The 226,915-nt window shown below is 66.2% G+C and carries 208 protein-coding genes, 2 tRNA genes, 4 pseudogenes and 8 riboswitches (2 of these 222 only partly in view); of the genes and pseudogenes, 135 read left to right on the forward strand and 79 right to left on the reverse strand.

Annotated features, from left to right (window positions below):
* The 6 genes from BME24068_RS05415 to BME24068_RS05440 all read right to left on the reverse strand — a co-directional run.
* A protein-coding gene (locus tag BME24068_RS05415) for an MdtB/MuxB family multidrug efflux RND transporter permease subunit (RefSeq protein WP_096507470.1) crosses the window boundary here: on the reverse strand, window positions 1–751 show its 5' end (the start). 2,363 nt of this gene lie to the left of the window's left edge; the window shows 751 of its 3,114 coding nt (coding positions 1–751); the start codon lies at window positions 749–751; its stop codon lies beyond the left edge, outside the window.
* Between the two features lie 15 nt (window positions 752–766).
* Window positions 767–2,143: an MdtA/MuxA family multidrug efflux RND transporter periplasmic adaptor subunit gene (locus BME24068_RS05420; RefSeq protein ID WP_115531429.1), complete on the reverse strand. Its 1,377-nt coding sequence runs from the start codon at window positions 2,141–2,143 to the stop codon at window positions 767–769.
* Window positions 2,144–2,390: 247 nt separating this feature from the next.
* A complete protein-coding gene (locus BME24068_RS05425) occupies window positions 2,391–3,215 on the reverse strand; it encodes an IclR family transcriptional regulator (protein ID WP_096509004.1) in 825 nt (274 codons plus the stop codon).
* Window positions 3,216–3,768: 553 nt separating this feature from the next.
* Window positions 3,769–5,733 (reverse strand): PhoX family protein, encoded by a 1,965-nt coding sequence (locus tag BME24068_RS05430; RefSeq protein ID WP_096509005.1) that lies wholly within the window; start codon window positions 5,731–5,733, stop codon window positions 3,769–3,771.
* Between the two features lie 186 nt (window positions 5,734–5,919).
* On the reverse strand, window positions 5,920–7,113 hold the full coding sequence (locus BME24068_RS05435) for an ammonium transporter (RefSeq protein WP_174925401.1): 1,194 nt from the start codon (window positions 7,111–7,113) through the stop codon (window positions 5,920–5,922).
* A 243-nt stretch (window positions 7,114–7,356) separates the two neighbouring features.
* Window positions 7,357–7,692 carry a hypothetical protein gene (locus BME24068_RS05440; protein ID WP_174925402.1) on the reverse strand — a complete coding sequence of 112 codons (336 nt, stop codon included), beginning with the start codon at window positions 7,690–7,692 and terminating at the stop codon, window positions 7,357–7,359.
* A gap of 193 nt (window positions 7,693–7,885) precedes the next feature.
* Between BME24068_RS05440 and BME24068_RS05445 the strand changes: the two genes are divergently transcribed.
* The 4 genes from BME24068_RS05445 to BME24068_RS05460 all read left to right on the forward strand — a co-directional run bounded on the left by BME24068_RS05445 (window position 7,886) and on the right by BME24068_RS05460 (window position 10,388).
* Entirely contained in the window at window positions 7,886–8,311 is a 426-nt protein-coding gene (locus BME24068_RS05445; protein ID WP_174925403.1) for a BCAL1086 family glycoprotein, read from the forward strand.
* 93 nt (window positions 8,312–8,404) lie between these two features.
* Complete coding sequence (locus BME24068_RS05450; RefSeq protein WP_096509009.1) at window positions 8,405–8,860, forward strand: Rrf2 family transcriptional regulator; 456 nt, start codon at window positions 8,405–8,407, stop codon at window positions 8,858–8,860.
* A gap of 137 nt (window positions 8,861–8,997) precedes the next feature.
* Window positions 8,998–9,639 (forward strand): NAD(P)-dependent oxidoreductase, encoded by a 642-nt coding sequence (locus BME24068_RS05455; RefSeq protein ID WP_174925404.1) that lies wholly within the window; start codon window positions 8,998–9,000, stop codon window positions 9,637–9,639.
* A 278-nt stretch (window positions 9,640–9,917) separates the two neighbouring features.
* Entirely contained in the window at window positions 9,918–10,388 is a 471-nt protein-coding gene (locus tag BME24068_RS05460) for an Lrp/AsnC family transcriptional regulator (RefSeq protein ID WP_174925405.1), read from the forward strand.
* Window positions 10,389–10,482: 94 nt separating this feature from the next.
* Here BME24068_RS05460 and BME24068_RS05465 read toward each other — a convergent pair whose 3' ends face one another.
* The 3 genes from BME24068_RS05465 to BME24068_RS05475 are packed head-to-tail and all read right to left on the reverse strand — an operon-like array spanning window position 10,483 to window position 13,970.
* Window positions 10,483–11,256: an ABC transporter ATP-binding protein gene (locus BME24068_RS05465; RefSeq protein WP_174925406.1), complete on the reverse strand. Its 774-nt coding sequence runs from the start codon at window positions 11,254–11,256 to the stop codon at window positions 10,483–10,485.
* Between the two features lie 4 nt (window positions 11,257–11,260).
* On the reverse strand, window positions 11,261–12,937 hold the full coding sequence (locus BME24068_RS05470; protein ID WP_174925407.1) for an ABC transporter permease: 1,677 nt from the start codon (window positions 12,935–12,937) through the stop codon (window positions 11,261–11,263).
* On the reverse strand, window positions 12,927–13,970 hold the full coding sequence (locus BME24068_RS05475; RefSeq protein WP_096509014.1) for a Fe(3+) ABC transporter substrate-binding protein: 1,044 nt from the start codon (window positions 13,968–13,970) through the stop codon (window positions 12,927–12,929). The genes BME24068_RS05470 and BME24068_RS05475 overlap by 11 nt, the downstream gene beginning before the upstream one ends.
* Before the next feature lie 241 nt (window positions 13,971–14,211).
* On the opposite strand from BME24068_RS05475, the gene BME24068_RS05480 reads away from it, so the two are divergent.
* On the forward strand, window positions 14,212–14,379 hold the full coding sequence (locus tag BME24068_RS05480) for a hypothetical protein (RefSeq protein ID WP_096509015.1): 168 nt from the start codon (window positions 14,212–14,214) through the stop codon (window positions 14,377–14,379).
* A 161-nt stretch (window positions 14,380–14,540) separates the two neighbouring features.
* Here BME24068_RS05480 and BME24068_RS05485 read toward each other — a convergent pair whose 3' ends face one another.
* Together BME24068_RS05485 and BME24068_RS05490 are read right to left on the reverse strand one after the other, a co-directional pair.
* Complete coding sequence (locus BME24068_RS05485) at window positions 14,541–15,908, reverse strand: amino acid permease (protein ID WP_098549249.1); 1,368 nt, start codon at window positions 15,906–15,908, stop codon at window positions 14,541–14,543.
* Window positions 15,909–16,190: 282 nt separating this feature from the next.
* Window positions 16,191–18,482: an FUSC family protein gene (locus BME24068_RS05490; protein WP_115531430.1), complete on the reverse strand. Its 2,292-nt coding sequence runs from the start codon at window positions 18,480–18,482 to the stop codon at window positions 16,191–16,193.
* Between the two features lie 181 nt (window positions 18,483–18,663).
* Here BME24068_RS05490 and recC point away from each other — a divergent pair, with 181 nt between their 5' ends.
* Genes recC through arfB form a run of 4 tightly spaced genes read left to right on the forward strand, consistent with a single transcriptional unit; the run spans window position 18,664 to window position 28,419 of the window.
* Entirely contained in the window at window positions 18,664–22,002 is a 3,339-nt protein-coding gene (recC, locus tag BME24068_RS05495) for an exodeoxyribonuclease V subunit gamma (RefSeq protein WP_096502936.1), read from the forward strand.
* Window positions 21,999–25,691: an exodeoxyribonuclease V subunit beta gene (gene recB, locus BME24068_RS05500; RefSeq protein ID WP_174925408.1), complete on the forward strand. Its 3,693-nt coding sequence runs from the start codon at window positions 21,999–22,001 to the stop codon at window positions 25,689–25,691. Before recC ends, recB begins: the two co-directional genes overlap by 4 nt.
* Window positions 25,688–28,018 (forward strand): AAA family ATPase, encoded by a 2,331-nt coding sequence (locus tag BME24068_RS05505; protein WP_174925409.1) that lies wholly within the window; start codon window positions 25,688–25,690, stop codon window positions 28,016–28,018. Before recB ends, BME24068_RS05505 begins: the two co-directional genes overlap by 4 nt.
* Window positions 28,015–28,419 carry an alternative ribosome rescue aminoacyl-tRNA hydrolase ArfB gene (gene arfB / locus BME24068_RS05510; RefSeq protein WP_096502930.1) on the forward strand — a complete coding sequence of 135 codons (405 nt, stop codon included), beginning with the start codon at window positions 28,015–28,017 and terminating at the stop codon, window positions 28,417–28,419. Before BME24068_RS05505 ends, arfB begins: the two co-directional genes overlap by 4 nt.
* A 47-nt stretch (window positions 28,420–28,466) precedes the next feature.
* On the opposite strand, the gene BME24068_RS05515 is transcribed toward arfB, so the two are convergent.
* The 5 genes from BME24068_RS05515 to thiC all read right to left on the reverse strand — a co-directional run bounded on the left by BME24068_RS05515 (window position 28,467) and on the right by thiC (window position 33,997).
* Complete coding sequence (locus BME24068_RS05515; protein ID WP_096502928.1) at window positions 28,467–29,747, reverse strand: sensor domain-containing phosphodiesterase; 1,281 nt, start codon at window positions 29,745–29,747, stop codon at window positions 28,467–28,469.
* Window positions 29,748–30,080: 333 nt separating this feature from the next.
* Window positions 30,081–31,007, reverse strand: coding sequence for a DMT family transporter (locus BME24068_RS05520; protein ID WP_174925410.1), 927 nt, complete (start codon window positions 31,005–31,007; stop codon window positions 30,081–30,083).
* Window positions 31,008–31,139: 132 nt separating this feature from the next.
* Complete coding sequence (locus BME24068_RS05525; RefSeq protein WP_096502924.1) at window positions 31,140–31,388, reverse strand: hypothetical protein; 249 nt, start codon at window positions 31,386–31,388, stop codon at window positions 31,140–31,142.
* A 222-nt stretch (window positions 31,389–31,610) separates the two neighbouring features.
* Window positions 31,611–31,823: a glycine zipper 2TM domain-containing protein gene (locus BME24068_RS05530; protein ID WP_096502922.1), complete on the reverse strand. Its 213-nt coding sequence runs from the start codon at window positions 31,821–31,823 to the stop codon at window positions 31,611–31,613.
* A gap of 242 nt (window positions 31,824–32,065) precedes the next feature.
* A complete protein-coding gene (gene thiC / locus BME24068_RS05535) occupies window positions 32,066–33,997 on the reverse strand; it encodes a phosphomethylpyrimidine synthase ThiC (RefSeq protein ID WP_174925411.1) in 1,932 nt (643 codons plus the stop codon).
* 124 nt (window positions 33,998–34,121) lie between these two features.
* Window positions 34,122–34,238: riboswitch (TPP riboswitch) on the reverse strand.
* A 267-nt stretch (window positions 34,239–34,505) separates the two neighbouring features.
* Between thiC and BME24068_RS05540 the strand changes: the two genes are divergently transcribed.
* The 3 genes from BME24068_RS05540 (at window position 34,506) to BME24068_RS05550 (ending at window position 36,321) form a co-directional block, all read left to right on the forward strand.
* A complete protein-coding gene (locus BME24068_RS05540; protein WP_174925412.1) occupies window positions 34,506–34,772 on the forward strand; it encodes a pentapeptide MXKDX repeat protein in 267 nt (88 codons plus the stop codon).
* Window positions 34,773–34,870: 98 nt separating this feature from the next.
* Window positions 34,871–35,503: a cytochrome b/b6 domain-containing protein gene (locus tag BME24068_RS05545; protein WP_096502916.1), complete on the forward strand. Its 633-nt coding sequence runs from the start codon at window positions 34,871–34,873 to the stop codon at window positions 35,501–35,503.
* 29 nt (window positions 35,504–35,532) lie between these two features.
* The gene (locus BME24068_RS05550) at window positions 35,533–36,321 is read left to right on the forward strand and encodes a molybdopterin-dependent oxidoreductase (RefSeq protein ID WP_096502914.1); all 789 of its coding nucleotides are present in this window, start codon (window positions 35,533–35,535) and stop codon (window positions 36,319–36,321) included.
* Window positions 36,322–36,380: 59 nt separating this feature from the next.
* Here the strand turns inward: BME24068_RS05550 and BME24068_RS05555 are convergent, their stop codons facing one another.
* The 3 genes from BME24068_RS05555 to BME24068_RS35250 all read right to left on the reverse strand — a co-directional run bounded on the left by BME24068_RS05555 (window position 36,381) and on the right by BME24068_RS35250 (window position 37,247).
* Complete coding sequence (locus BME24068_RS05555; protein WP_096502912.1) at window positions 36,381–36,662, reverse strand: helix-turn-helix domain-containing protein; 282 nt, start codon at window positions 36,660–36,662, stop codon at window positions 36,381–36,383.
* Window positions 36,659–37,012 (reverse strand): type II toxin-antitoxin system RelE/ParE family toxin, encoded by a 354-nt coding sequence (locus tag BME24068_RS05560; protein ID WP_096502910.1) that lies wholly within the window; start codon window positions 37,010–37,012, stop codon window positions 36,659–36,661. Before BME24068_RS05560 ends, BME24068_RS05555 begins: the two co-directional genes overlap by 4 nt.
* Window positions 37,013–37,121: 109 nt before the next feature.
* The gene (locus tag BME24068_RS35250; protein WP_275404971.1) at window positions 37,122–37,247 is read right to left on the reverse strand and encodes a hypothetical protein; all 126 of its coding nucleotides are present in this window, start codon (window positions 37,245–37,247) and stop codon (window positions 37,122–37,124) included.
* Between the two features lie 258 nt (window positions 37,248–37,505).
* Between BME24068_RS35250 and BME24068_RS05565 the strand changes: the two genes are divergently transcribed.
* Window positions 37,506–38,720 carry an EamA family transporter gene (locus BME24068_RS05565; RefSeq protein ID WP_174925413.1) on the forward strand — a complete coding sequence of 405 codons (1,215 nt, stop codon included), beginning with the start codon at window positions 37,506–37,508 and terminating at the stop codon, window positions 38,718–38,720.
* 26 nt (window positions 38,721–38,746) lie between these two features.
* Here the strand turns inward: BME24068_RS05565 and BME24068_RS05570 are convergent, their stop codons facing one another.
* From BME24068_RS05570 to BME24068_RS05605, 8 genes are all read right to left on the reverse strand, one after another.
* Window positions 38,747–39,946: an MFS transporter gene (locus BME24068_RS05570; protein WP_174925414.1), complete on the reverse strand. Its 1,200-nt coding sequence runs from the start codon at window positions 39,944–39,946 to the stop codon at window positions 38,747–38,749.
* Window positions 39,947–40,170: 224 nt separating this feature from the next.
* Window positions 40,171–40,995, reverse strand: coding sequence for a phosphodiesterase (locus BME24068_RS05575; RefSeq protein WP_174925415.1), 825 nt, complete (start codon window positions 40,993–40,995; stop codon window positions 40,171–40,173).
* A 38-nt stretch (window positions 40,996–41,033) separates the two neighbouring features.
* Window positions 41,034–42,065, reverse strand: coding sequence for an ABC transporter ATP-binding protein (locus BME24068_RS05580; protein WP_096502902.1), 1,032 nt, complete (start codon window positions 42,063–42,065; stop codon window positions 41,034–41,036).
* 23 nt (window positions 42,066–42,088) lie between these two features.
* Window positions 42,089–42,985: an ABC transporter permease gene (locus tag BME24068_RS05585; protein ID WP_174925416.1), complete on the reverse strand. Its 897-nt coding sequence runs from the start codon at window positions 42,983–42,985 to the stop codon at window positions 42,089–42,091.
* A 10-nt stretch (window positions 42,986–42,995) separates the two neighbouring features.
* Complete coding sequence (locus BME24068_RS05590) at window positions 42,996–43,820, reverse strand: ABC transporter permease (RefSeq protein ID WP_096502898.1); 825 nt, start codon at window positions 43,818–43,820, stop codon at window positions 42,996–42,998.
* Between the two features lie 17 nt (window positions 43,821–43,837).
* Entirely contained in the window at window positions 43,838–44,866 is a 1,029-nt protein-coding gene (locus BME24068_RS05595) for an ABC transporter substrate-binding protein (protein ID WP_096502896.1), read from the reverse strand.
* Between the two features lie 65 nt (window positions 44,867–44,931).
* The gene (locus BME24068_RS05600; protein ID WP_096502894.1) at window positions 44,932–45,957 is read right to left on the reverse strand and encodes a LacI family DNA-binding transcriptional regulator; all 1,026 of its coding nucleotides are present in this window, start codon (window positions 45,955–45,957) and stop codon (window positions 44,932–44,934) included.
* A gap of 225 nt (window positions 45,958–46,182) precedes the next feature.
* Window positions 46,183–46,830 carry a TetR/AcrR family transcriptional regulator gene (locus BME24068_RS05605; RefSeq protein WP_096502980.1) on the reverse strand — a complete coding sequence of 216 codons (648 nt, stop codon included), beginning with the start codon at window positions 46,828–46,830 and terminating at the stop codon, window positions 46,183–46,185.
* Between the two features lie 259 nt (window positions 46,831–47,089).
* Between BME24068_RS05605 and BME24068_RS05610 the strand changes: the two genes are divergently transcribed.
* The 6 genes from BME24068_RS05610 to BME24068_RS05635 all read left to right on the forward strand — a co-directional run bounded on the left by BME24068_RS05610 (window position 47,090) and on the right by BME24068_RS05635 (window position 54,106).
* Window positions 47,090–47,893: an SDR family NAD(P)-dependent oxidoreductase gene (locus BME24068_RS05610; protein WP_174925417.1), complete on the forward strand. Its 804-nt coding sequence runs from the start codon at window positions 47,090–47,092 to the stop codon at window positions 47,891–47,893.
* A gap of 42 nt (window positions 47,894–47,935) precedes the next feature.
* Window positions 47,936–49,057, forward strand: coding sequence for a DUF5938 domain-containing protein (locus BME24068_RS05615; protein ID WP_096502890.1), 1,122 nt, complete (start codon window positions 47,936–47,938; stop codon window positions 49,055–49,057).
* 27 nt (window positions 49,058–49,084) lie between these two features.
* Window positions 49,085–50,614 (forward strand): AMP-binding protein, encoded by a 1,530-nt coding sequence (locus BME24068_RS05620; protein WP_174925418.1) that lies wholly within the window; start codon window positions 49,085–49,087, stop codon window positions 50,612–50,614.
* A 78-nt stretch (window positions 50,615–50,692) separates the two neighbouring features.
* Window positions 50,693–51,568, forward strand: a complete 876-nt coding sequence (locus tag BME24068_RS05625) for a transporter (RefSeq protein ID WP_174925419.1) — start codon at window positions 50,693–50,695, stop codon at window positions 51,566–51,568.
* Between the two features lie 19 nt (window positions 51,569–51,587).
* Window positions 51,588–52,772 (forward strand): lipid-transfer protein, encoded by a 1,185-nt coding sequence (locus BME24068_RS05630; protein WP_174925420.1) that lies wholly within the window; start codon window positions 51,588–51,590, stop codon window positions 52,770–52,772.
* A gap of 707 nt (window positions 52,773–53,479) precedes the next feature.
* Window positions 53,480–54,106 carry a flavin reductase family protein gene (locus tag BME24068_RS05635; RefSeq protein ID WP_174925421.1) on the forward strand — a complete coding sequence of 209 codons (627 nt, stop codon included), beginning with the start codon at window positions 53,480–53,482 and terminating at the stop codon, window positions 54,104–54,106.
* Window positions 54,107–54,453: 347 nt separating this feature from the next.
* On the opposite strand, the gene BME24068_RS05640 is transcribed toward BME24068_RS05635, so the two are convergent.
* The gene (locus BME24068_RS05640) at window positions 54,454–55,350 is read right to left on the reverse strand and encodes a hypothetical protein (RefSeq protein ID WP_174925422.1); all 897 of its coding nucleotides are present in this window, start codon (window positions 55,348–55,350) and stop codon (window positions 54,454–54,456) included.
* Between the two features lie 59 nt (window positions 55,351–55,409).
* Window positions 55,410–55,748, reverse strand: coding sequence for a hypothetical protein (locus tag BME24068_RS05645; protein ID WP_174925372.1), 339 nt, complete (start codon window positions 55,746–55,748; stop codon window positions 55,410–55,412).
* A gap of 165 nt (window positions 55,749–55,913) precedes the next feature.
* Here BME24068_RS05645 and BME24068_RS05650 point away from each other — a divergent pair, with 165 nt between their 5' ends.
* The 3 genes from BME24068_RS05650 (at window position 55,914) to BME24068_RS05660 (ending at window position 57,892) form a co-directional block, all read left to right on the forward strand.
* Entirely contained in the window at window positions 55,914–56,369 is a 456-nt protein-coding gene (locus BME24068_RS05650) for a hemerythrin domain-containing protein (RefSeq protein ID WP_096502876.1), read from the forward strand.
* A 48-nt stretch (window positions 56,370–56,417) separates the two neighbouring features.
* Window positions 56,418–57,542, forward strand: a complete 1,125-nt coding sequence (locus BME24068_RS05655; RefSeq protein ID WP_174925423.1) for a zinc-binding metallopeptidase family protein — start codon at window positions 56,418–56,420, stop codon at window positions 57,540–57,542.
* 122 nt (window positions 57,543–57,664) lie between these two features.
* The gene (locus tag BME24068_RS05660; protein ID WP_174925424.1) at window positions 57,665–57,892 is read left to right on the forward strand and encodes a hypothetical protein; all 228 of its coding nucleotides are present in this window, start codon (window positions 57,665–57,667) and stop codon (window positions 57,890–57,892) included.
* A gap of 55 nt (window positions 57,893–57,947) precedes the next feature.
* Here the strand turns inward: BME24068_RS05660 and BME24068_RS05665 are convergent, their stop codons facing one another.
* The 3 genes from BME24068_RS05665 to BME24068_RS05675 are packed head-to-tail and all read right to left on the reverse strand — an operon-like array spanning window position 57,948 to window position 58,931.
* Entirely contained in the window at window positions 57,948–58,259 is a 312-nt protein-coding gene (locus tag BME24068_RS05665) for a hypothetical protein (RefSeq protein ID WP_174925425.1), read from the reverse strand.
* Window positions 58,259–58,630 carry a phage holin family protein gene (locus BME24068_RS05670; RefSeq protein ID WP_174925426.1) on the reverse strand — a complete coding sequence of 124 codons (372 nt, stop codon included), beginning with the start codon at window positions 58,628–58,630 and terminating at the stop codon, window positions 58,259–58,261. The genes BME24068_RS05665 and BME24068_RS05670 overlap by 1 nt, the downstream gene beginning before the upstream one ends.
* A 52-nt stretch (window positions 58,631–58,682) precedes the next feature.
* A complete protein-coding gene (locus BME24068_RS05675) occupies window positions 58,683–58,931 on the reverse strand; it encodes a CsbD family protein (protein ID WP_096502866.1) in 249 nt (82 codons plus the stop codon).
* 373 nt (window positions 58,932–59,304) lie between these two features.
* On the opposite strand from BME24068_RS05675, the gene BME24068_RS05680 reads away from it, so the two are divergent.
* The 6 genes from BME24068_RS05680 (at window position 59,305) to BME24068_RS05705 (ending at window position 66,458) form a co-directional block, all read left to right on the forward strand.
* Entirely contained in the window at window positions 59,305–60,537 is a 1,233-nt protein-coding gene (locus BME24068_RS05680; protein ID WP_174925427.1) for a 3-methyl-2-oxobutanoate dehydrogenase (2-methylpropanoyl-transferring) subunit alpha, read from the forward strand.
* Between the two features lie 2 nt (window positions 60,538–60,539).
* Window positions 60,540–61,580, forward strand: coding sequence for an alpha-ketoacid dehydrogenase subunit beta (locus tag BME24068_RS05685; protein WP_174925428.1), 1,041 nt, complete (start codon window positions 60,540–60,542; stop codon window positions 61,578–61,580).
* A 1-nt stretch (window position 61,581) separates the two neighbouring features.
* Window positions 61,582–62,937, forward strand: coding sequence for a dihydrolipoamide acetyltransferase family protein (locus BME24068_RS05690; protein WP_174925429.1), 1,356 nt, complete (start codon window positions 61,582–61,584; stop codon window positions 62,935–62,937).
* A 5-nt stretch (window positions 62,938–62,942) separates the two neighbouring features.
* Window positions 62,943–64,334: a dihydrolipoyl dehydrogenase gene (lpdA, locus tag BME24068_RS05695; RefSeq protein WP_096502858.1), complete on the forward strand. Its 1,392-nt coding sequence runs from the start codon at window positions 62,943–62,945 to the stop codon at window positions 64,332–64,334.
* An 811-nt stretch (window positions 64,335–65,145) separates the two neighbouring features.
* Complete coding sequence (locus BME24068_RS05700; RefSeq protein ID WP_174925430.1) at window positions 65,146–66,045, forward strand: SDR family NAD(P)-dependent oxidoreductase; 900 nt, start codon at window positions 65,146–65,148, stop codon at window positions 66,043–66,045.
* Window positions 66,046–66,140: 95 nt separating this feature from the next.
* On the forward strand, window positions 66,141–66,458 hold the full coding sequence (locus tag BME24068_RS05705; RefSeq protein WP_174925431.1) for a nuclear transport factor 2-like protein: 318 nt from the start codon (window positions 66,141–66,143) through the stop codon (window positions 66,456–66,458).
* Between the two features lie 201 nt (window positions 66,459–66,659).
* On the opposite strand, the gene BME24068_RS05710 is transcribed toward BME24068_RS05705, so the two are convergent.
* Window positions 66,660–67,607, reverse strand: coding sequence for an MBL fold metallo-hydrolase (locus BME24068_RS05710; RefSeq protein ID WP_174925432.1), 948 nt, complete (start codon window positions 67,605–67,607; stop codon window positions 66,660–66,662).
* A gap of 66 nt (window positions 67,608–67,673) precedes the next feature.
* Window positions 67,674–69,344, reverse strand: a complete 1,671-nt coding sequence (locus tag BME24068_RS05715) for a GMC family oxidoreductase (protein ID WP_174925433.1) — start codon at window positions 69,342–69,344, stop codon at window positions 67,674–67,676.
* A gap of 205 nt (window positions 69,345–69,549) precedes the next feature.
* Here BME24068_RS05715 and BME24068_RS05720 point away from each other — a divergent pair, with 205 nt between their 5' ends.
* From BME24068_RS05720 to BME24068_RS05730, 3 genes are all read left to right on the forward strand, one after another.
* Window positions 69,550–70,512 (forward strand): LysR family transcriptional regulator, encoded by a 963-nt coding sequence (locus tag BME24068_RS05720; protein ID WP_174925434.1) that lies wholly within the window; start codon window positions 69,550–69,552, stop codon window positions 70,510–70,512.
* Window positions 70,513–70,658: 146 nt separating this feature from the next.
* Window positions 70,659–71,441 (forward strand): class II aldolase/adducin family protein, encoded by a 783-nt coding sequence (locus tag BME24068_RS05725; protein WP_239007721.1) that lies wholly within the window; start codon window positions 70,659–70,661, stop codon window positions 71,439–71,441.
* A 29-nt stretch (window positions 71,442–71,470) separates the two neighbouring features.
* Window positions 71,471–72,922, forward strand: coding sequence for an aldehyde dehydrogenase family protein (locus BME24068_RS05730; RefSeq protein ID WP_174925436.1), 1,452 nt, complete (start codon window positions 71,471–71,473; stop codon window positions 72,920–72,922).
* A gap of 115 nt (window positions 72,923–73,037) precedes the next feature.
* Here the strand turns inward: BME24068_RS05730 and BME24068_RS05735 are convergent, their stop codons facing one another.
* Window positions 73,038–74,012 (reverse strand): alpha/beta hydrolase, encoded by a 975-nt coding sequence (locus tag BME24068_RS05735; protein ID WP_174925437.1) that lies wholly within the window; start codon window positions 74,010–74,012, stop codon window positions 73,038–73,040.
* A gap of 136 nt (window positions 74,013–74,148) precedes the next feature.
* On the opposite strand from BME24068_RS05735, the gene BME24068_RS05740 reads away from it, so the two are divergent.
* Window positions 74,149–75,165, forward strand: a complete 1,017-nt coding sequence (locus BME24068_RS05740; protein ID WP_096502842.1) for an AraC family transcriptional regulator — start codon at window positions 74,149–74,151, stop codon at window positions 75,163–75,165.
* 173 nt (window positions 75,166–75,338) lie between these two features.
* A complete protein-coding gene (locus BME24068_RS05745; RefSeq protein ID WP_174925438.1) occupies window positions 75,339–75,968 on the forward strand; it encodes an NAD(P)H-binding protein in 630 nt (209 codons plus the stop codon).
* Between the two features lie 42 nt (window positions 75,969–76,010).
* On the opposite strand, the gene BME24068_RS05750 is transcribed toward BME24068_RS05745, so the two are convergent.
* Window positions 76,011–76,928, reverse strand: coding sequence for a LysR family transcriptional regulator (locus BME24068_RS05750; protein ID WP_096502838.1), 918 nt, complete (start codon window positions 76,926–76,928; stop codon window positions 76,011–76,013).
* A 128-nt stretch (window positions 76,929–77,056) separates the two neighbouring features.
* On the opposite strand from BME24068_RS05750, the gene speB reads away from it, so the two are divergent.
* From speB to BME24068_RS05765, 3 genes are all read left to right on the forward strand, one after another.
* On the forward strand, window positions 77,057–78,007 hold the full coding sequence (gene speB, locus BME24068_RS05755) for an agmatinase (protein WP_174925439.1): 951 nt from the start codon (window positions 77,057–77,059) through the stop codon (window positions 78,005–78,007).
* 609 nt (window positions 78,008–78,616) lie between these two features.
* Window positions 78,617–80,047: a purine-cytosine permease family protein gene (locus BME24068_RS05760; RefSeq protein ID WP_174925440.1), complete on the forward strand. Its 1,431-nt coding sequence runs from the start codon at window positions 78,617–78,619 to the stop codon at window positions 80,045–80,047.
* A 161-nt stretch (window positions 80,048–80,208) separates the two neighbouring features.
* Complete coding sequence (locus BME24068_RS05765; RefSeq protein WP_174925441.1) at window positions 80,209–81,279, forward strand: porin; 1,071 nt, start codon at window positions 80,209–80,211, stop codon at window positions 81,277–81,279.
* A gap of 309 nt (window positions 81,280–81,588) precedes the next feature.
* On the opposite strand, the gene BME24068_RS05770 is transcribed toward BME24068_RS05765, so the two are convergent.
* A complete protein-coding gene (locus tag BME24068_RS05770) occupies window positions 81,589–82,794 on the reverse strand; it encodes an MFS transporter (protein ID WP_174925442.1) in 1,206 nt (401 codons plus the stop codon).
* A 728-nt stretch (window positions 82,795–83,522) separates the two neighbouring features.
* Window positions 83,523–84,434: a LysR family transcriptional regulator gene (locus BME24068_RS05775; RefSeq protein ID WP_174925443.1), complete on the reverse strand. Its 912-nt coding sequence runs from the start codon at window positions 84,432–84,434 to the stop codon at window positions 83,523–83,525.
* A 171-nt stretch (window positions 84,435–84,605) separates the two neighbouring features.
* Here BME24068_RS05775 and BME24068_RS05780 point away from each other — a divergent pair, with 171 nt between their 5' ends.
* A complete protein-coding gene (locus BME24068_RS05780; protein ID WP_174925444.1) occupies window positions 84,606–85,526 on the forward strand; it encodes a pyridoxal-phosphate dependent enzyme in 921 nt (306 codons plus the stop codon).
* 211 nt (window positions 85,527–85,737) lie between these two features.
* Here BME24068_RS05780 and BME24068_RS05785 read toward each other — a convergent pair whose 3' ends face one another.
* Both BME24068_RS05785 and BME24068_RS05790 read right to left on the reverse strand, forming a co-directional pair.
* Window positions 85,738–86,856: a DUF2242 domain-containing protein gene (locus BME24068_RS05785; protein ID WP_174925445.1), complete on the reverse strand. Its 1,119-nt coding sequence runs from the start codon at window positions 86,854–86,856 to the stop codon at window positions 85,738–85,740.
* A gap of 160 nt (window positions 86,857–87,016) precedes the next feature.
* Window positions 87,017–87,910, reverse strand: coding sequence for a LysR family transcriptional regulator (locus tag BME24068_RS05790; RefSeq protein ID WP_096502824.1), 894 nt, complete (start codon window positions 87,908–87,910; stop codon window positions 87,017–87,019).
* Window positions 87,911–88,018: 108 nt separating this feature from the next.
* On the opposite strand from BME24068_RS05790, the gene BME24068_RS05795 reads away from it, so the two are divergent.
* Both BME24068_RS05795 and BME24068_RS05800 read left to right on the forward strand, forming a co-directional pair.
* Entirely contained in the window at window positions 88,019–88,774 is a 756-nt protein-coding gene (locus BME24068_RS05795; RefSeq protein WP_096502822.1) for a TerC family protein, read from the forward strand.
* A gap of 71 nt (window positions 88,775–88,845) precedes the next feature.
* Complete coding sequence (locus tag BME24068_RS05800) at window positions 88,846–89,148, forward strand: TFIIB-type zinc ribbon-containing protein (protein WP_174925446.1); 303 nt, start codon at window positions 88,846–88,848, stop codon at window positions 89,146–89,148.
* A 112-nt stretch (window positions 89,149–89,260) separates the two neighbouring features.
* Here BME24068_RS05800 and BME24068_RS05805 read toward each other — a convergent pair whose 3' ends face one another.
* Together BME24068_RS05805 and BME24068_RS05810 are read right to left on the reverse strand one after the other, a co-directional pair.
* Entirely contained in the window at window positions 89,261–89,674 is a 414-nt protein-coding gene (locus BME24068_RS05805; protein WP_174925447.1) for an Hsp20/alpha crystallin family protein, read from the reverse strand.
* A 16-nt stretch (window positions 89,675–89,690) separates the two neighbouring features.
* Entirely contained in the window at window positions 89,691–90,131 is a 441-nt protein-coding gene (locus tag BME24068_RS05810; RefSeq protein ID WP_174925448.1) for an Hsp20/alpha crystallin family protein, read from the reverse strand.
* A gap of 245 nt (window positions 90,132–90,376) precedes the next feature.
* Here BME24068_RS05810 and BME24068_RS05815 point away from each other — a divergent pair, with 245 nt between their 5' ends.
* Window positions 90,377–91,294, forward strand: coding sequence for a 3-hydroxyacyl-CoA dehydrogenase NAD-binding domain-containing protein (locus BME24068_RS05815; RefSeq protein ID WP_096502814.1), 918 nt, complete (start codon window positions 90,377–90,379; stop codon window positions 91,292–91,294).
* Window positions 91,295–91,319: 25 nt separating this feature from the next.
* On the opposite strand, the gene BME24068_RS05820 is transcribed toward BME24068_RS05815, so the two are convergent.
* Both BME24068_RS05820 and BME24068_RS05825 read right to left on the reverse strand, forming a co-directional pair.
* Window positions 91,320–91,598, reverse strand: a complete 279-nt coding sequence (locus BME24068_RS05820; protein ID WP_096502812.1) for a DUF4148 domain-containing protein — start codon at window positions 91,596–91,598, stop codon at window positions 91,320–91,322.
* Between the two features lie 185 nt (window positions 91,599–91,783).
* A complete protein-coding gene (locus BME24068_RS05825; protein WP_096502810.1) occupies window positions 91,784–92,632 on the reverse strand; it encodes a LysR substrate-binding domain-containing protein in 849 nt (282 codons plus the stop codon).
* 333 nt (window positions 92,633–92,965) lie between these two features.
* Between BME24068_RS05825 and madL the strand changes: the two genes are divergently transcribed.
* The 11 genes from madL to BME24068_RS05880 all read left to right on the forward strand — a co-directional run bounded on the left by madL (window position 92,966) and on the right by BME24068_RS05880 (window position 101,895).
* Window positions 92,966–93,361 (forward strand): malonate transporter subunit MadL, encoded by a 396-nt coding sequence (gene madL / locus BME24068_RS05830; protein ID WP_096502808.1) that lies wholly within the window; start codon window positions 92,966–92,968, stop codon window positions 93,359–93,361.
* Between the two features lie 11 nt (window positions 93,362–93,372).
* Window positions 93,373–94,140 carry a malonate transporter subunit MadM gene (madM, locus tag BME24068_RS05835; RefSeq protein WP_096502806.1) on the forward strand — a complete coding sequence of 256 codons (768 nt, stop codon included), beginning with the start codon at window positions 93,373–93,375 and terminating at the stop codon, window positions 94,138–94,140.
* A gap of 173 nt (window positions 94,141–94,313) precedes the next feature.
* Window positions 94,314–95,960 (forward strand): malonate decarboxylase subunit alpha, encoded by a 1,647-nt coding sequence (mdcA, locus tag BME24068_RS05840; protein ID WP_096502804.1) that lies wholly within the window; start codon window positions 94,314–94,316, stop codon window positions 95,958–95,960.
* A 10-nt stretch (window positions 95,961–95,970) separates the two neighbouring features.
* A complete protein-coding gene (mdcC, locus tag BME24068_RS05845) occupies window positions 95,971–96,285 on the forward strand; it encodes a malonate decarboxylase acyl carrier protein (protein ID WP_096502802.1) in 315 nt (104 codons plus the stop codon).
* The gene (locus tag BME24068_RS05850; protein WP_174925449.1) at window positions 96,282–97,217 is read left to right on the forward strand and encodes a biotin-independent malonate decarboxylase subunit beta; all 936 of its coding nucleotides are present in this window, start codon (window positions 96,282–96,284) and stop codon (window positions 97,215–97,217) included. Before mdcC ends, BME24068_RS05850 begins: the two co-directional genes overlap by 4 nt.
* The gene (mdcE, locus tag BME24068_RS05855; RefSeq protein WP_096502798.1) at window positions 97,204–97,911 is read left to right on the forward strand and encodes a biotin-independent malonate decarboxylase subunit gamma; all 708 of its coding nucleotides are present in this window, start codon (window positions 97,204–97,206) and stop codon (window positions 97,909–97,911) included. Before BME24068_RS05850 ends, mdcE begins: the two co-directional genes overlap by 14 nt.
* Window positions 97,898–98,566, forward strand: coding sequence for a malonate decarboxylase holo-[acyl-carrier-protein] synthase (gene mdcG / locus BME24068_RS05860; RefSeq protein ID WP_174925450.1), 669 nt, complete (start codon window positions 97,898–97,900; stop codon window positions 98,564–98,566). The genes mdcE and mdcG overlap by 14 nt, the downstream gene beginning before the upstream one ends.
* Window positions 98,563–99,435, forward strand: coding sequence for a triphosphoribosyl-dephospho-CoA synthase MdcB (gene mdcB, locus BME24068_RS05865; protein WP_174925451.1), 873 nt, complete (start codon window positions 98,563–98,565; stop codon window positions 99,433–99,435). The genes mdcG and mdcB overlap by 4 nt, the downstream gene beginning before the upstream one ends.
* Window positions 99,432–100,364, forward strand: a complete 933-nt coding sequence (gene mdcH, locus BME24068_RS05870; protein WP_174925452.1) for a malonate decarboxylase subunit epsilon — start codon at window positions 99,432–99,434, stop codon at window positions 100,362–100,364. Before mdcB ends, mdcH begins: the two co-directional genes overlap by 4 nt.
* Window positions 100,365–100,525: 161 nt before the next feature.
* Window positions 100,526–101,047: a phospholipase D-like domain-containing protein gene (locus tag BME24068_RS05875; RefSeq protein WP_174925453.1), complete on the forward strand. Its 522-nt coding sequence runs from the start codon at window positions 100,526–100,528 to the stop codon at window positions 101,045–101,047.
* 179 nt (window positions 101,048–101,226) lie between these two features.
* Complete coding sequence (locus tag BME24068_RS05880; protein ID WP_244110674.1) at window positions 101,227–101,895, forward strand: phosphoribosyltransferase; 669 nt, start codon at window positions 101,227–101,229, stop codon at window positions 101,893–101,895.
* Here the strand turns inward: BME24068_RS05880 and phaZ are convergent.
* Complete coding sequence (gene phaZ, locus BME24068_RS05885; protein WP_174925455.1) at window positions 101,882–103,105, reverse strand: polyhydroxyalkanoate depolymerase; 1,224 nt, start codon at window positions 103,103–103,105, stop codon at window positions 101,882–101,884. The two genes, BME24068_RS05880 and phaZ, sit on opposite strands and share 14 nt — an antisense overlap.
* A 166-nt stretch (window positions 103,106–103,271) precedes the next feature.
* Between phaZ and BME24068_RS05890 the strand changes: the two genes are divergently transcribed.
* Together BME24068_RS05890 and BME24068_RS05895 are read left to right on the forward strand one after the other, a co-directional pair.
* A complete protein-coding gene (locus BME24068_RS05890) occupies window positions 103,272–103,901 on the forward strand; it encodes a glutathione S-transferase family protein (protein ID WP_096502786.1) in 630 nt (209 codons plus the stop codon).
* Window positions 103,902–104,256: 355 nt separating this feature from the next.
* Window positions 104,257–104,454, forward strand: a complete 198-nt coding sequence (locus BME24068_RS05895; protein ID WP_096502972.1) for a hypothetical protein — start codon at window positions 104,257–104,259, stop codon at window positions 104,452–104,454.
* 107 nt (window positions 104,455–104,561) lie between these two features.
* Here the strand turns inward: BME24068_RS05895 and proP are convergent, their stop codons facing one another.
* Window positions 104,562–106,046 carry a glycine betaine/L-proline transporter ProP gene (gene proP / locus BME24068_RS05900; RefSeq protein ID WP_174925456.1) on the reverse strand — a complete coding sequence of 495 codons (1,485 nt, stop codon included), beginning with the start codon at window positions 106,044–106,046 and terminating at the stop codon, window positions 104,562–104,564.
* Window positions 106,047–106,586: 540 nt separating this feature from the next.
* Here proP and BME24068_RS05905 point away from each other — a divergent pair.
* On the forward strand, window positions 106,587–106,919 hold the full coding sequence (locus tag BME24068_RS05905) for a YnfA family protein (protein WP_174925457.1): 333 nt from the start codon (window positions 106,587–106,589) through the stop codon (window positions 106,917–106,919).
* 51 nt (window positions 106,920–106,970) lie between these two features.
* Here BME24068_RS05905 and dnaQ read toward each other — a convergent pair whose 3' ends face one another.
* Genes dnaQ through BME24068_RS05920 form a run of 3 tightly spaced genes read right to left on the reverse strand, consistent with a single transcriptional unit; the run spans window position 106,971 to window position 108,996 of the window.
* The gene (gene dnaQ / locus BME24068_RS05910) at window positions 106,971–107,705 is read right to left on the reverse strand and encodes a DNA polymerase III subunit epsilon (protein ID WP_174925458.1); all 735 of its coding nucleotides are present in this window, start codon (window positions 107,703–107,705) and stop codon (window positions 106,971–106,973) included.
* A gap of 38 nt (window positions 107,706–107,743) precedes the next feature.
* Window positions 107,744–108,187, reverse strand: coding sequence for a ribonuclease HI (gene rnhA / locus BME24068_RS05915; RefSeq protein ID WP_174925459.1), 444 nt, complete (start codon window positions 108,185–108,187; stop codon window positions 107,744–107,746).
* Window positions 108,184–108,996 (reverse strand): class I SAM-dependent methyltransferase, encoded by an 813-nt coding sequence (locus BME24068_RS05920; RefSeq protein ID WP_174925460.1) that lies wholly within the window; start codon window positions 108,994–108,996, stop codon window positions 108,184–108,186. The genes rnhA and BME24068_RS05920 overlap by 4 nt, the downstream gene beginning before the upstream one ends.
* An 18-nt stretch (window positions 108,997–109,014) precedes the next feature.
* Between BME24068_RS05920 and gloB the strand changes: the two genes are divergently transcribed.
* From gloB to BME24068_RS05960, 8 genes are all read left to right on the forward strand, one after another.
* Entirely contained in the window at window positions 109,015–109,821 is an 807-nt protein-coding gene (gloB, locus tag BME24068_RS05925; protein ID WP_174925461.1) for a hydroxyacylglutathione hydrolase, read from the forward strand.
* A gap of 162 nt (window positions 109,822–109,983) precedes the next feature.
* A complete protein-coding gene (locus tag BME24068_RS05930; RefSeq protein WP_096502772.1) occupies window positions 109,984–111,567 on the forward strand; it encodes a transglycosylase SLT domain-containing protein in 1,584 nt (527 codons plus the stop codon).
* Between the two features lie 161 nt (window positions 111,568–111,728).
* Entirely contained in the window at window positions 111,729–112,961 is a 1,233-nt protein-coding gene (locus BME24068_RS05935) for an MFS transporter (protein ID WP_174925462.1), read from the forward strand.
* A gap of 362 nt (window positions 112,962–113,323) precedes the next feature.
* Window positions 113,324–114,469 carry a glutamine-hydrolyzing carbamoyl-phosphate synthase small subunit gene (carA, locus tag BME24068_RS05940; protein ID WP_096502768.1) on the forward strand — a complete coding sequence of 382 codons (1,146 nt, stop codon included), beginning with the start codon at window positions 113,324–113,326 and terminating at the stop codon, window positions 114,467–114,469.
* Window positions 114,470–114,506: 37 nt separating this feature from the next.
* Window positions 114,507–115,166, forward strand: coding sequence for a leucine efflux protein LeuE (gene leuE / locus BME24068_RS05945; RefSeq protein ID WP_096502766.1), 660 nt, complete (start codon window positions 114,507–114,509; stop codon window positions 115,164–115,166).
* 59 nt (window positions 115,167–115,225) lie between these two features.
* Window positions 115,226–118,480 carry a carbamoyl-phosphate synthase large subunit gene (gene carB / locus BME24068_RS05950; RefSeq protein ID WP_174925463.1) on the forward strand — a complete coding sequence of 1,085 codons (3,255 nt, stop codon included), beginning with the start codon at window positions 115,226–115,228 and terminating at the stop codon, window positions 118,478–118,480.
* 119 nt (window positions 118,481–118,599) lie between these two features.
* Complete coding sequence (gene greA / locus BME24068_RS05955; protein ID WP_096502762.1) at window positions 118,600–119,076, forward strand: transcription elongation factor GreA; 477 nt, start codon at window positions 118,600–118,602, stop codon at window positions 119,074–119,076.
* Between the two features lie 14 nt (window positions 119,077–119,090).
* Window positions 119,091–119,549, forward strand: coding sequence for a DUF4149 domain-containing protein (locus BME24068_RS05960; RefSeq protein ID WP_096502760.1), 459 nt, complete (start codon window positions 119,091–119,093; stop codon window positions 119,547–119,549).
* A 48-nt stretch (window positions 119,550–119,597) separates the two neighbouring features.
* Here BME24068_RS05960 and BME24068_RS05965 read toward each other — a convergent pair whose 3' ends face one another.
* Window positions 119,598–120,125 (reverse strand): YhbY family RNA-binding protein, encoded by a 528-nt coding sequence (locus BME24068_RS05965; protein WP_096502758.1) that lies wholly within the window; start codon window positions 120,123–120,125, stop codon window positions 119,598–119,600.
* A gap of 193 nt (window positions 120,126–120,318) precedes the next feature.
* Between BME24068_RS05965 and BME24068_RS05970 the strand changes: the two genes are divergently transcribed.
* The 11 genes from BME24068_RS05970 (at window position 120,319) to phoR (ending at window position 132,557) form a co-directional block, all read left to right on the forward strand.
* Window positions 120,319–120,981 carry an RlmE family RNA methyltransferase gene (locus BME24068_RS05970; RefSeq protein WP_096502756.1) on the forward strand — a complete coding sequence of 221 codons (663 nt, stop codon included), beginning with the start codon at window positions 120,319–120,321 and terminating at the stop codon, window positions 120,979–120,981.
* Between the two features lie 166 nt (window positions 120,982–121,147).
* Window positions 121,148–123,043, forward strand: coding sequence for an ATP-dependent zinc metalloprotease FtsH (gene ftsH / locus BME24068_RS05975; RefSeq protein ID WP_096502754.1), 1,896 nt, complete (start codon window positions 121,148–121,150; stop codon window positions 123,041–123,043).
* A gap of 76 nt (window positions 123,044–123,119) precedes the next feature.
* On the forward strand, window positions 123,120–124,013 hold the full coding sequence (gene folP / locus BME24068_RS05980) for a dihydropteroate synthase (RefSeq protein ID WP_478209910.1): 894 nt from the start codon (window positions 123,120–123,122) through the stop codon (window positions 124,011–124,013).
* A 31-nt stretch (window positions 124,014–124,044) separates the two neighbouring features.
* Entirely contained in the window at window positions 124,045–125,400 is a 1,356-nt protein-coding gene (glmM, locus tag BME24068_RS05985) for a phosphoglucosamine mutase (RefSeq protein WP_096502750.1), read from the forward strand.
* Window positions 125,401–125,853: 453 nt separating this feature from the next.
* Window positions 125,854–126,888, forward strand: a complete 1,035-nt coding sequence (pstS, locus tag BME24068_RS05990; RefSeq protein WP_174925465.1) for a phosphate ABC transporter substrate-binding protein PstS — start codon at window positions 125,854–125,856, stop codon at window positions 126,886–126,888.
* Between the two features lie 94 nt (window positions 126,889–126,982).
* The gene (gene pstC / locus BME24068_RS05995) at window positions 126,983–127,969 is read left to right on the forward strand and encodes a phosphate ABC transporter permease PstC (RefSeq protein ID WP_096502746.1); all 987 of its coding nucleotides are present in this window, start codon (window positions 126,983–126,985) and stop codon (window positions 127,967–127,969) included.
* Window positions 127,966–128,859: a phosphate ABC transporter permease PstA gene (gene pstA, locus BME24068_RS06000; protein ID WP_096502744.1), complete on the forward strand. Its 894-nt coding sequence runs from the start codon at window positions 127,966–127,968 to the stop codon at window positions 128,857–128,859. Before pstC ends, pstA begins: the two co-directional genes overlap by 4 nt.
* A 15-nt stretch (window positions 128,860–128,874) precedes the next feature.
* A complete protein-coding gene (pstB, locus tag BME24068_RS06005) occupies window positions 128,875–129,723 on the forward strand; it encodes a phosphate ABC transporter ATP-binding protein PstB (protein ID WP_096502742.1) in 849 nt (282 codons plus the stop codon).
* An 18-nt stretch (window positions 129,724–129,741) separates the two neighbouring features.
* Window positions 129,742–130,446 (forward strand): phosphate signaling complex protein PhoU, encoded by a 705-nt coding sequence (phoU, locus tag BME24068_RS06010; protein WP_096502740.1) that lies wholly within the window; start codon window positions 129,742–129,744, stop codon window positions 130,444–130,446.
* 32 nt (window positions 130,447–130,478) lie between these two features.
* A complete protein-coding gene (phoB, locus tag BME24068_RS06015; RefSeq protein ID WP_006750313.1) occupies window positions 130,479–131,180 on the forward strand; it encodes a phosphate regulon transcriptional regulator PhoB in 702 nt (233 codons plus the stop codon).
* Window positions 131,181–131,237: 57 nt separating this feature from the next.
* Window positions 131,238–132,557 carry a phosphate regulon sensor histidine kinase PhoR gene (phoR, locus tag BME24068_RS06020; RefSeq protein ID WP_174925466.1) on the forward strand — a complete coding sequence of 440 codons (1,320 nt, stop codon included), beginning with the start codon at window positions 131,238–131,240 and terminating at the stop codon, window positions 132,555–132,557.
* Window positions 132,558–132,702: 145 nt separating this feature from the next.
* Here phoR and ppk1 read toward each other — a convergent pair whose 3' ends face one another.
* A complete protein-coding gene (gene ppk1 / locus BME24068_RS06025) occupies window positions 132,703–134,766 on the reverse strand; it encodes a polyphosphate kinase 1 (RefSeq protein WP_174925467.1) in 2,064 nt (687 codons plus the stop codon).
* A 278-nt stretch (window positions 134,767–135,044) separates the two neighbouring features.
* On the opposite strand from ppk1, the gene ppx reads away from it, so the two are divergent.
* Entirely contained in the window at window positions 135,045–136,559 is a 1,515-nt protein-coding gene (gene ppx / locus BME24068_RS06030) for an exopolyphosphatase (RefSeq protein ID WP_096502733.1), read from the forward strand.
* Window positions 136,560–136,631: 72 nt separating this feature from the next.
* Here the strand turns inward: ppx and BME24068_RS06035 are convergent, their stop codons facing one another.
* Complete coding sequence (locus BME24068_RS06035) at window positions 136,632–137,063, reverse strand: hypothetical protein (protein ID WP_174925468.1); 432 nt, start codon at window positions 137,061–137,063, stop codon at window positions 136,632–136,634.
* A gap of 190 nt (window positions 137,064–137,253) precedes the next feature.
* A complete protein-coding gene (locus tag BME24068_RS06040; RefSeq protein ID WP_174925469.1) occupies window positions 137,254–138,069 on the reverse strand; it encodes a LytTR family DNA-binding domain-containing protein in 816 nt (271 codons plus the stop codon).
* Between the two features lie 243 nt (window positions 138,070–138,312).
* Between BME24068_RS06040 and BME24068_RS06045 the strand changes: the two genes are divergently transcribed.
* From BME24068_RS06045 to BME24068_RS06095, 11 genes are all read left to right on the forward strand, one after another.
* Entirely contained in the window at window positions 138,313–138,927 is a 615-nt protein-coding gene (locus BME24068_RS06045; protein WP_096502729.1) for an OmpW/AlkL family protein, read from the forward strand.
* 166 nt (window positions 138,928–139,093) lie between these two features.
* Window positions 139,094–139,960, forward strand: a complete 867-nt coding sequence (locus BME24068_RS06050; protein WP_096502728.1) for an FAD binding domain-containing protein — start codon at window positions 139,094–139,096, stop codon at window positions 139,958–139,960.
* A gap of 31 nt (window positions 139,961–139,991) precedes the next feature.
* Window positions 139,992–140,516: a (2Fe-2S)-binding protein gene (locus BME24068_RS06055; protein WP_174925470.1), complete on the forward strand. Its 525-nt coding sequence runs from the start codon at window positions 139,992–139,994 to the stop codon at window positions 140,514–140,516.
* A gap of 13 nt (window positions 140,517–140,529) precedes the next feature.
* Window positions 140,530–142,941, forward strand: coding sequence for an aerobic carbon-monoxide dehydrogenase large subunit (locus BME24068_RS06060; protein WP_174925471.1), 2,412 nt, complete (start codon window positions 140,530–140,532; stop codon window positions 142,939–142,941).
* Window positions 142,942–142,971: 30 nt separating this feature from the next.
* Window positions 142,972–143,646, forward strand: a complete 675-nt coding sequence (locus BME24068_RS06065; RefSeq protein ID WP_096502722.1) for an SRPBCC family protein — start codon at window positions 142,972–142,974, stop codon at window positions 143,644–143,646.
* Between the two features lie 27 nt (window positions 143,647–143,673).
* Window positions 143,674–144,567: an AAA family ATPase gene (locus BME24068_RS06070; RefSeq protein WP_174925472.1), complete on the forward strand. Its 894-nt coding sequence runs from the start codon at window positions 143,674–143,676 to the stop codon at window positions 144,565–144,567.
* Window positions 144,561–145,757 (forward strand): vWA domain-containing protein, encoded by a 1,197-nt coding sequence (locus tag BME24068_RS06075; RefSeq protein WP_174925473.1) that lies wholly within the window; start codon window positions 144,561–144,563, stop codon window positions 145,755–145,757. Before BME24068_RS06070 ends, BME24068_RS06075 begins: the two co-directional genes overlap by 7 nt.
* A 14-nt stretch (window positions 145,758–145,771) precedes the next feature.
* The gene (locus BME24068_RS06080; RefSeq protein ID WP_174925474.1) at window positions 145,772–146,872 is read left to right on the forward strand and encodes an XdhC family protein; all 1,101 of its coding nucleotides are present in this window, start codon (window positions 145,772–145,774) and stop codon (window positions 146,870–146,872) included.
* The gene (locus tag BME24068_RS06085) at window positions 146,869–147,543 is read left to right on the forward strand and encodes a nucleotidyltransferase family protein (protein ID WP_174925475.1); all 675 of its coding nucleotides are present in this window, start codon (window positions 146,869–146,871) and stop codon (window positions 147,541–147,543) included. Before BME24068_RS06080 ends, BME24068_RS06085 begins: the two co-directional genes overlap by 4 nt.
* A complete protein-coding gene (locus BME24068_RS06090; protein ID WP_174925476.1) occupies window positions 147,540–148,241 on the forward strand; it encodes a hypothetical protein in 702 nt (233 codons plus the stop codon). The genes BME24068_RS06085 and BME24068_RS06090 overlap by 4 nt, the downstream gene beginning before the upstream one ends.
* Window positions 148,213–149,232 carry an XdhC family protein gene (locus BME24068_RS06095; protein ID WP_096502710.1) on the forward strand — a complete coding sequence of 340 codons (1,020 nt, stop codon included), beginning with the start codon at window positions 148,213–148,215 and terminating at the stop codon, window positions 149,230–149,232. The genes BME24068_RS06090 and BME24068_RS06095 overlap by 29 nt, the downstream gene beginning before the upstream one ends.
* A 527-nt stretch (window positions 149,233–149,759) precedes the next feature.
* On the opposite strand, the gene BME24068_RS06100 is transcribed toward BME24068_RS06095, so the two are convergent.
* Window positions 149,760–149,836 (reverse strand) — tRNA-Pro (locus tag BME24068_RS06100).
* A 160-nt stretch (window positions 149,837–149,996) separates the two neighbouring features.
* Here BME24068_RS06100 and sixA point away from each other — a divergent pair.
* Entirely contained in the window at window positions 149,997–150,458 is a 462-nt protein-coding gene (gene sixA / locus BME24068_RS06105; protein ID WP_096502708.1) for a phosphohistidine phosphatase SixA, read from the forward strand.
* A gap of 157 nt (window positions 150,459–150,615) precedes the next feature.
* Window positions 150,616–151,422 carry a GNAT family N-acetyltransferase gene (locus BME24068_RS06110; protein WP_096502706.1) on the forward strand — a complete coding sequence of 269 codons (807 nt, stop codon included), beginning with the start codon at window positions 150,616–150,618 and terminating at the stop codon, window positions 151,420–151,422.
* 213 nt (window positions 151,423–151,635) lie between these two features.
* On the opposite strand, the gene BME24068_RS06115 is transcribed toward BME24068_RS06110, so the two are convergent.
* A complete protein-coding gene (locus BME24068_RS06115; protein ID WP_172441889.1) occupies window positions 151,636–151,806 on the reverse strand; it encodes a hypothetical protein in 171 nt (56 codons plus the stop codon).
* A 135-nt stretch (window positions 151,807–151,941) separates the two neighbouring features.
* Here BME24068_RS06115 and BME24068_RS06120 point away from each other — a divergent pair, with 135 nt between their 5' ends.
* Complete coding sequence (locus BME24068_RS06120; protein ID WP_174925584.1) at window positions 151,942–152,121, forward strand: hypothetical protein; 180 nt, start codon at window positions 151,942–151,944, stop codon at window positions 152,119–152,121.
* 19 nt (window positions 152,122–152,140) lie between these two features.
* Here the strand turns inward: BME24068_RS06120 and BME24068_RS06125 are convergent, their stop codons facing one another.
* The 5 genes from BME24068_RS06125 to BME24068_RS06145 all read right to left on the reverse strand — a co-directional run bounded on the left by BME24068_RS06125 (window position 152,141) and on the right by BME24068_RS06145 (window position 157,667).
* On the reverse strand, window positions 152,141–153,523 hold the full coding sequence (locus BME24068_RS06125) for an MATE family efflux transporter (RefSeq protein WP_174925477.1): 1,383 nt from the start codon (window positions 153,521–153,523) through the stop codon (window positions 152,141–152,143).
* A 10-nt stretch (window positions 153,524–153,533) separates the two neighbouring features.
* Window positions 153,534–153,860 (reverse strand): DUF2288 domain-containing protein, encoded by a 327-nt coding sequence (locus BME24068_RS06130; protein WP_096502702.1) that lies wholly within the window; start codon window positions 153,858–153,860, stop codon window positions 153,534–153,536.
* A gap of 82 nt (window positions 153,861–153,942) precedes the next feature.
* Window positions 153,943–155,562 (reverse strand): acyl-CoA synthetase, encoded by a 1,620-nt coding sequence (locus tag BME24068_RS06135; RefSeq protein WP_174925478.1) that lies wholly within the window; start codon window positions 155,560–155,562, stop codon window positions 153,943–153,945.
* 366 nt (window positions 155,563–155,928) lie between these two features.
* On the reverse strand, window positions 155,929–156,621 hold the full coding sequence (locus tag BME24068_RS06140) for a peptidoglycan DD-metalloendopeptidase family protein (RefSeq protein WP_174925479.1): 693 nt from the start codon (window positions 156,619–156,621) through the stop codon (window positions 155,929–155,931).
* Window positions 156,622–156,755: 134 nt separating this feature from the next.
* Complete coding sequence (locus tag BME24068_RS06145) at window positions 156,756–157,667, reverse strand: aldose epimerase family protein (RefSeq protein ID WP_174925480.1); 912 nt, start codon at window positions 157,665–157,667, stop codon at window positions 156,756–156,758.
* A 482-nt stretch (window positions 157,668–158,149) separates the two neighbouring features.
* Here BME24068_RS06145 and BME24068_RS06150 point away from each other — a divergent pair, with 482 nt between their 5' ends.
* Window positions 158,150–158,980: an undecaprenyl-diphosphate phosphatase gene (locus tag BME24068_RS06150; RefSeq protein WP_096502694.1), complete on the forward strand. Its 831-nt coding sequence runs from the start codon at window positions 158,150–158,152 to the stop codon at window positions 158,978–158,980.
* Between the two features lie 177 nt (window positions 158,981–159,157).
* Window positions 159,158–159,234: transfer RNA gene (locus BME24068_RS06155), tRNA-Arg, on the forward strand.
* Window positions 159,235–159,486: 252 nt separating this feature from the next.
* Here BME24068_RS06155 and BME24068_RS06160 read toward each other — a convergent pair.
* Window positions 159,487–160,650, reverse strand: a complete 1,164-nt coding sequence (locus tag BME24068_RS06160) for a GlxA family transcriptional regulator (RefSeq protein ID WP_244110675.1) — start codon at window positions 160,648–160,650, stop codon at window positions 159,487–159,489.
* A 65-nt stretch (window positions 160,651–160,715) separates the two neighbouring features.
* Here BME24068_RS06160 and BME24068_RS06165 point away from each other — a divergent pair, with 65 nt between their 5' ends.
* Window positions 160,716–161,690, forward strand: coding sequence for an NAD(P)H-dependent flavin oxidoreductase (locus tag BME24068_RS06165; RefSeq protein WP_096502690.1), 975 nt, complete (start codon window positions 160,716–160,718; stop codon window positions 161,688–161,690).
* Window positions 161,691–161,828: 138 nt separating this feature from the next.
* On the opposite strand, the pseudogene BME24068_RS06170 reads toward BME24068_RS06165, so the two are convergent.
* From BME24068_RS06170 to BME24068_RS06185, 4 genes and pseudogenes are all read right to left on the reverse strand, one after another.
* Window positions 161,829–162,177: pseudogene (locus BME24068_RS06170) on the reverse strand (transposase); the annotation flags it as partial.
* 633 nt (window positions 162,178–162,810) lie between these two features.
* Window positions 162,811–163,566: an IclR family transcriptional regulator gene (locus BME24068_RS06175; RefSeq protein WP_096502688.1), complete on the reverse strand. Its 756-nt coding sequence runs from the start codon at window positions 163,564–163,566 to the stop codon at window positions 162,811–162,813.
* Window positions 163,567–163,741: 175 nt separating this feature from the next.
* Entirely contained in the window at window positions 163,742–164,797 is a 1,056-nt protein-coding gene (locus tag BME24068_RS06180; protein ID WP_174925481.1) for a transporter substrate-binding domain-containing protein, read from the reverse strand.
* A 63-nt stretch (window positions 164,798–164,860) separates the two neighbouring features.
* Window positions 164,861–165,631, reverse strand: coding sequence for an SDR family NAD(P)-dependent oxidoreductase (locus tag BME24068_RS06185; protein WP_096502684.1), 771 nt, complete (start codon window positions 165,629–165,631; stop codon window positions 164,861–164,863).
* A 218-nt stretch (window positions 165,632–165,849) separates the two neighbouring features.
* Here BME24068_RS06185 and BME24068_RS06190 point away from each other — a divergent pair, with 218 nt between their 5' ends.
* The 14 genes and pseudogenes from BME24068_RS06190 to BME24068_RS06255 form a co-directional block, all read left to right on the forward strand.
* Window positions 165,850–167,916, forward strand: coding sequence for a hydantoinase/oxoprolinase family protein (locus BME24068_RS06190; RefSeq protein WP_174925482.1), 2,067 nt, complete (start codon window positions 165,850–165,852; stop codon window positions 167,914–167,916).
* A gap of 1 nt (window position 167,917) precedes the next feature.
* Window positions 167,918–169,609 (forward strand): hydantoinase B/oxoprolinase family protein, encoded by a 1,692-nt coding sequence (locus BME24068_RS06195; protein WP_096502680.1) that lies wholly within the window; start codon window positions 167,918–167,920, stop codon window positions 169,607–169,609.
* On the forward strand, window positions 169,584–170,570 hold the full coding sequence (locus tag BME24068_RS06200) for a fumarylacetoacetate hydrolase family protein (RefSeq protein WP_162826229.1): 987 nt from the start codon (window positions 169,584–169,586) through the stop codon (window positions 170,568–170,570). The genes BME24068_RS06195 and BME24068_RS06200 overlap by 26 nt, the downstream gene beginning before the upstream one ends.
* Before the next feature lie 19 nt (window positions 170,571–170,589).
* Window positions 170,590–171,804, forward strand: coding sequence for a pyridoxal phosphate-dependent aminotransferase (locus tag BME24068_RS06205; protein ID WP_096502676.1), 1,215 nt, complete (start codon window positions 170,590–170,592; stop codon window positions 171,802–171,804).
* A complete protein-coding gene (locus BME24068_RS06210; protein WP_174925483.1) occupies window positions 171,801–173,195 on the forward strand; it encodes an NAD(P)/FAD-dependent oxidoreductase in 1,395 nt (464 codons plus the stop codon). Before BME24068_RS06205 ends, BME24068_RS06210 begins: the two co-directional genes overlap by 4 nt.
* 28 nt (window positions 173,196–173,223) lie before the next feature.
* Window positions 173,224–174,372, forward strand: a complete 1,149-nt coding sequence (locus BME24068_RS06215; protein ID WP_174925484.1) for an ABC transporter permease subunit — start codon at window positions 173,224–173,226, stop codon at window positions 174,370–174,372.
* A gap of 68 nt (window positions 174,373–174,440) precedes the next feature.
* Complete coding sequence (locus BME24068_RS06220) at window positions 174,441–175,460, forward strand: amino acid ABC transporter permease (RefSeq protein ID WP_174925485.1); 1,020 nt, start codon at window positions 174,441–174,443, stop codon at window positions 175,458–175,460.
* 12 nt (window positions 175,461–175,472) lie between these two features.
* Complete coding sequence (locus BME24068_RS06225; protein ID WP_096502668.1) at window positions 175,473–176,249, forward strand: amino acid ABC transporter ATP-binding protein; 777 nt, start codon at window positions 175,473–175,475, stop codon at window positions 176,247–176,249.
* A 20-nt stretch (window positions 176,250–176,269) separates the two neighbouring features.
* On the forward strand, window positions 176,270–176,617 hold the full coding sequence (locus BME24068_RS06230) for a RidA family protein (protein WP_096502666.1): 348 nt from the start codon (window positions 176,270–176,272) through the stop codon (window positions 176,615–176,617).
* 35 nt (window positions 176,618–176,652) lie between these two features.
* Entirely contained in the window at window positions 176,653–177,036 is a 384-nt protein-coding gene (locus BME24068_RS06235) for a RidA family protein (RefSeq protein ID WP_096502664.1), read from the forward strand.
* A 101-nt stretch (window positions 177,037–177,137) separates the two neighbouring features.
* The gene (locus BME24068_RS06240; RefSeq protein ID WP_420887530.1) at window positions 177,138–177,695 is read left to right on the forward strand and encodes a glutathione S-transferase family protein; all 558 of its coding nucleotides are present in this window, start codon (window positions 177,138–177,140) and stop codon (window positions 177,693–177,695) included.
* A gap of 142 nt (window positions 177,696–177,837) precedes the next feature.
* Window positions 177,838–178,965 carry a branched-chain amino acid ABC transporter substrate-binding protein gene (locus tag BME24068_RS06245; RefSeq protein WP_420887532.1) on the forward strand — a complete coding sequence of 376 codons (1,128 nt, stop codon included), beginning with the start codon at window positions 177,838–177,840 and terminating at the stop codon, window positions 178,963–178,965.
* Window positions 178,962–179,663, forward strand: coding sequence for a dienelactone hydrolase family protein (locus BME24068_RS06250; RefSeq protein WP_096502660.1), 702 nt, complete (start codon window positions 178,962–178,964; stop codon window positions 179,661–179,663). Before BME24068_RS06245 ends, BME24068_RS06250 begins: the two co-directional genes overlap by 4 nt.
* A 345-nt stretch (window positions 179,664–180,008) precedes the next feature.
* Window positions 180,009–180,185: pseudogene (locus BME24068_RS06255) on the forward strand (integrase core domain-containing protein); the annotation flags it as partial.
* 53 nt (window positions 180,186–180,238) lie between these two features.
* Here the strand turns inward: BME24068_RS06255 and BME24068_RS06260 are convergent.
* Window positions 180,239–181,630: an aminotransferase-like domain-containing protein gene (locus BME24068_RS06260; protein WP_174925487.1), complete on the reverse strand. Its 1,392-nt coding sequence runs from the start codon at window positions 181,628–181,630 to the stop codon at window positions 180,239–180,241.
* Between the two features lie 381 nt (window positions 181,631–182,011).
* Here BME24068_RS06260 and BME24068_RS06265 point away from each other — a divergent pair, with 381 nt between their 5' ends.
* From BME24068_RS06265 to BME24068_RS06305, 9 genes and pseudogenes are all read left to right on the forward strand, one after another.
* The gene (locus BME24068_RS06265) at window positions 182,012–182,494 is read left to right on the forward strand and encodes an MSMEG_0572/Sll0783 family nitrogen starvation response protein (RefSeq protein WP_006405208.1); all 483 of its coding nucleotides are present in this window, start codon (window positions 182,012–182,014) and stop codon (window positions 182,492–182,494) included.
* 19 nt (window positions 182,495–182,513) lie between these two features.
* Window positions 182,514–183,536, forward strand: coding sequence for a Nit6803 family nitrilase (locus BME24068_RS06270; RefSeq protein WP_096502656.1), 1,023 nt, complete (start codon window positions 182,514–182,516; stop codon window positions 183,534–183,536).
* Window positions 183,529–184,599: an MSMEG_0568 family radical SAM protein gene (locus tag BME24068_RS06275; protein ID WP_174925587.1), complete on the forward strand. Its 1,071-nt coding sequence runs from the start codon at window positions 183,529–183,531 to the stop codon at window positions 184,597–184,599. Before BME24068_RS06270 ends, BME24068_RS06275 begins: the two co-directional genes overlap by 8 nt.
* 2 nt (window positions 184,600–184,601) lie before the next feature.
* Entirely contained in the window at window positions 184,602–185,162 is a 561-nt protein-coding gene (locus BME24068_RS06280; RefSeq protein WP_096502654.1) for an MSMEG_0567/Sll0786 family nitrogen starvation N-acetyltransferase, read from the forward strand.
* Entirely contained in the window at window positions 185,159–186,145 is a 987-nt protein-coding gene (locus BME24068_RS06285) for a sll0787 family AIR synthase-like protein (protein WP_174925488.1), read from the forward strand. The genes BME24068_RS06280 and BME24068_RS06285 overlap by 4 nt, the downstream gene beginning before the upstream one ends.
* Window positions 186,142–187,326 carry an MSMEG_0565 family glycosyltransferase gene (locus BME24068_RS06290; RefSeq protein ID WP_096502650.1) on the forward strand — a complete coding sequence of 395 codons (1,185 nt, stop codon included), beginning with the start codon at window positions 186,142–186,144 and terminating at the stop codon, window positions 187,324–187,326. The genes BME24068_RS06285 and BME24068_RS06290 overlap by 4 nt, the downstream gene beginning before the upstream one ends.
* A gap of 9 nt (window positions 187,327–187,335) precedes the next feature.
* Window positions 187,336–187,620, forward strand: a complete 285-nt coding sequence (locus BME24068_RS06295) for an MSMEG_0570 family nitrogen starvation response protein (RefSeq protein WP_096502648.1) — start codon at window positions 187,336–187,338, stop codon at window positions 187,618–187,620.
* Window positions 187,621–187,674: 54 nt separating this feature from the next.
* On the forward strand, window positions 187,675–188,976 hold the full coding sequence (locus tag BME24068_RS06300; RefSeq protein ID WP_239007723.1) for an MSMEG_0569 family flavin-dependent oxidoreductase: 1,302 nt from the start codon (window positions 187,675–187,677) through the stop codon (window positions 188,974–188,976).
* 202 nt (window positions 188,977–189,178) lie between these two features.
* Window positions 189,179–190,009 (forward strand): annotated as a pseudogene (locus BME24068_RS06305) (transposase).
* A gap of 96 nt (window positions 190,010–190,105) precedes the next feature.
* On the opposite strand, the gene BME24068_RS06310 reads toward BME24068_RS06305, so the two are convergent.
* The gene (locus BME24068_RS06310) at window positions 190,106–190,807 is read right to left on the reverse strand and encodes a TetR/AcrR family transcriptional regulator (RefSeq protein ID WP_096502647.1); all 702 of its coding nucleotides are present in this window, start codon (window positions 190,805–190,807) and stop codon (window positions 190,106–190,108) included.
* A 64-nt stretch (window positions 190,808–190,871) separates the two neighbouring features.
* Between BME24068_RS06310 and BME24068_RS06315 the strand changes: the two genes are divergently transcribed.
* The 3 genes from BME24068_RS06315 to BME24068_RS06325 all read left to right on the forward strand — a co-directional run bounded on the left by BME24068_RS06315 (window position 190,872) and on the right by BME24068_RS06325 (window position 196,183).
* Entirely contained in the window at window positions 190,872–192,998 is a 2,127-nt protein-coding gene (locus tag BME24068_RS06315; RefSeq protein WP_174925489.1) for an alpha/beta hydrolase fold domain-containing protein, read from the forward strand.
* Window positions 192,999–193,087: 89 nt separating this feature from the next.
* Window positions 193,088–194,734, forward strand: coding sequence for a long-chain-fatty-acid--CoA ligase (locus BME24068_RS06320; protein ID WP_096502643.1), 1,647 nt, complete (start codon window positions 193,088–193,090; stop codon window positions 194,732–194,734).
* Window positions 194,735–194,998: 264 nt separating this feature from the next.
* A complete protein-coding gene (locus BME24068_RS06325; RefSeq protein WP_174925490.1) occupies window positions 194,999–196,183 on the forward strand; it encodes a porin in 1,185 nt (394 codons plus the stop codon).
* Between the two features lie 246 nt (window positions 196,184–196,429).
* Here BME24068_RS06325 and BME24068_RS06330 read toward each other — a convergent pair whose 3' ends face one another.
* The 6 genes from BME24068_RS06330 to BME24068_RS06355 all read right to left on the reverse strand — a co-directional run bounded on the left by BME24068_RS06330 (window position 196,430) and on the right by BME24068_RS06355 (window position 201,234).
* On the reverse strand, window positions 196,430–196,858 hold the full coding sequence (locus tag BME24068_RS06330) for a VOC family protein (RefSeq protein ID WP_096502639.1): 429 nt from the start codon (window positions 196,856–196,858) through the stop codon (window positions 196,430–196,432).
* Window positions 196,859–196,939: 81 nt separating this feature from the next.
* Entirely contained in the window at window positions 196,940–197,701 is a 762-nt protein-coding gene (locus tag BME24068_RS06335; RefSeq protein WP_096502637.1) for an SDR family NAD(P)-dependent oxidoreductase, read from the reverse strand.
* A 219-nt stretch (window positions 197,702–197,920) separates the two neighbouring features.
* Window positions 197,921–198,925, reverse strand: coding sequence for an SDR family NAD(P)-dependent oxidoreductase (locus BME24068_RS06340; RefSeq protein WP_096502635.1), 1,005 nt, complete (start codon window positions 198,923–198,925; stop codon window positions 197,921–197,923).
* Between the two features lie 39 nt (window positions 198,926–198,964).
* Window positions 198,965–199,918 carry an alpha/beta fold hydrolase gene (locus BME24068_RS06345; protein WP_096502633.1) on the reverse strand — a complete coding sequence of 318 codons (954 nt, stop codon included), beginning with the start codon at window positions 199,916–199,918 and terminating at the stop codon, window positions 198,965–198,967.
* 11 nt (window positions 199,919–199,929) lie between these two features.
* Window positions 199,930–200,997 (reverse strand): aldo/keto reductase, encoded by a 1,068-nt coding sequence (locus BME24068_RS06350; RefSeq protein WP_096502631.1) that lies wholly within the window; start codon window positions 200,995–200,997, stop codon window positions 199,930–199,932.
* Between the two features lie 27 nt (window positions 200,998–201,024).
* Window positions 201,025–201,234: a hypothetical protein gene (locus BME24068_RS06355; RefSeq protein WP_143331656.1), complete on the reverse strand. Its 210-nt coding sequence runs from the start codon at window positions 201,232–201,234 to the stop codon at window positions 201,025–201,027.
* Window positions 201,235–201,315: 81 nt separating this feature from the next.
* Between BME24068_RS06355 and BME24068_RS06360 the strand changes: the two genes are divergently transcribed.
* The 10 genes and pseudogenes from BME24068_RS06360 to BME24068_RS06405 all read left to right on the forward strand — a co-directional run bounded on the left by BME24068_RS06360 (window position 201,316) and on the right by BME24068_RS06405 (window position 211,556).
* Window positions 201,316–202,296, forward strand: coding sequence for an AraC family transcriptional regulator (locus BME24068_RS06360; protein ID WP_203368143.1), 981 nt, complete (start codon window positions 201,316–201,318; stop codon window positions 202,294–202,296).
* A gap of 252 nt (window positions 202,297–202,548) precedes the next feature.
* Window positions 202,549–202,853 (forward strand): annotated as a pseudogene (locus BME24068_RS06365) (IS3 family transposase); the annotation flags it as partial.
* 98 nt (window positions 202,854–202,951) lie between these two features.
* Window positions 202,952–203,020, forward strand: a riboswitch (Fluoride riboswitch).
* Window positions 203,021–203,211: 191 nt separating this feature from the next.
* A complete protein-coding gene (eno, locus tag BME24068_RS06370) occupies window positions 203,212–204,546 on the forward strand; it encodes a phosphopyruvate hydratase (RefSeq protein ID WP_174925491.1) in 1,335 nt (444 codons plus the stop codon).
* On the forward strand, window positions 204,524–205,102 hold the full coding sequence (locus BME24068_RS06375) for a hypothetical protein (RefSeq protein ID WP_174925492.1): 579 nt from the start codon (window positions 204,524–204,526) through the stop codon (window positions 205,100–205,102). Before eno (BME24068_RS06370) ends, BME24068_RS06375 begins: the two co-directional genes overlap by 23 nt.
* A 31-nt stretch (window positions 205,103–205,133) precedes the next feature.
* A riboswitch (Fluoride riboswitch) is annotated at window positions 205,134–205,199 on the forward strand.
* Window positions 205,200–205,399: 200 nt separating this feature from the next.
* A complete protein-coding gene (locus BME24068_RS06380) occupies window positions 205,400–205,720 on the forward strand; it encodes a DUF190 domain-containing protein (RefSeq protein WP_096502625.1) in 321 nt (106 codons plus the stop codon).
* A 10-nt stretch (window positions 205,721–205,730) separates the two neighbouring features.
* Window positions 205,731–206,279 (forward strand): inorganic diphosphatase, encoded by a 549-nt coding sequence (gene ppa, locus BME24068_RS06385; protein WP_096502623.1) that lies wholly within the window; start codon window positions 205,731–205,733, stop codon window positions 206,277–206,279.
* Between the two features lie 54 nt (window positions 206,280–206,333).
* The gene (gene eno / locus BME24068_RS06390; protein ID WP_174925493.1) at window positions 206,334–207,638 is read left to right on the forward strand and encodes a phosphopyruvate hydratase; all 1,305 of its coding nucleotides are present in this window, start codon (window positions 206,334–206,336) and stop codon (window positions 207,636–207,638) included.
* Between the two features lie 33 nt (window positions 207,639–207,671).
* Window positions 207,672–208,226, forward strand: a complete 555-nt coding sequence (locus BME24068_RS06395) for an NUDIX hydrolase (protein ID WP_174925494.1) — start codon at window positions 207,672–207,674, stop codon at window positions 208,224–208,226.
* Between the two features lie 37 nt (window positions 208,227–208,263).
* Window positions 208,264–208,328: riboswitch (Fluoride riboswitch) on the forward strand.
* Window positions 208,329–208,476: 148 nt separating this feature from the next.
* Complete coding sequence (locus BME24068_RS06400; RefSeq protein ID WP_174925495.1) at window positions 208,477–210,012, forward strand: MutS-related protein; 1,536 nt, start codon at window positions 208,477–208,479, stop codon at window positions 210,010–210,012.
* Window positions 210,009–211,556: a MutS-related protein gene (locus BME24068_RS06405; RefSeq protein ID WP_174925496.1), complete on the forward strand. Its 1,548-nt coding sequence runs from the start codon at window positions 210,009–210,011 to the stop codon at window positions 211,554–211,556. The genes BME24068_RS06400 and BME24068_RS06405 overlap by 4 nt, the downstream gene beginning before the upstream one ends.
* Window positions 211,557–211,600: 44 nt before the next feature.
* Here BME24068_RS06405 and BME24068_RS06410 read toward each other — a convergent pair whose 3' ends face one another.
* From BME24068_RS06410 to BME24068_RS06425, 4 genes are all read right to left on the reverse strand, one after another.
* Window positions 211,601–213,706, reverse strand: a complete 2,106-nt coding sequence (locus BME24068_RS06410) for a dynamin family protein (RefSeq protein ID WP_174925497.1) — start codon at window positions 213,704–213,706, stop codon at window positions 211,601–211,603.
* 18 nt (window positions 213,707–213,724) lie between these two features.
* A complete protein-coding gene (locus tag BME24068_RS06415) occupies window positions 213,725–214,210 on the reverse strand; it encodes a hypothetical protein (RefSeq protein WP_174925498.1) in 486 nt (161 codons plus the stop codon).
* A gap of 306 nt (window positions 214,211–214,516) precedes the next feature.
* A riboswitch (Fluoride riboswitch) is annotated at window positions 214,517–214,587 on the reverse strand.
* A 73-nt stretch (window positions 214,588–214,660) separates the two neighbouring features.
* Window positions 214,661–215,206, reverse strand: a complete 546-nt coding sequence (locus BME24068_RS06420) for an inorganic diphosphatase (protein WP_174925499.1) — start codon at window positions 215,204–215,206, stop codon at window positions 214,661–214,663.
* 14 nt (window positions 215,207–215,220) lie between these two features.
* Window positions 215,221–215,691: an HAD family hydrolase gene (locus BME24068_RS06425; RefSeq protein ID WP_174925500.1), complete on the reverse strand. Its 471-nt coding sequence runs from the start codon at window positions 215,689–215,691 to the stop codon at window positions 215,221–215,223.
* Window positions 215,692–215,806: 115 nt separating this feature from the next.
* Window positions 215,807–215,877: riboswitch (Fluoride riboswitch) on the reverse strand.
* 252 nt (window positions 215,878–216,129) lie between these two features.
* Here BME24068_RS06425 and BME24068_RS06430 point away from each other — a divergent pair.
* The 7 genes from BME24068_RS06430 to BME24068_RS06460 all read left to right on the forward strand — a co-directional run bounded on the left by BME24068_RS06430 (window position 216,130) and on the right by BME24068_RS06460 (window position 224,269).
* Window positions 216,130–216,498: a DUF190 domain-containing protein gene (locus tag BME24068_RS06430; RefSeq protein WP_096502605.1), complete on the forward strand. Its 369-nt coding sequence runs from the start codon at window positions 216,130–216,132 to the stop codon at window positions 216,496–216,498.
* A 47-nt stretch (window positions 216,499–216,545) separates the two neighbouring features.
* Window positions 216,546–216,616, forward strand: a riboswitch (Fluoride riboswitch).
* A gap of 236 nt (window positions 216,617–216,852) precedes the next feature.
* On the forward strand, window positions 216,853–217,800 hold the full coding sequence (locus tag BME24068_RS06435; RefSeq protein WP_240327418.1) for a respiratory chain complex I subunit 1 family protein: 948 nt from the start codon (window positions 216,853–216,855) through the stop codon (window positions 217,798–217,800).
* 7 nt (window positions 217,801–217,807) lie between these two features.
* Window positions 217,808–218,488, forward strand: coding sequence for a hydrogenase (locus BME24068_RS06440; RefSeq protein ID WP_096502601.1), 681 nt, complete (start codon window positions 217,808–217,810; stop codon window positions 218,486–218,488).
* Between the two features lie 2 nt (window positions 218,489–218,490).
* Window positions 218,491–219,969 carry a proton-conducting transporter transmembrane domain-containing protein gene (locus tag BME24068_RS06445; RefSeq protein ID WP_174925501.1) on the forward strand — a complete coding sequence of 493 codons (1,479 nt, stop codon included), beginning with the start codon at window positions 218,491–218,493 and terminating at the stop codon, window positions 219,967–219,969.
* Window positions 219,966–221,453 (forward strand): hydrogenase large subunit, encoded by a 1,488-nt coding sequence (locus BME24068_RS06450; RefSeq protein WP_096502597.1) that lies wholly within the window; start codon window positions 219,966–219,968, stop codon window positions 221,451–221,453. Before BME24068_RS06445 ends, BME24068_RS06450 begins: the two co-directional genes overlap by 4 nt.
* A 31-nt stretch (window positions 221,454–221,484) precedes the next feature.
* Window positions 221,485–222,285, forward strand: coding sequence for an NADH-quinone oxidoreductase subunit B family protein (locus BME24068_RS06455; protein WP_174925502.1), 801 nt, complete (start codon window positions 221,485–221,487; stop codon window positions 222,283–222,285).
* Window positions 222,275–224,269, forward strand: a complete 1,995-nt coding sequence (locus BME24068_RS06460; RefSeq protein WP_174925503.1) for a proton-conducting transporter transmembrane domain-containing protein — start codon at window positions 222,275–222,277, stop codon at window positions 224,267–224,269. The genes BME24068_RS06455 and BME24068_RS06460 overlap by 11 nt, the downstream gene beginning before the upstream one ends.
* 5 nt (window positions 224,270–224,274) lie before the next feature.
* Here BME24068_RS06460 and BME24068_RS06465 read toward each other — a convergent pair whose 3' ends face one another.
* Both BME24068_RS06465 and BME24068_RS06470 read right to left on the reverse strand, forming a co-directional pair.
* Entirely contained in the window at window positions 224,275–225,411 is a 1,137-nt protein-coding gene (locus tag BME24068_RS06465) for a hypothetical protein (RefSeq protein WP_174925504.1), read from the reverse strand.
* Window positions 225,412–225,623: 212 nt separating this feature from the next.
* Window positions 225,624–225,685: riboswitch (Fluoride riboswitch) on the reverse strand.
* 109 nt (window positions 225,686–225,794) lie between these two features.
* A complete protein-coding gene (locus tag BME24068_RS06470; RefSeq protein WP_174925505.1) occupies window positions 225,795–226,337 on the reverse strand; it encodes a Chromate resistance protein ChrB in 543 nt (180 codons plus the stop codon).
* A gap of 520 nt (window positions 226,338–226,857) precedes the next feature.
* Here BME24068_RS06470 and BME24068_RS06475 point away from each other — a divergent pair.
* Window positions 226,858–226,915 carry the 5' end (the start) of an endonuclease/exonuclease/phosphatase family protein gene (locus BME24068_RS06475; protein ID WP_174925506.1) on the forward strand. The gene runs 773 nt beyond the window's last position, so the window shows 58 of its 831 coding nt (coding positions 1–58); it begins with the start codon at window positions 226,858–226,860; its stop codon lies off the right edge, out of view.

The following is a 226,915-nucleotide window of genomic DNA, read 5'->3' on the forward strand; positions in this document are numbered from 1 at the left end:
CGCTCTTGTATGCGACCACGGCGTCGTTGTACTGGTCGGCGCTCGTCAGCTGGTCGTTCGCGTTGATCGTGTACGCGCGCGTCGGGCCGTCGAAGTTGCCCTTCGGCGTGTTCACGTTCAGGTTCGAGATCGTCGTGCGCAGATCGTCGAGGTTCATCCCGTATTGCGCGAGCGCGGTCGGGTTCGCCTGGATCCGCACGGCCGGCCGGTTGCCGCCCGACAGGCTCACGAGGCCGACGCCCGCGATCTGCGAGATCTTCATCGCGAGGCGCGTGTCGGTCAGATCCTGCACCTGCGTGAGCGGCAAGGTTTTCGACGTGATCGCGAGCGTGAGCACCGGCGCGTCGGCCGGGTTGACCTTCGCGTAGATCGGCGGGGCCGGGAGGTCGGACGGCAGCAGGTTGCCGGCCGCGTTGATGGCGGCCTGCACTTCCTGTTCGGCGATGTCGAGCGGCAGGTCGAGCGAGAACTGCAGCGTGATCACCGACGCGCCGGCCGAGCTTTGCGACGACATCTGGTTCAGCGACGGCATCTGGCCGAACTGGCGTTCGAGCGGCGCGGTGACCGACGACGTCATCACCTCCGGGCTCGCGCCCGGATAGAAGGTCTGGACCTGGATCGTCGGGTAGTCGACTTCGGGCAGCGCGGCGAGCGGCAGGAAGCGCAGCGCGACGAGACCGGCCAGCATGATCGCCGCCATCAGGAGGGCGGTGCCGACCGGCCGGAGAATGAAGAGGCGGGATGGATTCATCGAGCGGCCCGCGCGTTACTGGGCCGCGGGGGCCGCAGCCTGCGACGCGCCGTGCTTGTGTCCGCCGTGGTGGCCGGCCGTACCCGAGGCGCCCGACGCCGCCCCGGCGCCATGCGCGCCGGACGCGCCTTTCGGCTTGTCGGCCGGGATCGTGACCTTCGCGCCTTCGCGCAGCCGGTCGGACCCGTCGGTGACGACGCGCTCGCCGACCGCGACGCCGCTCGCGATGCTCGTGCGCTCGCCGTCGACCGGGCCGGCCGTGACCTTGCGCACCGTCACCGTGTTGTCGGGCTTCACGATGTAGACGAACTGGCCGATCGAGCCCGTCAGCACGGCGGACGTCGGCACGATCGTCGCATTGCGGAGCACGTCGACGAGCAGCCGCGTGTTGACGAACTGATTCGGGAACAGCAGCCCGCCCTTGTTATCGAACGTCGCGCGCAGCTTGACCGTGCCGGTGCTGGTGTCGATCTGGTTGTCGAGCGTCGAGAGCGAACCCGTCTCGAGCGGCACCGTGTTGTTGCGGTTGTACGCGGTGACCGACAGCTTCTGGCCCGCGTTCACCTGCTTGACGATCTGCGGCAGGTTGTCTTCCGACGTCGTGAAGATCACGCTCATCGGCTGCAATTGCGTGATCACGACGATCCCGTTCGTATCGCCCGGCGTCACGTAGTTGCCCGGGTCGACCTGGCGCAGGCCGACGCGGCCCGACACCGGCGCCGTGACGCGCGCGTACGTGAGGTTCAGCTTCGCGGAATCGATCGCCGCCTGGTCGGTCTTCACCGTCCCTTCGTATTGCTTGACGAGCGAGGCCTGCGTGTCGACCGTCTGCGACGCGATCGAGTCCTGCGACAGCAGCGTCTGGTAGCGCTTCAGGTCGATGCGGGCCGTCGCGAGCAGTGCCTGGTCGCGAGCGAGCGTGCCTTCGGCGTTCTCGAGCGACACCTGGTACGGGCGCGGGTCGATCTGCGCGAGCAGGTCGCCTTTCTTGACGATCTGGCCTTCCTGGAATGCCACCGACTGCAGGTAGCCCGACAACTGCGTCTTGACCGTCACGTTCGCGAGCGGCGTCACGGTGCCGAGCGCGGACAGCACGATCGGCATCTCGCCTTGCGTCGCGGTCGCGACCGACACGGGTTGCGGCACGTTCGCCATCGCCGCGGGGCCGCCGCGGCCGCGATGGCCGCCTCCGCCACCGCCCGCAGCGGCGCCGGACGCCGCGCTGCCCGCTGCCGGCGCGCCGGCCGGCGTACGGTTCCACGGATGCCACCACAGCAGGCCGCCGATGACGACGACCGCGAGCGTCCCGAGCGCCAGCGTGCGGCGCGGGCGGCGAGCGGCGGGGGAGGCAGGATCCTTCGAAGGGGGCGTGGGCTTTTGTTGGTTGTCCATCGTGTTTTGTCAGGAAGACGGCGCGGCGTGCCGGGGAAACGGGCGCGGAACTGCGCGTGGGCATGCGGTGCCGGGAGGGCTGGCTCGGTCCGGGCCCTTCCGATCCGCGCGAGAAAAGAGCGGTGCGCACCGCGAATGCGGCGCGACGATGGGCATGATCCTACGTCCCGTCCCCGTTAGAGTCCAGTGGTCTATCTTTCAACGGGTTACTGTCGTTACAGAACGCGACAGAACGATGACGAATCGATTACAAGCCGACCCGCCGGGCGGGCGCGCCGCCGATCTCGCGCGTGATTTTCGCAATACATTCCTGCAGTGCGGGCACCACGTGTTCCTGCAGCCATTCGGGCGAGCACTGGCTCGCCGCGCCGCCGCAATTCACCGAGTAGCGCTGGCCCGACGGGCCGACGAATCCGGCTGCGACCGCGTTCAGCCCTTCGCGCCATTCGCCGATCGCGATCGCGTGGCCTTCGCGCATCGCATCGTCGAGCGCGGGGGTCAGGCGAGCCGACACGTGCGGCCAGTCGTCGCCGGCCGTCGTGCGCAGCGCGTCGAGCAGCGCGCGACGCTCGTCGTCCTCCAGCGCCGCGAGATACGCGCGGCCGACGGCGGTGCGCGCGATGTCCATCCGCGAGCCGATCTCGAGGCGCGTGACGAGCACGGCCGAGCGCGGCCGGATCACGTCGATCGCGACCATGTCGAGCCGGTCGCGCACCGCGAGGTGCACCGACAGCGACGTGCGCTCGGCGAGCTCGATCATGAACGGCCGCGACCGCGCGCGGATGTCGAAGTTGCGCAGGAAACCGTGGCTCAGCTCGAGCACCGACGCGGTCAGCACGAAGCGTTCGCTGTCGGGCAACTGGAACAGGAAGCCGGCGCTGACGAGCGTCGCCGTGATGCGCGATACGGTCGGCTTCGGGATACCGGTCAGTTCGGTCAGCTCGCGGTTGCTGACCGGAGCGTCGGCGGCTGCGATGCGGCGCAGCACGGCGAGGCCGCGTGCGAGCGCGGTGATTTCGTCGGGCGACGATTCGCGTTCTCGGAGCGCGGGAGGCGTTACAGATGTCGACACGAGGGATTCTCTCTATTTCCGAAACTCGATTTCAATTTTGTTGGTATCGTACGATAATTGTCAAAAGATGCACGTTCCGCGGGTGAATCGTTCATCAGATGATATTTTACGGGTTCACCCTTGGTTTATTGGGAAAACGCTCAAGGCAGCGTTACCGGAAAGTGAAGAAACCGGTGCAAATACCGCTTGACTTGTCGGGCGGAAACGGAAAGAATGTCTCACGTTTTCGAAACATCGTTTCAGGAGTTTAACCGGCAACGGTGTTTCGCGCAGTCTCTCAGGTTCTAGCACGGCCCTCGGAATGGCTAGAACTTTTTTAGCGCCACGGTCTCCGTGGCGCTTTTTTTTGCCCGTCCGCCGGACGCGTCAGGCCCGTATTATCCCCGATCGTTTGAAAACGCCCGTTCGCGGGTTCGCGCGCGCATGCGTGCGTGCGGCGCGCGCAAAAAAAAAGCGCGACGCCCGGACGGGCATCGCGCATGAACCGGCGTGGAGCGCCGACGAATGAAACGTGATGAAGAAGCGGGGCGGCGTGCGGCCCCGCGCGCGGCGCTCAGGCCTTCGCGAGCTTGATGCTGGTCTGCTCGGCGGTCAGGTAGCCGACGCTGGCGCCGAACCGGTCCTTGAAGTTCGCGCGCACGAGCGGATCGAGCGTCGGCTTGACCTTGTCGTGCAGCGGCGATTCCCAGTCGCCCGCGTGCTGGAAGTTGCTCATGATGTACGTCCAGCCGTTGATCTCGTCGACCGCGTGCAGGCCCGTCGATTCGGCGCCGGCCGGACACGACAGCACGCGCGTGAGCGATTTCGTGTCGACGTTGTACGCCCACAGGAAGTTGTTCACGTGCATGCCCGAATCTTCGCCGATGAAGAGGGTGCGCAACTTTTCGGAGAACTTCACGTTGTCCGGGTTCGCGATCTTGTCCGGGTGCGCGAGGTTGCCCAGTGCGTCCGCCGTCGCGAGATCCTCGCCGACGAGCGCGGCCGGCGCGCCCATGTCGACCGGCACCCATTCGCTGTCGATCGCGGCGCCCGACGTGTCGCGCTGGCCGGCCTTCAGGTTCAGCGCGTAGACGGCGCCCGCGGCGATCTTCTTGTCGACCGCGACGTCGCGCGACACCGCATTGCCCTGGACCATCGACGTTTCGATCCGCGACATCGCCGTGTAGACGATCTTGTCCTTCACGTCGACCGTCGTGCCTTCGAGCTTCGTGAACGCCATGCTGCCGCCGATCAGCGCCGCGTAGCGGTGCGTCTCGAGGAACGCGGCCGCCTTTTCCATCCCGGGCTTGATGCGCATCCAGTTGAACTTGCCGCCGTAGTGAATCTTCGTGTAGCTCGCGTCGTTCGGGTCGGTCGTCGTCAGGTCCATGATGTCCGACGCCGTCAGCTTGTTCGCGAGCGCCTCGATCTCGCCGCTCGTCGCGTGGCCGATCTTGATCCACGTCAGCGTCGCGCTGCCGGCGCCGGCGGACGACGTCTGCGCCCACTTCGCGACGTACAGCGTGCCGGCCGACAGGTCGGCCGCCTTGTCGGCGACGAACATGAACAGGCCGCCGTTGGTTGCGTCGTCACCCATCATCACGGTGCGCTGGTCCGGCATCACCTGGATCAGCTCGTGCGAGATGCGGCCGAGGCAGTAGTGCTTCGTGACCGCGCCCGTGCCGTCCGGGTTCACCGTGATTTCGGGCAGGTGGCCGTAGTGATAGGGGTTCGCCTTCGTCTCGTCGCCGAACGTGTTCTTGCTGAATGCCTTGAACTGCGCATCGGTCGCGGTCTTCGTCGCGTCCGGCTCGTACTCCTCGCTCGACAGGTGCGTGCCCCACGGCGACAGGCTCGCGCCGCAGGTGATCCACAGGCCGTGCGCCTTCGACGTGTCGACGTTGTGATACTTGACGACCTTCAGCGCGCCGTTCGCCGGATCCTGGTCGAGCGTGATCACCGCGATCGGCGACGGCAGCTGACCGTACTGCGATGCGCTTGCCTGGTCGCGCGTCGCGTATTCGAACTGCACGACCGCGAACACCGTGTTGCCTTTCACGCCGGCCACGTTCGCGTTCTTCACCGTCAGCAGCGAGCTGCCGTCCGGGCAGTCCGAATAGAACTGGCGCTCCTTGCCGGCGACCGAGCGATCGATGATCGGCTGGTTGTTGATGTCGTAGTAGCCGCCTGCGAGCGTCGTGCCGCCCTTGCCGTCCGGCACCATGTCGCCCGTCACGAAGAACGGCCGGTATGCGAGCTTGAAGTTGCGCGACGAGCCGTCGGAGAACGACACCGACAGCGTCGAGCCGACCGTCGTCGTGGCCATCGCGGCCGCGTTGTCGAGCGTCGGGGCGGCCATTGCCGAGAATGCCGCCGACGTGTAGGCGGCGGCAGCCGGCGTCGTGACGGAAGCGGGATCGTCGTCGCCGCCGCAGCCTGTCAGCAGAGCCGGCAGCGCGAGGCCGGAGAGAGGCAGCATGGGCGCGCCGGCGAGGATCTTCAGGGCCTGACGACGGGAAGCATTGGGCAACGCGGGCATGTGGAGTCCAGTTTCGGTTGTTGGAAGAGTCGTCTTCGCGAGGCAGGCAATTTGCAGGCTTTGCGAAGGCAAGTTGAAAACTGGACGGAAGTGTAGGGGTGCTGGATGAAAGTTTTTTGAATTGAAAACGTAATGTTGTGTCGGGCATCCGTCAGGCAGGCCGGCGGATGCCCGTCGCGGGCGTGCTCAGTCGCGCTCGGGCGTGGCCGAGATGCGGTGAATCGACAGGTCGGCGCCGTCGAATTCGGCCTCGCGATCCAGACGCAGGCCGACGGTCGCCTTCAGCGCGCCGTAGACGAGCGTGCCGCCCGCAGTCGCGATCGCAATGCCGCCGAGCGTGCCGATGAGCTGCGACACGAACGACACGCCGCCGAGGCCGCCCAGCGCGGGCTGTCCGAACACGCCGGCCGCGAGCCCGCCGAGCGCGCCGCACATGCCGTGCAGCGGCCACACGCCGAGCACGTCGTCGATGCGCCACTTGTTCTGCACGCACGTGAACATCGCGACGAACAGCGCGCCGGCCACGGCGCCCGTGACGAGCGCACCGATCGGGTGCATCACGTCGGAGCCCGCGCACACCGCGACGAGGCCCGCGAGCGGGCCGTTGTACGTGAAACCCGGGTCGTTGCGGCCGGCCATCCACGCGGCGAGCGTGCCGCCGACCATCGCCATCAGCGAGTTCACGGCGACGAGGCCGCTGATCTTGTCGAGCGTCTGCGCGCTCATCACGTTGAAGCCGAACCAGCCCACCGCGAGCACCCACGCGCCGAGCGCGAGGAACGGGATGTTCGACGGCGGATGCGCGGCGATCCGGCCGTCCTTCGCATAGCGGCCGTGGCGCGCGCCGAGCAGCAGCACGGCCGGCAGCGCGACCCAGCCGCCGAACGCGTGCACGACGACCGAGCCGGCGAAATCGTGGAACGGCGCGCCGAACGCATGCGTGAGCCAGTCCTGCACGCCGAAGCGGCCGTTCCATGCGATCCCTTCGAAGAACGGATAGATGAAGCCGACGATGATCAACGTCGCGACGAGCTGCGGATTGAATTTGGCGCGCTCGGCGATGCCGCCGGACACGATCGCGGGGATGGCCGCCGCGAACGTCAGCAGGAAGAAGAAGCGCACGAGTGCGTAGCCGCTGTGCTGCGACAGCGTGCCGATGTCGTCGTAGAACTCGACGCCGTACGCGATCGTATAGCCGATGAAGAAGTACGCGAGCGTCGACACCGAGAAGTCGACCAGGATCTTCACGAGCGCGTTGACCTGGTTCTTCTTGCGGACCGTGCCGAGCTCGAGAAATGCGAAGCCCGCGTGCATCGCGAGCACCATGACGGCGCCGATCAACAGGAACAGTGTGTCGACGCCGGATTTCAGACCATCCATGCCGTGGCTTCCTTGCGCAAAAAACGGGCAACGAACGCAAGTATCGAGCCAACTTGGTGAATGGCTGCGTGCAATTGGTGCGGAAGGCCGGGCGGTGCGGCATTCCGGTGACGCGTGCACGGTTGCGGGGCGGGCGGTGCGCGGTCAAGGGGCCGCATCGGGTGCACGTGCGTGGTGCGCGACGGGCGGAACTGGTGCGTGCGATGTGCAGTGCGGTGCGCCGCGATGCACCGCGCTGGCGCGTCAGCGGCGCGCGAACAGCATGCGCGGGCGGCGCAGCCGCAGCGCGCACGCCGCCCAGTAGGTGGCCACGGCTGCCAGCCCGAGCGCGGCGAATGCGAGCGACGCGACGCCCGTGGCCGACTGGCCGTCGCCGTCGGGGCCGAGGATGCCTTGCGCGACGATCAGCGTGGCTGTCCAGAAGCCGATCACGGCCTGCGCGAGCAGACGCGCGGACGCGACGCGGCGCGCGTGCCCGGCGCCGCGCAGGCGGTGTGCGGACGGGGAACGCAGGCACAGGAACAGGGTAGTGGCGAGCACGGCGGCCAGCGCGATGAACCAGTCGATGAGGAAAGCCATGAGGAAGCGGGAGACGGACGAAGCGGATCGAAGCGTGTCCACTTTAGTGTCGTCGCGCCTGCGATTGAATCGGACGAATTCGAAATTGAAAGGCATTTTTAATCGTGAGTCGTCATTGGCCCCGTTCTGCAGGCGGTATCATCGACGTCGGTCCAACCATTCAGGCCGTGCGACACGCGGCCGGAGATTGCTGATGAAGATGAAGACTTGGCGGGCGCGTTGCGCGCCCGGCGCCGTACTGGCGGTCGCGGCCATCGGTGCCGTGTTGTTGCTCGCGGGCTGCGAGAAGTCCGGCACGCCGGCCGCGCAACCCGATACCGCCGCGAGCGCGGCCGCCGATGCCGCGAACCATGCGGCCAAGGCGCTCGACCAGGTGGCGAGCACCGTCAACCAGCAGATCGATGCCGCGAAGGCCGGTATTGCCTCGGCGGCGTCGGCCGTGCCGCCGCTGTCCGCGAGCGGTCTCGCGTCCGCCGCGCAGGCGCAGTTCGATGCGGCGGCTTCCGCGGTCGTCGCGCATGCGGCTTCCGAAGCGGGCGCGAAGATGGCAGAGGCCGGCAAGAAGCTCCAGCAATGGAGCCAGCAGAATGCGGCAGGCGCGAAGCCGGCCAGCAACTGAACGCGCGCTTGCACAATCCATCAAATGTAATTATAGTGGTTACATATTGGCGCCGGCCGCTGTTCGGGCCGGCGTCAGCCGAGTGAGTGAGGAATGAATACCAGCAGCCGGTTCGCGTTTGCCGTTCACGTGCTTGCCTTGCTGTCGATGCAGGAAGGTGCGCCGCTGTCGTCCGACATCATCGCGGGCAGCGTGAACACGAATCCGGCGCTGATCCGCCGGCTGTTGTCGATGCTGGCGGCCGCGGGGCTCACCACGTCGCAGCTCGGCGCCGGAGGCGGTGCGCTGCTGGCGCGCGAGCCCGGCGACATCACGCTGCTCGACGTGTATCGCGCGGTCGACGATGCGCAGCTCTTTGCGCTACACCGCGAGGCGCCGAATCCGGCGTGCCTCGTCGGACGGCACATCCAGGGCGTGCTGATCGACTATATCGGCGACGCGCAGCGCGCGATGGAAGCATCGCTCGCCACGCGCACGCTGGCCGACGTCACGGCAGACGTGCTCGAATCGGAGCAGCGCGGCCGGCCTGCCGGAAGCGCGAGCGGGTAGGCGCGGGCAACGGATGAGGCAGGGCAGGAAGCCGGGCGGCGCGCATGCGCGGCGATCGGCGCGACGGGGCGTTTGCTCCGTTTTTTTCGGTCTTATATGTAATTACTTTAGTTACTTTTTATTTCTGGAGAATCGACATGACGCAACGTACCTTGAACATCGCGCTGTTCGGCGCCACCGGCATGATCGGCTCGCGCATCGCCGCGGAAGCCGCGCGTCGCGGCCATCGCGTGACCGCACTGTCGCGCCATCCGGGCGCGGCCGGCGACGGCATCACCGCGAAGGCGGCCGATCTGTTCGATGCGGCCAGCATTGCCGCCGCGCTGCCGGGGCACGATGTCGTTGCGAGCGCGTACGGTCCGAAACAGGACGATGCCGCGAAGGTCGTCACGGCCGCGAAGGCGCTGGTTGCCGGCACGCGCGAAGCGGGCCTGAAGCGGCTCGTGGTGGTGGGCGGCGCCGGTTCGCTCGAAGTGGCGCCCGGCAAGCAGCTCGTCGACACCGAAGGCTTCCCGGATGCATACAAGGCGGTCGCGCTCGCGCACCGCGATGCGCTCAACTACCTGGAGACGGTCAGCGATCTCGACTGGACGTTCTTCGCACCGGCCGCACTGATCGCGCCGGGCGAGCGCACGGGCACGTTCCGTACCGGCGCCGGCACGCTGATCGCGGACGCGCAGGGCAACAGCAGGATTTCGGCGGAAGACTATGCGGTCGCGTTCGTCGATGCGCTCGAGCAGGACAGCTTCGTACGCGAGATCGCAACGGTCGCGTATTGAGCGGCATCGCGGCGGGCGGCGCGTAAGCAGCGGCTATCGCACGCGGCGGCGCGTCGCAACGGGTCGTGATTTCAGGCGATTCCCCCTCGACGGGCGGAGTCGCCTGTTTCGTTTGGCGCGTCGATTCGACGCGCGCCGGCGCGAGCGGAAGTGCGCACGGCACATCGTCTCGCGCTCGATTGGTATTTATCCCGGTCGACGCGGTGCAGCGGTTTCCATATTGTTCCCCGTCATGCTGAATGCATAGAAAAAATTTCTATCGAAAAGGGACCGGGTAAATGGATGTCATCGATCGCAAGCTGCTGGAGCTGTTGCAGGCAGATGCCACACTGCCGATCGCGGAGCTCGCGCAGCGGGTGAACCTGTCGCAGACGCCATGCTGGAAGCGCGTGCAGCGGCTCAAGGAAACCGGCGCGATCCGCGCGCAGGTCGCGCTGTGCGATCCGCGCAAGCTCGGCGTCGGCACGACCGTGTTCGTCGCGATTCGCACCAACCAGCACACCGAAGAGTGGGCGCAGCGCTTCACGCAGGCCGTGCGCGACATGCCGGAGGTCGTCGAGGTGTACCGGATGAGCGGCGAGACCGACTATTTGCTGCGCGTGGTGGTGGCCGGCATCGACGATTACGATCGCGTGTACAAGCAACTGATCCGGACGGTGCCGCTGTTCGACGTCAGCTCGTCGTTCGCGATGGAGCAGATCAAGTATTCGACCGCGCTGCCGGTGCGCGATCTTTCCGAGCCGGCGTAAGAGCGGCATCCGGCCCGCTTGCGCGACGAGGCGACAAGTTGCGGCTCGGCGTGCGGGTGTGTGCCCCCGGCGACGATGCGCACCGTGACCGCGCTCAGCGGCCCCGTGCCAATGCGCGCGCGCGTTCGTCCGCCAGCGCGTCGCGGCGCACGAACTCCGCGACGAACGGGCTGGCCGGATGGCGATGCAGCGCATACGGCGTGTCCCATTGCGCGAGCTGACCGTCCTTCATCACGCCGATCCGGTCGGCGATCGCAAACGCTTCCGCCTGATTGTGCGTGACCAGCATCGCGGTGTGCCCGGTGCGCTTCAGGATCTCGCGCAGCTCGAACGCAAGCCGCTCGCGCGTATCGACGTCGAGATTCGAGAACGGCTCGTCGAGCAGCAGCAGTTCCGGCGACGGCGCGAGCGCGCGGGCGAGGGCGACGCGTTGCTGCTGGCCGCCCGACAGTTCGTGCGGATAGGCGCCGCCCGAATCGGCGAGACCGACGAGATCAAGCATGTCGGCGACCCGGATGCGCCGTTCGGCCTTCGGCATGCGGCGCAGGCCGAACGCAACGTTCTCGGCCGCGCTCAGGTGCGGGAACAGCGCGTAGTCCTGGAACATCATCCCGATGCGCCGCCGCTCGGGCGGCACGTCGAGCGCCGGCGCCGCGACGGGGGTGCCGTCCAGCACGATGCGCCCCATGCGCACCGGTTCGAAGCCGGCGATCGCGCGCAGCACGGTGGTCTTTCCGCAACCCGATGCGCCGAGCAGGCAGCCGATGTCGCCGCGCGGCAGCGCGAGGCTCAGTCCGTCGACCACCGTGCGGCGGCCTTGCGGCGTGTCGTAGGTGACGCAGAGGTCGTCGAGTTCGAGCAGGTTCACGGTGTCAGGCTCCGATCTTGTGGCGGGTGCGCGCGAGCAGGATCACCGGCACGAGCCCGGCCAGCACGATCGCGAGCGCGGCGACCGCGCCTTCCTCATAGGTGCCGCGCGCGGCTTCCGCATACAGCCAGGTCGCGAGCGTGTCGAAATTCAGCGGGCGCAGCAGCAGCGTCGCGGGCAGCTCCTTCATCGCGTCGACGAAGACGAGCAGCGCGCTCGTCGTGAGCGCGGGCCACAGCAGCGGCAGGTGCACGCGGCGCAGCGTGCCGCCGGCCGTCTCGCCAAGCGAGCGCGCGGCCTGTTCGAGCGACGGCGGAATCCGTGCGAGGCCGGCCTCGATGCTGCCGGTCGAGATCGCGAGAAAGCGCACGGCGTACGCGATCACGAGCGCGGCAGCGGAGCCCATCAGCAGCAGCCCGTCGCGGCCGAGCGCCGCGCCGAGCAGCCGGTCGGCCGCCGCGAACGTGATCAGCAGGCCGATCGCGAGCACGGTGCCCGGCACCGCATAGCCGAGGCTCGCGATCCGCGCGCATGCGCGGGCCGGACCCGCACGCGCGCTGTCGCGCTGCGCGCGCGCCGCCCACGCGACGACGAGCCCGCACGCGAGCGTCGCGACGGTCGCGGCGGCGGCGATCGTCAGCGTGTTCGCGAGCCCGGTCAGCAGTTGCGCGGAGACGCCGCCGACGAGATGCAGCCGCTTGCCGGTCTCGGCGGCGAGATACGCGGCCGGCGCGCCGAAGCCGAGCAGCACGGGCAGCCAGCAGAGCGCGGCGGCGCTCCATGCGGCCGCGCCCGTCAGCCGGCGCGGCGCGATCGGGCGCATGCGCCGGCCGTGCGCGTAGCGCTGGCGGCGGCGTCCGTAACGTTCGAGCGCGATCATGCCGACGACGATCGCCAGCATCGCGAGTGCGATCTGTGCGGCGCCGGCGAGGTCGGAGCGCGTGATCCACGTCGTGTAGACCGATACGGTCAGCGTCTGCACGCCGAGGAATTCCGACGCGCCGATGTCGTTCAGCGTTTCGAGCAGCGCGAGACTCACGCCGACCGCGATCGCGGGGCGCGCGAGCGGCACGACGACGCGCCAGAACGTCGCGATGCGTCCCGCGCCGAGCGTGCGCGCCGCTTCGAGCAGGCTCGCAGACTGCGTGACGAACATCGCGCGCGTACTCAGGTACACATACGGATAGAGCACGAAGCCGAGCACGAAGATCGCGCCAGGCAGCGAGCGCAGGTCGGGCAGGCGGAACTGGCGTGGGCTGTCGAAGCCGAGCAGCGCGCGCAGCGCGCTTTGCACGGGGCCGATTGGATGCAGCAGGTCGAGGTACGCGAACGCGACGATATAGGTGGGCACCGCGAGCGGCAGCAGCAGCGCCCACGTCAGCGTTCGGCGGCCGGGGAAGTCGTACGCGGTGACGAGCCACGCGCAGCCGGTGCCGATCACCGTGACGATCGCGCCGACGCCCGCGAGCAGCAGCAGCGTATTGGCGAGCGCTTGCGGCAGCACGAATTCGGCGAGATGCCGCCAGTGCGCGAGATCGGCGCCGAATGCGGCGGCGACCAGCACCGCGAGCGGCGCCGCGACCGCCGCGGCGATCGCGACGGCCGCGATCAGCGAAAGGCTGCCCGCGCGCGGGCGCAACGGCTGGCGGCGCGCACGGACGAACGACGCATCAGTTGTCAAAGCCGACCTTGTCGACGAGCTGGCTGGCCGCCTTGCGGTGTTTCGCGATCTCCGTCAGCGGCAACGGGTCGACCTTCAGCGTGCCGAAGCTCGCGATCACCGGATCGAGCTTCACGTTCGCGCGCACCGGGTATTCGTAGTTCGCCTGCGCATACAGCGCCTGCGCTTGCGGCGACACCAGATATTCGAGCAGCTTCACCGCGTTGGCCTTGTGCGGCGCGTGCTTCGCGACCGTCGCGCCGCTGACGTTCACGTGCGTGCCGCCGCTCTTCGCGTTTGCGAACGTCGGCCGCACGACCTTGATCGCGTCGCCCCACTTGCGTGCATCGGTGCCGGGCTCGGCATTCTTCATGTGGCCGACGTAGTAAGCATTCGCGAGACCGACGTCGCAGATGCCGCCGAGGATGTCGCGCGCGACGTCGCGGTCGCCGCCCGTCGCCTTGCGCGCGAGGTTCGCCTTCACGCCGCGCAGCCACTTTTCGGTCGCGGCTTCGCCGTCGTGCGCGATCATCGCGGCGACGAGCGCGGTGTTGTACGGATGCTGCCCCGAGCGAATGCAGACCTTGCCTTTCCATTTCGGATCGGCGAGATCCTCGTAGCGGAACGTGTCGACCTTCAGGTCCTTTTCCACATACAGCACGCGATCGCGCAGCGACAGCGCATACCAGTCGCCTTGCGCGCCGCGCAGGTTCGCCGGAATCGCGTCGTCGAGCACCTTCGAGCGCACCGGTTGCGCGAGCCCGCCGTCGACGAGATCGAGCAGGTTGCCGATGTCGACCGTCATCAGCACGTCGGCGGGCGACTGCGCGCCTTCGGCCTTCACCCGTTCGAGCAGGCCGTCCTTCACGAACACCGTATTGACCTTGACGCCGCTCTGCTGCGTGAACGCGTCGATCAGCGGCTGGATCAGCTTCGGTTCGCGCGTGGTGTACAGGCTGACTTCCTCGGCTGCCTGGGCCAGCGGCGCGAATGCGGCGGCGGCAAGGGCGAGGGCGCCGGCGAGCGGCAGCAGGCGGGTGCGCGGATTCGACATGGAGACTCCGGTGAGGCAGGCGGGCGAAGGAGCGTTCCGGGGTGTGCCTGCCATCCGGGCAACCCGAAACATTACAAAACGAAAGATTCAGGATTCTAGATCGGAATGGGAATGATTATCAAATGAAAGGTTTTGGCGGAGGCGGGGAACGGCGGGGGACGGAACGCAAACGGGGCGTCGCAGCACGTGCGCAAGCGCGTAGAATGCCCGCTTCGACAAAATTGACGGAGTCGCCCCGACCATGAACGATCAGCGCAAGAAGAATCCTGTCCGCAACGTGAGCATCCTGATCGTCGTGGCCGTGCTGCTCGTGATCGGGACGATCCTGTACAACGCGGTCTCGCAGAAGCGCGCATACGACGAGGCCCATCCGGCCGAGGCTGCGAGCGCGAGCGCCGCGTCGCACTGAACGAACGGGCGCTGCTCCGGACCCTGGCGGTCGGGCGCAGCGGCCGGGACAGCAACGGCGAGGAGCGGAACGGGCGGCTGACGACACACGCTGCGTCGCGCCGTGCCGAAAGAAAAACGGGCGCCGAAACCGGCGCCCGTGCGGGGGAGATCAGTCGTGCGTCAACGTGACGCAGCGGCAAACTTCGGGCGGATCCGTGCGTAGAACACGACCGCGAGCAGCGCGAGCCATGCCGCGCCGACGTAGAGCGCGACGCGCGTATCGTCGAACCAGCCGAGCATCACGATCACGAAACCCATGAACGCGATCGTCAGCGCCGGCGCGACCGGCCACAGCGGCACCTTGAACTTCAGCGCCGCGACTTCCGCGCTCGACAGGCGACGGCGCATCGCGACCTGCGACAGCAGGATCATCAGCCACACCCATACGGTCGCGAACGTCGCGATCGCCGCGACCACCAGGAACACGTCCTTCGGCATCAGGTAGTTGAGCACCACGCCGACGAACAGCGCGCCCGCCATCACGAGCACCGTGACCCACGGCACGCCGTGTCGCGACGTCGTCATCAGCACGCGCGGCGCCTGGCCCTGCCGCGCCATCCCGAACATCATCCGGCCCGCGCCGAAGATGTCGCTGTTGATCGCCGAGATCGCCGCGCTGATCACCACGAGGTTGAGGATCGTCGCGGCCGACTTCACGCCGAGCGCCGAGAAGATCTGCACGAACGGGCTGCCGTCGTTGCCGACGCCCGTCCACGGGCTGATCGACATCAACACGACCATCGTCAGCACATAGAACAGCAGGATGCGCGCCGGCACCGCGTTGATCGCGCGCGGAATCACGCGCTCCGGATCCTTCGCCTCGCCGGCGCTCATCCCGATCACCTCGATGCCGCCGTACGCGAAGATCACGACCGACAGCGACGCGATCAGGCCGCCGACGCCGTTCGGGAAGAAGCCGCCATGGTTCCACAGGTTCGCGAAGGTCGGCACGTCGGCCGAATGGCCGAAGTGCATGCCGGTCAGCAGGATCGCGACGCCGCCGCCGATCATCGCGACGATCGCGCCGACCTTGATGATCGACAGCCAGAATTCGAGCTCGCCGAACACCTTCACGTGGCACAGGTTCAGCCCGCAGATGACCGCGACGACGCCGAGCACCCAGATCCATTGCGGGACGTCCGGAAACCAGAAGCCCATGTAGATGCCGAACGCGGTGATGTCGGCGATCGCGACGATCACCATTTCGAGCGTGTAGGTCCAGCCGGTGACGAAACCGGCGAACGGGCCCAGGTTTTCGGTCGCGTAGTGGCCGAACGAGCCGGCGACGGGCTCGCGCACGGCCATCTCGCCGAGCGCGCGCATCACCATGTAGACGGCCGCGCCGCCCAGGATGTAGGCCAGGATCACCGCCGGGCCCGCGAGCTGGATCGCCGACGCCGAACCGTAGAACAAACCGGTGCCGATCGCCGAGCCCAGCGCGAGAAAGCGGATGTGCCGCGCGCTCAGGTGGCGCTGCAAGTTCTTCATCGAGTCTCCGATATCGTTGTGCTGCGGACCGGGCGAGCGGGCCGGTCCGGTTGGCTCAAGTTGTCTATACAACTTAAAATGTGAACGAATGATAACAAGCCGGGCAGATGGCCGGAATCGGGTATTCCCTGACTGGCGCAACCGCGGGAATCGAGGCTGACGCGAGCGCGCGGCCGGCGGGCCGCCGCGCGAGGCGGATGGGTCATGCGTGCGGGGAGGGCTGGAACGGGGCGCGCCGGCGGCCGCCCCGCCGCGCGCGAGGCGAGCACCGGCGGGACGACGTCATGCGGGCAGGCGGATGACGCTCGCGTCCTTGCGGATCAGTAGCGACGACGCAAGCATCTGCTTGCACTGGTGCGCGAGCACCTTGAGGTCGTGCGTGAGCTCGGCGCCGACCGCGTCGGATTTTTCCGCGGAGACGACCATCGCGTCGAGCTCGCGCGTGATCTGCTTCGTTGCGTCGAGCTGGTCGGCCGGCGGCGGCTCGCCGGCTTCCGCCTTTTCGAGATTGTCGAGCACGGCGGACAGGCCGCGGTGCAGCGCGTCGTCGTGGACGAAGCTGTCGTCGGCCGCGCACGCGCTGCGGATCAGCGGTGCCGCGGCCGTGATCTGTGCGCCGAGCACGTGCGTCTGCACGAGCAGGTCGTTCAACTCGGGCACGAAGCGCTGGTGCGCCTTCGGCTCGATCATCATTCGCTGGAACGCCTGGCCGAGGTTCGCGAACGCGATGTTCACGTCCTTGCGCGCGAGGCGGTACCGGTAGTCGGCGTCGAGGCTCGCGGCCGGCGTCTCGATCGCCGCGGCGACGCCCGGCACGACGGCCGCGCCGTCGGCGGCCGGCACGGGCGGCGGCGACGCGCCGCGCCCGGCGCGCCACACGGCCTCGAAATACTTGCGGGTCGACGTGAGCATGTCGGTGACGAGCTTGCCCATCAGCCGGTATTCCCAGTACGGGAACAGCCGGCTCGCGGCGATCGCGATCATGCAGCCGACCACGGTGTCGATCGCGCGCTCGCCGATGATCCGCATGCTGCCCGGCGCGAGCAGATGGAACATCAGCAGCACGTACGACGACGTGAACACGACGCTCGCCGTGTAGTTGAACAGCAGCAGGCTGTAGCTCATCACCATCGATCCGAACATGATCGCGATCAGCAGGTGCGGCTCCTTCACCGTGTAGATCAGCGCGATGCTCGCCGCGCAGCCGATCAGCGTGCCGATGATCCGCTGCGCATTGCGCTGCTTGGTCAGCGAATAGCCGGGTTTCAGGATGATGATGCTCGTCATCACGATCCAGTACGCGTTCGTGAGCGGCAACAGCCGGCCGAGCCAGAAGCCGACGGCCACCGCGATCGTCACGCGCAGCGCGTGGCGGAAGCTCGGCGAGCGCATGTTCAGGTTCGAGAAGATCAGCAGCGGCGACATCCGGCGACGCTGCAGGAAGCGCGTGAGCGCCTTGTCGATCTTCAGTTCGGTCTGCTGCGGGTCGGCGTGGCCGGACAGGTTGCGCCGCATCCGGTCGATCAGACGCGTCGCGCTCCAGATGCGCCGGAACGTCGCGAGCACCGCCGCGTACGCCTCCGGATTGCTGGCCGCGAAGTTCTTCTTGCGCATCAGCTCGATCTCGTACTCGATCGCGCGCAGTTCGGCCTTTACGCTGATCCGCGAATGCGGCGCGCGGTTTTCGAGCACCGCGAGGCCGATCTCCTCGAGATCGGCGGCCGCCTTGCGGATCAGGTCGCGGTAGAAAATGATCAGGTCCGAGCCGCCGAACGTGTTGCGCACGAGCGGGTAGTCGGTGTGCGCGCCGACGAACAGCTCGTGCAGGTCGACGCTGTTGATGAACAGGTTGTACATCGTCGTGCGGCCGGGGTCGAGCTTGCCGCGGCGCAGTTTCGGCAGGTTGCGCAGCACGATGTCGCGCGCGGTTTCCTGCGTTTCGACCGCCGAGATCTGCTTGGCGACGAGATTGCGGTAGCACTCGTCGAGATCGGCCTCGAGATCGTAGAACTGCGCGCGCGCGAGCAGGTAGTCGGCGCACGCGAACAGGCTCTCGGCGAGCGCCTGCTGCTCGATCCGGCGCGCCTGCCATTGCGACACGAAGGTTGCCCAGTACGTGTACCAGAGGCCGCCCGCGAGGATCCAGCCGGCGTTGATGAACGCCTGCAGCGGCGTGAACTTCTCCTCGAGCGTCATCACCATCATGAACAGCGTCGCGAAGCTGATCTGCGGCCAGCGGTTGCCGTATACGACGATCAGCGACAGCACGAACGTGAGCGGCACGATCGTCAGCCACAGCGCGAAGATGTGCGGTGTCGCGAGGCCGGTCGCGAGCGCGGCCAGGAAGCCGATCACGCTGCACGCGAGCATTTCGTTGTGCTTGTACTTGAGCGGGCCGGGCATGTCGACGACGCATGCGCCGAGCGCGCCGGTCGAGATCGTGAAGCCGAGATCCCGGTTGTGAAACACGATCAGGCACAGTACCGCCGGCAGCGACACGCCGACCGCGATCCGCAGGCCGCCGAAAAAATACTGGCTGTAGAAAAACTTTCTGATTTCGACCGAATAGCGCATCGATGGGCTGAATGGCAGACGAAGACGCCCGGGGCGGCGTATTGACTGGCGACGAGTCTATCGTATTTCGCGGTCCGCAAAACCTGGCCGTTCGGACGAGGTTCGCCGCGACGGCCCTTTTGCTATCCTTGGTGCTCCTGTTCGCCCGGCCCGGCCGGCGCGACGCACCGACACCCGCTTCATGCTCCATCTCTTCTATTCGAACCGTCACGAAACGCTGGCCGACGCGCTGCTCGACGATCTGGCCGCGTTCCCGGCCCGCAACGGCCCGTGGGCGCCGCAGCAGGTCATCGTGCCGAGCGCGGCGCTGCGCCGCCGTCTCGAACTCGACATCGCCGCGCGCCACGGCGTGTGCGCGAACGTCGAGTTCACGTATCTCGCGCAATGGCTGTGGGCGCAGATCGGCCGCGTGCTGACGGTGCCCGCGCGCTCGCCGTTCGCGCCGGACCGCCTCGTGTGGCGCTGCTACCGGCTGTTCGCGCAGGCCGCGGGCGGCACGCCGTGGCTTGCGTCGCCGCGGCTGGCCGCGTATCTGTCGGCGTCCGACGATGCGATGCGCTACGAACTCGCGCATCGCGTCGCGGCCGTGCTCGATCATTACCTGACCTACCGGCCCGAATGGCTGGCCGCCTGGCAGGCCGGCGAGTCGGTGCTCGCGGGCGACGGCGCGCCGCGCGGCATCAGCGACGCCGCGCGCGACGACGAGCAGTGGCAGGCCGCGTTGTGGCGCGCGCTGCTCGCCGAGCTGAGCGACAGCGGCACGCCGCCCGCGCATCGCTTTCTCGTCGAGGCGCGCAACCTCGATCCCGAGACCGTCGCGCGCGCCGACTGGCCGGAGTCGGTCAGCGTGTTCGCACTGCCGACCATGCCGCCGCTGCACGTCGCGCTGCTGCGCGAGCTGTCGCGCTGGATCGACGTACGCGTCTATGCGCTCAACCCGTGCCGCGAATTCTGGTTCGACATCGTCACCGCCGCGCATGCCGAGGCGCTCGATGCGGCCGGGCGGCTCGACTATCAGGAAGTCGGCCACCCGCTGCTCGCGGAGTGGGGCCGGCAGACGCAGGCGCAGCTGCACATGCTGCACGAGCTGACCGAAAGCGCCGCGTCAGGCGACGCATCGCGTTTCGTCGGGAATCCCGCGCCGACCTGGCTCGCGCGCGTGCAGAACGCGATCCTCGATCTGCAGCCGGAGGACGAGCGCGGCGACGCGCCGGCCGAACGCGGCATCGAGGTGCACGTGTGCCACAGCCTCGCGCGCCAGCTCGAGGTGCTGCATGACCGGCTGCTCGCGTGGTTCGATGCCGACGCGACGTTGCAGCCGTCCGATGTGCTGGTGGCGGTCGCCGATCTCGCGGCGGCCGGGCCGCTGATCGATGCCGTGTTCGGCACGGCGGGCACCGGCGGCGCGCGCGTGCCTTACCGGATCACCGGCCTGCCGCCGTCGCAGGCGAACCCGGTCGCGCGCGTATTGCTCGAATGGCTCGTGCTGCCGGAGCGGCAGGTCGGTGCGCCGGAGCTGGTCGAATGGCTGCGCGTCGACGCGGTGGCGGCCCGCTACGGGATCGACGCGGCCGCGCTCGAAACGGTGCAGACCTGGCTTGCGGCCGCCGGCGCGCGGCGAGGGCTGTCGCCGACGACGAGCGACGACGCGGCGGTCCCCGCGCCGCGCCATACGTTCTCCGATGCGCTCGCGCGGCTCTTCCTCGGTTATGCGATGCCCGAAGGTGCGGCTCCGGTCGGCGCGTGGCTGCCGATCGAAGCGGCCACCGGCAGCGAGGCCGAACTGCTCGGCCGGCTCGCGCGTTTCACCGACGATCTCGACGGCTTCGCGCGGCGGCTCGCCGATGCGCACACGCCGCGCGCATGGAGCGAACTGTTCGCCGACACGCTCGCGCGCTTCTTCGACTCCGGCGCCGCGTATGCCGACGCGCTCGCGGGCGTGCGCGATGCGCTCGACGCGATGCTGGCGGCCATGACCGAAGGCGCGCCCGACGAGGCGTTGCCTGCGGCGGTGGTGCGCGCGGGGCTGGCTGCCGCGCTCGACGATCCGGCGCGCGGCGGGGTGCCGTGGGGCGGCGTCACGTTCTCGTCGCTGACGAGCCTGCGCGGGCTGCCGTATCGCGTCGTATGCCTGCTCGGGATGGACGACGGCGTGCTGCCGAGCCTCGCGCGCGCGGACGAATTCGACCTGATGGCCGTGCTGCCGAAGCTCGGCGACCGGCAGCGCCGCGACGACGAGCGCAACCTGTTCCTCGACCTGCTGCTCGCGGCGCGCGACCGGCTGCTGATCGCCTATACGGGGCGCAGCATCCGCGACAACGCGCCGTTACCGCCCGCGGCGCTCGTCGACGAACTGCTCGACCATCTCGCGCTCGTCACGGCCGGCCCCGACGCCGCACCGGACGCGGTCGATGCCGCGCGGCGCGCGTTCGTCGTCGAGCATCCGCTGCAACCGTTCGCGGCCGCGTATTTCCAGCCCGACAGCGAACTGGCTTCGTACGACGCCGAGCGCGCGACGCTTGCGGCGCTGCTGGCGGCCGAAGCGTCGCGCGATGCGACGCGCGGGCAGCCGTTCTTCGCGCAGCCGCTGCCGGCCGAGCCGGCCGAGCCTGTCGCGTTCAGCGAATTCGAGCGCTTCTGGCGGCATCCGGCGCGTGCGTTGCTGCGCGCGCGGCTCGGCATCCTGCTGTCCGACGCGCAGGCCGAACTGCTCGACACGGAGCCGTTCGCGCTCGACTTTGCCGGCAGCGACGCGCTCGCCGAGCGCGTGCTGCCGCTCCTGATCGAATCGGACGAAGGCGGCGTGCACGACCACGCGCTGCGTATCGCGGACGCCAGCCCGGAACTGCCGGGCGGCGCGACGGGCGCGGTCTGGCGCGACCAGGCGCTCGGCTCGATGACGCAGCTCGCGTCGAATGTGCGGCGCGCGCTCGTCGACGGGATGGAACGGCGGCCGTTCACGCTCGAGGTCGCGCCCGCATGGCCGGACACGGAGCAGGCGCTGTTCGGCGCCGACGATGCGATGCTGGCCGGCGACGCGGTGAGCGCGCCGCTCGAGTTGCACGGCACGCTGAACCGGCTGACGCCGGCAGGGCAGATCATCTATCGCTATGCCCGGCCGAGCGCGCGCGACTACCTGTCCGCGTGGCTTGCGCACCTCGTCTACTGCGCGGTGGTGCCCGATGGCCCGCGCCGCACGCTGTGGTTCGGCAGCGGCGGCGCATTCGAACTCACGCCGGTCGCGGCGCCGCTCGAACGGCTCGCGCCGCTTGCCGCGCTGTTTCGCGCGGGGCGGCGCATGCCGCTGCGGTTCTTTCCACGCAGCGCATGGGCACGGGTCTCCGACGGCGAGGCCAAGGCCGCGAGCGTGTGGATCAACGAGCGTGTGGCGAGCGAAGCCGATGACCCGGCCATCGCGATCGCGTGGCGTGGTGCGCATCCATCGCTCGACGAGCCGTTCGGCACGCTCGCGCGGCTCGTGTTCGAGCCGATGCTCGAACATCTGAAGGAGGTCGCATGAGCGCCGCATCCCAGCCGCAGGCGGCGCTCGAACTCGACGTGTTCGCGTGTCCGCTCGACGGCGTCAACCAGATCGAGGCGTCTGCCGGCACCGGCAAGACGTGGAACATCTGCGCGCTGTACGTGCGCCTGCTGCTCGAAAAGGATCTCGGCGCGGACCAGATCCTCGTCGTGACCTTCACGAAGGCGGCGACGGCCGAACTGCACGAGCGGATTCGCGGGCGGCTCGCGCAGCTCGCGCATGCGCTCGATACGGGCGACGACGGCGGCGATCCGTTCGTCGCGCGTCTGCTCGAGACGACGCTCGGCGCAGCCGGCGCGCTCGATCCCGAGACGGCCGCGAAGCGGATCCGGCGCGCGCTGCGCGCGTTCGACCAGGCGGCGATCCATACGATCCATGCGTTCTGCCAGCGTGCATTGCAGGAAGCGCCGTTCGCGGCCGCGATGCCGTTCGCGTTCGACATGCAGGCCGACGATGCGGCGCTGCGCTTCGAGCTCGCGGCGGACTTCTGGCGCACACGTGTCGAGCCGGCGGCCGCACGCTGGCCCGGTTTCGCGACGTGGCTCGTCGATTCGGGCGCAGGGCCGGCCGCGCTCGATGCGCAGCTCGCCCGCCGGCTGAAGAAGCCGCTCGCCGCGCTGCGCTGGGACGGCGTGGGCGAGCCGGACGAATCGGCGGAAGTCGCCGCCGCGGCGTGCTTCGAGGAAGCCGCGCGGATGTGGGCCGACGAGCGCGACGCGATCGACGCGTTGTTGCGCACCGCGCAGCCCGCGCTCAACCAGCGCTCGCACAAACCCGACGCGATCGTCGATGCGCTCGGCGCGTGGTCCGCGCATTTCGCGCAGGGCGATGCGACGGCCGCGTTGCCGAAGGCGGCGCTCAAGCTCACGCGCACCGCGCTCGTGAAAGCGACGAAAAAGGGCGGCGCGACACCGGAGCACCCGTTCTTCGACGTTGCCGACGCGCTCGACGCGGCGGTGGCCGCGGCCGAGGCCACGCAGCATGCGCGCTGGCTCGCGCTGATCGCCGACTGGCTCGACATGGCACCGGCCGAACTGGCCGAGCGCAAGCGTACGCGCCGCGTCGTGTCGTTCGACGACCTGCTCGCGAACCTGTATCACGCGCTGCATACGCATCCGTGGCTCGCCGAGACGCTGCGCGAACGCTATCCGGCTGCGCTGATCGACGAATTCCAGGATACCGACCCGCTGCAGTTCGCGATCTTCGACCGGATTTTCGCGCCGCGCGGGCCGCTCTTTCTCGTGGGCGATCCGAAGCAGGCGATCTACAGCTTCCGCGCGGCGGATCTGCATACCTATCTGGCCGCGCGCGCCAGTGCGAGCGCGTGCTATACGCTCGCGGTCAACCAGCGCTCGACGCCGGCGATCGTCGATGCGTGCAACCGCTTCTTCATGTCGAATCCGCGCGCGTTCGTGCTCGACGGGCTCGACTATTACGCGGTGCGGGCCGGTACGCGTGTGCGTGCGCCGTTCGTCGACGGCACCGACCCGGCCCCGGCCGGCGATTTCCGGATCTGGACGCTGCCGGGCGGCGACGCCACGCTGCTCAAGCGCGACGCACAGGCGCAAGCTGCTCAGGCCTGCGCGGCCGAGATCGCGCGGCTGATGCGCTGCGCGCGCGAAGGGTACGCGCGGCTCGGCGATACGCCGCTGTCGCCGGGCGACATCGCGGTGCTCGTGCAGACGCACCGGCAGGGCAGTCTCGTGAAGCGCGTGCTTGCCACGTGGGGCATCGGCAGCGTCGAGCTCGCGCAGGCGTCGGTGTTTTCGACCGGCGACGCCGAGCAGCTCGAACGCGTGCTCGCGGCAATCGATGCGCCGGGCGATCTGCGGCGCTTGCGCGCGGCGCTCGCGGCCGACTGGTTCGGTCTCGATGCGGGCGCGCTGTGGCGCATGGAGCAGGGCGACGGCGAAGCGTCCGACAGCGCCGATGCGATGAGCTGGGTCGAGCGCTTTTCGCGCTATCGGCTGCTGTGGCGGGAACGCGGCTTCGCGGTGATGTGGCGCACGTTCACGCGCGAACTGCGCATCGCCGAGCGTCTGATGGCCGGTGCGGACGGCGAGCGCCGCGTGACCGACATCAATCACCTGGCCGAACTGACGCAGGCGCGCGCGTCCGCGCAGCCGGGCATCGCGCCGACGTTGCGCTGGCTTGCCGCGCAACGGCTCGACGGCGGCGGAGAGGAAGCGCAGTTGCGCCTCGAATCCGACCGCAACCTCGTGCAGATCGTGACCGTGCACAAGTCGAAGGGGCTCGAATACGCGGTCGTGTTCTGCCCGTTCCTGAACGATGGCGGCCTGCGCGAACCGCCTGCATCGGGGCTGCCCGATGCGCGCGAGTATCACGACGATGCGGGCGACGCGGTGCTGCATTACGGGTGCGACGACGAAGCCGCCGCGCACGCGGCGCGCCAGGCGTTGCGCGAGCAGGCGGCGGAACGCGCGCGGCTCGTCTACGTGGCGCTCACGCGCGCGGTCTATCGGTGCTATCTCGTCGCCGGGCCGTATCTGTCGTCGCGATCGACCCGCGAGGCGCGGCGCAGCGTGCTCAACTGGCTCGTCGCGGGCGCCGGTCAGTCGTTCGACGCGTGGCTCGACGAGCCGCCCGACGAAGCGGCGCTCGACGCCGCATGGCAAGCCCTGGCGGGCGGCCCCGTGAGCGTCGCGCCGTTGCCGGCGCCCGTGCGTCGCGAGCGCCTCGCGGCCGGGCACGATGCGTCGCAGACGCTCGCGGCCCGTCACGCGACGCGCATGCTGCGCGATGCGTGGCGGATGGCGAGCTTCAGTTCGCTGACCGCGTCGATGGCGCGCGAGGAGGCAGGTGTCGCGATCGTGCCGGACGATGAATTGCGGCCCGATCACGATGCGCTTGCCGCGGTCGCACCGGATGGCGAATTCGCCGTGGCCGACACGGTCGCGGCCGAGCCGCCGGACGACGACATCCTGGTGTTTCCGCGCGGCGCGGCAGCCGGCGAGTGCCTGCATCGCTTGTTCGAACTGAGCCGCTTCACGGAGCCCGATTCGTGGCACCAGGCCGCGCTCGGCGCGTTGCACGACCGGCCGGTCGAGGCCGAACCCGAACTCGGGGTGCGGCTGCCGGCGATGATGGCGCGGCTCGTGGGCGACGTCGTCAGCACGGAGCTCGTGCCGGGCATGCGGCTTGCGGATCTCGATCCGGCGAAGCGGCTCGACGAAATGGGATTCCTGTTCCCGGCGCCGTCGCTCGAACTGGGCGCGCTGCGCCGGCTGCTGGTCGCGCACGGCTATCCGGACGTTGCGCTGGAGGCGGGCGTGCTCGCCGGTTTCATCAAGGGTTTCATCGACATGATCGTCGAACACGACGGCCGGTTCTGGATCGTCGACTGGAAGTCGAACCATCTCGGCAATACGCCCGATGCCTACGGCCCGCGCGCGCTCGACGTCGCGATGGCCGATCACGCGTATCACCTGCAGGCGCTGCTCTACACGGTCGCGCTGCATCGCTATCTGCGCGGGCGGCTGCCCGATTACGACTACGACACGCATATCGCGGGCTACCTGTACCTGTTCGTGCGCGGTGTGCGGCCCGGCTGGCGCAGCGGCGGCGAGCCGGCCGGCGTGCATGCGCGGCGGCCCGCGCGCGAACTCGTCGACGCGCTCGACCGGATGATGGAAGGGGGCCGCGCATGAACGTCTCCGACGATACGCTCGAATTCACCGGCGGCCTCGTGGCGCGGCTGCCCGAGCCGGCGGATTTCGGCATCGCACTCGCGGAAGGATTCGCGCGCCGCATCGGCGATCTGTCGCGCCGCGCGGGCGCGCCGGCCGCGGCCGCGCGCTGGGCGGCGCGTGCCGCATTCGCGACGAGCCGCGCGACGGCGGGCGGCCACGTGTGCGTGTCGCTCGGCGCGCTCGCACAACGCTACGAGGCATCGCTCGACGACGTGCGCGCAGCGCTTGCCGCGAGCGGCGTGGTGGCATTCGGCACGCTTGCTCGCGGCGACGAGCGGCCGCTGATCGTCGACCGGCACGACCATCTGTATCTGTCGCGCTATTTCGACTACGAGCGGCGGCTCGCCGATGCGCTCGTCGCGCAGGCCGGCGAGGCCGCGCTCGACGATGCGTTGTCGCCCGAGCGGCTGCGCGACAGCCTCGCGCGCTACTTCGGGCCGGCGACGGGCGAAGTGGACTGGCAGCGCGTGGCGGCAATCGTCGCGCTGACGGGGCGCGTGACGATCGTCAGCGGCGGCCCCGGCACCGGCAAGACGACGACCGTCGTCGGCGTGCTGGCGTGCCTGCTCGACGCGCACCCGGGGTTGCGCATTGCGCTGGCGGCACCCACCGGCAAGGCCGCGCAGCGGATGCAGGAAGCGCTGCACGCGCGGGCAGGCGACCTGCCGCCGGAACTCGCCGCGCGCCTGCCCGACACGTCGTACACGCTGCATCGCCTGCTGGGCGGCGGCGGGGCAGCGGGCTTTCGCCATCATCGCGACAATCCGTTGCCGTACGACCTGATCGTGGTCGACGAGGCGTCGATGATCGACGTCGCGCTCGCCGCGCATCTGCTCGACGCGCTCGCGCCGGGCGCGCGGCTGGTGCTGCTCGGCGACAAGGACCAATTGGCCGCGGTCGAGGCCGGCGCGGTGTTCGCCGAACTGAGCGCGCGGCCGACGTTTACCGCCGCGGCGCGCACGCGCATCGCTCAGGCGCTCGGCATCGACGAAGCCGCATTCGTCGCGGCGTTGCCGGTGCCGGACGGCGGGCCTGCCGAAACGGGTGCGGCCGCGCGCACGGTTGCGGCTGCAGGCGCGGCGCCGGTCCAGGCGTCCGTACGGGCGTCGTTTACGGCTACGCGCAAACCGGCGTCGCGACCGAAACCGGATACGCGTCAGGCATCGCTCTTCGACGACGAACCGCAGGACGAGGTGGCGTCTCCGCCCGACACCGCACAACCGGCCGCTTCGCCGCAGCCTGCGGACGCCGCGTCGAGCGACACCCGCACCGCGACCGATGCCCGCGCGTCCGGAGCAGGCCCCGCATGGATCGAGGCCGACGAACTGGCATGGCTCGATGCGATCGAACTCGCGCCGTTCGATGCGAACGATGTCGCGGATGCAGCGTGGGGGGCGGCCGTCGCAGCGCGAGCCGACGAAACCGCGGCAGCGCATCCCGCGCCCGCGCCGCTCGCGGATTGCGTCGTATGGCTCGAACGCAATTACCGATTCGGTCTCGATTCGCCGATCGGCCGGCTGTCGCTGGCGATTCGCCGTGGCGACGTGCAGGCCGCGCTCGACGCGTTGCCGACGGACGATACGGCCGCCGCGTCGTTTCACGACGATGCGGGCGATACGCTGGCACCGTCGACGGTCGAACGGCTCGCGCGCCGGTTCGGCGCATACCTCGATGCGCTGCGCGTCGCGCTCGCGGCGCCGGTGCCCGATCCGCTGCCGCTGTTCGATGCGCTCAACCGGTTCCGGATCCTGTGCGCGACGCGCACCGGTTCGCGCGGCGCCGAGCACGTCAATGCGCTCGTGGCCGCGCATGTGCGTCACGCGGCGCGCGTGCCGCTTGCGGTCGGTGCCCACTGGTTTACCGGGCGGCCGATCATGGTGACGCGCAACGACTATGCGCTCGGGTTGTTCAACGGCGACATCGGCATCGCGTTGCCGGACGCGCATGGCGTGTTGCGCGTGTGGTTCCGCCGCGCGGACGGCACCGCGCGCGCGGTGTCGCCCGCGGCGCTGCCGCCGCACGAAACGGCATTCGCGCTCACCGTCCACAAATCGCAGGGTTCGGAATTCGACGAGGCCGCGCTCGTGCTGCCGGCGTCGTTCGGCCGCGTGCTCACGCGCGAACTCGTCTATACGGCCGTCACGCGCGCCCGGGCGCGCGTGCAGGTGATCGGCCCGCGGCGCGTGCTGGCGCAGGCGGTCGCGACCCGCACGCAACGCGATTCGGGGCTCGCGGCGCGCGTCGACGAGGCGCTTGCGCGCCGCAGCAAGGAGACGCAGCGATGATGATCCGCTATACGCTCGATCCGGCCGAAGTCGAGTGGACGGCCGTGCGCGCGCAGGGGGCCGGCGGGCAGAACGTCAACAAGGTGTCGAGCGCGATTCACCTGCGGTTCGACATCCGCGCGTCGTCGCTGCCGCCCGTCATCAAGGAGCGGCTGCTCGCGCTGTCCGACCAGCGCATCACGCGCGACGGCATCGTCGTGATCAAGTCGCAGGAATACCGTACCCAGGAGAAAAACCGCGATGCGGCGCTCGCGCGGCTCGACGCGCTGATCGGCAGCGTCGCGTTCACGCCGCGCGCACGGGTCGCGACGCGGCCGACGCGTGCCTCGAAGGAGCGGCGGCTCGAACACAAGTCGCGCCGCAGCGCGGTGAAGTCGGGACGAGGGAAGATCGTCGACTGACGAAAGCGCGGTAGACGCGGCGCGCGGCAGAGAACTGCCGCGCGCCGTTACCGCATCACGGTTCCCGCGCTATCGAGCACGAAATCGACGCAGAACACGACGAGGCGGTTCTGCGCGCGAATCGCGACCGCCGCCGTGTAGCAGTCGCGGCCTTCCGTCAGCGAGAAGTGCGGGCCCATCAGCGCGACGCGCCCCGGCGCGGCGATCGCGCGCTGGAAGTAAGGCCGTCGCGACCAGTTGCTGTGGGTTTCCGGAAACAGCGGCGAAAGGCGGGTCGCGCTCGCGTGGCCGTCTTCCGGGCGCGCGCCGATCGACGGCAGGAACTGCTCGCCGATCTCGTCCGTGACGAACACGCGTCGCGCGGCCGGCACGGCAAACACGCGCTGCGCGGCATCGTTCAGGTTGCCGCTCGCCGAGAATGTGGCCGCCCCGGCAAGCACGAGCCGCTCGATGGCGTCGAAACCCGGTTGTTCGGCGACCACCGGCGTATGCCGGTGAGCGATGAAGCGTTGCCACGCGGCGTCGAGCATCGCGGGCGCCGCGGCGCTCGCGTGTGCGATCGACGCATCGGGCTGGCCGAACTGGAAGCCCTGGACGAAATCGATGTCGGCCTCCATCAGCGCCTGCAGCGCGTCGTCGCTTTCGACGCCCTCGGCGAGCACCATCGCGCCGGCCTGATGGAGCATCGACACGAGGTGATGCATGATGCGGCGATCGTCGGTCGACCACGTCGCGCGCTCGACGAGCGAACGGTCGAGCTTGACGATATCGGGTCGTGCGCGCCACACGCGGTCGAAATTCGAGAATCCGGTGCCGAAATCGTCGATCGCGATCAGGAAGTCGCGATGCTGGATCATGTCGATCGTGCGCGCGAGCGCGGCTTCGTCGCGTGCCGGCTGTTCGACGACTTCCAGCACGATGCGGTTCGGCGGCAGCGCGAAATGCCGGCACAGCGCCTCGACGAATTCGCGCTGCACGAGGCCCGAATCGAGCACGCGCGGCGTCACGTTCAGGAACAGCCAGCCGTCGCCGATGCCTTGCGAGACGAAATTGGCCGTATGCAGGCAGCGGGCGAGCCGGTCGAGCAGCAGCGCGTCGGCGTCGGCGCGTGTCCTGTCGAACAGCGCGATCGGCGAGAGCAGCGTGCCGTCCGTATCCACGACGCGCAGCAGCGCTTCGTAACCGACCACGCGCTTGTGCGTGATCGACAGCACCGGTTGGAACACGCTGCGCAGCGTCGTGTTGCGATAAGTAGCGAGCCAGCCGCTCGGGGTTGGCTTGAGGCGTTCGAGCAGGGAATTGAGCGAGAGGTCGCGAGGGGGCTTCATGTCAACGGTGCCCGGCGAACGGGGGGGCGGTATCGTGCCGCCACGTTGAAGCAGTCGCACGCGCAGGTGGACGCGAAAGAACGTGGTGCATCGTAACCGCCTTCTGCGGATGAGTATTCCGAGTGTAATGGGAACGGGGCGATTCGCGTATCAGGGTAACTCCAGACGCAAACGCTAAACAGGCGCCGTGCCGGTGCCATTGCGCGAGAACAACGAAGTCGAACGAAGATAGCGCCGGAACGCCGGATGGCCGCGCGACCGTGCGCGGCCGTCGATCGACAGCGCGGTCGCGGGGAATCTGGCGACCAGCGGCGGGGCCGCCGCTCGCGCGGCTCAGGCCGCTTTGCCGCCGCGCGTGCGCAGGCCGGGAATCCGCTTGATCACGCCGGTCGCGAGCGCGGTGCCGACCAGCACGATCGCGCAGCCTTCGATCATCACGATCGACACGCGCTCGCCGAGGAACAGCGCGCCCCACAGCAGGCCGAACACGGGAATCACGAACGTGACGGTAATCGCGCGGGACGGCCCGATATGCGAGATCAGAAAGAAGTAGATGAAATACGCGATACCCGTACATGCGATGCCGAGCGCGAGCACGGCGCCCCATGCGTGCGCGCTGACCGTCGCGGCCGGCCAGGTCGCGATCGCGAACGGCAGCAGCAGCACGGTCGAGCCGATCATGCTGCCGGTCGCGTTGACGAGCGGGTCGACGCCGGTGAGCTTGCGCTTCGTGTAGTTGGCCGCGATCCCGTACAGCAGCGTCGCGCCCAGCGCGGCGGCGGCCGCAAGCGCGGTTGCGCTGGCGCCGGTGCTGCCGTGCGCGTTCGCGATCTGGTTCCACACGAGCGTGAGCACGCCGGCAAAGCCGATCACGAGGCCGAGCGTGCGCGGCAGCGACAGCGTGTCCTTCAGCCACACATAGGCGACGAGCGCGCCCCACAGCGGGGCTGTCGCGTTGATCACCGACGTCACGCCGGCCGACAGCGTCAGTTCGGCATAGGCGAACAGGCAGAACGGCGCACCCGAGTTCAGTACGCCGACGACGAACAACGGCACCGCGTGCTGGCGCAACCGGGCGGCGAGTTCGGCCGGTTTGAAACGGGTCAGCGCGAGGCCGATCAGGAACAGCGCGCCGATGCCCACCCGCAGAGCCATCAACGGGGCGACGCCGAATTCAGCGACGCCGATCCGGATGAACAGGAACGACGCGCCCCACAGGGCGGCGAGGATGGCGAGCAGAAAGGCGTTCTTGGGAGACATCGGTCGTGAAGGGCGAGGGGACGGGATGCGATGAATCTTACACCGCGTTACCACACCGTCGTTTCACGACCGGATGAAACGGCAAGAAACAGGAAATGCCCGCCGCGGGCCGCGCAGGCGAGCCGGACGCGCTCAGTGATGGTGCCAGCCGCCGTGTCCGCCGAAACCGAAGTTCAGCGACATCGCCGGGCCCCAATAGCCGCCCCATGCCGGCGCATAGGCCGGCGCCGGATAGTAGTACGCGGGGCCGGGGTCGACATACGCGGGCGCCGGCTGGGCGGGCGCCGCTGCGTAATAGCCGGGCGGATAGTAGCCATACGGGTAATAGCAGCCGGCGAGTGTCGCGCACGCGAGCGCCGCGGCGACGAAGGTCCTGGTCATGATCTCTCTCCGGCGGGGCCGGCAATCGGCAGATGCTTAAGCTTAGGCTGCGCGGCGATGACGCGGGGCGCAAAACGGTAACGGATCATTTCCGCACGCGCCGGCGCCGGCCGCGCGGCAATCCGGGCGCCATATGCAAAAACGGCGCTTCCGCACCGCGGAAACGCCGTCTGCCCGAGCAGCGCCGCGTGTCGCGCGGCGAGGGGCGGGATACCGGGGCAGTTACTTGCCGACCTGGTTACCGATGATGCCGCCGGCCGCCGCGCCGCCCAGCGTCGACAGCGCACTGCCGCCGATCGCCGCGCCGGCCACGCCGCCGACGCCCGCGCCGATGGCCGTATCGCGCTGACGTCGTGACATCGAATCGCAGGCCGACAGGCTGGCCACCGTCGCGACGAGCAGCGCGCATACCCCAAAACGCCGAATCGTATTCATGATCGTTGTCCTTGTGGTAGTGAACGGAGGGCGCGCGACCGGCTGGCGGCCGCGCATGCACCCAATCTACCCGCCGTCTCCCGACGGCGCTGTAAGGACTTGTTAAGGCTCCGGCGGTTTCGTAATCATTTGTTTCGTTTGGGTCGGCAGGCACGCGGCGTGCGCCGCCGGGACGCAAAAAAGCCCGCTCGAAAGCGGGCTTCGCGCGGTGCGATGCGGTCCGTGCGGACCGCCGCGAACGCTTATTGACGGTGATAGATCTCGGAGCCGGTCTTCACGAACTCGACCGCCTTGACTTCCATCCCCTTCTTCAGCGCTTCGGTTTCCGACACGCCTTGCTGCGCCGCGAACTCGCGCACGTCCTGCGTGATCTTCATCGAACAGAAGTGCGGGCCGCACATCGAGCAGAAGTGGGCGACCTTCGCCGAATCCTTCGGCAGCGTCTCGTCGTGGAATTCGCGAGCCTTGTCCGGGTCGAGACCGATGTTGAACTGGTCTTCCCAGCGGAACTCGAAACGCGCCTTCGACAGCGCGTTGTCGCGTACCTGCGCGCCAGGGTGGCCCTTGGCGAGGTCGGCGGCGTGCGCGGCGAGCTTGTACGTGATGATCCCTTCCTTCACGTCGTCCTTGTTCGGCAGCCCGAGGTGCTCCTTCGGCGTCACGTAGCAGAGCATCGCGGTGCCGAACCAGCCGATCATCGCGGCGCCGATGCCCGACGTGATGTGGTCGTAGCCCGGTGCGATGTCGGTGGTCAGCGGCCCGAGCGTGTAGAACGGCGCTTCCTTGCACCAGTCGAGCTGGAGATCCATGTTCTCCTTGATCAGTTGCATCGGCACGTGGCCGGGGCCTTCGATCATCACCTGCACGTCGTGCTTCCACGCGATCTGCGTGAGTTCGCCGAGCGTCTTCAGCTCGCCGAGCTGCGCTTCGTCGTTCGCGTCGTAGATCGAGCCGGGGCGCAGGCCGTCGCCGAGCGAGAAGCTCACGTCGTACGCCTTCATGATCTCGCAGATCTCTTCGAAGTGTTCGTACAGGAAGCTTTCCTTGTGATGCGCGAGGCACCACTTCGCCATGATCGAGCCGCCGCGCGACACGATGCCCGTCATCCGGTTCGCGGTGAGCGGCACGTACTGCAGGCGCACGCCGGCGTGGATCGTGAAGTAGTCGACGCCTTGCTCGGCCTGCTCGATCAGCGTGTCGCGGAAGATTTCCCAGGTGAGATCCTCGGCCTTGCCGTTGACCTTTTCCAGCGCCTGGTAGATCGGCACCGTGCCGATCGGCACCGGGCTGTTGCGGATGATCCACTCGCGCGTTTCATGGATGTGCTTGCCGGTCGACAGATCCATCACCGTGTCGCCGCCCCAGCGGATCGCCCACGTCATCTTGTCGACTTCCTCGCCGATCGACGACGTGACGGCCGAGTTGCCGATGTTCGCGTTGATCTTCACGAGGAAGTTGCGGCCGATGATCATCGGCTCGGATTCCGGGTGGTTGATGTTCGCGGGGATGATCGCGCGGCCGCGTGCGATTTCGTCGCGCACGAATTCCGGCGTGATCTCGGCCAGCGCGTTCGCCCCGAAGGCCGCGGCGCCGAACGCCTGGCCCGGATGCTGGCGACCCATCATCGCGGCGAGCTTCTCGCCGTTCGGGCCGCTCGACTTCAGGCTCTCGATGTACTCGGCGCGACGCTGGTTCTCGCGGATCGCGATGTATTCCATTTCCGGCGTGATGATGCCTTGGCGCGCGTAGTGCATCTGCGTGACGTTCTTGCCGGCCTGTGCGCGGCGCGGGTTGCGGTGCAGGCCCGGGAACCGCAGGTCGGCGGTGGCCGGGTCGGCCGCGCGCTCGAGGCCGTACGCGCTCGACAGGCCGGAGAGCACCTCGGTGTCGCCGCGCGCTTCGATCCAGCCCTGGCGCAGCGCGGGCAGACCCGCGCGGATGTCGATCTTCGCGTCCGGATCGGTGTAGGGGCCCGACGTGTCGTACACGTAGATCGGCGGATTCTTTTCGCCGCCGAAGCCGGTCGGTGTGTCAGCCTGCGTGATTTCGCGCATCGGCACGCGGATGTCGGGCTGCGAGCCGGTTACATAAACCTTGCGCGAGTTGGGCAGCGGCGCGACGGCAGCGGCGTCGACGTGGGCGTCGGCAGACAGAAACTTCGGATTGGCGTTCATGCAATCTCCTGTGTGAGCGCCGGACAGGCGCTTCGGCGCTTGCCCGGAGCCCTTGACGAATGTGGGGCTCGAGCTAAGCAGGAGACGAGGTTTGGTGAGGCGGCGGATTTCGTCAGAAGGATGGCGGCGAAATCCGTACGCTTCCCTGCGCTGGCATTATCCAGATCAGGTTCAAAGGGTATTTCTCACCCGCAATGCCGGTTGTTTGACCGAGCGCATTGCAGGACCCCCGCGTTAGCAAGGGCACACGATACACCGGCTTCGCGGCGGTTTCAACCGGGAGCGGATCGGCTGCCCCGTGCGGCCGCAGCATGGCGGGGGGTGCGACGGCCCGTCGAAGTGGCGGCGCGCGCCGCCGTCGCACGGCCCCCTGGCTCGGCCGGCAGCGGCGAAGCGGTGCAACATGGCGCGCCTTCGCGCGGCCTCGAAAAAATTTCGCAGCGGCTGTCATTTCCCGCGACGTCGTCCGTCTATTCGGCTCCTTAAACCCATGTTCTGGAGAGATGTCATGAAAAAGGTACTGATCGCCGCCTGCGTCGCTGCTTTCGCCACGCTTGCAACGGGCGCGTATGCGCAGAACGACGCGATGTCGCAAAACGGTTCGTCGATGTCGAAGGACGCGATGGGCCACGACGCGATGGCGAAGGATGCCATGGGCCACGATGCGATGAAGAAGCACGGCATGAAGAAGCACGACGCGATGAAGAAGGACGACGCGATGAAGAAGGACGCGATGGGCAAGTCGTCGGGCGACAAGATGGCGCCGTCGAACTGACGAAACCGGGCAGCGGCGCGGCCGGCGCGTGTGCTGGACGACGGCCGCCCGCATTTCGTTTTGTCTCGTCTCGTCGACGCGTTCCGGGAGTCCTCATCATGCAAACCGTTCCCGCCAACGGCCGCGCGGCCGCCGCGCCGCCCGTGCGTCCGATCCATCCGCCGTGGGTGCGCGCGAGCCACTGGCTCAACGCGCTCGCGGCCATCCTGATGGCGCTGTCCGGCTGGCGCATCTACGATGCGTCGCCGATCTATCCGCCGTTCGTGTTTCCGCACGGCATCACGCTCGGCGGCTGGCTCGGCGGCGCGCTGCAATGGCATTTCGCGGCGATGTGGCTGCTCGTCTTCAACGGGCTGTTCTACCTGACGATGTCGATCGCGACCGGACGCCTCGCGCGCAAGATGCTGCCCGTCACGCCGGCGTCGGTGTGGCGCGATGTGCGCGCCGCGTTGCGCGGCCGGCTCGCGCACGACGATTTGAGCGTCTACAACGCAGTGCAGCGTGCCGCGTACCTGGTCGCGATCGTCGATCTGATCGTGCTGGTGCTGTCCGGGCTGACGATCTGGAAGTCGGTGCAGTTTCCGCTGCTGCGCGAACTGTTCGGCGGTTACGACAACGCGCGCGTCGTGCATTTCTGGGCGATGTCGCTGCTCGTCGCGTTCGTCGTCGTGCACGTCGCGATGGCGCTGCTGGTGCCGCGCTCGCTGCTCGCGATGCTGCGCGGGCGCTGACCGGTCAACTCCGGGTGAAGGAAATCATCATGTCGGATTCCGAATACAGGCGCGACGGTTCGCGCTGGACGCTCGACCGCAAGTCGCTCGAACTCGACGTGCGCCGCGAGCTGGAGATGCCGTCGCGGCGGCTGTTCAATCGCCGCGTCCTGACGCTGGGCGGGCTGACGATGCTGACTGGCTGCACGCTGCAGGACGACGCGTCGGTCAACACGTTTCTCGAGCGGGTATCGCGGCTGAACGACCGCGTGCAGGCCTGGCTGTTCAGCGGCGACCGGCTCGCGCCGACCTACACCGAAGCCGACATCACGCGGCCGTTCCCGTTCAATGCGTATTACGGCATCGACGACGTGCCGTACGTCGACGCATCGACGTACCGGCTCGTGCTGTCGGGCCGCGTGACGGGCAAGCGCGTGTGGACGCTCGACGAGCTGTATGCGCTGCCGCACGCGGAGCAGATCACGCGGCACATCTGCGTGGAAGGGTGGAGCGCGATCGGCCGCTGGGGCGGCACGCCGTTCGGCGCGTTTCTGGCCCGCGCCGGCGCCGATACGCACGCGAAATACGTCGGCTTCAAATGCGCGGACGATTACTACGAAAGCATCGACATGCCGACCGCGCTGCATCCGCAGACGCTGCTCGCATTCGACTACGACGGCCATCGCCTGCCGCCCGAATTCGGCTTTCCGATGAAGCTGCGGATGCCGACCAAGCTCGGCTACAAGAATCCGAAGCACATCATGGAAATCTTCGTGACAGACACTTACCCGGGCGGCTACTGGGTCGATCAGGGGTACAACTGGTTCGGCGGATCGTGAGCGGCGGAGCGCGCCTGCATGTGCCCACCGTCGTGCTGCGCGGTGCGTTACGCGCTGTGTTACGCGGATTCACGCACCTGCAGATCGACGCGCAGGCCGACCGCCGCCGCCATGTTCACGAGCGCGTCGAGCCCGAACAGGTTGATCTTGCCGCGCAGCAGATCGGAGACGCGCGGCTGCGTGACGCCGAGTTGTTTCGCGGCCTGGGCCTGGCTGAGTTCGAGCTGCGCGATGCGCTGCTTGAGCGCGATCATCAGCTCGGAGCGCAGCTTCATGTTATCGGCTTCGGCCGGCTGGCCCTCGATTGCATCCCAGACATTCGAATAGCGTTCGGTGCTCATCGTTTCCTCTCCATCGTCAGCGCGCGATAGCGCCGGGTGGCCAGTTCGATATCGGCCTTGCAGGTGCGTGCCGATTGCTTGCGAAAGCAGTGCAGTACGTAGATCGCGTCGGCGAAGGCCGCGACGTAGACGATCCGGAATGCGCCGCTCGCATCGCGCAACCGGATTTCCCGCACGCCGGGGCCGACGGTGCGCATCGGCTTCCAGTCGTCGGGCGCCAGGCCGCGCTGCACCTGGTCGATCTGATGGCCGGCCTCGCGGCGCGCCGGCAGCGGAAAGCCGCGCAGCGCGTCCAGCGCACTGCCGACGAAGACAACCGGCTTCGGCGGAAGAATGGTGGAATTATACAAAATTTTGTATGAGTGGTGTGCGTATCGGATGAACGGAATGTCGGTGCCGCGCGGGCATGCCGACCGTCACGATAAGCGCGCGGCGATCCCCTAAGCGCATGACTGGCCGTCAGGCCAGGGTATCGATCGCGAGGTGCGGGAAGGGGGCGCGCAGGGCGTGCGTCACGCCCGCGCGGCGCGCATCCGGCCCCGGATTCGGCATGTCCGGCGGCCCGAAAATGTCGCGCCGAAACATCAGTCGTTATCCTTTCAGACGGGTCCGACGATGCTTTCGAATCCTTGATGCCATAATGCCGAACGTGCGCAACCGAAGCGGTTTGCGCCGTTTTTTTGTCCCTCTGCCGCCGCTTGCCGGTTCTTATTCGTCGCCGTTCGCACTGCCATGTCGTTCCGCACGTTCGTCTCCGCCTTCCCGGTCCCGTCAGGGCCGTTTGCCGGCATCTCCGGCGTCTTTCAGCGGAGCACGCGACACGTCGTGCGGGCAGGCTGAACGATGACGCCGCTCGACCGCCTCCTCGATTTCCTCGCCCGCCTGCCGATCCGCATCCGCCTGCCGCAAAGCCGCGGCGGCCGCGTGGCGCTCGCGCTCGTATTCATCTATTTCGTCTGGGGTTCGACGTACAGCGGCCTGCATTTCGCACTGCAGTCGTTCCCGCCGCTGATGCTGTCCGGGCTGCGCAACCTGCTCGGCGGGATCGGCCTGTTCGTCTTCGCGCTGCGGCGCAAGCCCGAATGGCCGACGCTGCTGGAGATCCGCAACGCGGCGATCGTCGGCACGATGCTCGTCGCGCTGTCGTCCGGCACGATCGCGCTCGGCATGCGTACGGTCAGCAGCGGCTCGGCCGCGGTGATGGTCGCCACGGTGCCGCTGTTCGCGACCGTGATCGCGGCGGTCGCCGGGCGCCCGGTGACGAAGGGCGAATGGGCGGCCGTCGCGCTCGGGATGGTCGGCATCGTCGTGCTGAATTCGGGTGGCGCGGCCGCCGCGAATTCGGCGCTCGGCACGATCTGCGTGCTGGCCGGCGCGCTGTTCTGGGCGGGCGGCGCGCATCTGGCGACGCGGCTCAAGCTGCCGTCGGACCTGTTCCTGTCGACGTCGCTGCAGATCGGGCTGGGCGGGCTGATGTCGACGATCGCCGCATGGCTGGTCGGCGAGCGCATCGAGCAGGTCGCGGCGGTGCCCGTGTTCGCGTTTCTGTACCTGATGGTGTTCTGCACGATGGCGGCGTATGTCGCGTACGGCTACCTGATTCGCCATACGAGCCCGATTATCGCGAGCAGCTGCATGTACGTGAACCCGATCGTCGCGGTCGCGCTCGGCGCGTTGATGCTCGGCGAACCGGTGACGAAGGCGACCGTGATCGCGACGGTCGCGATTCTCGGCAGCGTCGGGTTGTCGTTCGTGTTCGATCCCGCGCGCCGGCCCGCCGCGCGCGCGGCCGCTGCCGCCGCCGCACCGACCGGAGCGCCCGCACCGGCCGCACCGGCCGAGCACACGCCGTCAGCGCCGGCAGCTGCGTTCGCTGCCGAAACCGCACCCGATCAGGCCGCGGTGGCGGATGACGCGCCGATCCTGACGCCGTCGGCCGTGACGCTCGCCGTGCCGGCCCCGGCGGCGGTCGTGGATCCGGCTGTCGTCATGGATCCGGCGCAGGCGTTCACGCCGCCGCCCGCCGCCGCACCGGCCGAGTCGCGCACGAACGCGTGACGCCGGGCGGGCGGCTGCTCAGCCGCTCAGCCGCGGCGTGCGCCGCGATGGTGGAACCAGCCGGCGAGCGCGGTAAACAGCAGCCCGGCCGCGCACATGCCGGTCCAGCCGAACGCGTGCCATGCGGCCACGCCGGCCGACGAGCCGAGTGCGCCGCCGATGAAGTAGCACACCATGTAGACGGTGTTCACGCGGCTGCGCGCTTCGGGCTTCAGTGCGTAGATGCGCGACTGGTTCGAAATCTGCGCGGCCTGCACGCCGACGTCCAGCACGATCACGCCGATCACGAGCCCGACGAGGCTCGTGCCCGACAGCGCGAAGATCACGAACGATGCCGCCAGCAGCGCGATCGCGAGCGAGATGATCGTGCGCGGGCCGCGCTTGTCCGCGAAGCGGCCCGCGTACGGCGCGGCCAGCGCACCCGCCGCGCCGACGATCCCGAAGAGGCCTGCGGCCTGCGGGCCGAGATGGAACGGCGCGCCGGCGAGCAGCAGCGTCAGCACCGGCCAGAACGCGCTGAACGCGGCGAACAGCGCCGCGCCCGTCAGCGACGCCTCGCGCAGCCCGCGCAATTCGACCGCCAGATGCCACATCGAGCCGAGCAGCTTGCCGTACGGCAGCGTCGACGTCGGCGAGCTGCGCGGCAGCCGCAGCACGATCACCGCGGCCAGCGCGACGAGCGCCGCGACCGATGCGCCGAACACCGCCCGCCAGCCGAAATACTCGGCGACGAAGCCGGCCGCCGTGCGCGCGAGCAGGATGCCCAGCAGCAGGCCGCTCATCACGGTGCCGACCGCGTGCCCGCGCTCGGCAGGCGGCGCGATCTCGGCCGCGAACGGCACGGCCTGCTGCGCGATCGTCGCGAGCACGCCGATCGCGAGGCTGGCGGCGGCCAGCACCGCCAGCGACGGCGCGGTCGCGGCCACGATCAGCGCGATCGATAGCGCGGCAATCTGCATCAGGATCAGCCCGCGGCGGTCGAAACGGTCGCCGAGCGGCGCGAGCAGGAACATGCCGGCCGCATAGCCGAGCTGCGTGGCGGTCGGCACCGCGCCGATCCACGACGCGCCGTTCGGAAAGGCTGCGCGGAAGCTGTCGAGCAGCGGCTGGTTGTAGTAGATGTTCGCGACCGATACGCCCGCGATCGTCGCGAGCAGCAACAGCAGGCTGCGCGAATAGTGGGGCGAGGCGGCGTCGGTCGGACGGTCGGTGGAAGCGGAAGACATGATTGCAACGGAACGGAGTGAGGTGGCACGGCCGCGGCGCAGCGTCGGTTGCGCAGGCAGCCGGGTGCCGATCGAGGGTGCCGATCATACCGGAGCACCGTGAAATCTGCCGGACGGGCGCCGGGACGGTCCGGTTCCGGCCGTCCCGGCGCCGATGGGTGGTGATCGGCCGATGCGGGCCCTGATCGGCCGCGGCCGTCCGCTGTCGCGCGCGGTTCGCGCGCTCAGTCGACCAGTTCGCCGCTCGGTTCGTAGAACGGATAGGGGCCGTCGCCTTCGTCCACATACACGTGATGGGACGTCACCCCCGTTTCCGGCGTATGGCGGTGCACCGCGAACGCCGGCGGCTCGAGCCGGAACGCGGACGGCGCGTCCGCGCGCAGGTCGAACGCGACCTGATGCGCGGGCGCCGGCACGGCCGATGCGAGCGTGCCGCCGAAGCGCGTGAACATCGTCCGGTGCACGTGGCCGCACAGCACGCGCTCGACGTTCGGATGCGCGCGCAGCAGCGCATCGAGCTTCGCGGCGGCGGCGGGCGCAAGGCGCAGCGCGTCCATGTGGCCGATCCCGGATGCAAACGGCGGGTGGTGCAGCGCGACGATCACCGGCTGCTCGCGCGCGGCATCGAGCTGCGCGGCGAGCCACGCGAGCCGCGCGTCGCACAGGTCGCCGCGGCTCGAGCCGGGCACCTGCGAGTCGAGCGCGAGCACGCGCACCGCGCCGATATCGAACGCGTACTGCACGAATTCGCCGTCCTGCAATTCCGGGCGATCGGCGAACGCACGGCGCAGCCCCGCACGGTCGTCGTGATTGCCGATCATCAGGTAATACGGAATCTCGAGCGGCGCGAGCAACGCGCGCAGGTGGCGGTATTCGTCGTCGTGGCCGAAGTCGGTCAGGTCGCCGGTGACGAGCACGGCGTCGGGCCGCGGCACGAGCGCGTTCAGCTTCGCGATGCAGCGCGCGAGCGCGGCCGCCGTGTCGACGCGCCGGTACGCGAGCTGCCCCGGGCGCTTGATGTGGAGATCGCTGATTTGGGCAAGCAGCATCGTCGTTCCTCGGAATAGGGGGTTATCGTGGGGCGGCATCACGCGGCGAGCGCGATCAGGCCTTCCGCCGCGATCGCGATGCCGACGGCCGTGCCGCGAGCCAGCTCGATGCGGCCCGGCACGTCGATCACGAGCGCGTCGGGTGCCGCGTGCTCGATCGTGAGCCGCGTGCGCTCGCCGAGGAACGCGCACGCGCCGATCGCGCCGCGCAGCGGCGCATGCGCGGGATCGGCGAGCTGCGCGTCCTCCGGCCGGAAGAACCATTCGTCGGCGGCGTGCGGCGTGACGATCGAACCGCCGGTCGTCACGAGCGCGCCGTTGCGCCATTGTCCTGCAAGCCGGTTCAGCGTGCCGATGAACTGCGCGACCGTGCGGTTCGCCGGCCGGTAGTAGATGTCGCGCGGCGTGCCGATCTGCTCGATGCGGCCGGCGCCCATCACGACGATCCGGTCGCCGAGCTCCATCGCTTCGGCCTGGTCGTGCGTCACGTACACGGTCGTCACGCCGAGCGCGCGCAGCAGCGCATTCATCTCGCGACGCAGCACGTCGCGCAGCTTCGCGTCGAGTGCGGTCAGCGGCTCGTCGAGCAGCAGCACGCGCGGGCGCACGGCAAGCGCACGCGCGAGCGCCACGCGCTGCCGCTGGCCGCCCGACAGCTGATCGACCGGTTTGTCCGCGTGCGCGTCGAGCCGCATCATCGCGAGCAGTTCGTCGACGCGTTCGCGCAGCACGCGCGGTTCGGTCTTGCGAATCTTCAGTCCGTAGCCGACGTTGCCGCGCACCGTCAGGTTCGGGAACAGCGCGTAGTTCTGGAACACCATGCCGACCTGGCGGCGCTCGATCGGCAGCGCGGTCACGTCGTCGGCGCCGAATGCGATCGTGCCGCCGGCATCCGGCGTGTCGAGGCCCGCGATCAGCCGCAGCGTCGTCGTTTTGCCGCAGCCCGACGGGCCGAGCAGCACCAGCGTTTCGCCCGCGCCGATCGACAGGTCGAGCGGTTCGAGCACGCGCGTGCCGCGGAACGTCTTCGCGCAGCGGGTCAGGGTGATGGGAGTGGAATCGAGTTTCATGGGAACGGGAGAATCAGCGCGGTTCAGCGCGGGCGGCGCTTCACGGCGCGCGTGCCGGACGGATCGACGCCGAGCCATTGCATCGCGACGAGCAGCGGCAGCGTCATCAGCAGGAACACGATCGTGTACGCGCTGCCGACTTCGAGACGCAGCGACGCATAGGTGTCGGCGAGTCCGACCGGCAGCGTTTTCGTGTCGGGCGTGTGCAGCATCCACGTGAGGTTGAATTCGCCGATCGACAGCGTGAGCACCGCGAGCGCACCCGCGACGATGCCGGGGCGCAGGTTCGGCAGCACGATCGTGACGAAGCGCGTGACGAACGACGCGCCGAGGCTCGCCGCGCCTTCCTCGAGCGTGCGCAGGTCGGCGCCCGCCGCGACGGCCGCCACCGCGCGCACCATGAACGGCAGCGTGAACACCACGTGGCCGACGACGATGAACCACAGGCTCATCCGGAACGCGGTGAACCCGCCGTACACGACCAGCAGCGCGAGCGCCGACGCGAGGCCCGGCAGCGCGACCGGCAGCACCAGTGCTTCCTCGATCACGCGGGCGACGCGGCTCTTGCTGCGCGCGAGCGCATAGCCGGCCGGCACGCCGGCGACGAGCACGATCGCGAGCGTCGCGAACGCGACGCCGAGCGACAGCGCGACCGACCCTTGATACTGCTCCCACACCTGCGCGAGCCAGCGCAACGTGAGGCCGCTCGACAGTCCGCGGAAATAGTTGACGGTGAGGCCCGCGAGCACCGACATCACGACGGGCACGATCAGGAACGCGCACAGCAGCAGCGTGACGCCCCATTGCAGCGCGGCGATCGCGCGCGCGCCCGTGACGCGCGGCGCACGTCGGGCGGCGCCGTTCGCATGCGACGGAACGGGCGCCGGCGATGGCGCGGAGGAACCGGAAAGCGATTGCATGGAGGAATCCTCAGGCCGCGGCGGCGGCGGTGTGGCCGGTGAACCGGCGCGCGAGCGCGAGCACGACCCACGTGACGACGCCGAGCACGATCGACAGGCCGGCCGCCGTCGCGATGTTCGCGTTCAGCGTGAACTCGGTGTAGATCGTCATCGGCAGCACGTTCAGGTCGGTGGCGAGCGTAAACGCGGTGCCGAACGCGCCCATCGCGGTCGCGAAGCAGATCGCGCCGGCCGCGACCAGGCCCGGCGCGAGGGCCGGCAGCACGATGTCGACGAAGATGCGCCACGGCGACGCGCCGAGCGAGCGCGCGGCTTCCTCGAGCGATGCGTCGAGTTTCGACGCGGCCGCGATCACGGTGACGATCACGCGCGGAATCGAGAAGTACAGGTAGCCGACGAACAGACCGGTCACCGAATACGCGAACACCCACTTGTCGCCGGTGAGCTTCGCGGACAGCATCCCGATCAACCCCTGCCGTCCGGCGAGCATGATCACCATGAAGCCGACCACGACGCCCGGGAACGCGAGCGGAAAGGTGAGCAGCGCGAGCAGCACGCGCTTGCCCGCGAACTCGCGGCGCGCGAGCAGCAGGCCGGAGATCGTCGAGAGCGCGAGCGTCGCGAGCGTGACGCCCGCGGACAACGCCACCGTCTCGGCGAGACTCTTCATGTAGCGCGCGTTGCCGAGCAGCGCCGCGTATTGCGTGAAGAACGCGCCGTCGGCCGAGACCTGCACGAGCGACACCATCGGCAGCAGCCAGAACGCGGCGAACACCGCGAGCGCCGGCGCGACGAGCGCGACACGCCAGCGCAGCGGGAAAGTCAGGTCGAGCATCGCGTGAATCCGGCCGCTTACTGCATCACCTGCAGGTACTGCAGGCCGAACGCCTGCTGGCCGGCTGCCATCTTGCCGAAGTCGACCGGCTTCGCCCGCGCGTAGTCGCTCGCCGGCAGGAACTTCGATGCGACGTCCGCGCCGAGCGTCTGCGCGCGCACCGGCCGCAGGTATGCATTTGCCCACAGCTTCTGGCCTTCGTCGGACAGCACGAAGTCGAGCACCTTCCTGCCGTTCGCATCGTGCGGCGCGCCCTTCACGAGGCTCATCACGTACGGCACCGCGATCGTGCCTTCCTTCGGAATCACGAATTCGACGTTGGCGTGATCCTTGTACTTCGCGCGATACGCATCGAAGTCGTAGTCGAGCAGGATCGGAATCTCGCCGGACAGCACGCGCGCGTACGCGGTCTGCTTCGGCACGATCGGCGCGTTCGCCTTCAGCTTGCGGAACCAGTCGAGTGCCGGCTTGAAGTTGTCGAGGCTGCCGCCGAGCGCCTGGTTCACGGCCACCGCGCCCGCATAGCCGACGAACGCGCTCGATGGGTCGAGGTAGCCGACCATGCCCTTGTATTCGGGCTTCAGCAGATCGGCCCACGAACGCGGCACCGGCTTGCCGTCGAGCGCGTCCTTGTTCACGAAGAAGCCGAGCGTGCCCGAATGGATCGCGAACCAGTAGCCTTGCGGGTCCTTCAGGTTCGCGGGGATGTCGTTCCAGTGCGCGGGCTTGTACGGCGCGATCACGCCCTTGTCCTTCGCCTGGAAGGCCGACGACACGCCCAGGTAGACGACGTCCGCGACCGGGCTCTTCTGCTCGGCGATCAGTTGCGCGATCGCCTGGCCGGAGTTCTTGTTGTCGAACGGCACGCGGATGCCGGTCTTCTGCTTGATCGCCGCGATTTGCGCGGCCCAGTCGGCCCATTCGGGCGGGCAGTTGTAGCAGATCGCGGTTTCGTCGGCGTGGGCGACGGGGGCGAGCGCGACGAGCGCGGCGCATGCGACGGGCGCGGCGAGCACGCGCAGCAGCGAGGTCAGGCGAAAGGACACGGCGGGTCTCCGGACGAGGGTAGGTGCAGGTCGTCGCGCCGCGCACGATGGCGCGGCGCGCGTGCTCAGGCGTGGCGCAGTTGAAGGTCGGCGGCCGGCGGCGCGATCGTCGCGCCGTCGCGCACCGTGTGCGGCAGGATCAGCGATGCGCGCTCGATCGTCGCGCCGCCGATGCATTCGACGAGGCGCCGCCACGCATGGCGGCCGATGTCCTGGTTCGGCGTCGCGACGCTCGCCAGCGGCGGGGCGAGCAGCTCGCCGATCGCGATGCCGTCGAAGCCGAGCACCGACAGGTCGTCCGGGATCGAGAAGCCCGCGCGGCGCAGGCCGCGCATCACGACCATCGCGAGCAGGTCGTTGCTGCAGAAGAGGGCGGTCGGGCGCGTGGCTTGCGCGGTGAGATGCGCGAGCACCGCATCGGGCAGTTCGGGCGCGTTGAAGTCGACTTCGACGGGCGGCAGCGTCGCGACGCCGCTTTCCTCGAGCGCCTGCGCGTAGCCGAGGTGACGCTGGCGCGCGCGATCCGACGCGGCGAGCGAGCCGGCCAGCATCAGCACGCGGCGATGGCCGCGCGCGGTGAGCATCCGCACGCCGTCGTAGGCGGCGCGGCGGTTGTCGACCGACACCGACGGGCGGCGTTGCGTGTCGTTGTGCATCAGCACGTAATGCGGGCCGTCGCGGTCGAGCATGTCGAGCAGCGGATGCGTATCGGCATCGGCGACGGTCAGGATCAGCCCTTCGACGCGCTGCTCGCGCAGCGTCTCGATCGCGTGGCGCTCGCGCGCCGCGTCGTATTCGGTCGTCATCAGGATCAGCTTGAAGCCGGCCGCGGTCGCGAGTTCGTCGATGCCTTGCAGGCAGTCGGCGAACACCGGGTTCGACAGCGTCGGCACGACGACGCCGACGAGCCGCGTGCGTTCGCCGCGCAACTGCCGGCCGAGCGGGCTCGGGCGGAACTGCAGCGCGTCGATCGCGGAGCGGATCGTCGCCAGCGTGGCGGGACTGACGGTATGCGGCGCGTTGATCGCGCGCGAGACGGTGGCGATCGAGAAGCCGGCGAGCGCGGCGACATCCTTGATGGTCGGGGTCATGAAGTTACGCGATGTAAACGTTTTCGGCCGGGAAATTATCGAAAACGTTTGTGACTTCGCGATGACGCGCATGACGTCCGTTTCGCAACCGGCACGACGCAAACATCAGACGGTTGGCCCCCGTCGGGCAGGAGGGGATTCGATTGTATCGACGGATGATGCGGTGCGGGAGGAAATCGGCGACGCGCACGCGAGCCGGTCGCCCGGCGCGCGGCGGCATGGGTTTCAGACGAGCCGGGGCAGCAGCGCGCGTACTTCGTCGAGCAGGCGGGCAATCGCGTCGGGGTGGTTCGACACGTGCAGCAGCAGATGCTTCTGGAACAGTCCGTCGAGCAACGCGTAGGCGGCGCCCGGCGTGATCGACGGCTGCCGGCCGCCCAGTTCCGCGTAACGGGTGACGACTCGCCAGACCATCTCCTCGAGGCTCTGGTCGATCTCGTTGACGACGTCGCGAAACGCGTCCTCGAACAGCGCCTGTGCGCGCAGGTCGTACCAGAGGCTATGCATTTGCGGCTCGTCGCGGATCGTTTCCGCGAGCTTGTCGAGGAAGCCGTTCGTCAGTTCGTCCTGCGATTGCGCGGCGGCGGTCACGACGTCGTAGCGCGTTGCGCACTGTGCCTTGAACTGCCGGATGCTGCAGCGGATCAGATCGAGCTTGTCCTCGAAGTAGTAGTGCAGCACCGCATGCGTGTACTCCGACTTCTGGGCGATTTCACGCAGGCTGGTTTTCGCGTAGCCGAGTTCCGCCAGCGTGTTCAATGCGGCTTCCGCGAGTTCGACGCGACGCGCTTCGTACTTGTCGACCGGATCGCGCCGTGCGCGCACGGGACGTTGCTTCGGTGCGGCGGGCGCGGTGTCGTGCTGCTTCGTCATCCTGCTTTCGTCTCCCTTCAGTGGTGGCGCTGCACGGCCTCGCGCGGCATGTGCGGCGCCGATCGGCAGTCGTTCCATTGTGCGAAGCAGCGAAACGACTGTCAAGAAAAAACCTGACGACTGTAAAAATAAATCTTGACACGTGGAAAAATAAAACTAACCATTCGTAAAAAATTATCTTTCCAGTTGGTTAGATGTTGTCGGGTTCGACCGCCGTTCCGGCTGTCGCCCGGCGCAACGTTGAAGCGTGGAGGGAGACATGGAGCACGGCAGGCTCGCGGGACGCAAGGCACTGGTAACGGGCGGGGCGCGCGGGATCGGCGCGTCGGTGGCGCACGCACTCGCCCGGGCGGGCGCGGATGTGGTGATCGGCGACGTGCTCGTCGAGCTCGCCGCGCAAACCGCGAAGGAGATCGCGCGGACGGGGGGCCGCACCGGATCGGTGGCGCTCGACGTCAGCGACGACGCGCAATGGACGAGCGCCACCGAAGCGGTGGTGGCTCAGATGGGCGGCTTCGACATTCTGGTGAACAACGCCGGGATCGAAATCACGTCGCTCGTCGCGGACCTGCAGGCGGCCGATCTGCGCCGGATGTGCGACATCAACGTCGTCGGCGTGGGTCTCGGCCTCAAGCATGCGTTTCGCGCGATGCGCCCGGGCGGCGCGGCGGGGCGCGGCGGCGCCGTCGTCAACGTATCGTCGGTGGCCGCGACGATCGCCTTTCCCGCAATCGCCGGTTACTCGGCCACCAAGTCCGCGGTCGACCGCCTGACGCGCGTGGCCGCGATGGAGGCCGGCAAGCTCGGCTACGGCATCCGCGTCAACTGCGTCTATCCGGGCCTCACCCCCACCGAGATGGGGATGCGGCTCGCGACCGACATCGTCGCCAACGGGCTCGCCCCCGATGTCGACAGCGCGGTGTCGGCGGTCGTCGCGCAGACGCCGCTTGGCCGTCTCGCGACCGTCGACGAGATCGCTGACGCGATCGTCTTTCTCTGTTCCGACGATGCCCGTTTCATCACCGGCGCCGGCGTGCCGGTCGATGGCGGCATGGGCATGTAGCGCGGTGCGGGGTCGAATTTTTTTCTTGAGGAGGGAGGAGAGATGAGCGACAAGAAGCCAGTGGTCGTCTATGGCGTGTCGGGTTATACCGGCCGTCTGGTATGCGAATACCTGCGCGAGTACAACATTCCGTTCATCGCGGCGGGGCGCGACAGGAAGCGGATCGAAGCGGTCGTCGAGCGCATTCCGGGCATCGAGACCGCGGACTACGAGATCGTCGAGGTCGAGCATTCCGTCGCCGCGCTGACGGAGCTGTTCACGGGCGCGAGGTTCGTCAGCAACATGGTCGGACCGTTTATCAAGTACGGGCCGGAGGTCGTCGAGGCGTGTCTCGCAGCGGGTTGCCACTATTCGGACACGACGGGCGAACAGGACTGGCTGCTGCTCGCGAAGGAGCGCTGGGGCGACGCGTTCGCGAAGAAGGAGCTGCTGCTCGCGCCGAACCTCGCGCAGATGTACACGACCGGGGAGATCGCGGCGAATCTGTGTCTCGAGACGCCGGGGCTCGACACGCTCGACATCCTCGTGCTGTGGAAAGGCTTTCCGACCTATGCGTCGACGCAGACGATCTTCACGATCCTGAAGGCGACCTGGTACTACCTCGAACAGAACCGGTACGTCGCATGGGAGCCGACCGCGCACGCGGAAGTCATGGTGCCGGGGCGGCACGAGACGGCGATTGCGGTGCCGTGGGGCGGCACCGCCCATCCCGTGTGGTTCAAGGACGATCCGCGCGTGTCGAACTGTCGGGCGATCGGCGGCGTGATGGCGCGAGCGGTCATGGAGGGCGTGCGCAAGACCACGCAGATGTTCGACGAGCAGATCCGTCCGCTGCCGCCGGCCGAGCAGGAAGCCGCGCTTGCCGAGATCGCGAACGGCATGCAGGCGAGCATGCCGCCGCGCGAGAATCCGCGCCTGAATACGACGGTCGACTCGGTGCACGCATCCGGCCCGCTGGGGCGCGCGCACTGCGTGATCCACGGCGTATGCAACTACAAGCAGACCGGCCTGATGCAGGCATATGCGGCGTTTTCCCTGCTGCAGGCGCCGCCGCGGCGGGTCGGTTTCGCGTCCGGCTGTCAGGCGTTCGGCCATCACGCGCTGCTCGGGCAGTTGCGCAGCTTCGGCCTCGTGATGAAGCCGATGCTGACCGTGCAGGACTGATGCGATGTACTTCCCGGGAGAATCGTCATGCGTTTGACCCGTTATCTCGACAAGGGCGCATCGCTCGGCGCGGACCGGCCGTGCATCGTCGCCGACGGCGACACCCTGACCTACGTGCAGGTGCAGCGCCTCACCTACCGGTTCGCGCGCGCCCTCGCTCGCTCGGGTATCGCCGCCGGCGACAGCGTGGCGATTCTGTCGGGCAACGATCCGGTCGCGTTTGCGTGCGTGTTCGGCATCGCGCGAGCCGGCAATGTCTGGTGTCCGATCAATCCGCGCAATGAGGCGACCGAGAATCGCTTCGTGCTGGAACACTTCGACTGCCGCATGCTGCTGTTTCACAGCGCGTATGCGGGCATGGTCGAAAAAATGCTGCCCGAGTTGCCCGCCCTGAGCGTGGCGGTGTGCCTCGATGCGGCGCTGCCGTTTGCGCAGCGCTTCGACGACTGGCTAGGCGATTTGCCGGACACCGCGTTCGAACGCGAGCCGGCGACTGACATCGCGATGCTGCCGGGCACGGGCGGTACGACCGGCGTGCCGAAGGGCGTGATGCTGTCGGAGCGGAACCTGGAGGCGATGACGGCACTCACGCTGATGAGCTATCCGTTCGACGGGCGGCCGGTCTATCTGGCGTTCGCGCCGCTGACGCATGCGGCCGGCGTGCTTTGTCTGCCCGTCATGTCGCTGGGCGGGACGATCGTCGTGATGCGCGACGCCGACGTCGGCGCGTTTCTTGCGGCGATCGAGCGCGAACGCGTCACGCACACGTTTTTGCCGCCGACGGTGATCTACATGCTGCTCGATCATCCGGACCTGCCGGCCACCCGTCTCGATTCGCTGCAATGCTTCTGGTACGGCGCCGCGCCGATTTCGGCCGAGCGTCTCGCCGAAGCGCTCGAACGGATCGGCCCGATGGCGCAGCTGTTCGGACAGACCGAGGCGCCGATGATGGTGTCGACGCTCGCGCCGGCCGATCACTATCGCGCGGACGGGACGATCGCGACCGAGCGGCTGTCGTCCGCCGGCCGGCCGACGCCGCTCGTCGAAGTCGGGATCATGGACCGGCACGGCCATCTGCTGCCGACTGGCGAGCGCGGCGAAATCGTCGTGCGCGGCTCGCTGGTCATGAAGGGCTACTACAAGAATCCCGATGCGACGGCCGAGGCCTCGGCGTTCGGCTGGCATCACACGGGCGACATCGGCTATCTCGACGCGGACAACTTCCTGTACATCGTCGATCGCGCCAAGGACATGATCATCACCGGCGGATTCAACGTCTATTCGATCGAGGTCGAACAGGCGCTGCTCGCGCATCCCGACGTGCGCGACTGCGCGGTGATCGGCCTGCCCGATGCCAAATGGGGCGAGCGCGTGGTGGCGGTCGTCCAGCCGCGCGACGGCAGGCGGATCGATGCGGCCGCGCTGGCCGCGTTCGTGAAGGCGCGCATCGGCAGCGTCAAGACCCCGAAGCAGATCGAGGTATGGAGCGACCTGCCGCGCTCCCGAGTCGGCAAGGTGTCGAAACCCGACGTGAAGGCGCGGTTGCGCGCCGGCTAGCGCGGCCGCATGCGGCAGTCGTTCGGAATCGGTCGTCATGCGCTTTAAAAATAGGTGTACTGATTAAAGGACGGAGACATGAAGGTGAAACTGACGCAGTCCGCCGTGACGGCGAGCGCGCTGCTGGCGATCTCGACTTCCGCGTCGGCGATCGACATCTATCCGGGCGACTACACGGTCCTGCCGCCGGGTACGACGCTCGCGCTCGGCTATCTCGGCTATACGCCGAGCAGCGACTTCCGGCTCGACGGCGTCGGCAGGGTGCCCGATTCGGGCCTCGATCAGACCGTCGGCATCGCACGGGTGCTGCACTACATGCGGATCGGCGGCGTGCCGGTGGCGTTCCAGGCATACCTGCCGTTCGCGAAGCTGACCGACGTCAGGGTCGGCGGCAGCCCGCAGCCGACCAACAACGGGCTCGGCGACCTCACGTTCGGCGCGACCGCGTTTCTCGTGAACCGCGCCGATCCGCAATACGGAACGACCGTCGGGTTGACGGCGTACTTCTCGGTGCCGACGGGCAAGTACGATTACGGACGAGTCGGCGCCGGTGCCGGGACCGTGGTGTTGACGCCGCAGCTCGGCGTGATCCAGGGGCTGGGCCGCAACCTGTTCCTCGATGCTGCGCTCGACGTTGCCGTGCAACCGGGGCACGACGATAGCGGCTATCGTATTTCGGTGCGACCGTCGATCCAGTTGCAGACGTATTTGCGCTATCAGTTCACGCCGGCGACGTCGGTTTCGTTCGGCTACGCCGGCACCTACGGCGGCAAGCAGTATGTGGATGATGCCTATACCGGCCAGAAGACGAGCACGAGCCAGTTGCGGTTGTTCGCGAGTCACATGCTGACGCCGACCTGGCAGGTATCGGGAATGCTGGGCAAGGCCCTCTCCGCCGAGGGCGGTTTCAAGAACAGCTATAGCGTCCAGTTGCGCGTGATGAAGATATTCTGAATCCATGAAGGAGCTCAGCATGAGTCGTCGAATCAATGTCGTCGGTGTCGGAATGATCCCGTTCACGAAACCGGGGGCGAGTCCGCAGTACTACGAGATGGCTGCGGAAGCCGCGCGGGCCGCGCTCGCCGACGCCGGCATTGCGTACGATGCGATCGAGCAGGTATACGCCGGCTATGTATACGGCGATTCGACCTGCGGGCAGCGCGCGATCTACGAGGTCGGCATGACAGGCGTGCCGGTCGTCAACGTCAACAACAACTGCTCGACGGGCTCGACCGCGCTGTGGCTGGCGCGCCAGGCGATCGAGAGCGGCGCGGCCGAATGCGTGCTCGCGCTCGGTTTCGAGCAGATGGCGAAGGGCGCGCTCACGACCTGGTTCAACGATCGCGCGTCGCCGCTCGAGCCGCATCTCGGTGTCGCCGACGCCGTGCAGGGCGACACGGCCGCGCCGCTCGCCGTACGGATGTTCGGCGGCGCGGGGCGCGAATACATCGAGCGCTACGGTGCCGCGCGCGATACGTTCGGAATGATCTCGGTCAAGGCCCGCGAGCATGCGGCGCGCAATCCGTACGCGCTGTTTCGCGAGCCGCTGGATCTTGCGCAGGTGATGAATTCGGACGCGGTGTTCGATCCGCTGACGCGGTTTCAGTGCTGTCCGCCGACTTGCGGCGCCGGCGGCGCGGTGCTGTGCTCCGACGCGTTCGCGAAGCGTCACGGCCTGGCCCGCACGGTTCATATCGCCGCGCAGGCGATGACCACCGACTACCCGGGCAGCTTCGCGCCGGCGTCGATGATCCGGATGGTCGGTTACGACATGACGGCCGCCGCCGCCCGGCAGGTGTACGAGCAGGCGGGCATCGGGCCGGAGGATCTCGATGTCGTCGAACTGCACGACTGCTTCACGAGCAATGAACTGATCAGTTACGAAGCGCTCGGGCTGTGCCCGGAGGGTGGGGCGGAGCGGTTCGTGCGCGATCGCGACAACACGTACGGCGGCAGGATCGTGACCAATCCGTCGGGCGGCCTGCTGTCGAAGGGCCATCCGCTCGGTGCGACCGGGCTCGCGCAATGTGCGGAATTGGTGTGGCAACTACGCGGCGACGCGGGGGCGAGGCAGGTCGACGGCGCGCGCATCGCGTTGCAGCACAACATCGGGCTCGGCGGCGCCTGTGTCGTGACGTTGTACCGTCGCAGCGACTGACTGCGTCGCGCACGGCGACGACGGTTGCACCGCGCGTTCGCGCGTCGGCGCCGGTCCGCCCGGCGGCATGCCGGCTGTGTGCGGGGCCCGACCGATGGTAGAATGCGCTCCGCCCTGTTGCCGGGGTGATGAAATTGGTAAACATAGCGGACTTAAAAGATTGAGTGCCCGGTCGGAAACGGCCGGTGCAGAACCCTTCAAATTCGGTGAAACCCCTGATGCGCGCATCGAGGCAACGCCGAGCCAAGCCTCGCGGTGCAGCGCCCGCGGGGAAGGTGTAGAGACTAGACGGGGGGCGCCTAAGGCGCACGGGCGGCGATCACGCCCGCGCGCGACGGCGAAGGCATAGTCCAGCGCACGAACGGTGTCGTTTCGACGACGCCGGCTTCGAAAGAAGCAGTGTGACGAAAATCCGCCGCCTTGATTGGCTTGCCGGTTCAAGTCCGGTCCCCGGCACCACCGATCGCCCCGATGCGATTCGGCGAAGGTCGAAAAAACCCGCGAGAAACGAAGCGCTCGCGGGTTTTTTTATTGGGCGAGCCGCATGCGTCGGCGCGGCGACGCGGCGCGCGGCTGCGCTTCACTGCGACGAACGCGACGCCATGTGATACTGGCACGCACGTCGCACCGGATACCTGCGCCGCCGTCGGCCCACGCGTTCCGTCGAGCGTCTTCAACGCAGTTTGCTTTCTGCAAAGCCACCCGCCATGACCGACTCGAGCTACCACTATTACGAACCGTCGCAAGGCCACGGCCTGCCGCACGATCCTTTGAACTCGATCGTGGGCCCGCGTCCGATCGGCTGGATCTCGTCGCGCGGCAGCGACGGCACGCTGAACCTCGCGCCGTACAGTTTCTTCAACGCGTTCAACTATCGTCCGCCGATCATCGGCTTTTCGAGCACGGCGGCGAAGGACAGCCTGCGCAACGTGCAGGAGACCGGCGAATTCGTCTGGAACCTCGCGACGCGCGACCTCGCCGAAAAGATGAACCAGACCTGCGCGGCGGTGCCGTACGACGTGAACGAATTCGACCTCGGCGGCCTGACCGCGATGCCGTCGCGCCTGGTCGACGTGCCGCGCGTGGCGGAAAGCGGCGTCAACTTCGAATGCAAGGTGACCGAGGTGATCCGGCTGCGCGATCACCACGGCGTCGACACGCCGGCCACGCTGGTGCTCGGCGAGGTCGTCGCCGTGCATATCCGCCAGGACCTGCTGAAGGACGGCATCTTCGATACGTTCGGCGCGGGCATCATTCTGCGCGCGGGCGGCCCGTCGGCCTATGTGCACGTGAAACCCGACAGCCGGTTCGACATCGCGCGCCCCGACGCGTGATGCGTCGTATGCCGCGCCGGCTCCGGTCCGCTTCGCCCATGAAATGACGGCGCGCGCCACTGGCGCGAGCAGGGCCGCGAGGGTTCGGACCCGCGAATCCGAGTCCTTGTGGCGCCGAATCCGGGCAACCGGGGCGTCCACGCTGAGCGTCATCGAAGCCGAACAGCGTCTGACAGGAACCGCATCGCGATCGCCGCGCCCCCGGGCGGGGCGGTTCCGTGGGACCTCGCATATCCGTCGAGCCGCACGCGCGCGATGTCCTGACGGGCGCCCGTACCCGGTCGCGCGATCCGCAGGGCCGGACGGATCGCCGCGCCCGGAAAGCCTCCGCTTCGCGGCGCGTGCCCTCAACAGTCGCGGGCGCGCCCGCCGATCGTCGCGCAGAAGCTCGCGACGAAGGCGCCGACAAGCATCGATGCAAATGCCCAGAGCGAGAAGACCGCGACGGCCTTGCGGGCCGCATCGGCGGCTTCGCGCACTTTCTGTTCGGTGTCGCGCGCGATCCGTGTGGCCTGCGCCTCCACCTCGCTCAACCGTCGTTGCGCCGCCGCTTCGTCGATTCCCGCCCGCTGGGCGATCAGTTTGACGAGGTAGGTCTGGTCGGCGTCGTCGAGCTTGCCGTTCGCGAGGCCGCGCGCGAGGCTGCGCGAAACTTCCTGACGCACGTCGGCCGGGCTGCCGACGGCGGCGGGGTCGTTCGGGCGCAGCAACGTATCGGTGAAATAGTCCAGCGAGCCGTGATCGGCGCCTGCCGGTGCGGTGTGCCCGACGACCCCGGCCGCGGCACCGGCGCCGGCCCCAACCAGCGTCGCCCCCGCTTTCGCCGTGCCCGATGCGACGGACGCGATCGTGGACCCCAGCAGCACCACGCCGACCAGCGCGCTCACGGCCCAGACGGCCAGCCCATGGGCGGTATCCCTGAAATGGATTTCATCGACGGCGGCGTCCGTCCATTTCGTGCGAAGTCGGCCGGCGACGTAGCCCGCGATCCCGTAGGCGATGATCTGGGTCACGAAAAGCCAGACGATCGATCCGGCCGCGAGCGCCGCGCCCGACGCGCCTTCATTGCGCCACGGAGAGACGGAAAGGAATCCGAGGCCGGTGCCGCCCGTCAGCAATGCGACGGATATCGCCACGGCGACGACGGCTCCGGCGAAGATGGCTCCCCACGATACGGCCGAAGCCGGCGATTCGGCGCCGGCGCTGTCGTAGGCGGGGGCGAAACCGGGTCGAGCATGCTGCATGTCATCTCCTGTTGTCCGGTCGAGACTGTCTGTATCGAAAATGTTCGTGGGTGGGCGCGTCAATGCCAGAACAGCGCGATCAGGATGATGATCGGAATCGGTACGCCCAGCATCCACAAAAGAATGGATCTCATGAGGCCTCCTTGTGCGAGGGTTATCGATGCCGTGTCGGCAATCGGGCGGTCAGTCCGATATCGATCGGCAATCCGCGCTGTTGCGATGGCGGCTTCGTTTCCGCGGAATGCGGACGGCATGCGCGTCGGCGCAAACGGAAACCGGCTGGATTCGAGCCGCGCGAAGCGTTTCGAAATCGTGCAGGAATCCGAAAAAATTGACGATCGATCCGGCGCCGCCAATATGAACCCGATCGCGAGACCGGCACAACGACGCAATTGCACTAGTTGCACCAGGGCATGGTCGCGCTGCGATGCCGGGAAGATCGATGGACCCCGCGGGGCCAAGGTGTCCTAGTGCATTTGCAACTGTCGCGCGACGCCGAGGTTTGTGACCATAGCGAAGCCGCGGCACGACGCGCTGGATGCCAATTACCCGGGAGCCTTTGAATGGCCGAAACGATCTTCGATGCATTGCGCGAAAGTCACGAGATTCAGCGTTCATTGATGCGCCGGCTGTTGCGCTCGAAACCCGGCCCGGATCGCGGCATGCTGTTCGAACAGCTGCGTATCGAGCTCGGTGCGCACGAGGCGGCCGAGGAGCGCTTTCTCTATGTGCCGATCCTGATGGACGACCGCGGACTTCATCCGTCGCGCGATGCGCTGGCCGATCATCACAAGATGGACGAGATCGTCGACGACCTGCGCGGCCGCGAGCCGAACTCGCGCGGCTGGCTGGCGACGGTGCGCAAGCTCTCCGCGGAACTGCACGATCATCTGAAGGAGGAGGAGAAGATATTCTTCCAGATCTCGGGCAAGATCCTGCGCGATTCGGACAAGTCGGCGCTCGCGAAGCGATACCGGAACGATTACCGGCGGATGCATGCGCGGCTCGCGGACGCATAGCGCCGGAGCCGAGCGACGACGGACAGCCATGAAGGGGGGCGGTACATCGTGAAAACCTTCCACTGCGGACAATGTTCGCAACTGGTGTTTTTCGAGAACGTGAGATGCGAGCGCTGCGACGCGCTGCTCGGCTATCTGCCGGACGTCGGCGAAGTCGGCGCGTTCGAGCCCGCGGGCGACGGAACGTGGCGCAGCCTGCATCCGGCCGCGCCGGGGAAATCCTATCGGCAATGCGGCAATTACGCGAACGAGCACGTCTGCAACTGGATGATTCCGGCGGAAAGCGGCGATGCGCTGTGCCGCGCGTGCGTGCTCACCGAGACGATTCCGGACCTGTCGCTGCCCGAGAACCGGCTGCTGTGGTACCGGCTCGAGGCCGCGAAGCGGCGGCTCCTCTATACGCTGCTCGTGCTGGGCCTGCCGGTCGAATCGCACGCGCAGCAGCCGGCGTGCGGCATGCGGTTCGCGTTCAAGGCGTCGACGGATGCCGAGCCGGTCATGACCGGCCATGCGAACGGCCTCGTCACGGTGAATCTCGCCGAAGCGGACGACGCGAAGCGGGAACAGATCCGCACCGAGATGCGCGAGCCCTATCGCACGCTGCTCGGTCATTTCCGGCATGAAATCGGCCACTACTACTTCGATCGCCTCGTGAGCGGCACGCACTGGATCGAACCGTTTCGCGCCTGCTTCGGCGACGAGCGGGCCGACTATCAGGCCGCGCTCGACGCGCACTACGCGAACGGCGAACCGGCGGGCTGGGAGCGCGCATACGTCAGCGAGTACGCGACGATGCATCCGTGGGAAGACTGGGCGGAGACGTGGGCGCACTACCTGCATATCGTCGATACGCTCGATACCGCGACCGCCTGCGGGCTCGTGCTCGCTCCCGACGACGCGAGCCTGCCGACGCTGTCCGACCAGACCTCGGTCGACGAAGCGAGCTTCGGCAACCTGATGCGGCGCTGGTTTCCGCTCACCTATGCGCTGAACAGCCTGAACCGCAGCATGGGGATGCCGGACGCCTATCCGTTCGTGCTCGCGCCGGCCGTCGTCGCGAAGCTGCGCTTCGTGCACGATGTCGTGGCCGCGGCGGCCGATGCGGCGGTCGCCGAGCCGTCGCTCGTCGCGCATTCGGCGGGGAGCGAGGCGACAGGAACGCCGCCCGCCTGAATCGCCCGAATGCCGCCCCGGCAGGCGCTGCGTGGGCGTCGATGCTTTTCGCGTATCCGGCGGATGCGCCGTCGCGCGGGATCGGCCGGCGCGGGCGATTCGCTTTTTCAAGGAGAAGTCGTATGAAGTTCCTCTCGATCATGGTGACTTGCATCGCGTTGTCGGCCGCTTCCGCTTCGGCCCAGGCGGCAGGATGCCTGAAGGGCGCGGCGGTCGGCGGCGTGGCGGGGCATGTCGCGGGCCATCATGGCGTGGTCGGCGCGGCGGCGGGATGCGCGATCGGCCATCACCACGCGGCGAAGAAGGCGAAAGAGGCGAGCGCGGCGGCGGCCGCGGCCGCCTCGCAGTGACGGCGGCAAGACGGGCGCCCGCGCATCCGTGCGGTGTTTTGCCGGGGCGTCCGTCTTACTTCTGCACGATGTCTCGTGTCATGCGCCCGATCATCGCGGCCAGGCCGGCGCGAACGGCGGTCGCCACGAGCCGTCGCGGCCCGAGAACCGCCAGACCGGCCAGCGCCACCGCGATCGCGACGCCGGTCGCCCCGCCGAGCGCGGGCAGTTTCACGACCGGATGGCCGCCACGATCGCGCGCGGACGGCTGCCGCGTCAATTCGAGCACATGGTTCGACGCGGACAATTCGGCGCGCGTGGCCGCCATGCGGGCCAGCAGAACGCTGCGTTGCGATTCCGGCGAACCGTCGGGCGTACGTCGTTTCATTACAGACTCTCTTTGACGGCCTGGATGTCGCGCTGCAACTCGCCGAGCAGCGTGGCGAAGGTGCCGCGCTCGTCGCGCCTGCGCGCCGCGATGAAGGCGCCGACGGACACGAGCACCCAGAAGCCGGCGATCGCCCACGCGGTTTCGGTCAGATACGGCGTTTGCGCGGCGCTGACGATCGCCGCCACGCACACGAAGGCCAGACCGAACGTCACGCTCAGGCCGAGCAGCGCATACAGGATCAGATCGCGCAGAAAGGACTGCTTCGCGAGATCGAATTCGACCGCCGCCAGGCTGGCGTAATCGGGCAGGCGCGACGCCGAGAATTGCGCGACGTTTTGCCATTTCCTGACTCGTGAAAGCAACGTCATGGCATGCTCCCGTGCTGACTTCAGCGTGCGCCGGCCGGCTTTCGGCCGCCGATCAGCGCTTCGACCACAGGGCGCCGACGAGAAAGCTTACCGCCGCGACGGTTGCCAGCGTCGCAAGCGGGTTGCTCGCGGTCACGTCCCGGACCTGATCGAGCGCTTCGCCATAGGACTGCTGAACCTTGCCGGCCACCTGACGCGCCTTTCCCTCGAGCTGCATGCCGGTGTCGCCCGCGACGTCGCCCACTGCTTCCTGCGCCTTGCCGGCCAGTTTCTGCGCCGTGCCTTCCGTTTTTTCGAACATGATCGACCTCGTCGTTCAAAGGGGTTGTCGGATCGTCGGGACACGGCCGGATCGCGTTCGCGACACCCGCCGATATCCCGCGAGTCAGTATAGGGAGGCCGCGGATTGCGCGTGATATCCAAATGCACCGGAGCGATTAGTGCATTTGAGGGGCTGGCGGGGCGGCGCGCGGCGATGCGCGGCGGCCGATCTGTCGCCGCGCCATGGCAAATCTGCTCACCACGAACGAGCGGCTTGGTCATCGACGTCCGGCGCGCCAACGCATAGATTTTCAAGGTTGGCGTGCTTATCCGCGCGCCAGCCCGCGCGTGAGCCGGCAACCGGCCGCGCGTTTCTATCAGCGTGAGACACAATCGAGCGTGGAGACGACACGATGAGCCTGTCAGAGCCATTGCGTCTGCATGTGCCGGAGCCCACCGGGCGTCCGGGCTGCAAGACGGATTTTTCCTATCTGCATCTATCGCCGGCCGGTGCGGTCCGTCGCCCGCCGATCGACGTTGCCGCGGCGGATACCGCCCATCTCGCACGGAGCCTCGTGCGCGTGCTCGACGACCACGGCGAAGCCGTCGGCCCGTGGGCCCCCGATCTCGACGATGCGCGCCTGATCGCCGGGATGCGCGCGATGCTGAAAACCCGCATCTTCGACGCGCGCATGATGATCGCGCAGCGTCAGAAGAAAATCTCGTTCTACATGTTGAGCCTCGGCGAAGAGGCGATCGGCGCCGCGCATGCGATGGCGTTGCGTCACGGCGACATGTGCTTCCCGACCTACCGTCAGCAAAGCATCCTGATCGCGCGCGACGTGCCGCTCGAACGGATGATCTGCCAACTGATGTCGAACGAAGGCGACCCGCTTAAAGGGCGCCAGCTTCCGGTGATGTATTCGGACCGCGAAGCCGGCTTCTTCTCGATTTCCGGCAACCTCGCGACGCAGTTCATCCAGGCGGTCGGCTGGGCGATGGCGTCGGCGATCAAGGGCGACACGAAGATCGCGTCGGCATGGATCGGCGACGGCGCGACGGCCGAGGCCGACTTCCACACCGCGCTGACGTTCGCGCACGTGTATCGCGCGCCGGTGGTGCTGAACGTCGTCAACAACCAGTGGGCGATCTCGACGTTCCAGGCGATCGCGGGCGGCGAGGGCACGACCTTCGCCGGGCGCGGCGTCGGCTGCGGGATCGCTTCGCTGCGCGTCGACGGCAACGACTTCCTCGCGATCTACGCGGCATCGGCCTGGGCGGCCGAACGCGCGCGCCGCAATCTCGGGCCGACCCTGATCGAATGGGTGACCTATCGCGCGGGCGCGCACTCGACGTCCGACGATCCGACCAAATACCGGCCGGCCGACGACTGGACCCATTTCCCGCTCGGCGATCCGATCGCGCGTTTCAAGCAGCATCTGATCGCGAAGGGCATCTGGTCGGACAGCGCGCACGACGCGCTCACGGCCGAGCTCGAAGCGGAAGTGATCGCCGCGCAGAAGGAAGCGGAGAAATTCGGGACGCTGGCCGACGACCGGATTCCGTCGCCGGCGTCGATGTTCGACGACGTGTACAAGGAGCTGCCCGCGCACCTGCGCCGCCAGCGCCAGGAACTGGGAGCGTGATCATGGCGCAACATGAAACGACGACGGCCGCACAGCCGATGACGATGATCCAGGCGCTGCGCTCCGCGATGGACGTGATGCTCGGGCGCGACGACGACGTGGTCGTGTTCGGGCAGGACGTGGGCTACTTCGGCGGCGTGTTCCGCTGCACCGAAGGATTGCAGGCGAAGTACGGCAAGTCGCGCGTGTTCGACGCGCCGATCTCGGAAGGCGGGATCGTCGGCGCGGCGGTCGGAATGGGCGCGTACGGCTTGCGCCCGGTCTGCGAGATCCAGTTCGCGGACTACTTCTACCCGGCGTCCGACCAGATCGTGTCGGAAGGCGCGCGGCTGCGCTATCGCTCGGCCGGCCAGTTCACCGCGCCGATGACGATCCGGATGCCGTGCGGCGGCGGCATCTACGGCGGCCAGACGCACAGCCAGAGCCCGGAGGCGATGTTCACGCAGGTCTGCGGATTGCGCACGGTGATGCCGTCGAATCCGTACGACGCGAAGGGGCTCCTGATCGCATCGATCGAGAACGACGATCCGGTGATCTTCCTCGAGCCGAAACGGCTGTACAACGGGCCGTTCGACGGTCATCACGAGCGTCCGGTCATGTCGTGGCTCAAGCATCCGGGCAGCGCGGTGCCGGAAGGCTATTACACGGTGCCGCTCGATACGGCGGCCGTGGTGCGGCCCGGCAACGACGTGACGGTGCTGACGTACGGCACGACCGTTCACGTGTCGCTCGCCGCCGCCGAGGAGACCGGCATCGATGCGGAAGTGATCGACCTGCGCACGCTGTGGCCGGTCGATCTCGACACGATCGTCGCGTCGGTGCGCAAGACCGGCCGCTGCGTGGTGGTGCACGAGGCGACGCGCACGTGCGGCTACGGCGCGGAGCTGGTGTCGCTCGTGCAGGAGCACTGTTTCTACCACCTGGAAGCGCCGGTCGAGCGCACCACGGGGTGGGACACGCCGTATCCGCACGCGCAGGAATGGGCGTATTTCCCCGGCCCGGCCCGGGTTGGCGAAGCGTTGCGACGCGTGATGGAGGCCTGAGATGGGGATTCATGTCATCAAGATGCCGGATATCGGCGAAGGGATTGCCGAGGTCGAGCTGGTGGCCTGGCACGTGCAACCGGGGCAGACGATCGCGGAGGACCAGCCGCTCGCCGACGTGATGACCGACAAGGCGGCGGTGGAAATTCCGTCGCCGGTCGCGGGCAAGGTGCTGGAACTCGGCGGCCGGATCGGCGAGATGATGGCGGTCGGCAGCGAGCTGATTCGTCTCGAGGTCGAAGGCGACGGCAACCTGAAGCCGGGCGCGAAGGGGCGCGATGCCGGCACGGATGCGACGCCGCGTCCGGCCGCAGCTGAAGCGGTCGATGGACATGCCAGGTCATCCGAAGTATCGGAAGCAGCCGCGGCCTCCGGCGCACCGGCGGTGTCGAACGCGGCGCCTCACGCCGCGCACCGCACGTCGGCCGAGCCGCGACGCGCCGAACCTGCGGCGTCGCCGCGTGCCGCACTCGCGCCTGGCGAGCGGCCGCTCGCGTCGCCGGCGGTACGCCAGCGCGCATGGGACATGGGCATCGAGCTGCGCTATGTGCGCGGCACCGGCGAAGCCGGGCGGATCCTGCATGCGGATCTCGATGCGTATGCGCGCACGGGCGGCGGTACGGCGCGTGCGTCGCAGGCGCACGGCTACGACGAGCGCAACGACGAAACCGACGTGCCGGTGATCGGCCTGCGGCGCGCGATCGCGCGCAAGATGCAGGAAGCGAAGCGCCGCATCCCGCACTTCAGCTACGTCGAGGAGATCGACGTCACCGAGCTCGAAGCGCTGCGCACGGAGTTGAACCGCCGCTACGGCGACACGCGCGGCCGGCTCACGCCGCTGCCGCTGCTGATCCGCGCGATGGTGGTCGCGTTGCGCGACTTCCCGCAGATCAACGCGCGCTACGACGACGAAGCCGGTGTCGTCACGCGTTACGGCGCGGTGCACATGGGCGTCGCGACGCAGACGGACGGCGGCCTCACGGTGCCGGTGCTGCGTCATGCGGAAGCGCGCGACGTGTGGTCGATCTCGGCCGAAATCGCGCGGCTGGCCGACGCGGTCCGCACGAACCGTGCGCAGCGCGACGAGCTTGGCGGATCGACGATCACGATCTCGAGCCTCGGCGCACTCGGCGGCATCGTCTCGACGCCGGTCATCAACCATCCCGAAGTCGGCATCGTCGGCGTGAACCGGATGGTCGAGCGGCCGATGATCCGCGACGGCGCGATCGTCGCGCGCAAGATGATGAATCTGTCGTCGTCGTTCGATCATCGCGTCGTCGACGGCGCGGATGCGGCCGAATTCATCCAGGCCGTGCGCGGGTTGCTCGAGCGCCCGGCGCTGCTGTTCGTGGAGTGAGCGCAATGAAGAACGAACACACCACGTTGCTCGTGATCGGCGGCGGTCCGGGCGGTTACGTCGCCGCGATTCGCGCGGGGCAGCTCGGCATTCCGACGGTGCTCGTCGAGCGGGAACGGCTCGGCGGCACGTGCCTGAACATCGGCTGCATTCCGTCGAAGGCGCTGATCCACGTCGCCGACGCGTTCGAGCAGGCGTGCGGGCAGGCCGGCGAAGGGGCGCTCGGGATTCGCGTGCGCACGCCGGAGATCGACATCGCGAAAAGCGTCGCATGGAAGGACGGCATCGTCGAACGGCTCACGCGCGGCGTCGGCGCGTTGCTGAAGAAGCACGGCGTGCGCGTGCTGCACGGCGACGCGCGCGTGATCGACGGCAAGACGGTCGACGTCGTCACCGGCGGCGAGACGACGCGGATCGCCTGCGAGCACTTGTTGCTCGCGACCGGCTCGGAACCGGTCGCGCTGCCGCCGATGCCGTTCGGCGGGCATGTCGTGTCGTCCACCGAAGCGCTGTCGCCTGCGTCGTTGCCGAAGCGGCTGGTCGTCGTCGGCGCGGGCTACATCGGGCTCGAACTCGGGATCGTCTATCGCAAGCTCGGCGTCGAGGTGAGCATCGTCGAAGCCGCGGAGCGCGTGTTGCCCGCGTATGACGCGGAACTCGCGAAGCCGGTCGCCGATTCGCTCGCGCGGCTCGGCGTCGGACTGTGGCCGGGTCACAAGGTGCTGGGTCTTGCGAACGACGGCGCGGTCCGTGTGCAGGCGCCCGACGGCACGGAGAAGACGCTGCCGGCCGACCGCGTGCTGGTCGCGGTCGGGCGCCGGCCGCGCGTCGACGGCTTCGGGCTCGAATCGTTGCCGCTCGATCGCAACGGCCGCGCGCTGCGCATCGACGACGAATGCAGGACGTCGATGCGCAACGTGTGGGCGATCGGCGACGTCGCGGGCGAGCCGATGCTCGCGCATCGTGCGATGGCGCAGGGCGAGATGGTGGCCGAGCTGATCGCGGGGCGCCGCCGCAAGTTCGTGCCCGCGTCGATCCCGGCCGTGTGCTTCACCGATCCGGAGGTCGTCACGTCCGGCTGGTCGCCCGACGACGCGAAGGCGGCCGGCGTCGACTGCATCAGCGCATCGTTCCCGTTCGCGGCGAACGGGCGCGCGATGACGCTGCAGGCGACCGACGGTTTCGTGCGCGTCGTCGCGCGGCGCGACGATCACCTGATCGTCGGCTGGCAGGCGGTCGGGCGCGGCGTGTCGGAGCTGGCTGCGGCGTTCTCGCAGTCCATCGAGATGGGGGCGCGGCTCGAAGACGTCGGCGGCACGATCCATGCGCATCCGACGCTCGGCGAAGCGATGCAGGAGGCTGCGCTGCGTGCGCTCGGGCATGCGCTGCATGTGTGACGTACAGGGCTGCTGAAACGGAACCGCCGATGTGCAATGTGCGCATTGGCGGTTTTTTCTTCATCGTGCCGACGGTAGAGGCCTTCATCCGATCTCCGGAATGATGCGATGCCGGTGTTTCGTGTGCCTCCCGAATTCTCCCGGCGTCACGCCAAAGTGCCGCCGGGCCGTGGTGGACAGGACGCACGCGATCGTGACGCGCCGTTGCGGCCGGCTACCGGATTGTCAATTTCCCGGTACGTAATCCTGAAAGAACCGGTGCGGGTGGAGCGCGACCATGAATGAACCGATTGTTAGTCAATCGTGGATAGTTCATCTCTGCGCCGCCCGTTCATTCGCGCGACAGGCTCGGCTACACTCGATTCATCCCAACATCTCCACCGAGTGATCCAGGGTTTTCGAATGGGCACTGTATCGATGACAGACAAGGTAGTCCTGGTCATCGGCGTGTCGTCCGGTCCGAATCGATCGCGCGCGATATCCGGGCATGGGAACCCGTGCGGCGATCGACGCGGCGCGACTGAGCGGCATCCGGATCATCCGGAACGAATCCGGACGAATAGTATCGGTGTACTAAATGGAAATGCGCGCGTTGTCGTAAATCGAATCCCGGGCAGACGGTTGCTGTCCAGGCGAACGTCGACGCTCCGGCCGTCGTGGCACGGCATGTTCGACATGCAGATCGCCATCAACCTGATGGGGAAGCTCAATCCGCTGCGCGAAGCGGCGCGCTGGCTGCGCAATGACGGGAGGGTTCGAGTCCGCATGGTTCGTATCGAGGAATCACAGTCGTCAATCAAGGAGCATCGTCATGGGCAAGATCATTCTCATCACCGGCGCGTCGAGCGGCTTCGGCCGCCTGACAGCCGAAGCGCTGGCGGCGGCCGGCCACATCGTGTTCGCGTCGATGCGCGACACGGCCGGACGCAATGCGCCGGTCGTCGCACAGATGGCTGCGTATTCGAAAGCGCAGGGCGTCGATCTGCGCACGGTCGAGATCGACGTGCAGTCGCAGGATTCCGTCGATTCCGGCGTCGCCAGCGTGATCGCCGAGGTTGGCCGCATCGACGTGCTGGTGCACAACGCGGGGCACATGGTGTTCGGTCCCGCCGAAGCGTTTACGCCGGAGCAGTATGCGCATCTGTACGACGTGAACGTGCTGAGCACGCAGCGCATGAACCGCACCGTGTTGCCGCATATGCGGAAAAGCGGTCAGGGCCTGCTGCTGTGGGTGTCCAGCAGTAGCTCGGCGGGGGGGACGCCGCCGTACCTGGCGCCGTATTTCGCGGCGAAGGCCGCGATGGATGCGATCGCGGTGCAGTATGCGCGCGAACTGTCGCGCTGGGGCATCGAGACGTCGATCGTCGTGCCGGGCGCATTCACGGGCGGCACCAACCATTTCGCGCATGCGGGCGCGCCGGCCGACAAGGCGCGTGCGGCCGAATACGACGCGGGGCCGTATGCGGGGTTCGGCGACCAGGTGCTGAAGGCGTTTGCGGACATCGTGCCGGCCGATGCGGATGCGAGCGAGGTGGCCCGCGCGATCGTCGACATCGTGGGCATGCCGTTCGGTAAGCGTCCGTTCCGCGTTCACATCGATCCGACGCAGGACGGCGCGGCCGTCGGTTTCGCGGTGCTCGACCGCGTGCGTGCGGAGATGTTGCATCGCGTCGGCCTGTCCGACCTGCTGCAGCCGAAAGCGAATGCGTAACGCGCGGGGCGGCCGGCAGAAGGCGGCACGCGTCGTCCGCCCTTCGCGGGTCGGCGCAGGCCGAGGGCGGGCTTCTTTCGTCGAGGATAGACACCATGAACACCGACGTACTCCATCATCCGGTCGTGCGGCGCGCGATCGACGCGCTCCAGCAAGGCGACGGCGCGGCATGGGCCGCGCTGTTCGCGCCCGATGCGACGCTGTATGACGACGGCAGGCCGCGCGACCTTCACGCATTCAACCGTGACGCGATCGGGGCCGAGCGCTTCACGACGATCGATCGCGTCGACAACGACGGGCTCGACGTCTACGGCCAGTTTCATTCGGATCGCTGGGGCACGTTCCGCACGTACTTCAAGTTCCAGGTCGACGGTGCCGGCCGGATTATCCGGCTCGACATCGGGCAGGCCTGAGCCGTCTGCATGCCGGCCGTTGTCGCGGTGGCCGCAGCGCCGTTCCAGCACACCTGAATCGCGGGGCGACGACGGGCCGTGCGCGATCGCGCGTCCGTCCTTTTGCCTGCCGTTCGCGCGTTCCGAAGCCCTCGGCGACCCGCGGAATTCCGTCGAACCGAACGGCAGGCTCGGCCAGCCATGGCTGTCGCACGCGCTGCGTCAGCGCAGGAACTCGATGCCGAACGTGCCGGCCGTATCGACGATATGCCCCGCGTGCGGGGCCTCGAAGTGACCGGGCAGCAGCAGCGCGCCGTGCTCGACGCAATGCGCGAGCAACTCGAAGCGGCTTTTCGCGGCGAGCGGACGGTCGTCGCAGACCTTGCTGCTCCATTGCCAGAACGGAATCTGGATCGGCGAGTGCAGCATGTCGCCGCTGAACACGCCGCGCGCGCCCCGCGACGTCAGTTCGATGCGCACGTGCCCCGGCGAATGGCCCGGTGCGTGGCGGATCAGGAACGTGTCGTCGAGTTCGTAGGTATCGTCGAACATCGTGGCCTGGCCGGCCTCGATCACGGGCAGCACGCTGTCGTCGTACATCGGGCCGAACCACGCCGGCCCCGCGGGGCCCTCGCCGCGGATCGCACGGACCAGATGATCGTGCTCGACCTGCGAGATCACGTATCGCGCGTTCGGAAAGGTCGGCACCCAGACGCCGTTGACGCGCTGCGTGTTCCAGCCGACGTGATCGGCGTGAAGATGACTGCACATCACGTAGTCGATTTCCTCGGGCTGGATGCCGAGCGCGCGCATCCGGTCGAGATAGCGCGTCGACAGGCGGTGCATCTCCGGCAGTCCCGGCCGCTCCTTGTGGTTGCCGATACAACTGTCGATCAGCACCGTATGCCGGCCGGTCCGTACGATCCAGCTGTGCACGGGCATCGGGATGCGGCCGCTTTCGGGATCGTAGTGCGTCGGCGCGAGCCAGTGTTCGTGCTCGGCCACGCGCGCGCGGTCGAAATCAGGCAGCCAGCTTTGCGCGGTTTCGCCGAGCAGCGTCGTGTCGTACAGCCGGATGATTTCGACGTTGCCGAGCGCGAGGGAGAAGGCATGCGGCGCGGCGTTCGTGATGTGCGCATGACGATGCGCGTGCCCGCAGGAATGGGTCATCGGTGTCTCCTGAATGGTCGGAATGAATCGGATCGGGGCCTGGCGCGAGACCCCGGGCGCGACCGTCTACATCGGTGCCGTGGCGCGAACCGGGGCATGCGCCGCGGGTACGGCTTTGCCGGTCATGAAATCCGCTGCGCGTTCGGCCATCGTCATGATCAGCGCGTTGGTCGGCCCGCGGATGATGCGCGGGATGGCCGATCCGTCGACCACCCGCAGTCCGGCCACGCCACGTACGCGCATCTGCGTATCGACCACGGCCGCCGGATCGTCGTCGCGGCCCATGCGGCAAGTGCCGACCGGGTGATGCAGGGTGATCGCGACGCGTCGAATGAATGCGTCGACGTCTGCGTCGCTCTGAACCTGCGCGCCCGGCGCTATCTCTTCGCCGATAAAGGGGCGCAGCCCGGCCTGTGCGCCGATTTCCCGCATGCGCCGGAACATTTCCCGAACTGCGGTGCGATCGTTCCCGGTGGCGAGGAAGTTTTGCTCGATCCGCGCATGCTCGGCCGGATCGGCCGACTTCAACGACACGCGCCCGCGGCTTTCGGGCGTGAGGAAAATGCCCTTGATCGCGAACGAGTCGGCATACGCGCGCTTGAACGGCTCGAAGTACGGCGCGGCATTCATCGCGCCGGCCGCGAGAATCAGTTGAACGTCCGGCAGCGGCAGGTGCGGCTGGCTGCGGACCAGCCCGAGCGCGGCGGCGGGGATCTTGCTCGAGAAGCCGTTGCCGCCGGCAAACGTGCGCGCGACGTCGAACGCGATGCGGTCGGCGCGCATCATCCGGTGCAGCGGCCCCGGTTCCTTGCGGCTCCAGCGCAGGTCGAACACGATGTGGTCATGGAGGTTGGCCCCCACGCCGGGCAATGCGACTTTCGGCGCGATGCCGTGTACGCGCAGGCTGTCGGCGGCGCCGATGCCGGAGAGCATCAGCAGTTGCGGCGAATTGATCACGCCGCCGCAGAGGATGACTTCGCGGCGCGCCTCGGCGAGGTAATCGGATTCGCCGCGGCGATACTCGATCGCGGTGGCGCGTGGCGCACCCCTGTCGGTGTCGAGCACGATTCGTTTCGCGAGCGCCCCGGTCACGAGCGTGACGTTGCCGCGCGCGAGCGCCGGGCGCAGATAGGCGACCGCCGCGCTGCAGCGAAGGCCGTTGCGGATGGTGGCCTGCATCGGCCCGAAGCCTTCGACGGATGCGCCGTTGTAGTCGTCGTTCTCCGGATAGCCGCAAGCATGCGTCGCGTCGAGGAAGCCGCCGATCAGCGGGTCGCGATAGTCGAGCCGGATCACGGTCAGCGGGCCGCGACCGCCGCGCAACGCCGATTCGCCGCGCTCCCACGATTCGGAGCGCTTGAAGTACGGCAGCACGGCGTCGTAGGACCAGTCGGTCAAGCCGAACTCGTCGGCCCAGCCGTCGTAATCTTCCCGCGCGCCGCGTGCGTAGGCCATGCCGTTGATCGACGACGAGCCGCCCACCACCTTGCCGCGCGCGCACTCGATCCTGCGGCCGTCCATGCCGGCTTCGGGCTCGGTGAAATAGCCCCAGTCGAATAGACGGTTCTTCAGAATCTGGCCCCACGTCAGCGGCACCTTGATGTACGGCGAGCGATCCTGCTCGCCGGCTTCGATGACGAGGATGCGGACGTTCGGATCCTCGCCGAGCCGGTAGGCGAGTGCGCAGCCGGCGGAGCCGGCGCCGACGATCACGTAGTCGTACGTAGCGGTTTTCATCGCCGCACCTCACGGCGCGTGGCGGCAGGGCGGGCCGGCGCAACCCGCGAACGCGGGGCGCGGCGACCGGCCGGAACGGGCGTCGAACGAACCATGATGTCTCCAGGTGGGCCTGAACGCAGGCCTCTCGGTTGTGGGTTCATTCGATTGTGCGTAACCTGAAACATATCTTCCAATACGTATTGCCGGGCCATTCGATACCTGAATGGCTATGGACGAGGGAACCGTGCGCGGATTCGATTCGTATCTCACTTTTCAGAAGCTCGAGGTGTTCTGCACGGTGGTCGAGCTCGGCAGCGTCACGCGTGCGGCCGACCGGCTGTGCATCGCGCAGCCGGTCGTGACCGCGCACGTGCGCAGCATGGAGAAGCGGCTCGGCTATGCGCTCGTGAAGCGCGCCGGCCGCAACATCGCACTCACCGAAGCCGGCGAGCGCATCTATCGGTGGGCGACCGAGGTCATCACGCGCACGCGCGAGGTCGAGCGCGAACTCGCCGGTCTCGAACAGGGCGAGATGGGCAACGCGGTCGTCGCGACGTCGATGTCGATCGGTTCGTACGCATTGCCGCCGCTGTTCGCGGATTTCTACCGGCGGCAGCCCGACGGGCTCGTGACCGTGCAGATCCTGACGCCGCAGGCGGCTGTCGATGCGACCCGCGTGGGCGGCTGCGATTTCGCGGTCATCCTGATCGCGGCCAATCAGGATCTCGACGGGCTGACGACCCTTCCCGTGTGGGAGGACGAACTGCTGCTCGTGTGCGGCGCATCGAGCCCGTGGGCCGCGCAGCCGGCCCGGAATCTCGACCTGCGCCGCGTGCCGTTCGTGAGCACGCCGCGCAACCAGCCGCGCCGCGAGCTCGAGGAGGCGCTGCTGCGCGAGCGCGGCCTCGAGCAGCGCAAGGTCGTGATGGAGCTCGGGCATCCGGAAGCGATGAAACACGCGGTGCGCGAGAACCTCGGCGTGAGCTTCATGTTCGCGTCGGCGGTGCGTGCCGAGGTCGAGCGGCGCGAGCTGGTCGTGCTCGATCGCGCCGATCTGTCGATGAAGGTGCCGATCTATCTCGTGCATCGCGACGACAAGCGCTTCTCGGCGTTCCAGGCGGAACTCGTGCAGTTCATTCTCGACGCCGCGTCGCCTGGCGCGGAAGCGGATGGATCGAACTCATAGTCGATTGGCTATCTGTTCGGCGATCAATAGCTAATAGACCTATGGTCGGGCCGGTTCTAAGCTGGCTGGGTGCCTGATGGTCCGCATCGCGATGGGATGCGATGCGGACGCGCGCACCGCCCGTCAACCCGAAAACAGGCCGACCCATGTGCACTCTTCAGCTTCCATCCGGCGCCGCCGCCTATGCGGACGATGCCGGGCGTCTCGCCGATGCGCCGGAAACCGCGCTCGTCGAGGACCTCGTCTGCGCGAACCGCATCCTGTTCGACCAGGGCATCGTCGACGCCTTCGGCCATGTCAGCGTCCGTCACGACAAGGATCCGCAGCGCTTCCTGCTGGCGCGCAACATGGCGCCGGGCACCGTCGGCATGGACGACATCGTCGAATTCACGCTGGACGGCATACCGGTCAATGCCGGCGGGCGCGCCGTCTATCTGGAGCGCTTCATCCACGGCGAGATCTACAAGGTGCGTCCCGACGTGCAGGCGATCGTGCACAGCCATTCGCCGACCGTGCTGCCGTTCAGCATCACGAAGCGTACGCCGCTGCGGCCCGTGTGCCACATGAGCGGATTCCTCGGCGGGGGGGCGCCCGTGTTCGAGATTCGCGATACCGCGGGCGATGCGACGGACCTGCTCGTGCGCGACAACGCGCTCGGCGCGGCGCTCGCGCAGCGGCTCGGCGGCGCGGCGTTCGTGCTGATGCGCGGCCACGGTTCGACGGTGGTCGCGCCGACGCTCAAGCAGGCCGTGTATCGCGCGGTCTACGCGGAAGTCAATGCGCGCATGCAGATCGAGGCGCTGCAACTGGGCGACGTGGTCTATCTCAGCGAGCAGGAAGCCGCGACCGCGTGCGCGAACATCGAAACGCAGGTCGAGCGCCCGTGGGCGCTGTGGAAACGCCGCGTGCAGCGCGGCGACGCGCGCTGACCGGCGATGGAATCATCGAGGAGACGAGTATGAGCGAGCAGTTTATAACCGGCCGTTTGCTGATCGACGGCGAACTGGTCGACAGCGAGACCGGCGAGTGGGCGACGTCGATCAACCCGGCCATCGAGGAAGCGATCGGCCGCGCGCCGGCCGGTTCGCGCAAGGACGTCGCGCGGGCCGTGGACGCCGCGCAGCGCGCGTGGCCGGCCTGGGCCGAGCGCACCGGCGAGGAGCGCGGCGAACTGCTGCGCGGGTTCGGCGAGCGCCTGCTCGAACGCGCGGAGGAGCTGTCGCGCATCGAGGTGCTCGATTCGGGCAACACCTACGCGCCGACGCTCGCGAGCATGCACGAGACGGTGCGCGGCCTGCGCTACTACGCGGGGCTCGTGCACGGGCTGCACGGCGAGACGATCCCGGCCACCGGCCGCCACCTGCACATGACCGTGTACGAACCGTACGGCGTCGTCGGCCGGATCGCGGCGTTCAATCACCCGGCGATGTTTTCCGCGGCGCGCACGGCATCGGCGCTCGTGACCGGCAATACGGTCGTGGTGAAGCCGCCCGAAACGTCGCCGCTGTCCGTGCTTGTGCTCGGCGAAATCGCGCGCGACACGTTGCCGGCCGGCGTGTTCAACATCGTCAACGGCACGGGCGCCGAGGTCGGCGATGCGCTGGTGCGCCATCCGGACGTGAAGCGTCTCGCGCTGATCGGGTCCGTGCCGACCGGGCGCGCGATTCAGCGCAGCGCGGCGGAGGTCGGCGTCAAGCACGTGACGCTCGAGCTCGGCGGCAAGAATCCGATGATCGTGTTTCCGGACGCGGATCCGGACGCGGCCGCCGAAAGTGCGGTGCGCGGAATGAATTTCTCGTGGCAGGGCCAGTCGTGCGGATCGAATTCGCGGCTTCTGGTGCACGACGACATTTACGACGACGTGCTCGCGCGTGTCGTCGAGCGCGTGGCCGCGATCCGCGTCGGCGATCCGATGTCGCCCGACACGGGCATGGGCCCGATCAACTCGCGCAAGAGCTACGAGCACGTGATGAGCTTTCTCGATCCGGCGCAGACGCACGGCGCGCGGCTGATGGCGGGCGGCCGCCGCCCGCCCGGGCGCGCGTTCGAAAAAGGCTTCTGGGTCGAGCCGACCGTCTATGCCGACGTCACGCCGGCGATGCGGCTGTGGCGCGAGGAAGTCTTCGGGCCGATTCTGTCGGTCGCGCGATGGCGCGATGTCGACGACGTGGTCGCGATGGCCAACGACACCGAATACGGGCTGTCGGCCGCGATCTGGACCAACGATATCCGGCAGGCGCTCAACACCGCGCGTCGCATCCGCGCGGGCAGCGTGTTCGTCAACGGCAGCAACACGCACTTTCTCGGCGTGCCGTGGGGCGGCTTCAAGAACAGCGGCGTCGACCGGGAGGAGGGGATCGAGGAGATGGTCAGCTACGTCGAGAAGAAGGTCATCAACGTGATGCTGTGACCGGCGCGATGCGCCGCCGGCCGTACCCGTCATCGACGGCGCCGGCCGGCGGCGGGTGCGAGTTACCCGTCGAAGCCGGATCGCGCCGACCGATGCATCGACGCAGGTTTCCCGTTCACGAAAGCGCCCGCGCGCCGGCAGGCCGTGCCGTCACATCCCGATAGAACGCGTCGATCGCATCGACCATCTGCGCGAGCCCCGGCTGTTCGAGCGGATAGTGGCCGGCGTTGTCCAGCATCACGACCTTGACCGGCACGTTGCGGATGCGCGCGAGGAACGGCTCGCTCAGGTGTCGCGGCGTCCAGCGGTCCGCGGCCGGCTGCGTGAGCAGAATCGGGCAGACGCGGAAATCCTCCGGCTCGACCGCCGGCCGATACGACATGTACGAATCGAGAAAGGCCATCGTCATCGCGTTGCCGGCCGAAGTCCGGTCCGACAGCCAGACCTTCAGCGCGTCGTCGCGGTTCACGAGCGCGTGCATCTTGCTCGCGAGCGACATCGGAATGCGCATCGCGCGCAGCGGCGTCTTCGCGGTGAAGTGCGTCATCGGGCCGCCGACGCGGCTCATGAACAGGTTGCGCGCGGTTTCGTCGCGCACCTGCTGAAGACGCTGGTCGAGGAACGTCATCCCGACGATGCCGTCGACTTTGCCGTTCAGCGCGGCGACGTGGTAGGTCAGCATGCCGCCCGCGCTCAACCCGTAGAGCACGACCGGACGATCGTCCTTCGCGCGCTCCGCGTCGATCAGGTCGCTGCCGGCGCGCACCCAGTCGTCGTAGCGCACCAGCGCGCCGCGCTCGACTTCGGTCATCCCGTACTCGGGCATGTCGACCGCGATCGTCTCGTAGCCGCGGCGCGCGAGCTGCTCGCCGACGATCATCGACATCTGCCGACCGTTGGTGCCGACGCCATGGAACAGGATCACCTTCACTTTCGCCTGAGGATTGCGATACGTGTCGAGATGCAGGCGATGACCGTGCCAGCGCCACCATTCCTCATGCGGCTGGCGGTCGGCCGCCCACTGGAAGTCGGGCGGCAGGAAGCTTTGCATGGCGCGCCAGACGGGCTGGTCTGCATAGGTCTTGGACATGGCGGCGGACTCCGGTCGATTGGGTTGAAACGGCGGTTTCGATGCATCCCATCATGATCCGGCGGCCACGCGACGGCCATGCTGGCGCGGGCCAACCGCTTTAGAATCTAGGCCAACACATGTCGCGAGGCGTCCGATGAACGTCTGGAACTTTGCCCGCAGCCCGGCTTCGGTCCTGCTGATGATCGCGTTCGGCCGCGACCGCGGAATCGCACCGGCGGCCTTGCTGAAAGGCTCGCAACTCACGCTGAAGCAGCTTGCCGATCCGGACTTCACGGTGCTGGCGGCGCAGGAGCTGGCGGTGGCGTCGAACCTGCTCGCGCAGGCCGGCGACGAGCCGGGCGTCGGCCTGAAGGTGGGTCTGTCGTACCAGTTGTCCGCTTACGGACTGCTCGGGTACGGGCTGCTCAGTAGCGCGACCGGGATGGACGCCGTCGCGCTGGCGGGGCGCTATCTGGCGCTGACCTACACGTTCGTCGGGATGACCTACCGCCGAGCCGGGCGGCACGATGGGATCGCGTTCGACGCGGCGCCGGAACTGTCCGCGCCGCTGCAGCGCTTCTTCGTCGAACGCGCGATGGGCGCCACCTGTCGCGTGCTGCGCGACGTGATCGGCGGCGCGTTCGAACTCGCGACGTTCGATCTCGCATACGACGCCGAGCCGGGCGTGCCGCAGGTGCTCGGCACGCGGGTCCGGTCCGGTCGGCCGGCCAACGCGATCACGTTCGCGCATGCGCATCTCGAACGACCGTTGCCGCAGGCGAATGCCGCGACCGCCGCGATGTGCGAGCGGATGTGCGCGGAGCTGATCGCGCGCCGGCGCACCCGCGTCGATCTCGTGTCGTTCCTGAACGAATATCTGGCCACGCGGCCGTTCGACCGGCCGCCGCAACTGAAGGACATCGCGACGCTGCTCAACACGAGCGAGCGCACGCTGAAGCGCCGGCTTCAGGAGGAGGGCGCATGCTTTCGCGATATCTCGAACACCGTGCGCAAGGCGCGCGCGCAGGCGCTGGTTGCCGAAGGGCGGCTGTCGATCAAGGAGATCGCGCAGGCGCTGGGGTTCAGCGACATGTCGTCGTTCTCGCAGGCGTACAAGCGCTGGACGGGCATCGCGCCGAGCGTGTCGCGGCAGGCGGGAACCGGCGCATAGCGGAGGCCGCGGGCCGGTGTTGACCCTCCCGCGCGAACCGTTCATCGTGTCGATATCCCGCCTGAATCATCGGCCGCAAGCGGGCGGGGCATCGCGACGCGGCAGCGGACTGCCGGGCGCGCGCGGCAGTCGCTCACGGCCAACCTGCGCGAGCTTCATACGGAAAACCTGACATGAAACTGTTGCTCGTCGGCGCGACCGGACTCGTCGGGCGCCACGTCCTCGACATCGCGCTCGCCGATGCGCGCGTGGACCAGGTCGTCGTCGTCGCACGCCGGCCGTTGTCGCCGCATCCAAAGATGCAGGCGCTGGAAGTCGATTTCGACGATCTGCCCGAGGCGGCCGACTGGTGGCAGGCCGACGCGGTGATCTGCACGCTCGGCACCACGATGCGCACCGCGGGTTCGCAGGCTGCGTTCCGGCGTGTCGATCACGACTACCCGCTCGCGGTGGCGCGTCTCGCGTACCGGCACGGCACGCCGGCCTACGTGCTGAATTCCGCGCTCGGCGCGGATCCGGCGTCGCGCATCTTCTACAACCGCGTGAAGGGCGAAGTCGAGCGTGCGCTCGCGGGCGTCGGATTCGCGTCGCTCACCTGCGTGCGGCCCGGCCTGATCGGCGGTAGCCGCGACGAATTCAGGTTCGGCGAACGGTTGTTCGTCCTTGCGTTGAGCATTGCCGGCCCCGTGCTGCCGATGAAATGGCGCGTGAATCCCGCGTCGCGGATCGCCCGCGCGTTGCTCGACGCCGCGCTCGATGCGCGGCCGGGCGTACACGTCGTCGCGTCGGACCGGCTCGTCTGAGTTTCCGCGGCAGGCGGCGCATGGCTGACGTTGCGGCGCCGGCTATCCGCGCGCGAAACCGTCGAGCAACCCGAACTGTTCCGCGAGCGCATCGGCAAACGCGTCCAGCGCTTCGCCGCCGTCGCTGTTCCTCGGCGTCGCGAGCTGGAATTCGACCGTGTGGCTCAGCCTGCTCGCGAGCAGCTTGCGCATCTTGCCGGCCGCGACCCACGGCGCCGCGACATGGTCCGGCAGGAAGCCGATGTGCGCGCCCGACAGGATGAAGATCACGTCGGCATCGACGTTTTCGGAGAACGCGGTCGGCTGCGCGTTGCGCAGCGCCGCACCGGCCGTGTGCGTCTTGTAGAGCCGCGCAACGTTGCTTGCCTGCGCGACATCGTTCATCGACACGGTCTTTTTCGCGGCGAGCGGATGCCGGGCGCCGCAATAGAGCGATTGCGGTTCGACGAACAGCGGCGCGTAGTGCAGGCCGGCCTGGTGCCCGGAGAAGTAGCCGACCGCCAGTTGCAGCTCGCCCTTCAACAGCTTGCGCTCCAGTTCGTCGGGCGCCACCGCCAGCATCTCGATCAACACGTCCGGCGCATGTTCGCGAAAGCGGCCGACGGCCGTTGCGAGCGATTCGACGATGTCCGGCGCGAGCCGTTCGGACAACCCGATGCGCAGCTCGCCGAGCAACGTGCCCGACACGTGCTGCGTATCGCGCGTGAATACGTCCATCGCGTGCAGCAGGCGCCGCGTCGATTGCAGCACGCGTTCGCCCTTCGGCGTCAGCCGGAAGCCGCGCTTGCCGCGCTCGCACAGCCGGAAGCCGACGCGCGTCTCGAGCTTGGCCATCTGCGTGCTGATGGTCGACGGCGCCATCCCGAGCGTGCCTTGCGCTGCGCTGAAGCCGCCGCTCTCGACGATCGTGACGAAGAGCCGCAGCAACTGCACATCCATGTCTCTCAAGCGGGTCAGCATGGCGATACATCGCGTTTTGTGAAGTCGGCTTATGTTAGTTCATATTTCTCGTTGAAAGCGATCGCGGCAGAATCGGCATCGGGTCGCCGCGCGTGCGACCGGCATCTCCACCCGACAGGAATCCGACGATGAGCCAGAACGATCTCGCGTTCACGCGCGACAGCCTTTACGGCACGCAGGCCGAACCCAGCTTCGCCGGGGCGACGAGCTTCATGCGCCGGCGCTTCAGCCGCGATCTCGACGGTGTCGATCTCGCGATCACCGGCGTGCCGTTCGATTCGGCCGCGTCGCACCGGCCCGGCACGCGCTTCGGCCCGCGCGGGCTGCGCATCGCGTCGACCGGCATTGCGTGGGAGCGTCCGTGGCCGTGGGACTTCGATCCGTTCGACGTGCTGGCCGCGGTCGACTATGGCGACTGCGCGTTCGATCTGGGGCAGCCCGAGTCGGTGCCGGGCGCGATCGAGCGGCACGCGGATGCGATCCTGTCGCGCGGCTGCGCGATGCTGACGCTCGGCGGCGATCACTTCATCACGTATCCGCTGCTGAAGGCGCATGCGAAGGTGCACGGCCCGCTGTCGCTGGTGCACTTCGATGCGCATACCGACACGTGGCCCGATCGCGACGTCAAGCGCATCGATCACGGCACGATGTTCTATCACGCGGCGCGCGAAGGGTGGGTCGCGCCCGAATGCTCGGCGCAGATCGGCATTCGCACGACCAACGACGAACCGATGGGATTCGACATCCAGGATGCACGCAGCGTGCATGCGTCGACACCGGCGGCGGTCGCCGCGCGCATTCGCGAGCGCGTCGGCGATCATCCCGTCTACCTGACGTTCGACATCGACTGTCTCGATCCGGCGTTCGCGCCGGGCACCGGTACGCCGGTTTCGGGCGGGCTGTCGAGCCATCAGGCGCTCGAAATCCTGCGCCATCTGAACGGCATCGATCTGGTCGGGATGGATGTGGTCGAAGTGTCGCCGCCATACGATCACGCGGAAATCACGTCGCTGGCCGGCGCGACGATCGCGCTGGAACTGATCTGTCTGCACGCGTCGCGCCGTCGCGGTGCGCGATGACGGCAAGCACGCTCATCGACCGACGAACGATCCGATCTGCCGCCGTGCCGTTCCCGGCGATGCGCCGAGTGCATCGCGCTCGCACGGTTTCTACCGGTATCCCGGCTGGACGCCGCCGGGGCAACAGGACGATGCCGGCGATGCAATCCCGACGCCGCGGATCGCGCCGCGCACACGCGATTCGATCGGATAACACGCGCGCGCTGCACGCGCCGCGCATGCGCACGACTGCTGCATTCCGGTCTCGTCCCGCTACGCCGCATCCGTCGCGCGCTTCAAATCCGGCACCGCTGTCCAGTGCCGGACCTTTCATTTTAAAAACGCTCAACTTACGGCTGCCAAGGTCGGATCAGTCCGGATTATTCGGACGATTTCGAAAACTTGCCGATATCGGGTAATCACCGATATCACGCAAGTTGTATATACAAGATCATCCGCTGGCAATGTCGGCACACGTCGTGCCGGTTGCGCGCCAGCGTGCTGACCGTGCGTGCGTGGCGCATGCCGGCGATCCACGGCGCACCGCATGCGAAGAGCCGAAAGGGCGGCTCGGCACGTTCCAGTCTCGTCCAAACCATTTGTGATCCTCAGTATCTTGGAGATTTACCCGTGTCAACGAATTCCAGTGGAAAAGCCGGCGGCCTGATCGAGGTTCGCTCGATCGATTTCATCCCCGACACCGAACGCCACGGCGGCCTGCTGAGCCAGTTCACGCTGTGGCTGTCGGCGAACATGCAGATCACCGCCATCGTCACGGGCGCACTGGCGGTCGTGCTCGGCGGCGACGTGTTCTGGTCGCTGGTCGCGCTGCTGCTCGGCCAGTTCGTCGGCGGCGCGGTGATGGCGCTGCACGGTGCGCAAGGTCCGCAGCTCGGGCTGCCGCAGATGATCTCGAGCCGCGTGCAGTTCGGCGTGTACGGCGCGATGATCCCGATCGTGCTCGTGTGCCTGATGTACATCGGCTTTTCCGCCAGCGGCTCGGTGCTCGCCGGGCAGGCCGTCGCGCAGCTGCTGCACGTCGACGACGCGGTCGGCATCCTGCTGTTCGCGGCCGTGATCGTCGTGCTGACCGTGTTCGGCTACCGTGCGATCCACTTCGTCGGCCGGATCGCGAGCGTGATCGGCATCGTCGCGTTCGTCTACATGTTCGCGCAGCTGTTCGCGAATCACGACGTCGGCGCGCTGCTCGCGAACAAGCACTTCTCGCTCGCGAGCTTCCTGCTGTCGATGTCGCTGTCCGCGTCTTGGCAGATCGCGTTCGGCCCGTACGTCGCCGACTATTCGCGCTACCTGCCGCGCTCGACGTCGTCGGTCGCCACGTTTTGCGCGGTCGGCCTCGGCTCGGTGATCGGCGCGCAGGCCGCGATGGTGTTCGGCGTGTTCGCGGCCGCGCTCGCCGGCAGCCAGTTCGCGCACCACGAGGTGTCGTATATCGTCGGCCTCGGCTCGACGGGCGCCGTGGCCGCGCTGCTGTACTTCAGCATCGCATTCGGCAAGGTGACGGTGACCGCGCTCAACGCGTACGGCAGCTTCATGTCGATGGCGACGATCGTCAGCGGCTTTCGCGGCAAGGGCGCGGTGTCGTCGCGCAGCCGTCTGGTGTACATCGTCGGGATGATCTGCGTGTCGACGCTGATCGCGCTCGCCGGCCGCCATTCGTTCCTGAAGGAATTCACCGCGTTCATCCTGTTCCTGCTCGCGTTCTTCACGCCGTGGAGCGCGATCAACCTCGTCGACTACTACTGCTTCACGCGCTCGCGCTACGACGTGCCGGCGCTGTCCGATCCGGACGGCCGCTACGGCCGCTGGAACGTGATGGCGATCACGATCTACGTGGTCGGCGTCCTGGTGCAACTGCCGTTCATGTCGACGCACATCTACACGGGCCCGCTCGTCGATGCGCTCGGCGGCACCGACATCTCGTGGATTCTCGGCCTCATCGTGCCGGCCGTGCTGTATTACATCGGCGCGCGCGCATCGCGTCGCAGCATCCCCGAGCGCCTGATCCTGCCGCTCGACCGCGGCGAAATCCAGCACTGACGCATCGCGTCGCCCGCCGGGCCGGCGTACAGCCGGCCCGAGCGGCCCTTCGCCCGGTTTTGCGCGACGGGCCGCACCGTACTCCCACTTGATTTTCCGCGATGCCGGCACGGCAAGACCACCGTGCCCGGCGTCGTGCCATTCTCCTTCCATTGAATAGTATGACTAAGAAAATGAACGCACGAGGAACTCGTTCCCGCGCGCGGCCGGTGCACGCCGGCCTTCGCATCGCGGTTGCGGCGGCATGCGTCGCCGGTCCGGGCGTTGCCTGCGCGCAGGATGGCGTCACGCTGTACGGCGTGATCGACGAATTCGCGCAGTACGTGAACACCGGCAACGGCTATACGGCGGCGATCGGCTCCGGCGGCCAGTGGGGCAGCCGGTTCGGCGTGAAGGGCGGCGAGGACATCGGCGGCGGGCAGAAGATCGAGTTCGCGCTCGAGAACGGCTTCAACCCGAACGACGGTTCGCTCGCGAGCTCGGGCAGCATGTTCAACCGGCAGGCGTGGGTCGGCATCGCGGGGCAGTGGGGCAAGGTGCGCGCGGGCCGCCAGAATTCGCCGCTGTTCAACGACCAGGGCGGGCAGGATGCATTCGGCGGCGTCACGCAGGCGTCCGGCATGGACAACCTGACCGTGTTCTCGTTCCGCACGAGCAATACGCTGTCGTACCAGAGCCCCGAGATCGCCGGGTTCCAGGCCGGGCTGTACTTCGGTTTCGGCGACGCAGGCGGCGTGCGCTCCGCGGGCTCCAGCCAGCAGTTCGACGTGACCTACGAGCACGGACCGTTCGCGGCGTTCGTCGCGGGGCAGTGGCTGAAGAACACGACGGCGACCACGACCGATCGCACGATCATGGCCGGTGCCTCGTACGAGATCGGCAAGGCGACCGTGTACGGCGGCTTCTCGGCGGTGAAGTGGGACGACCTCGGGATCGATTCGCGCGTGTACGGGTTGTCGGTCAAGTATCAGCTCAATCCGGCGAACTACGTCGCGCTCGGCTATGCATACCTGCACGACCAGACGTCGCAGGGCGACCATGCGGACCAGTTCGGGCTGATGTACGAATACGACCTGTCGAAGCGCACGAGCTTTTATGGCGCGCTGTCGTACCTGCGCAACCGGAACCAGGCGGGGTACACGCTCGCCGGCGCGGCGAATCCGGGGCTGCCGCTTGCCTATCCGGGCGCGAATGCGCGTGGTGTGCAGCTCGGCATCGTGCATCGGTTCTGACCGGTGCCGCATCGGGCGCCGGGCGTTGCAGGCCGGCGCCTGCTGCTTCCGCGTTCGCGTGTTCGCGCGGTGACATCGCCCCGTCGAGCGCGCGTGCCCGGCCGCGTTCGTCGGGCCGTCGCGATGCGATTCGAACGGGCGGCCGTATCTGCGACGGGAGACGAAAGGCCGATCGACAGGGCGAGCGACAACGTCGTGAAAACGATGGCGCGTTTCAAGGACGAAAAAATGGCCGCATGACGCGGCCATCGAAATGCATGCGTCGAGTCCGGTTTGCCCGCGCAATTCGCGGGGCTGGCCAGGTCGCGTTCAGGAATTCGCGGCGGCCGGCGCGCGGCGGCGCTGAGCGACCTGCAGGGCGACGACCGCGAGCCCTGCCGCGGCGATCAGCCCGCCGACGACCGGCACCGCCGCGTAGCTGAAGCCGGCCGAGATTGCCGCGCCGCCGGCTGCCGCGCCGAGCGCGTTGCCGAGGTTGAACGCGCCGATGTTCACGGCCGATGCAAGGCCCGGTGCTTCGTGTGCGGCACGCATCACGCGCATCTGCAGCGGCGGGACCACCGCGAACGTCGCGATACCCCAGACCAGCAGCGTGATCGCGGCGCCGGCATGCGTGCCGGCGAGCAGCGGGAACGCGGCCATCGTCGCGATCAGCAGCAGCAGGAAACCGGCCAGCGTGCCGTCGAGCGAGCGGTCGGCCAGGCGGCCGCCGGCGATATTGCCGATCGAGAAGCCGACGCCGATCAGCACGAGCATCGCGGTCACGAAACCGGGCGTGGCGCCCGTCAGGTGTTCGAGCGTCGGGGCGACGTACGTATACAGCGTGAACATCGCGCCGGCGCCGAGCACCGTGGTGGCGAGCGCGCCGAGCACGACGGGGCGTGTCAGCACCGACAGTTCGGCACGCAGGTTCGGCATCTTGCCGGCTTCGCCCTTCGGCAGCGCGGCGAACAGGCCGGCGATCGCGACGAGGCCGAGGCCCGCGGTTGCCGCGAACGACATGCGCCAGCCGATGATCTGGCCGAGCCACGTCGCGGCCGGCACGCCGCCGACGTTCGCGATCGTGAGGCCCATGAACATCGTCGCGACGGCGCTGGTCTGCTTCTCGCGCGGCACGAGGCTTGCCGCGACCACCGAGCCGAGCCCGAAGAACGCGCCGTGGTTCAGGCTCGTGACGAGCCGGGCGAGCAGCAGCGTCGTGTAGTCCGGCGCGACGGCCGACAGCAGGTTGCCGATCGTGAAGATCGACATCAGCGCGATCAGCGCCGAGCGGCGCGACCAGCGCGCGAGCAGCAGCGTCATCAGCGGCGCGCCGACCATCACGCCGATCGCATATGCGCTGATCAGCATGCCGGCCTTCGGAATCGACACGTGCACGCCGTCGGCGATCACGGGCAGCAGGCCCATCGGCGAGAACTCGGTCGTGCCGATGCCGAACGCACCGGCGGCGAGCGCCAGCAGCGGCAGCGCGGCGCTGCCGCCCGGGCGGGAAGGAGAAGAAGTCGTGGTGTTCACGCGAAGTGCTCCTGTAAGCGTTGGGCAACGGCATCGGGCCGTTGTGGACAGGCTGAAGTGTGCCTGCATTACTTTTGTGGAAAAAGCCGCATGCGGACGAAATTATCTTGATTTCATGTCAACAATGCAGGCTCGGTCGGCGTGCGCACCCGGCCCGCAGGGCGGGGCTTCCGGCGATTTGCACGCGATCGACGACTGGGCGCGCGAGTGAATCCGTGCCGTTCGAATGGAGTCCGTCGCCGGAGCAACGAGGCTGCCGGGTGTAGCGGAACGCCCGGGTTCGACGTGCACGGCCGGGTGTGCGGCTGCGTTCCGAAGCGACGCGGACGGCGCTCGGCGGCCGCGACGAAGCGATCGGCCGACATGCGCGCACGACCGTCATTTCGCGACGCGGGCGTGCGGCATCGTCGTCGAGAACCTGTCGCCGGCGCGGCTCGAAAGCAAAAAAACCCCGGTCACAGGGGGACCGTGACCGGGGCGGAAAAGCATCCTCTCTTTGGCACGAGGGTTGGATGCGCGCGCAGTATATTTCGCTCCATAACAATTCGAAATGCCGTTAAACGGCCGTTTTTGGTGTCAATTTAAAAATACTGACGCGGCACCCTGATTTGTCATCGATATGAAAGGTTTTTCGTGAATTTGCGCCGCAGTTTAGGGCGTCGCGATGGCGAACGCGGCGGGTGGATCCGCCGCGGATGGTGCGGCTGCCGATCCCGCGGTTTCGCCGGTCAGTCCGCGTAACCGGTCGCTTCGCGCACGGCTTCGACGAACCGCGCGACGACCGGAGAAGGCGACGCCGGCGCGCCGTCGAACACGAACTCGATGTCGAAGCGGCTTGCGAGTTCGTCGAGCGCGACGAGCCGAACGGTGTGCGGACACGTCGGCGCCGCGCTTTCTGGCACGAACGCGCAGCCCATGCCGGCTGCGACGAGGCCGATCAGCGTCGGGATGTCGCTGCCGACCTGGGCGATGCGCGGCGTGAAGCCGGCCCGCTCGCATTGCGCCATCAGGAACCGGTGGTGCGCCGCGGAGCGTTGCGCGTCGAACCACACGAACGGCTCGTGTGCGACGTCGGCCAGCGTGCGCGGTGCGTCAAGGTGCTCGCCGGGCGGCGCGGGCATCGCGAGCACGAAGCGGTCGCTCAGCAGCCGCACGCCCGACAGGTGCGGTGCCTCGTCGCGACGCCACGCCATGATGCCGCCGTCGAGCTGGCCGCGCGTCAGCGCCGCCGCCTGCTCGGCCGACAGCATCGGCGCGATCGACAGTTTCACGTCCGGGCATGCGTCGCGAAACGCTTTCAGCACGTCCGCGACGATCGGCAGCGGCAGGCAGTTCGGCAGCGCGCCGAGCCGCAGTTCGCCGAGCTGGCCGGCCGCGCTGCGCAACGCGCGTTCGCGGCTGTCCTGCAACGTCGCGAGCAGGGCCGTCGCGTCCTGCAGGAAGCTCGCGCCGGCCGCCGTGAGCGTAACGCCGGTCGCGCGGCGGATCAGCAGCGGCGTGCCGACCGCTTCCTCGAGTTCGCGGATCTGACGCGACAGCGCCGGCTGGACGATGCCGGCCGCTCGGGCGCCGGCCATCACGCTGCCGGCTTGCGCGACCGCCACGAAATAACGCAGGTGACGCAGTTCGATCTGGCGCATGCGGCGCGGGCTCCGGTTCCGATTGGTAGGGTATGCCTAAAGAGCATAGCAAACGCCATTCGATGGTATTGGAAAGCATGGCGTGCGTGCCGTACGATGGTTTCCGTTGCCGCACCGGCTCGCCGCCGGCGCGCGCGCCTTCCGTCACCCATCCTCACCCTGTCCCGCACCATGCCGCTTCATATCCAGACGCCGTATATCCGTTCGCAAATCGCCTCGCGCCGGCTTGGCACGAACGTCCTGCTCAAGCTGGACGCGCTGCAGCCGTCCGGTTCGTTCAAGTTGCGCGGGGTCGGCGCCGTCTGCGAAGCGCGGCATGCGGCCGGCGCGCGGCGGTTCGTGTCGTCGTCGGGCGGCAATGCGGGCATCGCGGTCGCGTACTGCGGTCGCGAACTCGGCGTGCCGGTGCTCGTCGTCGTGCCGGAAAGCGCGTCGGCCCGCGCGCGCGAGCTGATTCGCGTCGAGGGGGCGGAGGTCGTCGTGCACGGCGCGAGCTGGGCCGAGGCGAACGCGTTCGCGCTGTCGGCCGTCGGCCCGCACGACGCGTTCGTGCATCCGTTCGACGACCCCGTGCTGTGGCAGGGGCACGCGACGATGATCGACGAGATGGCGGCGAGCGGCCCGAAGCCCGACGCGGTCGTGCTGGCGGTCGGCGGCGGCGGGCTGCTGTGCGGCGTGCTCGAAGGGCTCGCGCGCAACGGCTGGCACGACGTGCCGGTCGTCGCGGTCGAGACGGAAGGCGCCGACTGCTATGCGCGTTCGGTTGCGCAGGGGCATCCGGTCGAATTGCCGGCGATCACGAGCATTGCGACGTCGCTTGGTGCGAAGCGTCCATGCGACGCGGCGGTCGAATGGGCGGCACGGCATGCGATTCATCCGGTCGTCGTGTCGGATGCGCAAGCTGTGGCCGCGTCGCTGCGGTTGCTGGACGAGCACCGGATCGTCGTCGAACCCGCATGCGGCGCCGCGCTGGCCGCGCTCGAGGCGTCGGTGCCGGTGCTCGAGTCGGCGTCGAATATCGCGGTGATCGTCTGCGGCGGCGTGACGGCGACGGTCGAGTATCTGCACACGCTGAATGCGACGTTGAGGTAAAGCGGGAAGGCAGGGCGGCTGGAGATTTCGGCAAGTCTTGCACGTCGGGCGCGCGGGGCTGTCGTGGCGCGTCGGCCTTTGATCGTCAGCCGCTTCGTATCGAAAATGTGTGGCGGGCCGCCGGCGTGCGGCCGGTCATGTCGTTGGAGGGGCGGAGAAAAGGGATCGCGCCGCGCCTCGAGAGGCACGGCGCAGGGAGGCGGGACGCGTGTTAGTTGGCAGCCGGTGCGCTTGCGCCGGTCGGTGCCGACGATGCGGCCGGATCGGCAGCGGCAGGCGTGGTGTTCGACGGCGCGGGGGCGGATGTCGCGGACGCCGGCACCGGCGCAGATGCGGCCGATGCCGGCGCTGCGGCGGCAGGCGTCGATACCGGGCTGGAAGCGGGGGCCGGGGTAGCGGGTGGCGACGAAGCGGGTACGGACGCTGCGGCGGGCGCCGAAGTCGAAGCGGGCGCCGAGGCCGAAGCAGGTGCCGAAGCCGAAGCCGAAGCAGGCGCCAAAGCCGAAGCGGGTGCCGAAGCCGAGGCAGGAACCGAAGCCGCCCCCGGCACAACCGCCCGCATCGTCCCCGGCGCGACCACGGCCGACGCAGCGCCGGGCACGGCCGGCACCACGGATGTCCCCGTCGCCGGCGCGACGCTCGGCACCGAAAGCGGCACCGGCGCGGCGGGCGGCGTCGGCACGACCGGCGTCGTCATCTTCAGCGGCTCGCCCTGCGGCGTCGGCGCGGGCTCGGGCAGCGGCGCGACCGGCTCCTTCTCGGCCGCCTTCACGGCCGCGCGATCGCGGCGGGCCGGATCGACCTTCAGGAAGTGCTCGACGAGATTGAAGAAGCGCTCATAGAACACGCCGGCCGGAATCGTCTCGCTCGCGGTCTTCACGAGCGCATCGTCGCTCGACCCGATCGGCAGCGACAGCGAGCCGAACACGCTGAGCCCGACGCTCGCCGACGTATTCGACTTCTTCAGCGTGTAGCGATCCTGCACCGCGTTCACGTACGCGATGCTCGACGAGCCGTCCGCGTTCGCGTCCGCGCACACGACGTGAAACTCGATCACGACGTGCATGTCGTTGCTGGGCTGGAAATTCTTGCTGCCGTCGACCGCATCGTTGCGCGACGACGACACGACATAGCCCTGGCTCAGCAGCGCGCGCCGCGCGGCCTCGCAGGCCGCGTCGGACTTTGAATGGAACGTGCGCGCATACGGGCTGCTGGTCGCGTCGAACTGTTCCTGCTGGTAGATCGGCTTGGGCGGCGACGAGCACGCCGCCAGCACGGTCGCGGCCGCGAGCGCGCACGAAACGGAAAACAGGCGAAATCGGTTGTGCATGGCGTCTTTCAAAAGGCTCGGCGAGATGCCGCGCGGCGGCTGCGGGCGCAGTGCGCGCAAGCCGCGCAACGGCGGTGCCTGCGCGGCGCGCGGGCAACTTCCGCGGGCAATCTCGTATGGCCGGGGCGTCATTATAGTTTCGTTTGATGTCGCGCTCGCTTCAGCCGGCCGGCGCGGGCCGCGCGGCGGCGAGCAGTTGCGATGCCAGCGGATGGTGTTCGCCGCGCCGCGAGCGGATCGCGTGGATTTCCTCGGTCACGTCGCCCGCGCGGCCGAGCCGGCGCAGCCCGCGCAGCAGCGATGCATCGTTCGCGCCGAGTTCGCTGAGCGGAAATACGCCGAGGCCGCGCGCGGCGAACACGGCCATCAGCGCGCTGTCCTCGAATTCCCCGGCCACGCGCGGAACGATCCGTTCGCGCTCCAGCCACAGGTCCAGACGCGCGCGCAGCGCCGAATGGGCGGTGGGCAGCAGCACCGGCAATTCGGCGAGGCACTGCGGAAAGTGCTGTCGCGCGGCCGGCGTGACGAGCGCCGCGGGCCCGTACCAGTCGACCGGCGACGCGACGAGCCGCTCGCTCGTCACGCGCAGGTTAGACCCCGACGGCGCGCCCTGGCCGGCCAGCACGAGATCGAGATGGTGCAGCGCCAACTCCGCGAGCAGCGCATCGTGTTCGCCTTCGTGGCACAGCAGCCGCAGCGTGGGCGTGTCGAGCACCGGCGCGAGGATCGCATGGGCCGCCAGCTTCGAGATCCCGTCCGCGAGACCGACCGCGAGCCGCACGGTCGGCTGGCTTGCCGCCGCGCGCACTTCGTCGGGAATCAGCCGCCCCATCTCGAAGATGACTTCCGCGCGCGCATACGCGGCCTGCCCGGCGTCGGTCATCGCGACGCCGCGCCCGGCCGGGCGCAGCAACTGGTGGCCGAGCGACTTCTCGAGCTCGCGCACCTGCGCGCTGATCGTCTGCACGGCCATGTCGAGCCGCTCGGCGGCGCGCGCGAAGCCGCCTTCCTTCACGACGACCCAGAAATAGTACAGATGTCGAAAATTCAGCATCGGATCGTTATTTCGTAAAAACCGAACCAAAGATCATATTTTCTCTGATTTTCTCGAAGTCGTGGGTTGTCTATCATCGGGCTTTCCACTTTCGTATCGGCCCTTTCCATGGACTATCTGCTGACGCTTGCCGCCGATCCCGCCGTCTGGGCGGCGCTCCTGACGCTCGTCGTGATGGAAGTCGTGCTCGGCATCGACAACCTGATCTTCATCTCGATCCTCAGCAACAAGCTGCCCGAAGCGCAGCGCGCCCGCACGCAGCGCATCGGCATCGCGCTCGCGCTCGTGATGCGCCTCGCGCTGCTCGGCAGCGTCGCATGGATCGCGAGCCTGACCACGCCCGTATTCACGCTGTTCGATCACGCATTCTCGTGGCGCGACCTGATCCTGCTGTCGGGCGGCCTGTTCCTCGTGTGGAAGGCGACGACCGAGATCCATCACCACGTGTCGCGCGACGGCGACGCGGACGGCGCGTCCGGCGGCGCGGCCGGCCTGACGATGTGGGCGGCGATCGGCCAGATCGTGATGCTCGATATCGTGTTCTCGATCGACAGCATCGTGACCGCGATCGGCATGACCGAGCACATCCCGATCATGTTCGTCGCGGTGATCGTCGCCGTGACCGTGATGCTGTTCGCCGCCCAGCCGCTCGCACGCTTCATCGACCGCAACCCGACCGTCGTGATGCTCGCGCTGTCGTTCCTCGTCGTGATCGGCATGACGCTGATCGCGGAAAGTTTCGGCTCGCACGTGCCGAAGGGCTATATCTACGCGGCGATGGCGTTCTCGGCATTCGTCGAGGGCATGAACATGCTGGCGCGGCGCGCGAAGGCGAAGCGCGCGGCGCGAGTCGAAGGTCACTGAGCCAGCGTGCGGGAGGCCGGCTTCGGCCGGTTTTCCCGCGACGCGTCATTCGCAACCCAAGGAGAAGCGCGATGAAATGTCCGGTCTGCAAGACGCCCGACCTGCTGATGGCCGAGCGCCAGTCGATCGAGATCGACTACTGTCCGACGTGCCGCGGCGTGTGGCTCGATCGCGGCGAACTCGACAAGCTGATTGCGCGTGAAACCGGCGATGCGCCGGCGCGCCGCGACGCGGCGCCGATGCGGCACGATGCGCAGCCGCCGCGCACGCGCGACGATGGCTGGGGCCGCGACGGCCGTTCGCACGACGATCGTTATCGGCACGACGGCCAGCGCCGCAAGAAATCGATGTTCGACCTGTTCGACTTCGATTGATCGCGGCGGTGCGCTTGCGCCGTGCGTTGCACGCACGTTGCAAAAAGCCCCGTCAGGCAGCGCGCCTGGCGGGGCTTTTACATGCGCGTCGCGCGCCGACGTGCGCCGGCGCTTACGCGTTGCCGGCCGTCACGTCGATGCGGCGCGGGCGCGTTTCCTCGCGACGCGGAATCGTCAGCGTGAGCACGCCGTCGCGCAGGTTCGCGTCGATTCTCGACGTGTCGAGATCGGGACTCAGCACGAAGGTGCGCGCATAGCGCGTCGCGCGCACTTCGGCATGCCGCACGCGCAACTCGGCCGGCGCATCGACGCGCGTGTCGGCTTCGATCGTCAGCGTGTTGTCGTGCACTTTCACGTCGAGGTTCTCGCGCGGCACGCCGGGCAGGTCGGCGCGCAGCGTGACGCGCTGCTTGTCCTCGACGATGTCGACGGACGGCGTGATCGCGGGCCGGCGCGCGGCGTCGGCGGTGGCGGCAGCATGCGCGGCACCGGTCTGGCGTTCGGTCAGGGTCTGGCTCGTATTCATGTCGTTCTCCTGAATGTTACTGGACGGCGATCGCACGCGGTTTCGATGCCTCGCGCCGGCCGACGCGAATCAGCAGGCAGCCGTTTTCGTAGCGGGCGCTGACGTTGTCGGCATCGGCATGCTGCGGCAGCTCGACCACGCGGCGGAACGTGCCGTGAAAGCGTTCCTGCGCATAGGTGCGCACATCGTCGCCGGCGTCGTGCGGCGCGGGCTTGCGCTCGCCGCTGATCGTCAGCAGGTCCTTGTCGATCGATACGTCGAAGTCGGCCGCGCTCATGCCGGGCGCGAATGCGACGATCTCGATCGCGTCGTCGGTGGTGCCGACGTTCAGCGCGGGGAACGCGCCGGGACGCACCGCGCGGATGCCGGTCGGCAGCTCGCCGAACAGGTTCGCCATGTGCCGCTGCACGCGGGCGAATTCGTCGAACAGGTCGTGGCCGTTGTGAATGCCGCTCATGAAATTCCTCCGGAACATGAAACGCGAAAGACGCGACGACGCGACGCCGAGGGCGAATGCGGTGCGCGGCTTTCCGCCGAGTCGAAACGGGGGCAGCGCACGTGACGGGCACTGCCGGGTAACCGGTAATTAGAGGCCGCCCCGATGGTTTTCAAGAGGGAAATTGCAATCTGCATCAACGCGTGACGATGCGAATCGATGCGACAATCGTCGCGCTATCCACAGACCACGGAGACGGGAAGGACATGGACATTCAACGCATCGCGATCGTCGGGGCCGGCGTGATCGGCGCGAGCTGGGCGGCTTTCTATCTGTCGAAGGGCTTCGACGTCGTCGCGACCGATCCCGCGCCGCAGGCCGACGCACGGCTGCGCGACGCGCTCGCCGCGTTTCTCGGCGAACGGGCCGCCGAACTTTCCGCACGGCTGTCGTTCGACGCCGATCTCTCTCGCGCGCTCGACGGCGTCGATTTCGTGCAGGAAAACGGCCCGGAACGGCTCGACCTGAAGCGCGCGCTGTATCGTCGGATGGACGACGTGCTGCCGGCGCACGTCCCGATCGCCTCGAGTTCGTCGGGCCTGAAGATGTCCGAGATCCAGACCGCGTGCGACAAGCACCCGGAGCGCTGCCTGATCGCGCATCCGTTCAATCCGCCGCACCTGATTCCGCTCGTCGAGCTGGTCGGCGGCGACGCGACCGATGCCGGCGTGATCGCGCGCGTGAAGGCGTTCTACGACGCGCTCGGCAAGCAGACGATCGTGCTCAACAAGGAAATGACGGGCCACGTCGCGAACCGGCTCGCGGCCGCGCTGTTCCGCGAGGTGTATCACCTCGTCGGCGAAGGCGTGGTGAGCGTCGCCGATGCGGACAAGGCGGTCGCGTGGGGCCCGGGCTTGCGCTGGGGGCTGATGGGGCAGTGCCTGACCTATCACCTCGGCGGCGGCGCGGGCGGGATCGCGCACTTCCTCGAACATCTGTCGGGGCCGATCACGACGTGGTGGGACGATCTCGGCACGCCGTCGTTCGATCCGGACGTCGATCGCAAGCTGAACGACGGGCTGCGCGCGATCCAGGGCGAGCGCTCGATGCAGGAACTCGCCGCCGAGCGCGACCGGCTGCTCGTCGAGCTGATCGACGCGCGGCGTCGCAGCTTCCTGCCCTGAGCCTGTCGCCGCGCCGCGCGGGCGGCTATTGCTGAACGCTCGTTTGCGGCGCCTGCGGTGTCTGCGCAAGCCATGCGGGCCGCGCGGCCTGTACCAGTTCGCGATTGCGCGCGCGCGTCGCGGCGTTCGGCGGATAGTTGCTGTCGTTCGTCGGCAGTTCGCCGTCGAGATAGGCCTGCTTCAACTGGGCGATGACTTCCGCGCGCGTGAGGCCCTGCTCGGGGGCCGGCGCGCCGGTTTGTGCAAAGGCGGGGGACAACAGCGCGGCCGCGGCGGTCGCGACGGCGAATCGCATGACGTTCATGGTGTGCTCCGATCTGGGGACGGGACACCGGATGCACGGCACGCTGCCATGCATTCCGATGGACCCCATTCTGGCGAGCGGGCACTGCGCAGAGGCTGACGCGTTCCGGGCAAGACGGTCAGTTGCGCGCGCCGCCGCGGCGTCGCGCGCCGTGGTTGCTACGGTGACGCGCGCGACGGGGGCGGCTACAGCTCGGCCGCCGCGGCGATCAGCGTCGCTTCGAGCGCGAGCGTCGAGCGCGACGCGGCCGCCGGCCGGTCGATCACGTATTCGAGTTCGCCGAGTTCGGGCAGCCCCGCGTCGAGCCGCGCGAGCCCGGCCGGAATCACGTAGCCGGCGAACGCGCTGACGCCGAGCCCCGCGCTCGCGGCCGCGCGCAGCACGGCGATGCTGCTGCTCACGACGGCGATCCGGTAAGGCCGGCCGACCGCCTCGAGCGATTCCAGCACGCGGCGGCGCGACACGCTCGGCTCAGGATGCATCGCGAGCGGCAGCACGGTCTCGTGGCCGGTAATGCGCGAATCGGGGCCGGTGCACCAGTAAAGCGGTTCGCTGCGGATCACGCGGCCGCGCCGGCTGCCCGCGACGCGCTTCGCGAACACGAGATCGTGGCGGCCTTCGTCGAGCGCGTCGAACAGGTCGCCCGACAACCCCGTCGAGATCGCCAGCTCGACTTCCGGATTGCGCTGCACGAAGCTCGCGAGCGCGGCCGTCAGGTGCGCGGACGCGAAATCCTCCGACATCGCGAGCCGCACCTTGCCCGACAGCGGCGGCCCGCACACCGACGTGACGGCCTCGTCCATCAGTTCGAGGATGCGCACCGCGTAGCGGAACAGCGCGTCGCCGTGCTGCGACAGGTGCACGTTGCGCGTGTCGCGCTCGAACAGCGGCCGGTCGAGCAGCTCCTCGAGACGGCGGATGTGCTGGCTGACGGTCGACTGCGACAGGCTCACGCGCTCGGACGCGGCGGTGAAACTGCCGGACTGGGCGACGGCGACGAAGCTGCGCAGCAGCTCGGGCGGTAATGGACGCATTGCTAAATCCACTGAATCGGTTTCGACAACTTCATAAATGGCCGGATTTTGCGGGGCTAGTATCGGATACGCCCCGGTGCGGCTCGTGCAAACGGGGCGCAGCGGACGCGTAGCGCGTGTCGCGCCGCCGGCTGCCCCGGTCAGTCTAAGGCATCCGGCGTCCGGCCCGAAACCGCATCATCCCATCGACCGCCCGAGAACGCGCTCGCACGACGAGCCGCCGGGCCGCGGCGCACCGCCGCAGGAGACAGGCAATCCGCGCGCGGGATCGGCGTGCGGGCCCTGGCTCCCGCAGGTGTCAGGCGCCCGTCACGAAGAGACTGGAGACGACTCATGATCATCTACGGAACCGCGCTGCTGGCGTTCTGCCATCTGGCCGGACTGTTCCTCGGCGACCTGCTGGGCACCGCGATCGGCGTGAAGACCAATGTCGGCGGCGTCGGCATCGCAATGCTGCTGCTGATCTGCCTGCGTTTGTGGCTGCACCGGCGCGGCTGGCTGCCGAAGGAGACCGAGGCCGGTGTCGGTTTCTGGGGCGCGATGTACATCCCGGTCGTCGTCGCGATGGCCGCGAACCAGAACGTCGTCGCCGCGCTCAAGGGCGGCCCGGTCGCGCTGCTCGCCGCCATCGGCGCGGTCGCGATCTGCGCATGCTGCATCGCGGTACTCGTGCGCATGGGGCGCGACGACACGGCCTTCGCGGGCGTGCCGCAACTCGACGAACAGTGAAGGAGGCCGCCATGTTGCAGATGCTCGAAAAAACCGTCGCCCACAACGGGCTCGTCGCGTCGTTCGCACTGGTCGGCCTGATCATGTGGCTGTCGTCGATCGTGTCGCGCAAGCTCACGTTCGGCCGCGTGCACGGCTCCGCGATCGCGATCGTGATCGGTCTTGCGCTCGCGTACGTCGGCGGCGCGTTCACCGGCGGCGAGAAGGGGCTGGCCGACGTGCCGCTGTTCGCGGGTGTCGGCCTGATGGGCGGCGCGATGCTGCGCGATTTCGCGATCGTCGCGACCGCGTTCGAAGTGCAGCCGACCGAGGCGCGCAAGGCCGGCCTCGTCGGCGTCGTGTCGCTGCTGCTCGGCACGGTGTTGCCGTTCATCGTCGGCGCGTGCATCGCGCGCGCATTCGGCTATACCGATGCCGTCAGCATGACGACCATCGGCGCGGGCGCCGTCACCTACATCGTCGGGCCCGTGACGGGCGCGGCGATCGGCGCGAGTTCCGACGTGATCGCGCTCAGCATCGCGACGGGGCTCGTCAAGGCGATCATCGTGATGGTGGGCACGCCGGTTGCGGCCAACTTCATGGGCCTGAAGACGCCGCGCTCCGCGATGATCTTCGGCGGCCTGGCCGGCACCGTGAGCGGCGTGAGCGCCGGGCTGGCCGCGACCGATCGCCGGCTCGTGCCGTACGGCGCGCTGGTCGCGACGTTCCATACCGGCGTCGGCTGCCTGCTCGGGCCGTCGGTGCTGTTCTTCACGACGCGCGCGCTGGTCGGCGCGTAGCCGGGCGCGTCCGGTCGTCCGGTCCGGGCGGCCCGCGCGTGCAGCCGGCAGGCCCGCGCCGTCGCGGGCCGCATCCATCGCGGCGTCCTCTGAGTCGCATTCGTCAACATCATCAATCGGCGGCGGCGCCAGGCTTAGAATGCCGCTGAACCATCGAAGCGGGAGAACTGTTCATGACGGGATGGAATCACGCGCGGCAGGCGCGCGACGCACGCCTCGCGGCCGGCGCGGCGTACGCGCGGGGCAAGCGGGTCGATGCGCGCGACACCGTCGCGTTGCTCGAAGCGGTGCTGCGGCCCGGCGACCGCGTTTGCCTCGAAGGCGACAACCAGAAGCAGGCCGATCTGCTCGCGACGGCGCTCGCCGACGTCGACAGCGCGAAGGTGCACGATTTGCACATGGTGCAGTCGGGCGTCGTGCTGCCCGAGCATCTCGACGTGTTCGAGCGCGGGATCGCGAAGCGGCTCGATTTCGCGTATTCCGGCCCGCAGTCGCAGCGGATCGCGAAGCTGCTGTTCGGCGGCAAGATCGCGCTCGGCGCGGTGCACACCTATCTCGAGCTGTTCGCGCGCTACTTCATCGACCTCACGCCGCAGGTCGCGCTGATCGCCGCGGTCAGCGCCGACGCCGACGGCAACCTGTACACCGGCCCGAACACGGAAGACACGCCGACCGTCGTCGAGGCCACCGCGTTCAAGGACGGCATCGTGATCGCGCAGGTCGACCGCATCGTCGACAAGGTGCCGCGCGTCGACATTCCCGGCGACCGCGTGCACTTCGTCGTCGAGGCCGGCCGGCCGTTCTACGTCGAGCCGCTGTTCACGCGCGACCCGGCCGCGATCACCGAGACGCAGATCCTGACCGCGATGCTCGCGATCAAGGGCATCTACGAGCCGTACGGCATCAAGCGCCTGAACCACGGGATCGGCTTCAACACGGCCGCGATCGAGCTGCTGCTGCCGACCTACGGCGCGAAGCTCGGGCTGAAGGGCAAGGTCTGCACGCACTGGGCGCTCAATCCGCACCCGACGCTGATTCCCGCGATCGAGTCGGGCTGGGTCGAGCAGATCCACTGCTTCGGCTCCGAAGTCGGGATGGACGACTACATCCGCGCACGCTCCGACGTGTGGTTCACCGGCCCCGACGGGTCGCTGCGCTCGAACCGCGCGTTCTGCCAGACCGCCGGCCTCTATGCATGCGACATGTTCATCGGCTCGACGCTGCAGATCGACCTGTCCGGTCATTCGTCGACGGTCACGGCCGAGCGGATCGCCGGCTTCGGCGGCGCGCCGAACATGGGCAGCGATGCGCGCGGCCGGCGCCATCCGAGCGAGCCGTGGCTGAAGGCCGGCGCGGAAGCCGACCCCGACACGCCGGCGGCGCTCAGGCGCGGCCGCAAGCTGGTCGTGCAGATCGGCGAGACGTTCGGCGACAAGAACGTGCCGATGTTCGTCGAGAAGCTCGACGCGCTGAAGCTCGCCGACAAGCTGCAGCTCGATCTCGCGCCGATCATGGTCTACGGCGACGACGTCACGCACATCGTCACCGAGGAAGGGATCGCGAACCTGCTGATGTGCCGCGACAAGGACGAGCGCGAGCATGCGATCCGCGGCGTGGCCGGCTATACGGAAATCGGCCGCGGCCGCGACAGGAAGATGGTCGAGCGCCTGCGCGAGCGCGGCGTGATCCGCCGCCCGGAGGATCTCGGCATCGATCCGCTCGACGCCGACCGCCGCTGGCTTGCCGCGCGTTCGATCAAGGATCTCGTGCACTGGTCGGGCGGTCTTTATGCACCGCCGGCCCGGTTCCGCAACTGGTGAGGAAGAGGGCATGGAACAGTTGAACTACCGCTTCACCGCGCGCGAACGCGCGAAGGGCGAACGGGCCACGGCGCTCGTCGGCGTGGTCGCGTCCGGCAATCTCGAAGTGCTCGTCGAGCGCGTGCTGCCGGGCAACGAATGCGAGATCGACATCCGCACCGCGGCGGTCGGTTTCGGCGCGGTCTGGCAGGCCGTCGTGTCGGACTTCGTCGAACGGCGCACGCCGGGCGGCCTGAAGCTGTCGATCAACGACGGCGGCGCGCGGCCCGACATGGTGTCGCTGCGGCTCGCGCAGGCCGTGCGCGCGATCGAGGGGGACGCATGATGACCGACGTGATTCACGATGCACCGGCGTTCGTCGCGAACGGCGCGAGCTGGTACGAAGCGTCGGCGCGCCAGCGCGTCGACGGGCTGCTCGATGCGGGCAGCTTCACCGAATTTCTCGGGCCGGGCGAACGTGTGACGAGCCCGCACCTGCCGCTGTTCGGCCTGCCGCAGCAGTTCGACGACGGGATGGTGGTCGGCCACGGCCGGCTCGACGGCCAGCCGGTGTTCGTCGCCGCGCAGGAAGGCCGCTTCATGGGCGGCGCGTTCGGCGAAGTGCACGGCGCGAAGCTCACGGGGCTGCTGCGCGCGGCGCGCGAACTCGGCACGCCCGTGCTGATCCTGTTCGATACGGGCGGCGTGCGGCTGCAGGAAGCGAACGCGGGCGAGCTGGCGATCGCCGAGATCATGCGCGCGCTCGTCGAAGCGCGCGCGGCCGGCGTGCCGGTGATCGGGCTGATCGGCGGGCGCGCGGGCTGCTACGGCGGCGGCGGTCTGCTCGCCGCGTGCTGTTCGGCGCTCGCGGTGTCCGAGCAGGGGCGCATCAGCGTGTCGGGGCCCGAAGTGATCGAGACCAACCGCGGCGTCGAGGAATTCGATGCGAAGGATCGCGCGCTGATCTGGCGCACGATGGGCGGCAAGCACCGCCGGCTGATCGGCGGCGCGGATCGCTACGTCGCGGACACGCCCGACGCGTTTCGCGCGGCCGCGCTCGAACTGCTCGGCCGTGCGCCGGCGTTCGATGCGGCGATGCTGCGCGCGGAGCAGGCGCGTCTCGAAGCGCGGATCGAACGGTTCGGCGCATGCAGGGATGCGCTCGACGTGTGGCGGGCGCTCGGCGCGGACAACGCGGAAGCGATCCCCGGCATGCCCGACGATGCATTCGCGAAACTCGCCGACCAGTTACAGGAGCCGAAGCATGACGCTCGATGAAGTCCTGACCTCGCTGTTCCCTGAAGGCCATTCGATCGCGCGAACCGGCGGTCTGCTCACGGGCCATGCGGAACTGGCCGGCACGCGCGTCGACGTGATCGGTGTGGCCGACCGTTTGCCGTTCGGCATCGACGAAGCCGTGACGCTCGCGTCGCACGTGCTCGACACGCTCGAGCGCGGCGGCGACACGCCGATTCTCGTGCTGGTCGACAGCGACAGCCAGCGGATGAGCAAGCGCGACGAACTGCTCGGGCTGAACGAATGCCTGTCGCATCTCGCGAAATGCCTGATGCACGCGGAGCTCGCCGGGCACCGGACGATCGGCCTGCTGTACGGTCATACGGCCGCGGGCGCGTTCATCGCGACCGCGCTCGCGACGCGCACGCTGCTCGCGGTGCCGGGCGCGGAACCGGAAGTGATGGACCTGCCGTCGATGTCGCGCGTGACGAAGCTGCCGATCGACGTGCTGAAGGAGATGGCGCGCTCGACGCCGGTGTTCGCGCCGGGGCTCGACAACCTGGTGAAGATGGGGGCCGTGGACGCCGTGCTCGATCCGGCCCGCGCGCTCGACGCGCAGGTGGGCGAATGGCTCGGCAAGCCGGCGGCGCGCGTCGATGCGCGTGCGGCGCGCGGCCGGCCGGTCGCGGCCGACGTCGCGAAGCGCGTCGAGGCACTTGCGCGTGCCGCGCGCTGACACGCCGCTGCGCCGCCACACGCTCGTCACGTTGACGGCGAACGGGTGGCGCGATGCGGGTGCGCGCGATCCGGCGCTCGCGGCCGATCCGCTCGTACGGGCGTGGTCGGCACGCGGCTGGCCGCTCGTCGTGCGCCGCGCGTCACCGGACGAGGCCGATGCCGGCCGCGTGCCGCTCGGCCTGCCGCTGCCGCCTTCCGCGGGCAAGCGGCGCATCGCGCTGAACGTTGCTGCCGACGCGCTCGCGTCGGTCGGCCCGCTGCCTGCGCTGGCCGACGTACTCGCCGCCGCGCCCGATGCATGGCACGCGCCGTTGCGCGAGCTGGACGCGCTTGGCGCACGCTGCGGCGTGCCGGGCCGCGTGTTCGGCAGCCTCGCGTGGCAGGCGCTGACGGGCGAGCGCTATCTGAGCGAATCCTCCGATCTCGACATCGCTTTTCCGCTGCCGGACGCCGCGTCGCTCGCGCCGCTGCTCGACGGGCTGGCCGACATCGACGCGCGCGCGCCGATGCGCATCGACGGCGAGCTGCTGCGCGGCGACGGCGCGGGCGTGAACTGGCGCGAGCTGCATGCGCGGCTGCCCGAAGTCGCGGTCAAGACCGCGATCGCCGTCGAATTGATGTCGGCCGACGCGTTCACGGGAGGCGTGCAATGAACGCCCGGGCGGCTTGCCGCGCACCGGCGCCGTCCGATGTCGAGCGCATCGCCGGGCTTGCCGAGCGCAGCCTCGTGCTGGAAATCGAGACCTACCCGAAGCCGGGGCTCGTCAGCCACGTCGACACCGGCAGTCATGCGGACATGGATGCCGCGACGTTCGAACGCAGCGCGGCCGTATTGCGGCCGTACTTCGCGGAACTGGCCGACGCCGGCGCACGCGACGCGGACATGACCGTGCTGCGCAAGATCGGCCTGCGTGCGGAACACGCGATGCTTGCCGCGACCGGCGGCGTCAATACGCATCGCGGCGCAATCTTCGGGCTCGGGCTGCTGTGCGCGGCCGCGGGCCGCCGCATGGCGTCCGGCATGGCGGCCCCGGCGCGCGCGATGACGCTCGGCGCATGGGTCGCGCGGCGCTGGGGCACCGAGATCCTTGGCGGCCCGCGACTACCCGACAGCCACGGCGAGCGTGCGAGCCGCCGCTACGGCGTGGGCGGCGCACGCCGCGAGGCGGCCGGCGGCTTCGCGACCGTTTACCGCGTCGGGTTGCCGGCGCTGCGCCGCGCACAACGCAGCATGCCGGACGATGCGCACGCCGCGCGCGTCGACGCGTGCTTCGCGCTGATCGCCGCGCTCGACGATACGAATCTGCTGCATCGGGGCGGCCAGGCCGGCCTCGATTTCGCGCGGGCGACCGCGCGTGCGTTCGTCGCGCGCGGCGGCATCCGCGCCCGCGACTGGCGGTTGCACGCGGTCGCGGCGCACCATGCGTTCATCGCTCGCCGGTTGAGCCCGGGCGGCGCGGCCGACCTGCTGGCGATGAGCGTGTTCGTCGATGCGCTCGAAGCGGACGGGGAGGGGCGATGACGCTGGCGATCCTGTGTTCGGGGCAAGGCGCGCAGCGCGCCGACATGTTCGAACTGACCGGCACGGCGCCGCAGGCCGATGCGTTGTTCGCGCACGCGGGCCGGCTCCTCGGCGACGATCCGCGCAACTGGGTGCGGACCGCCGACCCGGACGCGCTGCGCGAGAACCGCGCCGCGCAGATTCTCTGCACGGTGCAGGCGCTCGCGGCGGCCGCGCTGCTCGACGCGGTATGGCCGCGCCGTCGCTGCGTCGCCGGTTACAGCGTCGGCGAAGTCGCGTCGTGGAGCGTCGCGGGGATGATCGATCCGCACGACGCGCTGGACCTGGCCGATGCGCGTGCGCGCGCGATGGATGCCGCCAGCGGCGGCGATGAACGGATGGTATTCGTGCGCGGGCTGACGCGCGCGCAACTCGCGCAGCTGTGTGACGGCCGCGATGCGGCGATCGCGATCGCCAATCCCGGCGACGCGTTCGTGGTTGCCGGTCCCCAGGCCGACGTCGATGCGGTGGCCGACGACGCGGCGCGCGACGGTGCGCTGCGCGTCGCACCCGTCTGCGTGCGGATTGCGTCGCACACGCGCCGTCTCGCGTCGGCGGTGCCCGCGTTTCGTGCGTCGCTGGCGGCGGTGAACGTGCGCCGGCCGCTGCCGGGCACGCGGCTGTTTTCGGGGATCGACGGCGCGTCGGTGCTCGACGCCGACGCGGGGCTCGACAAGCTCGCGCGGCAGATCGCGGAGCCGGTCGAGTGGGCGGCTTGCCTGGCCGCGTGCGTCGAGGCCGGCGCGACCGCGTTTCTCGAACTCGGCCCCGGCCGCGCGCTGGCCGAGATGGCGAGCGGCGCGTATCCGGCACTGCCGGCGCGCAGCGTCGCGGATTTCCGTTCCGTCGACGGCATGGCGAACTGGCTCGCACGTGTTTCAGCCGGCTGACGGGCGGCACGCCGTCAGCGCGGAAACACCGCCCAAACACCGCGAAACGGGCGCTGAAATCGGGCCCGAAACAGCCCGGCCACCGGCCGTCGCGCACCGTGTGTTGCGCCGGCGCAGCAGCGTTGCAGCGAGCGCTTGCCATGCGAATTGGCGTCGCTACAATGGCGCCCGCCATGAGACCCGTCGCCTTCCTTTTCGCCGCGTTCGGCTGCGCGGCGACCGCCCACGCCAGCCCGATTCCGTCCGATGCCGCATCGGTCGGCGCATACTTTTCGTATGACAATGCGGCGGCCGATGCGACCGTCGACCTGATCGGGCAGGCACAGCGCCGCGTGCTGCTGGCCGGCTACGCGTATGTGCCGCCCGCGGTCGCGGCGGCGCTGCGCGCGGCGCGCTCGCGTGGAGCCGACGTGCGTGTCGTGCTGGTGCGCTCGTCGCACGCCGGCAAGTACAGTGGCGCAGGCTATCTGAAATCGGCCGGCATCGACGTGGCGATCGATTCGCGGCATGGCGACCCCGCACCGCGCTTCGTGATCGTCGACGACAGCGTCGCGCTCACGACGCTGTCCGACGGCGCTGCGGTGCATGCGGAAACGGTGAACGTGTTCCAGCGCGCACCGGAACTCGCGCAGTCGTATGCGCAGTCGTTCTGGCGGCTGTACCGGCAGGCGGCCGGGCTCTGACCCGTCGCAACCGCCCGTCCGAACGCACAGCGCGTCAAGCCCCTGCCTTTCTTCCCCCAACCGGCATCTCGCCGACGCGGTTGCGACCCTGCTTGCATCGGCGTGGTTGATGCACCATGCTCGTTGGACAGGCATCGGTGCGGGCTTCGCGGATCCGGCGCCACGGCAGGGAGCCGATCGTGACCGAGTATTTTGCCGATCGCGCGGACGCGGGCCGTCAGTTGGCCGACGCGCTGCGCGACTATGCGGGGCGTCGCGACGTCGTCGTGCTCGCGTTGCCGCGCGGTGGCGTGCCGGTCGCATTTCCGGTCGCCGTTGCGCTGCGCGCGCCGCTCGACGTGCTAGTCGTGCGCAAGCTTGGTGCGCCGTCCGATCCCGAGTTCGCGATGGGCGCGATCGCGACCGGCGGGGCGGTCCACCTGCAGCACTCGGAGATCCGTGCGCTGGGCGTGACCGGCGCACAGCTTGCCGACGTGATCGCGCGCGAGACTGCCGAACTGCAGCGCCGCGACGCGCTGTATCGCGGCGCCCGGCCGCCGCTGCCGGTCGACGGCCGCATTGCGATCGTGGTCGACGACGGCATCGCGACCGGCGCATCGATGCGCGTCGCGCTGCAGGCGCTGCGCGAGCGCCGCCCGGCGCGCATCGTGGCCGCAGCACCCGTCGCGCCGGCCGGCGCCCGGCATGCGTTCGGCGATCTCGCCGACGCGTTCGTGACGGTGGCGCAACCGCTGCGGTTCTTCGGGATCAGCCAGTTCTACGCGCGTTTCGAGCAGACCGGAGACGACGAAGTACGCGCGCTGCTCGACGCGGCCCGCGCCCGGGACGACGACACTACGTCCGCCTGATCCTGCGCCGGCGCGTTCCGGCGCGCGCGGCCTCGGCCAGCGCGAACACGCGCTGCAGCGCCGGATGGACGTCGCCGCGCCAGCGCGCGCCCGTGAACAATCCGTAGTGATCGCATTCGTCGATATCGACGCGGTGACGTTCACCGGCCGTGAGGCCGCGGCACATTTCGAGTGCCGCATGTGTCTGCCCGGCGCCGGTGACGGCGTCGCACGCCCCTTCGACGGTCAGCAGCGCGACGTCGCGCAGCGCGGCCGGCTCGACGCGCCGGCCGCCCACCTCCCACGTGCCGTTCGCTAGGCACATCCGCTGGAACACGATATCGACGGTATCCAGGAAGTACTCGGCCGGCATGTCGAGCAGCGCCGTGTATTCGCGCAGCGCGCGCCGCGCGTCGGCCAGCCCCGTCATGTCGAAGTGCGACGCGGCGCGCGCGTAGTCCTCGATCAGCAGCAGGAAGCGCTGCGGATACAGCAGCGCGATCTCGCCTTGCTGAAGATAGGTCGGGAACACGTGCCGGCCACGGCCGGGGAAGCAGGGCGGCACGATGTCGATCAGATGGCGGCGGCACCACGTCAGCGAACGGGACGCGGCGGTGGTGCCGAGCGTCGTCGGATTGACGCGCGCGTCGAGCGGGCCGCCGATCAGCGTGATGCTCGCCGGCGGCGGCAGGCCGCGCGCGGCGCGCAGCGCGAGCGCGCCGAGCGCGGGCACGGTTGCCTGGCATATGGCGACGACGTGCAGCGGCCGGTCGTCCCGTACGAGCGCATCGACGAAGCCGTCGAGCGTCGCCACGTACTCGTCGAGCCCGAAGCGGCCCGACGCGACCGGGATGTCGCGCGCATTGATCCAGTCGGTCACGCACACGTCGCCGTCGGCCAGCAGCGTCTCGACGCTCTCCCGCATCATCACGGCCGCGTGCCCGGCGAGCGGCGCGCACAGCAGCACCGTACGCTGCGCGTTCTCGCGCGCGAAGCGCCGCAAGAGGCAGAACGGCGTGCGCGCGACGAGCTGTTCGTCGACGGCCGGCCGCCGGATATCGAAGCGCGGCGGCCCGGCGGGCGGCCCGAGCAGCGGCTCGAACAGGTCGTCGTAGCACGACGACGCGGCATGCGGCAGCGTCGCGGCCGGCCACGCATCGAACGCGTGACGCGTTGCCGCGCGCCATGCGCGCATCCATTCCCGCTGCTGCTCGACGACGGCGTACCACATGGAGAACCTTGATGTGGAAGGGGCGTGAATCTGCATTATGGCCACTCCGGCCGCGCAGCGGGTGTCGGATACGTGACCGAATGATGTGCGTTAAACATCGCCCTAGGCGGCGACGCGCGACGCTGCTACAGTCGTCGGTCCCATTCCCTCAAGCGGAGCGTTTGCGATGAAGCTGATCGGCATGCTGGATTCCCCGTTCGTGCGCCGTGTCGCCATTTCGGCGAAGCTGCTCGACCTGCCGTTCGAACACGAGTCGATCTCGGTGTTCCGTCACTTCGACCAGTTCCGGACGATCAATCCGGTCGTCAAGGCGCCGACGCTTGTGACCGACGACGGCACGAAGCTGCTCGACTCGTCGCTGATCGTCGACTACCTCGACCATCGCGTCGCGCCGGAGCGGCGCCTGCTGCCCGACGCCGCCGATGCGCGGCTGCGCGTGCTCGTGCCGGTCGGCTTCGCGCTGGCGGCGGCCGAGAAGACGGTGCAGGTCGTGTACGAGCAGGCGCTGCGGCCGGCCGACAAGCAACACGCACCGTGGCTTGAGCGCGTGTTGAGCCAGCTCGAGGCCGCGTATGGCGAACTCGAGCCGCTCGTCGCGGCCGCGAGCGGCTGGCTCGGCGGTGCGCGCCTGCTGCAGTCCGACGTGACGGTGGCGGTCGCGTGGCGCTTCACGCAGTACATGGCCGCCGAGTACCCGGCGCTCGGCCGGATCGATCCGGCCCGTTATCCGGCGCTTGCCGCACATTCGGCGCGTGCCGAGGCGTTGCCGGCGTTCGTCGAGACGCCGCTGGACTGAAGCCGGCGGCAGGCATGCCGGCCGGTGAGGGCGGCGCGCCGCAGCGGTGCGGTCAACGTGCTGCCCGGCGGGATCGGTGCGGGCACCCGATACGCATCGTCCGGTCGGTAGTCATCCAGTGCGCCGCGGCTTGCTTTCATGCGACGCCGCGCCCGGACATGCGCGTTGCATCGGTCCGTTTGCGCGGCCGGGCCGGCCGCTCGTCGCCCGCTCGTCGCCCGCTCGGGCCCGCCGGACAAGGGTGTCGCCGATTGTTCGCGGCCGCCGACAAGTGACTTCGCATTCGCGCTGTTTATCCGGACGAGTCCCGTCCCTAGAATCCACTCCATCGAATAGGTATTGCCTGATGGAGCCGATGATGAGAGCGCTGATCGAATCGAGCCTGTACCACCCGTCCGTCGTGTTGCCGCTTGCCGCGCTGACGCAGTTGATGGTCGAGCGCGATTTCAATCTCAGCCAGGTCGGGCTGATCGTCGCCGCGCGTGGCGCGCAGGCCGCGGTGTCGCGCTCGCGCGCGCTGATCTTCTGCCGTCACTGCGAAGCGCACGCATGAGCGGGCCTTTGCCGCGCACATAAAAAAACCCGGCCGGCGCAAGCCGGTCGGGCGGATCGGATTCGATCGAGCCCCGGCTTCGGCCGGGGCTTTTTCATTGTCGGCGCTCAGGCGCGGGCGGGCGACCCGACGCTGTAGACTTGCGCGTCGTCGTCCTCGCGCAGCTGACGCACGAGCTGGTGTGCCTCGCGGCGCGACGCGACGGCCGGCGGCGAGCCCTTGAGCGGCTGGCGCGCGGTTTCGGCGAGCGCGACGACCGACACGATGCCGATCACGGCGGCGCCCATCATGTAGTACGCGGGCATCATCAGGTTGTGGGTCACGTCGACGAGCCACGCGGTCATCAGCGGCGTCGTGCCGCCGAACAGCGACACCGACACGTTGAAGCCGATCGCGAGCGCGCCGTAGCGGATCTCGGTCGGGAACAGCGCCGGCAGCGCCGACGGCATCACGCCGGTGAAGCACGACAGCAGCACGCCGAGGATCAGCAGGCCGGCGAACACCGACGCGGTGGTGCCCGCATGAATCAGCATCATCGACGGGATCGACAGCACGAGCAGGCCCACGCAGCCGGCGAGCATCACCGGCTTGCGGCCGACCTTGTCCGACAGGCGGCCGGCGGCGAGCGTCAGCGGCATCATCAGCACCATCACGATCAGCACGAGCACGAGGCTGTGCGACTCGTCGAAGTGCAGCGTCGACGACATGAAGCTCGGCAGGTACGACAGCACCATGTAGTCGGTCACGTTGAAGATCAGCACGAGGCCGACGCAGAGCAGCAGCGCGCGCCAGTTGCGCATCAGCGTTTCGCGGAAGCGCGTCTTCGGCACGGCCTTGTCCTGCGCTTCGCGCGCTTCGGCCTGGCGTTTGAACGCGGGCGTTTCCTCGAGCTTCATCCGGATGTACAGCCCGATCAGGCCGAGCGGGCCCGCGATCAGGAACGGCACGCGCCAGCCCCACGACAGCAGCGCGTCCTGCGACAGCGACGCGGTGAGCAGCGCGACGACGCCGGCGCCCATCACATAGCCGATCAGCGTGCCGAACTCGAGGAAGCTGCCCATGAAGCCGCGGCGCTTGTCGGTCGAGAATTCGGCGATGAAGGTGGCGGCGCCGCCGTATTCGCCGCCGGTCGAGAAGCCCTGCACGAGACGGGCGACGAGCAGCAGCACGGGCGCCATGATGCCGATCGACGCGTAGCTGGGGATCAGGCCGATCGCGAAGGTGCCGACGGCCATCATGATCATCGTCGCGGCGAGCACGCGTTGACGGCCGATGCGATCGCCGAGCGGGCCGAACACCATGCCGCCGAGCGGGCGAACGAGGAACGCGGCCGCGAACGTGCCGAAGGTCGCGAGCAGCTGCGCGGACGGGCTGCTGGACGGGAAGAACACTTTGCCGAGCGTGACGGCGATGTAGCTGTAGACGCCGAAGTCGAACCATTCCATCGCATTGCCGATGGCCATCGCGCTGACGGCGCGCTTGAGCAGGCTCTGGTCGACGACGGTAATGTCGTCCGCGGCGAGCGGGGCCTCGGCGGACGACGGGGAGGAAGAAGCAGCGGTCGGGCTGACGTGTGTTGCGGTCAAGGTCATGCACTCCTTTGACTGCGCCGAACGGGCGGGCCGTCCGACACGGTTTGCCGGCAAGCGCGATGTCGCGTGCTGCGCGTCGGGGCAAGCCTTTAAGCACTTACTGCACATCGGGCGGCAAGACGCTGCAAGGGATTGCTTCGACGCGGGCCCGATGGGCCGTCGCGACGGTGCGCTCATGAAGAATGGGCCGCGTGATGCGAGCGGCAGATGCCGGTGCGGACTCAGTGTCCGGCGTTCCGGCAAGCGCCCCGGAGGGGCAACGAAACGAGAAAAGCGGGCCTGTCGGGCGGGCTTTCCTGTGGGTGCAATTTCGGTCGAAGCACCGGCCCGCAACGCGCGGACGGACTTCTTGCGAAATCGAATAGACAGAGATTGAATGTTGAAACAGGCGACATGATAGCACGATGGCAGACGATCGTGCAAATTGCCCGGAATCCCCCGTGTGGCGGGGCTTCCGGCGAAACCGGTTCCGGTATGATCGGCGGCGCGCGGCGGGGTCGCGCCGCCCTCCGGACGGGGGCCGAATCTGCGAGGAACCGGATGACCGAACTGATGAAGATCGCGGCGCTGTTCGCCGTTACCGCGCTGGCCGAAATCGTCGGCTGCTATCTGCCGTGGCTCGTGCTGAAGGGCGGCCGGCCCGTGTGGCTGCTGGTGCCGGCCGCGCTGTCGCTCGCCTTGTTCGCGTGGCTGCTGACCCTGCATCCGAGCGCGGCGGGGCGCACGTACGCAGCGTACGGCGGCGTGTACATCGCGGTGGCGCTGATCTGGCTGCGGATCGTCGATGGTGTCGCGCTGACCCGCTGGGACGTGGCCGGCGCGGTGCTCGCGCTCGGCGGGATGGCCGTCATCGCGCTGCAGCCGCGCGCGTGAGCGCGGCTGCAGGCGTGGCCGCCTATGGCCTATGGCCGGTGAAGCGCCGCGTCAGGCGGCGGCTGTGGTGTCCGCGTCGGCGCTCTTGCGCCACACGCAGATGCCCTTGACCGACTTGTCGAGCTCGTCGAGCTGGGTCTGGTGCGCGGCGAGTTCGTCGTCGCTCGCGGCGAGAACGGGCAGGTCGAGCGACGCGAGCGATACGCGCTGACCGTTCGCGGCGCCGCCGGCGGCATCCACGTCGTCGAGCATGTCGATCACGAGGCTGTCCTGGCCGCGCGTCATCGCGAGATAGACTTCGGCGAGCAGTTCCGAGTCGAGCAGTGCGCCGTGCAGCGTCCGGTGTGCGTTGCTGATGTCGAAGCGGTCGCACAGCGCGTCGAGCGAGTTGCGCTTGCCCGGGAACATCTGCTTGGCCTGCACGAGCGTGTCGATCACGCCGCCGCAATGCTCGGTGAACGGCGGCAGGCCGAGCCGTGCGAACTCCGCATCGAGGAACCCGAGGTCGAACGGCGCGTTGTGGATGATCAGCTCGGCGTCCTTCACGAAGTCGCGGATCTGGTCGGCGACTTCGGCGAATTTCGGCTTGTCGCTGAGGAATTCGGTCGTGAGGCCGTGCACCGCCAGCGCGCCCGGATCGCTGTCGCGCTCGGGGTTCACGTAGATGTGCAGGTTGTTGCCGGTGAGCCGTCGGTTCAGCAGCTCGACGCAGCCGATTTCGATCAGGCGATCGCCCGTGCGGGGATTCAGGCCGGTGGTTTCGGTATCGAGAATGATCTGGCGCATGTCGGATAAATCGGGAAAGACAGGAGGGTGGCCCGGGCTCAGGCCGTGAGCGATTCGACGCCGCGATTCGCGAGCGCGTCCGCGCGTTCGTTTTCGGGATGGCCGGCGTGGCCCTTCACCCAGCGCCACTCGACCTCGTGCTGCGCGACGAGCGCGTCGAGCCGCTTCCACAGGTCGGCGTTCTTCACCGGCGTTTTCGCCGCGGTGACCCAGCCTTTCTTCTTCCAGCCGTGGATCCACTCGCTGATGCCTTTCTGCACGTATTGCGAGTCGGTATGGACGACCACGCGGCACGGCCGCTTCAGCGCCTCGAGCGCGGCGATCACGCCCATCAGCTCCATGCGGTTGTTGGTCGTGTCGGGCTCGCCGCCGAACAGTTCCTTTTCGCGGTCGCCGTAGCGCAGCAGCGCGCCCCAGCCGCCGGGGCCGGGATTGCCCTTGCAGGCGCCGTCGGTATAGATGTCGATGATGTCGGTGGTCATGAGTGTTCTTGATGGGTGGTCGGGGTGGCCGCCGGCGTCAGGCCCGGCGCGAGCACGGGCTTTTTCTTCCTGATCTGGCCGACGAGGCGCATGCCGCGCACGCGCTTGACGGCCGTGACCATGTAGACGGCGCCGAAGATCGGCCACCAGCGGTCGCCGGCGGCTTCCATGAAGCCGTAGCGGGCGAGCCATTGGTCGGTGGCGAGCGGCGGACGATAACAGCCGAACCGGCCGCGCTCCAGATCGAAGCCGAGCAGCTTGATCCAGTCCTTGAGCCGGATGAACGCGATCTGGTCGCGCGCGGCCGGCACGAACGGCCGGTTGGCCATCCGGCCGAACGATTGGCGCATTCCCCACAGGCTCAGCGAATTGAAGCCGGTGATCACGAGCTGGCCTTCCGGCATCAGCACGCGTTCGGCCTCGCGCAGCAGGCGGTGAGGGTCGGACGTGAATTCGAGCGTGTGCGGCATCACGATCAGGTCGACGCTCTGCGACTCGAACGGCTGGTCGAGCAGGTCGCTCCAGGTCGTGCTGCGATCGGCCGGCGCATGCTCCGGTGCGTGCGCTTCGCGCGCCCACGGGTACTGGTAGGGTGCGCTCGCGCCGCTTGCCGGATCGAGCACGAGCCCGCGATACGGCATGCGGTTCTCGCGCAGCGCATCGAGCTGCGGCAGCCCGAGCTGCAGCGCGTGAAATCCGAAGACGTCGGACACGATCCGGTCGAGCTGCGCCTGCTCCCAGCCCAGTACGTAGCGGCCGGGCGGCGAGTCGGTCCAGGCGGGCCAGTCTATAATTTGTCGGTCAGACATAACGATGATTGCGCGCCCATGAACGAGCTGGAATACGTGCCGGTACCGGCATTCGAAGACAACTACATCTGGCTCGTCTCGGACGGCCGCGATGCGATCGCCGTCGATCCGGGTGAAGCCGCGCCGGTGCGTCGGGTTCTTGCCGAACGCGGCTGGCGGTTGACCGCTATTTTACTCACGCACCATCACGCCGACCATGTCGGCGGTGTCGCGGCGCTGCGCGATAGCCAACCGGACGATGTGCCGCTGACCGTTTACGGTCCGGCGGCAGAAGCGATCGGCGTGGTCACGCACCCGCTCGCGGGCGGCGACCGCGTGACGCTCGACGCGCCCGCGCTCGCCTTCGACGTGCTCGACGTGCCGGGGCACACGCGCGGCCACATCGCGTACTTCCAGGCGGCCGGGCAGGGCACTGCGACCCCGCACGTGTTCTGTGGCGACACGCTGTTCTCGTGCGGCTGCGGCCGCCTGTTCGAAGGCACGCCCACGCAGATGCTCGCGTCGCTCGACGCGCTCGCGGCGCTGCCCGGCGACACGCGCGTGCATTGCGCACACGAATACACGCTGTCGAACATCCGCTTCGCGCTCGCGTGCGAGCCGGGCAACGCCGCGCTCGCCGCATGGCGCGACGATGCGCAGGCGCTGCGCGCGCGCGGCATGCCGACCCTGCCCACGACGATCGCGCACGAGCGCGCGGTGAACCCGTTCATGCGGGCCGACAGCGCCGCCATTCGCACGACGCTCGAAGCCGAGCTTCACGAAACGGTGCCGGATCGCCTGGCGGCCTTCACGCTGATGCGCGAGTGGAAAAACCGCTTCCGATGATCCATTCCCGCGGCATTCCGGAGGACTCCAAAGCTCAGGTGGTGTCTGTAAAAATTGCTCCAAATGTAGGATTTCGCTGAGTTTTCGGTGTTTTTATTGACGTGAAGCACGCACTTCCGTAGTATCGCCTGCAATTTCCAGCCGTCGGAAGCCGAGATTTTCATGCGACTTATATTGAGCGCGCTGATGGTCCTGTTACTCGCCGCTTGTGCGAGCCAGGGCCCTGTCGCGAACAACGCCGCCGATTCGCAGGCGACGTCCACCTACCTCCGTAAATCAGCCACCGCCAAAGAAACTGTCGACGTCGACAAGCAATCCGTCGGCGACCTGACCAGTGCAGACACCGATCTCTGGGCGCGCATTCGTCGCGGCTTCCAGATGCCGGACCTGCAGAGCGACCTCGTCGACATGCAGACGACGTGGTACACGCAGCGCCCGGATTACGTGCAGCGCATGACCGAGCGCTCGCAGAAATATCTGTACCACATCGTCGAGGAACTCGAAGCGCGCCACATGCCGACCGAGCTCGCGCTGCTGCCGTTCATCGAGTCCGCGTATAACCCGCAGGCGCTGTCGGTCGCGAAGGCGGCCGGCATGTGGCAGTTCATGCCGGGCACGGGCCGCACGTACAACCTGAAGCGCAACATGTGGCAGGACGAACGGCGCGACGTGCTCGCGTCGACGAGCGCGGCGCTCGACTATCTGTCGCGCCTGCATGACATGTTCGGCGACTGGTATCTCGCGCTGGCCGCGTACAACTGGGGCGAGGGCAACGTGCAGCGCGCGATCGCGCGCAACCAGGCGGCCGGCTTGCCGACCGACTACCAGAGCCTGCGGATGCCGAACGAGACGCGCAACTATGTGCCGAAGCTGCAGGCGGTGAAGAACATCATCGCGAATCCGCAGCAGTACGGCCTTTCGCTGCCGGACATTCCGAACCACCCGTATTTCGTGACGGTCACCACGTCGCACGACATCGACGTCGCGGTTGCCGCGAAGCTCGCGAACCTGTCGCTCGACGAGTTCCGCTCGCTGAATCCGTCGTTCTCGAAGCCGGTGATCCTGGGGGCGACCGAGCCGCAGATCCTGCTGCCGTTCGACAACGCGGCGGCGTTCGAGAAGAACCTGAAGGCGTACGACGGCCAGCTGTCGTCGTGGACCACCTACACGGTCAGCGAGCGCGCGCGCCCGGCTGCGATCGCCGAGAAGATCGGCGTCGACGCCGATACGCTGATGTCGGTCAACAAGATTCCGGCCGGCATGCGCCTGAAGCCGGGCTCGACGATCGTCGTGCCGCGTAGCGACGACGACGACGAGGACATCAGTGCGGACGTGGCGGAAAACGCCGTGCTCGCGATGGAGCCCGACGTGCCCGACACGCGCAAGATGCTGATTCGCGTGCGTCGCAAGCAGTCGATGGCGGCGCTTGCCGGCCGCTACGGCGTGTCGGTCGGTCAGTTGAAGGCATGGAACCGCACGCGCCGCGATCTGGTGATGCCGGGCCAGGCGATCGTGCTGCACGTGCCGGTCGGCCGCGCGGTGCCGGCCGAGCCCGGTCCGGAGCGGATCGCGACGTCGGTCGGCGGCGCGCACATCGAGCGTGCGAGCCTGTCGGTCGGCGGCAAGTCGCGCGGCGCGAAGCACGGCGCCGCGAAGCCGGCGGCCCGCACCAAGGCGGCTCCGGCGAAGGCCGCGCCGGCCAAGGCCGCACCGAAGGCTGCCGCCCACAAGGGCAAGAAGAAGTAACGCGATACAATCGCATCGCGGCGGCCCGGCCGGGCCACGCGACGCGCGCTGTCATTCGACGCAACGCGAAGCAACGCCGTCACCGAGGTGACGGCGTTTTCGTTTGTGCGCGGCGCGAGCCGCTGCGGCACGGGGTTCGGAATAACAACGGGAGAGAGAGGATGTCGTCGGTGCAGGTGAGGGTGCTCGCGCTGTTTGCGCTCGGGTATTTCGTGTCGTACGTGTTTCGTGGCGTCAATCTCGGCTTTGCGCCGTTCGTCACGCACGAGCTCGGGTTGTCGGCGGCCGATCTCGGGCTGCTCACCAGCCTCTATTTCCTCGGCTTCGCGGGCGCGCAGATTCCGGCCGGCGTGCTGCTCGACCACTTCGGCCCGCGCCGCGTGACGGCCGGCATGCTGCTGTTCGCGGCGGCCGGCGCCGCGGTCTTCGGCGTCGCGCACGATCTCGGCACGATGATGATCGGCCGGCTCCTGATCGGTGTCGGCGTCTCGGTGTGCCTCGGCGCGGCGTTCAAGGCGCTCGCGCAGCATTTCCCGGTCGGCCGGCTGCCGCTCGTCAACGGTCTCGTGATGGCCGTGGGCGGCCTGGGCGGCGTCGCGGTCGGTACGCCGCTCACCTGGCTGCTCGGCTTGACGAGCTGGCGCGTGATCTGCGGCGGACTGGCCGTGCTGACGATCGCCGTCGCGGCCGCGATCGGTCTGGGGGCGCCGGAAGCCGAGCGGCCGCGCCACCAGGGCGGACTCGTCAGCCAGTTCAAGGGTACGTGGCACATCCTGAGCAGCGGCGCATTCTGGAAGATCTCGTCGTTCTCGATCGTCACGCAGGGCGTGTTCTACGCGATGCAGTCGCTGTGGGTCGGGCCGTATCTGCGCGATGTCGCGGGGTTCGACGCGCCGCGCGCCGCACGGCTCGTGTCGGTGCTCGGCTTCGCGATGATGGCCGGCTGCGTCGGCTTCGGCGCCGCCGCGCGCATGCTCGAGCGGCGCGGGGTGTCGGTCCAGGCATTTTGCGGTGCCGGCATGGCGCTGTTCGTCGTCACGCAGATCGCGATCATCGCGCGCGTGCCGCTGCCGCCGGCCGTGCTGTGGGCAGCCTACGGGATGTTCGGCGGCGTCGGGATCCTGACCTATGCGGTGCTGGCCGGTCATTTCCCGGCGCAACTGATCGGGCGCGCGAACACGACGCTCACGCTCGTGATCTTCGTGCTGATCTTTGCGTTCCAGATCGGCATCGGCGCGGTGCTGTCGCACTGGCCGGCCGTCGACGGCCATTACCCGGCCGCGGCGCACGTCACCGCGTGGAGCATGCTGCTCGCGCTGCAGCTGGCGAGCGCCGTCTGGTATGTGTGGCCCGCGCGCCGCACTGGCAGGCACGCCGATCCGGCGGTACGCTGACGGGTAGGGCGGCCGGGAAAACGGGGCCGTAGCAACGCGCGCCGCGCGCGATTGCCACGGCGTCGCGCGCACCGCCTGCATGATCGGACGGCCATATCGATTGAAGATAAGGCCATTTTCGGGCTATAATTTGAAAGTTTGTGCTGATCAACCTCGCACCCTAGCGCCTACCTCACTCATCCCGTTCATCCGCCGCACGCCGCCTGTCGGGCGATGCCGCGAAGCCTCGTGCGCCACGCGCCGGGTTCGCGTCTCGACAACGCAGGTCGCGTCCAGCTAGCGATTCCGCGCGCCTACGCTGCGCGGCGCTCGCGCGGCAGGATAAACAGGTCGGCAGCAGGGTGTTCCCCAAGGAGCCTCCCGTGTTGCCGTCTTTTTCTCCCGCCTTGCTTGCACTCGCCGACGGCACGGTCTTTCGTGGTTATTCGATCGGGGCCGAAGGCCACACGATCGGTGAAGTCGTGTTCAACACCGCGATTACCGGCTATCAGGAAATCCTGACTGATCCGAGCTACGCGCGTCAGATCGTCACGCTCACCTACCCGCATATCGGCAACTATGGCGTCAACGCCGAAGACGTCGAAGCCACGAAAGTCCATGCCGCCGGCCTGATCATCCGTGATCTGCCCACGCTCGCATCGAACTTCCGCATGGACCGCACGCTCGGCGACTACCTGCGCGACGAAGGCGTCGTCGCCATCGCCGGCATCGACACCCGCAAGCTGACCCGTATCCTGCGCGACAAGGGCGCGCAGAGCGGCTGCATTCTGGCCGGCTCGGACGACGAGGCGAAGGCGATCGAGCTCGCGCGCTCGTTCGCGGGCCTCGCGGGCATGGATCTCGCGAAGGTCGTGTCGACCACGAAGTCGTTCGAGTGGAAGCAGACCGAATGGCGCCTCGGCAGCGGCTACGGGATGCAGGAAGCGCCGAAGTACCGCGTCGTCGCGTACGACTTCGGCGTCAAGTACAACATCCTGCGCATGCTCGCGGAGCGCGGCTGCCACGTGACGGTGCTGCCGGCCGAGGCGAGCGCCGCCGACGCGCTCGCGCTGAATCCGGACGGCATCTTCCTGTCGAACGGCCCGGGCGACCCGGAGCCGTGCGACTACGCGATCGCGGCGACGAAGGAATTCATCGCGCGCGGCGTGCCGACCTTCGGCATCTGCCTCGGCCATCAGATCATGGGCCTCGCGGTCGGCGCGAAGACGCTGAAGATGAAGACGGGCCACCACGGCGCGAACCACCCGGTGAAGGATCTCGGCGACGGTCGCGTGGTGATCACGTCGCAGAACCACGGCTTCGCGGTCGACGCGGATTCGCTGCCGGCCAACGCGCGCGTGACGCACGTGTCGCTGTTCGACGGCACGCTGCAGGGCTTCGAGCTGACCGACAAGCCGGCATTCTGCTTCCAGGGCCACCCGGAAGCGTCGCCCGGCCCGCACGACATCGGCTATCTGTTCGACCGTTTCACCGCACTGATGGACGCGGCGAAGCAGCGCAACGCCTGACGCAACTGAAGCAACCGAAGAACGGGAGATTCGCATCATGTTCGGCCACGCACTCGGCATCACGGATATCTGGACCTACGTGTTCGGCGTGATCTTCATCATCCTGCTGCCGGGGCCGAACTCGATGTACGTGCTGTCGCTCGCGGCGCAGCGCGGCGTGAAGACCGGCTATCGCGCGGCCTGCGGCGTGTTCCTCGGCGACACGGTGCTGATGGTGCTGTCCGCCGCGGGCGTCGCGTCGCTGCTGAAGGCCAATCCGCTGCTGTTCTCCGTCGTCAAGTACGGCGGCGCCGCGTACCTGCTGTACATCGGCACCGGGATGCTGCGCAGCGCGTGGCACAAGCTGCGCACGCCGGCCGGCAAGCCGGCCGACGCGCCGCGCGCGGTCGACGGCGAGCGGCCGTTTCGCAAGGCGCTCGTCGTGAGCCTCCTGAATCCGAAGGCGATCCTGTTCTTCATTTCGTTCTTCATCCAGTTCGTCGACCCGGCATTCCCGCACCCCGCGCTGTCGTTCGTCGTGCTCGGGGCGATCGCGCAATGCGCGAGCTTCCTGTACCTGAGCACGCTGATCTTCGCGGGAGCACGGCTCGCCGAGCATTTCCGCCGCCGCCGCAAGCTCGCGGCGGGTGCGGCGAGCAGCGTGGGCGGCCTGTTCATCGGTTTCTCGGTGAAGCTGGCGCTCGCCACCATGAGCTGAGCGCCGCCGCCGATCCGCGACAACGCCACGACAAAGATTACTTACTGAATTCACAAGCCATGCCAAAACGCACAGACATCAAAAGCATCCTCATCATCGGCGCCGGCCCGATCATCATCGGCCAGGCTTGCGAGTTCGACTATTCGGGCGCGCAGGCTTGCAAGGCGCTGCGTGAAGAGGGCTACAAGGTCGTCCTCGTGAACAGCAACCCGGCGACGATCATGACCGACCCGAACACGGCCGACGTCACGTACATCGAGCCGATCACGTGGGAAGTCGTCGCGCGCATCATCGAGAAGGAGCGCCCGGACGCGATCCTGCCGACGATGGGCGGCCAGACCGCGCTGAACTGCGCGCTCGACCTGCACCACCACGGCGTGCTCGAGAAGTTCGGCGTCGAACTGATCGGCGCGTCGCCGGAAGCGATCGACAAGGCGGAAGACCGCCAGAAGTTCAAGGACGCGATGACCAAGATCGGTCTCGGTTCCGCGAAGTCGGGCGTCGCGCACTCGATGGAAGAAGCGACCCAGGTGCACGCCGAGATCATGGCGCTCACCGGCGGCAGCGGCTATCCGGTCGTGATCCGTCCGTCGTTCACGCTCGGCGGCTCGGGCGGCGGCATCGCGTACAACCGCGAAGAGTTCGAAGAGATCTGCAGGCGCGGCCTCGACCTGTCGCCGACGCGCGAACTGCTGATCGAGGAATCGCTGCTCGGCTGGAAGGAATACGAGATGGAAGTCGTGCGCGACCGCGCCGACAACTGCATCATCGTGTGCTCGATCGAAAACCTCGACCCGATGGGCGTGCACACCGGCGATTCGATCACGGTCGCGCCGGCGCAGACGCTCACCGACAAGGAATACCAGATCCTGCGTAACGCATCGCTCGCGGTGCTGCGCGAGATCGGCGTCGACACGGGCGGCTCGAACGTGCAGTTCTCGATCAACCCGAAGGACGGCCGCATGGTCGTCATCGAAATGAACCCGCGCGTGTCGCGTTCGTCGGCGCTCGCATCGAAGGCGACCGGTTTCCCGATCGCGAAGGTCGCGGCGAAGCTGGCGGTCGGCTACACGCTCGACGAGCTGAAGAACGAAATTACCGGCGGCCAGACGCCGGCATCGTTCGAGCCGACGATCGACTACGTCGTCACGAAGATCCCGCGTTTCGCGTTCGAGAAGTTCCGCGAAGCCGATTCGCGCCTGACCACACAGATGAAGTCGGTCGGTGAAGTGATGGCGATCGGCCGCACGTTCCAGGAGTCGTTCCAGAAGGCGCTGCGCGGCCTCGAAGTCGGCGTCGACGGTCTCGACGAGAAGTCGACCGACCGCGACGAGATCGCGATCGAGATCCACGAGCCGGGCCCGGACCGCATCTGGTACGTCGGCGATGCCTTCCGCATCGGCATGACGGCCGAAGAGATCTTCGCGGAAACCGCGATCGATCCGTGGTTCCTCGCGCAGATCGAGCAGATCATCCTGAAGGAAAAGGCGCTCGCGGGCCGCACGCTCGCGTCGCTGACGTTCGACGAACTGCGCTACCTGAAGCAGAGCGGCTTCTCCGACCGCCGCCTCGCGAAGCTGCTCGGCGCGTCGCCGGAAGACGTCCGCAAGCGTCGTGTCGAACTGAACGTGCGCCCGGTCTACAAGCGCGTCGACACATGCGCGGCCGAGTTCGCGACCAAGACGGCCTACATGTACTCGACCTACGAGGAAGAGTGCGAGGCGCAGCCGACCACCAACAAGAAGATCATGGTGCTGGGCGGCGGCCCGAACCGGATCGGCCAGGGCATCGAGTTCGACTACTGCTGCGTGCACGCGGCCCTCGCGATGCGCGAGGACGGTTACGAAACGATCATGGTCAACTGCAACCCGGAAACGGTGTCGACCGACTATGACACGTCCGACCGCCTGTATTTCGAGCCGCTGACGCTCGAGGACGTGCTCGAAATCGTCGACAAGGAAAAGCCGGTCGGCGTGATCGTCCAGTACGGCGGCCAGACGCCGCTGAAGCTCGCGCTCGACCTCGAGGCGCACGGCGTGCCGATCGTCGGCACGTCGCCGGACATGATCGACGCGGCCGAAGACCGCGAACGCTTCCAGAAGCTGCTGCAGGACCTCGGCCTGCGCCAGCCGCCGAACCGCACCGCGCGCGCCGAAGAAGAGGCGCTCGCGCTGGCGGCCGAAATCGGCTACCCGCTCGTCGTGCGCCCGTCGTACGTGCTGGGCGGCCGCGCGATGGAAATCGTCCACGAGCCGCGCGACCTCGAGCGCTACATGCGCGAGGCCGTGAAAGTGTCGAACGATTCGCCGGTGCTGCTCGACCGCTTCCTGAACGATGCGATCGAATGCGACGTCGACTGCATCTGCGACGGCGAGGCCGTGTTCATCGGCGGCGTGATGGAGCACATCGAGCAGGCGGGTGTCCACTCGGGCGATTCGGCATGCTCGCTGCCGCCGTACTCGCTGTCGAAGGAAACCGTGGCCGAGCTGAAGCGCCAGACCGGCGCGATGGCGAAGGCGTTGAACGTGGTCGGCCTGATGAACGTGCAGTTCGCGATCCAGCAGGTGCCGCAGGCGGACGGTTCGAAGCAGGACGTGATCTACGTGCTGGAAGTGAACCCGCGTGCATCGCGCACGGTGCCGTACGTGTCGAAGGCGACCAGCCTGCCGCTCGCGAAGATCGCGGCGCGTGCGATGGTCGGCCAGAAGCTCGCGCAGCAGGGCGTGACGAAGGAAGTCGAGCCGCCGTACTTCAGCGTGAAGGAAGCGGTGTTCCCGTTCGTCAAGTTCCCGTCCGTCGATCCGGTCCTCGGGCCTGAAATGCGTTCGACCGGCGAGGTGATGGGCGTCGGCCAGACGTTCGGCGAAGCGCTGTTCAAGTCGCAGCTCGCGGCCGGTTCGCGCCTGCCGGAGTCGGGCACGGTGCTGCTGACCGTGATGGATGCGGATAAACCGAAGGCCGTCGAAGTCGCGCGCATGCTGCACGACCTCGGCTACCCGATCGTCGCGACCAAGGGTACGGCTGCCGCGATCGAAGCGGCCGGCGTGCCGGTGAAGGTCGTCAACAAGGTGAAGGACGGCCGTCCGCATATCGTCGACATGATCAAGAACGGCGAGATCGCGCTCGTATTCACGACGGTCGACGAGACGCGCCAGGCGATCGCCGATTCGCGTTCGATCCGCATGAGCGCGCAGGCGCACAAGGTCACGTACTACACGACGATGTCGGGCGCGCGTGCGGCCGTGGAAGGCTTGCGCTACCTGAAGGATCTGGAAGTCTATGATTTACAAGGTCTTCACGCTCGCCTAAACTAAGCAGTCAGTTACCTGTCGTAAGCAACACGTGCCGCGATTAGGCGGTGTTTCCGGTTCATCGGAAACGCGCTTAATCGCGGTGATTTTTTTTATAGCCGTTTTTAGCGATTGAGCCGTTTATGAGCACCATTCCGTTGACAAAGCGTGGCGCAGGGCAACTGCGCGATGAATTGCAGCGCCTCAAGTCCGTCGAGCGGCCGGCCGTGATCAACGCGATCGCGGAGGCCCGCGCACAGGGCGATCTGTCCGAAAACGCCGAATACGACGCTGCGAAAGAAAAGCAGGGTTTCATCGAGGGCCGTATCGCGGAACTCGAATCGAAACTGTCCGCCGCGCAAATCATCGATCCCACCGTGCTCGACGCCGATGGCCGCGTGGTGTTTGCCGCGACGGTCGAACTCGAGGATCTCGAGTCGGGCGACACCGTGAAGTACCAGATCGTCGGCGACGACGAAGCCGATATCGATCACGGCCTGATCTCGGTCAGCTCGCCGATCGCGCGTGCACTGATCGGCAAGAGCGAAGGCGACGTCGCGGCGGTGCAGGCACCGAGCGGCGTGCGCGAGTACGAAATCATCTCGGTCAGCTACGTCTGAAGCGGGGCGACGTGATGCCGCATCGCGTGTTCCGTCTGCTGTCGACCGTGTGGGTCGGCAGCCTGCTGACGATCGGGTATGCGGTCGCGCCCGTGCTGTTCAAGACGCTGGAGCGGATGACGGCCGGTACGGTCGCCGCCCAGCTGTTTCGCATCGAGGCGATCCTCGGTGTCGTATGCGGCGTGCTGCTGCTCGCATTGTCGAATCAACAGGTGCGGCGCGGCAGCGGCGATTATCGTCGCGTGCGCTGGATCATCGCCGCGATGGTCGTGTGCGTGCTGGTCGGGTATTTCGCGCTGCAGCCGTTCATGAACGCGCTGCGGGTGGCCGCGATGGATGCGGGCACCGATATTGCGAACTCGCCGTATGCGAGCCGCTTCGGGATGCTGCACGGCGTCTCGAGCCTGTTCTATCTGGTCGAAAGCGTGCTGGGTCTGATGCTGATCTGGCGTTTGCCCGCACGCGACGCCTGAGCGTCGCGGGGGCAGTGCGGCACGGGGAACCCCGTGCCGCGCGCAGGATTACTTGCCCTGGTGCGGCCGCTTCGTACTGGCCTGACGCTTTTTCGCTCGCTTCACCGTACCGCCTGCCGTCACGCGCTCGTTGCCGCGCACGACGACCTTCGTCGGCTTCGGACGGCGCACGGGGCTCGCGTTCGGCGACACCTTGATGACCTTGACGGTGCGCGGTGCACGGCCCTTCTTGTCGTCGACGGCTTCGGCCGCGCTCGGCAGCGCGCCGGCACGGCGACCGCGGGTCGGGGCCGCAACATCGGCTTCGGGCTTCCAGATCACCAGCAGCTTGCCGATGTGCTGGATCGGCGCCGCGCTCAGGCGATCGCAGATCTCGTCGTAAATGGCGACGCGCTCGTCGCGTTCGTCGCCGAACACGCGGATCTTGATCAACTGGTGCGCGGCGAGGTGCACCTTGATTTCCTTCAGCACGGCGTCGGTGAGCCCTTCGGCGCCGATCAGCACGACGGGCTTGAGCGCATGGGCCTGGGAGCGCAGCGCGGAGCGCTCGGCGGGGGAAAGCGAAAGGGCGGGCATGGAAATATCGAAATCTAAATAAGGGCGCGCTGCGCCGGATGCGAATCGCGGACAGTTACCGCGTCAGCCGCGCGCCGAAACCACGTAAAATCGCGGCTTGGGCCCTGAAAGGGCCGCAGCCGCGCGAAGAAGACGCGTATTATCCGCCAAAAGCACGGCTTCACGAAGCAAATAGCAGCAATCTCTCTCTCGAATGGCAAAAAACCGCTTTAACCAGCACTGGCTGCACGACCACATCAACGACCCGTACGTCAAAATGGCGCAGCGGGAGGGCTATCGCGCGCGTGCCGCGTACAAGCTGAAGGAAATCGACGAACAGGACAAGCTGATCCGTCCGGGCCAGGTGATCGTCGACCTCGGCGCGACGCCGGGCAGCTGGAGCCAGTATGCCCGCAACAAGCTCGCGCAGGGCAAGAAGCGCGACGCGGAGCGCGAAGGCGGCATCGACGGCACGATCGTCGCGCTCGACATCCTGCCGATGGAGCCGATCGCCGACGTCCACTTCCTGCAGGGCGACTTCCGCGAGGACGCCGTCCTTCACCAACTCGAAGAAGTGCTCGAAGGCCGCTCGGTGGACCTTGTTATTTCCGACATGGCCCCCAACCTCTCCGGCGTGGCTTCGGCGGACGCGGCGCGCATCGAGCATCTGTGCGATCTGGCGCTCGAATTCGCGCAGAACCACCTGAAGCCGGACGGGGCGCTGCTGGTGAAGTGTTTCCACGGCAGCGGCTACAGCCAGATCGTTGAAAAGTTCAAACAGCAGTTTAAGGTCGTCGCGCCGCGCAAGCCGAAGGCGTCACGCGACAAATCGTCCGAAACGTTCATTTTGGGTCGGCAACTGAAGCATCCGCGGTAAGGCGGAGCGGGGTGCCGCAAACGGGCTCCGGCCCTTGCCTGACAAGCGAATCGCTATCGCGGCGGTTGTCAATGCTTATGGCGAGGGTGGTCGGACTGGATTAGAATGACCGAGGAGCGCTGCAAGGAAAATGTAGGCGCTCGTCTACGAGTGAAGGAGTGGTGCTTTGAACAACAATATGTTTTCGAAGGCAGCAGTGTGGCTGGTGATCGCACTGGTGCTGTTTACGGTGTTCAAGCAGTTCGACAAGCCCCGCGTCCAGGAAGGTGTGTCCTATTCGCAGTTCATGGACGACGCCAAGAACGGCAAGGTCAAGAATGTCGTCGTGCAGGGGCGCAACCTCACCGTCACTCCGGCTGATGGCCAGAAATACCAGATCGTGTCGCCCGGCGACATCTGGATGGTCGGCGATCTGATGAAGTACGGCGTGCAGGTCAGCGGCAAGGCCGACGACGAGCCGAATGCACTGATGTCCGCGCTGTACTACCTTGGGCCGACGATCCTGATCATCGTGTTCTGGTTCTACATGATGAGGCAGATGCAGGGGGGCGGCAAAGGCGGTGCATTCTCGTTCGGGAAATCGCGCGCGCGGCTGATCGACGAGAACAACAACGCGGTGAACTTCTCCGACGTCGCGGGCTGCGACGAAGCGAAGGAAGAAGTGTCCGAGCTTGTCGACTTCCTGCGCGATCCGCAGAAATTCCAGAAGCTGGGCGGCCGGATTCCGCGCGGCGTGCTGCTCGTCGGCCCTCCGGGTACCGGCAAGACGCTGCTTGCCCGCGCGATCGCCGGTGAAGCGAAGGTGCCGTTCTTCAGCATCTCGGGTTCCGACTTCGTCGAAATGTTCGTCGGCGTCGGCGCGGCCCGTGTGCGCGACATGTTCGAACAGGCGAAGAAGCACGCGCCGTGTATCGTGTTCATCGACGAAATCGACGCGGTCGGTCGCCATCGCGGCGCCGGCATGGGCGGCGGCAACGACGAACGCGAGCAGACGCTGAACCAGATGCTGGTCGAGATGGACGGCTTCGAAGCGAACTCGGGCGTGATCGTGATCGCCGCGACCAACCGTTCCGACGTGCTCGACAAGGCGCTGCTGCGTCCGGGCCGTTTCGACCGCCAGGTCTATGTCGGCCTGCCGGACATCCGCGGCCGCGAGCAGATCATGCGCGTGCACCTGCGCAAGGTGCCGATCGCGAACGACGTCGACGCAGCGGTCATCGCACGCGGCACGCCGGGCTTCTCGGGCGCCGATCTCGCGAACCTCGTGAACGAAGCGGCGCTGTTCGCCGCCCGTCGCGGCAAGCGCATCGTCGAGATGCAGGATTTCGAGGACGCGAAGGACAAGATCTTCATGGGTCCGGAGCGCAAGTCGGCCGTGATTCGCGAAGAAGCGAAGCGCGCGACGGCTTACCACGAGTCGGGCCACGCGGTGATCGCGAAGCTGCTGCCGAAGGCCGACCCGGTGCACAAGGTCACGATCATCCCGCGCGGTCGCGCGCTCGGTGTCACGTGGCAGCTGCCGGAGCACGACAACGAAACGTACTCGAAGGACTACCTGCTCGATCGCCTGGCGATCCTGTTCGGTGGCCGCGTGGCCGAGGAGTTGTTCCTGAACCTGATCAGCACCGGCGCATCGGACGACTTCAACAAGGCGACGCAGACGGCGCGTGCGATGGTGGCCCGTTTCGGCATGACCGACGCGCTCGGGCCGATGGTCTACGTCGACGACGAGAGCGACAACGGCCCGTTCGGCCGCGGCTTCACGCGCACGATCTCGGAAGCGACGCAGCAGAAGGTCGACGGCGAAATCCGCCGCGTGCTCGACGAGCAGTACGGCCTTGCACGCCGTCTGCTCGAAGAGAACCGCGACAAGGTCGAGGCGATGACGGCCGCGCTGATGGAGTGGGAAACGATCGACGCCGATCAGATCAACGACATCATGGAAGGGCGCCCGCCGCGCTCGCCGAAGAGCTCGCCCGCTATCGGCGGCGACTCGCCGGGCGGCGGCACGGCCGCCGAAGTGAAGCCCGGCAACGCGCCGGCGCCTGCTTCACCGGCCTGACCGCCGCTGTAGCACCGTTCACGGGCTGGTGTGGCTTCACACCGGCCCGTTTTGCATTCATCAACGCCTCCCGCCCGTGTCCGATCCCGCTGTTTCTGCCTGCATCCCCGCACCGCTCCAGTGCGGCCGCTTCTCGTTGACGTTCGAACGCCCGCTCGTGATGGGCATCCTCAATGCGACTCCCGATTCGTTTTCCGACGGCGGCCGCTTTCTTGCCCGCGACGACGCGCTGTGCCAGGCCGAGCGGATGATTGCCGAAGGGGTCGACCTGATCGATATCGGCGGCGAATCGACGCGGCCCGGCGCGCCGCCGGTGCCGCTCGACGAGGAGCTCGCGCGCGTGATCCCGCTGGTCGAAGCGCTGCGGCCGTTGAACGTGCCGCTGTCGATCGACACCTACAAGCCGGCCGTGATGCGCGCGGCGCTCGCCGCCGGCGCGGACCTGATCAACGACATCTGGGGGTTCCGCCAGCCGGGCGCGATCGACGCGGTGCGCGAAGGCAACAGCGGGCTGTGCGCGATGCACATGCTCGGCGAGCCGCAGACGATGCAGGTCGGCGAGCCCGACTACGGCGACGTCGTGACCGACGTGCGCGACTTTCTCGCCGAACGTGCGCAGGCGCTGCGCGACGCGGGCGTCGCGCCGGAGCGGATCTGCGTCGATCCCGGCTTCGGATTCGGCAAGGCCGTGGTCGACGACAACTACGCGCTGCTGGCCGCATTGCCGGACACGGCGCCCGCGCGGCCCGACGGGCGCGCTTATCCGATTCTCGCGGGCATGTCGCGCAAGTCGATGCTCGGCGCGGTGATCGGCGGCAAGCCGCCGATGGAGCGCGTCGCGGCGAGTGTGGCGGCCGCATTGTGCGCGGTCGGGCGGGGCGCCGCGATCGTGCGCGTGCACGACGTCGCGGCGACGGTCGATGCGTTGAAGGTCTGGAACGCCGTGCGCGAAGCCGCGCGGCAACGATAAAAGTCAGAAAGACGAAGGAGGAAGGTTCGCCATGGGACGTCGATATTTCGGCACGGACGGCATTCGCGGCACGGTGGGCGAGGCGCCCATCACGCCCGATTTCGTGTTGCGCCTCGGTTATGCGGCCGGCAAGGTTCTGGCCGGCTCGGCCGACGTCGCGGCGGGTGCGCGCCCGACGGTGCTGATCGGCAAGGACACGCGCGTGTCGGGCTACATGCTCGAGGCCGCGCTCGAGGCCGGCTTTTCGGCCGCCGGCGTCGACGTGATGCTGGCCGGCCCGATGCCGACGCCGGGCGTCGCGTACCTGACGCGCGCGCTGCGCCTGTCGGCCGGCGTCGTGATCAGCGCGTCGCACAACCCGTATCACGACAACGGCATCAAGTTCTTTTCCGCGGACGGCAACAAGCTGCCCGACGACACCGAAGCCGCGATCGAAGCGTGGCTCGACAAGCCGCTCGAATGCGCGGCATCGGACGGGTTGGGCAAGGCACGCCGTCTCGACGACGCGGCCGGCCGCTATATCGAGTTCTGCAAGAGCACGTTCCCGGCCGCGTTCGACCTGCGCGGGCTGAAGCTCGTGATCGACTGCGCGCACGGCGCTGCCTACCAGATCGCGCCGCACGTGTTCCACGAGCTCGGCGCGGACGTGATCCCGATCGGCGTCGCGCCGAACGGCTTCAACATCAACGACGGTGTCGGCGCGACGGCGCCCGACGCGCTGGTGCGCGCGGTGCGTGCGAACCACGCGGACCTCGGCATCGCGCTCGACGGCGATGCGGACCGCCTGCAGGTCGTCGATTCGACGGGCCGGCTGTTCAACGGCGACGAACTGCTCTACGTGCTCGTGAAGGACCGCATCGCGACCGACGGCAAGGTCGACGGCGCGGTCGGCACGCTGATGACGAACCTCGCGGTCGAAGTCGCGTTGCAGCGCGAAGGCGTGAAGTTCGTGCGCGCGGCGGTCGGCGACCGCTACGTGCTCGAGCAACTGCGCGAGCACGGCTGGCAGCTCGGCGCGGAAGGCTCGGGCCATATTCTGTCGCTCGACCGGCATTCGACCGGCGACGGCATCGTGTCGGCGCTGCTCGTGCTGGCCGCGCTCAAGCGCAGCGGCCGCACGCTCGCGCAGATGCTCGACGGCGTCACGCTGTTTCCGCAGAAGCTGATCAACGTCCGGATGAAGTCGGGCGCCGACTGGAAGGGCAGCGCATCGATTCGCGCGGCGATCGACGCAGCCGAAAGCGCGCTGGCCGGCCGCGGCCGCGTGCTGATCCGCGCGTCGGGCACCGAACCCGTGCTGCGCGTGATGGTGGAAGCGCAGCAGGCGGCCGACGCAACCCGCCATGCGGAGGCGATTGCCGACGCGGTGCGCGAAGCGACGGCCTGACCCGCAGCGGGGGGCGCGCGACGGTCCGGCCGTGTGCGCATCGCCCCTTGGTTCGTCGACATGCGGCGCCTTCGGGTGCCGCATTTTCGTTGGTCGCAAAGGTTTGCGATCCGGTCGGAGGGCGTCTTCGACGCGGATTTCGTCTGATGGAATGCGCCGTTCGACCCTGTCGTATCGGTGCTTCGGCGGCGGGCTTTTTGGCTCCGTTTTCGCTACACTGGCGATTCGTTCGCGCACGCCGTCAGCGGGTGTCCGGGCGCCTCTTCCGTCCCGGCAATTCTTGCCGCCATCCTCGCCACGCGGGGCCGCCACGGCCCCGTGCGCACCGCCCGCTACACCCTTTCAACTGGTCATGTTACTGTCACGCCAGTTTCATCGATTGTCACATTACCGTCATGAGCAGCCCCTAACCTTCGCGGTGCCGTAGTCATCCGCTCACACACTGGAGGTCTCATGAAATTGATGCAAACCGCGATTGCCGGCCTGGCTGGCGCGCTTTTCGCAGTCGCCGCGCAAGCTGCCGACATCACGGGCGCAGGCAGCACGTTCGCGATGCCGATCTATACGAAATGGGCTGCTGACTACCAGCAGTCCGGCGGCGCGAAGGTGAACTACCAAGGTATCGGTTCGTCGGGCGGCCTGAAGCAGATCAACGCCAAGACGGTCGATTTTGCCGGTTCGGACGCTCCGCTGAAGGACGACGAGCTCGCGAAGGAAGGCCTGTTCCAGTTCCCGACGGTGGTCGGCGGCGTGGTGCCGGTCGTCAACGTGCCGGGCGTGAAGGCCGGCGAACTGACGCTGTCGGGCCCGGTGCTCGGCGACATCTATCTCGGCAAGATCAAGAAGTGGAACGACCCGGCGATTGTCGCGCTGAACTCGAAGGTCAAGCTGCCGGATACGGACATCGCGGTCGTTCGCCGTGCTGACGGCTCGGGCACGAGCTTCATCTGGACGAACTACCTGTCGAAGGTCAACGGCGACTGGAAGTCGAAGATCGGCGAAGGCACGACGGTCAACTGGCCGACGGGTACGGGCGGCAAGGGCAACGACGGCGTCGCGGCCTTCGTGCAGCGCCTGCCGGGCGCGATCGGCTACGTCGAATGGGCGTACGCGAAGAAGAACAACATGACGTACACGGCGCTGAAGAACACGTCGGGTGCCGTCGTCGAGCCGAAGACCGAAACGTTCAAGGCAGCGGCTGCCGGCGCGAACTGGTCGAAGTCGTTCTACCAGATCCTGACGGACGAGCCGGGCAAGGACGCATGGCCGGTCGTCGGCGCGACGTTCGTGCTGCTGCACGCGAAGCAGGACAAGCCGGGCCAGGGCGCCGAAACGCTGAAGTTCTTCGACTGGGCGTTCAAGAACGGCGAGAAGGCGGCTGACAGCCTCGACTACATCTCGCTGCCGCCGGCCGTCACGGCCGAGATCCGCAAGCAGTGGAAGGTGAAGGTCACGGACGAATCGGGCAAGCCGGTTGCCGCGGAGTAAGCAATACAGCGGTTCGCTGCCCGGCCGTGCCGGCCGGGCAGCGTGTGCGGTAAGGCCGGGCGTCACGGCGCCCGGCGATCCAGAACAGGCGCCCATGTCTGAAATTTCCTATACGTCTTCCCGGTCCGCCGACGCCGCGTCGCAACGCGCGCCGAGCCGTCTCGGCGACGTTGTCTTCGGCGGCCTCGCACGGCTGGCCGCGATCGTGACCCTGCTGCTGCTGGGCGGGATCATCATTTCCCTGATCATTGCGTCGCTGCCGACCATCGAGAAGTTCGGCCTCGGCTTCCTGTGGCAATCCGAGTGGGATCCGAACTCGGATGTCTATGGCGCACTCGTGCCGATCTACGGCACGATCGTGACGTCGCTGATTGCGCTCGTCATCGCGGTGCCGGTCAGTTTCGGCGTCGCGCTGTTCCTCACCGAGCTGTCCCCCGTGTGGCTGCGCCGCCCGCTCGGCATCGCGATCGAGCTGCTCGCCGCGATTCCGTCGATCGTGTACGGCATGTGGGGCCTGCTCGTGTTCGCCCCGATCTTCGCCGAATACTTCCAGAAGCCGATCGGCCATCTCTTCAAGGACGTGTGGGTGCTCGGCCCGCTGACGGCAGGCCCGCCGATCGGCATCGGCATTCTCGCGGCCGGCGTGATCCTCGCGATCATGATCATCCCGTACATCGCGTCGGTGATGCGCGACGTGTTCGAAGTCACGCCCGTGCTGCTGAAGGAGTCGGCATACGGGATCGGCTGCACGACGTGGGAAGTCATGTGGAAAGTCGTGCTGCCCTATACGAAGACCGGCGTGATCGGCGGCGTGATGCTCGGCCTCGGCCGCGCACTCGGCGAAACGATGGCCGTGACGTTCGTGATCGGCAATACGAACCTGCTCGACAGCGTGTCGCTGTTCGCATCGGGCAACAGCATCACGTCGGCGCTCGCGAACGAATTCGCGGAAGCGGAGCCGGGCCTGCATACGTCCGCCCTGATGGAACTGGGCCTGATCCTGTTCGTGATCACGTTCATCGTGCTGTCCATCTCCAAACTGCTGCTGCTTCGTCTCGAGAAGGGAGAGGGCAAGAAATGAGCGAGCCCATCATGAATTTCCCGGGGCCGGACGGCGCCGTGCTCGACGCGATGCGCAGCCGCCTGCAGCGCAAGCGCAAGGTGACCAACGCGATCGCGCTCACCGCGTCGCTCGGTGCGATGGCCTTCGGCCTGCTGTGGCTCGTGTGGATCCTGTACACGACCGTGCACCTCGGTATCGGCGGCCTGACGCTGCAACTGTTCACCGAATCGACGCCGGCACCGAACACGGAAGGCGGCGGTCTCGCGAACGCGATCGTCGGCAGCTTGCTGCTGTGCGGTTTCGGCACGCTGATCGGCACGCCGATCGGCATCCTCGCGGGCGTCTATCTTGCCGAGTACGGCCAGAAGAACCTGCTGGCGAGCACGATCCGCTTCATCAACGACATCCTGCTGTCGGCGCCGTCGATCGTCATCGGCCTGTTCGTGTACGCGATCGTGGTCGCGAAGTCCGGCCGCTTCTCGGGCTGGGCCGGCGTCATCGCGCTCGCGCTGCTGCAGATTCCGATCGTGATCCGCACGACCGAGAACATGCTGAAGCTCGTGCCGAACGCGCTGCGCGAAGCGGCCGTCGCGCTCGGTACGCCGAAGTGGCGCATGGTGCTGAAGATCACGCTGCGCGCGTCGGTCGGCGGGATCGTGACGGGCGTGCTGCTCGCGATCGCGCGGATCGCCGGCGAAACGGCGCCGCTGCTGTTCACGGCACTGTCGAACCAGTTCTTCTCGTGGGACATGAGCCAGCCGATGGCCAACCTGCCCGTCACGATCTACAAGTTCGCGATGAGCCCGTTCGCGGAATGGCAGTCGCTCGCGTGGGCGGGCGTGTTCCTGATTACGCTCGGGGTGCTCGGACTCAACGTCCTGGCGCGCTCGATCTTCTCGAAAAAGTAACGGCGGAGCAATCCGATGAATATGGCAGAAAGCCACCTGAATCCCGTCGAGCGCGCCGCAGCGCCCGCCGGCACGCAAGACGCGACGCATGGCCGTCCGCTGGCGCCGCTGAACGCGAAGATCGAGGTCAACAACCTCAACTTCTTCTACAACAAGTTCCACGCGCTGAAGAACATCAACCTGCGCATTCCCGAAGGAAAGGTGACGGCGTTCATCGGCCCGTCGGGCTGCGGCAAGTCGACGCTGCTGCGCACGTTCAACAAGATGTATGCGCTTTATCCGGAGCAGCGCGCGGAAGGCGAAATCATGATGGACGGCGAGAACCTGCTGACCACCAAGCGCGACATCTCGCTGCTGCGCGCGCGGATCGGCATGGTGTTCCAGAAGCCGACCCCGTTCCCGATGTCGATCTACGACAACATCGCGTTCGGTGTGAAGATGTTCGAAAAGCTCACGCGCTCGGAGATGGACGATCGCGTCGAGTGGGCGCTGACGAAGGCCGCGCTGTGGAACGAAGTGAAGGACAAGCTGAACCAGAGCGGTTATGGCCTGTCCGGCGGCCAGCAGCAGCGTCTGTGCATCGCGCGCGGCATCGCGATCCGTCCGGAAGTGCTGCTGCTCGACGAGCCGTGCTCGGCGCTCGACCCGATCTCGACGGGCCGCATCGAAGAGCTGATCGCGGAGCTGAAGAGCGACTACACGGTCGTGATCGTCACGCACAACATGCAGCAGGCCGCACGCTGCTCGGACTTCACGGCCTACATGTACCTGGGCGAGCTGATCGAATTCGGCGAAACCGAAAAGATCTTCATCAAGCCGGTGCGCAAGGAAACGGAAGACTACATCACCGGCCGCTTCGGCTGATGACGGAGAACAACAACCATGTCGGATAAACATCTGTCGAGCCAGTTCGACGCGGATCTCAATGCCGTGTCGTCGCAAGTGCTGGAAATGGGCGGACTCGTCGAGTCGCAGATCGTCGGCGCGATGCATGCGCTGAACGAGTTCGACCGCGACGCGGCCGAGCGCGTGATCGCGGCCGAGGAAACGCTGAACGCGATGGAAGTCGATATCGACCAGGAGTGCGGCAACATCATCGCGCGGAGACAGCCTGCCGCGCGTGACCTGCGTCTTCTGATGTCGATTTCGAAAACGATTACGAACCTCGAGCGCGCCGGCGACGAGGCCGAGAAGATCGCGAAGCGCGTGCGCCGCCTGGTCGACGAACCGGCCGCGCGCACGGTGAACATCGCCGAGATCAAGATATCGGGCGAGATGGCCGTGACGATCCTGCGCCGCGCGCTCGACGCGTTCGCGCGCCTCGATACGGTGGCTGCCGCGCAGATCGTCAAGGACGACAAGGAAATCGACCAGGAATTCCGTGCGTTCGTGCGCAAGCTCGTGTCGTACATGCAGGAAGATCCGCGCACGATCTCGGTCGGTCTCGAATACCTGTTCATCGCGAAGGCGATCGAGCGGATCGGCGACCACGCGAAGAACATCGCCGAGTTCATCATCTACATCGTGAAGGGCACCGACGTGCGGCACCAGCCGCGCGACACGCTCGACCGCGAAGCCAACAGTTAACGCGTCTACGTACAGGGAAAAAAGAGGTGCCGATGCCCAGCAACATTCTCGTCGTTGAAGATGAGCCCGCGATTTCCGAACTGATCTCGGTGAATCTCCAGCATGCCGGTCACTGCCCGATCCGCGCGTACAACGCGGAGCAGGCGCAGAACCTGATCAGCGATGTGCTGCCCGATCTCGTGCTGCTCGACTGGATGCTGCCGGGCAAGTCCGGTATTGCGTTTGCGCGCGACCTGCGCAACAACGAACGGACCAAGCACATCCCGATCATCATGCTGACCGCGCGCGGCGACGAGCAGGACAAGGTGCTCGGCCTCGAAATCGGCGCGGACGACTACGTGACCAAGCCGTTCTCGCCGAAGGAACTGATGGCGCGCATCAAGGCCGTGCTGCGCCGCCGTGCGCCGCAGCTGACCGAGGACGTCGTGTCGATCAACGGGCTGCGGCTCGACCCGGCCACGCATCGCGTGGCCGCGCATGGCGACGGCAGCGAGATCAAGCTCGATCTCGGCCCGACCGAATTCCGCCTGCTGCATTTCTTCATGACGCACCCGGAGCGCGTGCACAGCCGCACGCAATTGCTCGATCAGGTCTGGGGCGATCACGTGTTCGTCGAAGAGCGCACCGTCGACGTCCACATCAAACGATTGCGCGCGGCCTTGAAACCGGCCGGCTGCGATGCGATGATCGAGACCGTGCGCGGCAGCGGCTACCGGCTCGCGAAGCACGCGTAACGTATCCGGACATGCCGTGTGCCACGGCGTGCCGTTCATTCTTTCGGGCGCTGAATCATGAACATCATCTGGGCGCGCTTTCTGGTGTCGCTCGTGCTGCTCGTGCTGATCAGCGTATTGGTCGGCGTGTTCGCCGGCCCGACCGCGGCCCTCGGGTTCGCGGTCGTGATGCTGGTCGCACAGGGCTTCTTCAGTACCTTCCATACGCAACGCCTGTGGCGTTTGCTCGATGCGCCCGTTTATGGCGAGGTGCCGAGCGCACCGGGCATCTGGGGCGAAATCTACTACCGGCTGCACAAGCTCGCGAAGCAGTGGCACGCACAGGTGCGACAGGTCGAGCAGCAGCATTCGCGCTTCATCCAGGCGATCCAGGCGTCGCCGAACGGCGTCGCGATGCTCGACGACCACGACCAGATCGAATGGTGCAATGCGATCGCCGAGGTGCACTTCGGCCTCGATGCGAAGCGCGACCTGCGCCAGCACATCACGAACCTGGTGCGTCATCCGGATTTCGTCCGCTACCTGAACGCGCAGCATTACGACGAGACGCTCGTGATGCGCGGGATGGGCGACTCGCGGCAGAACGTGCTGGCCGTGCAGGTGTTTCCGTACGGCGAGAACCGCAAGCTGCTGCTCACGCAGGACATCACCGAGCTCGAGCGTACCGACGCGATGCGCCGCGACTTCGTCGCGAACGTGTCGCACGAGCTGAAGACGCCGCTTACCGTGTTGTCGGGCTTTCTCGAGACGATGCGCGAACTGCCGCTGAACGAGGAAGATCGCGCGCGCTATCTCGAGATGATGGAGCAGCAGGCATCGCGGATGCGGCACATCGTGACCGACCTGCTGGTGCTCGCGAAGCTCGAGGGCGAGAGCAAGCCGCCGACCGATCGCGCGATCGACATGCGTGCCGTGTTTGACCATCTGAAGGAAGATGCGCAGACGCTGTCGAACGGGCATCACGAGATCGCGTTCACGATCGACGAGACGCTCGGCGTGACGGGCGCGCAGACCGAAGTATTCAGTGCGTTCGCGAATCTCGTCACCAACGCGATCCGCTATACGCCCGATGGCGGCAAGATCTGCGTGACGTGGCGGCGCGAGGGCGCGCAGGGCGTGTTCTCCGTCACCGACAGCGGCTTCGGCATTCCCGCCGCCGACCTGCCGCGGCTCACCGAGCGCTTCTACCGCGTCGACCGCAGCCGTTCGCGCGATACGGGCGGCACGGGCCTCGGCCTCGCCATCGTCAAGCACGTGCTGCAGCGGCACGACTCGCACCTGTACGTGCAGAGCGAGGAAGGGCGTGGCAGCACGTTTACCGCACGCTTTCCGGCCGCGCGGATCATCGCGATCCGGCCGGCCGCGTTCGAAGCGTGATGGTGTGACGGCTTGATGCGGGTCGTGCGCGCTTGTACCGCGCGCACGATCTGAAATGAAAAAGGCACAGCCCGCGGGCTGTGCCTTTTTCATTGGCTGCGCGGCGCGCCAAAACCCAAACGCGCGCGCCGCATGCGTTGCCTTCCTACGAGCAGAACTTCGCGAGCAGCCCGAGCTGCGCATTGCGGATCGTCTTGCCCGCGCGGCGCCGGCGGTAGTGGCCGTCGCTGTGCATCAGCCACGCCGACTGGTTGTCGCCGAGGCAGACCGACAGGCCTTCGGCGATCACGCGGCGCTTCAGCTTGCGCTCGCGAATCGGGAACGCGACTTCGACGCGGCGGAACAGGTTGCGATCCATCCAGTCGGCGCTCGACAGATAGACGTCCTCGGCGCCGCCCGCATGGAAATAGTAGATGCGGTGGTGTTCGAGGAAGCGGCCGACGATCGAGCGCACCGTGATGTTTTCCGACAAACCCGGCACGCCCGGCTTCAGCGCGCACACGCCGCGCACGATCAGGTCGACCTTGACGCCCGCCTGCGACGCTTCGTACAGCGCGGCGATCACCGACGGCTCCAGCAGCGCGTTCATCTTCGCGACCACGCGCGCGCGCTTGCCGGCGCGCGCATTGTCGATCTCCGCGCGGATCGATTCGATGATGCGCGGATGCAGCGTGAACGGCGACTGCCACAGATCGTGCAGCGTGAGCTCGCCGCCGATCCCGGTCAGTTGCTGGAACACGTGGTGGACGTCCTCGCAGATCTTCTGGTCGGCCGTCATCAGCCCGAAGTCGGTGTAGAGGCGGGCGGTGCGCGGGTGATAGTTGCCGGTGCCGAGGTGCACGTAGCGGCGCAGCGATGCCTTGCCGCCCTGCACGACGCGCCGCACGATCAGCATCATCTTCGCGTGGCACTTGTGGCCGACCACGCCGTACACGACATGCGCGCCGACGGCTTCGAGCTGCGACGCCCAGTTGATGTTGGTTTCCTCGTCGAAGCGCGCGAGCAGTTCGACGACGACGGTCACTTCCTTGCCGTTGCGCGCGGCTTCCATCAGCGCGTCCATCAGCGGCGAATCGGTGCCGGTGCGGTAGATCGTCTGCTTGATCGCGACGACGCTCGGATCCTTCGCGGCCTGCTGCAGTAGTTCGAGCACCGGCTGGAAGCTCTCGTACGGGTGATGCAGCAGGATGTCGCCGTTGTCGATCGCGTCGAACATCGTCGGCGCATTCGTGATCGCGGGCGGAGTCGACGCGGTGAACGGCGCGAACTTCAGGTCGGGGCGGTCGACGAGATCGGGAATCTGCATCAGGCGCACGAGGTTCACCGAACCGGTCACGCGATAGCAGTCCTTGTCGTCGAGCAGGCTTTCCTCGAGCAGGCGCCGCACGATGTGCGCCGGCGTGTCGGCCGACACTTCGAGCCGCACGGCGTTGCCGAGGTGGCGCGCGGGCAGCTCGCCCTGCAGCGCGACGCGCAGGTTCGTGATTTCGTCCTCGTCGACGAACAGTTCGCTGTTGCGCGTGATGCGGAACTGGTTGCAGCTCTTCACGACGAGTTGCGGGAACAGTTCGCCGACAAAGCGCTGCATGAACGAGCTGAGCAGCACGAAGCCGTGCTCGAAGCCCGACAGCGCCTGCGGCATGCGCACGACGCGCGGCAGCGCGCGCGGCGCCTGCACGATGCCCATGACCGCCTGGCGGCCGAACGCGTCGCGGCCTTCGAGCTCGACGACGAAGTTCAGGCTCTTGTTCAGCACGCGCGGGAACGGGTGGGCGGGATCGAGACCGATCGGCGTGAGCACCGGCAGCAGCTCGTCGAAGAAGTAGGCGCGCGCCCATTCGAGCTGCGCGTCGTTCCACGTGTCGCTCGCATGGAAGTAGATGCCTTCCTGTTCGAGCGCGGGCAGCACGGTTTCGTGCAGCATCGTGTACTGACGGTGGACCAGCCGCTGCGCGCGCTCGACGACGAGGTCGTAAGCGTGCTGTAACGACATGCCGTCGGGCGTCAGCGCGCCGGGGTTGTCGCGGATCTGTTCCTGAAGGCCGGCCATCCGGACTTCGAAGAATTCGTCGAGGTTGCTGCTCGTGATGCAGATGAAACGCAAGCGCTCGAGCAACGGAATTTGCGGGTCGGCCGCCTGGGCCAGCACACGCTCGTTGAAACCGAGGATGCCCAGTTCACGATTGAGAAGTGGATAACGGACGGACATCGGCAGAGTAGGGGGTGATTCGGGCGATGATTCGAAAGGACGCTCGGAAACTCTCACGATACGATGACGCGAAGATGACAATGACGTATTTATATCGGGAAATTCTATGCTGGAACCATTTTGTCTCGTAAATGTTTCGAATATATACAATCTACAGGCGTACATGCCCGTGAAGCGTGGCAATGGCAAGCGTTCCACGCTTAAAATATCGCCTTTGATTGATCGCCCCGCGGTGCCCGACCGGTGACTGCGGGGGAACGCGCACGGAGCCCCTTCTGATGGTTACATCCCCCCACTTGCTGGCTGCCGTGGATCTCGGCTCGAACAGCTTCCGGCTGATCGTCGGGCGCATCGAGGAGACCCCGGCGGGCAGCCAGATCTATCCCGTCGATGCACTGCGTGAGCCCGTGCGACTGGCCGCGGGCCTGTCGAGCGACAAGATGCTCGATCGCGCATCGCAGGAGCGTGGCTGGGAGGCACTCAAGCGGTTCGGCGAGCGCCTGCGCGACTTTCATCCCGATCATGTGCGCGCGGTGGCGACCAACACGCTGCGCGTCGCGAAGAACGCGGGCGAATTTCTCGGCGAGGCCGAAGCGGCGCTCGGTTTTCCGATCGAAGTGATCGCGGGCCGCGAAGAGGCGCGCCTGATCTATGCGGGCGCCGCGCATTCGGTGCCGGCGAGTGCCGGCAAACGGCTCGTCGTCGACATCGGCGGCGGCTCGACCGAATTCATCATCGGCTCGCACTACACGCCGATCGTGATGGAGAGCCTCTATATCGGCTGCGTGAGTCACAGCCGTGCATTCTTCCCGGCCGGCAACGTCGACGAATACACGATGCGGCAGGCCGAACTCGCGGCCAAGCGCGAGATCCAGATCATTTCCAGCGAGTACAAGAAGGCGGGCTGGGACCAGGCGATCGGTTCGTCCGGTACCGCGCGCGCGCTCGCCGAACTCGTCGAGGCGAACGGCTTCAACGACCCGGGCATCACGCACGGCATTTCGCGCGGCGGCCTCGAACGGCTGAAGCGCGCGCTGATCAAGTCCGAGAACGTGAACCGGCTGAAGCTGATCGCGCTGAAGCCCGATCGCGTGCCGGTGCTCGCCGGCGGCCTCGCGATCATGCTTGCGGTGTTCGAGGAGCTGGGCGTCGACTACGTCGACACCACCGACGGCGCGCTGCGTCTGGGCGTGCTGTACGACCTGCTCGGCCGGACCCAGCACGAGGACATGCGCGCGGTGACCGTCGAGGGCTTCACGCGTCGCTATGGTGTCGATCGTGCACAGGCCGCGCGCATCGGTGCGCTTGCGGGACGTTTCTACAACGAGCTCGACGAATCCGACGACGAAGCGCGTGAGGAAGGCCGGATGTTCCTCGGCTGGGCCGCCGCGTTGCACGAGATCGGCCTGTCGATTTCGCACAGTGCGTATCACAAGCATTCGGCCTATATCGCGAGCAACGCGGACATGCCGGGTTTCTCGCGTACCGACCAGGCGCGCCTCGCCGCGCTCGTGCTCGGCCATGCGGGCAAGCTCGGCAAGCTGTCGCAGGCGCGCGAGGTCGAATGGCCGCTGCTGTTCTGCCTGCGGCTCGCGGCGCTGCTGTGCCGGCGCCGGACCGATGCCGGGCTGCCGGACATTTCCGTGTCGCAGATGAAGAAGGGCGGCTATGAAGTGCGGCTGCCGGGCGCATGGGTCGAGCAGAACCCGCTGACCGACTACAGCCTCAGCCAGGAGGCGGCCGAATGGGAAAAGGTCGGTATTCCGTATCGCGTCGTCTATACGGGCGCGTGATAGGGCGGTGAGGCGGTCGTGGCGGCGCACGCCGATGCGCGCTGCCACGGTCCTGCATGCGTTGCGACGCGCTCAGTCCGAGCACACGATCGCGGTCAGGAACGGAAACGCCTGCTTGACGGTCGCGTCGCTGCCGGCCTTGCGCACGGCCTGTTCCACCGCGCTTTTCGTACCGCGTACCACGACGCCGTACGCCCACTCGCCGATCGGCGTGCCGTCGCCCGGCTGGAAGATCGGATCGTTCGCCTGATAGCCGAGCACGACGTACACGCCGAAGCCGTACGCGGTCAGCGGGCGGTTCGTGCGGAACGCGTTCACCGAATTCGCTTCGACGTGCATCGGCGCCGACTGGATGTCGCCGGCCTCGAGCAGCGGTGCGACGAACTTGTGGCCGTCCGAATGGCAGTCGAGCGCGTTGTCGAGGGTTTGGGCCGACACGGCACCGGTGGCCGCGAGGGCGAGTAGCGCGCCGCAGAGGGCGGTCTTCAGAACGTTGTTTTTCATGCGCGTGTGCAGGTTGTTCGCGGCCATTATCGCGTGTTCCCGCACGGGGCGTATGCGGGCGCGGGGCGGGACGCCGGCCGGTCGGCCCGACGGCGGCAGCGCGTGCCGTCGAACCCATCGCACGCGTCGGCCGATCCGGTTCGCGGTGAAATAGAAAAAGAGAATGGCGGCGTCGGCGCGATTGTTTTTTCTAAACGACGCCCAGCAGTTCCTTCAACTGCGCGGCCCTGGCCCGGCTGACGGGCACCGTCGTGCGCTCCTCGTCGCCCATCACGAGGCTGACGCCTTCGTCGGTTTTCGCGAGTTCGACCGCATGCGGCAGGCTGACGATATGGCTGCGATGCACGCGCAGGTAGATGCTGCTGTCGAGCCGCAGTTCGAGATCGGCGAGCGACAGGTTCGACAGGTAGCGGTCGTCCCGTGTGACGATCGTCGTGTAGTGTCCGTCGCCCTGGAAGCGGACGATGTCCTTCAGGTCGATCAGGATCACGCGATTGCGGCGGTACACCGGAATCTTGAACAGGCGGCGCGGCGCCTGACGCTGCGCTTCGGGCGTACGCTGCGCGGGTTCCGTCGTGATGTCCGTGACGTCGTAGAAGATCATGCAGGTGCCGCACACGCCGTTGCGGTTCGACATCTTGGACACCTTGATCATCAGGATCCGGTCGGGAATGTTGATCATCATCGCGAGCGGCGGCGGCGACTTCACCGGGCAGCCGCCCGCGTCCTGCGAATGCAGCAGGAACCGCAGCTTGTCGCGGCTCTTCTCGGGATGCAGTTGCAGCACGTCGATGCCGAGCAGCGCGTCCGGCGCGACGCCGAGCGATTGCTCGGCCGCGGGCCCGAGGATCTGCATCGCGACGTCGTTGAACGCGGTGACATGTCCGTCGGCATCGAGCCAGACCATCCCGGGATTGAACTGTTCGAGCTTGTGCTGGAACGTCTCGTGATGGGGCGGCGCCGGGGCCGGTTGAGCGGATGCCGAAGCGCGCTCCAGCGGGTCCATTCGGAGTCTCCTGTCCGTGCGGCACGCACGCCGCTGCCGGGTAATGTCTTCTAGGTTGTATTCCGTTTCCGGTATTCACGCAAGTTTCCGCGCCGTTCATGCTGGCAAACCCGCATTCCGCGAAATCGCGTTTGAATTGCGGCGCCGCGCGGTGGAATCTTCGCGTTGCCGGCGCGGCGCCAGCGTATCCCCGGGCGAGCAGCCGGCGGCACGACGAAGCAAAACAAGAAAAAGGAGACGATCATGACGCGCAACCTGCGTGCAGCCTGCGGCGCGGCGGCGGTGCTGGCCGCGGCGGCGCCTGTACCGGCCGCGGCGGACCAGGGCGACATCCTGGCCCGCGTCCGGCTGCTGAGCATCCAGCCCGATACGTCCGCGTCGAACACGTTGTCCGCGCTCGGCGTCGGCGCGAACAATTCGATCGTGCCGGAACTCGATTTCACGTGGATGGCGACCGCGAATCTCGGCCTCGAGCTGATCCTCGGCACGACGCGCAACACGGTCACGTCGAATCTCGGCACGCTCGGCCGTGTCGGCATTCTGCCGCCCACGCTCACGCTCCAGTGGCACTTCAATCCGCAGGGCCGCATCCGGCCCTACGTCGGCGCGGGTCTGAATTACACGCTGTTCTACAACAGCTCGCTGCAGGCGGGCGGGCAGCACGTCGGCATCACGAATCACAGCTTCGGCCCCGCGTTCCAGGCGGGCGTCGACGTGCAGGTGACGAAGAAGCTGTTCGTCAACGCGGACATCAAGAAGATCTACATGCGCACCGATGCGACGCTCGACGGGCAGCCGCTCGGCACGCTGAAGCTCGATCCGTGGGTGTTCGGCATCGGCGTCGGGATGACGTTCTGACGGCACGCGGCCGGCGCGCCGCCAGTCGCGCGGCATGCCCGTCGTTCACGTGCCGTTGCCGCAATTCAGGCAGGCAATCGACCGTTGGCGAACTCGCGTTGAAATGCTGCACCGTGTTGTGAAATGCTGAACCGGTGAAGTCAGACCTATCGCGGAGACGACGATCGTGATCCCCCGTCCATTCGAGTATCACGCCCCCACGAGCCTGCCCGAAGCGCTGTCGCTGCTGGATCAGTACGGCGACGGCGCGAAGCTGCTCGCGGGCGGCCACAGCCTGCTGCCGATGATGAAGCTGCGCTTCGCGGCGCCCGATCATCTGATCGATCTCGGGCGGCTCGCCGAGCTGAAGGGCATCCGCGAGGCCGGCGACGAGATCCGCATCGGCGCGATGACGACCGAGAACGAGCTGATCTGGTCGCCGCTGTTGCAGCGCGCGTGCCCGCTGCTCGTCGAAGGCGCGCGGCTGATCTCCGATCCGCAGGTGCGCTATCGCGGCACGCTCGGCGGCGACATCTCGCATGCCGATCCCGGCAACGACCATCCGGCGCTGATGATCGCGCTCGACGCGTCGTTCGTGCTGGTCGGCCCGCACGGCGAGCGCGTCGTGCCGGCCGACGGCTTCTTCCTCGGCACTTACGCGACGCAGATGGCGCCGTCCGAGATCCTGACCGAGATCCGTATCCCGACGCCCGCGCCGGGCGCCGGCTACTGCTATGCGAAGCTCAAGCGCAAGACCGGCGATTTCGCGACGGCGGCGTGCGCGGTCGTGCTGACGATGCAGGCCGACACCGTGCGCGACGTGCGGATCGCACTGACCAACGTTGCGCAGGCGGCGCTGCGCGCGACCGACGCCGAAGCGGCGCTGCGCGGCGCGCCGCTCGATGCGGCGCATCTGGACGACGCCGTGCGGCGGGCGATGGCCGTGTGCGATCCGGTCGAGGATCTGCGCGGCGACGTCGAATACAAGACGGCGATGGCCGGCGAGATGACGCGCCGCGCGTTGACGACCGCGCTCGCCCGCGCCGCGCATTGATCCGCATCGAACCCGCATCGAGGAGACTGCGATGAGCAAGAAAGTGATGGTGTCGTTCACGCTGAACGGCGCGAGCGCGGACGTGGTGGTCGAGCCGCGCGAGCTGCTGATTCACACGCTGCGCGAGAAATGCCTGCACACCGGCCCGCATATCGGTTGCGAGACGTCGCACTGCGGCGCCTGCACGGTCGACCTGAACGGCGCGTCGGTCAAGTCGTGCACGGTGCTGACCGTGCAGGCCGAAGGCGCGACGCTCGTCACCGTGGAAGGGCTCGCGAACGGCGGCGAGCTGCACGCGCTGCAGGAGGGCTTCATGCAGGAGCACGGCTTGCAGTGCGGCTTCTGCACGCCCGGCATGCTCACGCGCGCGTACCGGCTGCTGCAGGAAAACCCGGACCCGAGCGAGGAAGAGATCCGCTACTGGATGGCCGGCAACCTGTGCCGCTGCACGGGCTACCAGAACATCGTGAAGGCGGTGCAGTACGCGGCGCGCAAGCTGCGCGGCGAGGCGGTGGAAACGTCGCATCCGCTCATCGCCGAAACGGCGTCGCACTGAACGGGAGGCCGCCATGGGCAATGTCGAAACCCAGTTCGAGCGCGTCGCCGCGCTCGAGGGCATGGGCTGTTCGCGCAAGCGCCGCGAGGATCCGCGCTTCATCCAGGGCAAGGGCACCTACGTCGACGACGTGAAGATGCCCGGCATGCTGTTCGGCGCAATGGTGCGCAGCCCGTACGCGCATGCGCGCATCCTGAAGATCGACACGAGCCGCGCGCTCGCGCATCCGGGCGTGCATGCGGTGCTCACCGCCGAGGATCTGAAGCCGCTGAAGCTGCACTGGATGCCGACGCTCGCGGGCGACGTGCAGGCGGTGCTCGCGGACGGCAAGGTGTCGTTCCAGAACCAGGAGGTCGCGTTCGTCGTCGCGGACGATCGCTACGTCGCCGCCGACGCCGCCGAGCTGGTCGATGTCGAGTACGAGGAGCTGCCGCCCGTCGTCGATGCGCTGCATGCGCTCGATCCGGACGCGCCGGTGATCCGCGAGGACATTCGCGATCGCGACACGGGCGCGCACGGCCCGCGCCGGCATCCGAACCACATCTTCACGTGGACGATCGGCGACAAGGACAAGACCGCGCGCGCGTTCGACAACGCGGAAGTGACGGTCACGCAGCAGATGTGGTATCCGCGCGTGCATCCGTGCCCGCTCGAGACCTGCGGCTGCGTCGCGTCGTTCGACAAGGCGCGCGGCGATCTGCTGGTCTACATCACGTCGCAGGCGCCGCACGTGGTGCGCACGGTGGTCGGGCTGCTGTCGTCGATTCCGGAATCGAAGATCCGCATCGTGTCGCCGGACATCGGCGGCGGCTTCGGCAACAAGGTCGGCGTCTATCCGGGCTACGTGACGTCGATCGTCGCGTCGATCGTGCTCGGCCGGCCCGTGAAGTGGATCGAATCGCGCGCGGAGAACCTGAGCTCGACCGCGTTCGCGCGCGACTATCACATGACCGGCGAGCTCGCGGCCGACGCGACCGGCCGCATCAAGGCGCTGCGCGTGCAGGTGACGGCCGATCACGGCGCGTTCGACGCGTGCGCGGACCCGAGCAAGTGGCCGGCCGGGATGTTCCACGTGTGCACGGGTTCCTACGACATTCCGAATGCGTTCGTCGCGGTCGACGGCGTGTATACGAACAAGTTTCCGGGCGGCGTCGCGTATCGCTGTTCGTTCCGCGTGACCGAGGCCGTCTATCTGATCGAGCGGATGATCGACGTGCTCGCGCAGAAGCTCGGCATCGACAAGGCCGAGATCCGGTTGCGCAATTTCATCCGCAAGGAGCAGTTCCCGTATGCGACGCCGCTCGGCCTCGAATACGATTCGGGCAACTACGCGCCCGCGCTCGAAAAGGTGCTGGCCGCGGTCGACTATCCGGCGCTGCGCGCCGAGCAGGCCGCGCGGCGCGCGGACCCGGATGCGGAGTGGCTGATGGGCATCGGCATCACGACCTTCACCGAGATCGTCGGCGCAGGGCCGTCGAAGATGTGCGACATCCTCGGCGTCGGGATGTTCGATTCGTGCGAGATCCGCGTACACCCGGACGGCTCGGCGATCGCGCGGATGGGCACCATCACGCAGGGGCAGGGCCACCAGACCACCTATGCGCAGATCATCGCGTCCGAGGCCGGCATTCCGGCGTCGGTGATCACGGTCGAGGAGGGCGACACGTCGACCGCGCCTTACGGGCTCGGCACCTACGGTTCGCGCTCGACGCCGGTGGCCGGCGCGGCGGTCGCGCGCGCGTCGCGCAAGATCCGCGAGAAGGCGAGGCGGATTGCTGCGCACCTGCTCGAGGCGAGCCCCGACGACGTCGAGTTCGATCTCGACCGATTCGTGCTGAAAGGCGCGCCAGACCAGTTCCGCACGCTGAAGCAGGTTGCCTGGGCCGCGTACAACGACGTGCCGGAAGATATGGAGATGGGGCTGGAGGCGGTCGACTACTACGATCCGCCGAACTTCACGTTCCCGTTCGGCGCGTACCTGTGCGTGCTCGACGTGAACCGTCACACCGGGGAGACGCGCGTGCGCCGCTTCTATGCGCTCGACGACTGCGGCACGCGGATCAACCCGATGATCATCGAAGGGCAGATCCACGGCGGGCTGACCGAGGGCTTCGCGGTCGCGATGGGGCAGGAGCTGCCGTACGACGAGGCCGGCAACCTGCTCGGCGGCACGTTGATGGACTACTTCGTGCCGACCGCCGTCGAGACGCCGCACTGGGATACGGATTACACGGTGACGCCGTCGCCGCATCACCCGATCGGCGCGAAGGGCGTGGCCGAATCGCCGCACGTCGGCTCGATCCCGTGCTTCACGGCCGCAGTGGTCGACGCGTTCGCGCATCTCGGCGTCACCCACATGAACATGCCGCACAACGCGTATCGCGTGTGGCAGCAAAGCCGGGCGCTCGGTCTCACGCGGCAGTGACGCCGCGTGCCGCGGCTGGGAGAGCAGACAGTGAAAGTCGTCATCGAAAAGGTGTTTCCGATCGCGTCGAGCGTCGACGCGACGTGGCAGTGTCTTCAGGATATCGAAGCAGTGGCAGGCTGCATGCCCGGCGCAAGAATCACCGAGCGGATCGACGCCGAACACTACAAGGGCACCGTCACGGTACGCATCGGGCCGGCCGCGATGTCGTTCAAGGGGAGCGTCGACGTGCAGTCGCTCGACGCCGCGCAGCACACGCTGCACCTGACCGGCAAGGGCGCGGACTCGACGGGCACGTCGGGCGCGTCGATGGATCTCGTCGCGAGCGTGCAGGCGGCCGACTCGGGCTGCCAGCTGACCGGCCGCAGCGAGGTCGCGATGAACGGCAAGGCCGCGGCGTTCGGCGGGCGCATGATGCAGACCGTGGCCGATCAGATCCTCGGGCAGTTTGCCGGCAACTTCGCGGCGCTCGTCGTCGCGCGGAGCGGGCAGGCGGCGGATGCCGCGCCGGCGGAAGCGGCGGGCGACGCGCAGGCGGCGGATGCGCCGGGAATCGCTTCATCGGGCACTGCGCAGTCGCAGGCGCCGACGCCGGCTGCGGAGCCTGCCGCCGCGCCGCACGCGGCCGAGCTGAACGGCCTTGCGCTGCTCTGGGCCGTGTTGCGCGACTGGCTGCGCGGGCTGTTCTCGCGCAAGACCGCGTAGCGCGGCGCGTTGCCACGGGAGGCCGCGATGGTTGCCGAGCGCATGCGCGAGGTGCTCGATCTGCAGCAGCGACTCGAGCGTCACGGCTATATCGCCGAGCGCAGTCTCGCCGCGACGCTGCTGCTTGCCACCGGGATGCGGCGGCCGCTGCTGCTCGAAGGCGAGGCCGGCGTCGGCAAGACGGAGGTGGCGAAGGCGCTTGCGCGGTTGTCCGGGACGCGGCTGATCCGGCTGCAATGCTACGAAGGGCTCGACGTGCACGCCGCGCTGTACGAGTGGAATTATCAGCGCCAGTTGCTGGCGATCAAGCTGCTCGAACAGGACACGCGGCCGATGCCGGACAAGGAGCAGGATATTTTCTCCGAACGCTATCTGCTGAAGCGTCCGCTGCTCGACGCGATCACGACGACGCCCGCCGCCGTGCTGCTGATCGACGAGATCGACCGCACCGACGAGGCGTTCGAGGCCTACCTGCTGGAGCTGCTGTCCGACTTCCAGATTTCGATTCCCGAACTCGGCGTCATTCACGCGATCGAGCGGCCGGTCGTGATCCTGACGTCGAACGGCACGCGCGAGATTTCCGACGCGTTGCGGCGGCGCTGCCTGTATCACTACGTCGATTATCCCGACTTCGAGAAGGAACTCGCGATCGTGCGCGCGCAGGCGCCGCAGACGCCGGCGCGGCTCGCGCAGCAGATCGTCGAGTTCGTGCAGGCCGTGCGGCAGATGGACCTGCGCAAGAAGCCCGGTATCGCGGAGACGCTCGACTGGGCGGCTGCGCTATTGCGGCTCGGCGTGAGCGCGTTCGACGCCGACGGCATCGAACGCATCATGGATTCGCTCGCCGCGCTCGTGAAGACGCGCGAGGATCGCGCGGGCCTGACGCGGCCCGTGATCGAACGGCTCGCCGCATCATGCTGACCGACGCTGCCTCCTCCAATGCCGCGACGCCGGACCTGGCCGACGCGCTGGCGGCGCGCTACGTCGGCTTTGCCGGCTGGCTGCGCGAGAACGGCTTTCACGTGACGGGCGCCGACATGGCGAGCGCGCTGGAAGTTGCGCACCGCGTCGGCCAGCTCGACCGGCCGTTGCTGGGCTGGAGCCTGCGCGCGCTGCTGTGCTCGCGCGCCGACGAGTGGCGGCGTTTCGATGCGCTGTTCGACGCGTATTTCCTCGCGCCGAACCGCGATGCGCTCGTCGAGACGCGTGCGGGCGGCGCGGGCCCGATCGCGCCGGAGCGCGACGGGACGGCGCGCGACGCCGACGACAGCATGCCGCTCGGGCTGGCGGGGAGCGGCGCCGACGACACGCACGACGACGGTGGCGCGGCCGAGCACGGCACGAGCCGCGACGCGTCGCTGCGGCACGCGGATTTCCGGCACCTGCACGACGCCGATGCGCTGTTCGCGATCGACCGGGCGATCCGCCGCTTCGTGATGCGGCTGCGCGGCATTCAGATCCGTCGCGAGCGCCGCGCGGCCGCCGGGCGGTTGCTCGACATGGCGCGCACGATCCGCCGCAGCGTGCCGCACGGCGGCGTGCCGTTCGAGCTCGCGTGGCGCCGCCGGCAGCGCGTGAAGCCGCGCATCGTGATGCTGCTCGACGTGAGCCGGTCGATGAGCCTCTACAGCTTCTTTTTCCTGCGCGTCGCGCGCGTGATCAGCGCGCGGCTGTCCGACGTGCATTGCTTCATTTTCCATACGCAGCTGGTCGGCATCGCACAGGCGTTGCGCGATGCCGATCCGTGGCGTTCGCAGGAGCGTCTGCAGATGCTGTCGCTCGGCTGGGCCGGCGGCACGCGCATCGGTGACAGCCTCGACGCGTTCAACCGGCAGTACGCGGCCGCGCTGCTGCATTCGCGCACCGCGGTCGTGATCGTCAGCGACGGCTACGACGCGGGCGAACCGGCACATCTGCAGCGTGCGCTGGCCGGCCTGCGGCGGCGTTGCCGCTGCGTCGTGTGGCTCAATCCGCTCGCCGACCGTCCGGGCTTCACGCCGAGCAGTGCGGGAATGACGGCGGCGCTGCCGTTCGTCGACCTGCTGGCCGGCGCGGCCGATCTCGACAGCCTCGAGCGCGTGCTGCCGCGCATCCTGTCGTTTCTTCAGTAAGCGTGAGGACTGCCATGAATGCCGCCGAACCCGCCACGCTCGATGCCGACGCGCTGCTGCAGCTCGAGCGACGGCTCGCCGACGCAGGCCGCCTGTTCGCGGTGGCGACCGTGGTTCGCGCGCTGCCGCCCACGTCGACGTGGGTCGGCGCGCAGGCGCTCGTCGAAGGCGACGGCACGCTGCACGGCTGGATCGGCGGCGGCTGCGCGCGCGGGATCGTGATCCAGGCCGCGCTCGACGCGATGCGCGTCGGGCAGCCGAAGCTCCTGCGCATCAGCAACACGGAGGCAGAGCCCGAGCCGGGCGTCGAGTTGCATGCGATGCCGTGCGCGAGCAACGGCACGCTCGAGCTGTTCATCCAGCCGACGGTGCCGGCGCCCGTCGTGCTGATCCTCGGCGCGACACCGGCCGCGCTTGAGGCGTTCGTGCTTGCCCGGCGGATGGGATTGCGCGCGTATCCGGCCGCGCGCACGCCGGATGTCTACGCCGCGCTCGACGCACCGCGCGTGCTGCACGGGTTCGATGTGGCCGCGCTGAACGAACTCGATCCGCACCTGATCCTCGTCGCGACGCAGGGCGATGGCGACGAGGAGGCGCTCGAAGCCGCGCTGCGCACGTCGGCGGCCGGCGTGTTGCTGATCGCGAGCGCGCGCAAGGCCGGGCAGTTGCGCGCGGCGATGCGTGCGCGCGGCATCGCCGAGGAACGGCTCGCCGTGCTGCATGCGCCGGCCGGCCCGCGCATTCATGCGCGCACGCCGCAGGAGATCGCGCTCGGCGCGGTCGCGGGGCTGATCGATTTGCGGCATGCGCTGGAAGAGGCGAAGGCGTCGGGCGAGGGCGTGCAGGCCAGCCTGGGTGGCTTGGCGATCGCCGAAGCGGTGCCGGCGATGCCGCTGTGCGAATCGATGGCGTCGGTCGCGCCGCGCGCGCAGGGTACGCGCGGCGTCAATCCTGTCTGCGGGATGGAGATCGATTTCGCGTCCGCGCTATCCGTGCTCGAGCGCGACGGCGTGCGCATCCCGTTCTGCTGCGACGGCTGTCGGCAGGCGTTCGATCGCGAGCCGGAGCGGTATCTCGCGATCGCGCGCGGCGCGACGCAAAGGGAGGTCGTATGAACGCTGTTCAGGATCCGGGGCTGCCGGCGTTTTCGGCGGTGCTGCTGGCGGCCGGCACGTCGTCGCGGATGCAGGGCGCGCACAAGCTGCTGCTGCCGGTCGGCGGCGAGCCGGCGGTGCGCCGCACCGCGTGCGCGCTGCTGGCGGCCGGCCCGCAGGAACTCGTCGTCGTCACGGGCTTCAACGGGCGCGCGGTGATCGCGGCGCTCGACGGGCTGCCGGTTCGCTTTCAGCCCAATCCGCGCTACGCGGAAGGGCAGATGACGTCCGTCGCGATCGGCGTCGCGTCGCTGAGTGCGCCGTGCAGCGTCGTGATGATCTGCCTGGCCGATCAGGTGCTGCTCGATCCCGGCGACTATCGCGAGCTGGTCGATGCGTATCGCACGATGCCGCACGGCTCGATTCTCGTGCCCGAATGCGACGGGCAGCGCGGCAATCCGGTGCTGTTCGCGGCGAGCTATGCGACCGAGGTGAGCAGCGGACACATCAATCCGGGCTGCCGGAAGCTGATCGCCGAGCATCCGGACGAGGTATTCGTGTATCGCGCCGCGCACGACCGGTTCGTGCAGGACATGGATACGCCGGAGGACTATGCGCGGATCGTTGCGCGCGTGGAGGCCGATGCGAATGCCGAGGTGGATGCCGATCCCGTGGCGGGAGCGCGGCGATGACGGGCGGGCAGCGTGCGCGCGGCGGGTGGCAAGCGGCGATCGTCGTGGCCGGGCCGGCGCTCGCACAACTCGCGGTGGCGGCGCACGCGGCCGATGCGGGATGGATCGCGCTTGCGGCGGTCGCGACGCTGGCCGGCTGGCGTTTTCTCGCATACGTCGACGCAGCGACGTCCGGTGCGGCGGCGTCGCGCGCGCTGGCGGCCGGCACGCTCGGCATGCTGGCGGGATTCGCGTGGGATGCGCACGGCATGGGGCTGCCGCTGGCCGTGTCGCTGTGCGGCGCGACGCGCGACGTCGGCGCTGCGCTGTGGTCTCACGTGAATGGCTTGCCGGCGATGCATGTCGGCATGCTGGCCGGCGGCATCGCGACGATGCGCTTGCGCCGCGACGACGGCGTGTCCGGAGCGGCGCGTCCGGCCGTTGCGGCATGGCTGCGCGGTACCGGCTGCTGCGTTGCGATGCTGACTGGCATGAGCGCCGGTGCGCTCGCGGCCGGCCATCTCGCGAGCCTGCTTGCGGTGGCGGCGCATGCGGCGGCCGGGTCGCCGGTCGCGATGACCGGCGGCATGTTCGCGGGGATGACGTGGGGCATGGCGGGATGGGCGTGCATGCGGCGAGGCGGCAGGGCGTTGCGGCGCAGCGTCGCCGCCGTCGTTTCGGAGTATCGCGATGGACAGCACCGACCAGTCCGTCCTTAAATCGGCGATCGCGTGGTTGGCCGAGGGGCGCCGCGTCGCGCTCGCGACCGTCGTGCAGACCTGGGGCGCCGCGCCGCGTCCGCTCGGCGCGTGGGTCGCGATTCGCGACGACGGCGTGCTGGTCGGCTCGGTGTCCGGCGGCTGTGTCGAGGACGATCTGATCGAGCGCGTGCGCACGGACATCCTGGCGGCGCCGTTGCCGCAGAGCGTGCTGTACGGCGTGTCGCGCGAGGAGGCCGCGCGCTTCGGATTGCCGTGCGGCGGCACGCTGCGGCTCGTGATCGAGCCTTGGCCGGAGCTGGCCGTGCTGCGCGAACTGCTCGAGCGGATCGCGGCGCGCCGGCTCACCGCGCGCGTGCTCGACATGGGCACCGGGCGCTCGGTGCTGGCCAACGCACAGCGTGCCGACGCGCTTGCGTTCGACGGCGACACGATGCGTGCGATCCACGGCCCGCGCTGGCGGCTCGTGATCATCGGCGCGGGGCAGTTATCGCAATACGTCGCGCAGATCGCGGTCGGCGCCGATTACGAGGTGATCGTCGTCGATCCGCGCGAGGAATTCCGCGCGACGTTCGGCGTGCCGGACGCGACGCTGCTGACCGGCATGCCCGACGACATGATCGTTGCGTTGCGGATCGATACGCATACGGCGATCGTGGGCCTGTCGCACGATCCGAAGCTCGACGACATGGCGCTGATGGAGGCGCTGAAGTCGCCGGCGTTCTATATCGGCGCGCTCGGCAGCCGGCTCAATACGCGCAAGCGCAAGGAGCGGCTGCTCGAGTTCGACCTGAGTCGCGAGCAGGTCGAACGCCTGCAAGGGCCGACGGGATTGTTTATTGGCTCGCGTACGCCGGCCGAAATGGCGATCTCGATCCTGGCTGAAGTCACGGCGGCGAAATATCAGGTGCCGATTCTGCAGCGGCGGGCGATTCCGGTGCCGGAGTTGATCGAGCGGGCGCGGGGGATCGATGCGTTGTCGGCGGGGTGAGTTTTTCGGGGTGACGTTGAACCGGAACGGGGCTGCGACCGGGGGCCAGAATCATGCCCGGGCTGGCTGGCCGTCGCCCCGATCATCGGGGCGTGAAGAGCGTAACGTGGGCGACCGATCCTTGGCTCGTCCCTGCGATAGCCTCGTCGCGATATAAGACCGCACGGAGAGGTCTCCCCATAGCGTCGTTCATTCGTTCGAACTCGATCGTTGCCCGCTCTGATCCAGCGTGTGATTTTGTCATGTCCCATTCGGGAAGACGGTCAGGAGCCTGGTGTCGGTAGTGTTCGCGCAGGCGGCCTATCGTTTTATGTCTCCGGGTCTCGGCGACAACCCCGGCAGCAACTTCAGTCCTTTCGGAAAGTATGCTGAACGACTGCTGCACGAACCGTGTGGCGAGGGAGGATAAGCGCTCGACATGGATGCGCATTGATACATACGGCGCGAATCGGGTTACATGGTGGTTGCATGAACCCCAAATTGGAAAAGGGGTTACACGCCAATGGCATGTAACCCCTTGATTCCTTTGGTCGGAGCGATAGGATTCGAACCTACGACCCTCTGATCCCAAATCAGATGCGCTACCAGGCTGCGCTACGCTCCGACGAGCCAAAGATCATATCGTCTAATCGGTGACGGAGTCAATCACGTTATGCGTATGAGATATGCGTGACCCCAAACCGGCCATGATTGGCGACAATTTGCATGGCGATCGCCGGGCACGCGCGTGTGGCCGGATCGTCGCCAACGCATGGAGAGCAATCATGATGAACCTGATCCTGTGGCGTCACGCCGAAGCCGAAGACTACGCGGCAAGCGACCTCGCGCGCCAGTTGACCGCCCGCGGGCGCAAGGACGCACTGGCCATGGCCAAATGGCTGCGCGGCCGGCTCGAATCGAGCAGCATGATTCTCGCGAGCCCGGCGGCGCGCACGGTGCAGACGGTCGAGGCGCTGACCGACCAGTACCGCACGATCGATTCGCTCGCGCCGGGCGGCAGCGTCGACGACGTGCTCACGGCGGCCGGCTGGCCGGACGGCATTGCGCCGACGGTCGTGATCGTCGGCCATCAGCCGACGCTCGGCAGCGTCGCCGCGCAGCTGATCGCGGGCAGCGACGACAGCTGGAGCGTCAAAAAGGGCGGCATCGTGTGGCTTGCGAGCCGCACGCGCGACGGCAACCGTCAGGCGGTGCTGCGCGCGGTGTTGACCCCGGAGCTCGTGTAACAGGCCTGAAGGCAATCGTCATACGGTTTTGCAAGCTTTCTGCTAAAGTCAGTTTGGCGACACGTCATTGAAAGGACACGGTCGTGCCACAGAACGGTAACGGCCGATTACTACATTGCTGGCATGTCGTCCTCTTCCTTACGACCAGGAAAGCCTAATGCGAGAACTGCCGACGCCTACGCTCCCTTTTGCCTCGCTTCCCCTCGACACGACGCGGCGTCACTTGCCGCGCGCTGCTGAAACCGTCACATCCGAATACCGTCTGCGCGCCGCCTGGGCGCGTACCGAAGATGAACTGCGCGAGGCCCAGCGGCTGCGCTACAGCGTGTTCGCCGAAGAGATGGGCGCGCAGGTCAGCGGCCCGTCCGGTCTCGACGTGGATCCGTTCGACGCCTATTGCGACCACCTGCTGGTGCGCGATCTCGATACGCTGAAGGTCGTCGGCACGTACCGCGTGCTGCCGCCGCACCAGGCCGCGCGTGTCGGCCGTCTGTACGCGGAAGGCGAATTCGATCTGTCGCGCCTCACGCACCTGCGCGGCAAGATGGTCGAGGTCGGCCGCTCGTGCGTGCACAGCGACTACCGCAGCGGCGCCGTGATCATGGCGCTGTGGGGCGGCCTCGGCGCGTACATGATGCAGAACGGCTACGAGACGATGCTCGGCTGCGCGAGCGTGTCGATGGCCGACGGCGGCCACTATGCGGCGAACCTGTATCAATCGTTGTCGGCCGGTTCGCTGACGGCGCCGGAATACCGCGCGTTCCCGCATACGGCGCTGCCGGTCGACGAACTGCAGACGGGCACGGTCGTCGCGCCGCCGCCGCTGATCAAGGGTTATCTACGCCTCGGTGCGAAGATTTGCGGCGCACCGGCCTGGGATCCCGACTTCAATTGCGCGGATTTCCTCACGCTGTTCCGCTTGTCGGACATCAACGCACGCTACGCCCGGCACTTCCTGGGCTGAGCATGCTCCGGATCGCGGCGCGCCCGTCATGGGCGCGCGCCAAGCGTACGCCGTCGCCCGGCAATCCGCCAAGCGACGGCGTTTGTCCATTCGGACGACGCTACGGTATCGAACCCCGTTAATTCGGACGGTACACCGCGTGCCAGCGCACCCGGGCGGGTGCGTTGGCAGTCAGGGCCGCGCATGCGGCGGCCCGTATGACGGCGCGGCTTGCTAGTGCTTGCGCCGCCAGTCGAGCAGGTGGTGTTCCGCCATCCAGTGATGGATCATCCCTTCGCCGCTATGGCTGCGCTTGTATTCGCGCGACTCGAAGTAGGACAGGGCGACAAGCACCATCAGACCGATGAACAGGCCGATCAGGCCAGCGATTTCTTCAGACGTCATGGCAGCCTCCTTTCAACGGCACAGCGCCATGCGTACATAGTAGAACATGTGCGGGACGACCTCTAACCCGGAATTCCGCTAGACTCGGCCCGGTTCTGGCGCGCGATGGGCGCGCCGTTTTCCGGAGCGCTTTCGATGACCCGTTTCATGCTGGCCGTGCTGGCCGCGTCTATTCTTGCCGGCTGCAGCAGCGATCCCCGTGATGCCCGTCGCGGTCATCCGCCGCAAGACCCGGCCGACTATCACGGTGTGCCGACCGACATGACGCCGCCGTCGATGCTCGGCGAGCCGGGTTCGGCGGCCCCCGCGAAATAACGGCCGGCCCGCGCGACCGTCACGCGCGGGCAACAGGCACGTCGGCGCCGATCCGGCGTATCAGCTCGGGCAGGTAGCGTGCGAGCGTCGCGCCGCGCGCGACCATGAAGAGCAGCAGTGCGAACCACAGCCCGTGATTGCCGAACGGGCCGACGGCGGCCAGCGTGGCGGCAATGAAGATCGCTAACGACGCGACCATCGCGCGCATCAGCGATTGTGTCTGCGTCGCGCCGATGAACACGCCGTCGAGCAGGAATCCCCACACGGACACGATCGGCGAGATCGCTGCCCACGGCAGATACTGCAGCGCGACCGCGCGGATCCCGGCCTGATCGGTCAGCTGCGCGACGATCCAGCCGCCGGCCGCCCAATAGACCAGCGCGAACAGCAGCGCGCCGAGCACGGACCACAGCAGCGTGACGCGCACGGCCTGCCGGAATGCGGCGCGATCGCGCGCACCCGCGGCCGCGCCGACGAGCGCTTCGGCCGCGTGCGCGAAGCCGTCGAGCCCGTACGCCATGAAGGTCTGGAAATTCAGCAGCAGCGCGTTGGCCGCGAGCGTCGCGTCGCCCTGTTTCGCGCCGAGGTGGGCAAACCAGCCGAACGCGCCGAGCAGGCACAGCGTGCGCAGGAAGATGTCGCGATTGAGCACGATCAGTCGCTCGAGTGCCGCGCGATCGACCAGTTCACGCGCGGCGAGCGGCGCCAGCCCGCGCGGCCGCAGCCGCCACAGCATCCAGGCGCCGAGCGCGAAGCCGCACGCGTCCGCGGTGGCGGTCGCCGCGCCGATTCCGCTGATACCCCAGCCGAAGCCGTACACGTACAGCAGCACGGCGCCGATGTTCACCGCGTTGATGAAGACCTGTGCGACGAGCGCGAGCCGCACGCGCTGCGCGCCCAGCAGATAGCCGAGCACGACGTAGTTCGCGAGCGCGAACGGGGCGCTCCAGATGCGGGCGTGACCGTATGCGAGGGCCGTTGCGCGAACCGCGTCGCTGCCGCCCAGCGCGGTCAGCGCGAACGACAGCAGCGGCACTTGCAGCGCGAGCACGGCCGCGCCGAGCGCGAACGCGACGATCAGCGCGCGCAGCACGTTCAGGCGGATGCCGGCGGCGTCGCCGGCGCCGTGCGCCTGCGCGACGAGGCCCGTCGTGCCCATGCGCAGGAAGCCGAAACCCCAGAACACGAAGTTGAAGAACAGCCCTCCGAGCGCGACGCCGCCGAGATACTGCGCGCCGTCGAGATGGCCGGCTACTGCCGTGTCGACCGCGCCGAGAATCGGCTGGGTCAGGTTCGCAAGGACGATCGGGAAGGCGAGCGCGAGGACGCGACGGTGCGAGACGGCAACGGGTCCGGCAGCCGGCCCGGCGCCGGCCCGGTGCGGTAATGCGGATTCGGACATGGCGGACGCGTCAGGCGCGTTCCTGCACGCATACCCATGGCGACACGACGACCGCCCACAGTTCCGGATTGCGCGCCGCGTAGTCAGCGGCGGTTTCCGCCGGCATGCGTGCGACGAGGCCGGCGGACAGCCAGCGCGTGACCTGTTCCGAATCGTCGCCGGCAATCGCTTCCGCGACGCTGACGAGATCGAGGTCGCGCGCGACCGACAGCAGCTTGCCCTGCGCGAAGAAGCGTTCGAGATCGCACCAGTCGATCTTGGCGGTTTCGCCGAGGAGTTTGGCGTAGAGCGGGCTGTGCGACGCACCCGCGGCGGAATCGTGTTGGTGGGAGGACATCGGTTGTTCGTTGGAAAGACTGCGTGGCGCCACTATAAACCATCCGGCCGGGCGGACGGATGCCCGCCCGGCCACGGGCTGCTCACGCATCGCGCAGCGCGCGGCGCACGATCTTGCCGGTCGCGGTCATCGGCAGGCCGTCGACGAACGCGATGGCGCGCGGGTACTCGTGCGCGGCCAGGCGCGTGCGCACGTGTGCCTGCAGCGCCTGGACCAGCGCATCGTCGCCGGCATGGCCGGGGTTCAGCACGACGAACGCCTTGACGATCTCGGTGCGCGTCGCATCGGGCACGCCGACCACGGCCGCCATTCGCACCGCGGGATGTGTGAGCAGGCAGTCCTCGATCGGCCCCGGGCCGATCCGGTAACCGGCGCTCGTGATCACGTCGTCGTCGCGGCCGACGAAGCGTATGAACCCGTCGGCGTCGATCGTGCCGGTGTCGCCCGTGAGCAGGTAGTCGCCCGCGAACTTGTCGCGCGTCGCGTCCGGATTGCGCCAGTACTCGAGGAACATCACCGGATCGGGGCGGCGCACCGCGATGCGCCCCTCGACGCCTGGCGGCAGCGGTGTGCCGTGTTCGTCGACGATCGCGACCGTGTGGCCGGGCACGGCCTTGCCGATCGCGCCGGGCTGCGCGTCGAACAGCGCCGCGCACGACGACAGCACCATGTTGCATTCGGTCTGCCCGTAGAACTCGTTGATCGTGACGCCCAGCGCCTCGCGTCCCCACGCCGTCAGCTCGGTGCCGAGCGATTCCCCGCCGCTCGCGACGGATTTCAGCGACAGCGCGTAGCGCTCGCGCGGCGCCGGCACCGCGCGCATCAGCTTCAGCGCGGTGGGCGGCAGGAAAGCATGGGTCACGCCGTGCCGCGCCATCAGCGCGAACGCGGCCTCGCCGTCGAATTTCTCGAAGCGGCGCGCGAGCACGGGCACGCCGTGGTGCCACGACGGCAGCAACACGTCGAGCAGGCCGCCGATCCATGCCCAGTCGGCGGGCGTCCAGAACAGGCGCGCGTCGCGCGGGAAGCATTGCTGCGACATCTCGACGCCAGGCAGGTGGCCCAGCAGCACGCGATGCGCGTGCAGTGCGCCTTTCGGCTTGCCGGTCGTTCCGGACGTATAGATGATCACCGCCGGATCGTCCGCGGCGGTGTCCGCCGGCACGAAATCGGGCGATTCGGCGGCGAGTGCTGCGTCGTAGCGCAGCACGCCCGGCGTGTCGGGTGCATCGTCGCCGATGCAGTAGCACGTGTGCAGTGCCGGCAGGTGTGCGCGCAGCGGCGCGATCTTCGCGTAGCCGGCCGCGTCGGTGACGAGCGCGGCGGCTTCGCTGTTCGCCAGCCGGTATTCGAGTGCGTCGACGCCGAACAGCGTGAACAGCGGCACCGCGATCGCGCCGAGCTTGTACGCGGCGAGATGGGCGATGGCCGTCTCGGGGCCCTGCGCGAGGAAGATGCCGATCCGGTCGCCGCGTCGCAGGCCGGCCCGCGCGAAGCTGTTCGCGAGCCGGTTAGAAGCATTCCTCAGGTCGTCGAACGTGATGCGCGACACGTCGCCTTGCGCCGTTTCGTGGATCAGCGCGAGCCGTCCGCTGCCGTCCGCCCACTTGTCGCAGACGTCCACGCCGATGTTGTAGCGGGCCGGAACGTCCCAGGCGAAGCGGGAGAGCAGGTCTTCGTAGCGGTCGGCGGCGGGCAGCATCACATGTCTCCTCGGCATCGATCGTCGGATTGCGTCGATGAGTTACATCGGCATTTCACGCGATCGAAACCACAATGGCGTCTGATAGATAGGGAATGCTCGGGCTCGTGCGACGAGGTCGGTTCAGTGCACGATTCCGCGATGACGCATAAGATCACGACAAAACAGTAATGTGACCATGGATTTGCTTCTGATAGCTGCGGGGTTCAGCCTGTTCGGAATCGGTGCGCTGGTGGTGTTCGCCAGTCGCGTCGATCCGCTGTCCGGTCGTTTGACCGGACGTCTGCGCCGGCGCTGACACGACCTTTCCGACCTGTTGCGACGACGCGCGATGCGAGCCGGCACCGCATGTCGTCTGTCGCGCGTTCAGCGCGACGGCAGGTAGCGTGCCGGATCGATCGAACGGCCGCCGTAACGCAGTTCGAAGTGCAGCGCGACGCGTTCGCTGTCGCTGTTGCCCATCTCGGCGATCGTCTGCCCCTGCGTGACCGACTGGCCTTCCTTCACGAGCAGCGCGCGGTTGTGCGCGTACGCCGTCAGGTAGTCCGAGTTGTGCTTGAGGATGATCAGGTTGCCGTAGCCGCGCAAGCCGTTGCCCGCGTAGACGACCACGCCGGGTGCCGCGGCCATCACCGGCGTGCCCGCCGAATTCGCGATATCGATGCCCTTGGAGTTCGAGCCGTCGAAGCTGCGCACCACGTTGCCGGCGGCCGGCCAGATCAGCGCGATGCTCGTGGCCGGCTTGACCGCCGATTCGACCGGCGCGGAAGGTGCAGGGCGGTTGCGGCCCGCGCTGCCCGTGCCGGTGGTCGACGCGGTCGTCGTGCCGGGCGGGGGCGCGACGCGCAGCACCTGGCCGACCTCGATCGCGTCCGGGTTCGTGATCTGGTTCCAGCGCACGATGTTCTGCGTCGACGTGCGGTTCGCGCGCGCGATCTTGTACAGCGTGTCGCCGCGTTCGACGCGGTAGAACCCCGGGCCGACGGGGGCGGAGCCGCACGCGACGAGCAGTGCGGCGCAGGCGGCCGCGAAGAGCCGCTTCGTTGTTGTTCCGAACATTGAACCTCGCAAAAACCCTGCCGCGCGCGACGCGGCAGGCAACACAAAACGTCCGATTTTAACGGGTTCGACCCGCGCACCGCAGTTTCGGGCCGCGGGCGGCGCCGTCGCGCACCGGTCAGGTGCGCGCGATGTCAGTCGGCGAGCGGCAGCACGCGAATGCGCAAGGCGGCCGTTTCGGACGTGCCCGGTGCCAGCATGCGCAGCCCGAGGCCGTTGTGGATCGCGTCCGGCAGGCCGAGCCACGGCTCGACGCAGTAGAAGTCCGATTCCGGCTTTTCCGTCCAGCTCGTGACCGCGTACCACGGGATCGAGCCCGGCACGTCGAGCGCGATTTCGATCGTGCGGCGGCGGCCCGGCATCACGATGCGTACCGGCGTGGACGACGCGCCGTCGAGGCAATGGAAGCGATCGAGGATGTCCGGATCGCCGAGGCTGTACGAGGCAGCGCCGGGCTCGGGGGGGCTGATCGAGCCGTCTGCTTGCTGCAGGCGGCGGTGCGTCGGCGGCAACTCGAGCGTGGTTTCGTCGCGTTCGCCGTGCGGCAGCGCGAAATAGAAGTGGTGGCCCGCGTAGTACGGCAGCGGCGTGTCGCCGCGGTTGGTCGTCGTGAGCGCGACGTCGAGCGTATGGGCGTCGGCGAGCCGGTAGGTCGCTTCGAAGCGAAAATCGAACGGATAGCTTGCGTGCAGCGCTTCGTCCGCATCGAGCGTCATCGACAGCGCGGTGCCGTCGGCTGATGGGTGTGCCGCGAACGGCAGGTCGCGCGCGAAGCCGTGCATCGGCAGGTCGCGGATCACGCCGGCGGCATCGCGCCAGCGGCCGAGTTCGCCGTCGACGCGGTGGCGGCCGAGGAACGGGAACAGCAGCGGGTTGCCGCCGCGCACGCGCGCGAGGTTGCTCCAGTCGGCGGTTTCCGGCCAGAAGATGACCGGTTCGCCGTCGACGTGCCACGACAGCAGGCGGCCGCCGAATTGCGGGGCGACCCGAACGAGCGACGGGCCGGCGTGAAGTTCATGAATGTCGTGCTGCTGGAAGATCGGCATGGCGAATCGGTATGAACGGGTGAGCGGGGTGCGCAATGGCGCGCTTCATTATCGGCCGCGAGGCGGTCGGGGAAAACCCTTCTCGGGAAATCGCGAGTTTTTCAGATTGCCAACGGTCTGGATAATGCCTGTAAACCGGTGATGTTGCCGGGTCATGACACTTCTGGAGGGGCCATGGATCTGGCAATGGCAATGGGAATCGCACTGTTCGGCATGTTCACCGGCAGCACGGTACTATTTTTCTACCAGCTAGGCCGCTGACGGCAAGTTGTTCCGGATTCGCAAGGCCCGCCATGCAAATGGCGGGCTTTTTGCTTTCTGCGCACTTACAAATTGCAAGTGTTTGTGTGCATTGCCGCAATATCCGGCCAAATGCCTTGGCGCGGTAATCCCGGCTCGGCATAATCGGGGCGCATTTTTTCGGACGCGCACCGCGTCGTCCGCTTTTCTTCCCGATTGATCACTACTAAGAGGACCGACGCGTGAGTCTCTGGTTTCTGGTATTCCTGAGCGTCCTGCAGGGCGTCACCGAACTGTTCCCCGTCAGCAGCCTCGGTCACACGCTGCTCGTGCCGGCGCTGTTCGGCATGCACATCGACAAGCACGCGCCGCAGTTGCTGCCGTTCCTTGTTGCGCTGCACCTGGGCACCGCGCTCGCGCTGCTGTGGTATTTCCGTGCGCGCTGGATCGCGCTGATCAGCGGTTTCTTCGCGCAGCTCGGCGGTCGCAAGAATGACGACGGGCACCTGATGTGGGCGCTGATCATCGGCACGATTCCGACCGGGATCGTCGGTCTGCTGCTCGAGAAGCGCATCGAGCGCGTGTTCCACGACCTGCGCATCGTCGCGATCGCGCTGATCGTGAACGGCGTGCTGCTGTGGATCGGCGACCGCATCCAGCGCAGCCGTGCGCATCAGCCGCCCGAGAAGATGACGTTCAAGCAGGCGTTCTTCGTGGGTCTCGCGCAGGTTGGCGCGCTGATTCCGGGGTTCTCGCGCAGCGGGCTGACGATGATCGCCGGCAATGCGGCGGGGCTGACGGCCGAGAAGGCCGCGGAGTTTTCGTTCCTGCTCGGCACGCCGATCATTTTCGCGGCGGGCGTGCTCGAACTGCCGAAGCTGTTCCATGCGCAGGGCCAGCTCGCGGACGCGCTGCTCGGCGGCGTGCTGACGGCGATCGCCGCTTATCTGAGCGTGCGGTTCCTGATGCGCTATTTCGAAGGGCGCGGGCGACTGGCGTCGTTCGGTGTGTATTGCGTGATCGCCGGGGTGTTCTGTCTCGGGTGGTTCATGCTGCATGCGCAGCCGGTTTGACGGTGCAGCGCCGCTCGCGCGTGATATGGCGCGCTGATCGGGTATAATTTCGGGCTCGGCTTCATGCCGGGCCCGTTTCGTTTCGGGGCTTCGCACCGGTAGTGGTTGTGGTGGTGTTCGAAGAAGCCTTGTGCGGCGAATGCGGTCCGGATTGTGTGCCGTGTCTTTTTTCCTCGACCGCCCTTAGCTCAGTTGGATAGAGCAACGGCCTTCTAAGCCGTAGGTCACACGTTCGAATCGTGTAGGGCGGGCCATTCCGAGTACTTCAAGACGTTCCGGGGTTACGGTCGATTGTGACCCTAGCCCACAAAACTGACCCATTTGGAAGTGGAAAATTCCGGCATGACGTTGTCATCGCGCTGCCATGCCGCGCCGTGCGGACGAAATTCGCGGGGGGCGCTCGACGCTGTGGACCGGCCTGCTTCTTGTCGGCTGGTAGTGTGAAGCGGCGGGGGGCGTTGTCGACGGCGAGCAAGGGCGGCCATTTGTTTCGCCACGAGACGAAATCATTGTTGCGATTCGGACGTGGGGCGAAAACGATCACGGTACGCGCCAGGGCTGAGGCCGACCATATTTTTGAACAGTCGACAGAATGAGCTCGTATCGTTGTATCCCACCTGGACCGTAATCCTATCGAGGCTGACATCTCCAGCCTCCAGCAACCCGCGCGCAGTCTCGATGCGTAGGCTCTGCAAATACCTCAACGGCGGCTGACTTAGTGCCGACTGAAATCGACGGATTATCGTGCGCTCGCTCACGCCAAGATCATGCGCCATCTCTGATATTTTCACGTCCTTCGCCATGTGCTTCTGCAGCCAATGCTGTGCACGGTGCACCAGCGAATCGGCGTGAGCTTTGTCTGCCAGCAACGGGAGATACGGTAATTGTTTCGTCTGACTGACATCGATGAGCATCGTTTTGGCGCACTGCGCAGCGATGACCGCTCCGGAAAAACGCTCGACAATATGAATTGTCTGCAGCAGGTAGGACGCTGACGCTCCGGCGCAAATCAAGCGGTCTGCTTCAGTAACAACGGGTTCCAACTGCAGGTCAATGCGGGGAAAGCGACTGCGAAACTGGTCTGCCAGCCACCATGTGGTCGTCGCAGGTCTGTTGTCCAACAGGCCCGTTTGAGCGAGGACGAAGGTGCCGGTGCAGTTTGCCGCAAGGTAGGCCCCTGCATGCCATTGCGAAACCAGCCAGTCGCATGCTGCAGACTGTCGTGCCAACAACTGGTCAAAAGCCTTGCCGCTCGCGTAGTACGCACTGGGAACAAAAACTAGATCGAACTTCTCTCGCGGTCGAATCGGCTCCGTGTTTAGTTGCAGACCGTTGCTTGCCGAAATGGGCTTCCCTGTCGCGGAAACAAACCTCCAATTGAACTGCGCATTTCCGTCGCCCCCTTGTCGCCGCAAGTGTGAGTTCGCAACCTGAAGGATATCGGCGAACCCGCCCAAGCTGGAAGCGTAGCAATCATCATATGAAAGGATGGCGGCGCGCGGCATGCTGTGTCGTATATCGCATTGAATATGTCGGTTTCGCCAATTTACCGCAATTCGACCAACGGAGAAACTGACCTTGTTCACATAGCGCCAGCGCAATGTGGCGAGCCAAATTTTCAATGGGGCGGCAGAACCGCACCAGCGACATTTAAACGTCCAGTGACGCACGGCGTGGTCGCGAGGTGTTCTCCGCATGCCAACGTGCTTTCGTACTAACTTAATCCGCAAACATCATGAAAACCAGGATTACAGAACTCTTCGGTATCGAATATCCGATCATCCAGGGCGGCATGCACCATGTCGGGTATGCGGAACTGGCGGCAGCCGTCTCCAACGCAGGTGGCCTCGGCATCATTACCGGCCTGACACAGCGAACGCCGACCGATCTCGCTGCCGAAATCCGGCGTTGTCGCGAGATGACCGACAAGCCGTTCGGTGTGAACCTCACGTTCCTGCCGACGGTCACTTCGCCCGACTATCCCGGCTATATCCGGGCCATCGTCGAAGGCGGGGTCAAGATCGTCGAAACTGCCGGCAACAACCCGCAGCCCTATCTGGCCGCGCTCAAGGAGGCGCATGTCAAGGTGATCCACAAGTGCACGTCGGTTCGTCACGCGCTGAAGGCCGAGTCGATTGGCTGCGACGCGGTCAGCGTCGATGGATTTGAATGCGGTGGTCATCCCGGCGAGGACGACATTCCGAACTTCATTCTCCTGCCACGCGCAGCCGATGAGCTCAAGATTCCGTTCGTGGCTTCCGGCGGCATGGCTGATGGCCGGTCGCTGGTTGCGGCACTGTCACTGGGCGCGGACGGCATCAACATGGGGACGCGATTTATCGCCACCCGCGAAGCGCCGGTGCACGAGAACGTGAAGCAGGCGCTGGTCGAGGCCACCGAACTGGACACGCGTCTGGTCATGCGCCCGTTGCGCAATACCGAGCGCGTGCTGCGCAATGCTGCGGTTGATCGTATCCTCGAAAAGGAAAGCAAGCTCGGCGCCGGTATCCGGTTCGACGATATCGTCGAAGAGGTCGCTGGCGTCTATCCGCGCATCATGAAGGAGGGTGCGCTCGACGCGGGCGCATGGTCGTGCGGCTTGGTCGCCGGGTTGATCCACGATATCCCGATTGTGAAGGAACTCGTTGATCGCATCGTGAGCGAAGCGACGGAGATTATCCACGGTCGGTTGGCAGGCATCGCGGCTTGATTTAGGGCGACTGGCTTAAGTTGACGTTTCTCTCACCACGCACCAATGTCCCCTAACGGAGTAGCAACTTAGAGGTCAGTTCGGTAACGGGAAGACCGATGTCAAGTACGTCTGTGTGGGGGCCCCCTATGTGTTTCGTCAAGCGCCAGGGGCTGACCTGGATTGGTAAATGGTGCCGTCGCGCAGCATGGCGAACAGGACGTCGCAACGTCGCCGTGCCAGCGCGATGAGCGCTTGGTTGTAGCGCTTGCCCTGCTGGATCTTGCGCGCGTACTAAGCCCGGGAGACAGGATCCCGCAATGCCGTGAAGGCGGATAGGAACAAGGCGCGGTGGAGCACCTTGTTGCCGCGTCTGGATGGATGAGCCTGAGCGCCGGGTGACCGGGGCAAGACCAGCGTAGGCCGCCAAGTGGGCGGCCGAAGCGAACGCTTTGTGGGCGACCTCGGTCAGGAGTCTGGCGGCGGTCCTGACGCCGATTCCCGGCACGACGAAGCAGTCGTCTTGACGAAAACATTGCAGCTACGGAGATTTCGCTGGAAGCGGACGAACTCCGGACTATCGAATCAGTCGCCGCAGCGGTACAGATCGAAGGCGATCATTACTACGCGCCGAAATGGAAAATCTGAACCGATGATCATTTTTCCGGATTAGGCCGGCGCGGCGAAAGGCATGGCAACGGCGCTGACAGTTCACTGACTTATCTGGCCGTGGCAATGGGCACAACGCTCGTTGGTATTGTCTTCGAACGAGGGCTGGGTTTTGCCGGTCTCTGTTTCGTGGCTGCGGGGGCGGTCTTCTGTCCTGGATGCCTTTGCACGCATCGAGGATTTCTGGGTGAGTCTGCTTCGCTTATCGGGTGTCAATCTGTTGCGGCCACGTCATGTAAGTGTACCTAGGCTGCTTTGTCTGGCCGTTCCCGGCAGGTTGTGCCGTGTCCTTCGGGGTTCGGGACACGATGTTGGTTAAACGGCGAAACGAACCTGGAGCCTGTTCATCTATCGACATGGAGCGAATATGGCAAACGAAAGAAACGACGTGGCAGCCGGCTCGACGACCGGTGCAGGCGCGTCGGCAGCAAGCGATTGCAATCCTTGACGTTGGGCGCGGCTTCTGCTGGCGTCAGTGACCGCGATAACCGAGCGTTTCCGATATACGTGTGGCGGCGCCTACGACGTCGGAGGCGAGCGACACGACGCGCTCGGCTCCGAGTCTATCGCTGGTTCCATTGAGCACGACCGAGGCGATGGGTTTGCCGTCTGCATTCCAGACCGGAGCAGCCAGACTGTTCGTACCGGTGCGGAATTCACCGATCGACGTCGCGTAGCCATCGACACGAATTTGCGTCAGGCGCTGACGCATTTCCGCAGCCGCATCGTCGGTCATCCACTGTGGGTCCACGCTTTTCGACTCGGCGATCGCCTGCTCCCACATCGATTCACTATGGAACGCGAGGATAGCCCGGCCCGCCGCCGTGCGTAATGCGGGCAGGCGCATGCCGATCATGCAGAATACGCGATTCGCGTCGTTGCTTTCGATCTTGTCGACGTAGATGATGTCGAGCCCGTCGCCCATGCACAGGAACACGGTTTCATCACATTGCTCGTGCAGGCGGCGCAGCTGTGAGGCGGCCGCGAGCCGCACGCGATCGCGCGACAAGGTCTTGTAGCCGAACTCCCACATCCGCAGCGTGGGGCCATAGCGGCCAGTGACCGGATCTTTCTGAGCGTAGCCAAGTTCGACCAGCGTGCTCAGCACGCGCTGGACGTTGCTCTTGGTCAGATTGATCTGGCGGCTCAGTTCGGTGACGCCGCGTGGCTGTTCGCTTTCGGCGAGCCGCTCCAGTACCGTCAGTCCCTTGAGAATCGTTGTGTCCATAAATCCCGATGTAATGTGAGGCGAGGCCGCCGGCAAAACGCAGCGCGCTGGCTCCGCATCTTTCCATCGCCGTGGCGGCTCAGAAAAGAACGTGCCGCCAACGTTGGCGGCGGCGTTGAAATTGTAGTCAATCCCCCATACGGCTGCTCACCGCAATATGAGGCTCGTTCATCACTCAGTCGAAAGTCGGCGAGAACAGCAGCCCGCCCTGCGACCATAGCGTGTTCTGTCCAGGTGGCAGTTTGTACGGGCTCTTGTCGCCGAGATTACGCGCGTAGATTTCGCTGTAATTGCCCATCTGTTTGATCACGTTGTACGCCCAGGCGTCCGGCAAGCCGAGTCCCTCGCCGACGCCTGGGGTTACGCCGAGCAGATACTTTACTTCGGCCGAACTGTTCCTGTCGGCGCGCTTCGCGGCGACGTTCTCCTGCGTAATGCCGAGACGCTGCGCTTCGATCAACGCGCCGAAGGTCCAGTTAATCACATCGAGGAACGCGTCGTCGCCTTGCCGCACCGCGACGCTGGTCGGTTCCATCGACACGATATCGGGCAGGATCGTCTGTTCTGGCGTCTTCAGTTCGCCGGCGCGTAGCACCGCGAGACCCGGACCCGCTGCCGACAGCGCGTCGCAACGGTGGTTCTTGTACGCGGACACGACGTCGGTGAAGTTCTCGAAAGTCAGCATCTTGTACTTCACGTTCAGCGAGCGCAGGTAGTTCACGAGCTGCTTGTCGCCAGTCGATCCCGCTACCGCACAGATCGTCGCGCCGTCGAGTTCCTTCGCGGATTTGATCTTAAGTGACGCGGGTACCATCAGCCGCACGCCGGCGAACAGGTACGGATTGCTGAACTGCAAGCCGAGCTTCGCGTCGCGGCTGCGTGTCCAACTGGTGAACATCGCGATCAGATCGATGGAGCCGGATTGGAGCGCCGGAAAGCGGTCCGCCCAGCTCACCGCCGAGAAGCTCACTTTCGGATTCGGCCCGAGAATAGCGGTCGCGATCGACTTGCAGATGTCGACGTCGAGGCCGTGCCAGCTGCCGTTGCTGCCGACTTCGAAGAAGCCGAGATAGGGCGAAGTCGGCACTGGACAGATCAGGTTGCCGCGCGCCTTGATGCGATCAAGCGTCGGCGAATTCGGTCCGGCGGCATAGATGGACGGCGGCGCGAATGCGGCGAGCGTGAGCGCCGTGCCAGCGATCGAGAGTGCCTGTTTGAGCATCATTTTCATGGCATGTATTCCCGTAGCGAGTGAACGGCGCCGACGCGCCGGCAGAACAAAGAAGGACGCCGATCAGGCTGCTGCCGGCACGTCGCAGGTGTAGTTCAACGCGAGGCGGCCGCCTTCGACATAGACGATCTGGCCGGTCATGTAAGACGCGTCGTCGCTGGCGAGAAACGCCGCCACCGACGCGATCTCCGACACATCGCCCGGACGGCCGAGCGGCGTGCGCGACAGGATGCGGTGGCGCGATTCCTCGGTGGCGAGCACGCGTGCCTTCGACATTTCGGTAAGGATCGTGCCCGGTCCGATCGCGTTCGCGCGGATACCGTACTTCGCTAGCGAAATTGCGATCACCTTGGTCAACTGGTTCAGGCCTCCCTTCGACGTCACGTACGCGGTCTGATTCGGCAGCGCGACCTGCCCGTTGATCGACGACATATTGACGATCGCCCCCGGTGCGTTACGAGCGACGAGTTCGCGCGAGAAGCGTTGTGATGCCGAGAAGGCTGAAGTCAGATTGATGCGCAGAACGCGCTCGAAGTCTTCGAGTTTGTAGTCGAGGAAATCGGCCGGGCACGTTACCGCAGCGTTGTTGACCAGCACGTCGAGCTTGCCGACCTGTTTCAGCGCGCTATCGAACAGGCGAGTGATGTCGTCCTGACTGGACATATCGGCCTTGATGCCGATACCGCCGATCGCCTTCATCGCGTCGAATACCGAGTCCTGCAGATCTGCACCGACGACAAGCGCGCCTTCCTGCGCGAGCCGTTCCGCGCACGCGAGACCGATCCCCTGAGCCGCGCCGGTAACGAGCGCGACCTTGTCCTTGAAACGTTTCATTGAAAAATCCTTGAGACAGATTGCCGGCTCCACCGCACCGGATGCAGTTCATTATACAAATTTCTGTTCCGAATATCAGGACGATGACTCAGTATTTACCCCGGGTGGCAATTTTTATTGATTGTCCTACTATTCGATCCAGTCGACTGGATATCGAAACAAAGCAGATCAACAGCACGGCATCACGTCGTGCAACTGCCTGACCGAAGGAGAGCGTTGTGATTCGACTGGCTGTAGACATAGGTGGTACGTTCACTGACGTCGTTCTGGACGTGTCCGGTACACGCCACACGGCGAAGGTGCTGACCACACCGAGCGACCCCGAGCAGGGTTTTCTCGAAGGCGTGCAAACCGCGCTGGTAAGAGCCGGCATCGCAGCCGCCGACGTTGAAGCGATCGTGCACGGCACGACGCTCGCGACCAACGCGATCATCGAGCGCAAGGGCGCGAAGGTCGGGCTCGTGACGACCGAAGGCTTCCGCGATTCGCTGGAAATCGCGTATGAGCATCGGTTCGAGCAATCGGACCTTTATATGGTACGTCCGGAGCCGCTGGTGCCGCGCGAGCATCGCTGGGGCGTCGAAGGGCGGCTTGCGGCCGACGGCAGTGAACTCGTCGCCTTCGATGAAGCCGCGCTCGAACGCGTCGCGCAACAGATGAAGGGTGCCGGTATCGAAGCGGTCTCGGTTTGCTTCCTGCACAGCTATGCGAACGATGATCACGAACGCCGAGCCGGTGCCGCGCTCGCCCGCCTTCTGCCGGGAATTCCGATCTCGCTGTCGTGTGAAGTGAGTCCCGAAATCCGCGAATACGACCGCGTCTCGACAACCGTCGCGAACGCCTACGTGCGCCCGCAAATGCAGGGCTATTTGCAACGGCTGGAAAAACAGCTCGCCGAACGCGGCTTCAACTGCGGTCTGTTGATGATCACGTCGAGTGGCTCGATGACGACGCTGCAAACCGCGTGCGAATTCCCGATTCGCCTCGTCGAGTCCGGTCCGGCGGGCGGCGCGGTACTCGCCAGCAATCTCGCTCAGGAACTCGGCGAAGCGAGCGTCGTGTCGTTCGACATGGGTGGCACGACCGCGAAAATCTGTCTCGTCGACGATTACCGCGCGCTGCAATCGCGCACCTTCGAAGTCGCCCGGGCGTATCGCTTTCTGAAAGGCAGTGGCTATCCGTTGCGCATTCCGGTGATCGAGATGGTCGAGATCGGCGCGGGCGGTGGCTCGCTCGCGGGCCTCGACGAATTGCGGCGTATCACGGTAGGCCCCGAGAGCGCGTCGTCGGTGCCGGGACCGGCGTGCTACGGACGTGGTGGCAAGCGTCCCGCGGTCACGGACGCCGACCTGATGCTCGGCCGGCTCGACCCCGAGCGCTTCGCCGGCGGTCAGATCCGCCTGTCGACCGATGCGTCGGCTGGCGCATTACACGCGGTCATCGGTGAGCCGCTTGGGATCGACGAACGCGCGGCGGCCGCTGGCATTAGCGAGATCGTCGATGAAAACATGGCAAATGCAGCACGCGTGCATGCAATCGAGTGGGGCAAGAATCTGCAGGAACGCACGATGATCGCGTTCGGCGGCGCCGCACCTCTGCACGCCGCGCGTCTGGCCGACAAATGCGGGATTCGCAAGGTGGTGATTCCGACCGGCGCGGGAGTCGGCTCGGCAATCGGCTTCCTGCAGGCTCCGATCGGCTATCACGTGACGCGCTCTCGCTACGTCAATCTCGAGGAATTCGATCCGCAAGCAGTCAACGATCTGTTCGCATCGATGAGCGACGAGGCCGCGGCTGCGATCCGCAAGGCGAGCGCGAAGGGTGCGATCGAGGAAACCCGGGTCGCTTACATGCGATATCGCGGTCAGGGCCACGAAATCGACGTCGCGTTGCCGGCACGACCGCTCACTGCCGACGACAAGTCGTTAATGGAAGACCTGTTTTCGGAGCGCTACGAGTCGCTGTTCGGTCGTACGATTCCGAGCCTCGGCGTCGAGGTGATGACATGGAGTCTCGCCGCCAATATTCCGGTGCCCGCGCCGCGAACGCAATTGCCGACCCGACGTGGCGCCAAAGCTTGGCCATCGTCGCGCCGCGCTATCTTCGATCCCGAACTGATGGAAGCGCTCGAGCACGGCATTCACGTGCGGCGCGAGCTCGCGCCCGGCGCGGTCGTCGAAGGCCCGGCGGTGATCGTCGAAGATGAAACCTCCACGCTCGTCGGCCGCAATTTCGACGCGTTGATCCTGCAATCCGGTTACATCCAGCTCGAAAGGAAGTCCTGATATGAAGTCCGATCTGATCCAGCTTCAGGTGACGTGGAGCCGTCTGCTCGCGATCGTCGAAGAACAGGCGCAGACACTGATTCGCACGGCGTTTAGTGTGTCGACGCGCGAAGGCGGTGACGTGTCGGCGGGCGTGTTCGATGCCGAAGGCCGCATGCTCGCGCAGGCCGTGACCGGCACGCCAGGCCATATCAACTCGATGGCGATGGCGGTGCCGCACTTCGTCAAGCGCTTCCCGGTGAGTGAAATGAAGGAAGGCGACGTCTTCCTGACCAACGATCCGTGGCAGGGCACCGGCCATCTGCACGATTTCACGTTTGTTACGCCGACGTTCCTGAACGGCAAGGTGGTTGCCTTCTTCGCCTGCACATCGCACGTCGTTGATATTGGCGGGGTAGGTTTTTCGCCGGAAGGGCGCACCGTGTATCACGAAGGTCTGCGCGTGCCGATCATGCGCTTCGCTGATAAGGGCGTCACCAACGAGTGGCTCATCGAGATTGTGCGCAACAACGTGCGCGAAGCGACGCAGGTCGTGGGCGACATGTACGCGCTCGCCGCGTGCAATGACAACGCGGTGAAATCGTTGATCAGTCTGATGCACGAATACCGCATCGATTCGCTCGATGCGGTGCGCGACTATATCTTCGAGAACACGCGCCAGGCGATGCTCGACGCGTTCAGGGCGCTGCCGAAGAAGCAGGCAAGCAACGCCATGCGTACCGACGGCTATGACAAGCCTGTCGATCTGGCCTGCACGGTGACGATCGAGAATGAGCGCATCGTCGTCGATTTCGATGGCAGCTCGCCGGTGTCGGACTTTGGCATCAACTGTCCGTTGTGCTATACGGCTGCTTATGCGTCGTTCGCGGTCAAATGTGTCGTTGCACCAAAGGTGCCGAACAATTCGGCGTCGCTCGACATGATCGTTGTGACCGCGCCGGAGAACACCATCGTCAATGCTCCGTTCCCCTCGGCCGTTGCGGTGCGAAGCGTAGTCGGCCATCTGGTGCCCGATGTTGTGTTCGGGGCGATGCATGAATTGCTGCCGGGCCGCGCGCCGGCCGAAGGCGCGGGCTCGCTGTGGGGAGTCAAGGCAGGCGCAGGCATGGGCCTCACGCCGATGGTCGGCAATGGCACCAAGCAGACGAGCTTCATGATGATGAGTCTGCACAGCGGCGGTATGGGTGCGCGTTCGAGCTGCGACGGTTTGTCGGCGACGCCGTTTCCGAGCGGTGTGAAAAACATTCCCGTCGAAGTGACCGAGGCAATCACGCCGCTCGTGATCTGGAAAAAGGAACTCCGTCAGGATTCGGGCGGCGTCGGCAAATTCCGCGGTGGCCTGGGCCAGACCATGGTGGTCGGCAGCCGCGAGGACGCGCCGTTCGCCATTCTCGCCACCTTCGATCGCATTCATAACGCGCCACGCGGACGTTCGGGCGGCAGCGGCGGCGCGAACGGCATCCTGCGCCTGGAATCGGGCGAGCTTCTCAAACCGAAGGGGCGTCAGGTGATTCCGGCCGGCGCGCGTGTCGTGCTCGACATGCCGGGCGGCGGCGGCTTCGGCAAACCGGAAGAGCGGCCGCTCGAATTGATCGAAGCGGACCTGCAGCGCTATCTGATCAGCTGGGAAGCGGCCGTTGCTGCTTATGGCGTCTCCCGCGACGCGAATGGCAAGCTCGTGCGCGCCGTCTGACTCTCAAAGGAACCTGAACGCCATGCGTCTCTGCCAATACGACACGCCGGATTCACCGTGCATTCACGTCGGTGCGCATCTTACGAGTGGATTGATCGTCGATGTCGCGAGACTGATTGACCAGCCGTTGAAATCGATGATCGAGTTCATCGAGCTTGCCAACAACGGTGATATCGATCTCCATCTGCTGCGCGCGAAACTGGGAAAGCTCGACGAAAAGGAAGCGCTGAAACTGGGGGCACTCACGCTGGACAAGTTGCATCTCCGCGCACCTGTCACGGAACCGCCCAAGTTCTTCGCGATCGCGATCAACGGTCGCTCGAATTGGGAACGCTCGATCAAACCGGAGAATCCGCGCCCGCAATACTTCATCAAGCTGCGCACCTGCATCACCGGTCCGTTCGATCCGATCGAGCTGCCCGACATCGGCTGTGTCGGACCGGAAGTGGAACTTGCACTGATCATCGGAAAAGGGGGCAAGGACATCGCTGCCGCCGACGCGTCCAGGCACATCTTCGGCTACACGGTGCACAACGATCTGACCGCGCATCACCTGCGCGCGACGTCCGAGTGGATCCGTCTGCGCCGCAAGGACGGCAGCGAGGAGCAATTGACCTATCCTGGCCGCTGGAAAAATTTCGATACGTTTTCTCCGATGGGGCCGTTCCTCGTTACGCCGGACGAAGTGCCCGACCCGCACGCACTCGCAATGGACGCGCATCTGAACGGCGAACTCGTGCAGCAGGGACATTCGTCCGATGTCGTGTACCGGATTCCGGAGCTGATCGAATATCTGTCGGCCGCGCACACGCTCGAAACGGGCGACATCGTCTCGATCGGCACGGTGCCCGCAGTCGAGCCATGGAAGATGGCGACCATCGATCTGCGCAAGTACGGCGGCACGATCGACGTGTCGATCGAAGGTGTCGGGCGATTGAGCAACCCGATTCGGGCGGTTTAACGGGAAGGGTACAGTGAACATGTCGAACGCATTTACACGTTCCGCCGCGCTGTCGCGCATCAGTCCGTCCGCGACGATCGCGATCACGCAGAAGGCGCGAGATCTTCGCGCGGCGGGACGCAAGGACATCCTGTCGCTGTCGATCGGCGAGCCGGACTTCGATACGCCCGGCCACGTGTGCGAAGCAGCGCGCGCCGCGATTGCCGCGGGCAGCACACGCTATCCGCCGGTGTCAGGCGTGCCGGTGCTGAAGGAAGCAGTCGCCGCGAAGTTCGCGCGCGATAACGGCTTGCATTACACGGTGAATCAGATCGTCGTGAGCGCGGGCGCGAAACAGGTGATCGCCAATGCGATGCTCGCGACGCTGAATGCTGGCGACGAAGTGCTGATTCCTGCGCCGTACTGGGTGTCTTATCCGCAGCTCACGCAGTTGTGCGGGGCGACGCCGGTGTTCGTGCCGACGTCGGCCGCTGACGGTTTTCTGCCGCAACCCGAAGCGCTCGATGCCGCAATCACGCCTAAAACGCGCTGGCTGATCCTGAACTCGCCGAACAATCCGTCGGGTGCGGTGCTCGATCGCGCATCGATCACCGCGCTCGGCGAGGTGTTGCGCCGCCATCCGCATGTGTGGATTCTCACCGACGACATCTACGAGCATCTTATCTACACCGACGATCCGTACACGACGATGGCGCAGGTTTGTCCCGATCTCGCCGATCGCACGCTGACGGTCAACGGCGTGTCGAAGGCCTATGCGATGACTGGTTGGCGTATTGGGTTCGCGGGAGGCCCGGCGCCACTGATCAAGGCGATGGAGCTCGTGCAAAGCCAACTGACGGGAGGCGCTTCGTCGATCGCGCAGTTCGCTGCGGCCGCGGCGCTGGACGGACCGCAGGATTTCGTCTCGGAATCTCGCACGTCGTTCCGTACGCGGCGCGACAAGTTGATCGACGCATTGCGGGCGATTCCGGGAATCGAATGTGCGACACCCGACGGCGCGTTCTATGCATTTCCGTCGTGCACGGCATTTTTGGGGCGCTCGACGGCGAGCGGCACGGTCCTGCACACTGACGAAGACTTCGTGCGCGAACTGTTGGAAACAGCTGGCGTCGCGGCCGTGCACGGTTCGGCATTCGGCAGTCCCGGCCAGTTCCGCGTGTCGTACGCCGCGTCGCAGGACGTGCTCGGAGAAGCGTGCCGCCGACTTCAACAGTTCTGCGCCAGCCTCCGATGAAACCGCTTCCCGATACGATTCACGATGCCGTTTCGTACGATGCGTCGCCCGACGATTCTTCGGACACATCGGGCGATGCGATGGCGTTGCGTCCGTACTGGGCCGACGCGCGTCCGCACGACGCGACCTTCGATGCGCGCGCGCCGTTGCCTAAGAAGTGCGATGTCGTGATCGTCGGCGCGGGGTTGACGGGCATTGAAGCAGCGCGGGTGCTTGCTGAAGCGGGCCGCGATGTGCTCGCGCTCGATTCGGGCCGCCCGGGCGCAGGCGCGAGTACGCGCAACGGCGGTCAGATCGGGCGCAATTTCAAGCACGCGTTCGGTGAATTGTGCGACACGCTCGGCGAAGCGAAGGCGATCGGCTATTTCGGCGAACTGCGTGCGGCCTACGACGCCCTCGCGGCGCTCGGCGAGCAAGCGGGCGACGCGATCGGCTGGCGCAAATGCAGCCGCGTAATCGGTGCGATGAGCGGTGCCCATCTCACGCGCCTCACCCGCGAATACGAGCGACGCGCGCGGCTGCTCGGTGAAGAGATCGACGTACTCGATCGCACTCGCATTGCCGATGAACTTGGCTCGCCGCTCTATCTCGGCGGCGTGCGCGTGATCGAAAATGGTGCGATTCATCCAGGCCTGTACACCGAGTTCATGTTGCAACGCGCGATCTCGGCAGGCGCGCGCGTCGTTGGTCATACTCCCGTCACGCGGATGGAACGTACGCGCAATGGCTTCGACGTGCACGCCGCGCGTAGCGTGATTTCCTGTCGCGACGTCCTGATCGCCACGAACGGCTACACCGACGTTTGCAAGTGCGACGCGCTCGACTGGTTCCAGCAGCGACTCGCACCGATCAATTCGTACATGATCGCGACCGAACCGCTCGACGACGCGACGTGGCATGACGTGCTTCCGCAACGTCGCACATATCACGACAATCGCCGCCGCTCGCATTTCATGACGTTTTCGCCCGACGGCGCTCGTTTGCTGTTCGGCGGACGCACCGGCAACGACCCTTCGATGTCGCGACGCACGCTCGCCGCACTCGCCGACGACCTGCGCTTCATTTTTCCAAAGCTCGCCGACGTGCGCATCACGCATGGGTGGACGGGCCGTTGCGCCGGTACACGCGATCTGTTCCCGCACGTCGGCGTGAATCCGCAAGGCATGCACTACGCGCTCGGCTACTGTTTTTCCGGCAACGCAATGGGACCGTATCTCGCGCGCAAGGCGGCCGCACGCATTCTTGATCGGCACGACGAAGCGCAAACGCTGTTCGACAGCACGAGCTTTCCGGCGTTGCCATTACTTGCACGCAATCGCTGGACGATGCCTGTGTTGCTGAACTACTACGCTTGGGCCGACCGGCCGAAAGGATTGGCTCGCGCGATCTAGCGTGAACTCTGTTTCGAGAGGTATTGCAATGAACGTCAACACCGCATACCGGCAAAGCCGTATCGCCAGCTGGACGCTGCAGATCGGTGTCGTGGCCGTGCTGATCGCGTTGATTGGCTGGTCGATGGTGACAGCGTGGCAGCGAATGCACGCGCAAGGCATCGCGTACGGTTTTGGTGTGCTCGGTCGCACGACCGGCTGGCAGATCAGTTCGCCTTTCCTCGATCAAACCGCCGACGATCCGTACTGGTGGACGCTGGTTGTCGCGTTCGTCAATACGCTTGGCGCTAGCGTGATGAGCATCATGTTCGCGTGCTTCATCGGCGTGGTGATCGGCATCGGACTGCTCGCGCCGAATCGAGTCGTCGCGCAGATGTTTCGCACGTACGTCGAGATTTTCCGCAATGTGCCGCTCGTGTTGCAGGCGCTGTTCTGGTACGCGACGCTTACGACCTTGCCCGCGCCGCGCGCCAATCCACCATCGCTGTTCGAGATGTTTTACGTCTCGAATCAGGGGCTCTTCTTACCATCGATCGAACTCAAGGAAAGTCGTTTCGCCTGGGCCTGGATCGTCGTTCTCGTTGCGTTGTGTGCTTGTTTCATGTGGCGGCGGGCGTCGACCCGAAGACGTTTGTTAGCAACAAATGCAATGGTGGTAAGCACCCTCGCGCTCGCCATATTCACGGTCGCTCTGCTGAGCGCCGGGTCGATCACCGTAGACGTGCCGCGAATGACCGGCTTCAGTTTTCGCGGTGGCTGGAACATACCGCTCGAACTGATTGCATTGGTGCTCTCAACCGTGCTGTTTTCCGCCGCCTATATCGGTGAAATCGTGCGCGGTGGTTTGCAGTCCGTACCGCGCGGGATGATCGAAGCGGCGCAGGCGCTCGGGCTCCCCGCGCGTACGGTATTCGGTGCGGTGCGCTTTCCGATCGCATTGCGATCGATGGTGCCGGCGCTCGGCAACATCTTCCTGTTCATCGTGAAAGCGACGGCGATCGGTAGTGCGATCGGTTATGCGGACGTGTATTCGGTGTCGGTCGTTAGCATCAGTCAGACCGGTCAGGCGGTCGAGTTTCTGGTCGCGATGATGGTCATGTACTTCGTGCTGAATTATTCGCTGACGATCGTGATGAACGCGCTGAATCGCGCAATCTCCTTCAAGGGGAATCGTTAATGAACAGGATCGACTCGTTTTCGCTTTCGGGCAACATGGCTTCGTCCGCGAACGGCGGGCCGCCATCAATGAAGAGGGCGTCGCTCCAGCCCGGTGATCTCATACTCTCGACCGTCGGCACGCTCGTATTCGCTTTCGTGCTGTGGCGCGTGTTGTCGTGGGCCGTCGTGCATGGCGTATTCGGCACGACACCACAAAGCTGCAACGACGCAACCGGCGCGTGTTGGTCGGTGATTCGCGCGCGCTGGCGCATCATCCTGTTCGGCCTCTATCCGCTCGACGAGCAGTGGCGCTCCGCGCTTGCATCGGTTATTGCGATCGGCACGCTCGCGCTCGCGTGCGTGCCGCGCATGTGGAGCGCTGCGCGGATGATGCCGATCCTGCTAGGCGGATACGCGCTGTTTCTGCTGATTATCCACGGTGGCGTGTTCGGTCTAGACGTCGTGCCGTCGTCGCGCTGGGGCGGTCTCACGCTCACGCTTTTTATCTATATCACGGTGATCTCTTTCGGCTTGCCGATATCAATCGGACTCGCGTTGCTGCGTCAAAGCCGTTATCCGGTGTTCCGTCACCTGACCGCGTTCGTCGTCGACGTCACGCGCTCGCTGCCGCTGCTGACGATTCTTTTCTCCGCAACCGTGATCATTCCGCTGATGCTGCCGCACGTATTACAGGGCGACAAGCTCGTGCGATCGCTGGTCGGCTTCACGTTCTTCTTCGCGTGCTATCAGTCGGAGATCGTGCGCGGCGGGTTGCAGGCAGTCGGACGAGGACAGGTGGAAGCATCGCAGGCGCTCGGCATGAGCTACTGGAGCACGACGGCGCTGATCACATTGCCGCAGGCCTTTCGCATCGCGATGCCCGCGACGATCAACCAGTTCGTGATCACGTTCAAGGAAACGTCGCTCGTGATTATCGTCGGCCTGTTTGATCTGATGGCGTCTGCGCAGGCGGCGTATCACAGCGGCGAGTGGAGTGCGTATCACACCGAGGTCTACGTGTTCGTCGCGCTGATCTATTTCATCGGATCGTTCAGCTTGTCGAGGTACGGAAAGTACGTCGAGAGGCATTTTCAAACTCCTCGCTAGAAAGGCGCTTTCATGTCCCAAGTCAATACATTGCCGCCAGCCTGTCCGGATGGTAACGAGGCGGTTGTCCAGTTGCGCGGCGTTAACAAGTGGTACGGCCGTTTTCACGTGTTGCAGAACGTCGATCTCTCCGTGCGCTGCGGCGAACGCATCGTGATCTGCGGGCCATCCGGTTCCGGGAAATCGACGATGATTCGCTGCATCAACGCGCTCGAAGAACATCAGGAAGGGGCGATCGTCGTAAATGGCGTCGAGCTTTCGGGGGCGACGAAAAGCATCGAGAAAGTGCGGCGCGAGGTTGGCATGGTATTCCAGAGCTTCAATCTGTTTCCGCACATGTCCGTGCTCGAAAACTGCATGCTCGCGCCGGTGCGCACGCGTCGTCTGACGAAAGCACAAGCCCGCGAGCGTGCGATGCATTATCTCGAACGCGTGAAGATTCCACATCAGGCGAGCAAGTATCCGGGGCAATTGTCGGGCGGACAGCAGCAGCGTGTCGCGATCGCGCGCGCGCTATGCATGAACCCGAAAGTGATGCTCTTCGACGAGCCGACTTCGGCGCTCGATCCCGAGATGATCAAGGAAGTGCTCGACACGATGGTCACCCTTGCCGAGGAGGGAATGACGATGCTGTGCGTTACCCACGAGATGAACTTCGCTCGTCGCGTCGCGGACCGGATCATCTTCATGGACGCTGGCGCGATCGTCGAGGATCAGCCGCCCGAATCCTTCTTCTCGAATCCGCTTCACGAACGTACCCGGGATTTTCTCGGGCAACTGATGCATTGATTTTTAAAAGGAATTTCACCATGAGCGACATTCAACGCTTCGACTTCCGAAAACGCATTCACATGAGCGTCGTCCACGGCGGTACCGTTTATCTGACCGGACAGGTCGGCACGGCGAACCGGCCGGCCGCGGAACAGATGCAAGAGATTCTGGAAAAGGTCGAAATGCTGCTCGCGCAGGCTGGCAGCAGCAAGTCGCGCATTCTGAACACGACGCTGATTCTTGCCGACGTTGCCGACTACGACGCGGTTAATGAAGTATGGGACGCGTGGGTTGACAAGGACAACGCACCGTCGCGCTCAACCTTGCAGGCGCAGCTCGCGTCGAAGGGGCTGCTGGTCGAGCTTATCGTGATTGCGGCGGCGTAATCGGGCGAGGGGCTCGTTTCCACAGGAGATATCCGATGAAAAAGCAGTTCATCGTGCCGCAGGGCATACATGCAACGCCGACATATTCATACGCGGTGAAGGCGGATAACACGGTCTATCTCGCGGGCCACGTCGGCCGCGACGCGCAAGGCAAGGTCGTCGAGGGCGGGATCGAGGCGCAAACCGTACAAGCATTCGAGAATCTGAAACGCACGCTCGACGCAGCCGGCGCGACGCTGGCCGACATCGTCAAGCTGACGATCCACATTACCGATATCGAAGCGATGGCGACCGTACGCGATGTGCGTGCGCGCTATCTGAAACCACCGATGCCGGCGAGCACGGCGGTCGAGGTCGCGAAACTTGCACCCGGTGTGCTGATCGAGATCGACGGCACGGCCGTGATCGACGACGCATGATGTCCGCGCAACCGACCGTACCGCGGATTTTCTATTCTCCGGAAGCGTGCTCGCTCGCTGCGCACATCGCGCTCGAAGAAACGGGTGAGGCATTCGAGCCGGTGCGCATTGCGCTGGCCGATGGCGAGCAGCGCTCGGCCGGCTATCTCGCGATCAACCCGAAAGGGCGTGTACCCACCGTGGTCGACAATGGGTTCGTCGTGACGGAGTTGCCTGCGGTGCTGCTGTATATCGCGCGGCGGTTTCCGCACGCGAAGTTATGGCCCGATGATCCGCAAGGCGAGGCGCGTTGCGCCGAATGGGTCGCATGGTGTGCGTCGGGTTTGCATGAAACGTTCGGCCATTTGCGGCGTCCCGAGCGTTTCGCCGATAGCGATGCAGCCCGCCGTGAAGTCGCGGACAAGGGGCGTGTGTCGTCGCGTGCCGTGTGGGAGATGGTGGAACGGAAGCTCGCGGCGTCGAGCGATCGATGGGCTGCCGGTTCGCGCTATTCGGTCGCCGACGGATGTCTGCTCACGTTCTGGATCTGGGGTCGCGCGAAGACGCTTCAATACGACATGCACCGCGACTTCCCTGCATGGACGGCGCTTGCGGAACGTGTCGCGCGACGTGATGCGGTACAACGCGCACTAGAACGCGAAGGCCTACTGCCACCCTGATTTTCGTGACCTTATTGGATCGTTGTCCGAATGAAGACGTGGTTTTACAAAAAAGAGGGAACAGCGCTGTTTGCCGGTGCAGACTGCGCTTTCTTTGTCTGCAGCAAACGAAAGCAAAACGGAGATGGAGATGAAGAGTGGAATGAAGGTACTATGCGGTGCCGTAACGCTCGCATCAGGAGTGGTTGCGACGGGTGTGCATGCGCAGACCGTCGTGAAGATCGGGAGTGCTGCACCTCTAACGGGCGGCATGGCGCACGTTGGCAAGGACAACGAGAACGGCGCGCGTCTCGCGATCGAAGAGATCAACGCGCAAGGACTGGTGATCGGCGGACAGAAGATCACGCTGCAGCTTGACGCTCAGGACGATGGGGGTGATCCGCGCCAGGCGACCCAGGTAGCGCAGAAACTTGTCGACGACAAGGTTGTGGCGGTCGTCGGGCATCTGAATTCGGGTACTACCATTCCCGCGTCGAAGATATACAGCGACGCCGGCATCGTGCAGATTTCGCCGTCGGCGACGAACCCTGCATACACGCAACAAGGATTCAGGACAACGTACCGGATGGTTGGAACCGATGCGCAGCAAGGTCCCGCGCTGGCGAAATATGCGGCGGGGCCGTTGAAGGTGAAGACGCTCGCGGTCGTTGATGATTCGACCGCATACGGCCAGGGCCTCGCAGACCAATTCCAGAAGGCAGCCGAAGCGCTCGGCATAAAAGTACTGTCGCATGACGCGACCAACGACAAGGCCATCGATTTCCGTGCGATCCTGACCAAGATCAAAGGGGAGAATCCCGACGCGATCATGGTCGGTGGCATGGATCCGACCGGCGGTCCGTTCGCACGTCAGGCCCGGCAACTCGGCCTACGCGCAAGAATTCTCGGTGGCGATGGCATGTGCACGGAAAAAATGCCGTCGCTTGCTGGTGATGCAGCCGGCAATGTCGTGTGTTCGGAAGCCGGTAAGGCGCTCGAGAAAATGCCGCAAGGTGCCGCGTTTGCTGTGAAGTATGAAAAGCGTTTCGGCGAGCCTATCCAGATCTACGCGCCGTTCTCGTACGACGCGGTCTATATTGTCGTCGACGCTATGAAGCGTGCGAATTCGTGTGACCCCGCAAAGATCCTCGCTGCGATGCCGGGCACAAATTTCGGCGGTGTCACGGGGCAAACAAGCTTTGACGCTCACGGCGATCTCTCGCACGGCGTCATCACTCTCTACACTTACAAGAACGGGAAGAAGACAATTCTCGATATGGTGACGCTATGACTACTTCCGGTTCGTGGATTGAAATCGAAGCGCACGATGGCGGGTTGTTCCAGGGATATCTCGCACTGCCGCCCGCGAAGCGCGGCCCGGGGCTGCTCGTGCTGCAGGAGATCTTTGGTGTGAACGCGCATATTCGTGGCGTTGCCGAGCAATACGCGGCGCAAGGTTTCGTTGTGCTTGCGCCGGACATGTTCTGGCGGATCGCGCCGCGTATGGAGATCGGCTATCACGGAGAGGATCGCGTGCGCGCGAATCGTCTGTACGACGAGCAGCTTGACAAGACGTTGGCGCTTGCCGACGTCGGCGCGGCGGCTGAGCGTTTGCGCGCGCTGCCCGAAGTGACCGGCAAAGTCGGAGCGGTCGGATTCTGCTTCGGTGGCTGGCTGACTTTCGCGGCTGCCGTTGAGCGGATGATTGACATCGGCGTGTCGTATTACGGGGGCGGCATCCAGCATCAGCTCGAAGACTGCGAGCGTATCGTCGCACCGATGCAGTTCCATTTCGGCGAAAGCGATGAGCACGTGCCGATTTCACTTGCCGATGCGCTGCGAGAGCGTTTTGCAGGACGCGATGGAGAGGTGCATACCTACGCAGGTGCGGATCATGGCTTTAACTGCTGGGAACGCGAAACGTATAATCCGGGCGCGGCCGAACTTGCTCATGAGCGCGCGTTGCAGTTTCTGCGTAAACACCGCTGAGATATTCGCATCTTGCGAATGAGTCCATCTCCAGACGGTGATCATTTCTTTTCTTAGACTGGTCACTGGCTTCTCCAACCTGGATAGAGCAACGACAGCGATATCGTGTCGTCTTATTACCAGGGGTTCTGAGCGGCGGTCGTCCGATGCTATCGAGGGACGACCCGGAGATGGCGGCATGGCGTTCCTCCTGACAATGCTCTCGGGTAACGGCGAGGAAGGTTCGTGGTGTGCGGATGGGCGATGCCATAGTCCGGAACTGCGTGCGGTTGGATCTATGCTGCGGATGACGTGTCAAGTCAGTGTTACGCCATCCTGAAGAAGACAGATGCAGCAGACTGCTGCGACGAATTGCCGAATCGCGAATGGTTCCGCAGCCGGGTCGAGGCCGAGGTACTCATCGAACGCTGACGACAGTTCTACAACGAGCGTCGGCCCCATAGTGCTCATCGCTATCAATCTCCTGCCACGGTCCGTCGAGCGTGGCAGGATTCCGATAATATCGACGCGAGACGCGCTGCCCGATTGGTCACAAAATTCCGTCCCAGGTCAACTGCGCGCGTGCAGGCCGTCGATCACAGCGTCGCACCGTATAAATGGTGCGCATCGGTCAATGCATCGGCGACGAGTTGCAAGCCGTCCCGGCATTGCTCCCGGTCCTGCGGCCCACCCAGGCAGATGCGGATCGCGGCCGGCGGGTTACCGTCCGTCGAGAACGCAGCGCTTGCCACGGCAGCGACGCCGTGACTCCGCAGATGCTGGGCCAGCTCGGACGCGCTCCACAAGCTCTCGTGCGGAATCGGCAGCCAGAGATGGAAACCGTCGGGATGCGCATCGAACGGCCACGCGCCGAGAACCCGAGCGGCAATCGCCTGGCGGGCATGGGCCTCCGATCGGATCGCTGTCAACATCTCGCTCGCCGTTCCGTCGTTGATCCATTCGGTGGATAGCAGCATCGTGAACGGACTCGGCATTACCGTCGTGGCGCGCAGCGCGCCGGCGATACGCTGCGCCTCGCGCGCCGTCGGCGCCAGTAGGTAGGCGATACGCAGCCCGGCGCCGAGATTCTTTGACATGCCTGTCACGTAGTAGGTCAGTTCCGGTGCAAGCAACGCCAGTGGAGGCGGTGCGCTCCGCGGTAGCATCGCGTAGGCGTCGTCCTCAATGATGGGTACGTTGTAGCGCATCGCGACATCTGCCAGTGCTTCACGGCGTCTGTACGGTATCGTGACCGTGCTCGGGTTCTGAAGGGTGGGGTTGCAATAAAGCGCGGCAGGCCGTCCGGTTCTGCAAAGCGATTCGAATGCATGAGGCAACGGCCCGTCGTCGTCACGTGGCAGCGGCTGCAACTGCACGCCCAATTGCGATGCAATCGCCTTGATGCCGGGGTAGGCGAGCGCGTCCAGGCAGATAGTATCGCCGCGGCGTGCCAGTCGAGAGATGAGCGCGACGAGGGCGCTGTGGATTCCCGGGCAGACAAGCACGGCATCGCCGCTGCAGCCGGGAAGTCGATTCGCTAGCCACATGCGGCCGGCGGCGCGATCTGCGGGCGTGCCGCCGAAATCCTGATATCGCATCAATTGATACGGATCGGCCGCGTTGAGCAAGGCGGCTGCCGATTCCTGCAGCCGCCTGGCCATCTCGGGCGGCTCCGGCGGCATGTTCATCGACATCTCGACGCTGCTCCCACCCGACAGCGGGATTGTACGGGTCGGGCCGCGCACGAACGTACCGCTTCCTGCCCGCGTATCGAGCAAGCCGCGTCTGCGGGCTTCCGCATAGGCGCGTGCCACCGTCGTGTAGTTCAGGCTCAGCGCACCGGCGAGATCGCGCAGTCCGGGCAGGCGATCGCGCGGTTTCAGGCGGCCCGCCGCCAGATCTTCCTCGATGAGATCGGGGATCAGAAGATACGCCGGTTTCCTGCTTGCCGACAGTCGCTTCGACCAATGATGGATTGCGTCATCCATACCTGTTTCCATTTGATGATTCATCAAAACGTTAGCATGGCGGATTATTCGAAAATATTTATATCGCCAGTCTGAAGCGGGCTGATTGCATTGATCGCATCGTGTATCGGATTGATGCACCGATGCACGCTCGACGGGCACGCATTCATGCCAGGTGCATCAGTCAGGTGCGCGCCATCGCCCGGACAGGCCGGTCCCTATCCGAACCGCATTCGGTCACGCAAGGATCGGACCGGCTGCAACGGCATTTATCGACTGAATGATTGGATAGTGATTGCATCAGGTCTGCGCCTGGTTGGCATATGCGTTGCGTTAATGAGATCGCCCGGACTCGAAAGCGTTCGGGACCATCACTCAACGTATTTTCAAACGGAGCGTGCCATGCCCGCAGTGAATCAGCCTCTGCACAAGAAGGGAGATTTCCTCGTCGACTACGAGGAGAAGGTGTTCGAAGACGTCAAGGCGGAACCGGGCGAGAAGGCGCTCGTGACGTTCCACACGGTCGCGTTCGAGGGATCGATCGGCTTCGTGAACCTCCTGCAGGCGACGCGCCTGCAACGCAAGGGGTTCGAGACGTCGGTGCTGCTCTACGGCCCCGGCGTGACGCTCGGTCTGCAGCGCGGGTTTCCGACGCTCGGCGACGAGGCGTTTCCCGGTCACCTGAACTTCAACAAGCAACTCGTCAAGTTCATGGAAGAGGGCGGGAAGGTCTACGCGTGCCGCTTTGCTCTGCAAGCACTTTACGGCCATGGCGAAGCGTCGCTGATCGAGGGTATTCGGCCGATCAATCCGCTCGACGTGCTGGATATCCAGTTGCTTCACCGCAAGGAGAACGCGCTGGTCATCCATACCTGGACCGTTTGATCGAATGACGGGTGCCATCATGTCCGACAAACGCATCGTCCGGGCGGCAGCCGTCCAGATCGCTCCCGATCTGGAACGGGCCGGCGGTACGCTCGACAAAGTCTGCGCGGCGATCGACGAGGCCGCCGGCAAGGGCGTCCAGCTGATCGTTTTCCCCGAAACATTCGTGCCGTACTACCCGTACTTCTCGTTTGTGCGGTCGCCGGTCGCATCCGGCGCCGATCACATGCGGCTCTACGAGCAGGCCGTGGTGGTGCCTGGTCCCGTGACGCATGCGGTCGCCGAGCGCGCGCGCCTGCACGGGATGGTCGTCGTGCTCGGCGTGAACGAGCGCGACCACGGCAGCCTGTACAACACGCAGTTGATCTTCGACGTCGACGGACGCCTCGTGGTGAAGCGCCGCAAGATTACGCCGACGTTTCACGAGCGGATGATCTGGGGGCAGGGCGACGCGGCCGGACTCAAGGTTGCGCAGACCGGTGTCGGACGGGTCGGTGCGCTCGCATGCTGGGAGCACTACAACCCGCTCGCCCGTTATGCGCTGATGACGCAGCACGAGGAAATTCATTGCAGTCAGTTCCCCGGTTCGCTGGTGGGCCCGATCTTCGCGGAACAAATCGAGGTCACGATCCGCCACCACGCGCTGGAGTCGGGCTGCTTTGTCGTCAATGCGACCGGCTGGCTGACGGACGCGCAGATCGCGTCGGTTACGAGCGATCCGACGCTGCAGAAGGCCCTGCGGGGCGGCTGCAATACTGCGATCGTGTCCCCGGAGGGCCAGCATCTGGCCGAGCCGTTGCGCTCGGGAGAAGGGATGGTGATCGCCGATCTGGACATGTCGCTGATCACCAAGCGCAAGCGAATGATGGATTCGGTCGGCCACTATGCGCGACCGGAACTGCTGAGCCTTGCCATCAACGATCGGCCGGCGACGACGGTGACCCCGATGGGGATCAGCGGGTCGGCCGCACGCGACTTCGAGGGAAACTGCCATGAGCGCGAACGCGAAACCGTCGGTGCAGAGCCGGCAATTGATGACTGAATTGCAATCGGTCGGACTGCGTCTCGCGGATCCGCGCGCCGGCGCCGCGAGCCGGCGCGGCGGCGCCGGGCCGTCCGATCACAAGGCCGTGACGGTCGACGGCGTGACCATCATGGTGCCCGTGCACACGAGCACCGCGTGGGAATCGCCGTTCGTCGCGGGGGAGCCCGATGCGGCCGGTGTCAGCCTGCTGTCGCGCGGCACGATCCCGATTGCGAGCATCAGTTTTCCGTCGAACCCGCGATTCTATGCGTTGCAGACCCTCGAGGGCGTGCCGTACTCGCACATCGCGACCCTGCACGGCGCCGATGTGCTTGCGACTACGGTGTTGCAGACTTGCATTCGCTACGAGAGCCGGCGCAAGACCTGCCAGTTCTGCTCGATCGGCCAGTCACTCGCGGCCGGCCGGACGATCGCGCGCAAGACGCCTGAGCAGCTCGCCGAGGTCGCGCGTGCGGCGGTCCTGCTCGACGGCGTCAAGCACATGGTGTTGACCACCGGTACGCCGCCGACGCCGGATCGCGGCGCCCGCGTGCTGTGCGAAAGCGCGTTCGCGATCAAGGCGGCCGTCGATCTGCCGATCCAGGCGCAATGCGAACCGCCCGACGACGACGGCTGGTTCGGCCGGATGAAGGCAAGCGGGATCGATACGCTGGGCATGCATCTGGAAGCCGTGACGCCGGCCGTGCGCGAACGGATCATGCCGGGTAAGGCGAGCGTGCCGTTATCCCGGTATATGGCGGCATTCCGTGCGGCCGTTGCCGTGTTCGGCCGCGGACAGGTCAGCACCTACATCCTCGCCGGGCTGGGGGACAGCGAGGATGCGATTCTGGACATGTCGAACGAACTGATCGACCTGGGCGTGTATCCGTTCGTCGTGCCGTTCGTTCCGATCAGCGGCACGCCGCTGGAGAGCCATCCCGCGCCGTCGCCGGACTTCATGCGGGCGGTGCTCGCACCGCTCGGCGCCATGTTGCGCGACGCCGGCATGCGTTCCGCCGACATCAAGGCCGGGTGCGGAAAGTGCGGCGCGTGCTCGTCGCTGTCGACCTACGAGGCGTGACCATGTACTGCGCAGAGATGGGACTGGCCGACAGCCGCGACACGTACCGGCCTTCCGAATACCGGATCAAATGGGCGGAGCTTCCCTGGGAAATCGACGAAGCGTACAAGCTGCGCCGGGCCGTATTCTGCATCGAGCAGGGGATCTTCGTCGGCGACGATCGCGACGATATCGATCGCCACGCACAATTGCTGGTCGCGGTGAGCTGCTGCGCGGGGTTGCCGGAGCAGGTGGTCGGCACGGTACGGATTCATGAAACCGTGCCCGGAACCTGGATGGGTTCGCGGCTCGCGGTGCATCCCGCGTTTCGCCGGCAGGGCAGGATCGGCTCGATGCTGATCGCGCTGGCCGTCAGCAGTGCGCATGCCAAAGGGTGCCGGACCTTCGTCGCACACGTGCAATCGCAGAACGTGCCGTTGTTTCGTCGGCTTCACTGGGATGCGCTCGGCGAGGAAACGTTGTTTGGCCGCTCCCATCAACTGATGCAGGCGCAACTGGCGCACTATCCGCCGTGCGGCACGCCGTTCGCCGGATTCGTCGTGCGCTCGGAGGTACAGCAATGAGCATCGAAAAGCGTGTCGCAATGCTTCGCGCGAGCCGCGGCTTCCAGCACAAGCACGATATCTCCGGCGTGGCCGCATCGCTGGCGGCGGCATCGCCGAACGGTGAACGGGATCTCGCGCAGGCAGTGGCACTCGGCGACGACTGCGCCGCGATCGTGGACGCGGACGGCTACCTGTTGTTCGCGATTGAAGGCATGGTCGGCGATTTCGTCGAGTCGATGCCGTGGTTTGCCGGGTACAGCGGGGTGATGGCGAATGTCAGCGACATCTATGCGATGGGCGGGCGACCGATCGCCGTTGTCGATGCGTTGTGGAGCGACGGGATCGACGCCGCGCAGCCGGTGCTCGCCGGGATGGCCGCGGCTGCGTCGGCATATGGCGTACCGATCGTCGGCGGCCACAGCAACATGCGCGGCGCACAGGGGCAACTGGCGGTATCGATCCTGGGCCGGGCCCGCGCGCTGCTGTCGAGCTTCAGCGCACGGCCGGGCGATCGCCTGATGATGGCGGTCGACCTGCGCGGCGCATTCGAGGAGCCGTATCCGTTCTGGAATGCGTCGGTCGGTGCGCCGCCGGCCCGGCTGCGCGCGGATCTCGAGATCCTGCCGGCGCTGGCCGAAACCGGGCTATGCGATGCCGCGAAGGATATCTCGATGGCGGGCGTGCTCGGCACGGCGCTGATGCTCGTCGAATGCTCGCGCGTCGGTGCGCGGATCGCGCTCGACGCGATCCCGCGTCCTCCAGGTGTCGACTTCGATCGCTGGCTGACAGCCTTTCCGAGCTACGGGTTCCTGATGGCGGTGCGGCCGGCGCATGCCGACACGGTCATGGAGCGCTTCGCCACGCGCGGGCTCGCGTGCGCGGTGATTGGCGATATCGATGCCACGCGCGAGGTCGTCGTCGAGGAGGCGCGTGAAACGGCGGTGCTGTGGGATTTCCGGATCGCCCCGTTCATTGCCGGTGCAATCGGAGGTGCCCGATGAGTCGCGATGCATTGCGCATAGCGCTGCTTACCCACTCGGTCAATCCACGCGGCGGTGTCGTGCATACACTCGAACTGGCCAGCGCGTTGCACGAAGCGGGAAGCGACGTCACCGTGTTTGCGCCGGCAGCGCCGGGGGAGGCGATGTTCCGCGATGTCCCGTGCCGCGTCGTTCTGGCCCGCGTCGATGTCCGTCCGCGCAGCATCGCCGAAATGGTGGCCGGCCGGATTGCCGCGGTCGGGAACACGTTGCTGCAGCACGACCTCGGCCGGTTCGACATCCTGCATGCGCAGGACAGCATTACGGGGAATGCGCTGGCCGAGCTGAAGCAGGCAGGGGCGATAGACGGATTCGTGCGGACCGTGCATCACCTCGATGTATTCGACGACCCGCAGCTCGAAAGCTGGCAGGAACGAGCGTGGCGAGCGGCGGACCAGGTGCTGTGCGTGAGCGCCGTCTGGGCGGCCACGATGCGCGAATCGTTCGGGATCCGGGCGAGCGTGGTGTCCAACGGCGTCGACGTCGCCCGGTTCGGTCATGTAGACCATGGCGGCATGCAGGCGGTGCGGAGCCGGTTCGGCTTGCACGACGGGCCCGTCGTCCTGGCGATCGGCGGGATCGAGGCGCGGAAAAACGCCATCGCGTTGCTCGACGCGTTCGCACGGCTGCGCAGCACGATGCCCGATGCACGGCTCGTGATCGGCGGCGGTGCCAGCCTGCTGGACCACGACGCGTACGCGCGCCGCTTCGTCGCGCGTGCCGCCGCGCTCAGACTCGGTATCGGCGTTGGCGAGCCTGTCGTGACCACGGGGCCGCTCGACGACACGACGCTGGTCGCGCTGATGCACTGCGCCGATGTGGTGTCGATGGTATCGACCCGTGAGGGATTTGGTCTGGTCGTGCTCGAGGGGCTCGCATGCGGAAAACCCGTCGTCGTATCTCGCATCGAGCCTTTTACCAAGTATCTGGACGAGCATACGTGCGTATGGGCCGATCCCGGCGACGTCGATTCGATCGCCGACGCGTTGCACGATGCGCTGTCGGGACGACGTTCTCCCGATTTCGCGCATGCGGTCCCCGCACTGCTGAACCGTTTCACATGGGAAGCGAGCGCGCGCAAGCATCTGGACATCTACCGGGACAGGCTGGCGCAGCGTGCGCAAGTCGTGTCCATCGAATGAGGAAGAATCATGCCGGTCATGCATTTTCGGGTCCGTTGGCCCGACCAGTCGGAATCCAACTGCTATTCGCCTTCGACCGTGGTGTCGGAATTCTTTACACCTGGCACGCAATACGCGCTCGACGATTTCGTCGAACGCGCACGCCGCGCACTGGGTATCGCGTCCGATCGCGTGCGCGAGAAATACGGGTTTGCGTGCTCGGCCGCCATGGACGAACTGGCACGGATCGAGGCGCGCGCGGAACGATTTTCGCTGCACGGTGATGCGACCGTGACCGTCATCGAACTCATCTGAGGCGCTCGGCGCACGATCTACTTGCTGTCATCACCACACATTCAGGACTGCATGATGTCAACCGAACCCATTGTTTCTTCGACCCTTCCGGACGTCGATTCCCATCTCGGCGTAGCCGTCATCGGTGGCGGCCAGGCGGGATTGTCGGTCAGCTACTACCTGAAGCAGGCCGGCATCGATCATCTCGTCTTCGAAAAGGAGACCGTGACACACACGTGGCGCAAGCAGCGTTGGGACGCGTTCTGTCTCGTGACGCCGAACTGGCAGTGTGCGCTGCCGGGCTACCCGTATCGTGGTGCCGATCCGCACGGCTTCATGACGAAGGACGAGATCGTCGACTATCTTGACGGATTCATCCGGAGCGTCGAAGCTCCGGTGCTCGAACATACCGGTGTCGAGCGTGTGACGCGCGACGCGGACGGACGCTATCGCATCGCGACGTCGCGTGGCGCATACACGGCGGACCAGGTCGTCGTGGCGTCGGGCGGCTACCATCGGCCGATCGTGCCGCGGATGGCCGAGCGGTTTCCGGCATCGATCGTGCAGATCCAGTCGTCGGCGTACCGGAATCCTGCCGCATTGCCGGACGGACCGGTGCTCGTGGTCGGATCGGGGCAGTCGGGTGCGCAGATCGCGGAAGATCTTCATCTCGCCGGGCGGAAGGTGTACCTCGCGGTGGGCGATGCGCCCCGCTGTGCCCGCTTTTACCGAGGCCGGGATGTCGTCGACTGGCTTGCCGACATGCAGTACTACGATATGCCGGTCGATGCGCATCCGCTGCGTGAAGGCGTCCGTGACAACACCAACCACTATGTGACCGGCCGCGACGGCGGTCGCGACATCGATCTGCGCCGCTTTGCCGCCGAAGGGATGGAACTGTATGGCAGGCTCGAGGACTTCGTCGACGGGCGATTGCAATTCTCCGCAGATCTAGCGGCTCAACTCGACAGCGCCGACGATACGTACAACCGGATCAATGCCGGCATCGATGCCTACATCGAGAAGAATGGGATAACGGCGCCACCTGCCACACGCTATGAACCCGTGTGGCGGCCGTCCGGCGATCGCACGGCGCTTAATCTGGCGGCTAGCGGCATCATGTCGGTCATCTGGTGCATTGGCTTCACCCCCGATTTCAGCTGGCTCGACGCGCCCGTATTCAACGGTCGCGGCTATCCCGCGCACCAGCGCGGCGTGACGCCGGTTCCGGGGCTGTACTTCGTCGGGTTGCCCTGGCTTCATACATGGGGTTCGGGACGGTTTTCCGGAATCGCGCGCGATGCCGCCCACATCGTCGAGCACGTCGAGGTTGCCCGGACGGCCGCACGACGCTCGGCAGAGAGCCTGCCCGCCTGACACGATGCAATCGGCCATCCATCGCTTTCGGACGGGCATGCAGCAACTCGTGCACACGGGGCTCGCGGAAAACCGGCTGCTCAAGGCGTGCGGGCAGCGTCACCGGGACGTGCTGGCTGCGCATGCCGATCGCGGCGCTCCCGAGTTTTTCAACGACGCGGGGAGGCGTGGCTATCCATCGTGCGTCGCGGTGCGGGGCGACATGGATTCGCGTCACGTGATTCGCGAGAACGAGATGTTTGAGCGCCATGTCGTGCTGCAACCAATCGAGCCGATTCGCCATTTCAGCGAACAGCGGATCCGGACGTGGCTGAACGAAGCACCGTCGAAGATAGGCGCGAAGTTCTTGGCGATGTACGAAGTCGACGTAAAGGGAGGGGGCGACCGAGCATCGCACCTGAGAAGCTGATGCGGGCGATGCTGTTGCAGGTTCTGTACAGCATCGGCTGCGATGCAGAAACTGGTCGAACATATATCGTATAACCTGCTGTTCCAGCGGTTCGTAATCCTGTCAATAGAGAATGCGTTGTGGAACCACTCGGTGTTCAGCAAGAACCGGGGCGGCTACTGGAGTTCGACACGGTGATGGATCTGTTCAACGCGACGTTGCCACCGAGATGTTGCGGGATGTCGCGCGACCAGATCGACGCATCACGATCGGGGCCGACAAGGGTTACGACACGCGCGGGCTCAGCAAGGCTTGACGGGACGCGAACGTAACGCTGCATGTGGCGCGGAATACAAATCGCAGCGGCGGCAGCGCGATCGACAAACGTACGACGCGGCATTTGGGTTACGCGCTGAGCCAGCACAAACGGAAATGTATCGAGCAGTGCTTCGGCTGGGGTAAGACGATAGCTCGCTACGACAGGTCATGGTTCGTGGTCTCGAGAACGTGGATCAACTGCTGCCCCTGACGATGGCAGCCTATAACTTGACGCGGTTGAGATCGTTGGCCGCGTTGCGCCCGCAGAGCGCTTTAGGTATCGGAGTGGGCGCCGGGAAGTCCACGACGTTGATCTATTCGTATTGAAATCGGGCGAATGAGTCGAAATCGAACGCTTCGCGGCGATCGCCGCGAACGGTGGAAGGGAAAATACGTCCGCCCGGACAGGAATTTAACGACCTGCTAGCGAGATGTCCCATGATGAATTTCGGGCCCGTTTAGTAACGACTGCGTCTCTTCCGACGGCGCCGCGACGAGCATACCTTCAAAGGTGTCCACCAAGTTCGATATGGCAAAATCGGGAGCCCAAAGCCGCCCGAGTTCACCGCTGTCCCGGCTTGCCTCCCACGCGGCCAGCGCGGCATTCCCGTAGATTCCGACGAGCGAAAGCCGATGATCGACGAGCGCGTGATCGATACCCAATAGCAGGTCTCGCAGCAGAGCGTTGCAGCGCTGATAGCCGACGTTCCATTTGTTCCCCAGCGCCTCGCGGAGGAACGCACGATTGTTCAACTGCAAGTTGGCGATCATGCGAATGTAGGTTGCCTGACCAGTTCGATTAGCGAGTTCGAGCATCGGAAAGAGCAGCGCCCCCAATACCGCGCGCACACTCAGCGCGCCTTCCGCCTCCAGCCTATCTACCCGCGCCTGACGGTCCTCGTCGATAAGGCGCGCGCCGTCCACGATCAGTTCGCGCGCGAGCTCGAGTTTGTTCCCGAAGTAGTAGCGCAGCGAGGCGCTGTTGCGCTGACCTGCTGCGGAAATGATGTCCTGCACGGACACCCCATCCAGCCCGCGTAGCGCGAACAACCGCTGCGCTTCCTCTTTCAGGCGTGTACGGGTCTCGGCGCCGTCTGATCTAAGGGGTTTTCCTGATGTCATCATTACTTTACCGTGTCGAGTTAATTAACTAAACTGTATTAACTAACCTGGATGGAGAAAATTTACCATGAAAGTCGTAGTTGTTGGAGGCGGCATCGGGGGCCTCACCACGGCGCTGGCCTTGCTGCATCATGGGATCGAGCCAATTGTACTGGAGCGTGCTCCGCAGTTGACCGAGGTCGGAGCAGGCGTGCAGATTGCCGCCAATGGCACGATCGTGCTGCGGGAACTGGGGCTCGAACCGGCTGTAGCGAGCGTCGCAACGGTGCCGGCCGGCTTTGACTATCTTGAGTTGTCGACGGGGCGGCGTCTTTACTATGCCCCGCTCGGCAAGGAGGCCGAGGCGCGCTACGGGGCTCTGCTCTACAACATTCATCGAGCCGATCTGATCGATCTGCTGGCGAAGGCGTTGCCGCCCGGCGTGGTGCGGCTTGGCGCGGAGTGTGAATCGGTCTCGCAGGACGAGAAGAGTGCCTGGGTCACGCTGAAGAACGGCGAGGTGATTCGCGGTGACGTTGTGATCGGAGCGGATGGTATTCATTCGGCCGTGCGTACGGCGCTGCGTGGGCCGGAGGAGAAGCAGTTCGCCAATATCCTCATGTGGCGGTCGCTGATTCCGGCCGACCGGCTCGAAGGGCTGAACCTCCCGGTGGCGGGTAACAACTGGTTTGGCATTGGCCGTAATATCGTTTCCTACTGGGTTCGCAAGGATCTCTACAGCATTCTCGCGTCGGTACCGGCAACTGAGGTGAGCCGTGAGTCGTGGACGCAGTCGGGCGATGTCGAGCAGCTGCGGCGCTCGTTCGAGGACTGCGAGCCGACGGTGCAGAAGATGCTGGCGCAGGTGGACGATGCATTCATCACGGGCATGTACCATCGCGATCCGATCGAAAGCTGGACTGCGGGCCGCATCGCGCTGCTCGGCGACGCTGCGCATGCGATGGTGCCGTATCTTGCGCAAGGTGCTTGCCAGTCGATCGAAGACGCGTGGGTGCTCGCGACCTGTCTCAAGGGCCACGGCCCGGATGGCGTGCAGGAGGGGCTTCTCGAATACGAACAGCGCCGCCAGCCGCGCACGAAGCGCATCCAGGCTGGAGCGCGCTACGTGGTCGATTGGGCGCACGAGCCCGACGCGGCACGCGTGCGTCAGCGCAACGGCCGGCTGAAGGGGCTGTCGCGCATCGATCCGCTGGGCGAGATTTCGTGGTCATTCGCCTGGGGGCATGACATCATCGCGGCGGCCAAGTTGCCGCAGGGCGAGGTGGTGGGCCTGAGCGCGGCGCGCGAAGGCAAGCGCATGAAGCGCACCGAAAGTCAGCGCGCGTTCGATCTCTGGAAAGGCGTGTTCACACCCGACGATGTGGCGCGCGGCGATCGCGGCCAGCATGCCGCTTACGAGCGGTTCCTGCTGGGGCAATTCCCCGCACCGGAAAGCACACAGGTAAAGGAAGTCGATCTCGATGGTGTGCGCTCGCTTCGCGTGGCAGCCGAAGGCGCGGGGCATAAAGTTACGGTACTGCACTTTCACGGCGGTGGCTATGTGCTTGGTTCTGCTAAGAGTTCAGTGGAATACGCAAGCCGCCTTTCGCATGCGCTGAACGGCCCGTGCTACACGGTGGACTATCGTCTCGCACCCGAGCATCCGTACCCGGCGGCCATCGACGATGCATTCAGTGCCTACCGTGCCTTGCTCGCCACGGGCGTTGATCCCGCTACGCTCTTCCTGAGCGGCGAGTCTTCCGGCGGCGGACTCGCGCTGGCGCTGGCGGCCGCGTTGCGCCGCGCTGGACTGCCGTTACCGGCCGGCGTGGTCGCCATTTGCCCGATGACGGATCTCACGCTGAGCGGTCCCTCCGTGCAGGCGAATTCGGGCGATGATCCTGCCGCGAATCGCGAGACGCTGACCAATCTCGTCGCAGGCTACTTCCAGGGCCACGAGCCGACCGATCCGATGGTGTCTCCGCTATTCGCCGATCTTGCAGACCTTCCGCCTGTCTATCTTGCAGCCGTACATGGCGAAGTGCTTGAAAGCGATACGACGCGCTTTGCAGAGCGTGCGAAAGCCGCTGGTGCAGATGTGACGCTGAAGATGGTGGACGACTCCGTTCACGTATTCACACTGTTTCCATTCCTGCCGGAGACGGCCGAGACGCTCCGCGCGATCGGCCAGTGGAGCCGCAATCTGAAGCAGTAAAGAAAGACCTCCGCGCACGGCGCGGAGGTCTCCCGTTTCAAAGTGCAACGCTTAAAGTATGAGCGTCGCGTTTCGTGTCTGGAGTTTTCATGACGGCAACATCATTGCGTCAACTCACTGTGCCACAGACTTCGCTATATACGAATCTCGAAGTTTGCGCGAATCGTCATCCTGGGAAAGTCGCCATCAATTATTACGGTTCTCTTCTGAGCTATGCGCGCTTGCGCGACGAAGTGGATGCGATGGCGGGATTTCTGCAACAGCATTGCGGAATCGGTCGGGGCGCGCGCGTCGTACTCTTTATGCAGAACAGTCCACAGTTCGTCATTGCGTTCTATGCGGTTCTACGTGCGGATGCGGTCGTCGTACCCGTCAATCCAATGAACAGGACTACAGAGTTACAACACATCTTTGAGGACAGTGGTGCGCGTGCGGCGCTTGTTGGCGAAGAACTCATACAGTACGTGCAACCGCTTATGGAGCGTCATGTCGATCATGTCGTTACGGCGCGCTATGCGGATTATTTGGATACCCAGTCGGATCTGCCTTTACCCGATATCCTCACGGCTTCCCAGCAACAGCAAGATGTGCAGTTCTGCGAAAGCGATGAAAGGATCACGCGCTGGTCCGATGCGCTATCACATGCGTACGTTGCGCGGCAGCTCGAAGCGGGGCCCGCGGACCTTGCGGTGATTCCGTACACATCTGGCACGACGGGGCTTCCGAAGGGATGCATTCATACACACCGTAGCGTGATGCATTCGACAGTCTCTTGTGGCGCCTGGCCGGATCTGCATGGCGAGAGTGTGATGCTGTGCTCCGTGCCGTTTTTCCATGTGACCGGGATGCAGAACTGCATGAACATGCCGATCTTTATCGGCGCGACGATGGTTGTCATGACCCGCTGGGACGCAAGATGCGCAGCTTCCCTGATCGAACGCTATCGCGTGAACACATGGGTCACGGTGCCGACTATGGTGCTCGATCTGCTGAGTCTTGCGAACATTGAGAGCTTCGACCTCAGCGCGATCACGTACCTGAGCGGAGGTGGTGCGGCCATGCCGCAGGCCGTTGCGCGGGAGATCGAGAAGCGCTGGGGCATCGCCTACGTGGAAGGCTACGGACTCACCGAGACGATGGCGGCAACGCACATCAATCCGCGTATGCGGAGCAAACCCCAATGCATGGGCGTTCCCATTTTCAACACGTCCGCCCTTGTCGTCGATCCGGACTCGCTTCGGCCTCTTGGTCAAGGCGAGGTCGGAGAGATCCTCGTAAGCGGGCCACAGATGTTCGACGGGTACTGGAACGCGGCCCACGCGTCAATCGACGCGTTCGCCTCGATCGACGGACGACGCTATCTGCGCACGGGGGATCTCGGATACGTTGATAGCGAGGGCTACTTCTTCCTCGTTGACCGGCTCAAGCGCATGATCAATGCGTCTGGATACAAAGTGTGGCCAGCTGAGGTCGAGGCAACGCTGTTCGAACATCCTGCAGTACAGGAAGCGTGCGTAATCGCGGCTCACGATGCGCGCCGAGGGGAAACCGTAAAGGCGGTGATTGTTTTGCGCAGCGGCGCATTTGCGACTCAAGACGAAATTGTCGCTTGGGCGAAAGAGCACATGGCGACGTACAAAGTTCCGCGCGTAATTGAGTTTGCAGACAGTTTGCCTCGCACGGCTAGTGGAAAGGTTCAGTGGCGCGTGTTGCAGGATGCAGAAAATCGGCGATAAAAATTACCGGCCATATCAAGATTAAATCAGAAAGATTTATGGCAATTGAGGTGCGCCGGAAAATATAACGTATCCGATGATTTGGTGATTCCATCTTGGACTGCACATCGGAAGTTGGCGAGCAGCTAGGCAGAGTGATCGAGAGCACTCCAGGATATATCTGCATTCGTGCGTCGCGAAACAAAATGCTGTCTCGAAAATTGGTGCTATCGGGCCGTCGAATTAATTCGTGGTGAAACATAAACACAAGATTGGAGACTTGAAATGAGAAAGGTAAGGAGACTGTTCGACAAGGCTGTTCGGGTGGGGGGCAGCCGGACGGGACGGAAAGCGAGCTTGCGAACGGCGGGATTGCTGGGAGGTATCATTCCCGCTGCGATGTTGTGTTCCATTCCCGCGGCTGCGCAATCGTCCGTGACCCTCTACGGCCTGGTAGATGCCGGCGTTCGCTATACGACAAAAGCCAACCCGGCAGGAGACTCTCAGTTCCAGATGCTGAGCGGCGCGAGCGAGAGCCACTTCGGCATTAAGGGCACGGAAGACATCGGTGGTGGGACGAGGATCATCTTCAACTTGGAGAATCGCTTCTTTCCGAATTCCGGGAAAATGGATCCGGCCTATCCGCTCTTCAATACGGCATTTGTCGGCCTGCAGTCGACCACCTTCGGCAAGCTGACGATGGGGCGCCAGTTAAATCCGTTGGCGGACGCTGCGATGAGTTCATTCATATCGAACCGCTGGCTGCCAACGTTCTACCAATTCCGGCCCGAAGTCCTGATGGCTCAGGGCGTATGGACGAGCAACATGATCAAGTACGCGGCGCGATATCGGGACCTGAGTACCGAGGTTTCGTACTCGTTCGGCGGCCAGGCAGGCCAGTTCGGTGCTGGTAGCCAGATCGGTGCGTCCATTCTATATCTGCCTTCTGCTCCGATAACCCTTTCCGCCGCGTACCTCGACTCCCGCGATGCAGCGAATACTTCCGCGCACCTGAAGACGTGGGCGGCAGGTGGCTCATACACTTTCGCCTCGACGACTGTAAATGCGGGCTGGATGGTCAACCGGCAGGACTCCGGCTTTGTCGGTAACTTTCCTAATGGCCCGTTTTCAGAATCCGAATTGACCGCGCTGAAATTCAATACGTTCAGTGTGCGAAAGATGTTCTTTGGCGGCGTGACGCAGCAGATTGGCGCCGCAATGCATTTGTCTGCCAACGTATGGCGCACGATCCAGACCGGGAAGTCACAGTCCGGGAACGGCAACGCAACGCAATTCCAACTGTTTGCGGACTATAACTGGTCCAAGCGCACGGATACTTACGTCGAGGTGGATTATTCGCTATACCGAGGTGGCATGATCGGGGCGCAGTTCCAAGGAGTCAACGCACTGAGTGCGGCTTACGGTAGCACGCAACTTGGCGTGACAGCAGGCTTGCGACATCTGTTCTAGCTTGACCTGCCCCGGGAATCTTCGGGCCAGTGACAACTTGGGAGAATGGCCTCCTGGCCGCTCAAGAATTCCTGGGCGCAAGCGAGTCTTGGTGTTTCGGAGGCAATTCCCCAGCAGCAGTGATCCGTTGGCGATGAAGCGCAAGCAATACTCGCTGGAGCAAGGCGTCACAGCGCTGAAACAGGTCGAACAGGATCCGCCACTGGTAGATCCTGTTCGACGATTCCTGAGTTGGATCTACGATTTTCAGTTTCCAGACTCGGCGCCGCAAAACTGAAGAAGTTCAATGAAATTCCCCTCGGGGTCTTGCACATAGGCGAAACGAACACCGGGTCGACCGGCATCTCTTGGCGTAGATACCGCAATAGCCCCAGCTGCGACCACCATCTCGAACGCTCGCTCAAGATCGCTCACCGTTAGTGCCCAGGAAAAGTACCCCTGACGACGAGCAACCTCACTCAATCCAACACGCGGTGATGCGATTGACTCTGCGTATTCGACGAGTTCGATTTCCACGCCAGCGGGGTTGCGGAGGATGAGCAAGCGAGTCTGCATCTCGGGAATTTCGATGCGAGCGAGTTCCTCGGCAAAGCCCAGTGCCGATGCATAAAAGTCTCGCTGCCGGTCAAGATCGCCGACGGATAGCGCAATATGTTTGAATTGAAAATCCGTCATTTCTCTATGGCCTGACTCGCTGATCGATGCCAGCCATCATGACCAGCGGGAATGATTAGTTCGGCTCCGCGCGAGGTCTGCTCAACGTGCGGTATAGCCCCCGTCCACAGGAAGCGCCGTTCCTGTGACGAAGCTTGACTTGTCGGAGCAAAGCCAAACGACTGCTTCAGCCATTTCGTCTGGTTGAGCAATACGGCCAAGCGGGTGTGCGGCAATGCGCGCTGCCATCACTTCGGGCGATCGACCGGTCGCAACAAGCGGCGTTGCCACCAGTCCAGCAGCGATTGCGTTGACCCGGATGCCAACCGATCCGTAATCAAGCGCAGCCGTCTTGGTCAGTCCAATGACGCCATGCTTGGCTGCGGTATAGCCCGAGAAGCCCGGCACGCCAACCAAACCCGCACCGGATGCCAGATTGACGATAGAGCCAAAGCCCTGACGTGCCATCTGTTCGAGTTCATATTTCATGGACAAGAATGTGCCGCGCAAATCGATGGCAACGATCCGGTCGAACGTCTCGGTTGCATAGTTCGCTGTGGAACGAAGATCCTCTCCGCCACTCACGCCAGCACTGTTTACTCCAAAATCAAGACGTCCGGCATCGCCGATCGCAACGGCCACCGCATTGCGGACTGAATCTTCGTCGGAAACGTCGCAGACAACTGCCCGTGCATTACCGCCTGACGCTTCAATCATCGCAACAACTTCATTGAGCGTTTCCACGGTTCGACCTGCAACCGTAACCGTGCATCCTCGTTCGGCCAACATGATCGCCGAAGCACGCCCAATTCCGGTGCCGCCGCCTGTTACGAGCGCTGTTTTACCAGTAAATTCTTTCGTCATAACCTGCTCATCAAAATTCTAGCTGAATCATTTTTTTGACCGAAATTTGCCGCGATTAGATTGATTTTCGGAATAAACAGCATAGGCCGCCACGATTCGTCCTCCTGGCGGCTACGGGTTCTCTTCGCTGTAGTCGAATAGGCGTCGCGCTTTCATCTCTATTTCTCCGTGAATAGCGAGGTAGAGAGGTAGCACGACGCCATCACATCGCGCCTGGCTTTAGAGGGAGATATTTGCGATTTCTTCGCTTCTGCGCCAAAGCTCCTCGGCCGCGTCCGGGTCAACCGCATAGGCTTCGACGCCGGTGCCGCGATTGGCACGATCTTCAGTCAGATCGCGGGAACCGCCCGCCGGCAGTACGGGAGTGATATCGGAATCGGCGCAGAATACGCCGCCTTTGCCGTCGAGTTGCGGACTGACCGCGCACCAGACGTGGGTAGCCGCCCCTTGGGGCACCGATTTCAGGTCACGGGCAAGATCAATGATCGGCCTGCCGTTCTCATCGACGAACCCGGTCTTTTTCAGCATTTCCACCCCGACATGCGTGCCGAGATTCGTTCCCGCGATCCCGCCTGGATGGAGTGCGAACGCACGAATACCATCCTCCTTGCCTCGCCGGTCGAGGCCAACCGCGAAGAGAATGTTGGCCGTCTTTGACTGACCATAGGCCTTGAAAGCATCATAGTCACGACGCTCGAAATTGATGTCGTCAAAAACGACTGGCGAGAAGCGGTGTCCGGCGGACGAGACCGATACAACGCGCGCGCCGCCGGCCCGCTTGAGCGCGGGCCAGAGTCGCAAAGCCAGCCTAAAATGGCCGAGATGGTTGGTGGAAAACTGTAGCTCGTTGCCTTGCGCATCGCGTTTCAGCTCGGGCAGCGCCATGATGCCGGCGTTATTGATGAGCATATGAAGCGGCAGGCCTGTTTCGACGAAGTCGCGTGAGAAGTCGTCGATCGAGCGGGGATCGGTGAGATCCATCGACTGAACCTCTATGCCGCCGCCTACTTCGGCGATGGCTTTGCGTGCCCGCTCGATATCGCGTGCCGGAACGATGACTCGCGCGCCCGCCGAGGCGAGCGTGCGCGCAGCTTCAAGTCCGAGGCCCGAGTAGCCCCCCGTGACGATTGCCACCTTGCCGACAAGATTGATACCCCTAATGATGTCGGTGGTCGTGGACGCGCGGCTAAAACCTGAACCGATTGGTGCTTGGACTGTGCTCATTTCTATATCTCCTTTTCCTAAATCAGAGTGAGTTCGTGGTCATTTGATATTCAACTGTCTGTTGTTTTCATCTAAAAAGCCAAGTAGTGCGGCATTCGTTTGCTCCGCGGCCTCAAGTTGAGGCCAGTGACCAACGTTCGGCAGCTCGATAAATCCTCGTAGATCTGTAAGGACATGCCGCAGAACTTCTGGCGTAACGGGGTGTAGCTCGTTCAGGCCGTCCGCGTCGCCAACCAGAAAGAAAGATGGAATCTGAATCCTGCAGCCGGCGAAAGCCGGCGTCATACTGAGATAGGACTCAAGCGCACGGTAGTAGTTGAGTGGGCGGTGAAAGCCGTTACGCTCAAATTGACCGACCATGACGGTGAAATCGGCAGAATCAACGAAGCTCGGCAATCTGGATGGTGCTGGCCGAAGCAAGCCGCGGTTGATATCCATCGGATGCCAACGTCCTTCTTTCGGAGCCTCCGCAGACGTCCAGTAGAAGGCTGCTGGAAGCGTTTTTTTTGCATTAGTCCACTCGTTGTCGGCTTCCGGACGCATCTGCTGAAACATGTAGAAATCGCGCTGTCCATTTTTCCGCAAGTCGGCCAGAAAGTTTTCACCTCCAAATTCAAACGGCGGCACACTCATACCAAAGACAGCGCTGAATCGGTCGGGTCTTATCAGGGCTGCGGTCCACGCCGCGACTGCACCGAAATCATGGCCAACGAGTGTCGCCGTTTCGCAATTCAACGCGTCCAGAACGGCGACAAGGTCGCCTACGATATGAAACGCCGTATATTCGGATGCATCGTCTGGCCCAGAGCTTTCACCATACCCCCGGGTATCCAATGCGATCGCGCGATAGCCGGCATTAGAGACGGCATCCATTTGGCGACGCCAGCTACGCCATGTGTCAGGAAACCCGTGACAGAACAGCACTGCGGGACCCTCACCACACTCGACAACATGCAGCGATACGCCATGTGTGACGATATGGTGGTGCTTCATGTTTCCTCCTGTCAGTCACAGAGCCGAGGAAATAATGGCACGGTTCGGCCATCAACCGTCATGCCGGGGAAGGCCAGCATCGGCGCCAAGGTTTCGTTGTTCTCGGCCGGAAAATTTAGCTTCGGTTTAGAAACGGCACTGAGCTTGCCAAGCTGCTCGGCAGACAGGGTTACTTCGAGGGAATCGAGATTGGCTTTGAGCTGATCGAGTCGCCTGGCGCCAATCAGCGTGGACGTAACGCCGGCCTGAGCACGAACCCAGGCCAGCGCCACGGATGCGGGGCTGATGCCGAGTTCCGACGCAACTTCCACGACTGCTTCGATTACGTCGTAGTCTGTCTCGCTCGGAACACCGACCATGCTGGTGCGCGTGGTATCGACTTTGCCTTTGCCACCGCGTCGGAATTTCCCGCTGAGGAAGCCGCTCTTGAGCGGCGACCAAGGCATAACGCCCATCCCCATCGCCTGTGCCAGCGGAAATAATTCGCCCTCGCTCGTCCGCTCCAGCAGCGAATATTCGAGTTGGAGCGCGATGATCGGCGCCCATCCTCGGAACAGGGCAATCGTCTGCGCCTCGGCCGTTTTCCAGGCAGGGATGTCGGAAAAACCGACATAGCGAATCTTGCCGGCGGTGACGAGATCATCGAGGCCGCGCAGCGTTTCCTCGATCGGTGCCGTCCGATCCCAGTTGTGCAGCCAATAGATGTCGATGTAGTCGGTCTGGAGTCGGCTCAACGAGGCTTCGCATTGCTGGATGAGCGCCTTGCGGCCGGCTCCGCCGCCGTTCGGATCGCCGGGAAACAGATTGCAGTAGAACTTCGTGCTGAGCACGAGTTCGTCTCGTCGGACCTGTTTCTGTTTGAGATAGTCGCCGACAATCCGTTCCGAATGGCCGAAGGTGTAGACGTTGGCCGTGTCCACGAAGTTTCCACCGCGGCTTCGATACTCATCGAACATGGCGAACGATTCTTCGGGACTTGCCCCCCAGCCGAAATCTTCACCAAACGTCATGGTGCCTAGGCAATAAGGGCTAACGCGCAACCCGGAACGCCCGAGCGTGACATAGTGATTGAGAGGCATGGATTTTTCCTTTCCGGGTTGGAAAATTCAGTGGATGCGAGTGCTAGTGAGCTGTTCGCTTAGTTGTCTTACCTTGGCGCCGACCGATCGAAATTCCTTGGCGGTTTCAAGGCTTCCCCTCGAATAGCTTCCGGTCACGATGGCGCATGTGCCAGTAATGTCGATACCGCGAATGGCCTCCGCGGCGGTGGAAGTGACGCCGATGCCTGCGCTGACGGAGGATTGGAGGGGAGGCATGCAGGATCTCCAAAGACGAATTGCTTCTACGCATGGTAGGCTGTCAGCAATGTACGAAGAAGACGCGTCCGTTCAATTTTTATGCGCGAGAGTTCAATTTTGTTAGCTGACCCTCTATCAGATCTGCTGGATTTCCTTCAAGTACGGTGCGACTTGTCTGGGCGGGTTGTCGCTGGCGGCACTTGGGCACGCCGCTTCGCCAATCTGGACGCGATCAAATTCTGTGCAGTCACAGAGGGGAGTTGCTGGTATTCGATTGATGGCATGTCCGAACCGGCCGAAGTGGACACGGGCGATGTCTTGATTACCAACGGCACGCGTACTCTGACGCTGGCTAGCGCCGCTCCCCTGATTCATGGAGCGACGACCACGCCCATCGTTCGAGATAGCGACGATCAGTTTCAGCTTGGGCAAGGCTGCGATTTCTCCATGCTGGGCGGCACGGTACAAATCGATGCTGATCGTCAACCGTTACTCTTGAATGGCTTGCCGCCACTCATTCATGTGCGCGGAACCACGGACGAAGCCGAGCCGCTTTCTTGGTTGCTTAAACAACTGGTGATGGAAATGAAAGGCGGCCACCCCGGCAGAGCAATCGTAATAGCAGGGCTAACGCAACTATTATTCATTCAGACATTGCGAGTCTATTTGGCTCATGCGTCGATCGGTGATGGTGGCTGGCTGAAAGGCTTTGGCGACCAACGGTTAGCCATTGTTCTTAGCAGCATTCATAGCGAACCGTCCCGTAACTGGGGCCTAGAGGAACTTGCAAAAAAGGCCGGGATGTCGAGAACATCACTTGCAGTTCGATTCCGCGAAATAATGGGGGTTCCGCCTCTCGCTTATTTGACCCAATGGCGAATGTATCTGGCGAGGCGCGAACTTCGAGCGGGCGCTTCGATTTCCGAGGCTGCGGCGACAGTCGGGTATTCTTCCGAAAGTGCCTTCAGCAGCGCGTTCAAGCGCGTGATGGCTGTTGCGCCGGGCCGGTACAGGCGAGCCACGCAAGGAGAAGACGAGGTGCCGCAAGCTAATAGCAAGGCAGACACGCTTAAATTTTAAAAGATTCGGCGATCATTGACAAAGAGGGGGCGGAGCCGAACATCTAACCAAACCATCCGTTATTCATTACATTAACTAGGTAGGCTTACGCTGGCAGTTTGAAATAATCATGCTATCCATCGCGGTCGATGTCGATAGGATCACTTGGACCTTCAGGCCGGTATTCTCTATTAAACGGAAAACGGATTGATTTCATGGGACAACTTACGACACAGGTATCACCAGGGCTTCACGAATGGGAGTCAGTCGTGCGTTATGGTGCATTCGGATCAGGGCAGTCAGTCCACCAGCGATGACTGGCAGTCATTCCTGAGGGCTCACCATATGGTGCCGAGCATGGGTCGTCGCGGCCATTGCCACGATAACACCGTTGCCGAAAGCTTCTTCAGCGCGTTGAAGAAGGAGCGAATCAAGCGGCGTATCTACCCGAACAGGGCTACTGCCGCCCGGGACGTATCGATTACATCGAGATGTTCTACAACTCGATTCGCCGGCATGGTTCCGCCGGTGACCTGTCACCTGTGGAGTTGCGGCGCTACGCGCTAAACGGCTCGTGAGTGTCTATGTAATTCTGGCCGGTCCAGTTAGCCGCCGAGGCAGGATGTTAATAGGGTGTCGGGTAGCGGCTCTTCGACGACTGGATTCCATGCTAGACTTCCCGGACGGAGATGGCATTCCTCCCACCCAACCGCCGCGCAAGCCGGCTAATGATGCCTACGTGATCCTGGGTTCAGGGCGTCGTGGGCTCCTTCGAGCGTTCTGCTCCCCAGGTTTGAATCTTTTTCGGATCTGGGTCATGGCATCTTCTTTCAGCATTGACGTTTCCGCACGCCGCCTGCCGAAGTACAGGCGTCGCGGCGGTACGGTCGATACTGGCCATGCGTCCGTTGGTCCGGCTGACGGAGCACCTCTCACATGGAAGTCCAAGTCTCTATCGCTCATGTAACGGCCGACGAGGTGCTTGATTCGCGCGGCAACCCCACTGTAGAGGCAACGGTGATTCTAAGCGACGGATCTCGTGCCAGCGCGACGGTGCCTTCCGGCGCGTCGACGGGGCAGTCCGAGGCGCGGGAGTTACGCGATTGCGATACATCGCGATATGGTGGAAGAGGCGTTCAACAGGTTGTGCGGAACGTCTGCGGACCGGTCGCGAACGTATTGCGCGGCATCGTCGCCGACGATCAGTGGCGCATTGACGCCATGCTGGCGGGGCTGGACGGAACGGAGTTCAAATCGAACCTCGGTGCGAATACGCTATTGGGCGTGTCGATCGCGTGCGCCAGAGTGGCGGCAAAGTCCTGCGGGCTCCCGCTTTTCCGCTATCTCGGGGGCGAGAGCGCACATGTCTTGCCGGTACCCATGCTCAATATCCTGAACGGCGGCCTGCATGCCCGCGGCGGCCCGGATATCCAGGAGTTCATGATCGTACCGCTCGGCGCTCCGACAGTCAGGGAGGCGTTGCGGGCGGCGGTCGAGACTTACCATGCGTTGCGTGCAGTCCTGACCGACTGGAACGCGTCGACCAACTTGGGCGACGAAGGCGGTTACGTGCCCCGGCTTGCGTCCAACGAGTTCGCGCTGGACGCGATCACGACGGCGATCGAACGAGCGGGATACAAGCCGGGATACGACATCGCCCTGGCGCTCGATTTCGCTGCAAGTTCGCTTCGCCGCGATGGCGTATATCACTTGCCGCTCGACGGCCTCGCGCTCACGTCGGCCGACATGATCGACTACTGCAGCCGACTATTGGACCGCTATCCGATCGTCTCGATCGAAGATCCGTTGGCCGACGATGACTGGCACGGCTATCAGGCCTTGACGGCTCGCCTGGGTCATCGTGTTCAAATCGTCGGAGACGACCTGTTCGTCAGCAATCGTGCCTTTCTGTTGCGCGGCATGCGGGAGCACTGTTGCAACGGTGTGTTGATCAAACCCAACCAGGTCGGGACGATCACCGAGACGCTGGACACCGCGAGGATGGCGATCATGTCCGGATACGCAACGCCCGTTTCACATCGTTCGGGTGAAACCGAAGACACGAGCATTGCGGACCTGGCAGTTGCATTGAATTGCGGGCAGATCAAGGCCGGGGCGCCTGCCCGCGGCGAGCGCGTGGCGAAGTACAACCGGTTGCTGGAGATCGAACGAATGCTGGGGTCCCGTGCCGCTTATAGGGGGAAGGATGCGTTCCCGCGCTGGCGCGATGGCAGGCAGCGGGAGGCCGATGGTGTCGCGGATCTCGCCTGAGTTGCCGGCCGGCGTGCCGGAAGGGTCGCCGCTGCCGGCATGGCGGGCGGTGAATCGATGCCGGGCGCCGTGCCGAGGCGGGAAACGCGGCGAACGTAACGTTGTCCGTAATGTGATGTCGACAGCCATGGACTCGATTTCAACCAGTGTGGCGCGAGCGGTTGCGTCTCATGTGCTTTATCTCGACGACTTGCTCGAACGAATCGCTACCCTTTGCAACGCGCCGAACGGCACGCGGCAGTACCCGCTTTATCGCGAGGATGTGTCGTGCGGGAGGCTGGAGTCGGCACTCGCCGATATCCGTCGATGCCGGGAGCTTGTCCATGAGTTCGACAGGCGTTGGAACGTCGGCCCGCACGAGCGCGAGGTGACGCTGTCGAAAGCCCTGATCGCCGAGTTGCAATTCCTCGATATCGCGCTGGACGAGATGGCCCCGGAGCGCCTCGCCGGATATGGACCGGTGACGGGCGATTGGCGAGGCGATTACGTTCGGCTGGTCGCGGACTGCAAGGCGGTTGTGGCCGGCATGCAAAGCGGCCTGCTGATGCGTGCGTGACTGGTCGAATCGATATCGTGCATGCTAGACTGCCCGAAACGGAGATGGCATTCCTCCGAAACCGCCGGTATCTCCGGCTGATGATGCCTACGGATTCCTGGTGCGGGAAGCCGTGGGTTCATTCTCCCAAGCGTCCTGCTGCCCGGATTTGAAATACGTTCGAATCTGCGGTTTTCATGCTTCATTCCTTACCTCAAGATCGAACGGCGTTGTCATCGCGTGCGTCGTGGCGTCCCCGCGTCGGGAAGCCGGTGCACGGATCGACGCCGTCGTCGCATTCGTTAAACGGGAGCATCCATGAAAGGCAGTCAGCTGACGGTATATGCGGCCAACCAGAGTCACCGGTACGAACACAAGACGATCGTCGAGTGGTTGCTTGACGAGACCGAGGCAGCCGGTATCCATGGCGCGACGGTGACGGAAGTCAGCGAGAGCGTCGATGCGCACGGCCGATATCATGCGGCGCGCTTTTTCGAACTGGTCGACCAGCCGATCGCGGTAACCGTCGCTGCCGAGGACGACAAGATCGATGCGCTGCTCGGGAGCCTGCGGAAATCGGGCGTTCGCCTGTTCTATACCCGCTGCCCGGTCGAATACGGCGTACTGGGCGACCAGTGAGGAGAATGCCATGGACTTCAACCTGATTCCCGCCGGAGCGGAGCCGCCGAAGGAAGTCAATGCGGTCATCGAGATTCCGGCACAGAGCTCGCCGGTGAAATACGAAGCGGACAAGCAGCTGGGGTTGCTGCGCGTCGACCGGATCATGAGCGCCGGGCTCCGGTATCCGCAGAACTACGGCTTCATTCCGCAAACGCTCGCGCGCGACGGCGACCCGCTCGACATCATCGTGATCGCGCCGTTCGAACTGGATCGGCTGGCGCTGGTCGCGTGCCGGCCGGTGGGGCTGCTCGACATGACCGACCAGGCGGGCCCGGACGAGAAGGTGATCGCGGTGCCGATCGACAGCGTGTGCCCGGCGACGTCGCATATCCGCACGCTCGAGGACGTCGGCACGTACCTGCTGAATCAGCTTCAGTTCTTCTTCGAACACTACAAGCTGCTCGAGCCCGGGAAGTGGGTGAAGTTCGAGGGATGGGGCGGCGTGGCGGAGGCCGAGCGCGCGATCGATGCGGCGATTCGCGCCTACGCCGCCGGCCATGACCGGCAGCATGTCTGAGCACGGGCTCGCGGGGCGCTTTCGCTCGCGGGCTCATCGATCGAGGGAGTCGTCATGACGGAATCAGTCCGAATCGCGGCGGTTGTCGCCGATGAAATCCTGGATTCACGCGGCAATCCGACGATCGCCGTTCGCGTCACGCTGACCGATGGCAGTGTCGGGGAAACGGCCGTGCCGTCCGGCGCATCGACGGGGGCGTACGAGGCGGTCGAGTTGCGCGACGGAGACCCGCAGCGGTATGGCGGGAAAGGCGTGCTCCGTGCGGTGCATCACGTCAATGCGTCGATCGCGCCGGCGCTCGCCGGCCACGACGCGTTCGCACAGCAGGACATCGATCGCACGCTGATCGAACTGGACGGGACGGCGTTCAAGAGCCGTCTCGGCGCCAATGCGGTGCTCGGCGCTTCGCTTGCATGCGCGCGGGCCGCCGCCGCGGCACGGAATATCCCGCTGTTCGAGTATCTGGGCGGCCCGCAGGCCAGCGTGTTGCCGGTACCGATGTTCAACGTGCTGAACGGCGGAAAGCACGCAGCGGACGGACCCGATATCCAGGAGTTCAAGCTCGTGCCGTTCGGGGCGCCGTCGTTTCGCGAGGCACTGCGTTACGGCGTCGAGACCTATCACGCGCTGCGGGAGGTGCTCGCCGAAATGGGCGTGTCGACGAACGTCGGCGACGAGGGCGGATTCGCGCCGCGCCTGCCGTCCAACGCGGCCGCGATGGACGCGATCATGGTTGCGATCGAGCGCGCCGGATATCGGCCGGGCGAGCAGATCGCGATCGGGCTGGACCCGGCGGCGACGTCGTTCCACGTCGACGGCCGCTACGTGCTCGCCCGCGACGGCCTGAGCCTGTCGAGCGACGAGATGACCGCCTATTGGGAATCCTGGCTGAGCGCTTACCCGATCGTCTCGCTGGAAGACCCGCTGGCCGACAGCGACTGGGCGGGTTTCGCATCGTTGACTGCCAGGCTGGGTTCCGACGTCCAGATCGTCGGCGACGACATCTTCGTCACCAACGTCGAGTTCCTGCAGCGGGGCATCGACGAAGGATGCTGCAACAGCATCCTGATCAAGCCCAATCAGGTCGGGACGATCAGCGAGACACTGGCGACCGCGAGGCTGGCCTCGTCGGCCGGCTATACGTGCCTCGTGTCGCACCGGTCGGGCGAGACGCTCGACACGAGCATTGCCGATCTCGCGGTGGCGCTCGGCTGCGGACAGATCAAGTCCGGTGCGCCGGCGCGCGGCGAGCGCGTGGCGAAATACAACCGTCTGCTGCAGATCGAGAAGGCGCTCGGATCGAAGGCGCGGTTCGCAGGCAAGCACGCCTTTCCTCGCGCGATCAAGTGGCAGTGCTGATCGTCTGGCGCTCCGGAATCGGAAAACGATGCGATGTATTGCGTGAAATGCGGGCAGTCGATGAGCCGCCGGACGCCGGACGGCGACAGTCGCGAGCGCGATGTCCGCGAGGGGTGCGGGTTCATTCATTACGAAAACCCGCGCAGCGTCGTCGGCACCGTGCCGCTGCTGGGCGAGCGCATCATTCTGTGTCGCCGGGCCATCGCCCCGCGGCGCGGCTACTGGACGCTGCCCGCCGGCTTTCTCGAGACCGGCGAGACGACCGAGGAGGGCGCGGCGCGCGAGACGCGCGAGGAAGCCGGCGTGGACGTGCAGGTCGGCGAGTTGTTTTCGGTCGTGAACGTCGTCCATGTCCACCACGTGTATCTGTTTTATCTCGGCATTGCACAATCGCATCGGCTGGTGCCGGGTATCGAGAGTCTCGACGCGCGGATCGTATCGGCATCCGAAGTGCCGTGGGACGAGATCGCTTTCCCGGCCGTGACGTATACGCTGAAACGATTCTTCGCGGATCGGGACGCCGGCTGCATCGCGTCCGGTCGATTCAGGGTTCATTCGACCAGCCTGTCGACGTCGTTCGTCGAGTGACGCATCGACTTGCCACGCAGGAGCCACCGGCCTAGACTTGAACCCAGGAGATGGCATGCCTCCCGACAACCGCCCTTCGGGGCTAATGATGCCTACAGGCCTGGGAACGGGCACTGTGGGCGGGCGCACGGATCACGCGCGCCTTACCTGTGTCTGGCCACGCTGGTGGCGCTTCCCGGTTCGTTATCCAGTCGCAATGCGTTCGCGCGGGGTTCGCCGCGCTCGCGAACGACGAGCGGAAGGGGCGACCATGGCTTTTCACAGCATCCTCTTCGAGACCCCCGGGGATGGACCGCCGCCGGTCCAGCCGGGCGAACCGGAATTCTTTCAAGACCTGAACCTGAATCAGTTCGTCAAGGACGCGACGACAGGATTCGAGGAGTACGATCTCGGGCCGTTCTTTTGCGTCGAACTGCATCGGGAGAGCGCGGTCGCCTATCGTCAGGCGGTCATGCGCGATCTCGACGACGACGACGTACTGCTCTGCGTCCAGGCATTCGCTGCCGCCATGCGCAAGGTGCGTGCGTGCGTCGGCGAAGCGGAGCGGCTCTACTACGTCCGACAGAAGCAGTGGTGGTTTCATGCGGCGACCGCCGTCTATTGCCAGGCCGTGAAGGTGTTTGCCGCGGGGCTGCTGGACGGGCGTCCGCGCTCGGGCGGGTTGACCGCCTTCAGCGCGTGGCTGGCCGACTACGTCGCATCCGACGCGTTCGCGATGCTCGAGCGGGATATCGATGCCGTTCGCACGGCGCTGGAATCGGTCCGCTACTGCTACCGTGTTCACGGCAACGCCGTCACCGTGTTCAACTTCGACGGCGAGAGCGACTACGGCGCCTATATTCTCGAGATCTTCGATCGATTCAAACAGGGCTCCGTCAAGGATCACAGCGTCGAATTCCGCGATTGGCCCGAGATGAATCATGTCGAGGCGCAGGTGCTGGACTGCGTCGCGGAACTGCAACCCGATCCGTTCGCGCGCTTGACCGCATTCCGGACACGCCACGAACACTTTCTCGACGAGACGATCGCGGCATTCGACCGGGAGATCGAGTTCTATCTCGCATTCCGCCGGTATATGCAGCCGTGCCGCGATGCAGGCCTGCCGTTCAGCTATCCGTCGGTATCCGCGACCAGCAAGACGATTCGCTGCGAGAGCACGTATGACATCGTGCTGGCGCACAAGCTCAGTGCCGACAAGATCGGTGTCGTCTGCAACGACCTCCGGCTCGACGGGCCGGAGCGTATCTTCGTCGTGTCCGGGCCGAACAACGGCGGCAAGACGACGTTCGCGCGGACGTTCGGGCAGTTGCACTATCTCGCGAAGCTGGGGCTTCCCGTGCCCGGCAAGCAAGCGCAGTTGTTTCTGTGCGACCGGATCTTCACGCATTTCGAGCGCGAGGAGAATACGCTGGACCTGCGCGGCAAGCTTCAGGACGACCTGATGCGCATCCATGCCATTCTCGCGAAAGCGACGTCGAAGAGCATCGTGCTGGTCAACGAGATCTTCAGTTCGACCACGCTGTCGGATTCGCTGTTCCTGTGCCGTCGAATCATCGGCGAGCTGATCGAGCGCGACAGCCTTGGCGTGTGCGTGACCTTCATCGAGGAACTGGCGCGGCTCGGGCCGCAGACGGTCAGCATGGTCAGCGAGATCGGCGCGAACAATCCGTCGGCCCGCACGTTCCGGGTCCGGCGCCGGCCGGCCGACGGCCGCGCCTATGCCGTGTCGGTCGCCGAGCAATACGGACTCACCTACGAGCGCATCAAGGAGCGGCTTGCATCATGAAAGCACACCTGCTCAACGCATCGAACGACTTCCGGTGGGATCGGGAAACGTTCTGGAACGAAGAGACGCTGGTCCAGGATCTCGAACTCGACACGCTGTACCGCGCGATGGCGGCCGGCGACGAATATGTCTACGGCGTCGTCAGGAAGGTGCTGCCGGTCAGCCTCGTCGACCTCGACGAAGTCCTGTACCGGCAGGCGGTGCTGGGCGATTGCATCGAGCACGAGGAGGTCGTGCGCGCACTGTACGACCTGGCGGTCGAAGCGATCGAGCTCGAACGCAAGAACTTCTACTGGGGGCTTTCCGGCTCGGCCAGCAGCGTGTTGCATGGCGCGCGGAACATCGTCCAGGCGTATCTCGGCGTGCTCGGCCAGCTGCGGCGCATGGCAGACAGTCAGACCGGGCAATTCCAGTCCGAAGGATTCCGGCAATTCTTCTCGATCGTCCGCGACGCGCTGACCGACGATTACTTCGTCACGATCGCGCGTTGCCTGAAGGCGCTGAAATTCAACGATGGCGCGCTGATCAGCGCGCGGCCGGGGAAAGGCAACAAGGGGGAGCGCTATGTCCTGCGCAAGCCGCACGAGAAGGAATCGAACCTCGTCAGGCGATGGCTGGCCCCGCGCCCGCCGTCCCGCACGTTCCGCATCGCCGATCGGGACGAGAACGGCGCGCGTGCGCTGACCGATCTCGAAGCGCGGGGGATCAATCACGTGGCGAACGCCCTCGCGCAGTCGGCGGACCATATCAAGAGCTTCTTCCTGATGCTGCGCGCCGAGCTGGCGTTCTATCTCGGCTGCGTGAACCTGCGCACCGAACTGGTTCGTCGCGAAATCCCGATCTGCATGCCCGTTCCGCATACCGTCGGCGAACGCCGGCACCGGTTCGTTCAACTGCATGACGCCAGTCTGGCGCTGCGCATGGATCGACCGCCGGTCGCCAACGATGTCGACGCCAACGGGCGCGACCTGATCGTCGTCACGGGTGCGAATCAGGGCGGCAAATCGACGTTCCTCCGCAGCCTGGGCATCGCGCAGATCCTGTTGCAGGCCGGTGCGTTCGTCGCCGCGGATGCGTTCGAGGCGAATCTCGCATCGATGATCGTGACGCACTACAAGCGGGAGGAAGATGCGTCGATGCGCGGCGGCAAGTTCGACGAGGAGCTGCGCCGCATGAGCGTGGCCGTCGATCATCTGGCCGCGCATGCGATCTTCCTGTCGAACGAATCGTTTGCATCGACGAACGAGCGGGAGGGATCGGACATCGGGCGGCAGATCGTCGATGCGCTGCTGGAAAGCCGCGTAAAGATCGCGCTCGTCACGCATCTCTTTACGCTCGCCAGGGGACTGCACGACACCGAGACGACCCCGGCGACGTTCCTGCGGGCCGAGCGCAGGGACGACGGCACGCGCACGTTCAGGCTGACCGAAGGCGAGCCGCTGCAAACGAGCTTCGGACAGGATCTGTATCGCCAGATTTTCGTCGAGCCTTCCGCCACCGTCGAGGAGCGCGCTTCGCAGTCGGAAACACCTTCGAGCGCATGACGTGACGTGACGCGCGCCGCGCTCGCCATCCGTGCGTCCGCCGATCAGGTCGATGCGCGATCGCCCGGCGTGCCGTTCACCTCGAAGGACCGCAGGCGGGAAATGTCGTCCCGCAATTGCTCGGCGGTCGATCGTGCGGGAATATCGCTTCCGTTTCGTACGCGCTGCAGCCGCGCAATCTGCTCGTCCAGCGTATTCACGAGCGCGGCGAGTTCGCTGCGTTTCCAGTCCGACAACACGCCGAGATGGGCCGCCAGCGAACGCTGCACGATCTGCACGGCGGCGCTCTCCGGAAGCAGCTTGCGCACCGACCGCTGAAATCCCCACCGACCGAACCAGCGGCCCATGGCGCGCGGAAACAGGGTGGTCGGCAGCGCGCGTTCCCACGTGAAGGCGGGGGCGGCACACGGCACCGGGATGGTCGGTAGGAGCCGCGGCAGGCCGAGCGATTCTGCCGCGCGATGCAGTGCGATGTCGGCGCAGGCGTGGAGGGACTCGACCGTTCGCATGGTCGCGCCGGCAAGCGAGCGCGCATGCGCCTGCGCGGCGAGTTCGATCAGGCGCGTCGCATCGAAGGAGGCGTCGCGGGTTTCAGACCATAGCGCTGCCGCATTGTGTGCGATTTCCGCCAGCAGCGCCGCCATCGTGAGGCCGAGGCGCGGGCGGGCGTTGTCGATCGAATCGATCGCGACGGCGATCAGGTTGCGGCTGGCCGTCAGTTCGTCGATCGCTTCGCCTATTCGCGAGTCCGATTGGGCGGATGGCGACTGCCAAAGCAGCCGGATCTGCAGCGCATCGAGGATGTCGCGCCTCAGGGTGCCGAGCTGGCGAAGGCGCTGCGCCGCACGTTGTTCGCGGCACTGGGCGAGCGCGTCGGCCAGCGGCCCGTCGACCCACGCGCGCCGCCACGGCGGATCCTCTTCCCGGATGCTGACCAGGTAGACCGGGACTTCGAGATTCGTGCTTCGCCAGAGACCGGACACGACGTGGTCGTAGATGCGCCAGCGGTCGTCCGTATCGATGAGGTCGATTTTGGTGACGAGCACGATCACGCGGGCGCCGCGGCCGCTGAGCTCACGGACGAGCGTGGCTTCTCGCAGGGTGAGCGGCGCACTCGCCGAGATCAGGACGATCGCGATGTCGCACCAGGGAAGAGCCCAGGCGTCGGCGAGCAGGGCGTCCGACGTCTCCCCGTCGAGACCGGGCGTATCGATCAACGTGACGCCCTTCGCGAGCAGCGTCGACGGGGACTGAAGGGCGATCCGCGTGACGCCGCGATAGTTGTCCGCATTGAAATGCGCATCGACGAATTCCGCCACGCGCGCCCGATCGATGGCTTCCGGTTGTTCGGTCGCGAACGCGACCCATCCCCGCGTGGTTGCGCCATGACGGATCTCGACCGGTACGGCGGTCGTCGGGAGCGCCGCGACCGGTAGCAGGGCGTCGCCGAGCAGGCTATTGACGAGCGACGATTTTCCGGTGCTGACCGCGCCGAACAACCCGACGACGGCGTCCGCACACGCGTGGTGCCGCGCGAAATCGAGGGTGCGGCGATGCAGGTCGCCGAGGCCGTGCGAGACGGTCACGCGCTCCAGTTCGCGCAGAAGCGGATCCCGGTCATCCGGCGGGGCGGTCGACTGCGGTGCATGCGCGTCGTCGGCTGCCGCCGGCGCGCGAGTGGCTGCGTCGTCGGCATCGTCGGCCAGCGCAGACAGAAGCACCGAGAGCGACTGCATCATGTGATCGACGAGCCGGCAGGCGTCGTCTTCGAGGTCGTCCGACAGGGGGTGGGCGGCCGAGGCCGGAATGCCGGTCTCGATACGCGGGTCGAGTTGCGAGATCGCGACCATCGCTTCGCTGATGCGAAGCCGGCAACACGCGACCGCGCTTGCGGTCGGCGCCGACGGCGAGATGCCATGCCGGTCGGCGATCGTACGCATCACCGCGCGGAGCTGGTCGAATTCCGCGACGAGGCGCTGATACTGGACCGGCACGCCGTCGGCGATTCGTGCGGGAAACGGCGACGCGCGCGACAGCGGGTCGAGATAGTGCAATGCATCGCTGACACAGGCGTCCACGCGCGAGAATGCGTCGGCGACCCGCTGCGTATAGGCGGGTGGAAAGGCGCCATGCTTGTCGTTCCGTGCCATGATCTTGTCGCCTCTTCTTCAATCGACGCCGAATGCCTGCAAGATGTCCTGCCAGCCGCTGCACCAGCCGATCGCGGCGACGAGCGCGCCCCGATCCTCGTCGGTGTCGGTATCCCGGCTGTCCCAGCGGAACGCATGCTCGAAGCGGCCGAGATGCGTGGCGATGTCGATGACGGTCTGACGATGCGCGCGAAGTTCGGGGCCGTGGTTGTGTGCGATCGATTCGATCAGATGGAGGCGGCAAAGCGACGGGTTGCCGGTGCCGGCGCAGCGGCCGCAGACATGGGGAACCCAGCCGGCGCGGTTTGCATCGGCGAACGCGCGCGCATTCGCGAGATCCCGGCCCTGGGCGAGGCGCTGCGCCGGCGCATTGCCCGGCGAGTCGGCGTGATAGCCCAGGCTGCACATGTGGCATGGTCCGCCCGGTTGCAGCCGCCGGCGCATGATCGCCGCTGGCGCGAATCCGTACCGGCCGCCGCCCAGTATGCGCACGGCGCGCGCCATCAATTCGGAGTACAGAATCGTGCTGCCGTGAATCAGGTGCGGCCGGAAGGCCGCTTCGACGGTGAAGAAACCCAGTGCGTGGCGCGGACACATTCCCCAGTGCGCATCGAGGCGCGAACGGACGTCCGCATCCATGATGCTGCCCTGGATGAACCACCACAGGAAGTCGACTTCTCCGTCCGAAAGCGGGCGGCTGCAAGACGGAGGGTGCGAAGCGCTTGAGGGAAGCACGTTATGCCGTCCAGGAGGCTGAAATGCGCATACACCTGGACAGAGGCATCGAAATGACCCTGCAGCCCCTGACCAGGAACCGTAGGCATCATCAGCCGCACCGGTCGGGCGGCGGTTCGTGGAGGCATGCCATCTCCCGTAACGACATCTTCATTCTAATGAGTGCGCCGGGGGTTGGCAACGCGAGCCGCCGCCGCGCATCGATGATGCGAAAAGCGCTTACCGGGCGGTCTCCCGCGATGCGCGAAACGCCGCGATCGCACCGAGCAATTCGTCGTGCGCGTCGTTCACCGAGCTCCAATGCTCGAAGCGCGACCATCGGCCGGACTCGAACACCTTGTAGTTGACGAAGAAATGACGGAACTCGTGCAACACCAGGAGCGGGAGATCGTCGAGGGTCCGGATCTGCGCGCTGAGCGGGCAGACGCTGTCGACCGGCACCGCGATGATCTTCGCGTCGGGGCCGCGTTCGTTGGTCAGGTGCATCGTCCCGAGCGCGCGCGCTTCGACGACGGCGCCCGGCACGATCGGAAACGGGGCGACCACGAGCGCGTCGAGCGGCCGCCCGTCGGGTGAGAGCGTTTCAGGAACGAAACCGTAGTTGGCGGGATAGCGCATGCTGGTCATCATGAACGTTTCGACGCGCAGCCGGCCGGACCGGGGATCGGCCTCGTACTTGACCGGGTCGCCGAGCGCGGACATTTCGACGATCACGTTGAAGCTGGCAGGGACGTTATTGCCCGCGCCGATGTTGTCGTCATTCATCGCGGTTTCTCCGGCTAGCGACGCAGCGAAGCGATCAGGCGCGTCGGGAACAGCATCAGCCCCAGCGCATCGACGGCATGACGCACGACGACGTCGGCCGCTTCCAGCGCGTCGGCGGCGAGCCCTTCCGTGCCCAGCACGGCAATGCCGAGGGCGGCCTGTTCGAGCATCGATGCATCGTTACGGCCGTTGCCGATCGCCGCGACGCGGCCGGCGCCGAGGCGCACGACGTAGTCGCGCTTGGCTTCGGCCTGTGCGGCCGGGGGCAGGCAGACCACTTCGGCGCGGCAGCCGCGCATCTGCATGCGGGCGTCCCCGTAGGTATTGCCGGTCACGACGTGAACGTCGAGTCGTTCGGCAAGCTGGGCGATGCGCGGCGCGATGCCCTCCAGCAGCTTGCCGTCGACGGCAAGCGTTCCGTTGAAGTCGAGCACGAGATGCTCGAGATTCAGCACATGACAACCCGGGATGTCGATCGAGATCATCCGCTTCTCCTTGCGCACCGTGCGGGCGTGAAGCCGCGACGGCACATTGGCCGATTCAGCGAGTCGTCCGGGCCATGCGGAAAAGCGGGCGATGCAACAGCGTACCGATGGCCGGACAGCTGCAGGCATCATCAGCCGGGCAGGAAAGCGCGGCGGTTGGCGGAGAATGCCATCTCCGTAGATCGAACCAGTCTTTTAGACAATGTAGGCAATGCCGCGGCGGGACGCAATCGGGAGCGACGCGGCCTGCCGCTTCCGATTGCGTCCCGCCGGCGATTTAATGGGGGTTGATCATGTCGCCGCATGGCACTGCCCGATATTGCAATGCGGCGGCATCCGCAGGACATCCATGAACTAGAATGATTGGCAGGGCCCTGTGTCCATGAGTGCCGTCGCGCGCGCGACGGTGTGTTCTGGTGTCGTTTGACGGAGGCAGACATGAACGGCTACCAGCTTACTTTCTACACCGAACAGAATCGTCGGCACGGCCATCACACGATCACGGAGTGGTTGCTGCACGAGGCGAAGCATCTCGGCATTCACGGGGCCACGGTGATCAGCTGTGCAGAGGGAACCGGGCACGCCGGCGCGCATCATGCCGCGCACATGCTGCGGCTCGACGATCAGCCCGTACAGATCATCCTCGCGGTCACGGAAGACGAAGCCGACCGTCTGCTGGACGCGGTGAAGGCCGAGCACGTGCACGTGTTCTATACGCGCTCGCCGATCGAATTCGGTGTGCTCGGCGACGACGCCCCTGCAGCCGGGAAAAAGCGGTTTACGCTCTTCGGCCGTCGAATGCATTAGGGGCAGGTCCCCTTGCATGTATCGACGCGTTTCCTATACTCGGTACTGAACCAAGCGGAGATGGCATTCTCCCTGAACCGCCGCGCTGTCCTGCTCGGCTGATGATGCCTACCAGTCCCCGGGGTCCGGGGCCGGTAGGCATTCTTGGGCCGGCTCGCATTCACGAGCATCCCGGGCATATCGATGCCTGAATAAAGCGAACAAAAAAATGGGATGCCCCGGCGAGACGTCATGGCGTAGCTTCGTCAGTTTCCTTCCATGTTGCGCACCGCGACGGTCGAACCCGTCGCGCGGCATCGCCTGCGCGGGCGCTCGCCGCGATGGCGATGCCGCAGCCGAAGCGGGAGCGCGGTCGTGAGCGCGCGCGACATCCTGCTTCAGGTCGCGCAGGTCGTCACGGTCCTCGCGCTGTCGCCGCTGCTGCAGGGCGTGATCCTGCAATGGGAAGAGCGGCTCCAGCGCGGGCAGGGCCCCGGCATCTTCCAGCCGTACCGCGATCTGCGCAAGCTGTTCCGCAAGCAGCTGGTCGTTCCGCATACGGCGTCGTGGATCTACTGGTGCGCGCCCGTCGTCGCGTTCACGTGCATGCTGACGGTGCCGATCCTGATTCCCGTGCTGACCGACTTTCCGCTGCCGCTGTCCGACATGGGGGACATCCTGGGCGGCGGGCTGATCCTCACGCTCGGGTCGTTCGCGATCGTGCTGGCCGGCCTCGATTCCGGTAGCGCATACGGCGGGATCGGCGCGAGCCGCGCGGTGATGCTCGGCATCCTGGCCGAGCCGACGCTGATTCTCGTGCTGGTCGGCATCACGCTGCTCGCGAAGTCGATGCTGCCGTTCGTCGTCAATCACTTGCTGGTCCGGCAGCCGTCCGTCTACTGGAGCCCCGCGCATCTCTTTCTGGTTTTCGCGTTCTTCGTGCTGCTGCTCGTCGAGACGGATCGCCTGCCGATTCATTCCAGCACGCACATCGAGGTCTACATGATCGAGGAGGCACGCATCCTCGAGTATTCCGGCCCGCTGCTGGCGCTGCTCAAGTGGGCGTCGACGATGAAGCAGTTCATCCTCTACACGATCTTCTGCAATGTGCTGACCCTGCCCTGGGGGCTGTCCCAGCGCGGCACGGCGCTCGGCGCGCTGGGCGCGGCGGCGGGACTGTTCGCGAGAATGCTCGTCGTGGTGCTCGTTGTCGTGCTGGTCGAGACCGCGCAGTCCCGGCTGCGCTTCTTCCGCTATCAGGAGCCGCTCGCGGCGTCGTTCATGCTCGCGATCCTGGCGATCGCGGCCAACCAGCTACGGTGACGATCTCATGCTCCTCGCCCATCTCGACCCGCTCGCCGCATCGTTGTTCAGCCTGCTTGCGATCGGCAGCCTGCTGCTCGCGTTCGTCATGCTCGGTTCGAGATGGCTCAAGGACTACCTGCTCGCGTTCACCGCGGAATCGTGGCTGATCGCCGCGTTGTCGGGCGCGGTCGGCTATTACGGGAATTACCACGAGCTGTACCTCGTCGCGGTGTTGACCGCATTTTTCCGCGGACTGGTGTTGCCGTACCTGATCTGGCGGATCATCGCGCGCCTGGCCGTCGAACGGGAGCTGCACGTGATCCTGCAGCCGAGCTCGTGCCTCGTTCTCGGCGCGCTGCTCGTGCTGTTTGCGTTCGTCGTGTCGAATCATCTCGGCAATGCGCTCGGCCTCGGCGGCACGGTGGTCGTGCTGGCGCTGACCGTGATGCTGTCGATGAAGCTGATCGGCTTCCTGATGCTGGCCGTCCGACAGGAGGCGATCAGCCAGGTGCTCGGGCTGCTGATTCTCGAGAACGGCATCTTCCTCGGCTCGCAGATCCTGGTGCCCGGCATGCCGCTGCTGATCGAACTGGTGCTGCTGTTCGACCTGCTGGTCATCGTCGTGAGCTTCGGGGTGCTCGTTCGCTACCTCGTCGCGCACGTGGGCAGCACGAGCAGCCGTGAACTCAGACGCCTCGTGGGGTGATCATGATCCAGTGCTGGCTCGTGGCAATCGCCGTCGCACCGCTGCTGGCCGCCGTTGCCGCCATGGCGGCGCGGCGCGGCCGCGTGGCGGAGTTCGCGAATCTGGCGGCGTCCGTCGTCTGCGCGGTCTGCGCGCTGTGGCTCGTCGCGCACGTGGCCGGGCCGCGCACGTTCCTGGCCGACTACGTGATCTTCGACGCGCTCGCGGCGTGGACGCTGGTCTGCACCTGCGCGGTCTACTGCCTCGCGTCCGTCTACGCAATCGGCTACATGCGGCTGCTCAAGGACGAGGCGGCGCGGCTGCCGGGCTTCTACGCGCTGTTCGCGCTGTTCGCCGCGACGATGATCTGCGGCCCGCTGATGAACAATGTCGGTGTGTACTGGATCGCGATCGAGCTGACGACGCTCGTCAGCACGTTTCTCGTCGGATTCGAGCATGGGCAGGAAGCGATCGAGGCGGCATGGAAATACATCATCGTCGTGTCGGCCGGCATCAGTCTCGCGCTGCTCGGCACCGTGCTGTTCTATTGGGCCGGCAGCCTCGTGCTCGGCCCGACCTACGACATGACGTGGACGGCCCTGCGCCACGCCGCGCCGAGGATGAGTCCGGCGCTGACGCAGACGGCGTTCCTGCTGGTGCTGGTCGGCTACGGCACGAAGGCGGGGCTCGCGCCGATGCATACGTGGCTTCCGGACGCGCATAGCGAAGGGCCGGCCCCCGTGTCGGCGATGCTCTCCGGTGCGTTGCTGAACACGGCGATGCTGGGTGTCGCGCGCTTCCTGACGGTCACCGACGCGTCGGGATCTTCGCGGCTGCCCCGCACCGTGCTGGTGGCGTTCGGCGTGTGCTCGCTGGTCGTCGCGGCGCTGTTCATCGTCCGGCAACAGGGCATCAAGCGGCTGATGGCGTACTCGAGCGTGGAGCACATGGGCGTGCTGGCGCTCGGATTCGGGTTCGGCGGCCCGCTGGCGATTGCCGCGGTGCTCTATCACATGCTCAATCATTCGCTGAACAAGTCGCTGATGTTCTTCGGCGCCGGCAACATGATGCGCATCTACGGCACGAAGAACATCGACGAAATCCGCGGCGTGTGGGCGCGCTTTCCCGTGACGGGCGCGCTGTGGCTGGCCGGCGCGGTGGCGATCACCGGGGCGCCGCCATTCGGGCTGTTCCTGAGCGAGGTGACGCTGATGCGCGCAGGCTTCGCGACGTCGCACGCGTGGGCCGTCATCGTGCTCCTCGTGCTGCTGATCGTCATCTTCATCGGCTTCCTGAACCACTTCCGCACGATGTATCTCGACCCGCGATCGACCGCAGATGCATCGGCCGACACGAGCGGGCCGGTCGCCGCGAGCGCGTGGATGACCGTGCCGATGTGGCTCGCGATCGTGCCCGTGTTCGTACTGGGCATCTGGTGGCCCGATACCTTGTGGCGCTTTTTTCAGACGGTCGCGGTCGACCTGGGCGGAGGCGCGCAATGAAGAACTGCGAAATCGCCACGCTGACGATCGACGAACTGCAGCCGGCCGCGCGGCAACTGCTCGCGAACGGCGGGAGGATGCAGGGCGTCTATGCGTGGTATCCGACGCCCCGGCAGCCCCGGCTTCGATATGTCGCGACGCGTCCCGGACACGAGACGTGCGTGGGCTGGTCGGTGGACGTCGGTGCCGATCCCGTGCCGAGCCTCGCGGCGATCTGCCCGCTGCTCGGCTGGCACGAGCGGGAGATCATGGAAATGAGCGGGATCGGGTTTTCCGGCCATCCGGAGCCCGAGCGGCTCGTGACCGCCCATCTGCCGGACCTGTCGACCGCGCCGCTCGCGCCGGCGGCCGCGAGTGCGGGCCGGGCCACTGTCGTGCTGGCCGCGCCCGGGTTGCCGGCCGTGTCGGGCAAGCATGTGCAGCTTCTGCCGTTCGGGCCCGTGCGGGCCGACGTGCTCGAATCCGCGCAGTTCATCTTCTACTACGTCGGCGAGGGGATTCTCTACTATCACCCGAACCTGTTTCTCAAGCATCGCGGGATCGAGAAGCAGTTCGAAGGCATGGCGTGCGGCGCGGCCACGCTGCTGGCCGAACGGGTGTCGGGCGTCGACAGCTTCGCGCAGGCGCTGGCGTATGTGCAGGCGGTGGAGGATGCGGCGGGATGCGACGTCCCCCGGCGGGCCGAGTGGTTCAGGGTCATCGCGGCCGAGCTTGAGCGCATCTACAATCATCTGCACTACCTCGGCCACCTGTGCCATACGACGACGCTCAAGGTCGGCGAATCTCAGGGGAAGCTGCTCGAAGAGCTGGCCAAGCAAATCAATGCACGGGCGTGCGGAAGCCGGTTCCTGCGCAACGTGCTCTGGCCGGGCGGGGTCCGGCGCGAACTCGACGTCTATGCGGTGGCGAAAGGGCTTGCGGGCCTGAAGCCGCAGATCGAAACCTACGTCGGCCTGATCGAGCGTACGACGAGCCACCTGGACCGGCTGATCTCGACCGCGCCGCTCAGCCAGAAGCTCGCGTTCGACCAGGGCGCGACAGGCCCGGTCGAACGCGCGTCCGGCGTCGATCGGGACCTGCGCCGGGATCACCCGTATGCGATGTACCGCACGCTGCGGCCGGCCATTGCGCTCGAGGCCGGCGGCGACGCCTGCGCGCGGATGCGCGTGCGCATCGCCGAACTGCGCGCGAGCATCGATCTCGTCGAGCGCGCGATCGACGGCGTGGCCCCGGACGGCCCGACACTCGCGGCGTGTCGCGTGCCTGCTGCCGCAGAAGGGCTGGGATGGGCCGAATCGTCGCGCGGAACGGTCATGTACGCGGTTCACTTCGACGATGCCGGCTGCCTGTCGCGCGTGAAGATCAAGTCGCCGTCGTTTGCGAACTGGCGTGTCTTTCCGTCGACGGTGTATGACAGCAACATGATGGACTACGCGATCAACGAGGCCAGCTTCGGGCTCACGATCGCCGGATGTGCGCGTTAGCGCCGATCACTTTGCGGGAGGCATGCCTCTTATGTCGCTCTGGACCTGGTTCGGATTGAAGGAAGGCCGCGCAAGCACCGGCTGGCCATTGGCGGACGATGCGGACGGCCAGGACGGCGTGCTCGGCATGCCGCGTTTCGATCCGGCGAAGTGCGCGCCAGGGTGCGACGCGTGCGCGCGCGCGTGCGAGACGCATGCGATTACGCTCGATCCGTCTCTGGCGGCGCCGGTCGTCGACTGGGGGCGCTGCATCGTGTGCCAGCGCTGCACGGAGGCGTGTCCCACTGGCGCTTTCATGCCTTCGGAAGACTGGGCCGTGGGCGTGCACGAGCGCGCGGACCTGAAGTGGGACGCCGCGATGAGCCAGCGTGTCGTCAGAGAGGTGGTCGACGGCACCCGGCGCGCGTTCGGCCGGAGCCTGCATATCCGTCACGTGGATGCCGGCTCGTGCAACGGTTGCGAATCGGAATTGCAGGCGCTCGACAACCCGTTCTACAACCTGCATCGGCTCGGCATCTTCTTCACGCCGTCGCCGCGTTTTGCGGACGTGCTGCTGGTCACGGGGCCGGTCACGAAGGCCATGCGCCAGCCGCTGCTGGAGACCTGGGAGGCGATGCCGTCGCCGCGCTGGGTCGTCGCGACGGGCACCTGCGCGGTGTCGGGCGGCATGACGGGCGGGAATTATGCGTGCGGCACCGGGCTGGACGACGTGCTGCCCGTCGACATCTATTTGCCCGGCTGCCCGCCCAATCCCGCGGCGCTGCTTCATGCGCTGTTGATGCTCGTCGGGCGGAGCAGGCAACGGATGCGGGGAGGCGAGATTGAACGCTAACGATCTGTTCGGCGTCGCGGTCGCGGCATGGGGGCTGGCGGCGCTCCTTTCGCCGGTACGGGCGCTGCTGCGCGGCGTGCGCGCGCTGCTCGGCGCGGGCTGCGCATTCGGCGTGCTGGCCTGCATCGTGGCGCTGCCCGACGGGACGGCGCCGGTGTCGCTTCATGTCGCGCTCGCCGGGCAGTGGACGCGCTTCGCGATGGATCCGGCGGGCGTCTGGTTGCTCGGCTTCGGCCTGGTGCCGGCGATGTTCGCGTGCTGGACCGGCTCCGCGCTCGGGAGCCGGTCCGGGCGCTGGCACGCCGGCGCCGCATTCAGCCTGCTCGGCGCGCTCGGCGTCGTCGGCATGCAGGACGGGATCTCGCTGCTCGTCGCATGGGAAACGATGAGCCTGGGCGGCGCGCTGATGCTGACCGGCGAGCGCGCGGAGCAGGACGAGGGGAAATCGGTGCTGCTGATGCTGGCGCTGCTCGAGGTCGGCGCGGTCGCCCTGATGTTCGCGATCGTCGTGCTCGGCAACGCGGCGGGCGGCGTCGGATACGACGGATTCCTCGCGCGCGCGGGCCTGACCGGCAACGTGGTCTCGTGGTTTGCCGGCGTCGCGCTGTTGATCGGGTTCGGGGCGAAGCTGGGTCTCGTGCCGTTTTACGAATGGTTCCCGCGCGCGTATTCGTCGGGCAGCGGCGCAACCGGCGCGCTGTTTTCCGGCGTCGTGCTGAATGCCGCGTATTTCGCGTTGAGTCGGTCGTGGAATAGCTGGCTCAACGTGGGCACCGACGGCGGGGCGGCGTTCGGCCTCGGCGTGATTGCGATTGCGGCCGGCGTGGCAAGCGCGATACTCGCCGTCCTGTTTGCGTTCCAGCAGGACGACTGGCGCGCGCTGCTCAGCTATTCGTCCGCGGAGAATGCGTCGGTCGCTGTGGTGATGCTCGGCGTCACGCAGCTGTTTCGCGCGGACGGGCTGCCGGCGCTGGCCGGCCTGGCATGGACCGTCGCGCTGCTTCATCTGGCTGGTCACGCGCTCGCGAAAGGCGCGCTGTTCCTGGCGGCGGATGGCGTATTCGCGGCATCCGGCAGCTTCGATATCGTGTCGCGCGGCTGGCTGCGACGAAGCGGCTTTCTGCTCGGCATCGGCGCGCTGTTCGCGGCGATGAGCCTCGCGTCGGTGCCGCCGCAGGCCGGCTTCGTCAGCGAATGGTATGTTTTCCAGTCGGTGTTCCAGGGGTTTCACCTGTCGTCGTTCATCGGCCGGCTGGTGCTCGTGCTGGCCGGTGCCGGCCTCGCGCTGGCCGCGGCGGTTGCGCTGGCAACCTTCGTGAAGGTGTTCGGCCTCGGTTTGCTCGGGCCGTCGGACGACGACCCCGGAAGGCGGGTGCCGACGGGCTGCGCGGTGTCGGTCGGCATCCTCGGAACAGGCGTGCTGGCCGTCGCTGTCGGTGCGCCGCTCTGGCTGAATGCGCTGGCCAGCGGCGCGCGGTCGCTGTTCGATGCGAACGCGCCGCAGGCGATGGTTTCGGGCTGGCTGCTGGTGCCGCTGACGGACACGTTCGCATTCATTTCGCCGTCGAAGCTCATCATCGTGATGCCGTTGCTGTCGCTGCTGCCGATCGCGCTGCTGTGGCTCACGAAGCGGGCGGCGGTGCGCCGCGCGCCGGTCTGGTTCGGCGGGATGACGTCGAATCCGCGCGACGCGATGACCACGGCGCTGACGTTTTCGAATGCGATGCGCACGTTCTACAGTTTCGTGTATCAGCCGACCGCGACGACGACGCGCGAGCACGAGCAGCGCGAGTATTTCATCAAGCGGCTGGTGTTCTCCGCCGACGTTACCGATCTGTTCGAACGCCATCTGTTCGATCCGGCGATTCGTGCCGTCAGCTATTGCGCGGAAAAGCTCCGGGCGCTGCAGTCGGGCAATCTCAACTTCTACCTCGCGCTGATCGGTGCGCTGCTGGTCGCGATCCTGCTGTTGACGCTCGTTTAGCGTCGTCAACCCGATACGCATTCGCGCGCGTCGGGGGCGCGGCGCAGGATGCTGCCGAGTGCGCCGCGCAGCCGCTGCTCGATGCGCGGCTCCGACGCATAGATGAACGCTTCGGCGAAATGCTTGAGGCAGACGCCTTCCACGGCAAGCGCGAGCGCGTCGTCGTGCTCGGCGCGCGACACGCCGCGAATCAGGCGGGCGATGCTTTTCCTTGCGGCGATTTCCTCCGCATCGCAGCCGGGACAGCTTTCCCGCGGCTGTGTTCCGTCGCGTTGCGCATCGCGCTCGTGCCGCGCGTCGAACCAGCGCGCGTGCCTGCGCCGCCGGCGTTTGGGCGGGGGCGGCGCGGCCGGGTCCGTCACGGGCTTGCCGGGCAGCGCGACTTCGAAGTAGCGGGCAAGCGCCGCGTGCTGAAGCGCGCGGTCCGGTTGCCGGATGCACTGTAGAAGGTGGCGGTGGCAAGTCGGCAGCGCAATCCAGCCGGGCTGCCGGAGGCGGACGTTGTCGACCGCGGTGCCGAGCCATCGGCGTTGCGCGAGAGCGATGTCCTCGCATATCGGACATGCGCAGCGCGCCGCGTGCACGCTCATGCTGTTTGCGAGTTCGAGCGGATAAAGCTGGAGACACGCTTGCGCGATGCATGCGTCCGGAAACGCGCCGGGACGATCGATCGCGCCGAGCACGCCGCGCGACCGGGCGCGCAACAGGCGTTTGATCCGGCCGAGGAGCGGGGGCTCGACGCGCTGCTTCAGCGATTGCAGGTGGACGAAGCACACGGGCGGTGGCGAGAACGGCTTCTGCTGCTCGAGCTCGCGCTGTACCCGCGCCAGCACCCGCCCTTCGACACGATGGAAATACGCGCAGGCCGGGCAGCGGCCGCGCGCGCCGAACACGATGTCCTGTATCAGTTCGTCCTGGAGCGCGGTTCGATCGAGCAGGTCGCACAAAAGGCGTCCGGCATCGCGGATCGAGTCCTGTACCGCCGCAGCGGCCGGCCCATGCAGTTCCGTCGCCAGGGCTGCGTGCGCGCGGCAGAATCCCATGCCGAGTGCGAGGGTCTGCGCCAGCGCGATGCGCGCGCGGCCGTTGCGAAGCACGCGCCCGAAGTACTGCGTATCGGCGTCGCGAAGCTGCTCGCACACGACGCAGCGGCACGCGTCATTGCCGGGCGGGGGAGGGTGTTCGGCGGAGTCGGCCGGGCCGTGCACGGAACGCGGCGAGCGATCCGGCGATCCGGCGGGAGGAGACGGGTGGGAGCGAGCAGCATCATGCTTGATATGCATCACGGCGACGTCCGTTGCTGGGTTACGCGATCCGACGAAGCGGGACCCAACACGATGCCCGCACCCCGTCAGGGTCCGTAGGCATCATCAGCCGTGAGGCGGTTCAATGGAGAATGCCATCTCCTCGATGCAGTCTAGCGCAGTCATGCGCGCCATGCCATGTTGGCAGCGTGGGGGCGGACGTTGCCGTCATCGTCTGCTACGGATGAAGAAGCTTCCGTGGGCTTCGATGCGAGCAGCCGTCACCGATTCTCGTCGTGAGCGTCGAAGACTTGCTGTGCGTAGGCTTCCAGGCGCGCTTCGCAATGGTGCAAACGTTCCTCCGCTTCGGTTGCCAGCGGCGCGCCGTAAAAATCGAGCTTGCGAATTTTTTCGAACCACGATTGAAGCTTCTTCAGGTCGACGTCGTTCTCTTCCAGCTCGGCATAGGTGAAGTGGCGGGCAGCGGTTTCCTTTTCGATCTCCGCATCGAAGTCGCTGCATTTGTCGAGCAGTTCCCGATACTCCTCGTCGCGATCGGCGCGGAATCGGGCGACAACCTTTTCTTCCTGGCCGCGGTCCAGCGCGACCGTTTCAAGAATGACCGAGTCGCCGGCCATTTCGGTGATGTCGTTCTCGATCATCTTGAGCCGCCGGACGTGGTCGTCGGTCTTGGGCAGCAAGCAGACGCCGCTTTGCAGATACACGGCGCCCATTCCCTTGAGCTTGCGCCAAAGCCCCACCCGCTTTTTCGCGGGTTCCGCCGGCACCTTGTAAGTCAGTAGCAACCAGTTGAGCACATTCATGTCGCAATAATAGTGTTACCGCAGTAACACTGCAAGCGTGCGAAAGACGGTGGATGCGATCCGTTGTGGCGGAACGCCGGGTAAGTAGCCAGCGCGATGCTTCCCTCGCCTTAGGGGCCGATGACAGGGCGTCGCCCACGCCGAAACCGGGCAACCATGCCGATGAGGATCCGCTATCGACGGCATCGGCGTTCGGTTCCGGCCATGGACCACTGGAAGGTGTCACTGTGCCAATCCACGATCGAACATTTCCATTTCTCTATTTTTATGTTTGTAATGTAACGATGGTTACATTAAAGTTAACCGTGTCGTTCGTTTTTTTGTCGGCTGAATCCGAACAGCCTCCTTCACGCGAACCCGATCGTGCATGGCGGAATCTGCATGGCTCGCCGGGTATCGAAAGGAAAGCGGCCGATGCGAGACCGTTCGGGACCCACGGCGATGGGTGAGGCCGGATGAACGATGAATCAGCAGGATGACGGCCGATGTCGCACGCCGGTCAAATAAAAAGGAATCCGAAATGAATGTTTCTGTTCTGACCTACAACACGTTGTTTGCCGGCATGGACGGTGACGACG

It is taken from the genome of Burkholderia anthina (genome assembly GCF_902498995.1).
GTDB classification, from domain to species: Bacteria; Pseudomonadota; Gammaproteobacteria; order Burkholderiales; family Burkholderiaceae; genus Burkholderia; species Burkholderia anthina.

Excerpts from the sequence above, each read along its gene's own strand:
- BME24068_RS05420 (WP_115531429.1), bottom strand. The coding sequence starts at position 2,143 with ATGGACAACCAACAAAAGCCCACGCCCCCTTCGAAGGATCCTGCCTCC.
- BME24068_RS05430 (WP_096509005.1), bottom strand. The coding sequence starts at position 5,733 with ATGCCCGCGTTGCCCAATGCTTCCCGTCGTCAGGCCCTGAAGATCCTC.
- BME24068_RS05435 (WP_174925401.1), bottom strand. The coding sequence starts at position 7,113 with ATGGATGGTCTGAAATCCGGCGTCGACACACTGTTCCTGTTGATCGGC.
- BME24068_RS05440 (WP_174925402.1), bottom strand. The coding sequence starts at position 7,692 with ATGGCTTTCCTCATCGACTGGTTCATCGCGCTGGCCGCCGTGCTCGCC.
- BME24068_RS05445 (WP_174925403.1), top strand. The coding sequence starts at position 7,886 with ATGAAGATGAAGACTTGGCGGGCGCGTTGCGCGCCCGGCGCCGTACTG.
- BME24068_RS05450 (WP_096509009.1), top strand. The coding sequence starts at position 8,405 with ATGAATACCAGCAGCCGGTTCGCGTTTGCCGTTCACGTGCTTGCCTTG.
- BME24068_RS05455 (WP_174925404.1), top strand. The coding sequence starts at position 8,998 with ATGACGCAACGTACCTTGAACATCGCGCTGTTCGGCGCCACCGGCATG.
- BME24068_RS05460 (WP_174925405.1), top strand. The coding sequence starts at position 9,918 with ATGGATGTCATCGATCGCAAGCTGCTGGAGCTGTTGCAGGCAGATGCC.
- BME24068_RS05475 (WP_096509014.1), bottom strand. The coding sequence starts at position 13,970 with ATGTCGAATCCGCGCACCCGCCTGCTGCCGCTCGCCGGCGCCCTCGCC.
- BME24068_RS05480 (WP_096509015.1), top strand. The coding sequence starts at position 14,212 with ATGAACGATCAGCGCAAGAAGAATCCTGTCCGCAACGTGAGCATCCTG.
- BME24068_RS05485 (WP_098549249.1), bottom strand. The coding sequence starts at position 15,908 with ATGAAGAACTTGCAGCGCCACCTGAGCGCGCGGCACATCCGCTTTCTC.
- BME24068_RS05490 (WP_115531430.1), bottom strand. The coding sequence starts at position 18,482 with ATGCGCTATTCGGTCGAAATCAGAAAGTTTTTCTACAGCCAGTATTTT.
- recC (WP_096502936.1), top strand. The coding sequence starts at position 18,664 with ATGCTCCATCTCTTCTATTCGAACCGTCACGAAACGCTGGCCGACGCG.
- recB (WP_174925408.1), top strand. The coding sequence starts at position 21,999 with ATGAGCGCCGCATCCCAGCCGCAGGCGGCGCTCGAACTCGACGTGTTC.
- BME24068_RS05505 (WP_174925409.1), top strand. The coding sequence starts at position 25,688 with ATGAACGTCTCCGACGATACGCTCGAATTCACCGGCGGCCTCGTGGCG.
- arfB (WP_096502930.1), top strand. The coding sequence starts at position 28,015 with ATGATGATCCGCTATACGCTCGATCCGGCCGAAGTCGAGTGGACGGCC.
- BME24068_RS05515 (WP_096502928.1), bottom strand. The coding sequence starts at position 29,747 with ATGAAGCCCCCTCGCGACCTCTCGCTCAATTCCCTGCTCGAACGCCTC.
- BME24068_RS05520 (WP_174925410.1), bottom strand. The coding sequence starts at position 31,007 with ATGTCTCCCAAGAACGCCTTTCTGCTCGCCATCCTCGCCGCCCTGTGG.
- BME24068_RS05525 (WP_096502924.1), bottom strand. The coding sequence starts at position 31,388 with ATGACCAGGACCTTCGTCGCCGCGGCGCTCGCGTGCGCGACACTCGCC.
- BME24068_RS05530 (WP_096502922.1), bottom strand. The coding sequence starts at position 31,823 with ATGAATACGATTCGGCGTTTTGGGGTATGCGCGCTGCTCGTCGCGACG.
- thiC (WP_174925411.1), bottom strand. The coding sequence starts at position 33,997 with ATGAACGCCAATCCGAAGTTTCTGTCTGCCGACGCCCACGTCGACGCC.
- BME24068_RS05540 (WP_174925412.1), top strand. The coding sequence starts at position 34,506 with ATGAAAAAGGTACTGATCGCCGCCTGCGTCGCTGCTTTCGCCACGCTT.
- BME24068_RS05545 (WP_096502916.1), top strand. The coding sequence starts at position 34,871 with ATGCAAACCGTTCCCGCCAACGGCCGCGCGGCCGCCGCGCCGCCCGTG.
- BME24068_RS05550 (WP_096502914.1), top strand. The coding sequence starts at position 35,533 with ATGTCGGATTCCGAATACAGGCGCGACGGTTCGCGCTGGACGCTCGAC.
- BME24068_RS05555 (WP_096502912.1), bottom strand. The coding sequence starts at position 36,662 with ATGAGCACCGAACGCTATTCGAATGTCTGGGATGCAATCGAGGGCCAG.
- BME24068_RS35250 (WP_275404971.1), bottom strand. The coding sequence starts at position 37,247 with ATGTTTCGGCGCGACATTTTCGGGCCGCCGGACATGCCGAATCCGGGG.
- BME24068_RS05565 (WP_174925413.1), top strand. The coding sequence starts at position 37,506 with ATGACGCCGCTCGACCGCCTCCTCGATTTCCTCGCCCGCCTGCCGATC.
- BME24068_RS05570 (WP_174925414.1), bottom strand. The coding sequence starts at position 39,946 with ATGTCTTCCGCTTCCACCGACCGTCCGACCGACGCCGCCTCGCCCCAC.
- BME24068_RS05575 (WP_174925415.1), bottom strand. The coding sequence starts at position 40,995 with ATGCTGCTTGCCCAAATCAGCGATCTCCACATCAAGCGCCCGGGGCAG.
- BME24068_RS05580 (WP_096502902.1), bottom strand. The coding sequence starts at position 42,065 with ATGAAACTCGATTCCACTCCCATCACCCTGACCCGCTGCGCGAAGACG.
- BME24068_RS05585 (WP_174925416.1), bottom strand. The coding sequence starts at position 42,985 with ATGCAATCGCTTTCCGGTTCCTCCGCGCCATCGCCGGCGCCCGTTCCG.
- BME24068_RS05590 (WP_096502898.1), bottom strand. The coding sequence starts at position 43,820 with ATGCTCGACCTGACTTTCCCGCTGCGCTGGCGTGTCGCGCTCGTCGCG.
- BME24068_RS05600 (WP_096502894.1), bottom strand. The coding sequence starts at position 45,957 with ATGACCCCGACCATCAAGGATGTCGCCGCGCTCGCCGGCTTCTCGATC.
- BME24068_RS05605 (WP_096502980.1), bottom strand. The coding sequence starts at position 46,830 with ATGACGAAGCAGCACGACACCGCGCCCGCCGCACCGAAGCAACGTCCC.
- BME24068_RS05610 (WP_174925417.1), top strand. The coding sequence starts at position 47,090 with ATGGAGCACGGCAGGCTCGCGGGACGCAAGGCACTGGTAACGGGCGGG.
- BME24068_RS05615 (WP_096502890.1), top strand. The coding sequence starts at position 47,936 with ATGAGCGACAAGAAGCCAGTGGTCGTCTATGGCGTGTCGGGTTATACC.
- BME24068_RS05620 (WP_174925418.1), top strand. The coding sequence starts at position 49,085 with ATGCGTTTGACCCGTTATCTCGACAAGGGCGCATCGCTCGGCGCGGAC.
- BME24068_RS05625 (WP_174925419.1), top strand. The coding sequence starts at position 50,693 with ATGAAGGTGAAACTGACGCAGTCCGCCGTGACGGCGAGCGCGCTGCTG.
- BME24068_RS05630 (WP_174925420.1), top strand. The coding sequence starts at position 51,588 with ATGAGTCGTCGAATCAATGTCGTCGGTGTCGGAATGATCCCGTTCACG.
- BME24068_RS05635 (WP_174925421.1), top strand. The coding sequence starts at position 53,480 with ATGACCGACTCGAGCTACCACTATTACGAACCGTCGCAAGGCCACGGC.
- BME24068_RS05640 (WP_174925422.1), bottom strand. The coding sequence starts at position 55,350 with ATGCAGCATGCTCGACCCGGTTTCGCCCCCGCCTACGACAGCGCCGGC.
- BME24068_RS05650 (WP_096502876.1), top strand. The coding sequence starts at position 55,914 with ATGGCCGAAACGATCTTCGATGCATTGCGCGAAAGTCACGAGATTCAG.
- BME24068_RS05660 (WP_174925424.1), top strand. The coding sequence starts at position 57,665 with ATGAAGTTCCTCTCGATCATGGTGACTTGCATCGCGTTGTCGGCCGCT.
- BME24068_RS05665 (WP_174925425.1), bottom strand. The coding sequence starts at position 58,259 with ATGAAACGACGTACGCCCGACGGTTCGCCGGAATCGCAACGCAGCGTT.
- BME24068_RS05670 (WP_174925426.1), bottom strand. The coding sequence starts at position 58,630 with ATGACGTTGCTTTCACGAGTCAGGAAATGGCAAAACGTCGCGCAATTC.
- BME24068_RS05675 (WP_096502866.1), bottom strand. The coding sequence starts at position 58,931 with ATGTTCGAAAAAACGGAAGGCACGGCGCAGAAACTGGCCGGCAAGGCG.
- BME24068_RS05680 (WP_174925427.1), top strand. The coding sequence starts at position 59,305 with ATGAGCCTGTCAGAGCCATTGCGTCTGCATGTGCCGGAGCCCACCGGG.
- BME24068_RS05685 (WP_174925428.1), top strand. The coding sequence starts at position 60,540 with ATGGCGCAACATGAAACGACGACGGCCGCACAGCCGATGACGATGATC.
- BME24068_RS05690 (WP_174925429.1), top strand. The coding sequence starts at position 61,582 with ATGGGGATTCATGTCATCAAGATGCCGGATATCGGCGAAGGGATTGCC.
- lpdA (WP_096502858.1), top strand. The coding sequence starts at position 62,943 with ATGAAGAACGAACACACCACGTTGCTCGTGATCGGCGGCGGTCCGGGC.
- BME24068_RS05700 (WP_174925430.1), top strand. The coding sequence starts at position 65,146 with ATGGGCAAGATCATTCTCATCACCGGCGCGTCGAGCGGCTTCGGCCGC.
- BME24068_RS05705 (WP_174925431.1), top strand. The coding sequence starts at position 66,141 with ATGAACACCGACGTACTCCATCATCCGGTCGTGCGGCGCGCGATCGAC.
- BME24068_RS05710 (WP_174925432.1), bottom strand. The coding sequence starts at position 67,607 with ATGACCCATTCCTGCGGGCACGCGCATCGTCATGCGCACATCACGAAC.
- BME24068_RS05715 (WP_174925433.1), bottom strand. The coding sequence starts at position 69,344 with ATGAAAACCGCTACGTACGACTACGTGATCGTCGGCGCCGGCTCCGCC.
- BME24068_RS05720 (WP_174925434.1), top strand. The coding sequence starts at position 69,550 with ATGGCTATGGACGAGGGAACCGTGCGCGGATTCGATTCGTATCTCACT.
- BME24068_RS05725 (WP_239007721.1), top strand. The coding sequence starts at position 70,659 with ATGTGCACTCTTCAGCTTCCATCCGGCGCCGCCGCCTATGCGGACGAT.
- BME24068_RS05730 (WP_174925436.1), top strand. The coding sequence starts at position 71,471 with ATGAGCGAGCAGTTTATAACCGGCCGTTTGCTGATCGACGGCGAACTG.
- BME24068_RS05735 (WP_174925437.1), bottom strand. The coding sequence starts at position 74,012 with ATGTCCAAGACCTATGCAGACCAGCCCGTCTGGCGCGCCATGCAAAGC.
- BME24068_RS05740 (WP_096502842.1), top strand. The coding sequence starts at position 74,149 with ATGAACGTCTGGAACTTTGCCCGCAGCCCGGCTTCGGTCCTGCTGATG.
- BME24068_RS05745 (WP_174925438.1), top strand. The coding sequence starts at position 75,339 with ATGAAACTGTTGCTCGTCGGCGCGACCGGACTCGTCGGGCGCCACGTC.
- BME24068_RS05750 (WP_096502838.1), bottom strand. The coding sequence starts at position 76,928 with ATGCTGACCCGCTTGAGAGACATGGATGTGCAGTTGCTGCGGCTCTTC.
- speB (WP_174925439.1), top strand. The coding sequence starts at position 77,057 with ATGAGCCAGAACGATCTCGCGTTCACGCGCGACAGCCTTTACGGCACG.
- BME24068_RS05765 (WP_174925441.1), top strand. The coding sequence starts at position 80,209 with ATGACTAAGAAAATGAACGCACGAGGAACTCGTTCCCGCGCGCGGCCG.
- BME24068_RS05775 (WP_174925443.1), bottom strand. The coding sequence starts at position 84,434 with ATGCGCCAGATCGAACTGCGTCACCTGCGTTATTTCGTGGCGGTCGCG.
- BME24068_RS05780 (WP_174925444.1), top strand. The coding sequence starts at position 84,606 with ATGCCGCTTCATATCCAGACGCCGTATATCCGTTCGCAAATCGCCTCG.
- BME24068_RS05785 (WP_174925445.1), bottom strand. The coding sequence starts at position 86,856 with ATGCACAACCGATTTCGCCTGTTTTCCGTTTCGTGCGCGCTCGCGGCC.
- BME24068_RS05790 (WP_096502824.1), bottom strand. The coding sequence starts at position 87,910 with ATGCTGAATTTTCGACATCTGTACTATTTCTGGGTCGTCGTGAAGGAA.
- BME24068_RS05795 (WP_096502822.1), top strand. The coding sequence starts at position 88,019 with ATGGACTATCTGCTGACGCTTGCCGCCGATCCCGCCGTCTGGGCGGCG.
- BME24068_RS05800 (WP_174925446.1), top strand. The coding sequence starts at position 88,846 with ATGAAATGTCCGGTCTGCAAGACGCCCGACCTGCTGATGGCCGAGCGC.
- BME24068_RS05805 (WP_174925447.1), bottom strand. The coding sequence starts at position 89,674 with ATGAATACGAGCCAGACCCTGACCGAACGCCAGACCGGTGCCGCGCAT.
- BME24068_RS05810 (WP_174925448.1), bottom strand. The coding sequence starts at position 90,131 with ATGAGCGGCATTCACAACGGCCACGACCTGTTCGACGAATTCGCCCGC.
- BME24068_RS05815 (WP_096502814.1), top strand. The coding sequence starts at position 90,377 with ATGGACATTCAACGCATCGCGATCGTCGGGGCCGGCGTGATCGGCGCG.
- BME24068_RS05820 (WP_096502812.1), bottom strand. The coding sequence starts at position 91,598 with ATGAACGTCATGCGATTCGCCGTCGCGACCGCCGCGGCCGCGCTGTTG.
- BME24068_RS05825 (WP_096502810.1), bottom strand. The coding sequence starts at position 92,632 with ATGCGTCCATTACCGCCCGAGCTGCTGCGCAGCTTCGTCGCCGTCGCC.
- madL (WP_096502808.1), top strand. The coding sequence starts at position 92,966 with ATGATCATCTACGGAACCGCGCTGCTGGCGTTCTGCCATCTGGCCGGA.
- madM (WP_096502806.1), top strand. The coding sequence starts at position 93,373 with ATGTTGCAGATGCTCGAAAAAACCGTCGCCCACAACGGGCTCGTCGCG.
- mdcA (WP_096502804.1), top strand. The coding sequence starts at position 94,314 with ATGACGGGATGGAATCACGCGCGGCAGGCGCGCGACGCACGCCTCGCG.
- mdcC (WP_096502802.1), top strand. The coding sequence starts at position 95,971 with ATGGAACAGTTGAACTACCGCTTCACCGCGCGCGAACGCGCGAAGGGC.
- BME24068_RS05850 (WP_174925449.1), top strand. The coding sequence starts at position 96,282 with ATGATGACCGACGTGATTCACGATGCACCGGCGTTCGTCGCGAACGGC.
- mdcE (WP_096502798.1), top strand. The coding sequence starts at position 97,204 with ATGACGCTCGATGAAGTCCTGACCTCGCTGTTCCCTGAAGGCCATTCG.
- mdcB (WP_174925451.1), top strand. The coding sequence starts at position 98,563 with ATGAACGCCCGGGCGGCTTGCCGCGCACCGGCGCCGTCCGATGTCGAG.
- mdcH (WP_174925452.1), top strand. The coding sequence starts at position 99,432 with ATGACGCTGGCGATCCTGTGTTCGGGGCAAGGCGCGCAGCGCGCCGAC.
- BME24068_RS05875 (WP_174925453.1), top strand. The coding sequence starts at position 100,526 with ATGGCGCCCGCCATGAGACCCGTCGCCTTCCTTTTCGCCGCGTTCGGC.
- phaZ (WP_174925455.1), bottom strand. The coding sequence starts at position 103,105 with ATGTGGTACGCCGTCGTCGAGCAGCAGCGGGAATGGATGCGCGCATGG.
- BME24068_RS05890 (WP_096502786.1), top strand. The coding sequence starts at position 103,272 with ATGAAGCTGATCGGCATGCTGGATTCCCCGTTCGTGCGCCGTGTCGCC.
- BME24068_RS05895 (WP_096502972.1), top strand. The coding sequence starts at position 104,257 with ATGATGAGAGCGCTGATCGAATCGAGCCTGTACCACCCGTCCGTCGTG.
- proP (WP_174925456.1), bottom strand. The coding sequence starts at position 106,046 with ATGACCTTGACCGCAACACACGTCAGCCCGACCGCTGCTTCTTCCTCC.
- BME24068_RS05905 (WP_174925457.1), top strand. The coding sequence starts at position 106,587 with ATGACCGAACTGATGAAGATCGCGGCGCTGTTCGCCGTTACCGCGCTG.
- dnaQ (WP_174925458.1), bottom strand. The coding sequence starts at position 107,705 with ATGCGCCAGATCATTCTCGATACCGAAACCACCGGCCTGAATCCCCGC.
- rnhA (WP_174925459.1), bottom strand. The coding sequence starts at position 108,187 with ATGACCACCGACATCATCGACATCTATACCGACGGCGCCTGCAAGGGC.
- BME24068_RS05920 (WP_174925460.1), bottom strand. The coding sequence starts at position 108,996 with ATGTCTGACCGACAAATTATAGACTGGCCCGCCTGGACCGACTCGCCG.
- gloB (WP_174925461.1), top strand. The coding sequence starts at position 109,015 with ATGAACGAGCTGGAATACGTGCCGGTACCGGCATTCGAAGACAACTAC.
- BME24068_RS05930 (WP_096502772.1), top strand. The coding sequence starts at position 109,984 with ATGCGACTTATATTGAGCGCGCTGATGGTCCTGTTACTCGCCGCTTGT.
- BME24068_RS05935 (WP_174925462.1), top strand. The coding sequence starts at position 111,729 with ATGTCGTCGGTGCAGGTGAGGGTGCTCGCGCTGTTTGCGCTCGGGTAT.
- leuE (WP_096502766.1), top strand. The coding sequence starts at position 114,507 with ATGTTCGGCCACGCACTCGGCATCACGGATATCTGGACCTACGTGTTC.
- carB (WP_174925463.1), top strand. The coding sequence starts at position 115,226 with ATGCCAAAACGCACAGACATCAAAAGCATCCTCATCATCGGCGCCGGC.
- greA (WP_096502762.1), top strand. The coding sequence starts at position 118,600 with ATGAGCACCATTCCGTTGACAAAGCGTGGCGCAGGGCAACTGCGCGAT.
- BME24068_RS05960 (WP_096502760.1), top strand. The coding sequence starts at position 119,091 with ATGCCGCATCGCGTGTTCCGTCTGCTGTCGACCGTGTGGGTCGGCAGC.
- BME24068_RS05965 (WP_096502758.1), bottom strand. The coding sequence starts at position 120,125 with ATGCCCGCCCTTTCGCTTTCCCCCGCCGAGCGCTCCGCGCTGCGCTCC.
- BME24068_RS05970 (WP_096502756.1), top strand. The coding sequence starts at position 120,319 with ATGGCAAAAAACCGCTTTAACCAGCACTGGCTGCACGACCACATCAAC.
- glmM (WP_096502750.1), top strand. The coding sequence starts at position 124,045 with ATGGGACGTCGATATTTCGGCACGGACGGCATTCGCGGCACGGTGGGC.
- pstS (WP_174925465.1), top strand. The coding sequence starts at position 125,854 with ATGAAATTGATGCAAACCGCGATTGCCGGCCTGGCTGGCGCGCTTTTC.
- pstC (WP_096502746.1), top strand. The coding sequence starts at position 126,983 with ATGTCTGAAATTTCCTATACGTCTTCCCGGTCCGCCGACGCCGCGTCG.
- pstA (WP_096502744.1), top strand. The coding sequence starts at position 127,966 with ATGAGCGAGCCCATCATGAATTTCCCGGGGCCGGACGGCGCCGTGCTC.
- pstB (WP_096502742.1), top strand. The coding sequence starts at position 128,875 with ATGAATATGGCAGAAAGCCACCTGAATCCCGTCGAGCGCGCCGCAGCG.
- phoU (WP_096502740.1), top strand. The coding sequence starts at position 129,742 with ATGTCGGATAAACATCTGTCGAGCCAGTTCGACGCGGATCTCAATGCC.
- phoB (WP_006750313.1), top strand. The coding sequence starts at position 130,479 with ATGCCCAGCAACATTCTCGTCGTTGAAGATGAGCCCGCGATTTCCGAA.
- phoR (WP_174925466.1), top strand. The coding sequence starts at position 131,238 with ATGAACATCATCTGGGCGCGCTTTCTGGTGTCGCTCGTGCTGCTCGTG.
- ppk1 (WP_174925467.1), bottom strand. The coding sequence starts at position 134,766 with ATGTCCGTCCGTTATCCACTTCTCAATCGTGAACTGGGCATCCTCGGT.
- ppx (WP_096502733.1), top strand. The coding sequence starts at position 135,045 with ATGGTTACATCCCCCCACTTGCTGGCTGCCGTGGATCTCGGCTCGAAC.
- BME24068_RS06035 (WP_174925468.1), bottom strand. The coding sequence starts at position 137,063 with ATGAAAAACAACGTTCTGAAGACCGCCCTCTGCGGCGCGCTACTCGCC.
- BME24068_RS06040 (WP_174925469.1), bottom strand. The coding sequence starts at position 138,069 with ATGGACCCGCTGGAGCGCGCTTCGGCATCCGCTCAACCGGCCCCGGCG.
- BME24068_RS06045 (WP_096502729.1), top strand. The coding sequence starts at position 138,313 with ATGACGCGCAACCTGCGTGCAGCCTGCGGCGCGGCGGCGGTGCTGGCC.
- BME24068_RS06055 (WP_174925470.1), top strand. The coding sequence starts at position 139,992 with ATGAGCAAGAAAGTGATGGTGTCGTTCACGCTGAACGGCGCGAGCGCG.
- BME24068_RS06060 (WP_174925471.1), top strand. The coding sequence starts at position 140,530 with ATGGGCAATGTCGAAACCCAGTTCGAGCGCGTCGCCGCGCTCGAGGGC.
- BME24068_RS06070 (WP_174925472.1), top strand. The coding sequence starts at position 143,674 with ATGGTTGCCGAGCGCATGCGCGAGGTGCTCGATCTGCAGCAGCGACTC.
- BME24068_RS06075 (WP_174925473.1), top strand. The coding sequence starts at position 144,561 with ATGCTGACCGACGCTGCCTCCTCCAATGCCGCGACGCCGGACCTGGCC.
- BME24068_RS06080 (WP_174925474.1), top strand. The coding sequence starts at position 145,772 with ATGAATGCCGCCGAACCCGCCACGCTCGATGCCGACGCGCTGCTGCAG.
- BME24068_RS06085 (WP_174925475.1), top strand. The coding sequence starts at position 146,869 with ATGAACGCTGTTCAGGATCCGGGGCTGCCGGCGTTTTCGGCGGTGCTG.
- BME24068_RS06090 (WP_174925476.1), top strand. The coding sequence starts at position 147,540 with ATGACGGGCGGGCAGCGTGCGCGCGGCGGGTGGCAAGCGGCGATCGTC.
- BME24068_RS06095 (WP_096502710.1), top strand. The coding sequence starts at position 148,213 with ATGGACAGCACCGACCAGTCCGTCCTTAAATCGGCGATCGCGTGGTTG.
- sixA (WP_096502708.1), top strand. The coding sequence starts at position 149,997 with ATGATGAACCTGATCCTGTGGCGTCACGCCGAAGCCGAAGACTACGCG.
- BME24068_RS06110 (WP_096502706.1), top strand. The coding sequence starts at position 150,616 with ATGCGAGAACTGCCGACGCCTACGCTCCCTTTTGCCTCGCTTCCCCTC.
- BME24068_RS06115 (WP_172441889.1), bottom strand. The coding sequence starts at position 151,806 with ATGACGTCTGAAGAAATCGCTGGCCTGATCGGCCTGTTCATCGGTCTG.
- BME24068_RS06120 (WP_174925584.1), top strand. The coding sequence starts at position 151,942 with ATGACCCGTTTCATGCTGGCCGTGCTGGCCGCGTCTATTCTTGCCGGC.
- BME24068_RS06125 (WP_174925477.1), bottom strand. The coding sequence starts at position 153,523 with ATGTCCGAATCCGCATTACCGCACCGGGCCGGCGCCGGGCCGGCTGCC.
- BME24068_RS06130 (WP_096502702.1), bottom strand. The coding sequence starts at position 153,860 with ATGTCCTCCCACCAACACGATTCCGCCGCGGGTGCGTCGCACAGCCCG.
- BME24068_RS06135 (WP_174925478.1), bottom strand. The coding sequence starts at position 155,562 with ATGCTGCCCGCCGCCGACCGCTACGAAGACCTGCTCTCCCGCTTCGCC.
- BME24068_RS06140 (WP_174925479.1), bottom strand. The coding sequence starts at position 156,621 with ATGTTCGGAACAACAACGAAGCGGCTCTTCGCGGCCGCCTGCGCCGCA.
- BME24068_RS06145 (WP_174925480.1), bottom strand. The coding sequence starts at position 157,667 with ATGCCGATCTTCCAGCAGCACGACATTCATGAACTTCACGCCGGCCCG.
- BME24068_RS06165 (WP_096502690.1), top strand. The coding sequence starts at position 160,716 with ATGAAAACCAGGATTACAGAACTCTTCGGTATCGAATATCCGATCATC.
- BME24068_RS06175 (WP_096502688.1), bottom strand. The coding sequence starts at position 163,566 with ATGGACACAACGATTCTCAAGGGACTGACGGTACTGGAGCGGCTCGCC.
- BME24068_RS06180 (WP_174925481.1), bottom strand. The coding sequence starts at position 164,797 with ATGAAAATGATGCTCAAACAGGCACTCTCGATCGCTGGCACGGCGCTC.
- BME24068_RS06185 (WP_096502684.1), bottom strand. The coding sequence starts at position 165,631 with ATGAAACGTTTCAAGGACAAGGTCGCGCTCGTTACCGGCGCGGCTCAG.
- BME24068_RS06195 (WP_096502680.1), top strand. The coding sequence starts at position 167,918 with ATGAAGTCCGATCTGATCCAGCTTCAGGTGACGTGGAGCCGTCTGCTC.
- BME24068_RS06200 (WP_162826229.1), top strand. The coding sequence starts at position 169,584 with ATGGCAAGCTCGTGCGCGCCGTCTGACTCTCAAAGGAACCTGAACGCC.
- BME24068_RS06205 (WP_096502676.1), top strand. The coding sequence starts at position 170,590 with ATGTCGAACGCATTTACACGTTCCGCCGCGCTGTCGCGCATCAGTCCG.
- BME24068_RS06210 (WP_174925483.1), top strand. The coding sequence starts at position 171,801 with ATGAAACCGCTTCCCGATACGATTCACGATGCCGTTTCGTACGATGCG.
- BME24068_RS06215 (WP_174925484.1), top strand. The coding sequence starts at position 173,224 with ATGAACGTCAACACCGCATACCGGCAAAGCCGTATCGCCAGCTGGACG.
- BME24068_RS06220 (WP_174925485.1), top strand. The coding sequence starts at position 174,441 with ATGAAGAGGGCGTCGCTCCAGCCCGGTGATCTCATACTCTCGACCGTC.
- BME24068_RS06225 (WP_096502668.1), top strand. The coding sequence starts at position 175,473 with ATGTCCCAAGTCAATACATTGCCGCCAGCCTGTCCGGATGGTAACGAG.
- BME24068_RS06230 (WP_096502666.1), top strand. The coding sequence starts at position 176,270 with ATGAGCGACATTCAACGCTTCGACTTCCGAAAACGCATTCACATGAGC.
- BME24068_RS06235 (WP_096502664.1), top strand. The coding sequence starts at position 176,653 with ATGAAAAAGCAGTTCATCGTGCCGCAGGGCATACATGCAACGCCGACA.
- BME24068_RS06245 (WP_420887532.1), top strand. The coding sequence starts at position 177,838 with ATGAAGGTACTATGCGGTGCCGTAACGCTCGCATCAGGAGTGGTTGCG.
- BME24068_RS06250 (WP_096502660.1), top strand. The coding sequence starts at position 178,962 with ATGACTACTTCCGGTTCGTGGATTGAAATCGAAGCGCACGATGGCGGG.
- BME24068_RS06260 (WP_174925487.1), bottom strand. The coding sequence starts at position 181,630 with ATGGATGACGCAATCCATCATTGGTCGAAGCGACTGTCGGCAAGCAGG.
- BME24068_RS06265 (WP_006405208.1), top strand. The coding sequence starts at position 182,012 with ATGCCCGCAGTGAATCAGCCTCTGCACAAGAAGGGAGATTTCCTCGTC.
- BME24068_RS06270 (WP_096502656.1), top strand. The coding sequence starts at position 182,514 with ATGTCCGACAAACGCATCGTCCGGGCGGCAGCCGTCCAGATCGCTCCC.
- BME24068_RS06275 (WP_174925587.1), top strand. The coding sequence starts at position 183,529 with ATGACTGAATTGCAATCGGTCGGACTGCGTCTCGCGGATCCGCGCGCC.
- BME24068_RS06280 (WP_096502654.1), top strand. The coding sequence starts at position 184,602 with ATGTACTGCGCAGAGATGGGACTGGCCGACAGCCGCGACACGTACCGG.
- BME24068_RS06285 (WP_174925488.1), top strand. The coding sequence starts at position 185,159 with ATGAGCATCGAAAAGCGTGTCGCAATGCTTCGCGCGAGCCGCGGCTTC.
- BME24068_RS06290 (WP_096502650.1), top strand. The coding sequence starts at position 186,142 with ATGAGTCGCGATGCATTGCGCATAGCGCTGCTTACCCACTCGGTCAAT.
- BME24068_RS06295 (WP_096502648.1), top strand. The coding sequence starts at position 187,336 with ATGCCGGTCATGCATTTTCGGGTCCGTTGGCCCGACCAGTCGGAATCC.
- BME24068_RS06300 (WP_239007723.1), top strand. The coding sequence starts at position 187,675 with ATGTCAACCGAACCCATTGTTTCTTCGACCCTTCCGGACGTCGATTCC.
- BME24068_RS06310 (WP_096502647.1), bottom strand. The coding sequence starts at position 190,807 with ATGATGACATCAGGAAAACCCCTTAGATCAGACGGCGCCGAGACCCGT.
- BME24068_RS06315 (WP_174925489.1), top strand. The coding sequence starts at position 190,872 with ATGAAAGTCGTAGTTGTTGGAGGCGGCATCGGGGGCCTCACCACGGCG.
- BME24068_RS06320 (WP_096502643.1), top strand. The coding sequence starts at position 193,088 with ATGACGGCAACATCATTGCGTCAACTCACTGTGCCACAGACTTCGCTA.
- BME24068_RS06325 (WP_174925490.1), top strand. The coding sequence starts at position 194,999 with ATGAGAAAGGTAAGGAGACTGTTCGACAAGGCTGTTCGGGTGGGGGGC.
- BME24068_RS06330 (WP_096502639.1), bottom strand. The coding sequence starts at position 196,858 with ATGACGGATTTTCAATTCAAACATATTGCGCTATCCGTCGGCGATCTT.
- BME24068_RS06335 (WP_096502637.1), bottom strand. The coding sequence starts at position 197,701 with ATGACGAAAGAATTTACTGGTAAAACAGCGCTCGTAACAGGCGGCGGC.
- BME24068_RS06340 (WP_096502635.1), bottom strand. The coding sequence starts at position 198,925 with ATGAGCACAGTCCAAGCACCAATCGGTTCAGGTTTTAGCCGCGCGTCC.
- BME24068_RS06345 (WP_096502633.1), bottom strand. The coding sequence starts at position 199,918 with ATGAAGCACCACCATATCGTCACACATGGCGTATCGCTGCATGTTGTC.
- BME24068_RS06350 (WP_096502631.1), bottom strand. The coding sequence starts at position 200,997 with ATGCCTCTCAATCACTATGTCACGCTCGGGCGTTCCGGGTTGCGCGTT.
- BME24068_RS06355 (WP_143331656.1), bottom strand. The coding sequence starts at position 201,234 with ATGCCTCCCCTCCAATCCTCCGTCAGCGCAGGCATCGGCGTCACTTCC.
- BME24068_RS06360 (WP_203368143.1), top strand. The coding sequence starts at position 201,316 with ATGCGCGAGAGTTCAATTTTGTTAGCTGACCCTCTATCAGATCTGCTG.
- eno (WP_174925491.1), top strand. The coding sequence starts at position 203,212 with ATGGAAGTCCAAGTCTCTATCGCTCATGTAACGGCCGACGAGGTGCTT.
- BME24068_RS06375 (WP_174925492.1), top strand. The coding sequence starts at position 204,524 with ATGGTGTCGCGGATCTCGCCTGAGTTGCCGGCCGGCGTGCCGGAAGGG.
- BME24068_RS06380 (WP_096502625.1), top strand. The coding sequence starts at position 205,400 with ATGAAAGGCAGTCAGCTGACGGTATATGCGGCCAACCAGAGTCACCGG.
- ppa (WP_096502623.1), top strand. The coding sequence starts at position 205,731 with ATGGACTTCAACCTGATTCCCGCCGGAGCGGAGCCGCCGAAGGAAGTC.
- eno (WP_174925493.1), top strand. The coding sequence starts at position 206,334 with ATGACGGAATCAGTCCGAATCGCGGCGGTTGTCGCCGATGAAATCCTG.
- BME24068_RS06395 (WP_174925494.1), top strand. The coding sequence starts at position 207,672 with ATGTATTGCGTGAAATGCGGGCAGTCGATGAGCCGCCGGACGCCGGAC.
- BME24068_RS06400 (WP_174925495.1), top strand. The coding sequence starts at position 208,477 with ATGGCTTTTCACAGCATCCTCTTCGAGACCCCCGGGGATGGACCGCCG.
- BME24068_RS06405 (WP_174925496.1), top strand. The coding sequence starts at position 210,009 with ATGAAAGCACACCTGCTCAACGCATCGAACGACTTCCGGTGGGATCGG.
- BME24068_RS06410 (WP_174925497.1), bottom strand. The coding sequence starts at position 213,706 with ATGGCACGGAACGACAAGCATGGCGCCTTTCCACCCGCCTATACGCAG.
- BME24068_RS06415 (WP_174925498.1), bottom strand. The coding sequence starts at position 214,210 with ATGGCGCGCGCCGTGCGCATACTGGGCGGCGGCCGGTACGGATTCGCG.
- BME24068_RS06420 (WP_174925499.1), bottom strand. The coding sequence starts at position 215,206 with ATGAATGACGACAACATCGGCGCGGGCAATAACGTCCCTGCCAGCTTC.
- BME24068_RS06425 (WP_174925500.1), bottom strand. The coding sequence starts at position 215,691 with ATGATCTCGATCGACATCCCGGGTTGTCATGTGCTGAATCTCGAGCAT.
- BME24068_RS06430 (WP_096502605.1), top strand. The coding sequence starts at position 216,130 with ATGAACGGCTACCAGCTTACTTTCTACACCGAACAGAATCGTCGGCAC.
- BME24068_RS06440 (WP_096502601.1), top strand. The coding sequence starts at position 217,808 with ATGCTCCTCGCCCATCTCGACCCGCTCGCCGCATCGTTGTTCAGCCTG.
- BME24068_RS06445 (WP_174925501.1), top strand. The coding sequence starts at position 218,491 with ATGATCCAGTGCTGGCTCGTGGCAATCGCCGTCGCACCGCTGCTGGCC.
- BME24068_RS06450 (WP_096502597.1), top strand. The coding sequence starts at position 219,966 with ATGAAGAACTGCGAAATCGCCACGCTGACGATCGACGAACTGCAGCCG.
- BME24068_RS06455 (WP_174925502.1), top strand. The coding sequence starts at position 221,485 with ATGTCGCTCTGGACCTGGTTCGGATTGAAGGAAGGCCGCGCAAGCACC.
- BME24068_RS06470 (WP_174925505.1), bottom strand. The coding sequence starts at position 226,337 with ATGAATGTGCTCAACTGGTTGCTACTGACTTACAAGGTGCCGGCGGAA.